Annotated in this window: 218 protein-coding genes and 1 tRNA gene (2 of these 219 only partly in view); 65 read left to right on the top strand and 154 right to left on the bottom strand. The window is 70.9% G+C overall.

The features are described from left to right. On the bottom strand, nucleotides 1-823 hold the 5' portion of the coding sequence (locus ACWGO8_RS12745; RefSeq protein WP_452043377.1) for a hypothetical protein. 284 nt of this gene lie to the left of the window's left edge; 823 of the gene's 1,107 nt are visible here — the first part of the coding sequence; the start codon lies at nucleotides 821-823; its stop codon lies off the left edge, out of view. Nucleotides 824-924: 101 nt separating this feature from the next. Between ACWGO8_RS12745 and ACWGO8_RS12740 the strand changes: the two genes are divergently transcribed. After that, nucleotides 925-1,515 carry a TetR/AcrR family transcriptional regulator gene (locus tag ACWGO8_RS12740; RefSeq protein ID WP_452043376.1) on the top strand — a complete coding sequence of 197 codons (591 nt, stop codon included), beginning with the start codon at nucleotides 925-927 and terminating at the stop codon, nucleotides 1,513-1,515. A gap of 61 nt (nucleotides 1,516-1,576) precedes the next feature. Here ACWGO8_RS12740 and ACWGO8_RS12735 read toward each other — a convergent pair whose 3' ends face one another. The 9 genes from ACWGO8_RS12735 to ACWGO8_RS12695 all read right to left on the bottom strand — a co-directional run bounded on the left by ACWGO8_RS12735 (nucleotide 1,577) and on the right by ACWGO8_RS12695 (nucleotide 12,761). Continuing rightward, a complete protein-coding gene (locus ACWGO8_RS12735; protein WP_452043375.1) occupies nucleotides 1,577-2,362 on the bottom strand; it encodes a glucosamine-6-phosphate deaminase in 786 nt (261 codons plus the stop codon). Then, on the bottom strand, nucleotides 2,347-3,273 hold the full coding sequence (locus ACWGO8_RS12730; RefSeq protein WP_452043374.1) for an ROK family protein: 927 nt from the start codon (nucleotides 3,271-3,273) through the stop codon (nucleotides 2,347-2,349). Before ACWGO8_RS12730 ends, ACWGO8_RS12735 begins: the two co-directional genes overlap by 16 nt. Continuing rightward, nucleotides 3,270-4,874 carry a glycoside hydrolase family 3 protein gene (locus tag ACWGO8_RS12725; protein ID WP_452043373.1) on the bottom strand — a complete coding sequence of 535 codons (1,605 nt, stop codon included), beginning with the start codon at nucleotides 4,872-4,874 and terminating at the stop codon, nucleotides 3,270-3,272. The genes ACWGO8_RS12730 and ACWGO8_RS12725 overlap by 4 nt, the downstream gene beginning before the upstream one ends. Next, entirely contained in the window at nucleotides 4,871-5,797 is a 927-nt protein-coding gene (locus tag ACWGO8_RS12720) for a carbohydrate ABC transporter permease (protein WP_452043372.1), read from the bottom strand. The genes ACWGO8_RS12725 and ACWGO8_RS12720 overlap by 4 nt, the downstream gene beginning before the upstream one ends. After that, nucleotides 5,794-6,783 (bottom strand): carbohydrate ABC transporter permease, encoded by a 990-nt coding sequence (locus ACWGO8_RS12715; RefSeq protein WP_452043371.1) that lies wholly within the window; start codon nucleotides 6,781-6,783, stop codon nucleotides 5,794-5,796. The genes ACWGO8_RS12720 and ACWGO8_RS12715 overlap by 4 nt, the downstream gene beginning before the upstream one ends. 151 nt (nucleotides 6,784-6,934) lie before the next feature. Beyond that, a complete protein-coding gene (locus ACWGO8_RS12710) occupies nucleotides 6,935-8,197 on the bottom strand; it encodes an extracellular solute-binding protein (protein WP_376954080.1) in 1,263 nt (420 codons plus the stop codon). A 70-nt stretch (nucleotides 8,198-8,267) separates the two neighbouring features. Beyond that, nucleotides 8,268-9,440, bottom strand: a complete 1,173-nt coding sequence (locus tag ACWGO8_RS12705) for an ROK family transcriptional regulator (RefSeq protein ID WP_452043562.1) — start codon at nucleotides 9,438-9,440, stop codon at nucleotides 8,268-8,270. A gap of 148 nt (nucleotides 9,441-9,588) precedes the next feature. Continuing rightward, nucleotides 9,589-11,466, bottom strand: coding sequence for a heavy metal translocating P-type ATPase (locus tag ACWGO8_RS12700; RefSeq protein WP_452043370.1), 1,878 nt, complete (start codon nucleotides 11,464-11,466; stop codon nucleotides 9,589-9,591). Between the two features lie 77 nt (nucleotides 11,467-11,543). Then, a complete protein-coding gene (locus ACWGO8_RS12695) occupies nucleotides 11,544-12,761 on the bottom strand; it encodes an NADP-dependent isocitrate dehydrogenase (protein ID WP_452043369.1) in 1,218 nt (405 codons plus the stop codon). A gap of 187 nt (nucleotides 12,762-12,948) precedes the next feature. Here ACWGO8_RS12695 and ACWGO8_RS12690 point away from each other — a divergent pair, with 187 nt between their 5' ends. Together ACWGO8_RS12690 and ACWGO8_RS12685 are read left to right on the top strand one after the other, a co-directional pair. Then, nucleotides 12,949-13,401 (top strand): GNAT family N-acetyltransferase, encoded by a 453-nt coding sequence (locus ACWGO8_RS12690; RefSeq protein WP_452043368.1) that lies wholly within the window; start codon nucleotides 12,949-12,951, stop codon nucleotides 13,399-13,401. An 8-nt stretch (nucleotides 13,402-13,409) separates the two neighbouring features. Beyond that, nucleotides 13,410-13,751 (top strand): MGMT family protein, encoded by a 342-nt coding sequence (locus ACWGO8_RS12685; protein WP_452043367.1) that lies wholly within the window; start codon nucleotides 13,410-13,412, stop codon nucleotides 13,749-13,751. Between the two features lie 6 nt (nucleotides 13,752-13,757). Here the strand turns inward: ACWGO8_RS12685 and ACWGO8_RS12680 are convergent, their stop codons facing one another. Both ACWGO8_RS12680 and ACWGO8_RS12675 read right to left on the bottom strand, forming a co-directional pair. Beyond that, on the bottom strand, nucleotides 13,758-15,554 hold the full coding sequence (locus ACWGO8_RS12680; protein WP_452043366.1) for a histidine kinase: 1,797 nt from the start codon (nucleotides 15,552-15,554) through the stop codon (nucleotides 13,758-13,760). Next, nucleotides 15,554-16,216 (bottom strand): response regulator, encoded by a 663-nt coding sequence (locus ACWGO8_RS12675; protein ID WP_452043365.1) that lies wholly within the window; start codon nucleotides 16,214-16,216, stop codon nucleotides 15,554-15,556. The genes ACWGO8_RS12680 and ACWGO8_RS12675 overlap by 1 nt, the downstream gene beginning before the upstream one ends. A gap of 231 nt (nucleotides 16,217-16,447) precedes the next feature. On the opposite strand from ACWGO8_RS12675, the gene ACWGO8_RS12670 reads away from it, so the two are divergent. Both ACWGO8_RS12670 and ACWGO8_RS12665 read left to right on the top strand, forming a co-directional pair. Beyond that, nucleotides 16,448-16,993 (top strand): hypothetical protein, encoded by a 546-nt coding sequence (locus tag ACWGO8_RS12670; protein ID WP_452043364.1) that lies wholly within the window; start codon nucleotides 16,448-16,450, stop codon nucleotides 16,991-16,993. Continuing rightward, on the top strand, nucleotides 16,990-18,291 hold the full coding sequence (locus ACWGO8_RS12665) for a type III PLP-dependent enzyme (RefSeq protein ID WP_452043363.1): 1,302 nt from the start codon (nucleotides 16,990-16,992) through the stop codon (nucleotides 18,289-18,291). The genes ACWGO8_RS12670 and ACWGO8_RS12665 overlap by 4 nt, the downstream gene beginning before the upstream one ends. A 95-nt stretch (nucleotides 18,292-18,386) precedes the next feature. Here ACWGO8_RS12665 and ACWGO8_RS12660 read toward each other — a convergent pair whose 3' ends face one another. Beyond that, entirely contained in the window at nucleotides 18,387-20,195 is a 1,809-nt protein-coding gene (locus ACWGO8_RS12660) for an ABC transporter ATP-binding protein (RefSeq protein WP_452043362.1), read from the bottom strand. Further along, nucleotides 20,192-22,120 carry an ABC transporter ATP-binding protein gene (locus ACWGO8_RS12655; RefSeq protein ID WP_452043361.1) on the bottom strand — a complete coding sequence of 643 codons (1,929 nt, stop codon included), beginning with the start codon at nucleotides 22,118-22,120 and terminating at the stop codon, nucleotides 20,192-20,194. The genes ACWGO8_RS12660 and ACWGO8_RS12655 overlap by 4 nt, the downstream gene beginning before the upstream one ends. A gap of 427 nt (nucleotides 22,121-22,547) precedes the next feature. Here ACWGO8_RS12655 and ACWGO8_RS12650 point away from each other — a divergent pair, with 427 nt between their 5' ends. From ACWGO8_RS12650 to ACWGO8_RS12635, 4 genes are read left to right on the top strand one after another with little or no spacing between them, the layout of a single operon-like run. Beyond that, the gene (locus tag ACWGO8_RS12650; RefSeq protein ID WP_452043360.1) at nucleotides 22,548-25,622 is read left to right on the top strand and encodes a hypothetical protein; all 3,075 of its coding nucleotides are present in this window, start codon (nucleotides 22,548-22,550) and stop codon (nucleotides 25,620-25,622) included. Further along, nucleotides 25,619-28,369 carry an FtsX-like permease family protein gene (locus ACWGO8_RS12645; RefSeq protein WP_452043359.1) on the top strand — a complete coding sequence of 917 codons (2,751 nt, stop codon included), beginning with the start codon at nucleotides 25,619-25,621 and terminating at the stop codon, nucleotides 28,367-28,369. Before ACWGO8_RS12650 ends, ACWGO8_RS12645 begins: the two co-directional genes overlap by 4 nt. A 5-nt stretch (nucleotides 28,370-28,374) precedes the next feature. Continuing rightward, on the top strand, nucleotides 28,375-29,415 hold the full coding sequence (locus ACWGO8_RS12640; RefSeq protein WP_452043358.1) for an ABC transporter ATP-binding protein: 1,041 nt from the start codon (nucleotides 28,375-28,377) through the stop codon (nucleotides 29,413-29,415). Beyond that, nucleotides 29,412-30,095, top strand: coding sequence for an ABC transporter ATP-binding protein (locus ACWGO8_RS12635; RefSeq protein WP_452043357.1), 684 nt, complete (start codon nucleotides 29,412-29,414; stop codon nucleotides 30,093-30,095). Before ACWGO8_RS12640 ends, ACWGO8_RS12635 begins: the two co-directional genes overlap by 4 nt. A 9-nt stretch (nucleotides 30,096-30,104) precedes the next feature. Here the strand turns inward: ACWGO8_RS12635 and ddaH are convergent, their stop codons facing one another. From ddaH to sucC, 10 genes are all read right to left on the bottom strand, one after another. After that, nucleotides 30,105-31,361, bottom strand: coding sequence for a dimethylargininase (gene ddaH / locus ACWGO8_RS12630; protein ID WP_452043356.1), 1,257 nt, complete (start codon nucleotides 31,359-31,361; stop codon nucleotides 30,105-30,107). Between the two features lie 31 nt (nucleotides 31,362-31,392). Next, nucleotides 31,393-32,487 carry a Glu/Leu/Phe/Val dehydrogenase dimerization domain-containing protein gene (locus ACWGO8_RS12625; RefSeq protein ID WP_452043355.1) on the bottom strand — a complete coding sequence of 365 codons (1,095 nt, stop codon included), beginning with the start codon at nucleotides 32,485-32,487 and terminating at the stop codon, nucleotides 31,393-31,395. A 110-nt stretch (nucleotides 32,488-32,597) separates the two neighbouring features. Then, nucleotides 32,598-34,211: a bifunctional phosphoribosylaminoimidazolecarboxamide formyltransferase/IMP cyclohydrolase gene (purH, locus tag ACWGO8_RS12620; protein ID WP_452043354.1), complete on the bottom strand. Its 1,614-nt coding sequence runs from the start codon at nucleotides 34,209-34,211 to the stop codon at nucleotides 32,598-32,600. Beyond that, nucleotides 34,208-34,801, bottom strand: coding sequence for a phosphoribosylglycinamide formyltransferase (gene purN, locus ACWGO8_RS12615; protein WP_452043353.1), 594 nt, complete (start codon nucleotides 34,799-34,801; stop codon nucleotides 34,208-34,210). Before purN ends, purH begins: the two co-directional genes overlap by 4 nt. A gap of 116 nt (nucleotides 34,802-34,917) precedes the next feature. Beyond that, a complete protein-coding gene (locus ACWGO8_RS12610) occupies nucleotides 34,918-36,474 on the bottom strand; it encodes an APC family permease (RefSeq protein ID WP_452043352.1) in 1,557 nt (518 codons plus the stop codon). Between the two features lie 61 nt (nucleotides 36,475-36,535). Beyond that, on the bottom strand, nucleotides 36,536-37,828 hold the full coding sequence (locus tag ACWGO8_RS12605) for a cell division protein PerM (RefSeq protein WP_452043351.1): 1,293 nt from the start codon (nucleotides 37,826-37,828) through the stop codon (nucleotides 36,536-36,538). A 31-nt stretch (nucleotides 37,829-37,859) separates the two neighbouring features. After that, nucleotides 37,860-39,353, bottom strand: coding sequence for a hypothetical protein (locus ACWGO8_RS12600; protein WP_452043350.1), 1,494 nt, complete (start codon nucleotides 39,351-39,353; stop codon nucleotides 37,860-37,862). A gap of 128 nt (nucleotides 39,354-39,481) precedes the next feature. Next, complete coding sequence (locus ACWGO8_RS12595; RefSeq protein WP_452043349.1) at nucleotides 39,482-40,042, bottom strand: hypothetical protein; 561 nt, start codon at nucleotides 40,040-40,042, stop codon at nucleotides 39,482-39,484. Nucleotides 40,043-40,381: 339 nt separating this feature from the next. Further along, nucleotides 40,382-41,290 carry a succinate--CoA ligase subunit alpha gene (sucD, locus tag ACWGO8_RS12590; RefSeq protein ID WP_452043348.1) on the bottom strand — a complete coding sequence of 303 codons (909 nt, stop codon included), beginning with the start codon at nucleotides 41,288-41,290 and terminating at the stop codon, nucleotides 40,382-40,384. Between the two features lie 14 nt (nucleotides 41,291-41,304). Further along, nucleotides 41,305-42,471 carry an ADP-forming succinate--CoA ligase subunit beta gene (sucC, locus tag ACWGO8_RS12585; protein WP_452043347.1) on the bottom strand — a complete coding sequence of 389 codons (1,167 nt, stop codon included), beginning with the start codon at nucleotides 42,469-42,471 and terminating at the stop codon, nucleotides 41,305-41,307. Between the two features lie 316 nt (nucleotides 42,472-42,787). Here sucC and ACWGO8_RS12580 point away from each other — a divergent pair, with 316 nt between their 5' ends. Next, nucleotides 42,788-43,507 (top strand): VIT1/CCC1 transporter family protein, encoded by a 720-nt coding sequence (locus tag ACWGO8_RS12580; RefSeq protein ID WP_376954042.1) that lies wholly within the window; start codon nucleotides 42,788-42,790, stop codon nucleotides 43,505-43,507. Nucleotides 43,508-43,509: 2 nt separating this feature from the next. Then, nucleotides 43,510-44,382 carry a DUF72 domain-containing protein gene (locus ACWGO8_RS12575; RefSeq protein ID WP_452043346.1) on the top strand — a complete coding sequence of 291 codons (873 nt, stop codon included), beginning with the start codon at nucleotides 43,510-43,512 and terminating at the stop codon, nucleotides 44,380-44,382. Here the strand turns inward: ACWGO8_RS12575 and ACWGO8_RS12570 are convergent. The 5 genes from ACWGO8_RS12570 to ACWGO8_RS12550 form a co-directional block, all read right to left on the bottom strand. Continuing rightward, complete coding sequence (locus tag ACWGO8_RS12570) at nucleotides 44,315-45,154, bottom strand: FAD:protein FMN transferase (RefSeq protein WP_452043345.1); 840 nt, start codon at nucleotides 45,152-45,154, stop codon at nucleotides 44,315-44,317. The two genes, ACWGO8_RS12575 and ACWGO8_RS12570, sit on opposite strands and share 68 nt — an antisense overlap. Beyond that, complete coding sequence (locus ACWGO8_RS12565; protein WP_452043344.1) at nucleotides 45,154-45,720, bottom strand: FMN-binding protein; 567 nt, start codon at nucleotides 45,718-45,720, stop codon at nucleotides 45,154-45,156. The genes ACWGO8_RS12570 and ACWGO8_RS12565 overlap by 1 nt, the downstream gene beginning before the upstream one ends. Then, the gene (locus ACWGO8_RS12560; protein WP_452043343.1) at nucleotides 45,717-47,132 is read right to left on the bottom strand and encodes a ferredoxin reductase family protein; all 1,416 of its coding nucleotides are present in this window, start codon (nucleotides 47,130-47,132) and stop codon (nucleotides 45,717-45,719) included. The genes ACWGO8_RS12565 and ACWGO8_RS12560 overlap by 4 nt, the downstream gene beginning before the upstream one ends. Before the next feature lie 81 nt (nucleotides 47,133-47,213). Continuing rightward, the gene (locus ACWGO8_RS12555) at nucleotides 47,214-49,706 is read right to left on the bottom strand and encodes an ATP-dependent helicase (RefSeq protein ID WP_452043342.1); all 2,493 of its coding nucleotides are present in this window, start codon (nucleotides 49,704-49,706) and stop codon (nucleotides 47,214-47,216) included. Nucleotides 49,707-49,869: 163 nt separating this feature from the next. Next, nucleotides 49,870-50,904: a glycerophosphodiester phosphodiesterase family protein gene (locus ACWGO8_RS12550; protein WP_452043341.1), complete on the bottom strand. Its 1,035-nt coding sequence runs from the start codon at nucleotides 50,902-50,904 to the stop codon at nucleotides 49,870-49,872. A gap of 156 nt (nucleotides 50,905-51,060) precedes the next feature. Between ACWGO8_RS12550 and ACWGO8_RS12545 the strand changes: the two genes are divergently transcribed. Then, a complete protein-coding gene (locus tag ACWGO8_RS12545) occupies nucleotides 51,061-51,864 on the top strand; it encodes a Bax inhibitor-1/YccA family protein (protein WP_452043340.1) in 804 nt (267 codons plus the stop codon). Between the two features lie 138 nt (nucleotides 51,865-52,002). Here the strand turns inward: ACWGO8_RS12545 and ACWGO8_RS12540 are convergent, their stop codons facing one another. Together ACWGO8_RS12540 and ACWGO8_RS12535 are read right to left on the bottom strand one after the other, a co-directional pair. Continuing rightward, the gene (locus tag ACWGO8_RS12540; protein ID WP_452043339.1) at nucleotides 52,003-52,947 is read right to left on the bottom strand and encodes an L-lactate dehydrogenase; all 945 of its coding nucleotides are present in this window, start codon (nucleotides 52,945-52,947) and stop codon (nucleotides 52,003-52,005) included. Between the two features lie 49 nt (nucleotides 52,948-52,996). After that, nucleotides 52,997-54,091, bottom strand: coding sequence for an FAD-dependent monooxygenase (locus ACWGO8_RS12535; RefSeq protein ID WP_452043338.1), 1,095 nt, complete (start codon nucleotides 54,089-54,091; stop codon nucleotides 52,997-52,999). Nucleotides 54,092-54,158: 67 nt separating this feature from the next. Between ACWGO8_RS12535 and ACWGO8_RS12530 the strand changes: the two genes are divergently transcribed. Together ACWGO8_RS12530 and ACWGO8_RS12525 are read left to right on the top strand one after the other, a co-directional pair. Then, complete coding sequence (locus ACWGO8_RS12530) at nucleotides 54,159-54,695, top strand: TetR/AcrR family transcriptional regulator (RefSeq protein WP_452043337.1); 537 nt, start codon at nucleotides 54,159-54,161, stop codon at nucleotides 54,693-54,695. A gap of 280 nt (nucleotides 54,696-54,975) precedes the next feature. Next, the gene (locus ACWGO8_RS12525) at nucleotides 54,976-56,841 is read left to right on the top strand and encodes a cell wall-binding repeat-containing protein (RefSeq protein ID WP_452043336.1); all 1,866 of its coding nucleotides are present in this window, start codon (nucleotides 54,976-54,978) and stop codon (nucleotides 56,839-56,841) included. Nucleotides 56,842-56,915: 74 nt separating this feature from the next. Here the strand turns inward: ACWGO8_RS12525 and guaA are convergent, their stop codons facing one another. The 8 genes from guaA to ACWGO8_RS12485 form a co-directional block, all read right to left on the bottom strand. Continuing rightward, a complete protein-coding gene (guaA, locus tag ACWGO8_RS12520; protein ID WP_452043335.1) occupies nucleotides 56,916-58,511 on the bottom strand; it encodes a glutamine-hydrolyzing GMP synthase in 1,596 nt (531 codons plus the stop codon). After that, the gene (locus ACWGO8_RS12515) at nucleotides 58,508-58,990 is read right to left on the bottom strand and encodes a DUF3817 domain-containing protein (protein ID WP_452043334.1); all 483 of its coding nucleotides are present in this window, start codon (nucleotides 58,988-58,990) and stop codon (nucleotides 58,508-58,510) included. Before ACWGO8_RS12515 ends, guaA begins: the two co-directional genes overlap by 4 nt. Nucleotides 58,991-59,104: 114 nt before the next feature. Further along, nucleotides 59,105-60,031: a S1C family serine protease gene (locus ACWGO8_RS12510; RefSeq protein ID WP_452043333.1), complete on the bottom strand. Its 927-nt coding sequence runs from the start codon at nucleotides 60,029-60,031 to the stop codon at nucleotides 59,105-59,107. A gap of 68 nt (nucleotides 60,032-60,099) precedes the next feature. Continuing rightward, on the bottom strand, nucleotides 60,100-60,957 hold the full coding sequence (locus tag ACWGO8_RS12505; protein WP_452043332.1) for an SURF1 family protein: 858 nt from the start codon (nucleotides 60,955-60,957) through the stop codon (nucleotides 60,100-60,102). Next, nucleotides 60,957-61,457 (bottom strand): cation:proton antiporter regulatory subunit, encoded by a 501-nt coding sequence (locus tag ACWGO8_RS12500; protein WP_452043331.1) that lies wholly within the window; start codon nucleotides 61,455-61,457, stop codon nucleotides 60,957-60,959. The genes ACWGO8_RS12505 and ACWGO8_RS12500 overlap by 1 nt, the downstream gene beginning before the upstream one ends. Nucleotides 61,458-61,510: 53 nt before the next feature. Further along, nucleotides 61,511-63,241, bottom strand: a complete 1,731-nt coding sequence (locus tag ACWGO8_RS12495; RefSeq protein WP_452043330.1) for a glycerol-3-phosphate dehydrogenase/oxidase — start codon at nucleotides 63,239-63,241, stop codon at nucleotides 61,511-61,513. A gap of 190 nt (nucleotides 63,242-63,431) precedes the next feature. Continuing rightward, on the bottom strand, nucleotides 63,432-64,556 hold the full coding sequence (locus tag ACWGO8_RS12490) for a GuaB3 family IMP dehydrogenase-related protein (RefSeq protein ID WP_376954020.1): 1,125 nt from the start codon (nucleotides 64,554-64,556) through the stop codon (nucleotides 63,432-63,434). A gap of 65 nt (nucleotides 64,557-64,621) precedes the next feature. After that, the gene (locus ACWGO8_RS12485; RefSeq protein ID WP_452043329.1) at nucleotides 64,622-66,322 is read right to left on the bottom strand and encodes an ABC-F family ATP-binding cassette domain-containing protein; all 1,701 of its coding nucleotides are present in this window, start codon (nucleotides 66,320-66,322) and stop codon (nucleotides 64,622-64,624) included. A 113-nt stretch (nucleotides 66,323-66,435) separates the two neighbouring features. Between ACWGO8_RS12485 and ACWGO8_RS12480 the strand changes: the two genes are divergently transcribed. Next, complete coding sequence (locus ACWGO8_RS12480) at nucleotides 66,436-67,596, top strand: MalY/PatB family protein (protein WP_452043328.1); 1,161 nt, start codon at nucleotides 66,436-66,438, stop codon at nucleotides 67,594-67,596. A 115-nt stretch (nucleotides 67,597-67,711) separates the two neighbouring features. Here ACWGO8_RS12480 and guaB read toward each other — a convergent pair whose 3' ends face one another. Then, nucleotides 67,712-69,214 carry an IMP dehydrogenase gene (gene guaB / locus ACWGO8_RS12475; protein ID WP_452043327.1) on the bottom strand — a complete coding sequence of 501 codons (1,503 nt, stop codon included), beginning with the start codon at nucleotides 69,212-69,214 and terminating at the stop codon, nucleotides 67,712-67,714. Between the two features lie 339 nt (nucleotides 69,215-69,553). On the opposite strand from guaB, the gene ACWGO8_RS12470 reads away from it, so the two are divergent. The 5 genes from ACWGO8_RS12470 (at nucleotide 69,554) to ACWGO8_RS12450 (ending at nucleotide 73,830) form a co-directional block, all read left to right on the top strand. Continuing rightward, nucleotides 69,554-70,774, top strand: coding sequence for a branched-chain amino acid ABC transporter permease (locus ACWGO8_RS12470; RefSeq protein WP_452043326.1), 1,221 nt, complete (start codon nucleotides 69,554-69,556; stop codon nucleotides 70,772-70,774). A gap of 16 nt (nucleotides 70,775-70,790) precedes the next feature. After that, nucleotides 70,791-71,771, top strand: a complete 981-nt coding sequence (locus tag ACWGO8_RS12465) for a branched-chain amino acid ABC transporter permease (RefSeq protein ID WP_452043561.1) — start codon at nucleotides 70,791-70,793, stop codon at nucleotides 71,769-71,771. Beyond that, nucleotides 71,761-72,672 carry an ABC transporter ATP-binding protein gene (locus tag ACWGO8_RS12460; protein ID WP_452043325.1) on the top strand — a complete coding sequence of 304 codons (912 nt, stop codon included), beginning with the start codon at nucleotides 71,761-71,763 and terminating at the stop codon, nucleotides 72,670-72,672. The genes ACWGO8_RS12465 and ACWGO8_RS12460 overlap by 11 nt, the downstream gene beginning before the upstream one ends. Continuing rightward, complete coding sequence (locus tag ACWGO8_RS12455; RefSeq protein WP_452043324.1) at nucleotides 72,659-73,429, top strand: ABC transporter ATP-binding protein; 771 nt, start codon at nucleotides 72,659-72,661, stop codon at nucleotides 73,427-73,429. The genes ACWGO8_RS12460 and ACWGO8_RS12455 overlap by 14 nt, the downstream gene beginning before the upstream one ends. Before the next feature lie 137 nt (nucleotides 73,430-73,566). Then, nucleotides 73,567-73,830 (top strand): hypothetical protein, encoded by a 264-nt coding sequence (locus ACWGO8_RS12450; RefSeq protein WP_452043323.1) that lies wholly within the window; start codon nucleotides 73,567-73,569, stop codon nucleotides 73,828-73,830. A gap of 104 nt (nucleotides 73,831-73,934) precedes the next feature. Here the strand turns inward: ACWGO8_RS12450 and ACWGO8_RS12445 are convergent, their stop codons facing one another. The 3 genes from ACWGO8_RS12445 to groES form a co-directional block, all read right to left on the bottom strand. Then, nucleotides 73,935-75,227: an ABC transporter substrate-binding protein gene (locus ACWGO8_RS12445; RefSeq protein WP_452043322.1), complete on the bottom strand. Its 1,293-nt coding sequence runs from the start codon at nucleotides 75,225-75,227 to the stop codon at nucleotides 73,935-73,937. Nucleotides 75,228-75,470: 243 nt separating this feature from the next. Continuing rightward, nucleotides 75,471-76,427 carry an EamA family transporter RarD gene (gene rarD / locus ACWGO8_RS12440; RefSeq protein WP_452043321.1) on the bottom strand — a complete coding sequence of 319 codons (957 nt, stop codon included), beginning with the start codon at nucleotides 76,425-76,427 and terminating at the stop codon, nucleotides 75,471-75,473. 130 nt (nucleotides 76,428-76,557) lie between these two features. Then, on the bottom strand, nucleotides 76,558-76,854 hold the full coding sequence (gene groES, locus ACWGO8_RS12435; protein ID WP_022889766.1) for a co-chaperone GroES: 297 nt from the start codon (nucleotides 76,852-76,854) through the stop codon (nucleotides 76,558-76,560). A gap of 159 nt (nucleotides 76,855-77,013) precedes the next feature. Here groES and ACWGO8_RS12430 point away from each other — a divergent pair, with 159 nt between their 5' ends. Next, nucleotides 77,014-78,201, top strand: coding sequence for a THUMP-like domain-containing protein (locus ACWGO8_RS12430; RefSeq protein ID WP_452043320.1), 1,188 nt, complete (start codon nucleotides 77,014-77,016; stop codon nucleotides 78,199-78,201). A gap of 7 nt (nucleotides 78,202-78,208) precedes the next feature. Here the strand turns inward: ACWGO8_RS12430 and ACWGO8_RS12425 are convergent, their stop codons facing one another. From ACWGO8_RS12425 to glmS, 10 genes are all read right to left on the bottom strand, one after another. After that, on the bottom strand, nucleotides 78,209-78,739 hold the full coding sequence (locus ACWGO8_RS12425; RefSeq protein WP_452043319.1) for a DUF4190 domain-containing protein: 531 nt from the start codon (nucleotides 78,737-78,739) through the stop codon (nucleotides 78,209-78,211). 8 nt (nucleotides 78,740-78,747) lie between these two features. Continuing rightward, nucleotides 78,748-79,485 (bottom strand): DUF4190 domain-containing protein, encoded by a 738-nt coding sequence (locus tag ACWGO8_RS12420; RefSeq protein ID WP_452043318.1) that lies wholly within the window; start codon nucleotides 79,483-79,485, stop codon nucleotides 78,748-78,750. A 36-nt stretch (nucleotides 79,486-79,521) separates the two neighbouring features. After that, entirely contained in the window at nucleotides 79,522-80,004 is a 483-nt protein-coding gene (locus ACWGO8_RS12415; protein WP_376954005.1) for a DUF4190 domain-containing protein, read from the bottom strand. Nucleotides 80,005-80,150: 146 nt separating this feature from the next. Then, a complete protein-coding gene (tsaD, locus tag ACWGO8_RS12410; RefSeq protein ID WP_452043317.1) occupies nucleotides 80,151-81,203 on the bottom strand; it encodes a tRNA (adenosine(37)-N6)-threonylcarbamoyltransferase complex transferase subunit TsaD in 1,053 nt (350 codons plus the stop codon). Beyond that, nucleotides 81,200-81,709, bottom strand: a complete 510-nt coding sequence (gene rimI / locus ACWGO8_RS12405) for a ribosomal protein S18-alanine N-acetyltransferase (protein ID WP_452043316.1) — start codon at nucleotides 81,707-81,709, stop codon at nucleotides 81,200-81,202. Before rimI ends, tsaD begins: the two co-directional genes overlap by 4 nt. Further along, a complete protein-coding gene (tsaB, locus tag ACWGO8_RS12400; protein WP_452043315.1) occupies nucleotides 81,706-82,326 on the bottom strand; it encodes a tRNA (adenosine(37)-N6)-threonylcarbamoyltransferase complex dimerization subunit type 1 TsaB in 621 nt (206 codons plus the stop codon). The genes rimI and tsaB overlap by 4 nt, the downstream gene beginning before the upstream one ends. A gap of 9 nt (nucleotides 82,327-82,335) precedes the next feature. Next, nucleotides 82,336-82,839: a tRNA (adenosine(37)-N6)-threonylcarbamoyltransferase complex ATPase subunit type 1 TsaE gene (tsaE, locus tag ACWGO8_RS12395; protein ID WP_452043314.1), complete on the bottom strand. Its 504-nt coding sequence runs from the start codon at nucleotides 82,837-82,839 to the stop codon at nucleotides 82,336-82,338. Beyond that, complete coding sequence (gene alr / locus ACWGO8_RS12390) at nucleotides 82,839-83,990, bottom strand: alanine racemase (RefSeq protein WP_452043313.1); 1,152 nt, start codon at nucleotides 83,988-83,990, stop codon at nucleotides 82,839-82,841. The genes tsaE and alr overlap by 1 nt, the downstream gene beginning before the upstream one ends. Next, on the bottom strand, nucleotides 83,987-84,352 hold the full coding sequence (locus ACWGO8_RS12385; protein WP_376953996.1) for a holo-ACP synthase: 366 nt from the start codon (nucleotides 84,350-84,352) through the stop codon (nucleotides 83,987-83,989). The genes alr and ACWGO8_RS12385 overlap by 4 nt, the downstream gene beginning before the upstream one ends. A gap of 22 nt (nucleotides 84,353-84,374) precedes the next feature. Further along, complete coding sequence (gene glmS, locus ACWGO8_RS12380; protein WP_452043312.1) at nucleotides 84,375-86,225, bottom strand: glutamine--fructose-6-phosphate transaminase (isomerizing); 1,851 nt, start codon at nucleotides 86,223-86,225, stop codon at nucleotides 84,375-84,377. Between the two features lie 75 nt (nucleotides 86,226-86,300). Between glmS and coaA the strand changes: the two genes are divergently transcribed. Beyond that, a complete protein-coding gene (coaA, locus tag ACWGO8_RS12375; protein ID WP_376953993.1) occupies nucleotides 86,301-87,257 on the top strand; it encodes a type I pantothenate kinase in 957 nt (318 codons plus the stop codon). Between the two features lie 39 nt (nucleotides 87,258-87,296). Here the strand turns inward: coaA and glmM are convergent, their stop codons facing one another. The 16 genes from glmM to ACWGO8_RS12295 all read right to left on the bottom strand — a co-directional run bounded on the left by glmM (nucleotide 87,297) and on the right by ACWGO8_RS12295 (nucleotide 99,841). Then, nucleotides 87,297-88,664 carry a phosphoglucosamine mutase gene (gene glmM / locus ACWGO8_RS12370; RefSeq protein WP_452043311.1) on the bottom strand — a complete coding sequence of 456 codons (1,368 nt, stop codon included), beginning with the start codon at nucleotides 88,662-88,664 and terminating at the stop codon, nucleotides 87,297-87,299. Nucleotides 88,665-88,685: 21 nt separating this feature from the next. Continuing rightward, nucleotides 88,686-89,171, bottom strand: coding sequence for a 30S ribosomal protein S9 (gene rpsI / locus ACWGO8_RS12365; RefSeq protein ID WP_452043310.1), 486 nt, complete (start codon nucleotides 89,169-89,171; stop codon nucleotides 88,686-88,688). Between the two features lie 44 nt (nucleotides 89,172-89,215). Continuing rightward, nucleotides 89,216-89,662, bottom strand: a complete 447-nt coding sequence (rplM, locus tag ACWGO8_RS12360; protein WP_148733840.1) for a 50S ribosomal protein L13 — start codon at nucleotides 89,660-89,662, stop codon at nucleotides 89,216-89,218. 156 nt (nucleotides 89,663-89,818) lie between these two features. After that, entirely contained in the window at nucleotides 89,819-90,742 is a 924-nt protein-coding gene (truA, locus tag ACWGO8_RS12355) for a tRNA pseudouridine(38-40) synthase TruA (protein WP_452043309.1), read from the bottom strand. Between the two features lie 90 nt (nucleotides 90,743-90,832). After that, nucleotides 90,833-91,375: a 50S ribosomal protein L17 gene (gene rplQ / locus ACWGO8_RS12350; RefSeq protein ID WP_376953987.1), complete on the bottom strand. Its 543-nt coding sequence runs from the start codon at nucleotides 91,373-91,375 to the stop codon at nucleotides 90,833-90,835. A gap of 46 nt (nucleotides 91,376-91,421) precedes the next feature. Continuing rightward, entirely contained in the window at nucleotides 91,422-92,408 is a 987-nt protein-coding gene (locus ACWGO8_RS12345) for a DNA-directed RNA polymerase subunit alpha (protein ID WP_148733836.1), read from the bottom strand. Between the two features lie 174 nt (nucleotides 92,409-92,582). Next, the gene (gene rpsK / locus ACWGO8_RS12340) at nucleotides 92,583-92,981 is read right to left on the bottom strand and encodes a 30S ribosomal protein S11 (RefSeq protein ID WP_092668574.1); all 399 of its coding nucleotides are present in this window, start codon (nucleotides 92,979-92,981) and stop codon (nucleotides 92,583-92,585) included. A gap of 32 nt (nucleotides 92,982-93,013) precedes the next feature. Next, nucleotides 93,014-93,394, bottom strand: coding sequence for a 30S ribosomal protein S13 (rpsM, locus tag ACWGO8_RS12335; protein ID WP_148733835.1), 381 nt, complete (start codon nucleotides 93,392-93,394; stop codon nucleotides 93,014-93,016). Nucleotides 93,395-93,556: 162 nt separating this feature from the next. After that, nucleotides 93,557-93,670, bottom strand: a complete 114-nt coding sequence (rpmJ, locus tag ACWGO8_RS12330) for a 50S ribosomal protein L36 (RefSeq protein ID WP_056734976.1) — start codon at nucleotides 93,668-93,670, stop codon at nucleotides 93,557-93,559. 68 nt (nucleotides 93,671-93,738) lie between these two features. Beyond that, complete coding sequence (infA, locus tag ACWGO8_RS12325; protein WP_011186713.1) at nucleotides 93,739-93,960, bottom strand: translation initiation factor IF-1; 222 nt, start codon at nucleotides 93,958-93,960, stop codon at nucleotides 93,739-93,741. Between the two features lie 209 nt (nucleotides 93,961-94,169). Further along, the gene (locus ACWGO8_RS12320) at nucleotides 94,170-95,321 is read right to left on the bottom strand and encodes a mannitol-1-phosphate 5-dehydrogenase (RefSeq protein ID WP_452043308.1); all 1,152 of its coding nucleotides are present in this window, start codon (nucleotides 95,319-95,321) and stop codon (nucleotides 94,170-94,172) included. Then, nucleotides 95,318-95,758, bottom strand: coding sequence for a PTS sugar transporter subunit IIA (locus tag ACWGO8_RS12315; RefSeq protein WP_452043307.1), 441 nt, complete (start codon nucleotides 95,756-95,758; stop codon nucleotides 95,318-95,320). Before ACWGO8_RS12315 ends, ACWGO8_RS12320 begins: the two co-directional genes overlap by 4 nt. Nucleotides 95,759-95,927: 169 nt before the next feature. Further along, nucleotides 95,928-97,427: a PTS mannitol transporter subunit IICB gene (locus ACWGO8_RS12310; RefSeq protein ID WP_452043306.1), complete on the bottom strand. Its 1,500-nt coding sequence runs from the start codon at nucleotides 97,425-97,427 to the stop codon at nucleotides 95,928-95,930. Nucleotides 97,428-97,446: 19 nt separating this feature from the next. Further along, entirely contained in the window at nucleotides 97,447-99,126 is a 1,680-nt protein-coding gene (ptsP, locus tag ACWGO8_RS12305; protein ID WP_452043305.1) for a phosphoenolpyruvate--protein phosphotransferase, read from the bottom strand. Nucleotides 99,127-99,171: 45 nt separating this feature from the next. Then, a complete protein-coding gene (locus ACWGO8_RS12300) occupies nucleotides 99,172-99,438 on the bottom strand; it encodes an HPr family phosphocarrier protein (RefSeq protein WP_376953981.1) in 267 nt (88 codons plus the stop codon). A gap of 91 nt (nucleotides 99,439-99,529) precedes the next feature. Next, nucleotides 99,530-99,841 (bottom strand): PTS sugar transporter subunit IIB, encoded by a 312-nt coding sequence (locus tag ACWGO8_RS12295; RefSeq protein ID WP_376953980.1) that lies wholly within the window; start codon nucleotides 99,839-99,841, stop codon nucleotides 99,530-99,532. 223 nt (nucleotides 99,842-100,064) lie between these two features. Here ACWGO8_RS12295 and ACWGO8_RS12290 point away from each other — a divergent pair, with 223 nt between their 5' ends. Next, the gene (locus ACWGO8_RS12290) at nucleotides 100,065-101,996 is read left to right on the top strand and encodes a BglG family transcription antiterminator (protein WP_452043304.1); all 1,932 of its coding nucleotides are present in this window, start codon (nucleotides 100,065-100,067) and stop codon (nucleotides 101,994-101,996) included. Between the two features lie 9 nt (nucleotides 101,997-102,005). Here ACWGO8_RS12290 and map read toward each other — a convergent pair whose 3' ends face one another. The 23 genes from map to rpsJ all read right to left on the bottom strand — a co-directional run bounded on the left by map (nucleotide 102,006) and on the right by rpsJ (nucleotide 114,572). Further along, nucleotides 102,006-102,839: a type I methionyl aminopeptidase gene (gene map / locus ACWGO8_RS12285; protein ID WP_452043303.1), complete on the bottom strand. Its 834-nt coding sequence runs from the start codon at nucleotides 102,837-102,839 to the stop codon at nucleotides 102,006-102,008. 8 nt (nucleotides 102,840-102,847) lie between these two features. Continuing rightward, entirely contained in the window at nucleotides 102,848-103,480 is a 633-nt protein-coding gene (locus tag ACWGO8_RS12280) for an adenylate kinase (protein WP_452043302.1), read from the bottom strand. Then, entirely contained in the window at nucleotides 103,477-104,796 is a 1,320-nt protein-coding gene (gene secY, locus ACWGO8_RS12275; RefSeq protein ID WP_376953975.1) for a preprotein translocase subunit SecY, read from the bottom strand. Before secY ends, ACWGO8_RS12280 begins: the two co-directional genes overlap by 4 nt. A 136-nt stretch (nucleotides 104,797-104,932) precedes the next feature. Next, the gene (gene rplO / locus ACWGO8_RS12270) at nucleotides 104,933-105,601 is read right to left on the bottom strand and encodes a 50S ribosomal protein L15 (protein ID WP_376953973.1); all 669 of its coding nucleotides are present in this window, start codon (nucleotides 105,599-105,601) and stop codon (nucleotides 104,933-104,935) included. Continuing rightward, entirely contained in the window at nucleotides 105,601-105,786 is a 186-nt protein-coding gene (rpmD, locus tag ACWGO8_RS12265) for a 50S ribosomal protein L30 (protein WP_130353506.1), read from the bottom strand. The genes rplO and rpmD overlap by 1 nt, the downstream gene beginning before the upstream one ends. Next, nucleotides 105,786-106,487, bottom strand: coding sequence for a 30S ribosomal protein S5 (gene rpsE / locus ACWGO8_RS12260; RefSeq protein ID WP_452043301.1), 702 nt, complete (start codon nucleotides 106,485-106,487; stop codon nucleotides 105,786-105,788). Before rpsE ends, rpmD begins: the two co-directional genes overlap by 1 nt. After that, complete coding sequence (gene rplR / locus ACWGO8_RS12255) at nucleotides 106,484-106,843, bottom strand: 50S ribosomal protein L18 (RefSeq protein ID WP_452043300.1); 360 nt, start codon at nucleotides 106,841-106,843, stop codon at nucleotides 106,484-106,486. Before rplR ends, rpsE begins: the two co-directional genes overlap by 4 nt. A 2-nt stretch (nucleotides 106,844-106,845) precedes the next feature. After that, on the bottom strand, nucleotides 106,846-107,382 hold the full coding sequence (gene rplF / locus ACWGO8_RS12250) for a 50S ribosomal protein L6 (RefSeq protein WP_376953969.1): 537 nt from the start codon (nucleotides 107,380-107,382) through the stop codon (nucleotides 106,846-106,848). A 4-nt stretch (nucleotides 107,383-107,386) separates the two neighbouring features. After that, nucleotides 107,387-107,785 carry a 30S ribosomal protein S8 gene (gene rpsH / locus ACWGO8_RS12245; protein WP_148733819.1) on the bottom strand — a complete coding sequence of 133 codons (399 nt, stop codon included), beginning with the start codon at nucleotides 107,783-107,785 and terminating at the stop codon, nucleotides 107,387-107,389. 146 nt (nucleotides 107,786-107,931) lie between these two features. Continuing rightward, the gene (gene rplE, locus ACWGO8_RS12240; RefSeq protein ID WP_376953967.1) at nucleotides 107,932-108,525 is read right to left on the bottom strand and encodes a 50S ribosomal protein L5; all 594 of its coding nucleotides are present in this window, start codon (nucleotides 108,523-108,525) and stop codon (nucleotides 107,932-107,934) included. Between the two features lie 2 nt (nucleotides 108,526-108,527). Further along, nucleotides 108,528-108,887 (bottom strand): 50S ribosomal protein L24, encoded by a 360-nt coding sequence (rplX, locus tag ACWGO8_RS12235; protein ID WP_376953966.1) that lies wholly within the window; start codon nucleotides 108,885-108,887, stop codon nucleotides 108,528-108,530. A gap of 3 nt (nucleotides 108,888-108,890) precedes the next feature. Next, complete coding sequence (gene rplN, locus ACWGO8_RS12230) at nucleotides 108,891-109,259, bottom strand: 50S ribosomal protein L14 (protein WP_376953964.1); 369 nt, start codon at nucleotides 109,257-109,259, stop codon at nucleotides 108,891-108,893. 32 nt (nucleotides 109,260-109,291) lie between these two features. Then, nucleotides 109,292-109,594 carry a 30S ribosomal protein S17 gene (rpsQ, locus tag ACWGO8_RS12225; RefSeq protein ID WP_148733815.1) on the bottom strand — a complete coding sequence of 101 codons (303 nt, stop codon included), beginning with the start codon at nucleotides 109,592-109,594 and terminating at the stop codon, nucleotides 109,292-109,294. Nucleotides 109,595-109,596: 2 nt separating this feature from the next. Then, the gene (gene rpmC / locus ACWGO8_RS12220; RefSeq protein WP_376953962.1) at nucleotides 109,597-109,920 is read right to left on the bottom strand and encodes a 50S ribosomal protein L29; all 324 of its coding nucleotides are present in this window, start codon (nucleotides 109,918-109,920) and stop codon (nucleotides 109,597-109,599) included. Beyond that, the gene (gene rplP / locus ACWGO8_RS12215; protein WP_376953960.1) at nucleotides 109,920-110,339 is read right to left on the bottom strand and encodes a 50S ribosomal protein L16; all 420 of its coding nucleotides are present in this window, start codon (nucleotides 110,337-110,339) and stop codon (nucleotides 109,920-109,922) included. The genes rpmC and rplP overlap by 1 nt, the downstream gene beginning before the upstream one ends. Before the next feature lie 2 nt (nucleotides 110,340-110,341). After that, entirely contained in the window at nucleotides 110,342-111,094 is a 753-nt protein-coding gene (rpsC, locus tag ACWGO8_RS12210; RefSeq protein ID WP_376953959.1) for a 30S ribosomal protein S3, read from the bottom strand. Continuing rightward, a complete protein-coding gene (gene rplV / locus ACWGO8_RS12205; RefSeq protein WP_148733809.1) occupies nucleotides 111,094-111,459 on the bottom strand; it encodes a 50S ribosomal protein L22 in 366 nt (121 codons plus the stop codon). Before rplV ends, rpsC begins: the two co-directional genes overlap by 1 nt. Nucleotides 111,460-111,484: 25 nt before the next feature. Then, entirely contained in the window at nucleotides 111,485-111,766 is a 282-nt protein-coding gene (gene rpsS, locus ACWGO8_RS12200; protein ID WP_019181724.1) for a 30S ribosomal protein S19, read from the bottom strand. Nucleotides 111,767-111,778: 12 nt separating this feature from the next. Next, the gene (gene rplB, locus ACWGO8_RS12195) at nucleotides 111,779-112,618 is read right to left on the bottom strand and encodes a 50S ribosomal protein L2 (protein ID WP_376953958.1); all 840 of its coding nucleotides are present in this window, start codon (nucleotides 112,616-112,618) and stop codon (nucleotides 111,779-111,781) included. A gap of 15 nt (nucleotides 112,619-112,633) precedes the next feature. Continuing rightward, entirely contained in the window at nucleotides 112,634-112,936 is a 303-nt protein-coding gene (gene rplW, locus ACWGO8_RS12190; protein WP_376953956.1) for a 50S ribosomal protein L23, read from the bottom strand. Beyond that, nucleotides 112,933-113,595 carry a 50S ribosomal protein L4 gene (gene rplD, locus ACWGO8_RS12185; RefSeq protein WP_376953955.1) on the bottom strand — a complete coding sequence of 221 codons (663 nt, stop codon included), beginning with the start codon at nucleotides 113,593-113,595 and terminating at the stop codon, nucleotides 112,933-112,935. Before rplD ends, rplW begins: the two co-directional genes overlap by 4 nt. Before the next feature lie 3 nt (nucleotides 113,596-113,598). Then, nucleotides 113,599-114,255, bottom strand: a complete 657-nt coding sequence (gene rplC / locus ACWGO8_RS12180) for a 50S ribosomal protein L3 (RefSeq protein ID WP_148733801.1) — start codon at nucleotides 114,253-114,255, stop codon at nucleotides 113,599-113,601. A gap of 8 nt (nucleotides 114,256-114,263) precedes the next feature. Then, complete coding sequence (gene rpsJ, locus ACWGO8_RS12175) at nucleotides 114,264-114,572, bottom strand: 30S ribosomal protein S10 (protein ID WP_017201594.1); 309 nt, start codon at nucleotides 114,570-114,572, stop codon at nucleotides 114,264-114,266. 491 nt (nucleotides 114,573-115,063) lie between these two features. Here rpsJ and ACWGO8_RS12170 point away from each other — a divergent pair, with 491 nt between their 5' ends. Further along, nucleotides 115,064-115,555: an OsmC family protein gene (locus ACWGO8_RS12170; protein WP_452043299.1), complete on the top strand. Its 492-nt coding sequence runs from the start codon at nucleotides 115,064-115,066 to the stop codon at nucleotides 115,553-115,555. A gap of 36 nt (nucleotides 115,556-115,591) precedes the next feature. On the opposite strand, the gene ACWGO8_RS12165 is transcribed toward ACWGO8_RS12170, so the two are convergent. From ACWGO8_RS12165 to ACWGO8_RS12065, 21 genes are all read right to left on the bottom strand, one after another. Continuing rightward, nucleotides 115,592-116,824, bottom strand: coding sequence for an acyltransferase family protein (locus ACWGO8_RS12165; protein ID WP_452043298.1), 1,233 nt, complete (start codon nucleotides 116,822-116,824; stop codon nucleotides 115,592-115,594). Nucleotides 116,825-117,004: 180 nt separating this feature from the next. Beyond that, the gene (tuf, locus tag ACWGO8_RS12160; RefSeq protein WP_148733795.1) at nucleotides 117,005-118,198 is read right to left on the bottom strand and encodes an elongation factor Tu; all 1,194 of its coding nucleotides are present in this window, start codon (nucleotides 118,196-118,198) and stop codon (nucleotides 117,005-117,007) included. 115 nt (nucleotides 118,199-118,313) lie between these two features. Then, nucleotides 118,314-120,428 carry an elongation factor G gene (gene fusA / locus ACWGO8_RS12155; protein WP_376953949.1) on the bottom strand — a complete coding sequence of 705 codons (2,115 nt, stop codon included), beginning with the start codon at nucleotides 120,426-120,428 and terminating at the stop codon, nucleotides 118,314-118,316. Between the two features lie 101 nt (nucleotides 120,429-120,529). After that, on the bottom strand, nucleotides 120,530-121,000 hold the full coding sequence (rpsG, locus tag ACWGO8_RS12150; RefSeq protein WP_092668506.1) for a 30S ribosomal protein S7: 471 nt from the start codon (nucleotides 120,998-121,000) through the stop codon (nucleotides 120,530-120,532). Beyond that, nucleotides 121,000-121,374, bottom strand: coding sequence for a 30S ribosomal protein S12 (rpsL, locus tag ACWGO8_RS12145; protein ID WP_022889720.1), 375 nt, complete (start codon nucleotides 121,372-121,374; stop codon nucleotides 121,000-121,002). The genes rpsG and rpsL overlap by 1 nt, the downstream gene beginning before the upstream one ends. A gap of 354 nt (nucleotides 121,375-121,728) precedes the next feature. Continuing rightward, nucleotides 121,729-122,382 (bottom strand): spermidine/putrescine ABC transporter substrate-binding protein, encoded by a 654-nt coding sequence (locus ACWGO8_RS12140; RefSeq protein ID WP_376953948.1) that lies wholly within the window; start codon nucleotides 122,380-122,382, stop codon nucleotides 121,729-121,731. Nucleotides 122,383-122,509: 127 nt separating this feature from the next. After that, complete coding sequence (locus ACWGO8_RS12135; protein WP_452043297.1) at nucleotides 122,510-122,986, bottom strand: DUF6121 family protein; 477 nt, start codon at nucleotides 122,984-122,986, stop codon at nucleotides 122,510-122,512. Nucleotides 122,987-123,020: 34 nt separating this feature from the next. After that, nucleotides 123,021-123,818 (bottom strand): hypothetical protein, encoded by a 798-nt coding sequence (locus tag ACWGO8_RS12130; RefSeq protein ID WP_452043296.1) that lies wholly within the window; start codon nucleotides 123,816-123,818, stop codon nucleotides 123,021-123,023. Next, on the bottom strand, nucleotides 123,815-124,375 hold the full coding sequence (locus tag ACWGO8_RS12125) for a hypothetical protein (RefSeq protein ID WP_452043295.1): 561 nt from the start codon (nucleotides 124,373-124,375) through the stop codon (nucleotides 123,815-123,817). The genes ACWGO8_RS12130 and ACWGO8_RS12125 overlap by 4 nt, the downstream gene beginning before the upstream one ends. Beyond that, nucleotides 124,372-125,019, bottom strand: a complete 648-nt coding sequence (locus tag ACWGO8_RS12120) for a hypothetical protein (RefSeq protein WP_452043294.1) — start codon at nucleotides 125,017-125,019, stop codon at nucleotides 124,372-124,374. The genes ACWGO8_RS12125 and ACWGO8_RS12120 overlap by 4 nt, the downstream gene beginning before the upstream one ends. Next, complete coding sequence (locus ACWGO8_RS12115) at nucleotides 125,016-126,257, bottom strand: hypothetical protein (protein ID WP_452043293.1); 1,242 nt, start codon at nucleotides 126,255-126,257, stop codon at nucleotides 125,016-125,018. The genes ACWGO8_RS12120 and ACWGO8_RS12115 overlap by 4 nt, the downstream gene beginning before the upstream one ends. A 28-nt stretch (nucleotides 126,258-126,285) precedes the next feature. Beyond that, nucleotides 126,286-126,612 (bottom strand): hypothetical protein, encoded by a 327-nt coding sequence (locus ACWGO8_RS12110; protein ID WP_376953940.1) that lies wholly within the window; start codon nucleotides 126,610-126,612, stop codon nucleotides 126,286-126,288. Between the two features lie 111 nt (nucleotides 126,613-126,723). Beyond that, nucleotides 126,724-127,011 carry a WXG100 family type VII secretion target gene (locus ACWGO8_RS12105; protein ID WP_148733778.1) on the bottom strand — a complete coding sequence of 96 codons (288 nt, stop codon included), beginning with the start codon at nucleotides 127,009-127,011 and terminating at the stop codon, nucleotides 126,724-126,726. Nucleotides 127,012-127,173: 162 nt separating this feature from the next. Beyond that, the gene (locus ACWGO8_RS12100; protein ID WP_452043292.1) at nucleotides 127,174-131,658 is read right to left on the bottom strand and encodes an FtsK/SpoIIIE domain-containing protein; all 4,485 of its coding nucleotides are present in this window, start codon (nucleotides 131,656-131,658) and stop codon (nucleotides 127,174-127,176) included. Next, the gene (locus ACWGO8_RS12095; RefSeq protein WP_452043291.1) at nucleotides 131,655-132,854 is read right to left on the bottom strand and encodes an RDD family protein; all 1,200 of its coding nucleotides are present in this window, start codon (nucleotides 132,852-132,854) and stop codon (nucleotides 131,655-131,657) included. The genes ACWGO8_RS12100 and ACWGO8_RS12095 overlap by 4 nt, the downstream gene beginning before the upstream one ends. A 142-nt stretch (nucleotides 132,855-132,996) precedes the next feature. Beyond that, the gene (locus tag ACWGO8_RS12090; RefSeq protein WP_452043290.1) at nucleotides 132,997-134,070 is read right to left on the bottom strand and encodes a hypothetical protein; all 1,074 of its coding nucleotides are present in this window, start codon (nucleotides 134,068-134,070) and stop codon (nucleotides 132,997-132,999) included. 146 nt (nucleotides 134,071-134,216) lie between these two features. Further along, on the bottom strand, nucleotides 134,217-138,113 hold the full coding sequence (rpoC, locus tag ACWGO8_RS12085) for a DNA-directed RNA polymerase subunit beta' (RefSeq protein WP_452043289.1): 3,897 nt from the start codon (nucleotides 138,111-138,113) through the stop codon (nucleotides 134,217-134,219). Nucleotides 138,114-138,154: 41 nt separating this feature from the next. Then, nucleotides 138,155-141,646, bottom strand: a complete 3,492-nt coding sequence (gene rpoB / locus ACWGO8_RS12080) for a DNA-directed RNA polymerase subunit beta (RefSeq protein WP_452043288.1) — start codon at nucleotides 141,644-141,646, stop codon at nucleotides 138,155-138,157. A 382-nt stretch (nucleotides 141,647-142,028) separates the two neighbouring features. Further along, entirely contained in the window at nucleotides 142,029-142,433 is a 405-nt protein-coding gene (locus tag ACWGO8_RS12075; protein ID WP_452043287.1) for a hypothetical protein, read from the bottom strand. Between the two features lies 1 nt (nucleotide 142,434). Further along, a complete protein-coding gene (locus ACWGO8_RS12070) occupies nucleotides 142,435-142,812 on the bottom strand; it encodes a hypothetical protein (RefSeq protein ID WP_452043286.1) in 378 nt (125 codons plus the stop codon). Nucleotides 142,813-142,886: 74 nt separating this feature from the next. Next, entirely contained in the window at nucleotides 142,887-143,138 is a 252-nt protein-coding gene (locus tag ACWGO8_RS12065) for a hypothetical protein (protein ID WP_452043285.1), read from the bottom strand. A gap of 306 nt (nucleotides 143,139-143,444) precedes the next feature. Between ACWGO8_RS12065 and ACWGO8_RS12060 the strand changes: the two genes are divergently transcribed. Beyond that, a complete protein-coding gene (locus tag ACWGO8_RS12060) occupies nucleotides 143,445-146,102 on the top strand; it encodes a LuxR C-terminal-related transcriptional regulator (protein ID WP_452043284.1) in 2,658 nt (885 codons plus the stop codon). A 49-nt stretch (nucleotides 146,103-146,151) separates the two neighbouring features. On the opposite strand, the gene ACWGO8_RS12055 is transcribed toward ACWGO8_RS12060, so the two are convergent. Next, on the bottom strand, nucleotides 146,152-146,508 hold the full coding sequence (locus tag ACWGO8_RS12055) for a group I truncated hemoglobin (protein WP_452043283.1): 357 nt from the start codon (nucleotides 146,506-146,508) through the stop codon (nucleotides 146,152-146,154). Nucleotides 146,509-146,618: 110 nt separating this feature from the next. Here ACWGO8_RS12055 and ACWGO8_RS12050 point away from each other — a divergent pair, with 110 nt between their 5' ends. Further along, nucleotides 146,619-147,380 (top strand): spermidine synthase, encoded by a 762-nt coding sequence (locus tag ACWGO8_RS12050; protein ID WP_452043282.1) that lies wholly within the window; start codon nucleotides 146,619-146,621, stop codon nucleotides 147,378-147,380. 78 nt (nucleotides 147,381-147,458) lie between these two features. Continuing rightward, the gene (locus tag ACWGO8_RS12045) at nucleotides 147,459-148,319 is read left to right on the top strand and encodes a spermidine synthase (protein WP_452043281.1); all 861 of its coding nucleotides are present in this window, start codon (nucleotides 147,459-147,461) and stop codon (nucleotides 148,317-148,319) included. Between the two features lie 15 nt (nucleotides 148,320-148,334). Here ACWGO8_RS12045 and ACWGO8_RS12040 read toward each other — a convergent pair whose 3' ends face one another. The 4 genes from ACWGO8_RS12040 to ACWGO8_RS12025 all read right to left on the bottom strand — a co-directional run bounded on the left by ACWGO8_RS12040 (nucleotide 148,335) and on the right by ACWGO8_RS12025 (nucleotide 152,437). Next, a complete protein-coding gene (locus ACWGO8_RS12040) occupies nucleotides 148,335-149,984 on the bottom strand; it encodes a glycoside hydrolase family 10 protein (RefSeq protein WP_452043280.1) in 1,650 nt (549 codons plus the stop codon). Nucleotides 149,985-150,189: 205 nt separating this feature from the next. Further along, nucleotides 150,190-151,050, bottom strand: a complete 861-nt coding sequence (locus ACWGO8_RS12035; RefSeq protein ID WP_452043279.1) for a 5-oxoprolinase subunit C family protein — start codon at nucleotides 151,048-151,050, stop codon at nucleotides 150,190-150,192. Continuing rightward, on the bottom strand, nucleotides 151,047-151,679 hold the full coding sequence (locus ACWGO8_RS12030; protein ID WP_452043278.1) for a 5-oxoprolinase subunit B family protein: 633 nt from the start codon (nucleotides 151,677-151,679) through the stop codon (nucleotides 151,047-151,049). Before ACWGO8_RS12030 ends, ACWGO8_RS12035 begins: the two co-directional genes overlap by 4 nt. Next, nucleotides 151,676-152,437 (bottom strand): LamB/YcsF family protein, encoded by a 762-nt coding sequence (locus tag ACWGO8_RS12025; RefSeq protein ID WP_452043277.1) that lies wholly within the window; start codon nucleotides 152,435-152,437, stop codon nucleotides 151,676-151,678. The genes ACWGO8_RS12030 and ACWGO8_RS12025 overlap by 4 nt, the downstream gene beginning before the upstream one ends. A 47-nt stretch (nucleotides 152,438-152,484) precedes the next feature. On the opposite strand from ACWGO8_RS12025, the gene ACWGO8_RS12020 reads away from it, so the two are divergent. The 4 genes from ACWGO8_RS12020 (at nucleotide 152,485) to ACWGO8_RS12005 (ending at nucleotide 155,796) form a co-directional block, all read left to right on the top strand. Continuing rightward, on the top strand, nucleotides 152,485-153,690 hold the full coding sequence (locus tag ACWGO8_RS12020; RefSeq protein ID WP_452043276.1) for a PQQ-dependent sugar dehydrogenase: 1,206 nt from the start codon (nucleotides 152,485-152,487) through the stop codon (nucleotides 153,688-153,690). Nucleotides 153,691-153,808: 118 nt separating this feature from the next. Next, nucleotides 153,809-154,306, top strand: coding sequence for a SprT-like domain-containing protein (locus tag ACWGO8_RS12015; RefSeq protein ID WP_376953918.1), 498 nt, complete (start codon nucleotides 153,809-153,811; stop codon nucleotides 154,304-154,306). 102 nt (nucleotides 154,307-154,408) lie between these two features. After that, nucleotides 154,409-155,023: a CGNR zinc finger domain-containing protein gene (locus ACWGO8_RS12010; protein WP_452043275.1), complete on the top strand. Its 615-nt coding sequence runs from the start codon at nucleotides 154,409-154,411 to the stop codon at nucleotides 155,021-155,023. Nucleotides 155,024-155,088: 65 nt separating this feature from the next. Continuing rightward, on the top strand, nucleotides 155,089-155,796 hold the full coding sequence (locus tag ACWGO8_RS12005; RefSeq protein ID WP_452043274.1) for an AIM24 family protein: 708 nt from the start codon (nucleotides 155,089-155,091) through the stop codon (nucleotides 155,794-155,796). Between the two features lie 57 nt (nucleotides 155,797-155,853). Here ACWGO8_RS12005 and ACWGO8_RS12000 read toward each other — a convergent pair whose 3' ends face one another. Together ACWGO8_RS12000 and ACWGO8_RS11995 are read right to left on the bottom strand one after the other, a co-directional pair. Beyond that, entirely contained in the window at nucleotides 155,854-156,411 is a 558-nt protein-coding gene (locus tag ACWGO8_RS12000; protein ID WP_452043273.1) for a 2-phosphosulfolactate phosphatase, read from the bottom strand. 477 nt (nucleotides 156,412-156,888) lie between these two features. After that, nucleotides 156,889-158,154 (bottom strand): hypothetical protein, encoded by a 1,266-nt coding sequence (locus ACWGO8_RS11995; protein ID WP_452043272.1) that lies wholly within the window; start codon nucleotides 158,152-158,154, stop codon nucleotides 156,889-156,891. 100 nt (nucleotides 158,155-158,254) lie between these two features. On the opposite strand from ACWGO8_RS11995, the gene ACWGO8_RS11990 reads away from it, so the two are divergent. From ACWGO8_RS11990 to ACWGO8_RS11970, 5 genes are all read left to right on the top strand, one after another. Then, nucleotides 158,255-158,815, top strand: a complete 561-nt coding sequence (locus ACWGO8_RS11990) for a hypothetical protein (RefSeq protein WP_452043271.1) — start codon at nucleotides 158,255-158,257, stop codon at nucleotides 158,813-158,815. Continuing rightward, entirely contained in the window at nucleotides 158,812-159,441 is a 630-nt protein-coding gene (locus ACWGO8_RS11985) for a DUF1684 domain-containing protein (protein WP_452043270.1), read from the top strand. The genes ACWGO8_RS11990 and ACWGO8_RS11985 overlap by 4 nt, the downstream gene beginning before the upstream one ends. A gap of 277 nt (nucleotides 159,442-159,718) precedes the next feature. Continuing rightward, on the top strand, nucleotides 159,719-161,311 hold the full coding sequence (locus ACWGO8_RS11980) for a DEAD/DEAH box helicase (RefSeq protein ID WP_452043269.1): 1,593 nt from the start codon (nucleotides 159,719-159,721) through the stop codon (nucleotides 161,309-161,311). Nucleotides 161,312-161,406: 95 nt separating this feature from the next. Beyond that, a complete protein-coding gene (locus ACWGO8_RS11975; protein WP_376953906.1) occupies nucleotides 161,407-161,910 on the top strand; it encodes a GNAT family N-acetyltransferase in 504 nt (167 codons plus the stop codon). 44 nt (nucleotides 161,911-161,954) lie between these two features. Then, nucleotides 161,955-162,911, top strand: coding sequence for a nucleoside hydrolase (locus ACWGO8_RS11970; RefSeq protein WP_452043268.1), 957 nt, complete (start codon nucleotides 161,955-161,957; stop codon nucleotides 162,909-162,911). 25 nt (nucleotides 162,912-162,936) lie between these two features. On the opposite strand, the gene ACWGO8_RS11965 is transcribed toward ACWGO8_RS11970, so the two are convergent. After that, nucleotides 162,937-163,518, bottom strand: a complete 582-nt coding sequence (locus tag ACWGO8_RS11965) for an NUDIX hydrolase family protein (protein WP_376953904.1) — start codon at nucleotides 163,516-163,518, stop codon at nucleotides 162,937-162,939. Nucleotides 163,519-163,569: 51 nt separating this feature from the next. Between ACWGO8_RS11965 and ACWGO8_RS11960 the strand changes: the two genes are divergently transcribed. Next, nucleotides 163,570-164,211 (top strand): alpha/beta hydrolase, encoded by a 642-nt coding sequence (locus tag ACWGO8_RS11960; protein WP_452043267.1) that lies wholly within the window; start codon nucleotides 163,570-163,572, stop codon nucleotides 164,209-164,211. 145 nt (nucleotides 164,212-164,356) lie between these two features. On the opposite strand, the gene ACWGO8_RS11955 is transcribed toward ACWGO8_RS11960, so the two are convergent. Continuing rightward, entirely contained in the window at nucleotides 164,357-164,755 is a 399-nt protein-coding gene (locus tag ACWGO8_RS11955; RefSeq protein WP_452043560.1) for a DUF5997 family protein, read from the bottom strand. A 147-nt stretch (nucleotides 164,756-164,902) separates the two neighbouring features. Between ACWGO8_RS11955 and ACWGO8_RS11950 the strand changes: the two genes are divergently transcribed. Further along, nucleotides 164,903-165,604 carry a LysR family transcriptional regulator substrate-binding protein gene (locus tag ACWGO8_RS11950; protein ID WP_452043266.1) on the top strand — a complete coding sequence of 234 codons (702 nt, stop codon included), beginning with the start codon at nucleotides 164,903-164,905 and terminating at the stop codon, nucleotides 165,602-165,604. Next, nucleotides 165,601-166,338: a glutamine amidotransferase gene (locus ACWGO8_RS11945; protein WP_452043265.1), complete on the top strand. Its 738-nt coding sequence runs from the start codon at nucleotides 165,601-165,603 to the stop codon at nucleotides 166,336-166,338. Before ACWGO8_RS11950 ends, ACWGO8_RS11945 begins: the two co-directional genes overlap by 4 nt. Nucleotides 166,339-166,354: 16 nt before the next feature. Here the strand turns inward: ACWGO8_RS11945 and ACWGO8_RS11940 are convergent, their stop codons facing one another. The 3 genes from ACWGO8_RS11940 to ACWGO8_RS11930 form a co-directional block, all read right to left on the bottom strand. After that, the gene (locus ACWGO8_RS11940) at nucleotides 166,355-167,164 is read right to left on the bottom strand and encodes a YidC/Oxa1 family membrane protein insertase (RefSeq protein WP_452043264.1); all 810 of its coding nucleotides are present in this window, start codon (nucleotides 167,162-167,164) and stop codon (nucleotides 166,355-166,357) included. A 102-nt stretch (nucleotides 167,165-167,266) separates the two neighbouring features. Next, nucleotides 167,267-167,584 (bottom strand): DUF6412 domain-containing protein, encoded by a 318-nt coding sequence (locus ACWGO8_RS11935; RefSeq protein ID WP_452043263.1) that lies wholly within the window; start codon nucleotides 167,582-167,584, stop codon nucleotides 167,267-167,269. 87 nt (nucleotides 167,585-167,671) lie between these two features. Beyond that, a complete protein-coding gene (locus ACWGO8_RS11930) occupies nucleotides 167,672-167,941 on the bottom strand; it encodes a GlsB/YeaQ/YmgE family stress response membrane protein (RefSeq protein ID WP_452043262.1) in 270 nt (89 codons plus the stop codon). Nucleotides 167,942-168,038: 97 nt separating this feature from the next. Here ACWGO8_RS11930 and ACWGO8_RS11925 point away from each other — a divergent pair, with 97 nt between their 5' ends. Then, complete coding sequence (locus tag ACWGO8_RS11925; protein ID WP_452043261.1) at nucleotides 168,039-169,121, top strand: DNA polymerase IV; 1,083 nt, start codon at nucleotides 168,039-168,041, stop codon at nucleotides 169,119-169,121. Nucleotides 169,122-169,167: 46 nt separating this feature from the next. Further along, on the top strand, nucleotides 169,168-170,460 hold the full coding sequence (locus ACWGO8_RS11920) for a hypothetical protein (RefSeq protein WP_452043260.1): 1,293 nt from the start codon (nucleotides 169,168-169,170) through the stop codon (nucleotides 170,458-170,460). Between the two features lie 46 nt (nucleotides 170,461-170,506). On the opposite strand, the gene ACWGO8_RS11915 is transcribed toward ACWGO8_RS11920, so the two are convergent. Together ACWGO8_RS11915 and ACWGO8_RS11910 are read right to left on the bottom strand one after the other, a co-directional pair. After that, on the bottom strand, nucleotides 170,507-171,358 hold the full coding sequence (locus ACWGO8_RS11915) for a helix-turn-helix transcriptional regulator (RefSeq protein ID WP_452043259.1): 852 nt from the start codon (nucleotides 171,356-171,358) through the stop codon (nucleotides 170,507-170,509). A 72-nt stretch (nucleotides 171,359-171,430) separates the two neighbouring features. Further along, entirely contained in the window at nucleotides 171,431-172,369 is a 939-nt protein-coding gene (locus tag ACWGO8_RS11910; protein ID WP_452043258.1) for an SDR family oxidoreductase, read from the bottom strand. 313 nt (nucleotides 172,370-172,682) lie between these two features. Here ACWGO8_RS11910 and ACWGO8_RS11905 point away from each other — a divergent pair, with 313 nt between their 5' ends. Next, nucleotides 172,683-176,624 (top strand): Pls/PosA family non-ribosomal peptide synthetase, encoded by a 3,942-nt coding sequence (locus tag ACWGO8_RS11905; protein ID WP_452043257.1) that lies wholly within the window; start codon nucleotides 172,683-172,685, stop codon nucleotides 176,622-176,624. Further along, the gene (locus ACWGO8_RS11900) at nucleotides 176,624-177,946 is read left to right on the top strand and encodes a M1 family metallopeptidase (RefSeq protein WP_452043256.1); all 1,323 of its coding nucleotides are present in this window, start codon (nucleotides 176,624-176,626) and stop codon (nucleotides 177,944-177,946) included. The genes ACWGO8_RS11905 and ACWGO8_RS11900 overlap by 1 nt, the downstream gene beginning before the upstream one ends. A gap of 762 nt (nucleotides 177,947-178,708) precedes the next feature. On the opposite strand, the gene ACWGO8_RS11895 is transcribed toward ACWGO8_RS11900, so the two are convergent. Both ACWGO8_RS11895 and ACWGO8_RS11890 read right to left on the bottom strand, forming a co-directional pair. Continuing rightward, nucleotides 178,709-178,915: a hypothetical protein gene (locus ACWGO8_RS11895; RefSeq protein ID WP_452043255.1), complete on the bottom strand. Its 207-nt coding sequence runs from the start codon at nucleotides 178,913-178,915 to the stop codon at nucleotides 178,709-178,711. A 134-nt stretch (nucleotides 178,916-179,049) separates the two neighbouring features. Beyond that, the gene (locus ACWGO8_RS11890) at nucleotides 179,050-179,478 is read right to left on the bottom strand and encodes a hypothetical protein (protein WP_452043254.1); all 429 of its coding nucleotides are present in this window, start codon (nucleotides 179,476-179,478) and stop codon (nucleotides 179,050-179,052) included. 194 nt (nucleotides 179,479-179,672) lie between these two features. On the opposite strand from ACWGO8_RS11890, the gene ACWGO8_RS11885 reads away from it, so the two are divergent. The 3 genes from ACWGO8_RS11885 to ACWGO8_RS11875 are packed head-to-tail and all read left to right on the top strand — an operon-like array spanning nucleotide 179,673 to nucleotide 181,052. Further along, a complete protein-coding gene (locus tag ACWGO8_RS11885; protein ID WP_452043253.1) occupies nucleotides 179,673-180,014 on the top strand; it encodes an ArsR/SmtB family transcription factor in 342 nt (113 codons plus the stop codon). Further along, nucleotides 180,011-180,694 carry a cation transporter gene (locus ACWGO8_RS11880; protein WP_452043252.1) on the top strand — a complete coding sequence of 228 codons (684 nt, stop codon included), beginning with the start codon at nucleotides 180,011-180,013 and terminating at the stop codon, nucleotides 180,692-180,694. Before ACWGO8_RS11885 ends, ACWGO8_RS11880 begins: the two co-directional genes overlap by 4 nt. Before the next feature lie 46 nt (nucleotides 180,695-180,740). After that, nucleotides 180,741-181,052, top strand: coding sequence for a hypothetical protein (locus ACWGO8_RS11875; protein ID WP_452043251.1), 312 nt, complete (start codon nucleotides 180,741-180,743; stop codon nucleotides 181,050-181,052). 51 nt (nucleotides 181,053-181,103) lie between these two features. Here the strand turns inward: ACWGO8_RS11875 and ACWGO8_RS11870 are convergent, their stop codons facing one another. Next, entirely contained in the window at nucleotides 181,104-181,466 is a 363-nt protein-coding gene (locus ACWGO8_RS11870; protein ID WP_452043250.1) for a metalloregulator ArsR/SmtB family transcription factor, read from the bottom strand. A gap of 58 nt (nucleotides 181,467-181,524) precedes the next feature. After that, nucleotides 181,525-181,941 carry an arsenate reductase ArsC gene (locus ACWGO8_RS11865; RefSeq protein WP_452043249.1) on the bottom strand — a complete coding sequence of 139 codons (417 nt, stop codon included), beginning with the start codon at nucleotides 181,939-181,941 and terminating at the stop codon, nucleotides 181,525-181,527. Nucleotides 181,942-182,080: 139 nt separating this feature from the next. On the opposite strand from ACWGO8_RS11865, the gene ACWGO8_RS11860 reads away from it, so the two are divergent. Further along, nucleotides 182,081-183,439 (top strand): NAD(P)-binding domain-containing protein, encoded by a 1,359-nt coding sequence (locus ACWGO8_RS11860; protein ID WP_452043248.1) that lies wholly within the window; start codon nucleotides 182,081-182,083, stop codon nucleotides 183,437-183,439. Nucleotides 183,440-183,480: 41 nt separating this feature from the next. Further along, complete coding sequence (locus ACWGO8_RS11855; protein ID WP_452043247.1) at nucleotides 183,481-184,377, top strand: metalloregulator ArsR/SmtB family transcription factor; 897 nt, start codon at nucleotides 183,481-183,483, stop codon at nucleotides 184,375-184,377. Nucleotides 184,378-184,409: 32 nt separating this feature from the next. Here the strand turns inward: ACWGO8_RS11855 and ACWGO8_RS11850 are convergent, their stop codons facing one another. Genes ACWGO8_RS11850 through ACWGO8_RS11840 form a run of 3 tightly spaced genes read right to left on the bottom strand, consistent with a single transcriptional unit; the run spans nucleotide 184,410 to nucleotide 188,647 of the window. Next, nucleotides 184,410-185,141 (bottom strand): hypothetical protein, encoded by a 732-nt coding sequence (locus ACWGO8_RS11850; RefSeq protein ID WP_452043246.1) that lies wholly within the window; start codon nucleotides 185,139-185,141, stop codon nucleotides 184,410-184,412. A 21-nt stretch (nucleotides 185,142-185,162) separates the two neighbouring features. Next, nucleotides 185,163-186,458, bottom strand: coding sequence for a nucleotide disphospho-sugar-binding domain-containing protein (locus ACWGO8_RS11845; RefSeq protein WP_452043245.1), 1,296 nt, complete (start codon nucleotides 186,456-186,458; stop codon nucleotides 185,163-185,165). Continuing rightward, nucleotides 186,455-188,647 carry a glycosyltransferase gene (locus tag ACWGO8_RS11840; protein WP_452043244.1) on the bottom strand — a complete coding sequence of 731 codons (2,193 nt, stop codon included), beginning with the start codon at nucleotides 188,645-188,647 and terminating at the stop codon, nucleotides 186,455-186,457. The genes ACWGO8_RS11845 and ACWGO8_RS11840 overlap by 4 nt, the downstream gene beginning before the upstream one ends. 153 nt (nucleotides 188,648-188,800) lie before the next feature. Between ACWGO8_RS11840 and ACWGO8_RS11835 the strand changes: the two genes are divergently transcribed. The 3 genes from ACWGO8_RS11835 to ACWGO8_RS11825 all read left to right on the top strand — a co-directional run bounded on the left by ACWGO8_RS11835 (nucleotide 188,801) and on the right by ACWGO8_RS11825 (nucleotide 191,118). Next, entirely contained in the window at nucleotides 188,801-189,637 is an 837-nt protein-coding gene (locus ACWGO8_RS11835) for a DUF4397 domain-containing protein (RefSeq protein WP_452043243.1), read from the top strand. 187 nt (nucleotides 189,638-189,824) lie between these two features. Next, the gene (locus ACWGO8_RS11830) at nucleotides 189,825-190,385 is read left to right on the top strand and encodes an RNA polymerase sigma factor (RefSeq protein ID WP_452043242.1); all 561 of its coding nucleotides are present in this window, start codon (nucleotides 189,825-189,827) and stop codon (nucleotides 190,383-190,385) included. A 166-nt stretch (nucleotides 190,386-190,551) separates the two neighbouring features. Further along, complete coding sequence (locus ACWGO8_RS11825) at nucleotides 190,552-191,118, top strand: anti-sigma factor (protein ID WP_452043241.1); 567 nt, start codon at nucleotides 190,552-190,554, stop codon at nucleotides 191,116-191,118. Between the two features lie 112 nt (nucleotides 191,119-191,230). On the opposite strand, the gene ACWGO8_RS11820 is transcribed toward ACWGO8_RS11825, so the two are convergent. From ACWGO8_RS11820 to ACWGO8_RS11805, 4 genes are all read right to left on the bottom strand, one after another. Continuing rightward, nucleotides 191,231-191,950: a class F sortase gene (locus ACWGO8_RS11820; RefSeq protein WP_452043240.1), complete on the bottom strand. Its 720-nt coding sequence runs from the start codon at nucleotides 191,948-191,950 to the stop codon at nucleotides 191,231-191,233. 143 nt (nucleotides 191,951-192,093) lie between these two features. Then, a complete protein-coding gene (locus ACWGO8_RS11815) occupies nucleotides 192,094-192,444 on the bottom strand; it encodes a cupin domain-containing protein (protein ID WP_452043239.1) in 351 nt (116 codons plus the stop codon). A gap of 20 nt (nucleotides 192,445-192,464) precedes the next feature. Next, complete coding sequence (locus tag ACWGO8_RS11810) at nucleotides 192,465-193,298, bottom strand: alpha/beta fold hydrolase (RefSeq protein ID WP_452043238.1); 834 nt, start codon at nucleotides 193,296-193,298, stop codon at nucleotides 192,465-192,467. A gap of 307 nt (nucleotides 193,299-193,605) precedes the next feature. Further along, nucleotides 193,606-193,824 carry a hypothetical protein gene (locus ACWGO8_RS11805; protein WP_452043237.1) on the bottom strand — a complete coding sequence of 73 codons (219 nt, stop codon included), beginning with the start codon at nucleotides 193,822-193,824 and terminating at the stop codon, nucleotides 193,606-193,608. A 698-nt stretch (nucleotides 193,825-194,522) separates the two neighbouring features. On the opposite strand from ACWGO8_RS11805, the gene ACWGO8_RS11800 reads away from it, so the two are divergent. Then, a complete protein-coding gene (locus ACWGO8_RS11800) occupies nucleotides 194,523-195,296 on the top strand; it encodes a DUF6414 family protein (protein WP_452043236.1) in 774 nt (257 codons plus the stop codon). Between the two features lie 527 nt (nucleotides 195,297-195,823). Here the strand turns inward: ACWGO8_RS11800 and ACWGO8_RS11795 are convergent. Both ACWGO8_RS11795 and ACWGO8_RS11790 read right to left on the bottom strand, forming a co-directional pair. Continuing rightward, the gene (locus ACWGO8_RS11795; protein ID WP_452043235.1) at nucleotides 195,824-196,672 is read right to left on the bottom strand and encodes a hypothetical protein; all 849 of its coding nucleotides are present in this window, start codon (nucleotides 196,670-196,672) and stop codon (nucleotides 195,824-195,826) included. A gap of 290 nt (nucleotides 196,673-196,962) precedes the next feature. Further along, nucleotides 196,963-198,696 carry a hypothetical protein gene (locus tag ACWGO8_RS11790; RefSeq protein ID WP_452043234.1) on the bottom strand — a complete coding sequence of 578 codons (1,734 nt, stop codon included), beginning with the start codon at nucleotides 198,694-198,696 and terminating at the stop codon, nucleotides 196,963-196,965. 459 nt (nucleotides 198,697-199,155) lie between these two features. On the opposite strand from ACWGO8_RS11790, the gene ACWGO8_RS11785 reads away from it, so the two are divergent. After that, complete coding sequence (locus ACWGO8_RS11785) at nucleotides 199,156-199,659, top strand: hypothetical protein (RefSeq protein ID WP_452043233.1); 504 nt, start codon at nucleotides 199,156-199,158, stop codon at nucleotides 199,657-199,659. Nucleotides 199,660-200,321: 662 nt separating this feature from the next. Next, nucleotides 200,322-200,738, top strand: coding sequence for a hypothetical protein (locus ACWGO8_RS11780; protein WP_452043232.1), 417 nt, complete (start codon nucleotides 200,322-200,324; stop codon nucleotides 200,736-200,738). A 118-nt stretch (nucleotides 200,739-200,856) separates the two neighbouring features. On the opposite strand, the gene ACWGO8_RS11775 is transcribed toward ACWGO8_RS11780, so the two are convergent. Further along, on the bottom strand, nucleotides 200,857-201,381 hold the full coding sequence (locus ACWGO8_RS11775) for a DUF805 domain-containing protein (RefSeq protein ID WP_452043231.1): 525 nt from the start codon (nucleotides 201,379-201,381) through the stop codon (nucleotides 200,857-200,859). Between the two features lie 333 nt (nucleotides 201,382-201,714). Here ACWGO8_RS11775 and ACWGO8_RS11770 point away from each other — a divergent pair, with 333 nt between their 5' ends. Then, nucleotides 201,715-201,939 (top strand): hypothetical protein, encoded by a 225-nt coding sequence (locus tag ACWGO8_RS11770; RefSeq protein WP_452043230.1) that lies wholly within the window; start codon nucleotides 201,715-201,717, stop codon nucleotides 201,937-201,939. A gap of 296 nt (nucleotides 201,940-202,235) precedes the next feature. Further along, on the top strand, nucleotides 202,236-202,556 hold the full coding sequence (locus ACWGO8_RS11765; RefSeq protein ID WP_452043229.1) for a hypothetical protein: 321 nt from the start codon (nucleotides 202,236-202,238) through the stop codon (nucleotides 202,554-202,556). Nucleotides 202,557-202,891: 335 nt separating this feature from the next. On the opposite strand, the gene ACWGO8_RS11760 is transcribed toward ACWGO8_RS11765, so the two are convergent. Continuing rightward, complete coding sequence (locus tag ACWGO8_RS11760; RefSeq protein WP_452043228.1) at nucleotides 202,892-203,323, bottom strand: hypothetical protein; 432 nt, start codon at nucleotides 203,321-203,323, stop codon at nucleotides 202,892-202,894. A gap of 156 nt (nucleotides 203,324-203,479) precedes the next feature. Between ACWGO8_RS11760 and ACWGO8_RS11755 the strand changes: the two genes are divergently transcribed. Further along, nucleotides 203,480-203,782: a hypothetical protein gene (locus ACWGO8_RS11755; protein WP_452043227.1), complete on the top strand. Its 303-nt coding sequence runs from the start codon at nucleotides 203,480-203,482 to the stop codon at nucleotides 203,780-203,782. Between the two features lie 69 nt (nucleotides 203,783-203,851). Here the strand turns inward: ACWGO8_RS11755 and ACWGO8_RS11750 are convergent, their stop codons facing one another. Beyond that, nucleotides 203,852-204,343 carry a hypothetical protein gene (locus tag ACWGO8_RS11750; protein ID WP_452043226.1) on the bottom strand — a complete coding sequence of 164 codons (492 nt, stop codon included), beginning with the start codon at nucleotides 204,341-204,343 and terminating at the stop codon, nucleotides 203,852-203,854. A gap of 384 nt (nucleotides 204,344-204,727) precedes the next feature. Then, the gene (locus tag ACWGO8_RS11745) at nucleotides 204,728-205,006 is read right to left on the bottom strand and encodes a hypothetical protein (RefSeq protein WP_452043225.1); all 279 of its coding nucleotides are present in this window, start codon (nucleotides 205,004-205,006) and stop codon (nucleotides 204,728-204,730) included. Between the two features lie 1,850 nt (nucleotides 205,007-206,856). Between ACWGO8_RS11745 and ACWGO8_RS11740 the strand changes: the two genes are divergently transcribed. Beyond that, complete coding sequence (locus tag ACWGO8_RS11740) at nucleotides 206,857-207,963, top strand: site-specific integrase (protein WP_452043224.1); 1,107 nt, start codon at nucleotides 206,857-206,859, stop codon at nucleotides 207,961-207,963. Nucleotides 207,964-208,026: 63 nt separating this feature from the next. Here the strand turns inward: ACWGO8_RS11740 and ACWGO8_RS11735 are convergent. Further along, nucleotides 208,027-208,116: transfer RNA gene (locus ACWGO8_RS11735), tRNA-Ser, on the bottom strand. Between the two features lie 146 nt (nucleotides 208,117-208,262). On the opposite strand from ACWGO8_RS11735, the gene ACWGO8_RS11730 reads away from it, so the two are divergent. Next, entirely contained in the window at nucleotides 208,263-209,042 is a 780-nt protein-coding gene (locus ACWGO8_RS11730; RefSeq protein ID WP_452043223.1) for an SGNH/GDSL hydrolase family protein, read from the top strand. Between the two features lie 12 nt (nucleotides 209,043-209,054). On the opposite strand, the gene ACWGO8_RS11725 is transcribed toward ACWGO8_RS11730, so the two are convergent. Next, nucleotides 209,055-210,260, bottom strand: coding sequence for a flavin-containing monooxygenase (locus ACWGO8_RS11725; RefSeq protein ID WP_452043222.1), 1,206 nt, complete (start codon nucleotides 210,258-210,260; stop codon nucleotides 209,055-209,057). Between the two features lie 86 nt (nucleotides 210,261-210,346). Here ACWGO8_RS11725 and radA point away from each other — a divergent pair, with 86 nt between their 5' ends. Further along, on the top strand, nucleotides 210,347-211,711 hold the full coding sequence (radA, locus tag ACWGO8_RS11720; RefSeq protein ID WP_452043221.1) for a DNA repair protein RadA: 1,365 nt from the start codon (nucleotides 210,347-210,349) through the stop codon (nucleotides 211,709-211,711). Nucleotides 211,712-211,743: 32 nt separating this feature from the next. On the opposite strand, the gene ACWGO8_RS11715 is transcribed toward radA, so the two are convergent. Further along, on the bottom strand, nucleotides 211,744-212,154 hold the full coding sequence (locus ACWGO8_RS11715; protein ID WP_376953869.1) for a dehydrogenase: 411 nt from the start codon (nucleotides 212,152-212,154) through the stop codon (nucleotides 211,744-211,746). 23 nt (nucleotides 212,155-212,177) lie between these two features. Next, on the bottom strand, nucleotides 212,178-212,435 hold the full coding sequence (locus ACWGO8_RS11710; protein WP_452043220.1) for a three-helix bundle dimerization domain-containing protein: 258 nt from the start codon (nucleotides 212,433-212,435) through the stop codon (nucleotides 212,178-212,180). 84 nt (nucleotides 212,436-212,519) lie between these two features. Here ACWGO8_RS11710 and ACWGO8_RS11705 point away from each other — a divergent pair, with 84 nt between their 5' ends. Continuing rightward, nucleotides 212,520-213,293 (top strand): class I SAM-dependent methyltransferase, encoded by a 774-nt coding sequence (locus ACWGO8_RS11705; RefSeq protein ID WP_452043219.1) that lies wholly within the window; start codon nucleotides 212,520-212,522, stop codon nucleotides 213,291-213,293. 68 nt (nucleotides 213,294-213,361) lie between these two features. Then, nucleotides 213,362-213,547: a hypothetical protein gene (locus ACWGO8_RS11700; RefSeq protein ID WP_452043218.1), complete on the top strand. Its 186-nt coding sequence runs from the start codon at nucleotides 213,362-213,364 to the stop codon at nucleotides 213,545-213,547. On the opposite strand, the gene ACWGO8_RS11695 is transcribed toward ACWGO8_RS11700, so the two are convergent. The 3 genes from ACWGO8_RS11695 to ACWGO8_RS11685 form a co-directional block, all read right to left on the bottom strand. Then, nucleotides 213,541-214,197: a hypothetical protein gene (locus ACWGO8_RS11695; protein ID WP_452043217.1), complete on the bottom strand. Its 657-nt coding sequence runs from the start codon at nucleotides 214,195-214,197 to the stop codon at nucleotides 213,541-213,543. The genes ACWGO8_RS11700 and ACWGO8_RS11695 overlap by 7 nt on opposite strands. 63 nt (nucleotides 214,198-214,260) lie before the next feature. After that, nucleotides 214,261-214,764 (bottom strand): amino-acid N-acetyltransferase, encoded by a 504-nt coding sequence (locus ACWGO8_RS11690; protein ID WP_452043216.1) that lies wholly within the window; start codon nucleotides 214,762-214,764, stop codon nucleotides 214,261-214,263. 66 nt (nucleotides 214,765-214,830) lie between these two features. Further along, on the bottom strand, nucleotides 214,831-217,359 hold the full coding sequence (locus ACWGO8_RS11685; RefSeq protein WP_452043215.1) for an ATP-dependent Clp protease ATP-binding subunit: 2,529 nt from the start codon (nucleotides 217,357-217,359) through the stop codon (nucleotides 214,831-214,833). Nucleotides 217,360-217,588: 229 nt separating this feature from the next. Here ACWGO8_RS11685 and ACWGO8_RS11680 point away from each other — a divergent pair, with 229 nt between their 5' ends. Both ACWGO8_RS11680 and ACWGO8_RS11675 read left to right on the top strand, forming a co-directional pair. After that, nucleotides 217,589-218,212: a hypothetical protein gene (locus ACWGO8_RS11680; protein ID WP_452043214.1), complete on the top strand. Its 624-nt coding sequence runs from the start codon at nucleotides 217,589-217,591 to the stop codon at nucleotides 218,210-218,212. Continuing rightward, complete coding sequence (locus tag ACWGO8_RS11675) at nucleotides 218,212-218,460, top strand: helix-turn-helix domain-containing protein (RefSeq protein WP_452043213.1); 249 nt, start codon at nucleotides 218,212-218,214, stop codon at nucleotides 218,458-218,460. Before ACWGO8_RS11680 ends, ACWGO8_RS11675 begins: the two co-directional genes overlap by 1 nt. On the opposite strand, the gene ACWGO8_RS11670 is transcribed toward ACWGO8_RS11675, so the two are convergent. After that, nucleotides 218,453-218,956 carry a hypothetical protein gene (locus ACWGO8_RS11670; protein ID WP_452043212.1) on the bottom strand — a complete coding sequence of 168 codons (504 nt, stop codon included), beginning with the start codon at nucleotides 218,954-218,956 and terminating at the stop codon, nucleotides 218,453-218,455. The two genes, ACWGO8_RS11675 and ACWGO8_RS11670, sit on opposite strands and share 8 nt — an antisense overlap. A 96-nt stretch (nucleotides 218,957-219,052) precedes the next feature. Between ACWGO8_RS11670 and ACWGO8_RS11665 the strand changes: the two genes are divergently transcribed. Further along, nucleotides 219,053-220,048: a pirin family protein gene (locus ACWGO8_RS11665; RefSeq protein WP_452043211.1), complete on the top strand. Its 996-nt coding sequence runs from the start codon at nucleotides 219,053-219,055 to the stop codon at nucleotides 220,046-220,048. Nucleotides 220,049-220,120: 72 nt separating this feature from the next. On the opposite strand, the gene ACWGO8_RS11660 is transcribed toward ACWGO8_RS11665, so the two are convergent. Beyond that, nucleotides 220,121-222,706: a M14 family zinc carboxypeptidase gene (locus ACWGO8_RS11660; protein WP_452043210.1), complete on the bottom strand. Its 2,586-nt coding sequence runs from the start codon at nucleotides 222,704-222,706 to the stop codon at nucleotides 220,121-220,123. A 390-nt stretch (nucleotides 222,707-223,096) separates the two neighbouring features. After that, a protein-coding gene (gene cls, locus ACWGO8_RS11655; RefSeq protein ID WP_452043209.1) for a cardiolipin synthase crosses the window boundary here: on the bottom strand, nucleotides 223,097-223,555 show its final stretch. 1,017 nt of this gene lie beyond the right edge of the window; the window shows 459 of its 1,476 coding nt (coding positions 1,018-1,476); its start codon lies beyond the right edge, outside the window; its stop codon occupies nucleotides 223,097-223,099.

The following is a 223,555-nucleotide window of genomic DNA, read 5'->3' as shown; positions in this document are numbered from 1 at the left end:
CGGCCGCGGAGATCGGGTTGGCGAACAGCAGCATCACGATCGGGCCGACCGCGATGCCGGCGCGGCCGATGAGGGCGACGAAGCCCGTGATCGGCGCCGCGATGGCGGTGAGCGCGAGCGCGATGCCCGCGGAGTTCAGCCAATAGTCGCCCTGCAGCGCGCCGAACCAGCCCTGCAGGATCGCCGCGAGCACGACGCCGCCCACGGCCGAGTACACCAGCACGGCGACCACACGTCGCATCGCGCCGATGACGACGAGCGAGATGGCGATGCCGCCGATCATGCCGCCGAGCACGAGCGGGAACAGCGCCGCGGTGAGGCCCGTGCCGCGCGGGTCGCTCGAGGCGAGCGGCACCACGTCGGTGACCGGGACGGCGATGTGCGGGGGTGCTGCCGGAGCCCCGGCCGCGGCGGCCGCAGCGGTGGCCTGCGCGTTGACGCCCTCCTCGAGCTGGCGGGCGACGTTCCCCAGCAGCTGCGCGACGGCGAGGCTCGAGGCCGACGAGGTGAGCACCTCCGGCTCCGGGCCGAGCACGATCGCGCCGTAGGCCTCGCGGGCCTCGATCGCGTCGATCGCGGCCGCCCGGTCGGAGACCTCCTGGAACGCGATGGCGCCGGGCGACTGCTGGCCGACCGCGTCCTCGGCGGCGGAGACCGCCTCGGCCGGGCCGGTGATGGCGATGGGCAGGTCCTTGGGCTCGGCCGTCACCGACGGCCAGGCGAACGCCAGCACGATCACGGCGAGGACCGCCGCGAGGGCCAGCGAGAGGCCGATCACGCGACCGAGCGGGGTGCGTTCGGTCGTGGCATCCGCGTGTGCCATGATTCCTCCAAAAAAAGCGAATGTTCGTTCTTTATTAGTGTGCGACCACCGCCTATGCTTGTCAAGAACGTTCATTCGGTTTGGCTGGAAGGGGTTCACGGATGCCGCGAGTGACCGAGGCCTATCGCACCGCGCGGCGCGACGAGATCATCGCCGCCGCGCTGCGCTGCTTCGCCGAGAAGGGCTACCAGCGCACGTCGATGTCCGACATCATCGAGGAGTCCGGGCTGTCGGCCGGCGCGATCTACGGGCACTTCGCGGGCAAGCAGGAGCTGTTCGCCGCGGTCGCCGGCCGCGTGCTCGAGGCCCGGCGCAGCGAGCTCGAGGCCCGCCGCGGCAGCACGGGCGAGCCGCTGTCCCCCGGCATGGTCGTCGCCACGCTGCTCGAGGGCATGCGCGGCGAGCCCTTCGGCCACGTGATCGTGCAGCTCTGGGCGGAGGCGTCGGTCGACCCCGCCATCCGCGACCTCGTGCAGGAGGTGTTCCGCCGACTGCGCGGCGCGGTGGAGGCGGGGCTCGCGGAGTGGGCGGCGGTGCCAGGGCACGTCGACGACGATCCCGGGGAGTGGGCGGCCCGGATGGCCCCCGTCGTGCTCGGCCTCGGACCGGGCTTCATGGTGCAGCGTGCCATCATCGAGGGCTTCGACGAGGAGGCCTACCTGCGGGCGCTGCCCGAGCTCCTCCCGCACTGACGCCGCGCACTGGGCATCCGCTCACCTGGGTTCATGCGGATGCCGCGACGACGCCGAATGCTCAGATGCCCTGCCAGGCGGGCTTGTTCGCCCACGCGTGGCGGTAGTAGTCGAGGTTCTCGAGCTCGGCCGCGGCCGCCTCGTCGACGATCACCGTCGTGTGCGGATGCAGCTGGATCGCCGAGCCCGGCTGGCTCGCCGTGACCGGGCCCTCGACGGCCGCCGCGACGGCGTGCGCCTTGGCCTCGCCGAAGGCGAGCAGCACGAGGTGCCGGGCGCGCAGGATCGTGCCGATGCCCTGCGTGATGCAGTGCATGGGCACGTCGTCGGGCGAGTCGAAGAACCGGGCGTTGTCGACGCGGGTCGGCTCGGTGAGGGTCTTCACGCGCGTGAGCGACGCGAGCGAGGATCCGGGCTCGTTGAACCCGATGTGCCCCGTGCGGCCGATGCCGAGGATCTGGAGGTCGACCCCGCCGGCCGCGTCGATCGCGGCCTCGTAGTCGGACCCGGCCGTGCGGATCGTCGCCGGGTCGCCGTTCGGCACCCGCACGAGCTCGGGCGTGAGGCCGAGCGGCTCCACCACCTCGCGCGAGATGACGGAGCGGTAGCTCTCGGGGTGCCCGGCGGGCAGGCCGACGTATTCGTCGAGGGCGAAGCCGCGCACGCCGCGCACGTCGATGCGCTCGCCGGCGATGCGGTCGGCGAGCGCGCGGTAGCTCGCGAGCGGCGTCGAGCCCGTCGCGAGCCCGAGCACGGCGTCGGGCTTCTGCCGGATGAGGCAGACGATCGCGTCGGCCAGGAGGGCGCCTGCGGCGTCCTCATCGGCGACGATCACGACTTCGGCCATCGGTGTCCTCCTACGAGGGCGGCACCAACGGCGGCCGCCGGGAATCCTGGTGGGATGACCTGCACGCGAGCGGCGAGGTCGAGGGATGCGAGGAAGGCCGACGATTCGGCCCACCCGTTCAGGATACGGTGCGTCCCACCCAGGAGTTCGCCGCCGAGCGCGGCGAGCCCGCCGCCGATGACCACGTCGTCGACGTCGGTCGTGAGCACGAGCAGTCGCACGGCCGCCGCCACGCCCGTGAGGAACCGTTCGCGCACCTCGACGGCCCGCGGATCGCCGGCGGTCGCCGCGTCGAAGAGGTCGCGCGCCGGGTGGCGCCCGGCGGTCGGCCAGTCGCGCGCGATCGCCCAGCCCGAGGCGAGGGTCTCGAGGCATCCGCGCTGGCCGCAGCCGCAGGGCTCGCCCGCCGGGTCGACCGGGATGTGGCCGATCTCCCCTGCGACGCCGTGCCCGCCCCTCAACAGCTTCCCGTCGAGCACGATGCCCGCCGCGAGCCCCGTGCCGAGGTTGAGGTACGCCATCGAGTGCGTGCGCAGGCCGTCGGCGATGCCGAGCAGGTGGTGGGCGCCGAGCGCCGCGGCCTTCACGTCGTTCTCGACGCGCACGTCGACGCCGAGCCGGTCGGCGAGGCGGGGACCGAGGTCGAGGCCCTCGAGGCCGAGGTTCACCGCGTGGGCGACGCGGCCCGTCGAGCTGTCGACCGCGCCGGGGATGCCGATGCCGATCGACGTGAACGCCCCCGGCGCCACGCCCGCGAGCTCGGTCATCCGCTCGACGGTCCGCAGCGCCGTGGCGACGACCTCGTCGGCGCCGAAGCCCGTGGGCATGCGCACCTGGTCGCTGAGCTCGCCGTCGGCGCCGACCGCGACCGCGGCGGTCTTCGTTCCGCCGATGTCGATGCCGAGCCTCATGTCGTGCCCAGCGCGACGGGGGTCGGTGCGGATGCCACGACGGCAGGCGCCGCGAGCGTCGCAGGCGCCGGCCCCGACAGCGTCGCGTCGAGCAGCCCGATGAGCGCCTCCCCCACCAGGCGGGAGGCGCCGAACGTCGCGATGTCGGCGAGCGCGCGATCGTCGGACGGCCAGCCCATGTCGACCGTCACGACGTCGTCGCGCACGGCCCGCAGCGCGGTGATCGCCTCGACGGCGAACGGATGCCGGTGCAGGTCCTTGCCCACGACGAGCACGGGTCCGCGCAGCGACGCCGGCTCGCGCAGGGGCGTCTGCGCCGAGACGGCGACGACGTCCGCGGCATCCGGCCATCGCGCGCCCGCGGCCGCACCGGTGCCCGCGACCGCGTCGACCGCGAACGGCCCCCACGGCGCGACGCCGATCGCGATGTTCGCGATCGTGTCGATGCGCACGACGGTGCCGAGCCGGTCGGATGCCGCGAGGCGATCGCGCGCGGCATCCGTCATGTCGAACGCGGCGGCGATGCGGGCGAGCTCGCCCGCGTCGTGCACCGGCTCGAGCGAGGTGGACGCGACGGAGGCGGGCAGCGCCGGCGCCGAGGCAGCGAGCCCGCGCACGCGCGCGGCGGCCTCGCGGACGCGCTCGGCCGGAAGTCGGCCCGCCGCGACGGCGGCCTCGACGGCCGCCACGATCTCGTCGAGCTGCTCGTCGGTGTTGTCGCTGCCGATGCACAGCAGGTCGCAGCCGGCGGCGAGGGCGAGCACGGCGGCCTCGGGGATGCCGTGCACGCCGCTCGCCCCGTGCATGTCAAGGGCGTCGGTGACGATGACGCCCTCGAACCCCAGCTCCCCGCGGAGCAGGCGTTGCACGATGTGCGGGGAGAGGGTCGCGGGCTGCTCCGCGTCGAGGCGGGGCAGGAGGATGTGGGAGGTCATGATCGTGCGGGTGCCCGCGGCGACGGCCGCGCGGAACGGTACGAGCTCGCGTTCGCGGAGGGTCTCGAGCGCCACGTCGACCACCGGCAGCGCGAGGTGCGAGTCGGTGGCGGTGTCGCCGTGCCCCGGGAAGTGCTTCGCGCTCGCGCCGACGCCGGTCGACTGCACGCCGCGCACCCAGGCCGCGGAGTGCCGCGCCGCGAGCTCGGGGTCGGCCCCGAAGCTGCGGACGCCGATCACGGGGTTGTCGGGATTCGAGTTCACGTCGACGTCGGGCGCGAAGGTGACCGTGCAGCCCAGCGCGGCGAGCGCCTCGCCCACCGTGCGGGCGACCCGCTCGGTGAGGTCGACGTCGTCGATCCGGCCGAGCAGCGCGTTGCCCGGGTACGGCGCGCCGCGGTCGTAGAACAGGCGCGTGACGTCGCCGCCCTCCTCGTCGATGGCGACGACCGCGAGGGGGTTCGCCCGCCGGAGCGCGGTGTTCAGCGCGAGGAGCTGCTCGGCCGAGGCGAGGTTCTGCCCGAAGAGGCACACGCCGCCGAGCCCGTCGCGCAGCCGCCGCAGCAGCCACTCGGGCGCCGCCACGCCCGGGAAGCCCGGGAGCAGGGTCGTGAGGATGTCCCGGCGCAGGTCGTCGCCCGCGCCGGTGGGGTCCGGCTCGGTCATCCCTTGACGGCCCCGCTCACGAGTCCGCTCGTCATGCGGCCCTGGACGATGAGGAAGAACACGATGACCGGGATCGCCATGAGGGTCGAGCCCGCCATGATCGCGGCCCAGTTCGTCGTGCCGTTCGCCACGAGGTAGGTGCGCAGCCACACGGGCAGCGTCATCATCTCGGGGCGCGCGTTGAGCACGAGCGCCATGATGAACTCGTTCCAGGCCTGGATGAACCCGAAGACGCCGGTGGCGATGAGGCCGGGCGCGAGCAGCGGGAACGTGACCCGCCAGAAGGCGCCGGCCCTGGAGCATCCGTCGATCATCGCGGCCTCTTCGAGCTCGACCGGAACGCCGTTCACGAACCCGCGGAGGGTCCAGATCGTGAACGGCAGCACCGTCGCGATGTACACGATCGTGAGGCCGAGGATGGTGTTGAGCAGGTGCCAGCCGTCGATGACCCGGAAGATCGAGACGATCATCGCCTCGCCCGGGATCATCTGCACGACGAGGATCGTGACGATGAACAGGCGACGGGTCTTGAACCGGAACCGCGTGACCGCGATCGACGCGAGGAACGCGAACACGAGCGCGACGATGACGGTGAGGATCGTGACGACGAGCGAGTTCGCCGCCGCCGGGAGGAACGGCGTGCGACCCGGGTCGAACAGCACGGTCTCGTAGTTGCGGAGCGTGAAGTTGTCGGGCCAGAAGTGGATCTCGGAGCCGCGGATCTCGTTGTTCGGCTGGAACGACGTGTTCACCATCCAGTAGACGGGGAACACGAAGATCACGAAGAGCAGGACCGAGAGGGCGCTGAGGAGCCACGTCGTCACGCGACGGCGTCCGCCGCCCGAGCGACGGGCGTCGTGGGTGCGCCCGGTCTCGGCGATGAGTCCGCCGACCTGCTGGCCGGGGGCGACGGTGGCGCTCACAGCTCCTCCTCCTTGGTGACCTGGCGGATGTAGTAGATCGAGATTGACATGAGCAGGATCGCCGTGATGACCGCGATCGCACCGCCCTGGCCGAACTCGCCGCCCGCGATCGAGATCTGGTAGATGTACACGCCCAGGGTGTTGGTGAGGGCGCGGATGCCGCCGATGTCCTGCAGCGCGAAGATCTGCGTGAAGACGCGCAGGTCCCAGATGACCTGGAGGATCGTGACGATCAGGAAGATCGGCTTGAGGTACGGGAAGATGATGAGCCGGAACCGCTTGACGCCGCCGGCGCCATCGAGCTGCGCGGCCTCGAGCACCTCGTCGGGCACCTGGGTGAGGCCGGCGTAGAGCGTGAACGCGACGAACGGCACGGCGCCCCAGACGATGATGATGCCGGCGACGAGGAAGAAGCTCAGCGGGTCGATGAGCCAGGAGTGCTGGACGTACTGCTCCTGGCCGAACCAGTTCACGAGCACGTAGTTGATGACGCCGTAGGCCGTGTCGAACATCCAGCCCCACACGACGGTGGCGGTGAGGGCGGGCATGGCCCAGGCGAGGAGCATGCCCACCGAGAGGAGCATGCGGAACGGCTTCGGCAGCCGCACCATCATGAGGGCGACGAGCGTGCCGAGGAGCATGGTGACGACGACGCAGGCGGCCGAGAAGACGAGCGTACGCACGAGCACGTCGTAGAACACCGGGTCGGTGAGGACGTTCACGTAGTTCTCGAACCAGACCCACTCCGGCGGGGCGCCGAAGACCTGGGCCCGGCCGAACTGCTGGAACGACGTGATGATCAGCTGGATGAGCGGCCAGCCCGTGATGAGCGCCAGGATGACGATCGCCGGGCCGAGCAGCGCGTAGGGAGCGAGCCCGCCGCGGCGGCGGCGGCGCGGGCCGGCGGGCTTCGGGTTCGGCGCCATGAGGCGCTCGCCCTCGAAGGCGCTCGGTGCGGGGTCGAGTCCGCGGTCGACCGTGGTCATGGTGGTGCTCCTGAAGTCGAGGGGTGGGGGCGGGGGATGAGGCCCGCCCCCGGTCCGGATCCGCCGTGTGTGGTCGGCGCGCCCGGGATGGGGTGCGGTGCGGCGGCGGGAAGGGGATCGCCGCCGCACCGCGCGAGCCGGACGGGTCCGACTAGCCGTTGAGGATGGCTTCGATGTCCGTGTCGGCCTGCTCGGCGAGCGCCTTCACGTCACCACCCTGCGCGATGTTCACGAAGAGGTCCTGCAGGATGCCCGCAGCCTCGACGTCGGCCCACTTCGGCGACGCCGGGGTGAGCTTCGCGTTGCCCGCGGCCGCCGCGATGGCCTGGGCGACCTCGTCGGTGCCGAGGGTCTTGGCGAGCGAGAGCTTGGCCGGCACGAGGCCGTTCTCGCCGTAGATCGTCTGGAACTCGTCCGAGAGGATGATCTCCAGCGCCTTCACCGCGAGCTCGGGGTGCGCCGACTTGGCCGACACGCCGATGTTCGAGCCGCCGGCGAAGACCTGCGCCGCGCCGCCGTCCTTGCCCGGGAGGGCGTAGACGCCGAGGTTGGCCTCCTGGTCGGGGCATCCGGGCGCCTCGGCGTCGGCCGGGGCGAGGATCGACCACTTGACCCAGCTCGGAGCCGACAGCTGCAGCGTGGTGCCGTCGCAGAAGCCGACCTCGGGGCTGGTCTCGTTGCCGTCCTTCGGAGCGCGCGAGGCGTTCGTCATGACCTGCTGCACCTGCTCGAGACCGGCGATCGACTCGTCGGAGCTCAGCTGCGCGTCCCACTCCTCACCGTCGGGAACCGCGACCTCGCCGCCGTTCTCCCAGATGTAGGGCAGGGCGTTGTACCAGTCCTGGCCGGGCCACCAGATGCCCGACTTGCCGGGGTTGTCCGCCGCGAGCTTCTCGCCGTTGGCGATGTAGTCGTCGAGCGTCGTCGGGACCGCGAGGCCCGACGCGGCGAGCGCGTCCTTCTTGTAGAACACGAGGCGGGCGCCCGAGTAGAGCGGGGCCGCGTAGAACTTGCCGTCGTACGAACCCGCCTCGACGAAGCCGGGGAGCAGGTCGTCGCCGCCGAGCTGGTCGTAGTACTCGGTCAGGTCGAGGAACGCGCCGGCCGACGTGAACGCCGACGCCTGCGTGTTGCCGACCTCGACCACGTCGGGGCTGTCGGAGCCGGAGAGGCTCGTGGTCAGGCGGTCGACGAGTCCGTCCCACGACTGCTCCTCGATGACGAGGGTCGAGCCGGGGTTCTCCTCCTCGAACGTGTCGATGAGGTACTGACGCGCCTCGTCGGGCGTGTCGGTGCCGACCAGCCAGACGCGGATCTCGGCGCCCTCGTCCGAGGCTCCGCTGCCTCCGGAGGCGCAACCGGCGAGGGTGAGCGCAGCCGCGGCGCCGAGCGCCACGATGCCGAGTTTCCTCATTTGTCGATTCCTTTCATGGGGTGGAGGGAAGCAGCGGGGGTTCGCTGTGCCCTTGGTGCGTTGGAGTCCCTCACGAGACCCCGAGTTGTCCGGACAGGACCATGACGGCCGCGCCGCGGAGGACGATGTCCTCCGCCTGCTCGGTCATCCGGAGCCTCAGATCACGGTTGTGTTCCGCCATCGTCCGCATCCGGAGCGTGTCGACGGTCGCCTCGTGGAGCGGACCGTCGAGCAGTTCCGCGGGGCCGCTGAGCACGACCTCCGACAGGTTCAGGGCCCCGACCACCGGGGCGAGCACGATGCCGAGCCGGCGGCCGGCCTCGTGCAGGATCTCGTCGCGAGCGGATGCCGCGTCGGGCGACTCGGGGTCGATCGCGTCGAGCTGGGCGGTGAGCCGCGGCACGGCGAGCCAGGCCTCGAGGCATCCGTCCTTGCCGCACGCGCAGCGCGGGCCGCCGTCGGTGCCGACGACGACGTGGCCGATCTCGCCCGCGGCGAAGCCGCCGCCGATGACCGGCCGGCCGCCGACGATGAGGCCGGCGCCGACACCGTGCCCGATCTTCACGAGGAGCAGGTCGTCGAGCGGCGTCGCGCCGTGCTCGGCGAGCACCGCGACGTTCGCGTCGTTCGCGACGTGCACCGGCACGCCGAACTCGCGCTGCAGGCGGGCCTGGAGGGCGACGTCGGTCCAGCCGAGGTTCGGGGCGGAGCGCACGACGCCGAGCGGGTCGACCACACCGGGCGATCCGACGCCGATGCCGAGCACGGGCGTGGTCGCGGCGTCGAGCAGCCGACGCACGAGTTCCACGACGAGCTCGACGGCGTGCTCGCCGCTCGCGCCGCCGCAGGCGACCTCGTCGCGGGCGACGATGCCGCCGTCGAGGTCGACCACCGCGCCGAGGAACCGCTGGTGCTCCGAGAGGTCAACGCCGACGATCTGGAACGCGCCGCGGTCGACGTCGATGAGGGTCGCGGGCTTGCCGGGGCGGGCGTCCTCGCGCTGGCCCAGCTCGACGACGAGGCCCTCGGCGATGAGCTCGGCGACGAGGTCGGACACCGTGACCCGGGTCAGCCCGGTCTCGCGCGCGACATCCGCCCGGCTGCGCGCGCCCGACGTGTAGAGCGTCTGCAGCACCAACGCACGGTTGTGGCTGCGCGCGTGCTCGGGGAGCACCTTGCCGGTGGGGCGCAGGGCCCGCGACCGGGTGAAGATCGGGGCGTCGACGAACGGCACGGTGAGCACGTCGCCACCGGCCTGGTGGGGGGTGCCGGCCTCGATGGGGCCTCGTTGCGCGTCCGTCGTCACGTTTGTTAGTAAAGCTTACGAACAAACCAGATGCAAGCTTCGTCTGGGGTTCATCGGTCCTGTTACCGACTTGTGATCTGGTCGGTCAGCGGGCGGATGCCGCGGGCACCGGCGCGGCGGGCGCCGGCGCCTTCGCGTCGAGGCGTCCGCCGATGGCGCGGAGCGCCGCCAGGATCGTCGCGAGGTCGACGACCTCCTGCAGCAGCGCGCCGACCGTCGCGGGGATGACGCCGAATGCCGCGACGATCATGAGCGCGACGCTCACGATGATCCCGAGCCAGATGCTCTGCAGCGCGATGCGCACGGTGTCGCGGCCGATCTCGACGGCCTTCGCGGTGCGCGAGATGTCGTCGACGAGGATCACCGCCGACGCGGACTCGCTCGCCGCGGTGGCGCCCTTCGCCCCCATCGCGATGCCGACATCCGCCGCGGCGAGCACGGGCGCGTCGTTGACGCCGTCCCCCACCATGATCACGGGCCGCTCGGCGATGCCCGCGACCTCCTGCACCTTGTCGCCGGGAAGGCAGTCGGCGCGCACGCGGGTGATGCCGAGCTCGGCGGCGATGTGGTCGGCGGTCGCTTGGGCGTCGCCGGTGAGCATCATCGTCTGGTGCACGCCGAGCGCGTCGAGCCGCTCGAGCGTCGCCCGCGCGTTGTCGCGCAGGCGGTCGCTCGCGAGGAGCGCGCCGGCGAAGCGGCCGTCGATCGCCACGTACACGGCGAGCTCGCCCGGCGCGATGGGCGTGCGCGCGGCATCCGGTGCATGCTCGGCGACGAAGCGGAACTTGCCGACCACGACCTCGCGGCCGCCGACGCGCGCCTGCACGCCGTTCGTGGCGGCCTCGCGCGCCCACTCCGCCTCGCCGAGGTGCAGACCGCGGTCGTGCGCGGCGGCGATGATCGAGGTCGCGAGCACGTGCGACGAATACTGCTCGGCGGACGCGACGGCCGTGAGCAGTTCGTCCTCGCCGAACCCGTTCTCGGGGCGGATCGCCACGAGCGTCGGCGTCCCGTAGGTGAGCGTGCCGGTCTTGTCGAACACGGCCGTCCTCGCCGACGACAGCTGCTCGAGCACGCCGCCGCCCTTCACGATCACGCCGTTGCGCGCGGCCCGGCTCATTCCGCCGATGAACGCCACCGGCGCGGCGATGAGGAGCGGGCACGGGGTGGCGAGCACGAGCACCTCGGCGAACCGCACGGGATCGCCCGAGATCCACCAGGCGACGCCGGCGAGCGCGAGCGAGAACACCGTGAACGGTACGGCGTAGCGGTCGGCGAGCCGCACCACCGGCGCCTTCGACGCCGCGGCCTCGGTGACGAGGGCGACGATCTGCTGGTACTGGCTGTCGGCGGCCGTCGCCGTCGCGACGACCTCGACCGCGACCTGGCCGTTCACGGAGCCGCTCAGCACGGCGTCGCCTGCGACCTTCTCGACGGGCACGCTCTCGCCCGTGATCGAGGACTCGTCGACCGCGGCCTCCGCCGAGCGCAGCGTCGCGTCCACGGGCACGATCTCGCTCGGGCGCACGAGCAGCACGTCGCCCGGACGCACCTCGTCGGCGCGGACCTCGACGATCTCGTCGCCCTCCATGCGGTGCGCGAGCTGCGGCGCCCGGGTGAGCAGGGCGTCGAGCTCGCGCTTGGCGCGCCGGTTGGCGTAGTCCTCGAGCGCCTCGCCGCCCGTCAGCATGAGCACGACGAGGAGCGCTGCGACGTACTCCCCCACGAGCACCGTGGCGATGATGGCGGTGACCGCGAGGATGTCGAGGCCCCAGTGCCCGCGCAGGATGTCGCGCACCATGCCGACCGCCTGCCAGGCCGCGATCGCGAGCGCGTAGCCGCTGAAGATCCACGGCACGGCCGCGCCGGCACCGGTGAGCGCGAGCACGATCCCGAGCAGCCCGATCGCGAGCGTGAGCGTCACGACCCAGTAGCGGCGGGCGATCCGGAGGAGGCGACCCATGCCTCCCATCCTGCCCCGGGTACGGCAAAGGGGTCGGATGCCGCGGCATCCGACCCCTTCGACCGGTGGGGCGGCGACTAGGCCGCCAGGCGCGCCTTGAGGTTGTCGCTCAGGGTCTGGAGGAACTCCTCCGTCGTCTGGTACGGCTGCTCGGGGCCGACGAGGAGCGCGAGGTCCTTGGTCATGGCGCCCGACTCGACGGTCGTGATCACGACGTCCTCGAGGGTGTGCGAGAAGTCGATGAGCTCCTGGTTGCCGTCGAGCTTGCCGCGGTGCGACAGGCCGCGCGTCCACGCGTAGATCGAGGCGATCGGGTTCGTCGAGGTGGGCTTGCCCTGCTGGTGCTGGCGGTAGTGGCGCGTGACCGTGCCGTGGGCCGCCTCGGCCTCGACGACCTTGCCGTCGGGCGTGGCGAGCACGGAGGTCATGAGGCCCAGCGAGCCGAAGCCCTGCGCGACGGTGTCGGACTGCACGTCGCCGTCGTAGTTCTTGCAGGCCCAGACGTAGCCGCCCTCCCACTTCAGCGAGGCGGCGACCATGTCGTCGATGAGGCGGTGCTCGTAGGTGAGGCCCGCGGCGTCGAACTTCTCCTTGAACTCGGTGTCGAAGACCTCCTGGAAGAGGTCCTTGAATCGACCGTCGTAGGCCTTCAGGATCGTGTTCTTCGTCGAGAGGTACACCGGGTAGTTGCGGTCGAGGCCGTAGTTGAGCGAGGCGCGCGCGAAGTCCCTGATGGACTCGTCGAGGTTGTACATGCCCATCGCGACGCCCGAGCCCGGCGACTGGAAGACCTCGAACGACTGCGGCTCCGAGCCGTCCTTCGGGGTGAAGGTCATCGTGAGGGTGCCCTCGCCCTCGAAGCGGAAGTCGGTCGCGCGGTACTGGTCGCCGAACGCGTGGCGGCCGACGATGATCGGCTTGTTCCAGCCGGGCACGAGCCGGGGGATGTTCGAGATGATGATCGGCTCGCGGAAGATCACGCCGCCCAGGATGTTGCGGATGGTGCCGTTGGGCGAGCGCCACATCTTCTTGAGGCCGAACTCCTCGACGCGCGCCTCGTCGGGCGTGATGGTCGCGCACTTGACGCCGACGCCGTGCTTCTGGATGGCGTGCGCCGCGTCGATCGTGATCTGGTCGTCGGTCTCGTCGCGCTTCTGGATCGAGAGGTCGTAGTACTCGAGGTTGACGTCGAGGTACGGGTGGATGAGCTGGTCCTTGATGGCCTGCCAGATGATTCGGGTCATCTCGTCGCCGTCGAGCTCGACGACGGTGCCTTCAACCTTGATCTTGGACAAGTTGAGTTCTCCTTGGATCTCTCGTGGGGAATGAGGAAGTCTCGTGGGCGGACACGCCGCCTGCCAGCTTACCGCGTCGCGCGAATATCTCGACATCGAGACAACTGTCGGCGTGAGCCCGACTCGCAGGCGGCCGTGCACAAGCTCTGCTTCCTGACCCGGGCCGCCACGGGTTAGCCTTAGCGGCATGGCTGATCTGCGACTCGAAGAACTGAACGCGACGAACATCGTGGCCGCGAACAACCTGTCGCTCAAGCCCGGGCAGGAGCAGTTCATCGCCCCGGTCACCTACGCCGCCGAGGCCTCGGTCGTGAATCCCGACACCGCATGGCAGCGCGTCGCCCTCTCCGAGGAGCGCGTCGTCGGGTTCATCCACGGCAACTTCGACCCCGAGAACGTCCACGAGGAGTTCCGCGCCTGCATCTGGCGGATCAACGTCGACGCCGAGGTCCAGGGCAAGGGCGTCGGCCGCTTCCTCGCACACGCCCTCGCCGAGGAGGCCAAGCGCCGCGGCTTCGACCGCATCACGGTGCTGTGGGAGCCGGGCGCCGAGGGCCCCGGCGAGTTCTTCCACCGCATCGGCTTCCAGGACGTCGGCGAGACGCAGTACGGCGACGTGATCGGCGCCCTCGCGCTCTGAGCGCACGGATGCCGCAGCCCGCTGCCGCGCGTCGCGCCCCCGAGCCGCCGGCGGGCTTCGTCGAGGCCGTGCTCGCCGTCGTCGACGACATCCCCCCGGGCTGCGTCGCGACGTACGGCGACATCGCCGCGATCCTCGGGTCGCGCGGCGCGCGCGCCGTCGGGCAGGTCATGGCGAGGTACGGCTCGGATGTCCCGTGGTGGCGCGTCGTGCGCGCGGGCGGACGTCCGCCGTCGGGGCACGCCGCCTCGGCGCGGCCGCACTACGACGCCGAGGGCACACCGCTCGTCACGACGACCGACGAGGACGGCTACCGCATCGTCATCGCCGCGTGCCGCTGGCGGCCGTGACGCCAGTCAGTCCCCGTCGAGCGGCGGGCCGAGCGGGATCCGCACGCTGAGGGTCGTGCCCGCGCCGGGCGGGCTGTCGACCTCGAGCGAGCCGCCCACGGCGTCGACGCGGTCGGCCACGCCGAGCATGCCCGTGCCCTTGTCGAGCGACGCGCCGCCGACGCCGTTGTCGCGCACGACCAGGTCGAGGTCGTCGCCCTCGACGTAGGCGCGCACCCACGCCCGGCTCGCGCCGGAGTGCTTCGCCACGTTCGCGAGCGCCTCGGAGAGCACGAAGTACGCCGTCGACTCGATGAGCTCGGGCAGGCGCCCCTCGGCCTGCACGTCGACCTCGACAGGCACCGGGCAGCGCCCGGCGAGCTCGGGCACGGCGAGCGCGAGTCCGCCCGACGAGAGCAGGCTCGGGTGGATGCCGTGGGCGAGCTCGCGGAGCTCGCGCAGCGCCATGTTCAGCATCTGGATGGTGCCCTCGAGCTCGGTCGCGAGCGCCAGCTCGTCGGTGTCGCGCGCCTCGTTCGCCGCGAGTCGCAGGCGCATGCCGAGCGACACCAGGTGCTGCTGCGCGCCGTCGTGCAGGTCGCGTTCGATGCGCCGCCGGGCCTCGACGCCCGCCTCGACGATGCGCTGGCGGGACTGGCGGACCTGCTCGAGCGTGCGCTCGATCTCGGACCGCAGCCGGCCGTTGTCGACCGAGAGCCGGAGGGCGCTCGACACGCCGTCGAGGAGGCGGGAGTTGTCGGTGAGCACGCGGTCGTGCCGGATGAGCGCGATGGGAGCGCCGAGGGGCGACGCGACGGGGAGGATGCTGTGGCTGCCCCGGGGATCGGCGTCGGCACCCTCGATGGGCGTGCCCGCGGCATCCGCGTACCGGCCCTTCTCCTCGTCCCACCAGTAGACGCGGACCGATGCGTCGCGCAGGGTGCGGGCGAGCGACTCGGCCCAGAGCCCGCGGTCAGCGCCCTCGCGCGTGATGCGCATGAGGTCGGCGACGCGGGCGCGCATGTTGCGCGTGTGCGCCACGCCGGCGTCGAAGCACACGGGGATCGACGCCATCGCGATGAGCGAGACGGTGGCGAGCACGGTGTCGGCCGTGGTCTGCACCGCGTACGTGACCGCCTGCGCGGCGAGCGTCGTCGCCCACGCGAAGAGCGCGAGGGGCATGAGGAACGCGACCGTGCGCGCCGGGACGCTGCCGCGCACCCAGCGCACGAGCAGCCGGGCGGCGATGATGAGCGCGAACGCGCCGCCGACCATGCGGTAGCCGATGTCGATGAGCGCGAACAGCGTCGGCGCGTCGGCGACCTGGTACGGGTTCGGCGCGACGCACCCGCACGACACGTTCTCGGGGGTCGCGAGCAGCACGACGGCGAGGAAGTTCACGACCGTGGCAACGAGTGCGATGCCCGCGATCCAGCGGTCGAAGCGGTCGCTGAGGTAGCCCTTCGGGTAGACCATCACCAGGATGCCGGCGACGACCGCCCAGCCGAGGTCCACGCCGCGCACGATGGGCCAGAGCCAGTCGATGCCGCCGATGACCCAGTAGATCGACTGCGGGATCCACAGCACCACGAACGTCACCATGAGCCGCGCGGGCACGGGCGTCGGGGCGGTGCGCCACGCGACGCCGGCGCACGCGGCGAAGACGAGCGGCACGACGGTGTGCAGGGTGGTGTACGACACCTCGGGGCGCTCGCCGGCGGGCGTCGCCATGAATCCGGCGATCTCCATCCACAGGCTCAGCGCGATGACCGCGACGATGATCGCGGTGCGCCTGGCGATCCGGCCTCTGCGGCCGGAGGCCATCACCGTTCGCCGAGGAGCGTGAGCACGGCGAGCACGCGGCGGTGATGCTCGGGCGACTCCTCGAGGTCGAGCTTCTGCAGGATGCTCCGCACGTGCGTCTCGACCGTCTTCAGGCCGAGGAACAGCGTCTGGGCGATGCCGCCGTTGGAGTAGCCCTGCGCCATGAGCTCGAGCACCGATCGCTCCCGCTCGGTGAGGCGCGACAGCGGGTCGTCGGCGCGGGTGCGCTTCACCAGCTGCTCGACCACCTCGGGGTCGACCACGGAACCGCCCGACGCGACCGTCTCGACGGCGCGCACGAGCGTCTGCGGCTCCGACACGCGCTCCTTCAGCAGGTAGCCCGTGCCGCTGCCGGCGCCCATGACGCGCAGCGCGTACTCGGGCGTCGCGTACATCGACAGCAGCAGCACGCCGATCGTGGATCCGCTCTCGCGGATCTGCTCGAGGGCGACGATGCCCTCGTCGCGGTGGCTCGGCGGCATCCGGATGTCGAGGACGGCGACGTCGACGCCGCCCTCGCTCACCACCTCGAGCAGTTCGTCGCCGGTGCCGACCGAGGCCACGACCTCGATGCCACCGCCTTCGAGGACCTTCGCGATACCCTCGCGCAGCAGGAGCGCGTCGTCCGCGATCGCGACGCGCAGGGGTCGTGCGTCGTTCATCGCACCTCCGTCCGAAGGCAGGGGCGACCGTTCGGGGGAGGCCACCCGCCTGTGCCGACTGTATCGCGTCCGCCGCATGCGCGGTTTCACCCAGTTCTGGGGGTTGATCCGCGTGTTTCCGCCGCGGGCGGCTCTCCGGACGGGCACGACCGGACGTTCAGGGGCAGCCCCCACGCATTCGGGGTGACCGCCCGGATCCGGCTGCGGCGGCCGCCGAGCAGCATCGAGGGCATGTCCACGATCGACCGGGTACGGGTGAAGGGCTGGGTGCTGCGCTACCTCCCGCTCGAGGTGCTCGGCACGATCGCCGCGCTGGTCGCGGCCTGGGCGGCGTACGAGGCATCCGGCTCGCTCGCGATCGCCGCGATCGCCGGGTCGCTCGGCGAGAGCGTCGGGTACTACGCGCTCGTGGTCGTGCGATCGGCGCGCGGCCACGCGGCATCCGCCCGGGTCCGCATGCTGCCGGGCGTCGCACGCCGTGCATGGGCCACCACGTGGCTCACCGCGCGTTCGGTCGCCGCCGAGTTCGGGCCGGCCGAGCTCGTGGACACCATCGTCGTGCGGCCCGCGCTGCTGTGGGCCGCGTCCGCGATCTGGGGCGCCGCCCCCGTCGCGTGGCTCGTCGGCAAGCTCGCCGCCGACGTCGTGTTCTACACGGTCGCGATCGCCTCGTTCGAGGCCGGTCGCCGCATCATCCTCCCCGACGGCGGGCGGTCCTCCGAGGCATCCGCCGCCGCCCTCCTCTCCGAACCCCAGCGTGAAGGGGCACTGCGATGACCACCACGATCGCGGAACGGACCCGGCGCATCGCCGAGCGTGCCGCCCGCACCACCAGGACCGAGCCCGACCCGACCCCGCCCGAGCAGCCCTCGCACCGCGAGGAGGTGCGGCGCGAGCTCGCCGCCTACGCCGCGCGCGTGCGCGTGACCGACCTCGTGCGCGAGCACGGCAGCCCGTTGTTCGTGCTCGACGTCGACCGCGTGACGACGCAGCTGCTCGCGCTCCGCCGCGAGCTGCCCGGCGTGCAGATCCACTTCGCGACGAAGTCGCTCCCCCACCCCGCCGTGATCCGCGCCGTCGACGCCTTCGGGGCGACCTTCGAGGTCGCGTCGCGCGGCGAGATCGACCTGCTCGAGCGCGAGGGCGTCGCGATCGAGCAGTGCCTGCACACGCACCCCGTGAAGACCGTGGCCGACATCACGGGCGCCTACCTCCGCGGCATCCGCACGTTCGTCGTCGACAGCCACTCGGAGGTCGGCAAGTTCCGCGGGCTCCCCGCCGACGTCGCCGTGCTCGTGCGACTCTCGTTCCCGAATCCGGCGGTCACCTGCGACCTGTCGTCGAAGTTCGGCGTCGCGCCCGAGGAGGCCGACGCACTCGTCGCGCACTGCCTGCGCGCCGGGCTCCGCGTCGCCGGGTTCACGTTCCACGTCGGCAGCCAGACCGTCTCGGCGCGGCCGTGGATGCGCGCCATCCACCGCACGCTCGGGCTCATGCGACGCCTCGAGCACGCGCACGGCATCCGGTTCGACACGCTCGACATCGGCGGCGGCTTCCCGATCGCCTACGACGAGCCCGTGCCGGCGTTCGCCGAGCTCGCACGCGGCATCCGCTCGGCCCTCGCGGCCGCGCCCTCGCGCTACCGCATCCTCGTCGAGCCGGGCCGCTTCGTCTCGGCGCCCGCGATGATGCTCGCGACGCGGGTCGTGGGCACGACCGAGCGGGCCGACGGCGCATGGGCCTACCTCGACGACGGCGTCTACGGCGCGTACTCGAACATCCCGTCGGAGCAGACGCATCCGCTCGTCTTCGCCGCGGCCGAGCTCGACGCGCAGCCCGTGCGCGAGCCCGAGCGGGCGCGCGTCGAGCGGCGGCTGCGGGCGCGCCGGCACCGCCCGGTCACGCTCGCGGGACCGACCTGCGACAGCCTCGACGTCATCGCCAGGGACATGCCGCTGCCGACGCTGCGGGCGGGCGACCTGCTGGTCAGCCCCATGATGGGCGCGTACACGCTCGCCACGGCGACGGGCTTCAACGGCTTCGCGCCGACGCCCGTCGTCGTGGTGCCGGCGTGAGCGGATGCCGCGGGTCGGCGCCTGCGCGCCCCGCATGACGTGAGCGGATGCCGCGAGCCCGTGCCCGCGGCATCCGCCCCGCTCGTCGTCACCCCCTAGACGAGCGAGTCGCGCCAGGCCGTGTGCAGCGCGGCGAACCGGCCCTCCCCGCCGATGAGGTCGGCGGGTGCGCCGTCCTCGACGATGCGGCCGTGCTCCATGACGAGCACGCGGTCGGCGATCGCGACCGTCGAGAGGCGGTGCGCGATGATGACGGCCGTGCGGTCGGCGAGCAGCGACTGCAGCCCCTCCTGCACGAGGCGCTCGCTCGGGATGTCGAGCGAGGAGGTCGCCTCGTCGAGGATCAGCACCGCCGGGTTCGCGAGGAACGCGCGCGCGAACGAGATCAGCTGGCGCTGGCCGGCGCTCACGCGTCCGCCGCGCTTGTTCACGTCGGTGTCGTACCCGTTCGGCAGCGACTCGATGAACTCGTGCGCGCCCACCGCCGTCGCCGCGGCCACGATCTCGTCGAACGACGCGTCGGGCCGCCCGAGGGCGATGTTGTCGGCGACCGACCCGGAGAACAGGTACGCCTCCTGCGTGACCATGACGATCGCGCGGCGCAGGTCCTTCGGGTGCAGCCGCCGCAGGTCGACGCCGTCGAGCTCCACGACGCCGTCGCTCGGGTCGTAGAACCGGGCGATGAGCTTCGCGAGCGTCGACTTGCCGGCGCCCGTCGAGCCCACGAGCGCGACCGTCTGCCCGGCCGGGATCTCGAGGTCGAACCGGGGCAGCACGACGCGATCGGCCGTGTACGCGAACTCGACGCGCTCGAACCGCACGCCGCCGTCGGCGGTCCAGAGGTCGACCGGGTGCGCCGGGTCGGGCACGCTCGGCTGCTCCTCCAGCACGCCCGAGATCTTCTCGAGGGCGGATGCCGCGGACTGGTACGAGTTGTAGAACATCGCGAGCTCCTCCATCGGGTCGAAGAAGCGCTTGGTGTAGAGCACCGCCGCCAGCAGCACGCCGACCTCGAGGGCGCCGTCGACGACCCGGAAGCCGCCGATGAGCAGCACGGCCGCGACCGCGATGTTGCCGATGAGCGCGAGCGACGGGTTGTAGATCGCGAACAGCCCGAGCACGCGCGCGTTCACGTCGCGGTAGTCCTCGACGAGGTCGCCGAACTCGCGCTCGTTGCGACGCTCCTTGCGGAACGCCTGCACCGCGCGGATGCCCGTCATGGTCTCGACGAACTGCACGATGAGCTTCGCGCTCGCGACGCGGGAGCGCCGGAACAGCTTCTGCGAGCGCAGCTGGAACCACCGCGTGAGCAGCGCGAGCGGCAGCAGCGTGGCCACCAGCACGAGGCCCGAGACCCAGTCGAGCCACACGAGCGCGATCGCGGTGAACACCATGTACAGCACGCCGCGCACGAGCTGGTTGATGCCCTCGTCGAGCAGCTCCCGGATCGCGTCGAGGTCGCTCGTCTGCCGCGAGATGATGCGACCCGACGTGTACGACTCGTGGAACTCTAGCGAGAGCTTCTGCGTGTGCAGGAACACCCGCGTGCGCAGGTCGATGAGCACCGCCTGGCTGACCCGTGCGGACAGTCGGATGTACCACGCGATGAGGAACGCGCCGATGGCGCCCGTCACGAGGTAGGCCAGGCCGGCGAGGCCCACCGGCATCCAGTCCTGCTGCATGAGCGCGGGCAGGCCCTGGTCGATGCCGTACGCGATGATCGCCGGTCCGGCCACCTGCGCGCCCGTCGAGACCACGATGATGGCCATCGTGGCCCACAGCTGCGCCCGCAGGGGGTGCAGCAGCGATCCGAGCAGGCGCAGGCTGCGCGTCCGGATCTGGCGCGACTCGGCCTTCGTGTACTCGTGGCGCTCCTCGCCCTGCACACCGGTCACGGTGCTCATCGGATCGCCTCCTCTCGCACGTTCTCCTCCGGTGGTGTCGTGACGGCCGTCGCGGCCGTCTCCGCCAGTTCCTCGTCATCGATCAGGTCGGATGCCTCCGCCTGGGCGCGACGCTCCTCGTCCTCGAGGCTCGAGATGACGAAGCGGTAGTGCTCGGACTCGCGCAGGAGCTCCGAGTGGGTGCCGACCGCGGTGATGCGGCCCTCCTCGAGGAGCGCCACCCGGTCGGCGAGCATGACCGTCGACGGGCGGTGCGCGACGATGAGCGCGGTCGTGTCGGCCAGCACGGTGCGCAGCTCCGCCTCGACCATCGCCTCGGTCGTGACGTCGAGCGCCGAGAGCGGGTCGTCGAGCACCAGCACCGACGGCTTGGCCGCGACCGCGCGTGCGAGCGCCAGGCGCTGGCGCTGGCCGCCCGAGAGGCTCATGCCCTCCTCGCCGACCTTCGTCTCCACGCCGTCGGGCAGGTCGTACGCGAAGCCGGCCTGCGCGATGCGCAGGGCCTCCTCGAGCACGCGCTGGGCCTCGGCACGGGTGGCGGGATCGTCGCCGGCGAGCTCGGGGCGGCCGAGCAGCACGTTCTCGCGCACCGAGGCCGAGAACAGCGTCGCGTCCTCGAACGCCATCGCGACCTGCCGGCGGAGCTCCTCGCGGGTGAGCGCGCGCACGTCGACGCCGTCGAGCATCACCGAGCCCGACGTGACGTCGTAGAGGCGCGTGGTGAGCGCCGTCATCGTCGTCTTGCCGCTGCCCGTGAGCCCCACGAGCGCCATGGTCTCGCCGGGCTGCAGCACGAGGTCGACGCCGTCGAGCAGGTCGCCGAAGCGGTCGGGCGAGTCCTGGTAGCGGAAGTGCACGTCGTCGAACGCGAGCTCGCCGCGCGGGCGCTCGACCGAGACCGGCCGTTCGGGATCGGTCACGTCGTTGCGGCTGTCCATGATGTCGAAGAACCGGTCGGTCGCCGTGCGCGCGTCGAGCGAGAACGCGAGGAGGAACCCGATCGACTCGATCGGCCAGGCGAGCACCGCCGCCGTCGCGAAGAACGCGACGAGCTGGCCCATGGTGAGCTCCCCCTGCGACGCGAGCCAGACCCCGAGCACGAGGCAGATCGCGAGCGCGACCGTCGGCACGATGAGGATCCAGACCCAGATGTTCGCGTCGAGGCGCGCCTTCTCGATCTCGGTCGAGCGGAGCTGCTCGGCCTGTGCGCGGAACGACGACAGCGCGTGCTTGCCGCGTCCGAACGCCTTCAGGACGCGGATGCCGTGCACCGACTCCTCGACCGCCGTCGCGAGGTCGCCCGACTGGTCCTGGCTGCGCCGGGACACCTCGGAGTAGCGGCCCTCGAAGCGGTAGCCCACGATCCACAGCGGCACCGAGCAGGCCAGGAAGACGAGCCCGAGCACCCAGTTCATCGAGATGAGCACGACCGCGCCGACGATGAGCACGAGCAGGTTGCCGACGAGCAGCACGAGGCCGAAGGCGAGCCAGCGGCGGATGAGTCCGAGGTCGCTCACGGCGCGCGAGAGCAGCTGCCCGCTCGGCCAGCGGTCGTGGAAGCTCACGGGCAGGTCCTGCAGCTTGGCGTAGAGCGCGTTGCGCATGCGCGCCTCCACCCGGGTGGTCGGCGTGAGCACGAGCCACCGGCGCAGCGCGAACATCGCCGCCTCGCCCACCCCGAGCGCGAGCACGAGCAGCGACAGCGGCACGACCGCCGCACGGTCGCCGTCGGCCAGCGGGCCGTCGACGATCGTCTCGAGCACCTGCGGGATGGCGAGCGCGATGAGCTGCGCGACGAGGTAGGCCGCCATGCTGGCGACGATCGCGACCATGGCCGGACCGATGTACGTGCGCAGCCGGGAGAGCGCACGAACGGTGCCGACGCGTGCGGCGGAGGGGTCCTGGTGGAGCGGGGTGGCTGACAAGCCGGTTCCTTCCGGAAGGCGCAGCTGGGGGTCCTCGTGGGACGCCGAGCGGCGTGCTGGATCGAGCGACACGCGAGTGGGCGCGTCAGGGCGCGGGCGGGATGCCGCGCATCGTGCAGGCGTGGCCTGCGGGGCTGGGGTGGGTGCTACCCGGAGATGCCCTCGTGCACGAGGAACGCCGGACGGGCAGCGCCGCCGACCGCGACCGTGCGGGCGTAGCTGTCTGTCGTCATGGTGTCCTCCTGCGTCGTCGTCCCGAACCTCGCGGCCGGCGATCTCTCGCGCAGGCCAGCCCTACAGCCTATGGGGATCGGGCCGTCGCATGCAAGACCGATCTGCGGGGTACGCTGTGCGAACTCGTCGACGTGCGAGGCAGTGCCCTACACCACGCCCTCGCGCGACCGGACCGACGTCACGAGGAGACCCCGTGGGAGCATTGCGCATCGCGTTCGCGCGCGCCGCCGCGCGCGCGGGCGTGCTCGGGTCGATCGCGGCCGTGGTGCTCCTCCTCGCCGGCCTGGGCGCGGGCGTCGCCGACGCGCTCGCGGGCGCCTCGACCTCGGGCCTGCGCGCCGAACTCGCCTCGACCACCGGCACCGACGCCGCCGCACGCTGGCAGATCCGCCTCGCACGCGACGCCGGCGCGCAGGCGGATGCCGCGGCATCCGTGCTCGACCGCATGATCGTGCCGCACGGCGCCGCCTGGACCCGCACGGTCGAGACCGCGCCCGTCGACGCCGTCACCGAGGACGGCACCGCGTTCGGCGCCGTGCTGCTCGCCGATGCGGGCGTGCCCGACCGGGCGGAACTCGCGAGCGGATCGTGGCCCGACGCCGACGAGGCGGTGTCCGCCGCCGCCGCCGCGGACGCCGAGCCGACGACGCTGCATGCGGCCGCCGCCGACGCGCTCGGCCTCGGCGTCGGCGACGTCGTCGTGCTGGAGGACGGCGACGGTCCGCGGCGACTGCTCGTCGTCGGCACCTGGTCGCCGGTCGACCCCACCGACCCCGCCTGGTTCGGTGAGCCGGTCGTCGCGACCGGCGCGGTCGAGGGCGGCGACGGCCCCTTCCTCGTGGGCGACCACGCGATGGACGACCTCCCCGCCGCCACGATCGTCCGCTGGACGGCCACCGTCGACGCGGGCGACCTGACCCCCGAAGCCGCGGCCGCGCTTCGCTCGTCGCTGCCCGACGTGGAGCCGGCGCTCCGCGCGGAGGAGGCGATCGGCACCGACGGTCTCGTCGCGCTCGGCGGACTCGGCGCCACCCTCGACCGCGTGCTCGCCGGGCTGGGCGCCGTGCGCGCGATCGCCCCGCTCCCCCTGCTCCTGCTCGCGTTCGCCGGGTTCGCCGCGCTCGACCGGCTCGCCGCGCTGCTCGCGTCGTCGCGCCGGGGCGAGACGGTGCTGCTGCGCGCCCGCGGCGCCTCCGCGGGTCGGCTCGCACGCGACACGGCGCTCGAGGTGCTCGCGGTCGGCATCCCCGCGGCGGCCGTCGGCGCGGTCGCGGCCGAGGTCGTGCTCGGGTTCCTCCGCCACGGTGAGGCCCGCGCGTGGCCGCTCGCGCTCGTCGCGGCATCCGTGGCGCTCGCAGGTGCCGTGCTGCTCGCCGCCGGGCGGGCCTGGCGCGACGCGACCCGCCCCGTGGTGCGCGGCTCGGGCGACGAGGTCGGGCGGACGCCGCGCCTCGCCGCCCTCGGCGGCGCCGTGCTCCTCGCGGTCGCCGCCGCGGTGTCGTTGTGGCAGTTCCGCCTGCACGGCTCGCCGCTCGTGCGGAGCGCGGCGGGCACGGTCGAGGTCGACCCGCTGGCCGTACTCGCGCCCGTGCTCGTGCTCGTCGCCCTCTGCCTCGCCGCGCAGCTGCTCACGCGTCCGATCGGAGTGCTGCTCGAGCGCGTCGGCGCGCGTCCGACGGGCCTCGTACCGGCGCTGCCCATGCGGCAGCTGGCCCGCCGTGCGGCGTCGTACTCCTCGGCGTCGCTCGTCGCGATGCTCGGCGTCGCGGGGATCACGCTCGCCGCGGTGTTCGCCGGGAGCTGGCAGGCGTTCGACCGGGCGGCATCGGCCGTGGAGACCGGGGGCGACGTGCGCGTGGTCCTCGCGGGGCGCGACGTGGTGCGCGACGACGATCCGCTCGCGCTCGTCGACCCGTTCGCCGAGGTCGAGGGCGTCACGGCGAGCCTGCCGGTCGCACGTGGCGAGGCGCGGATCGGCTCGGAGCCCACGACGATCGTGGCGCTGCCGGTCGGGGCGTGGTCGGCGCAGGCCGGGCAGCATGACGGCGGCGACGTCGCCGGCCGCGGTGGCGGTGATGCCGTGGGAGAGCTCGTCGCCTCGGGCGAGGCCGCCGCACCCGCGCTTCCCGATGAGGCCGAGGCCGTGACCGCCCGCGTCCGCATCGACGCGCCCGCCGGCACGCCCGGCTCGGTGGCCGTGTCGGCGTGGGTCCTCGGCGCCGACGGCGCGGCGAGCCGCCTGCCGGCCGGGGAGTTCGCGGTCGCCGGCGGCGGCGGCACGGCCGAGGCGCAGCTGCCCGATGCGTCGGGCCTGCGCCTGCTCGGCTTCGCCGCGTCGCTCTCGGGCGCGCAGGATACCGACGACGTGACCGTGGCGATCGACGACGTCGCAACCGACGGCGGCAGCGCCGACGTGGGCGGCCTCGCGGTGGACGGCACGCTCGAGCTCTCGTCGACCCGGCCGAGCGGGCGGATCCCGACCACGACCGACCCGACGGACCACCTTCCCGTGCTGCTCGGCGCGGCCCTCGCCGACGAGATCCACGCCGGGCCCGGCGACCCGCTCGCGTTCCGCCTGCTCACCGGCGGCGCCGACGTCGACGCCGTGGTCGCCGGGGTCGTCGACACCGTCCCCGGCGTGGGCGACGCCGGCATCCTCGCCGACCTCGGCGCGCTGAGCCGAGCAGCGTTCGACACCGACGCGGGCGTGCCCGCCTTCTCCGAGCGCTGGCTCGCGACGGCGGAGCCCGACCGGGTCGCCGCGACGATCGAGCGCGACCGCACGGCGGCGCTCACCACGCGCACGGCGGCGGATGCCTCCTCCTCGGCGTTCATCGCGACCGCCCTCGCCGCGCTCTGGGTCGGCGCCGTCGGCGCGCTGCTGTTCGCCCTGGTCGCCGTCGTCGCCCTGGTCGCCGCGCTCGCCCGCGCCCGCTTCGGCGAGGTCGTCGTACTGCGCGTGGTGGGCGTTCCCGCCGGGCTCCAGGCTCGCTCGCGCTTCGCCGAGCTCGCCGCCGCCGTCCTCGCCGCGAGCGCGGTGGGCGTCCTCGTCGGCGCCGTCACGGCGTTCGTGACCGCCCGCGAGCTTGCACGCGCGTCCGTCGCCGGAGCGCCGGCCGCACTCCCCGTCGCGGCCCACGTCGACTGGCTGCCCTGGGCCGTCGTGCTCGTCGCCTTCCTCGGCCTCGCCGCGGCGATCGGCGCGGGCGCCGCGGCATCCGTGCGTCGCGTGGCTGCACGGCCCGGCCTGCGGGAGGAGGAGCGATGAGCGGGCACCGTTCGCACCTGTCGGTCCTCGGACTGCTGCGCCGGCAGTTCCTCGCCGGCCCCGGCGCATCCATCGCGCTGGCCGTGCTCGTGCTCGTGGGGGCGTTCCTCGCGACCGTGGTCCCCCGAGCCGTGGCCGCGCTGCACGACGCCGCGCTGGCCGAGCACCTCGCCCAGTTCCCGGCGAACGAGCTCGACCTCACCATGGAGACGCGCGCGCACCCCGACGCCGGCCCCTCGACGGGCGGCACGTCGCTCGCCGACGACGTCGACGCGGAGTGGGGTCGCCAGGAGGAGCTCCTCCTCGGCATCCGCGACGACCTGCCCCAACCGCTCCGGGGCGTCACGGGCGAGCCGCTCGCCGCGCTGACCATGGGGCCGGTGCAGGCGCGGGTGCCGGGCGCGAGCCCGAGCTCCCCGGTCTACCGCGTGATGCCCGGCTTCGACCCGCGGCTTCGCGAGCACGTGGAGCTGGCGTCGGGTGAGTGGCCCGCGCCCGTCGAGGGCAGCCTCGACGGCGTGACGCCGCTCGACGTGGTGCTCATCGACGCCGTCGCCGACCGCATGGAGTGGAAGCTCGGGGAGGTGCGGTACTTCGGCCAGGGCGCACTCGACCAGCCCATCCGGCTCATCGGCACCGCCGCAGCGGTCGACCCCGACGCCGGCATCTGGACCCACCTCACGAGCGCGCTGACGCCGTCGGTCGTCGACAACGGGCTCGCGCCGCCGGTCATCACGGGCGTCGTCTTCGTCGACCCCGGATCGTGGCCCGCCCTCGCGGAGGTCAGCCTCCCGACGATCATGCAGGCGTGGATCCCCATCGAGCCCGACCGGGTCGTCGCCGGTGAGACCGCGGAGCTGCGCGGGCAGCTCGGCGAGTTCTCGAGCGCCGTCCACCGCCTCGGATCGGGCGAGTTCGACGGCTTCGTCCCGATCGTCGGCGATGTGGGGTTCCTCAGCGGGCTCGGCGACGCGCTCGGCGAGGCGGCCGCCGCCGCGGCCGCGAGCGATGCCGTGCTGGCGACGATCGCGTCGGGCCCGATCGGCGTCATGATCGCCGTGCTCGTGCTCGGCGGCCGGGTCGTCTTCGAGCGGCGACGCACCGGACTCGAGCTCGCCGCGGCGCGCGGCGCCTCGACCGGCCAGCTCCGCGGCATCCTCGGCCTCGAAGGACTCGTGATCGGCGTGCCCGCTGCCGTGCTCGGCGGCATCGTCGGCACCCTGGTCGTCGCCGCCGATGCCGGGCCGGGCGGTTGGCTGGTCGTCGCCGCGTTCGCGCTGACCCCGGCGATCCTGCTCGTCGCGTCGGCCCCCGCGCTCAGCCCGCTGCGTCGCGCCCGCGCCGACCTCGGCGGGGCCCGCGGCGGCAGGCTCCGATGGGTCGTCGAACTCGTCGTCGTGCTGCTCGCCGCGGCGGCCGTGGTGCTGCTCCTGCGGCGCGGGCTCGCGACGTCCGCCGCCGAGACCGGCGTGGATCCGCTCCTCGCGGCGGTGCCGCTCCTGCTCGCGCTGGTGGCGTGCATCGTCGTGCTCCGCCTCTACCCGATCCCCCTCGCCCGGCTCCTGCGCGCCACGGCGGCTCGATCGGGCCTGGTGCCGTTCCTCGGCTCGGCGCGGGCGCTGCGCGACCCGAGCGCGGGTCTCGTGCCCGTGCTCGCGGTGGTCGTCGGCGTCTCGGTCGCCGTGTTCTCGGCCGTCCTGCTCGGCACGGTGCAGTCCGGCGTCGATCGCGCCGCGGCCCAGCAGGTCGGGGCGGATGCCGCGGTGACGGGCATGCCCCTGACCCTCGAGCAGCTCGACGAATTCAGCGCCGTGGCCGGGGTCGACGCGATCGCGCCCGTGTACTCGACCCGCGGCGCCGACCTGTCCCTCGACGGCCGCCAGCGCTCGACGACCCTCATCGTCGTGGACGCCGCCGAGATGCGCGCGGTGCAGGCCGGCCGCGCCGATGCCACCACGCTGCCCGCGGCGCTCGGCGATGCGCCCGACGACGATGGCGTGCCGGTGCTCCTCTCGGGGATCGTCGACGGGCTCGTCGAGCAGGCCGACACCGCGCAGCTCGACGGCGAGGCGTTCCGCGTGCTCGGGGTGGCCGACGGCCGGACGGCGTACTCCCCCCGCGCCAACTGGGTGCTCATGGACAGGGCGAACGCCGAGCCGTTCACCGACACGCTCGTGCCGCGCACGGTGCTCGTGCGCTTCGAGCCCGGCGCCGACGCCCACGCGGTCACGACCGCCCTCGCGTCCATCGCGGGCGAGGGCACGACCGTGGTCACGCCCGACGACCTCGCCGACGAGCTGTCGGGCCGCGCCACCGCGCAGGGCCTCGTGGTCGGGCTCGTCGCCGCGATCGTGCTCGCGAGCCTGCTCACGGCGCTCGCGATCGTGCTCACGCTGGTGGTCGGCCGCCCGGCGCGCGAACGGCTCCTGCCGCTGCTCGCGACGCTCGGCCTCGGTCGCCGGGGCGAGCAGGCGCTCGTGGCCTGGGAGGTCGGCCCCGTGGCCGTCGTGGCCGTCGTCGTGGGCGCCGCGCTCGGCGTCGTACTGCCCGTCGTCGTGCTGCAGGGCGTCGACCTGCGTGCGTTCACGGGCGGCGATGCGCAGCCCGCCATCGCGTACGACCCGTGGCTCATCACGGCGGTGCTCGCCGGATCGGTGCTCGTGTCGGTCGCGGCGGCATGGGCCGCGGCGCGCATCGGGAGCCGCGTCAACGCGGCTCGCGCGATGCGCAAGGAGGAGGAAGGATGATCGGCGTGGCCGAGACGACGAAGGAACCGCACATCCTGTGCACCGACCTCGTGCGGATCTTCACCGCCGACGGCGTCGAGGTGCAGGCCCTGCAGGGGCTGAACCTCCGCGTCGACCCGGGCGAGATGGTCGCCGTCGTCGGCGCCTCGGGCTCCGGCAAGTCGACGCTGCTCACGATCCTCTCGGGGCTCGACACCGCCACGGCCGGTGTCGCCAGGGTCGCGGGCCACGACCTGCTCACCATGGGATCGCGCGAACGCGTGGCCTACCAGCGGCGCACGGTCGGATTCGTGTGGCAGCAGACCTCGCGCAACCTCCTGCCCTACCTCACGTCGGGCGAGAACGTCGCCCTCGCGATGAACGTCGCGCGCACGCATCGTGGCGCCGAGCGCGCGCGGCGGGTCGACGAGCTGCTCGAGCTGACGGGCGTGGGCGAGGCGCGCGATCGACGCCCGGCCGAGCTCTCGGGCGGCCAGCAGCAGCGCGTGGCGATCGCGGTCGCCCTCGCGAACGCCCCCCTCGTGGTGCTCGCCGACGAGCCGACCGGCGAGCTCGATGAGGCCACATCGGCGTCGGTGCTCGAGGCGATGCGCGGCGTCAACGAGGAGCTCGGCGTGACGACGCTCATCGTGACCCACGACCCGACGGTGTCGGGGCACGTACGCCGCACTGTGCAGATCCGCGACGGGCGCACGTCGACCGAGGTGCTCCGCTCCACGCGCGTCGACGAGCACGGCGCCGAGGAGCACGTCGCCGAGGAGTTCGCGGTGCTCGACCGGGTCGGCCGCCTGCAGCTCCCCCACGAGTTCGTGCAGAACCTCGCGCTCCGCGATCGCGTGCGGCTCGCGCTCGAGCCCGATCACGTGGGCGTGTGGCCGGGCCACGAGGGGGCGGATGCCCCGCCGCGACGCACGCCCGCGGCCGGCAAGCCGTCCGCGGCATCCGGGCCTGCTGACTCCCCATCGCACCGCGGGCGCCACGCCGCCCCGGCATCCGACGCCCCCACCGACGCCGTGGCCGGCGCCGCACCCGAGGAGGACCGATGAGCACCCTGCGCGCCGAGGCGGTGAGCCGCGTCTTCGAGACGGCCGGCGAGGCGGTGCACGCCGTCCAGGACGTCTCGCTCGAAGTGCGGCCCGGCGAGCTCCTCGTCGTGACCGGCCCGTCGGGCGCGGGCAAGACCACGCTCCTGAACCTGCTCGGCGGCCTGGACCGGCCGACCGCGGGTCGCGTCCTCCTCGGCGACGACGAGCTGTCCGCGCTCGGCGAGGACGAGCTCGCCGCCGTACGCCGCGACCGGCTCGGCTACGTCTTCCAGTCGTTCGGCCTCATCCCGGTGCTGTCGGCGGCCGAGAACGTCGAGGTGCCCCTGCGGCTGCAGCGGATGCCTCCGTCCGAGCGCGACGCGCGCGTCGCCGAGGCGCTCGGGCTCGTCGGCCTCGGCGGGCACGCGGCCCAGCGCCCCTACGAGCTCTCGGGCGGACAGCAGCAGCGCGTCGGCATCGCGCGAGCGCTGGCCGCCCGTCCGCAGCTGCTGCTCGCCGATGAGCCGACCGGCCAGCTCGACAGCGGCACGGCGGCGACCGTGATGGACCTCATCGGCGAGCTCGTGCACGCACGCGGCGTGGCCGCAGTGGTCACGACGCACGATGCGGCGCTCGTGCGCCGCGCCGACCGCGTGCTGGAGCTCCACGACGGACGCGTGAAGACGCCGTCGATCGCCTGATCGGGTCGCCTACCGGACCCGGACCGACAGGCAGGTGACGCAGCCCTCGAGCTTCTCGAACTCGCTGATGTCGACCGTCACGACGCGGTAGCCGAGCTCGGCGAGCATCGCCGCGGTCTTCGGCGCGGCCGACGACATGAGCAGCGACTCGGGCGACAGCTCGACGACGGCGACGCCCTCGGGCTCGCCCACCGGCAGGAACCGCGGGAACAGGCTCGGCACGTCGACGAGGTCGGGGTCGCCGATGATCGTGCCGTCGGGCAGGGCGGTCATCGTGCTCTTCAGGTGCAGCGCCCTCGTGACGGGCACCGCGACGACGGAGTAGCCGTGCGGCGTGAGGAGGTTGCGCAGCTGCCGGATGCCCTCGGCGTTCGTGCGGCTCGACGCGCCGACGTACACCGTGGAGTCGACCTTCAGCACGTCGCCGCCGTCGAGCGTTCCGGGCAGCTCGATGCGCTGCACGGTGAGCCCCGGGATGGCGCGCACGGTGCGCTCGACCGCCTCGATCTCGGGGCGGCGCGACTCCGCGCCGGGGCTCGTGATCACGGCGAGGTCGCCGAAGAGCACGACCGTGTCCTCGACGAACACGGAGTCGGCGAGCTCGGGCGCCGCGTCGATCTCGAGCGTCTCCCAGCCCTCGGCGAGCAGCGCCGCGCAGTAGTTGTCCCACTGCTCGTCGGCGAGCTCCGTGTCGACCGGAACGCGCTCGCGGTGCGTGAGCTGTCCCTCGTCGAGGTTCGAGGCGGGGATGCGCACGAGCGCCATGCGACGCGGGGCGCGGTTCGGGGCGTACCGCAGGATGCCGCGCAGCACCTTCGGCGCGAGGAACACCTCCGCCGCGGTCGCCGCGAGCACGAACACGAGGTTGAGGCTCACGAGCGAGCCGACCACGAACAGGTAGAGCTGTGCCGAGAGCGGGTTGCCGGCGCCGGCCGCCGTCACGGTGGTGGCGAGCAGCGCCGCGAGGCACGACGAGGTCAGGCCGGTGATGAGCGCGAGGAACCACGCCCGCGTCGCGCCGAGCGAGTTCGCGATCGCGAGCAGCAGCCACGTGATGAGTGCGACGAGCGCGAAGTGCGGGAACAGCTGGGAGAAGATCCGCGGGTCCTGGCCGTTGCCGACGAAGAACGAGAACAGCGCGACGATCAGCGCCGAGACCGCCACCACGGCGGACGACGTGAGCACCGCCAGCACCCGCCGCCCCGTGCTCGGCGCCGGTCGGAACCGGGCAGGGGCGGGCGGGGGCGTGGCGGCGGGGGACGTCATGGCACCGAGCCTATCGGCCGGTGCCCGCCCCTCAGCGCGCGGCGTCGAGGCGCCCGCGGGCGAGCCGCTCGGCGGCCGCGAGCGTCGTGGTGCCGTGCTCCTCGGCCGACCTCAGCACGGATGCCACGGTGTCGCCGATGCCCGCGATCCGGGCGTCAAGGGCGGCCTGGTCGGCGTCGGGCTCGCTGGCCACGTCGAGGTAGATCACGCCGCCGGCGTTGGCGACGAAGTCGGGCGCCCACACGATGCGACGCTCGGTGAGGCGGGCGGCGACGTCGCGCGAGGCGAGCTGGTTGTTGGCGGCGCCGACGACCGCGCGCACGCGCAGCGCGTCGACGACCTCGTGTGTGAGCACGCCGCCGAGGCCGCAGGGCACGAACACATCGGCCTCGACGAGGTGCGCCTCCTCTGGAGCGACCCAGGTGGCGCCGAGCTCCTCGGCGAGCGCGCGCTTGGACTCCGCGACATCCGTCACCGTCAGTCGGGCGCCCGCGGCGGCGAGGCTGCGCGCGAGGCGCCCGCCGACCTGGCCGAGGCCGGCGACGACGAAGTGGCGACCTGCGACGTCGTCCGAGCCGAACACGTGGCCGAGCGTCGCGACGATCGAGGCGTAGACGCCCGCGGCGGTCGCGTCGGCGGGCTCGCCGACGCCGCCCTGCTCGGGCGGGAGGCCGCAGACGTGCGCGGTGCGCTCGGCGACGACGGCCATGAGCTCGGCGCTCGTGCCGACGTCTTCTGCGGTCATGTACGCGCCGCCGAGCGACTCGACGGCGTCGCCGAGGTCGAGCATCGCGGCGATGGTGGTCGGCTCGTCGAGCGTGACGCCCGAGGGGATGCACACGACGGACTTGCCGCCGCCGCGCGCGAGGCCGGCCGCGGCGTTCTTCATGGTCATGGCCTGCGAGAGGCGCAGGGCGTCGGCGAGTGCGTCGGTCCAGTGGCCGTAGCGCCAGAGGCGCGCACCGCCGAGGGCCTGGCCGAGGCGCGTGGAGTGCACGGCGACGATGATGGTGAGGCCGGAGCGGGGGCCGCGGGTGATGAGCACGCGCTCGTGCTCGGGGGCCTCAGTGGGAAGTGCTGCGCTGACCTCGGCTGCAGGCGTGGCCGGGGCGTGGGTGATCGTCATCGATCGGTCTCCTTGTCCATCCGCTTCGTGGGCGGAACCGTGCGGGCGCCTTCTGAGCGCCACACCTCAAGGGTACCGCCGGTGAGCGGATGCCGCGTCCGACCGCGCGCTCAGTGGAAGAAGTGCCGCTCCCCCGTGAAGTACATGGTGATGCCGGCCGCGTTCGCTGCCGCGACGACCTCCTCGTCGCGCACCGATCCGCCGGGCTGCACGACCGCGCGCACGCCGCCGTCGATGAGGATCTGGAGCCCGTCGGCGAACGGGAAGAAGGCGTCGGATGCCGCGACGGACCCTGAGGCCCGGTCGCCGGCGCGCTCGACCGCGAGCTTGCACGAGTCGACGCGGTTGACCTGTCCCATGCCGACGCCGACCGACGCGCCTCCCGAGGCGAGCAGGATCGCGTTCGACTTGACGGCCCGGCAGGCGCGCCAGGCGAAGTCGAGGTCGGCGAGGGTCTCCTCGTCGGCGGGGTCGCCGGCGGCGAGCGTCCACTCCGCCGAGGACGCGAACCGGCGGTCGGCCTGCTGCAGCAGCATCCCGCCCGAGACCTGACGGAGCTCGACCGCGGTGGGCGAGAAGTCCTCGGGCAGCGTGAGCAGGCGGATGTTCTTCTTCTGCGTGAGCAGCTCGACGGCCTCGGCCTCGAATGCCGGCGCCACGAGCACCTCGGTGAAGATGCCCGACACCGTCTCGGCCATGCCGAGCGTCACGGTGCGGTTCGCGGCGATCACGCCGCCGAACGCCGACACCGGGTCGCACTCGTGCGCACGGCGATGGGCGTCGGCGATGGGGTCGGCTGCCCCGGGCGCCGCGACCGCGATGCCGCACGGGTTGGCGTGCTTGATGATCGCCACGGCGGGCTCGTCGAAGTCGAAGGCGGCGCGCACCGCGGCATCCGCATCGACGTAGTTGTTGTACGACATCTCCTTGCCGTGCAGCTGCACGGCCTGCGCGATGCCGGGACGACCGCCCTGCGACGAGTAGAGGGCCGCCTGCTGGTGCGAGTTCTCGCCGTAGCGGAGGTCGGCGGTCTTCGTCCACGAGCCGCCCACCCAGGCGGGGAACGGCGACACGTCGACGGCCTGGTCGGGCGCGACGACGCTGCCGAGGTAGGAGGCGACGGCGATGTCGTAGGTCGCCGTGTGCCGGAACGCCTCGCGGGCCAGCTCGCGGCGCTGCGCGATCGTGGTGCCGCCGCCGCGGACCGCCTCGACGAGCTCGTCGTAGCGGTCGGGCGAGACGACGACGGCGACGTTCGCGTGGTTCTTCGCCGAGGCGCGCACCATGGCCGGGCCGCCGATGTCGATCTGCTCGACGGCCTGGTCGAGCGTGGCACCGGCGGCGACCGTCTCGGCGAACGGATAGAGGTTCACGACCACGAGCTCGTAGGGCTTGATCGCGAGCTCGGCGAGCTGGCGCTCGTGGTGCTCGAGGCGCAGGTCGGCCAGGAGGCCGGAGTGCACTGCCGGGTGCAGCGTGCGCACGCGCCCGTCGAGGTGCTCGGGGTAGCCGGTGACGGAGGCGACCTGCGTCACGGGCAGGCCGGCCTCGGCGATGGCGGCGCTCGTGCCGCCGGTCGAGACGATCTCGACGCCGGCGTCGACGAGCGCCGACGCGAGCTCGACGAGGCCGCGCTTGTCGCTGACTGCCACGAGCGCACGGCGAACGGGCACCCGGTCGCGCTCCCGGTAGAGGCTCGGGTCGATCGAGTGGCCGCTGCTCATCTTCTGCTCAGTTCCTTCAGGTCGAGATGCGAGTTGGCGATGTCGAGCACGGCCTGGATGAGCAGGCGACGCTCGACGGGCTTGATGCGGTCGTGCAGGGTCGACTCGGTGTCGTCGGGAAGCACCGGCACGCGCTCCTGCGCGATGATGGGGCCGCCGTCGACGGAGTTGTCGACGACGATGAGGCTCGCCCCGGTCTGGTCGACGCCGGCGGCGATCGCGTCGCGCACGCCGTGCGCCCCGGGGAACTCGGGCAGGTACGCGGGGTGCGTGTTGATGAGGTGCGGCGAGAAGGCGTCGACCACGGCGGGCGGCACGAGCCGCATCAGGCCCGAGAGGATGACGAGGTCGGGCTCCCAGTGGCGCACCTGCTCGATGAGCGCCGCACCCCACGACTCCCGGTCGGAATACGCCGTGAACGGGACCGTGAAGGTCGGGATGCCGAACTCCTCGCCCAGGAGGAGGCCGTCGGCCTCGCGGTCGGCGCCGATGGCGACGACGCGCGCCGGGAACTCGGCGTCTTCTGAGGCCTCGAGCAGGGCGCGGAGATTGGAGCCTGTGCCCGAGATGAGCACGACGAGCTTCTGCACTCCTCGAGCCTACCCGCTGCGCGGATGCGCACCGTGCGGGGCATCCGCCGCTCGGATGCCGCGGCCGCCGGCGTGCCCGGCCGCCGGCGCTGCCCTGCCGCCCGCGCGCTCCGCGCTCAGACGCCGCCGTCGATCGACCGCGGCACGGCCAGCTCGTCGTCGGGCACCAGCACCTCGGTGTCGCGGTTGAGCGACTCGCCGCGGAAGAACGGCTTCGCCTCGGCGAAGAACGACCACACGACCATGAGCACGGCGCCGAGCAGGAGCGATCCGACGCCGACGACGAACACGCCGCCCACGCCGAGGAGCACCGTGTAACCGTAGTCGGGGTCGAGCATGTCGATCGCCGAGTAGATGAACGCGCCCGTCAGCAGCAGCGCGCCGACCAGCGGGAACACGAGCCGGTTCCAGAAGTTGCGCCACGACGTGAACAGCGTCGACCGGAAGTACCAGACGCACGCGAAGCCCGTGATCGCGTAGTAGAACGCGATCGCGAGGCCGAGCGAGAGGATCGTGTCCTGCAGGATGTTGTCGCTGATGAGCGTCATCCCGACGTAGAAGACGATGGCGACGAAGCCCATCAACAGCGTCGAGAACGAAGGCGTGCGGTAGCGCGGATGCACCGTCGCGAACCGCTTGGGCAGCGCCTTGTAGACCGCCATCGCGAGCGTGCCGCGGGCGGTCGGCAGGATCGTCGTCTGCGTCGACGAGATGGCGGAGATCATCACCGCGACGACGAGCAGCCACGCCCACGGCCCGAACAGCGCGTCCTTCAGCGCGAAGAACACGTCGTCGGCGTTGCCCTCGTTGCCGAGTCCCATACCGGTGTCGCCGAGCCCCGCGTACGACATCGCGGCCACGGTCACGCCCACGTAGGTCACGAGCAGGATGAGGGTCGTGAGCACCGCCGCGCGCCCGGGGATGCGCTTCGGGTCGCGCGTCTCCTCGTTGAGGGCGAGGCAGGTGTCCCAGCCCCAGTAGATGAACAGCGCCAGCAGCACCGACTGCACGAGCGCGTCGAACGAGGTGAACGCGAACGGGTTGAACCAGCTGAGCTGGGGTGTCGTGGAGCCCTCGGGAGCGGTGCCGGCGATGACGTGCCAGGCCGCGAACACGACGAACAGGATGAGGGCGAGGTACTGGATGCCGAGCAGCACGTTCTGCATGCGCTCGCCGATCTCGAGTCCCCGCCAGCTGATCCAGCTCATGAGCGCGATGAACACGACACCGGTGAGCGTCACGACGAACACGTTCTCGGCCAGGTCGGGCGCCACGAGCAGCCAGAAGTAGATGCCGCCGATCTGCGCGAGGTTCGCGAGCACGACGGTGCCGGCGACCGCGACGCCCCAGCCGCCCAGCCACCCCACCCACGGTCCGAACGCCTTCGTCGCCCAGGTGAAGGTCGTGCCGCAGTCGGGGATCTCGCGGTTGAGCTCGCGGTACGCGAACGCGATCAGCAGCATCGGGACGAATGCGATCACGAAGGCGATGGGCGCCTGCTCGCCGACGGCGAGCACCACGAATCCGAGCGTCGCCGCGAGCGAGTACACGGGAGCCGTCGACGCGAGGCCGATGACCGTCGATCCGAAGAGCCCGAGCGTCCCCGTCGCGAGGCCCTTGCCCTCATTCGACGCCGGTGCGGGCGCGGGCGCCGGCGTGGTCGGTGTCGACATCGAACCCCCTCGATCGTGCCGTCACGCGCAGGCTAGCACTCCGTCCGCGACGCCGTGGGGGTCAGCGGTCGACGAGGTCGGCCAGCGCGCTCGGCCGCGGCTCGACGTCATCGCGATCGTCGAACTCGTCGCGTCGGCCGCGGAACCGGGCGGCGTAGGTCCCGACGAGCGCGCCGATCCCGACGGTCGCCGCGGCGACCCCGGCCACGGGCAGCGGTATGGGTCCGACGTCGGCGAGTCGACCCGGCCCGGCCGCCCCGCCCGACCACCACGCGAGCAGGCCCATGACGACGCCGGCGACGACGGATGCCGCGACGGCGACGGCGAGCGGCGCCCACCATCCGGCAGCGCGCGGCACGTCGCGATCGGGGTCCTCGCCGCTGCCGACGAGCCACCCGCCGACGAAGCCGAACAGCACGGGCACGATGAGCCAGAGGGCGCCGAGCGCGGGGGCATCCGTCGGCAGCGCCCCGAGCACCGGGATGCCGGGCACCGGCCCGAGCAGCGTCCCGCCGGGAGCGACGAGGGTGCCGGTGCCGATCGCGAAGCCCGGTCCGAGCAGCCACGCCGCCGCCCAGATCACGAGGTTCGGCAGGAGCGCGAGTTCCGCCACGGTGAGGGCGATCCCGCCGTCGACGCCGGCGCCGAGGGCCTGGTACAGGCCCGCGATCGTCGCGTAGTCCAGCGCGATGAGCACGGCGACGAGCACGGCCGAGATCGCGAGCATGCCGAAGACCGCGCCCGCGCCGATCCGGACGGCCGCGCGGCCGCCGGCCACGAGGCCGGCGGGCATCACGGCGAGCGCCCGGCGCACGAGCCCGGTCGCGGCATCCGTCGTGCCCGACGTGCGCAGCACCTCGCCGACCGCGCCGATCACGACGCCGAGCGCCATGATCGCCGCCGGGAGCCACGCCGCCTGCCAGACGTCGGCGCGGGCGGCGTCGTCGCCCGCGAGCAGCGCGAGCCCGACGCCGACCGCGACGAAGACGACGACGGCGGCGACTCCGCCGCTGAACGAGTGACCGCCCGCCGCCGAGCGGCGCCCGATGCGGCGCCCGAAGGCCACGGTGATGAGGGCGAAGCCGAGCAGCGCGATCGTGATCGGGAACGGGTCGCCGGCGCCCGGAACGGGGATGCGGCCGGCGGTGACCGGGTCGAGTTGCACCACGAGATCGACGCCGTGGCCGAGCAGCCACACATCGGCCGACGTGCGCAGGAACACGCCCGCATCGACGGCGAGCTCGAAGTGCATCGCCCAGAGCAGCATGAGCGGCACGAGCACGATGCCGAGACCGATGAGCGCCGCGACGGATGCCTCGAGGGCAGCCAGCAGGGCGATCGTCGTGCGTCTCATTCCTCGGCGAGCCTAACCCGGCCCGCCGGGCTCAGTCGGTGCGACGTGCGGGATCGGACGGACTCGCCGGCGGCGTCGTCGACTCCCCCGTGTCGACCACCACGCCCTCGGCGAGCACGAGCGTGTCGGCCTCGTCATCGGATGCCGCGTCGGCGGCGACCTCGGCGGCGGCCGCCTCGGCCGTGGTCTCCGCGACCTCGTCGGCCGGGCGGCGCAGGAGCTCGACGATCAGCAGCACGACGAGCGCGAGCACGAGCGTCCAGAACACGACGCCGAGCGTCACCGGCCGGTTGAACCATACGACGGCCGCGGCGACCAGCGCGATGAGGAGGTAGGCCACGCCGCGCCAGCGGTCGAGCGCGATGCCGAACGCACCAGTGGTGATGCCGCGCTTGGCCGCGGAGCGTCGCACGGCCGAGAATCCCGATCCGGCGAACTCCCTGGCCGCGCGGGCGGGGCGCCAGGGCCCCGAGAACCAGGCGATCACGGCGACGAGCAACGCCAGCACGAAGAGGGCGAGGATGGTCGACATCATGAGCTCGACCAGTCCGTCGAAGAGCGACTCCGCGGCATCCCTCGGCATGATCGACGGACTCACCGCGCCGACGAAGTAGAGGCGGCCGACGCCGACCCCGGCGGCGAGCAGCCCCATGCTCAGCGCGAGGCCGCCGGCCGTCCAGACGAGCGCCTTCGGCCGGTTCTTCGCGATGAGCACGCCGGCCACGAGGAGGAGGAGGCAGATCCACGGGATCCACGTGCCCGCGGCGACCGCGAGCGCGTACACCGTCTGGACGAGCGTGAACGCGTCGTTCTGCGCGACGACGATGCTCTTGTCGACCGTGGGGATCGCGGACGCGAAGCCCACCCCCTGGTCGACGAGGCGCTGCTTGACGGCCTCGACGATCGGGCCGAGCTGCACCGAGAGCGTGCCGCCGCTGCCGATCTCGAGCGCCGCGTCGGGGCTGCCCTGCACGGCCGCGATGAACTGCGTGTGCGACGCACGGAGCGCCGCCGCCCAGATGTCCTCGAACGCGTCGGACGTGACGATGCGGTCGACGACGCCCGAGACGAGGGACTGGAGGCCCTGCGTCGCGGGCTGCTCGAGCAGTCCGAGCGCGGTCGCGGCGCGCGGCGGCAGGTCGAGCTGCTTGAGGCCGTCGAAGAGGTCGGCCGTGAGGGCCGGGATGTCGACCTGCTCCTCGATGGCGGCGGTCACCTGGTCGGCGATGAACGCCTGCACGTCGGGATCCTCGGCCATCGGAGCGAACGTCGCGACGAACCGGTCGGTGTCCACCAGCTCGAGCCTCGCCCAGCCGGCGATCACTGCGACCGGCGCGAGGAGCAGGCCGACGACGACCAGCACGATCGCGGCGGCCGTGCGGCCCCGCCCTCGACTCCGGCGCGCCGGCGGCTCCTCGGACGGTGTCGCACCCAGCGCGGCCGCGGCGGCATCGGCATCCGACCGGAGCGCCCGGTTCTCCGCCTCGAGCTCGGCGACCCGCGCCTGGAGCTCACTCGTGCTCATGTCGGCCATCTCGGGCCCCCTCCCGTTGGGATGACGATATCGCTCCCAGGGCTCGCGCGGTCAGTGGATTCGCGCGGATTCCGGTTCCCCCGTTCGAGGGGATTCCGTCGGGTCCGTCGGAGGGGCCCTCAGTGGATGAAGGCCTTCAGCACGATCATCGCGATGCCGAACGACGCCGTGCCGAGCGCCCCAGCCACGCGGATGGGCCAGGACGACCCACGCCGCGAGAAGGCGATCCAGCCGAGCACGGCGAGCACCCCCACGCCGACCCAGAGCGCGGTCCAGATCGCGTACTGGTCAGGGATCGCGCGCGTGGCGCCGAGGAGGAGGATGACCGACGGGATGAGGGCCGACGCCAGCAGTCCGAGCGAGCGCCGGAAGGAGATACGGAACGCCTCTCGGAGCCCGATCACCCGCTCGTGGTCGAGGCCGTGCCGCGCCACCGTGCCGGCGTAGACGTGGGCCGCCCAGAACACGATCACCGTGATGAGCACGGTCCAGAACACCGACCACGAGGACTCGCCGTGGCCGCCGGCGACCACGATCATGCCCGAGACGAGGATGACGCCGTAGACCGACTCCTCGGTCGCGAACGTCGTGCGCATGAACGGATGCGCGAGCATCTTCGACGTGGCGCTGGCACGGCCGGCGGGCGCGCGGCCCGCGGCATCCGACTGCGACTCGACCATGCACTCACCTTCTCACGGCGGGGCTCCGTTGACCCCTGAATTGGTGGGTGAGCATTGCTCACTTTTTGTGGTCCGATTCCTCGGACCGGGTTACGCTGCGGCCGAGAGGGAACCTTCGTCGAAGAGGTCGCCTCGGTCCGTCGAGTGACGAGGTGACGGATGCGACCCCCCGAACGTCCGCCACCGAGGGAGGAGCCCCGCAGGTGCTTCTGCGGGGCTCCGTTCCGCCTGCTTCCCGGGTTCTCCGACACCGCGCCGGCGCCGGAGTGCGATCGCACCGCAGACACGAGGGCCCCGCCGGCATCGCCGACGGGGCCCTTCGCTGCGGGTCGCTGAACGCTATGCGCCGAGCGCCGCGTAGACCTCGCGCAGCAGCTGCGCGGTCTCGGACGGCGTCTTGCCGACCTTGACGCCGGCGGCCTCGAGGGCCTCCTTCTTCGCCTGCGCGGTTCCGGCCGAGCCGGACACGATGGCGCCGGCGTGGCCCATCGTCTTGCCCTCGGGCGCCGTGAAGCCGGCGACGTAGCCCACGACGGGCTTCGTCACGTTGGCCTTGATGAAGTCGGCCGCGCGCTCCTCGGCGTCGCCGCCGATCTCGCCGATCATGACGATCGCCTTGGTCTCGGGGTCGGCCTCGAACGCGGCGAGCGCGTCGATGTGCGTGGTGCCGATGATCGGGTCGCCGCCGATGCCGATGGCGGTCGAGAAGCCGAGGTCGCGGAGCTCGTACATCATCTGGTACGTGAGCGTGCCCGACTTCGAGACGAGGCCGATCGGACCCTTGCCGGTGATGTTCGCCGGCGTGATGCCGACGAGCGCCTCTCCGGGGCTGATGATGCCGGGGCAGTTCGGGCCGATGATGCGGGTCTTGTCGCCCTGCTCCTTGGCGTAGGCCCAGAACTCGGCGGAGTCCTGCACGGGCACGCCCTCGGTGATGATGACGAGAAGCGGGATCTCGGCGTCGATGGCCTCGATCACGGCGTCCTTCGTGAAGGCCGGCGGGACGAACGCGATCGAGACGTCGGCCCCGGTCGCCTCGATGGCCTCGGTCACCGACGCGAAGACGGGGAGCTCGACGTCGTTGCCGTCCTGGTCCTTGTGCAGCACGGTGGTGCCGGCCTTGCGGGCGTTCACGCCGCCGACCACCTGGGTGCCCGCCGCGAGCATGCGCGCGGTGTGCTTCGAGCCCTCGCCGCCGGTGATGCCCTGGACGATGACCTTGTTGTCCTTGTTGAGGAAGATCGTCATTTGTCTCGAATCCCTTACTGCGCGTTCGCCAGCTCGGCGGCCTTGTCGGCGCCCTGGTCCATGTTGTCGGCGAGGGTGACGAGCGGGTGCGCCGCCTCCTCGAGGATGCGACGGCCCTCGACCACGTTGTTGCCGTCGAGGCGCACGACGAGCGGCTTGTTCGCGCTGGAGCCGAGCTCGGCGAGCGCGCCGACGATGCCCTTGGCGACCTGGTCGCACGCGGTGATGCCGCCGAAGACGTTCACGAACACGGACTTGACCTGCGGGTCGCCGAGGATGATCGAGAGGCCGTTGGCCATGACCTCGGCCGACGCGCCGCCGCCGATGTCGAGGAAGTTGGCGGGCTTCACGCCGCCGTGGTTCTCGCCGGCGTAGGCGACCACGTCGAGCGTGGACATGACGAGGCCCGCGCCGTTCCCGATGATGCCGACCTCGCCGTCGAGCTTGACGTAGTTGAGGTCGAGCTCCTTGGCCTTCGCCTCGAGCGGGTCGGCCGCGGCCTTGTCCTCGAGCAGCGCGTGTCCGGCGTGGCGGAACTCGGCGTTCTCGTCGAGCGTGACCTTGCCGTCGAGGGCGATGATGTTCCCGTCCTCGTCGAGGATGAGCGGGTTGACCTCGACGAGCGTCGCGTCCTCGCTGTCGTACACGTCGTAGAGCTTGACGAAGACGTCGGCGACCTTGTCGACCAGCTCGGCCGGGAAGTTCGCGGCCTCGGCGATCTCGCGCGCCTTCGTGGGCGTGATGCCCGTGCCGGGGTCGACCTCGACGCGCGCGAGCGCCTCGGGCTTCTCGACGGCGAGCTGCTCGATCTCCATGCCGCCCTCGACGCTCGTGAGCGAGAGGTACGAGCGGTTGGCGCGATCGAGGAGCACCGAGAAGTAGAACTCCTGCGCGATCTTCGCACCGGCGGCGACCATGACGCGCTTGACGACGTGGCCCTTGATGTCGAGCCCGAGGATCGCCTTCGCGGCCTCCTCCGCCTCGTCGGGGGTCTTGGCGACCTTGACGCCGCCCGCCTTTCCGCGGCCGCCCGTCTTCACCTGGGCCTTGACCACGACGACGCCGCCGAGCTGTTCGGCGGCCTTGCGCACGTCCTCGGGGGTGTCCGCGACGATGCCGGCGAGCACCGGCACTCCGTACTTCTCGAAGAGGTCTCTGGCCTGGTACTCGTAAAGATCCACGCTCTGCTTCCAATCGGTCCGCGCGTGATCGCGCAGGGATGGTGGGATGAGAGGCCCGGCCGGATGTTGTCTCGACGTCGAGAATTCTCTCGATATCGAGATAGCGGGCCGACGACCATGGTACTCCCCCGTCGTGGGGCGTCCGAACCGGGATGTCCGGGGTCCCGGACATGCGCGCGGGCAGGCGCGACTGCCGGCGAGCACGTGCGGCGGCGGCATCCGACGACCGCGACGGCGAGCGGATGCCGCGGCGAGCGCAGGTGAGGACAGGCTCGCCATGCTGGCGGGTGGCCCGGCCCGCTGCGAGACTGGCCGCATGGTCGACCCCGTGGAACCGATCCATCGCACCGATCCCCACGACGGATCGGTGCACGCGAAGCTCAACTGGCTACGGGCGGGCGTGCTCGGCGCGAACGACGGCATCGTCTCGGTCGCCGCGCTCGTGGTCGGCGTCGCGGCCGCCACCACCGACCTCGCCGCGATCCTCATCGCGGGCGTCGCGGCGGTGCTCGCCGGCGCCATCTCGATGGGGCTCGGCGAATACGTGTCGGTCTCGAGCCAGCGGGACACCGAGCGCGCCCTGATCGCGAAGGAGCGCTGGGAGCTCGAGACCATGCCCGCCCAGGAGCTGGCCGAGCTCACCGCGCTCTACCGCACGAAGGGGCTCTCGGCCGAGACGGCCGAGCGCGTCGCCGTCGAGCTCACGGCGCACGATGCGCTGGCCGCCCACCTCGAGACGGAGCTGCACATCTCGCAGGACGACGTCGTGAACCCGTGGCACGCGGCGTGGGCATCCGCGCTGTCGTTCCTCGTCGGCGCGGTGCTGCCGATGCTCGCGATCCTCCTGCCGCCGCCCGAATGGCGCGTCGCCACGACGTTCGTCGCGGTCATCGTCGCGCTCGCGATCACGGGCTGGCTATCGGCGTGGATCGGCGGGAGCCCTCGCGGTCGCGCGGTGCTGCGCGTGGTCGTCGGGGGCGCGCTCGCACTCGTCGTCACCTGGGTCATCGGCGCACTCCTCGGGACCGCCGTGTAGCCATGGCCGAGGCGCGCATCGGCATCTCGGGCTGGCGCTATCCGAACTGGCGCCGGAGCTTCTACCCGACGGGCCTCCGCCAGGCCGACGAGCTCGCGTTCGCCTCCGAGCGGATGACCTCGATCGAGGTGAACGGCTCGTTCTACTCGCTGCAGAGGCCCGCGAACTGGGTGCGCTGGCACGACGCGACGCCCGACGGCTTCGTCTTCGCGGTGAAGGGCCCGCGCTTCATCACGCACATCAAGCGGCTCGGCGACATCCGGGCGCCGCTCGCGAACTTCTTCGCGTCGGGCGTGCTGGCGCTCGGGTCGAAGCTCGGTCCGGTGCTCTGGCAGCTGCCGCCGAACCTCGGGTTCGATCCCGAGGTCGCCGACCGCTTCCTCGGCCTGCTGCCGCGAACGACGACGGATGCCGCGGCGCTCGCGGCCGGGCACGACGAGCGGATGGAGGGGACGTCGTGGTTCGACGCCGCGGCGATCGTCGACCGGCCGCTGCGGCATGCCGTGGAGGTGCGGCATCCGGAGTTCGAGGACCGGCAGGAGGAGTGGGCCGACCTGCTCGCCCGGCACGGCGTGGCCTCGGTCACCGCCGACACCGCGGGCCGCTACCCGCGCATCGATCGCACGACCGCCGACTTCGCGTACGCGCGGCTGCACGGCGAGGAGGAGCTCTATGCCTCGGGGTACGACGACGCATCGCTCGACCGCTGGGCGACTTGGACGCGGACGCATCTCGACGCGGGTCGCGACGCGTTCCTCTACTTCGACAACGACGTGAAGGTGCGGGCGCCGTTCGACGCGATGGGGCTCATCGCGCGGCTCCCGCGGCCGGCGGGGCTGCAGGAGGCGCCGACCGCGGAACCGCCGGGGCGCTGACGGCTCGCGGCCAGCCCGGCGTGGCGAGCAGCGAGCCGTCGTGCTCCACGGCCAGCACGTCGACGTCGAACCGGTCGGCGCACGTGTCGAGGCTTGCGCGGCCGCCCGCGACGATCGCCGTCGCGATGACGTCGGCTGTGACGATGTCGTCGGCTGCCACGCTCACCTGCACGAACGGGGTCGGCCCCTCGCCCGGCCGGGTCCAGATGTGGTCGCCGCGCTCCGCGCTGCCCGACGTGGCGACCGCGCGTCGTCGGGCACCCAGGCGGATGCCGCCGAGCAGCGCCGCGCGATCGGCCGGGTCCACGATCCCGACGTGCCATTCGTCGTCGCCAGTCGTCGACGACACGAACACGTCGCCGCCCGCGTCGATCGCCCACCGCGGAGACCCGCCGTGCGCGAGCAACTCGCCGGCCTCGGCGATCGCGAGCGCCTTCACCACCCCATCGAGGTCGATCACCCCGTCGCCGCGATGCGGCGTGAAGGCGCCGTCGGTGCGCATGCGCCACTCGAGCGCGAGGGCGTACGCGTCGCGCACGTCCGCGCCGGCCTCGGGCAGGGCGAGCTGGCCGCGGGCGATCCGACTCAGTTCGGACGCGGGGTCGAACAGGCTGCAATGAGCCTCCCACCGGCGGAAGACGGCATCGACCGCCGCGACGGCGGCCGCGGCATCCGTGTCGTCGCCCGGCCGCACGCCCACCCGGACGCTGACGACGGTGCCCATCGCATGGAACGTGCCGCCCGCGAGCCCGACCGTCGGCCGCGCGCCCATCAGAAGCCCGCCGCGTCGAGCGCGGCCTGCAACGACTGCAGGTAGGCGGCGCTCGTGTACGTGGCGCCGCTCACGAGCGAGACCGACGACGACTGCGCCTGCAGCACCTCGTCGCGCAGGATCGGCTCCGCCCGATTGCTGATCGACACCGAGCGGCCGTCGTGATCGGTGAGGTGGAGGGCCGTCACGTCGGTGATCGCGCCGCCCGAGATCGTGACCTGCACCTGCACGTCGCCGAAGCGCGTGCCGACCGAGGATCCCGAGTAGGTGCCGTCGGTCGAGGCGGCGGCGTTCGTGTCGGTCGACGTGCCCGTGTTCGCGTCGGTACCCGAGCCCGTCGACGGGGCGGAGGTCGCGGCATCCGTCGAGCCGGAGCTTCCGGTGTCGGAGCTGCCGCTCGTTCCGCTCTCGGAGCTGCCGCCTGGGATGCCACTCGACCCACCGACGGTCTGCGTCGTCGTCTCGGCGACGGGCGCCGAGGGCGTGCCCAGCAGCCCGAGCTGCCAGCCGCCGAGGATCGCCGTCGCCGAGGCGGCGGAGGCCAGGATCACCGCTCGTCGTCTCACCAGTCGAACCTCTCGTGATGGACCTGCTCGGGGGCCATGCCCGCCGCGCGGGCCTCGGCGATGACGCGCTCCGCCCAGTCGCGCGGTCCGCAGACGTACAGGTCGGTGTCGTCGAGCCGCGGCACGAACGCCGCCAGCGAGAGGCCCTCGTGCTCCGCGGCGTCCGTCAGCCAGCCGCGCCCGCGTGGACCCGGGACCGTGATGAGGGTCGCGCCGCGCGCCGCGCAGAGCTCTCCGAGCTCGTCGAGCAGCCACCCGGCAGCGGGCTCGGGCGTGCGGACGACGACCGTCGCCTCGCCCGGACGGAACGTCGCCGTCTCGAGCAGCGACCGCACGGGCGTGATGCCGATGCCGGCCGCGACGAACGCGATGCGCGACCGGCTGCGCGCCGCCTCGCTGAAGATGCCGTACGGGCCCTCGATCGCGACGCGCGTGCCGGGCCGGATGCCCGCGAGGCTCGCGGATCCCGCCCCGAGCGCGCGCACGGTGATGCGCAGCCTGCCGCCGCGCGGCGCGGCCGACAGCGAGTACGGATGCGCCTGCCACCACTGCCCGCGGGCGAGGAACCGCCAGACGAGGAACTGCCCTCCCGTGGCGCGCAGGCGCTCGAGGTCGGCGCCCCGCATCGTGACGGAGACGGCCTGGCCGCTCGTGCCGATCGGCTCGACGGCCTCGACGACCAGGCGGTGCCGAAGGGTCGCGACGAGCGGCACGAGGAGTCGGAAGACGACCACCGCGGCGAGTGTGCCCCACGTGATGGCGAGCCAGTACCAGTACTGCCACGTGCCCTCGGCGAAGAGCCCGCCGACGCTGAACTGGTGCGGCAGCGCGGCGAGCACGGCCGCGTAGGCGAGCAGGTGCACGAGGTGCCACGTCTCGTACCGCAGGCGGCGGCGCACCGCGACGAGGGAGGTCACGACGACGAGCGCGAACAGGCCGAACCCCAGCAGCGCGAGCGGCAGGTCGGGCAGCGACCAGATCGCCACCGCTTCGGCGACGAGGTCGACACCGTCGGCCACGGCGTAACCCGTGAGCAGCAGCACGCCATGCGCCACGAGGAGGTACACGACCGGTTTCCCGAGTCGGCCGTGCAACGCCATCGCGGCGTCGTGGCCGACGGCGCGTTCGATGAGCGGCACCCGCGCCGCGAGCAGCAGCATCACGAGCACGAGGTCGGTCGCGACGAGGCCCGCGACGATCCCGAGCGAGGTCAGCGCCGAGCCGACGTCGCCGAACCGGTTCGCCCCGCCCTCGGCGAGGAACAGGCCGACCGCCACCGCAACGGATGCCACCGCACCGGCGGCGAGCAGGTCGCTCCGCCACAGCCGCCGACGGGCACGCTCCCGCTCGGGACCGGCCATCGAGCGGGCGGGCCGCTCGAGGTGCCGGGCGTCGTGCAGGAGGAATGCCATGACGCCATCGTGCTGGTGGACCCTATCGCCGAGCGATGGGTCGCCTGTGGGCCGGCTGGGAACGCGGCATCCGCTCGACGTTCAGAGCTTCTCGATGGGCGCGATCTTGATGAGGAGCTTCTTCTGCCCAGCGGTGTCGAAGGCGACGTGCGCGATGCGCTTGGTGCCCTCACCGGTGACCTGGGTCACGCGACCCTCGCCGAAGTCGACGTGCCGGATGCGATCGCCCGCCTCGAGCGTGAGGTCGCCGTTGTCGCGCACGGTGCCGGTGACCCGGTTCGCCCACTCGGCCTTGGGCGCGGCGCTCTTCAGCACGCTGAACTTCTCGAGGTCGCGGTCGCGCGTGCCCCAGGCGCCACCGGGGCGGCGGGCGTTCAGCGCACGCGGCTGGGTACCGCCGCGGGACGTGGCCATGCCCGGCGACTGCCGCCAGTCGATGAGCCCCTCGGGGATCTCCTGCAGGTAGCGCGACGGCATCGCCACCGCGACCTCGCCGAACTGGGCGCGACTCATCGCGAGCGACAGGAAGAGGCGTTTGCGGGCCCGCGTGATGCCGACGTAGAACAGGCGGCGCTCCTCGGCGGGACCGCCTGGCTCCGATGCCGACATCTGGTGCGGCAGCAGGCCCTCCTCGAGTCCGGTGAGGAACACGGCGTGGTACTCGAGGCCCTTCGCGGTGTGGAGCGTCATGAGCGACACGGTGCCCGAGGCGTCGTCGATCTCGTCGGCCGCCGCGACGAGCGAGACCTGGGTGAGGAAGTCGACGAGCGTCGCCCCGGGGTTCTCGCGGTCGAAGTCGCGCGTCTGGGCGACGAGCTCCTCGACGTTCTCGGCGCGCGTCTCGTCTTGCGGGTCTCGGCTATTGCGGAGTGCGTCGATGAGGCCCGAGCTCTCGAGCAGGAACACGAGCACGTCGGAGACCGAGGACGCACCCTCGTTCGTGCCCTCGGCGACGGCGCGCGACGACGGCACGAGCATCGCGGCGGCCTCGTCGAGCACGCGGGCCAGCCCGAGGATCGCGCCGGTGACCTTCGGGCCGAGGCCGAGTGCGTCGGCGTTGCGCATCGCCTCGCGGAACGAGATGCCGTTCTGCTCCGCGAAGCTCGCCAACGCGGTCTCGGTGGCCGGGCCGATGCCCCGCTTGGGCGTGTTCAGGATGCGGCGGAGCGCGAGCTCGTCGACCGGGTTCGCCACCGAGATGAGGTACGCCATCGCGTCCTTGATCTCGGCGCGCTCGTAGAACTTCGTGCCGCCGACGACGCGGTACGGCAGGGCCGACCGCACGAAGATCTCCTCGAGCGCACGCGTCTGCGCGTTGGTGCGGTAGAAGACGGCGATGTCGCGGTACGCGATGCCGGCGCGGTGCAGCGACTCGATCTCGTCGGCGACGAACTGCGCCTCGTCGTGCGCCGTGTAACCGGTGTAGCCGGTGATGAGCTCGCCGTCGCCGACGGCCGTCCACAGCTTTTTGTCCTTCCGGTCGAAGTTGTTCGAGATGACGGCGTTGGCGGCCGAGAGGATGTTCTGCGTCGACCGGTAGTTCTGCTCGAGCAGCACCACCTTCGCTCCGGGGAAGTCGCGCTCGAACTCCACGATGTTGCGGATGTCGGCGCCACGGAAGGCGTAGATCGACTGGTCGGAGTCGCCGACGACCGTGAGGCTGGCACCGGGGATGCCGCCCGAGGCATCCGTCAGCGCGGCCACGTTCACGCCGTGGCCCTCCATTTCGTGCACCCGGTCGGCCGGGACCGGCTGGGTGAGCTCGCGGATGAGCGAGTACTGGGCGTGGTTCGTGTCCTGGTACTCGTCGACGAGGATGTGCCGGAACCGGCGCTGGTAGAGCGACGCGACCTTCGGGAACGCGCGGAACAGGTAGACGGTCTCGGCGATGAGGTCGTCGAAGTCGAGGGCGCTCGCGTCGCGCAGCCGACGCGTGTACTGCCGGAAGATCTCGACGAACATGACCTCGTTGGGGTCGTTCGTGTTGGCATTGCGCGCGTACGTCTCGACGTCGGCGAGCTCGTTCTTCAGCCGCGAGATCTTCGCCTGGGCGCTCGCGGGCGTGAAGCCCATCGTGTCGGCGTCGAGCTCCTTGATGATGCGCTTCAGCACCGTGCGGGTGTCGGCGGAGTCGTAGATCGTGAACGTCGACGAGAGCCCGAGCGACTCGGCCTCACGGCGCAGGATGCGCACGCACGCCGAGTGGAATGTCGAGATCCACATGCCGCCGGCGGCCTCGCCGAGCAACGCCTCGACGCGCTCGCGCATCTCGGCGGCGGCCTTGTTCGTGAACGTGATGGCGAGGATCTGGCTCGGCCACGCCTCTCGGCTCTGGATGAGGCTCGCGATGCGGTGCGTGAGCACGCGCGTCTTGCCCGAGCCTGCGCCCGCGACGATGAGCAGCGCCTGCCCGCGGTACTCGACGGCCTCGCGCTGCTCGGGGTTGAGCCCGTCGGTGAGGCGGTCGCCGGCGGAGGGCACGGTGCCGGTCGGAGCGGCGGCGGACGGTGCGGCGGACGCGGGCGGCGCCTCGCGCCAGCCGGCCGGGTCGTCGGGGTCGAGGATCAGCGTCATGTCCCGTCAATTCTAGGCGCGGCATCCGACAGCCGGCCCTGCGCGGTGCGCTTCGCGCCGCCGCCGCCCGGCCCTCTGCGCGAGTCACGTGTTCTCGTCGCATCCGTGAGACGCAGGCGACCGAAAGTCGTGACTTGGCGGGGGATGTGCAGGCGACGCCGCCTCAGCGCACGCCGGATGCCGCCCGCCGCGCCTCGACGCCGAGGTCGGGGTGGTCGACGAAGATCCCGTCGACGCCGGCGCCGATCACCTCGCGGAACTCCCCCAGCCAGTCGCCGAACGCCGATCGCGCCGACCCGCGGCGGAATCCCGGGGCGAGGAAGCGGTTCTCGGGCCGCAGCGTCCACGTGTACACGACGAGCCCCGCCGAGTGCGCGGCGTCGACGAGGTCGGAACCGGTGAGCGGCGAGGCCTGCTTCCACGGCCCGACGAGCCGTGCCTTGCCGACGCTCACGCCGTCGACCCGTCCGGCGAGGCCGAGCAGCCCGGCCTCCGTCATGAAGTGGTCGTAGCTCGACGCGCTTCGGCCCTGCGCGATGACGACGTCGACCGGTGCCCCGGTCGCCTCCACGAGGAAGACCCTCGGTCCACGGATGCCGCGAGCCCCGAGCCGGTCGAGCACGTCGAGCTCGAACGACTCCATGACCAGCCGCTCATCGCCGCGTCCCCAGCCCGCGTCGTCGAGCTCGGCGGCGAAGAGCTCGTCGAGCGGCAGGCCGAGCGCCGCGAAGTGGGACGCGTGCTTGAACTCCGCGACCATGCGGATGAGCCGCCGCTGCTCGTCGGCGGCCGTGTCGATGAGCGCGAACAGGTCGCGTAACCGGATCACCGGGTAGCGGTCGTCGAAGCTCGCGCTCGCCTGGCGGAGGGCGCCGAGCCGCTCGCGAGCGCGGAGCGTCGAGAGCTCCCCCCACGTGAAGTCCTCCGTGAACCAGCCCGTGAGCGGCCGGCCGTCGACCTCTCGCGTGGTGCGCTTGGCGGCGAATTCGGGCCGCGTCGCGACATCCGTCGTGCCCGAGATCTCGTTCTCGTGCCGCAGCACCAGCACGCCGTCGCGCGTCGACACGATGTCGGGCTCCACCGCGTCGGCGCCGAGCGCGAACGCCAGCTCGTACGCCGAGCGGGTGTGCTCGGGGCGGTACCCCGACGCGCCGCGGTGCCCGATCACGAGGGGGCGCGCGCCGGAGTCGTGCAGCATGGGCCCAGCGTAGCGGCGGCGACCCGCGCATCCGCGGGAATCCGCGCAGAACTCTGGGCGTTATCACTGCTACGACCGGTAGATTGGTGCACGGCGCGGATGCCCCATCCGATGCCCGTCCCCCGCACCGACGAAAGCCGAAAGCAGAGGAACCCCATGGCTCTCGACAATCCCGCGTTCTCGCGGAATTCCGCCTTCTCTCAGCAGGGAGCCGTCGCCGCCGCACAAGACGTGTCGGCGCAGCAGCTCCAAGAGCTGTACAACCAGCCTGCGACGCTCCCCGACCGCGAGGTCATGACCGTCGAGAACACCATCGCCAAGACGGCGGCCTCGTTCGGCGTGCTCGTCGTGTTCGCCGCGGTCGGCTGGACGATCACGCCCGCCGCGCCGTGGGTGTTCTGGGTCGCGTCGCTCGTCGGCTTCGTGCTGGCGCTCGTCAACATCTTCAAGAAGGAGCCCTCGCCGGCCCTCATCCTCGCCTACGCGGCCGCGCAGGGCGTGTTCTTGGGCGGCATCTCGCTCATGTTCGAGTCCCAGTGGTCGGGCATCGTGGCGCAGGCGGTCATCGGCACGCTGGCCGTCGTCGGCGTGACGTTGGCGCTCTTCGCGAGCGGCAAGGTCCGCGCCTCGAAGCGGGCCACGAAGATCTTCATGGTGGCGCTCCTCGGCTACGTCGTGTTCTCGTTCATCAACCTCATCCTGATGTGGACCGGCGTGAACAACGACCCGTGGGGCCTCCTGGGCGTGAGCATCGGCGGCATCCCGCTCGGCCTCATCATCGGCGTGCTGGTCATCCTGATGGGCGCGTACTCGCTCGTGCTCGACTTCGACATGATCCAGCGCGGCGTGCGCAACCGCGCCCACAAGAAGTACGGCTGGACCGGCGCCTTCGGCATCATGGTCACCGTCATCTGGCTCTACCTCGAGATCCTGCGCTTCCTCGCCATCGCCCGGAACTAGCGACAGCATCGACACACGGACGGCCGCCCTTCGGGGCGGCCGTTCCGCGTTTCGGGTGCACCGAGCGGATGCCGCGGCGCCGCGCCGCACTCGAGCGGATGCTGCGGCGCCGAGGTTCAGCCGACACGCCCGAACCGTTCAGCGCCCGAGCGACTCCACCGACGCGCGGATCGCATCCGCGGACGCCCGCAGCAACCCCTCCTCGTCGGCCGAGAACGGCACGCCCCCGAGCGGGAACGCCCCGTCGCCGCCGACGAGGCAGGGCACCGACAGCGCGATGCCCTCGATCCCGTGCTGTCCGTCGAGCACGGTGCTCACGGGCAGCACCGCGTGCTCGTCGTCGAGGATCGCCTCGACGATGCGCGCCCCGGCGAGGCCGATCGCGGAGTTCGTCGCACCCTTGCCGCGGATGACCGTGTAGGCGGCGTTGCGCACCTCGTGCGCGATCTCGTCGAGCTGCCCGAGCGTGAACGGATCGCCGCCGCGCCAGTCCAGGATCGGCACCGGGCCGATGCGGGCGTTCGACCACAGCGGGAACTCGGTGTCGCCGTGCTCGCCCACGATGTCGGCGTGCACGCTCGAGGTCGCGACGCCCGCGCGACGCGCGAGCAGCCATCGCAGGCGCGACGTGTCGAGCACGGTGCCCGATCCGAAGACGCGGTTCGGCGGCAGGCCCGTGATCCGCTGCGCCACCACCGTCAGTACGTCGACCGGGTTCGTCACGAGCAGGAAGATCGCGTCGGGCGCCCGCTGCTGCAGCGCCGGCAGCAGGCCCTCGAGGATGCCGACGTTCGTGTCGGCGAGCTCGAGCCGCGACTGCCCCGGATGCTGCTTCGCCCCCGCCGTGACCACGACGACGTGCGATCCCTCGACCACGGCGAGGTCGGTGCCGCCGGTCACGCGCGCGTCGGTGAACTGCGTGCCGTGGGCGAGGTCGAGCACCTCGGCCTCGACCTTCTCGGCCGCGATGTCGTAGAGCGCGACCTCGCTCGCCGAGCCGCGGATCAGCGCGGCGTAGGCCAGGCTGGCGCCCACGCTGCCAGCGCCGACGACGGTGAGCTTCGAGTTCTCGACGACTCCCATGCGCCCATCCTGCCAGTGGCGCGGGGTCGCTCGCCGGTTCGTCGCCGCGTCAGCTCGGAACGGCGGCCGACGGCCCCGCGGCATCCTGTCGCGTACGTCGCGCCCGTCGAGCCGCGACGCGGCTGACGACGCCGAGCAGCCCGTCGCGCGCCGGCTGGGCGCGTTCGGCGAGCGCGACCCGCATGAGGGCAGCGGATGCCGCGCGCAGCCGTTGCGACGGCCGGACGCGTTCCCGGTCGTACGCGACGAGCGCCTCGTCGACGGGCAGCTCGCCGAGGAGCCGCCCCAGCGTCACGGCGTCGACCAGCGCCTCGCAGCCGCCGCGGCCGAGGTTGGGCGTCATGGCGTGCGCCGCGTCGCCGACGAGTACGAGCCGGCCGCGCACGTAGGAGCGGAGGCGCGGCGTCGTCCAGATGCGCTGGGCGAGCGAGGTCTCGGGGTCCGCAGCCGAGAGCACCCGTGCCAGCCCCGGCGCGAGGTCTTCGATGCCCTCGCGGGCGAGGTCGAGCGCGATGGCGACGTCGACGTGCCGTGGCCCGAGGTCGGTGCGGAACGAGGCGTACCAGTTGGTGCCCGAGCGGTGCGGTCCGACGCCGTAGAGGCGTCCCCGACCCCAGTACTCGCCCATCGCCTCAGCCGGCGTGGACTCGGGCAGCACGCCGCGCACCGCGAGGAACGGCGTCAGCGCGGCATCCGCCCGACCGCCCCAGCCCGACCGCCGCACGGTGCTGTGCACGCCGTCGGCGCCGACGACGAGCTCACCCGGTTCGGTCACGACTCGATCGACGCGTTCGGTGACGCGGGCGACGGATGCCGGAACGGCCGCGTCGAGGGCCGCGAGCAGGTCGTCGCGGGCGACCAGCACGCCGACGGGCGTCGTCAGCTCCGACCAGCTGCGCCCCGTGCTGCTGCGGATCGGGAAGCGGTCGATCGACGGGCTGATGCTCCGCAGCTGCTCGGCCACGCCGATCCGCGCGAGGGCGTCGACCGCCTCGGGCCACATCGCCAGGATCGTGCGGACGTCGGGCAGCTCGCCGCGCTGCTCGACGAGCGTCACGTCGAATCGCTCGGGGTCGAGCGAGGCCGCGAGGGCGAGGCCGGCGATGCCGCCGCCGACGATGCGGATGCGAGTCGGACTGGTCATGCCCGGAACGTTACTACAAAAATAGTGATGCCACTACTTCTGTAGTCCTTTCCGCTACACTCGCCGCATGGATCGCCGAACGTTCGTCGCCGACGCCGCCCTCGACGTGGTCGCCGCGCACGGGATGAAGGGGCTGACGCACCGCGCCGTCGACGCGGCATCCGGTTCGCCCGCGGGCACCACTTCGAACTACTTCCGCACGCGCGCCGCGCTCGTCGCCGCCGCGGTCGATCGCCTGGAGCAGCGCGACCTCGAGCTCTGGTCGGCGGGCGCCGACGCACCGCCCCCCACCGACGCCGATGCGCTCGCCGATCGCCTCGCGACCTACCTCGCCGCGTTCGTGGCGGAGCAGGCCGACCTCACGCGCGCACGCTTCGCGCTCTCGCTCGCGGACCCCGACACCGTCGTCGGCGGGCACCGCCGCTTCATGGGCGTGGCCCGCGCCATGGTCGAGGCGGCCGGCATCGACGACGCCGAGGAGCGATCCCGCTGGCTCGCGGACTACTCCGACGGGGTGCTGCTGCACCAGCTCACGGCCCGCCACGACGAGCCCGTGGACGTCGCGTCGCATCGTCGCGCCATCCACCGGCTGCTGCTCGACTGAGGCTGCGCGCGGCGCGCCCCGAACGCGTGCTTCCCCCGGGTGCCGTCGGTGTGGTCGAATCATCATCGAGCCCACCCCAAACGTTGCGCGCAACGATCCCGGGCGACCGACCCGAACCCGCCCGGAGACCCGATTGTCCCCTCGCCCTGCTGCGCGCCGTCGACGTGCGCGCTCCACTCTCCCCGCCGCCCTCACGCTGGTCGTCGCCGTCGCGCTCGCGGGGCTCAGCGCCGCATCGGCCCACGCTGACAGCACAGTGACGGGAGGTTCGATCTCTGGAATGGTCACGGGAACCGGAGACACCCCTCTCGCGGACGTGCAGGTGACCCTCTACGAGTCGATCAAGCCCGACTTCGCCTTCCGCGGCACCGCACAGTCGGACGCCGACGGCATCTTCCGCTTCGAGAGCGTCCCCGCTGGGTCGTACTCGCTGGGGTTCTCCAGTCCCGGTTTCGTCTCCGAGTGGCTGGGTGACACCCGCGACAGCCTCTCAGCCAGAGTGTTCACCGTCAGCCCGGGCGACACCATCGTCGGACTTGACGCCCGGTTGTCGCTCTCGGCATCCATCTCTGGAACGGTGACCGACGAAGGCGGACTCCCCATCCCACACGCGAACACTGTGCTCTGCGAACCGGGGCTCGGCCCGGTTCCGAGTTGTTACTACTGGAAGGACGCCGACGGGAACGGCGTGTTCCGGTTCACGGACATCAGGGCGGGTCGCTACACCATCTTCTTCGGAAGGGGAACAGACCCGCTGTATCGCGACTACGCCAGCGAATACTGGAACGACCGGGCCCAGCCGTGGCAGGCCGAGTACTTCACGGTGGCGGAGGGTCAGACGCTGACGGGTATGGATGCCGCGCTCGAGAAGGGCGGCTCGATGTCGGGCCGAGTGGTGGGAACCGGTGGCGCACCCCTCGCCGACGTGCGGATCGATGCGAGGGCCAACCCCCGCTCCATCGACGGTACGTTCGTCGAGGACACCGGGAGCTCGGTTCGCACGGACTCGAGCGGCCGTTTCGAGTTCCGTGGGATGCCCGCCAACGCGTACCACCTCGAGTTCTGGGCTCCGGAAGGGTCGCCCTACCGGAACGAATGGTGGAGCAACGAATCCGACATGTCCGCATCGGATGTGGTGGTTCTCGGGGAGCGGGCTGTCGTTACCGGCCTGAATGCCGAGCTCGATCTTCCCGGTGCCCCATGGGACGAAGTCGTGCAGATCGCGGGGGACGACCGGTACGCCACCTCCGCGATGGTCTCGGCGTCTCAGTTCGCGCGCGGTGTGCCGGTCGCCTATATCGCGAGCGGGTTGAACTTCCCCGATGCCCTCTCCGGAGCACCGTTGGCCGGCATCACGGGTGGCCCCGTGCTCTTGACCGAGCCCGATGCGCTGCCCGACGTGGTCGCTGACGAACTGCGGCGCTTGCAGCCGTCTCACGTCGTCATCCTCGGGGGAACCGCGGTGATCAGCACTGCGGTCGAATCGGCGATCGATGCCATCGTCTCGGGTTCGCCGACTCGACTGGCAGGTGACGATCGCTATGCGACCTCCGCTGCCATCTCAGCCTCGCACTTCCAGCCGGGTGTGCCCGTGGCGTACGTGGCGAGCGGCCTGAACTTTCCCGACGCTTTGTCGGGAGCGCCCCTCGCCGGCCTCACCGACGGTCCCGTGCTGCTCACTGCACCCGATGGCGTCCCCGACGTGGTCGCCGATGAGCTGCGCCGACTCGCGCCGAGCCGCATCATCATCCTCGGCGGCACCTCCGTCATCGGCGACTCCGTCGAAGCCCGACTCGACGCGCTGATCTCGGGCGCTCCGACACGCCTCGCCGGCGACGACCGATTCGCCACCTCGGTGGAGATCTCGGCCTCGCAGTACGAGCCCGGCGTTCCGGTCGTCTACATCGCGAACGGGTTCAACTTCCCCGACGCCCTGGCCGGCGCCCCATTGGCCGGGCTCACAGGCGGACCCGTTCTCCTGACCACGTACGACGGCCTCCCCGATGTCGTGGAGCGGGAGTTGGTGCGCCTGAAGCCGCATCGCGTCGTCATCCTTGGGGGTCGTTCGGTCGTCAACGGAGTGGTCTACAACCGTCTCATCCAGCTCGAAAGCGCGCCCGACTGGGACCTCAGCAAACTCGATTGAACGCACCTGAGGGAGAACGACGAAGGGCGCGGACCACACGGTCCGCGCCCTTCGTCATCGGCCGCTGCGCGACCTCACTCCCACTCGATGGTGCCCGGCGGCTTCGACGTGACGTCGAGCACGACGCGGTTCACCTCGCGCACCTCGTTGGTGATGCGGTTCGAGATGCGCGCGAGCACGTCGTAGGGCAGGCGGGTCCAGTCGGCCGTCATAGCGTCCTCCGACGAGACGGGACGCAGCACGATCGGATGGCCGTAGGTGCGACCGTCGCCCTGCACGCCCACGGAGCGCACGTCGGCGAGCAGCACGACCGGGCACTGCCAGATCTCCTGGTCGAGGCCGGCGGCGGTGAGCTCCTCGCGTGCGATCGCGTCAGCGTGGCGCAGCACCTCGAGGCGGTCGCGGGTGACCTCGCCGACGATGCGGATGCCGAGGCCGGGGCCGGGGAACGGCTGGCGCCCGACGATGGCCTCGGGCAGCCCGAGCTCGCGGCCGATGGCGCGCACCTCGTCCTTGAAGAGCGTGCGCAGCGGCTCCACGAGCTCGAACTGCAGGTCCTCGGGCAGTCCGCCCACGTTGTGGTGGCTCTTGATGTTCGCGGTGCCCGTGCCGCCGCCCGATTCGACGACGTCGGGGTAGAGCGTGCCCTGCACCAGGAATCGGATGGGCTCGCCGTCGGCCGCGGCCTCGGCGATGAGGTCGCGCTCGGCCTGCTCGAACGCGCGGATGAACTCGCGGCCGATGATCTTGCGCTTCTCCTCGGGGTCGGTGACCCCGGCGAGCGCGTCGAGGAACGTGTCGACCGCGTCGATCGTCACGAGCCGCACGCCGGTCGCCTCGACGTAGTCCTGCTGCACCTGCTCGCGCTCGCCCTGTCGCAGCAGGCCGTGGTCGACGAACACGGCGGTGAGCTGGTCGCCGACGGCGCGCTGCACGAGCGCGGTGGAGACCGCCGAGTCGACGCCGCCCGACAGCGCCGAGATCACGCGCGAGGAGCCGACCTGGGCGCGGATGCGCTCGACCTGCTCGGCGATGACGTTGTCGGGGTTCCAGTCGGCGGGGATGCCGGCCGCACGGTGCAGGAAGTTCTCGAGCACGCGCTGGCCGAACTCCGAGTGCTTCACCTCGGGGTGCCACTGCACGCCGTAGAGCGACCGCTCGTCGTTCGCGAAGGCCGCGACCGGCGTCGTCGCCGTGGAGGCGAGCACTTCGAAGCCGTCGGGCGCCCGCGAGACCGAGTCGCCGTGGCTCATCCATACGATCTGCGCCTCGGGCTGGCCCGAGAGCAGCGCGTTGTCGTCGTCGGTGCGCGCGGTGACGGCCGTCGAGCCGTACTCGCGGTGGCCGGTGTGCGCGACCTCGCCGCCGAGCTGCTGCGCCATGACCTGGAAGCCGTAGCAGATGCCGAGCGTCGGCACGCCGAGCTGCAGGATGCCCTCGTCGAGCGCCGGCGCGCCCTCCTCGTACACCGACGACGGTCCGCCCGAGAGCACGATGCCGACGGGGTTCTTCGCGCGCACCTCCTCGGCCGTGATGGTGTGCGGCACGATCTCCGAGTAGACGGATGCCTCGCGCACGCGCCGCGCGATCAGCTGGGCATACTGCGCCCCGAAGTCGACGACGAGGACGGGACGCTGCTCGGTGGGCTGCTCGGGGGACGCGTCGGTCACTGCTGGGCCTCCATGGAGTCGGCGGGGTCGGTCGCGGCATCCGTCGGGGCGGCCGGTGCGGCGGATGCCTCGGACTCGCGTCGCTCGAGGTACGTGCGCACCTCGCGGCCGATGCGGGCCTCGAGGATGAACGAGAGGAACGGGATCACGCCGCCGAGCGCGATGACGATGAACCGCGTGAACGGCCAGCGCATGAGGCTCCACAGGCGGAAGTCGCTGAACAGGTACACGACGTAGAACCAGCCGTGCACGATGAGGATGCCCGTGGAGAGGTTGACCGCGGTCACGGTGTCGATCGGCACGAAGGCGAGGAAGCCGTCAGGGCCGCCGAGCTCGAGCTCGAGCCCGAACGCGTACTTCATGAGCATCTCGGCGCACAGCAGCAGGAGCAGCACACCGGTGATGATCGCGGCCACCTGGTAGAAGCGGAGCGCCCCGCGAATGCGCGGCAGATCGGCGAGTTTGGGCTCGAGGGGCATGCGAACAGTCTACGTGGCGCACGATGCCCCGGTCGTCGAGTAGCGCCGCTGCCCCGGTCGTCGAGTAGCGCCGCCGGAGGCGACGCGTATCGAGACGCTACGGCCCGACCGCGCCTAGGACGCGTCCACGAGCTCACGCGGGACGACGAACACGTCCACCAGTGCGCCGTTGCGCCACACCGTCATCTCGACCTGGCGGTCGATCGCGTCCTCGACCATGAGGCGTTGGATCGACGTCGAGGTCACGACGTCGTTGCCGTCGAGCGACACGACGATGTCGCCTCGGTGGATGTCGGCGAGGTCCGCCGGGCTGTCGGGCGCGATGCCCGCGACCTGCAGGCCGGTCGGCGAGCCGATGCGGGCCGCGAGCTCGGGCGAGAGCTGCACCTTGGTGCCGACGATGCCGAGCCAGGCGCGGCGCACGCGTCCGGCACGGGTGAGCGTGTCGATGATGTCCCTCGTCGCGCGGTTGATCGGCACCGCGAGTCCGAGGCCGACGCCCGCGACCGCGGTGTTCACGCCGACCATGCGGCCCGTGCCGTCGGCGAGCACGCCGCCCGAGTTACCCGGGTTCAGCGCGGCATCCGTCTGGATGACCTCGTCGATGACGCGCCCCGAGGCGGTCGGCAGCGAACGGCCGAGGTTCGAGACGATGCCGGCCGTGACGCTGCCCGCGAGCCCCATGGGATTGCCGAGCGCGACGACGAGCTGGCCCACCCTGAGCGCGGCGGCGTCGCCGAGCTCGACCGGCGCCGGCACGCTCGCCCGCGCGCGGAGCACCGCGAGGTCGGAGAGCACGTCGCGCCCGATCACGTCGACCGCCACCGACGTGCCGTCGGCGAACGTGGCCTCGACCGAGCGCGCACCCGAGACGACGTGCGCGCTCGTGAGCAGCACGCCGTCGGTGGAGATCACGCTCGCGCTGCCCGCGCCCTCCCCACGCGACGTGCGCACCGCGAGGCTCGCGACGCTCGGCAGCACGGATGCCGCGACCCGCGTGACCACGGCCGAGTAGGCGTCGAGGGGGTCTGCTTCGTCCACACGTCGATCATCCGCCCACCGCGGGCGCGCGGTGGCGGAGTTCGCCCCGGGCGGAACGGTTGGGCGCCCTAGCTCCTGGGCGTCCCGGCGTCCTCGGTCGTCGCAGTAGCCGTGCCGATGTCGCCGTCGTCGGCCCCGGCGGCGGCACCGCCCGTGGCGTCCGCCTCGGCTGCCTCCTCCGCCGCGTCGCGCTCGCGCTCGACCGCGTCGCGCACGAGCCGGTACCAGAGGAAGATCGCGAAGCCGGCGAACACGACCCACTCGACGGCGTAGAACACGTTGAGCCAGTTGAGCTCCTTGGACTCCTCTGGCGGCGGCGACGAGATGGCCTCGAGCCCGGCGGCCGGCTCCGCCGAGGTCACGTAGCCGAAGTACACGGGCCGGTCGTCGTAGTCCGCCCAGACGTTGATGAGCTGCGCCACGGCGACGGTCTGCATCGAGTTCGGGTCGGCCTCGGCGTCGGGCGCGATGGGCGCCTCGCTCGGCAGGAATCGTCCGACCACGGTGACCTCGCCGCCGGCCTGCGCGTCGAAGCGGTCAGCAGCCTGCTGCGCGGCCTCGAGGTCGGGCGCCCAACCGAGGGCGATGGGCAGGCCGCCCGGCGCGGCATCCGTCACCTCGAGGTGCGCAACGGGCCAATAGCCCGCGACGCCGTCGTTGAGCCGACCCTCGACGATGACGGTGTCACCGGGCACGAACGTGCCGGTGACCTCGACGCGCTGGCCCGTCGCCGCCTGCTCGGTGGGACCGTCGGGCTGGGCGACGTCGGCGAGCGGGCGAACGTCTTCGGTCGGCCGCTCCTGCACGACGGCCTGCTCGACCGCGCGCTCGAGCTGCCACTGGCCGAGGAGCGCGAAGCCGGCGGCGATGCCGAGGGCGAGGAGCAGCGCGAGCACCCACCGGGGGCGCAGCATCATCTGGAGCATCAGGCCTCGGCGCCTCGGGACGTGCCGTCGTTCATCGCGCGGAACACCTCGGCGATCTGCTCGGTGGGACCGACCGCCACGACCGTGTCGCCGGGCTGCACGACGAATTCCGCGCCGGGCGACGGATGGGCGTGGTCGTCGCGCACGATCGCGACGATCGCGACGCCGGATGCCGCGGGCACCTCGCCGAGGGAGCGGCCCACGATCGCGTCGCCCTCGTCGACCGTCATCCAGTCGATCGGCACGCCGGGAAGCTCGTCGAGCTCGGCGATGGACTCGACGATGCGCGTTCCGCCGAGCAGCTCGGCGAGCGTGTGCGCCTCCTCCTCGTCGAGGCGCACCGTCACCGCATCGTCGTCCTCGCGGGCGCCGGCGGGACGGCTGACCAGGTCGCTGGACCCGGTGCGGTGCGCGACGACCGCGACTTCGGCGCCGTCGGCCGTCTCGAAGGAATGCAGCACGCCGACCCCGGGAAGGGTGACCCGGCGGACATCAACCATGGCGCGCTCTCCTCGGACTCGATCGGCCCGCCGTCCAGTCTATCCGCGCCGGATCAGTCGACCTTCACGATGTCGGGGGCCTCGAGCCGCACCCGGTCGGCTGACTCGTCGTCGGGCTGCTGCTGCGACGCGCGCTCGGCGGCGACGCGCTGCAGGTAGCGCTCGGTCTCGAGCGCCTCGCGCGCCTCGTCCCATCCGAGCACCTTTCCCATGAGCTTCGCCGCGACCGGGGCCGCCGACACGCCGCGGTCCCATGCCTCGATCGAGATGCGGGTGCGGCGGGCGAGCACGTCGTCGAGGTGCAGCGCGCCCTCGTGCGAGGCGGCGTAGACCACCTCGGCGGCGAGGTAGTCGTCGGCGCCCGGCAGCGGCTCACCCAGCTCGGGATCGGCGCGGATGAGGTCGAGCAGCTCGTCGGTCATGGTGCCGTAGCGGTTCAGCAGGTGCTCGATGCGCACCTTGTGCACACCGAACGCGTGGGCGATCTTGCCGCGCTTGTTCCACGCGGCCTGGTAGCCCTCGGCGCCGAGCAGCGGGATGTCCTGCGTCGTCGACGGCGGGATCCGTCCGTCCATCGCGTCGGCGGCGGCGTCGATCGCGTCCTTCGCCATGACGCGATACGTCGTCCACTTGCCACCCGCCACGACGACGAGGCCGGGCACGGTGTGCGCGACGATGTGCTCGCGGGAGAGCTTCGACGTCTGGTCGCTCTCGCCGGCGAGCAGCGGCCGGAGCCCGGCGTACACGCCCTCGACGTCTTCACGCGTGAGGGGCACGGCCAGCACCGAGTTCACGTGCTCGAGCAGGTAGTCGATGTCGGCCGCGGTGGCCGCCGGGTGCGCCTTGTCGAGGTTCCAGTCGGTGTCGGTCGTGCCGATGAGCCAGTGCCGGCCCCACGGGATGACGAACAGCACGCTCTTCTCGGTGCGGAAGATCATGCCCATGGCGGACTGGATGCGGTCGCGCGGCACCACGAGGTGGATGCCCTTCGAGGCGCGCACCTTGAAGGTGCCGCGCTCGCCGACCATGCGCTGGGTGTCGTCGGTCCAGACGCCGGTGGCGTTCACGACCTGGCGGGCCCGGATCTCGAAGTGCTCGCCGGTCTGCAGGTCGTGCGCCTTCACGCCGACGACCCGCTCGCCGACCTTGACGAAGCCCTCGACGTTGACCCGGCTCGCGACGTGTGCGCCGTAGAACGACGCCGTGCGGGCGAGGCTCGCCACGTAGCGCGCGTCGTCGACCTGGGCGTCGTAGTAGGTGATGCCGCCCACGAGCGCGTCGTTCGACAGCGACGGGATGGCCTTCATCACCTGGCGCTTGGAGAGGTGGCGGTGGTGCGGCACCCCGGGCGGGCGGCCGCCCGTGTAGCTGAAGATGTCGTAGAGCATCATGCCGGCGCCCACGTAGAAGCGCTCGAAGATGCGCTTCTGCACGGGGTAGAGGAAGCGCACCGGCTTCACGAGGTGCGGCGCGATGCGCTGCAGCAGCAGGCCGCGTTCGATGAGCGCCTCGCGCACGAGGCGGAAGTCCAGCTGCTCCAGGTAGCGGATGCCGCCGTGCACGAGCTTCGACGATCGGCTCGACGTGCCCGAGGCCCAGTCCCGGGCCTCCAGGAGGCCGGTCGAGAGCCCGCGGGTGACCGCATCGAGCGCGGCGCCCGTGCCGACGATGCCGCCGCCGACCACGAGGATGTCGAGTTCCTTCTCCTTCAGCCGGGCGAGCGCGGCCTCGCGCTCCTCGGGTCCGAGCTTCGTCGAACGCGTCACCGACTTGAGACGTGCCATCGTCGTACCCCATCCCCGCGGTTTCACGGCGAGACCGCGTGATCCGGCTTCAACGCTACCCGAGCGCCGGGACGTTTGGAACGGGCGCGCGGGCGTCTCACAGCCGCGGAGCGACGCGCTGCGGTGGGGAGGACGAGTCGAGAGCACGAGCGCCGCGAGATCCCGCCCTCGTGCGTGACGCGACGGGTGCTCAGGCCCCCTGGTACGGCGCCACGACGACCTCGACGCGCTGGAACTCCTTGAGGTCGGAGTACCCGGTCGTCGCCATCGATCGCCGCAGCGCGCCCACGAGGTTCGCGGTGCCGTCGGCGGCCGGTGCCGGTCCGTAGAGCACCTCCTCGAGCGACGCGACCTGGCCGACCTGCACGCGCTGGCCGCGCGGCAGCTTCGAGTGGTGCGCCTCGGCGCCCCAGTGGTATCCGCCGCCGGGCGCGTCGGTCGCGCGGGCGAGCGCCGCACCCAGCATCACGGCATCGGCGCCGCACGCGATCGCCTTCACGATGTCGCCCGACTTGCCCACGCCGCCGTCGGCGATGACGTGGACGTAGCGGCCGCCGGACTCGTCGAGGTAGTCGCGACGGGCGCCCGCGACATCCGCCACCGCCGTCGCCATGGGCGCGTGGATGCCGAGCGTCGCGCGCGTGGTCGAGGCCGCGCCGCCGCCGAAGCCGACGAGCACGCCCGCCGCGCCGGTGCGCATGAGGTGCAGAGCGGCTGTGTAGGTGGCCGCGCCGCCGACGATCACGGGCACGTCGAGCTCGTAGATGAACTTCTTGAGGTTGAGCGGCTCGACGTTCTTCGAGACGTGCTCGGCCGACACCGTGGTGCCGCGGATGACGAAGAGGTCGACGCCCGCCGCCACGACGGTCTCGTAGAGCTCCTGCGTGCGCTGCGGCGAGAGGGCGCCCGCGACGGTCACGCCCGCCGCGCGGATCTCGGCGAGGCGCGCGGTGACGAGGTCGGGCTTGATCGGCTCGGCGTAGAGCTGCTGCATGCGCGACGTCGCCTGCTCGGGCGCGAGGTTGCGGATCTCGGCGAGCACGGGCTCGGGGTCCTCGTAGCGGGTCCAGAGCCCCTCGAGGTCGAGCACGCCGAGGCCGCCGAGCTGGCCCATCATGATCGCGATCTGCGGCGACACCACCGAGTCCATCGGCGCGGCCAGGAACGGGATGTCGAACTGGTACGCGTCGATCGACCAGCCGACCGACACGTCTTCGGGGTCGCGGGTGCGCCGGCTCGGCACGATCGCGATGTCGTCGAACGCGTAGACACGACGGCCCCGCTTGGAGCGGCCGATCTCGATCTCCTGGGTCACCCGTCAACCCTACCGAAGGGCCACGACGGGCACACGGATGCCGCCACGCGGCGCCTCACCCGCGGTCATCGCGCCCGCACCACCCGCGCCTCGTCCCACACCGGTGCATCCGCCTCGACCACCTCGCCGTCGGAGCGGAACACGAGGAACCGGTCGAAGCTGCGCGTGAACCACCGGTCGTGCGTGACCGCGAGCACCGTGCCGTCGAACCGCGACAGCGCGTCCTCCAGCGCCTCGGCCGAGACGAGGTCGAGGTTGTCGGTGGGCTCGTCGAGCAGCAGCAGCGTGGCGCCCGACAGCTCGAGCAGCAGGATCTGCAGCCGCGCCTGCTGCCCGCCCGAGAGCGACTCGAACCGCTGCTGCGCGGCCGCCGCGAGCCCGTACCGGTCGAGCGCCGAGCTCGCCGCCTCGCGAGCCATGCCCTCCCGGTTCGCGTCGCCGCGGTGCAGGATGTCGAGCAGCGTCCGGCCGTGGAACTCCGCGTGCTCGTGGTTCTGGGCGAACCAGCCCGGCACGACCCGTGCCCCGAGCACCGCGCGGCCCTCGTGCGGCACGCGCGCGAGCGTCTCCCCCACCGTCGTGACGTGGCCGAGCGTGCGATCGGGCTCGGTCCCGCCGCCCGCGAGCAGCCGCAGGAAGTGCGACTTGCCCGACCCGTTGGAGCCGAGCACCGCGACCCGGTCGCCGTACCAGACCTCGAGGTCGAACGGCTTCATGAGTCCCGACAGCTCGAGCTGCTCGCACACGACCGCGCGCTTGCCCGTGCGGGATCCGCGCAACCGCATCGACACCGCCCGCGCGGGCGGCCGCTCCTCGGGCGGGCCGGCCTCCTCGAACTTGCGCAGGCGCGTGACCGCCGCCTGGTACCGCGACGCCATGCCGTCGTTGTACGTCGCCTTCACCTTCAGCGTCGCGAGGAGCGTCTTCAGCGCGTCGTGCTGCTCGTCCCAGCGCCGGCGCAGCTCGTCGAGCCGCGCGAAGCGCTCCTCGCGGGCGTCGTGATAGCCCTCGAAGCTGCCGCCGTGCACCCACGCGGTGTTGCCCGCGGCGCCGAGCTCGAGCGTCACGATGCGGTCGGCCGCCCGGGCGAGGAGCTCGCGGTCGTGCGACACGAGCAGCACGGTCTTCGGCGTCGCGCGCAGCTGCGCCTCGAGCCACCGCTTGCCGGGCACGTCGAGCGAATTGTCGGGCTCGTCGAGCAGGAGCACCTGTTCGGGTCCGCGCAGCAGCGCCTCGAGCGCGAGCCGCTTCTGCTCGCCGCCCGAGAGCGTCGCGAGCTCGCGCCACTTCGCCCGCTCGAACGGGATCCCGAGCGCGGCCATCGTGCAGTGGTCCCAGACCACCTCCTGCTCGTAGCCGCCGGCCTCGGCGTACTGGGCGAGCGCCGAGGCGTACCGCATCTGCGTCTCGGTCTCGTCGCGCTCGATGAGGGCGTCCTCGGATGCCTCGAGCTCGAGCGCCGCGTCGCGAATGCGCTTCGGCGCCACCGACACGAGCAGTCCCGCCACGGTCGGCGAGGCACCCGGCACGGTCCGCCCGGTGCCCACGAACTGGTCCATCACGCCGAGGCCGCCGTCGACCTGCACGCTCCCCTCGTCGGGACGGAGGTCGCCGCGGATGATCCGCAGCAGCGTCGACTTGCCCGCGCCGTTCGCGCCGATGAGCGCGGTCGTGCGCCCCTCGGTCACGCGGAACGCCAGGTCGGCGAGCAGCGGCCGCCCGTCGGGAAGCGAGAAGGAGACGCCGTTGACGTCGATGAAGCCCATGGGAGATGTCCGATCCGTTCGCGGCGCGAGCCGCGCCGCCCGCTGGGCAGCCGATCAGACTACCGGTCCGCGGCATCCGACGCCAGACCGCGGCCGTGCGGCAAGCTGGACGCATGCAACGCGTCGCCGCAGAGCCCCTCGACGTCCTCCGCACCCGCACCAGCGTGAAGTGGCGCACCTTCCCGCCCGACGTGCTGCCGCTGCCCGTCGCCGAGATGGACTACCCGCTGGCCGAGCCCATCGCGCACGCGCTGCACGCCGCGATCGAGCGATCCGACACGGGCTACGCCTCGGGCGGGCGCGAGGTCGCCGAGGCGTTCCAGGGCTTCGCCGCCACGCGGCTCGGCTGGGACGTCGACCCGGCTCGCACCACCCCCACCGCGGACGTCAGCATGGGCATCGTCGAGGTCCTCCGCCAGGTCACCGCCCCGGGCGACGGCATCGTCATCACGCCGCCCGTGTACCCGCCGTTCTACGCCCTCGTCGCCGAGGCCGGCGGCACCGCCGTCGAGGTGCCCATGCGCGGCGGCATCGACGGGGGCTGGTCGCTCGACCTCGACGGCCTCGAGGCGGCGTTCGCGGCCGGCGCCCGCGCCATGGTGCTCTGCAACCCGCACAACCCCCTCGGCCTCAACCCGACACCCGCCGAGCTCGCCGCCCTCGCCGAGCTCGCCGCGCGGTTCGGCGCGACGATCGTGTCCGACGAGGTGCACGGCGCGCTCGCGCAGCCGACGACGCCGTACACGGCGTTCCTCACGGTGTCGGATGCCGCGCGCGAATGGGGCGTGGCCGTCTCCGCCGCCACCAAGGCGTTCAACATCGCCGGGCTCAAGGCGGCACTCATCGTCACGGCGAGCGATCGCGGCGACGCGGTGCGCGCCCGGATGCCCGAGGAGGTCTCGTGGCGCATGAGCCAGTTCGGCGCGATCGCCACGATCGCGGCGTTCCGCGAAGGCGGCCACTGGCTCGACGGCGTGCTCGCGAGCCTCGACGACAACCGTCGCCTGCTCGCCGACCTCCTGGCCGACGAACTGCCCGACGTCCGCTATCGGATGCCGGATGCCACGTACCTCGCGTGGCTCGACCTGTCCGCGCTGGGCTGGGGCGACGACCCTGCCGCCCACGCGCTCGAGCACGCGAAGGTCGCGCTCGGCAGCGGACCCCAGTTCGGGGCATCCGTCGGCCGCGGCCACGCCCGGCTCAACTTCGCCTGCACCCCGGAGGTGCTGGCGGAGGCGGTGACGCGGCTCGCGGAGGCGCGGAACGGCGCGTGACGTCCAGCCCTCGAGACTGCCGCGGCACGCTTCGCAACGCCGTCGCGTCGCGAGCGCTACGGCTGCCGTCTTCGTGAGGGAAGCGTGTCGCGGCTTCGCCGCGCCACGCTGACCCTCACCTCGTGTAGTTCGGCGCCTCGACGACGAACTGCACGTCGTGCGGGTGCGACTCCTTCAGGCCCGCGGGCGTGATGCGCACGAACCGGCCCTTCGTCTTCAGCTCGGGGATGTCGCGCGCGCCCACGTAGAACATCGACTGGCGCAGGCCGCCGACGAGTTGGTACGCCACGGCAGACACGGGTCCGCGGAACGGCACCTGGCCCTCGATGCCCTCGGGGATGAGCTTGTCGTCCGACGGGACATCCGCCTGGAAGTAGCGGTCCTTCGAGTACGAGGTCTTCTTGCCGCGCGTCTGCAGCGCGCCGAGCGAGCCCATGCCGCGGTAGGTCTTGAACTGCTTGCCGTTCTGGAAGACGAGCTCGCCGGGGCTCTCGGCCGTGCCGGCGAGCAGCGAGCCGAGCATGACGGTGTCGGCGCCGGCGACGAGCGCCTTCGCGATGTCGCCCGAGTACTGCAGGCCGCCGTCGGCGATGAGGGGAACGCCCGCGGGCTTCGTGGCCTTCGACGCCTCGTAGACGGCGGTGATCTGGGGCACGCCCACGCCCGCGACGACGCGCGTGGTGCAGATCGAGCCCGGCCCGACGCCGACCTTCACGGCGTCGGCGCCCGCGTCGACGAGCGCCTGGGCGCCCTCGCGCGTCGCGACGTTGCCGCCGATCACATCGATGTGGGCGAAGGACGGGTCGGCCTTGAGGCGGCGGATGATGTCGAGGACGCCGGCGCTCTCGCCGTTGGCCGTGTCGACCACGAGCACGTCGACGCCCGCGTCGCGCAGCGCCTCGGCGCGCTCCCACGCGTCGCCGAAGAAGCCCATGGCCGCGCCGACGCGGAGGCGGCCCTCGGCGTCCTTCGTGGCGTTCGGGTACTGCTCGGACTTGTCGAAGTCCTTGACGGTGATGAGGCCGGTCAGTCGGCCGGCGCCGTCGACCAGCGGCAGCTTCTCGACCTTGTGCTGCGCGAAGATCGCGATCGCCTCGTCGGGGTCCATGCCGACACGGCCGGTGATGAGCGGCGCCTTCGTCATGACGTCGCGCACGTAGGTGCCGGGCTTCTCGAAGTCGGAGACGAAGCGCATGTCGCGGTTCGTGATGATGCCGACGAGCACGCCCTCGCCGTCGACGACCGGCAGGCCGCTCACGCGATAGGTGGCGCACAGGTGGTCGACCTCGGCGACGGTCGCGTCGGGCGTCGTGGTCACCGGGTTGGAGACCATGCCCGACTCGCTGCGCTTCACCCGGTCGACCATGTCGGCCTGCTCCTGGATGGAGAGGTTGCGATGCAGGATGCCGATGCCGCCCTGGCGGGCCATGGCGATGGCCATGCGCGCCTCGGTCACGGTGTCCATCGCGGCGGACAGCAGGGGCGTCGCGACGTCGATGCGCCGCGTCAGTCGCGAGGTCGTGTCGGCCTCGCTCGGGATCACGTCGGTGTGACCTGGCAGCAGCAGGACGTCGTCGTAGGTCAGTCCTGTGAATCCGAACGGATCTGCCTGATCCATCTCTCCCCTTCGTCTCTCCGAGTCATGGCGCACCCGTGAGTGGTGGAGCTCCCGGGATGCATCAATGTTAAGCGAGTTTGCGCGGCGGGCATTCCCCGGATAACAATCGAGGGCCATTGTCCCTGTGTGCGAAACACATGGGACATAATCGGCACGTACTGTCAGACGACGTTGTCGGCAGGAAAGACCGGACCCGGACGGCCAACAGCCCCCGGGACCCCAGGAGGTGCAGTGGAACCCACGCAAACAGTCGCCAGACGGTCTCGCGGGAGGTGGCTCATCCTCCTCGGAATTCTGTTGTCCGCACTCACTCTGTCCGGCATCGCAGCGTCCCCTGCGATGGCGGAGGATGGGAGTACGCCCAGCCCGAGTTCCGAGGAAGATTTCGAGTTCTTCTTCATCGGGAACGTCAAGTTCGACGACAAGCCGCTCGAGGGCGTGCAGATCACGGTCGAGGGCAACGGTTACGAGGCCTCGACCAAGACCAACGCCGAGGGCCGATGGGAGCTCGGAGTACCCGAGAAGGCCGAGTACAAGCTCACGCTCGACGAGGACACCCTCCCCAAGGGCGTCGTCGTCCAGGAGGGCCAGGCCACGGTGACGGCCGAGTTCGGCCTCACCAACCGCAAGGCGGTGAACTTCTTCCTCGGTGAGGGCACCCGCACGACGACCGACATCGGCGCCCAGGTGCTGATCCGCGTGGTCAACGGCCTCAACTTCGGCCTCCTGCTCGCGCTGGCGGCGATCGGCCTCTCGCTCATCTTCGGCACGACCGGCCTCTCCAACTTCGCGCACGCGGAGATGGTCACGTTCGGCGCATTGATGGTGCTCACCTTCGGCGTCGACCTGGCGTTGCCGATCTGGCTGGCGATCGCGATCGCGATCGTCCTCAGCGCCGGACTCGGCTACACCCTCGATGCCGTCATCTGGAAACCGCTGAGGCGGCGAGGGGTCGCATTGATCCCGCTGATGATCGTGAGCATCGGCCTCTCGCTCGCGCTGCGGTACACGTACCAGTTCTTCTACGGCGGCGCGACCAGGCAGCTGCCGGGTGCGACCCTGCCGTCGGAGATCCACATCGGGCCGATCACGCTCTCGTGGATCGACGTCGCGAGCATGGCCACGTCGGTCGTGGTGCTCGCCGCCTTCGCGTTCTTCCTGCTGCGCACCCGCATCGGCAAGGCGACGCGAGCGGTCTCCGACAACCCGAGCCTCGCGGCAGCGAGCGGCATCGACGTCGATCGCGTCATCCGCATCGTGTGGGTCGCGGGCGGCGCGCTCGCCGGCCTCTCGGGCATCCTCTGGGCGTACTTCCGTCCCGGCGTCAGCTGGGACATGGGCTTCCAGATCCTCCTCCTCATCTTCGCCGCGGTCACCCTCGGCGGCTTGGGCACCGCGTTCGGCGCACTCGTCGGCTCCCTCATCGTCGGCCTCTTCATCGAGCTGTCGACGCTGTGGCTGCCGTCCGACATGAAGTACGTCGGCGCGCTGGTCGTGCTGATCCTGGTGCTGCTGTTCCGACCGCAGGGAATCCTCGGTCGCCGCGAGAGAATCGGATAAGGAGGAACCCGACATGATCGACTGGATTGCGATCTTCTCCAACGCGGCGCAGGAGCTCATCAGCCCCACCACTGCCGCCTACGCCCTGGCCGCCCTCGGCCTGGCGATCCACTTCGGATACACAGGCCTCCTGAACTTCGGTCAGGCGGGCTTCATGGCCCTGGGCGCGTACGGTTACGCGATCTCCACGCTGAGCTTCGGATTCCCCGTGTGGGCGTCCGTGCTCGTCGGCGTCGGGGCATCCGTGATCTTCGCCCTGATCCTCGGTATCCCGACACTGCGCCTGCGGGCCGACTACCTCGCGATCGTCACGATCGCGGCGGCGGAGATCCTGCGGCTCATCTTCACCACGAACACGTTCGACGCCCTCACGGGTTCCGCGAGCGGCCTGCAGGGCTACAAGGACGGCTTCGCCGCCCTGAACCCCATCCCGCCCGGCACCTACGGCTTCGGGCCCTTCACGTACAACGCCTACGACTGGTGGATCCGGATCGTCGGGTGGACGCTCGTCGTGATCTTCGCGCTGCTCACCTGGCTGCTCATGCGCAGCCCGTGGGGCCGCGTGATCAAGGGCATCCGCGAAGACGAGGACGCCGTGCGCGCCCTCGGCAAGAACGTCTACTCCTACAAGATGCAGAGCCTCATCATCGGTGGCGTCTACGGCACCCTCGCCGGCATGATCTTCATCATGCCGCGTGCGGTCGTGCCCGCGAACTACCAGACGTCGCTCACGTTCTTCATCTACGCGATCCTGCTGCTCGGCGGTGCGGCCACGATCCTCGGGCCGGTGATCGGCTCGATGATCTTCTGGGTGCTGCTCTCGTTCTTCTCGGGCTTCGTCGCCCGCGCGGTCGAGGCCGGCTGGTTGCCGTTCATGTCGCAGGTGCAGGCCGGTCAGCTCCGGTTCATCCTCGTCGGCGTGGCGATCATGCTGCTCGTCGTGTTCAGGCCCCAGGGCATCTTCGGAAACAAGAAGGAGCTGGCCTTTGTCAAGTGACACCACCCCCACGTCGAAGCCGGTGAAGACCACCGGCCTCCACGTCGGCGAACCCGCACCGGGCGTCCAGAAGGTCGACCCGATCCTCATCGCCGACGGCGTCAAGCGCACGTTCGGCGGCCTCACGGCCGTCGACGTCGCGCACGTCGAGATCCCGCGCGGGGCCATCACGGCCCTCATCGGGCCGAACGGCGCGGGCAAGACCACGTTCTTCAACCTGCTCACGGGCTTCGACAAGCCCGACGAGGGCAAGTGGGAGTTCGACGGTCGCTCGCTCGCGCACGTCCCGGCCTACCGGGTGGCGCGCATGGGCCTCATCCGCACCTTCCAGCTGACGAAGGCCCTCGGCCTGCTCACCGTCATGGACAACATGAAGCTCGGTGCGAAGGGCCAGTCGGGCGAGAACCTGTTCCGCTCGGTGCTGCCCTTCATCTGGCGCAAGCAGGAGGAGGAGATCGACGCCAAGGCGGTCGAGCTGCTCACCCGGTTCAAGCTCGACGCCAAGAAGGAGGACTACGCGGCGAGCCTCTCGGGCGGGCAGCGCAAGCTCCTCGAGATGGCGCGGGCGCTCATGAGCGACCCGACGCTCGTCATGCTGGACGAGCCGATGGCGGGCGTGAACCCCGCGCTCACGCAGTCGCTGCTCGACCACATCCTCGACCTGAAGGCCCAGGGCATGACGGTGCTCTTCGTCGAGCACGACATGCACATGGTGCGTCACATCGCCGACTGGGTGATCGTGATGGCCGAGGGCAAGATCGTGGCCGAGGGCGACCCGCACAAGGTCATGCAGGACCAGGCCGTGATCGACGCCTACCTCGGCGCCCATCACGACACCGACCTCGGGATCGACACCGAGCACGTCGAGGTATTGAAGGAGCTCATCGATGACGAACAGTGAACCGGCCGCCGGCGCGGTGCTCGATCCCGTGGCGGAGGCCGTCATCGAGGTCGAGAACGTCACCGCGGGCTACCTGCCCGGCGTGAACATCCTCAACGCGTGCTCCCTCGTCGCCCGGCAGGGCGAGCTCATCGGGATCATCGGCCCGAACGGTGCCGGCAAGTCCACGCTGCTGAAGTCGATCTTCGGCCTGGTGCGCGTCCGCGAGGGCGCGATCCGGCTGAACGGCGAGGAGATCACCAATCTCAAGGCGAACAAGCTGGTCGCGAAGGGGGTCGGCTTCGTCCCGCAGACGAACAACGTGTTCCCCTCGCTGACGATCCAGGAGAACCTCGAGATGGGGATGTTCCAGAAGCCGAAGGGCGTCAAGGAACGTCTCCAGTTCGTGACCGAGATCTTCCCCGAGCTCGGCAAGCGCCTCGGCCAGCGGGCCGGATCGCTGTCGGGCGGTGAGCGTCAGATGGTCGCCATGTCGCGCGCGCTCATGATGGGACCGCATGTCATGCTCCTCGACGAGCCCAGCGCGGGCCTGTCGCCGGTACGCCAGGACGAGGCGTTCCTGCGCGTCAAGGAGATCAACCGGGCCGGCGTCACCACGATCATGGTGGAGCAGAACGCCCGCCGCTGCCTGCAGATCTGCGACCGCGGCTACGTGCTCGACCAGGGTCACGACGCCTACACCGGCACCGGTCGCGACCTGCTGAACGACCCGAAGGTCATCGGCCTGTACCTGGGCACGCTCGGCCAGGACGAGTAGACCCGATCGATCCCGAAGAGGGGCGGATGCCGCGGCATCCGCCCCTCTTCGCATGCCTGCGGGCCGTGGTGGGACGCCTGCGCTCGGGGGCGTCTGACGGAAGGCTGGCGCCATGCGGGGTGATCTACGGAATGAGCATGCCCCTCGACGGCTGCATCGCCGCGGCCGGCGACGACATCGGCTTGGGGCGGGACGAACGAGAGCTGTTCCAGTGGTGGCTCGACCAGGAGCTGGCGAGCAGCCTGTCGCTGTACGGGCGCAGGGTGTGGGAGGGGATGAGCTCCTCCTCGCCTACCGGCGACCAGCAGCCCGACGCCACCCCGACGCGGATCGAGTTCGCGCGGAACGGGCGGGACACGCCGAAGGTGGTGTTGTCCTCGACGATCGACACGGCCGACTGACGTTCCCCGGCGGCGTGGTCCTGACCAGGTACCAGGCGCGGCGTTGAGCGCCGGGCACGCGAAAGGGCCCCGGCAGAAGCCGGGGCCCTTCCAGGCGACGCGTACTAGTTGATGCGCGTGTACGTGTTGTCGTCGCCGTACTGGTAGATACCGATGGTCGCCTCGGTCGGGTCACCGTGCTCGTCGAGCGTGATGGGACCGGACGCACCGTCGTAGTCGATCTGCTGGCCCTCGGTGAGGAGCTTCGCAGCGTCGCCGAAGGTGTTGACGACCTCGCCGTCACCCGTGCCGCCCGACACCTGACGGAGGTACTCCGCGATGTCGGTGCCATCGGTGCTGTTGGCCGCGTACGCCGCCATCGCGATGAGCATCAGCGCGTCGTACGACTCGGGACCGTAGCTGAAGTCGGCCAGGTCGGGGTTGACCTCCAGCATGCGGTCGCGGAAGTCGTCCTCGAGCTTCGGGCCGGGCAGCGTGCCCTTGGCGCCGGCGATCAGGCCGGGCGCGAAGTCCGCGCTGTAGTCGGCCAGGTTGCCGTCGACGAAGTACAGCTGGTCGCCCGGGTAGCCCGAGCCGACGAGCGCCGGAACGACGACCTTGGCCTCATCGAAGGTGATGACGGCGACGGCGTCGGGGTTCGCGGCGTTGATCGACGAGAGCTGCGCGTCGAAGTTCGAGTCACCCGTGTTGAAGAGCTCCTCGGCGACGACCTCGCCACCGGCCGCCTCGAAGGCCTCCTTGGTCGCGGCCGCGAGGCCGGTGCCGTAGGGGTCGTTCAGGACGAGCAGGCCGAGCGTCGAAGCGCCGTCCTCGGCGATCTGGTTGCCGAGCACCTCACCCTGGAGGAGGTCGGACGGCGCGGTACGGAAGTACAGGCCGTTGTCCTCGTAGTCGGTGAAGTCGGGCGACGTGTTCGCCGGCGAGAACTGCACGACACCGGCGGCGGTGATCTGGTCGATCACGGTGAACGACACACCGGACGACGCGGCACCGATGATGGCCGAGACGTCCTGCGAGAGGAGGTCGGTCACCGAGACGGTGGCGATGTCGGTGGTGGTGTCACCCGAGTCGCGGTAGACGACCTCGACGTTGATGCCCATGTCGGCCTCGTTGATCTCCTTCGCGGCGAGCGCGACACCGGCTTCCTCGGGCGGGCCGAGGAAGGCGAGCGTTCCACTCTGCGGGAGGATCGTGCCGACCTTGAGGGTCAGGTCGCGGTCGCCGGCCTCGATGGGCAGGGCGTCGCCGGCCGACTCGGTCGGTGCTTCCGATTCGGCGGGGGCCGGGGCACCCGAGCTGCACGCGGTGAGGAGGAGGGCACTGACGCCGGCGAGGGCGACCCCCGTCCAGACTGCGCGAGCCGAGCGCGAGGCCGTGGCCTTCGCGAATACGCTCATGTTGCTCCTTGGGACTGAAGGACTGGTACACAAAGCAGCGTCTGGCGACGCCGTGGTTTTGACAGTATTGCCCGCCTCTGGAGGAAACAAGGGAACCCGGTCACAACCGTGTAACACCCTCGGAATCGTTACCTTGCCGACACCTTCCTGCGCGAGCGCGCACGGAATCGTCGTGTGGGACCGCCGCGACGCGCAGATCGCGCGTGGCCCCCGGACGAGGGCCCGATGCCCCGACGGGCTCCGTCAGATCGGCTCGACCGGGGCACGCCGCGCCGACCGGGCGCTGCGGATGAGGTCGAACGTGAGCACCAGGAGGGCGAGCCAGACGAGGCCGAATCCGATCCATCGCTCGGGCGGCATGGGCTCCTGGAGGATGAACACGCCCACGAGGAACTGGATGAAGGGCGCGAAGTACTGGATGAAGCCCATGAAGATGAGCGGCAGGCGACGGGATGCCGCGGCGAAGAGCAGGAGCGGGATGGCCGTCACCACACCGGCCATGAGCAGCAGCGCACTGTGCCACGGACTGACCGTGCCCATCGTGAGCCCGCTGGTCATGGCGACGAACACGAGCTGCGCGACCGCCAGCGGCGCGAGCCACGCGGTCTCGAGCGTGAGCCCCGACACCGCGTCGACCTTCGGTCCCACCCGCTTCTTGATGAGCCCGTAGAAGCCGAACGAGAACGCGAGCACGAGCGCGATCCACGGCAGCTGGCCGTAGCCGATGGCGAGCACGATGACCGCGACGATCGAGATGCCCACGGCGATCCACTGGGTGAGGTTCAGTCGCTCGCGGAGCACGAGCACGCCGAGGAACACGGTGACGATCGGATTGATGAAGTACCCCAGCGCCGCCTCGACGACCTGGCCCGTGAGGGTCGCGTAGACGTACGTCGACCAGTTCACGAAGATGAGCACGCCCGCGAGCCCCATCGTGAACAGGACGCGTCGATCGCGCACGAGGGCCATGAACGGTCGCCAGGCGCGCGTCACGGTGAGGAGCAGCAGGCAGAAGACGAGCGAGAGCAGCACGCGCCATCCGACGATCTCGATCGGTCCGGCCGGTTCGAGGGCGATGAAGTAGATGGGGAGGAAGCCCCAGAGCGCGTAGGCCGCGATCGCGAACGCGAGCCCCGACCGGCTCACCGCGGCGCGCTGCGCGGGCGGAGCTGAGGTCTCGGTCTCGGAGCGGGATGACACCCGCTCAGACTACGCCCGGCGTCGGATGCCCCCGGCCCGGGCGGCTGCCGACGTGCCTCGACATCCCGCCACGGACACGACGAGGCCCGGACGCCGCTGGGCGTCCGGGCCTCGGATGGTTCGTGTCGACCTAGCGGACGACGACCGCGAGCACGTCGCGGGCCGACAGCACGAGGAAGTCCTCGCCGCCGAACTTCACCTCGGTGCCGCCGTACTTCGAGTAGATGACCTTGTCGCCGACGGCCACGTCGAGCGGGACACGGTTGCCGTTGTCGTCGATGCGACCGGGGCCCACCGCCACGACCTCGCCCTCCTGGGGCTTCTCCTTGGCAGTGTCGGGGATCACGAGACCCGACGCGGTGGTCTGCTCTGCCTCGACCTGCTTGATGACGATGCGATCCTCGAGCGGCTTGATGGAAACCGACACGGTTGACCCCTTCTCTGTTTGCGAGTGACTGTCTTTTGCGAAGACTGATTAGCAGCCTCATTGCGAGAGTGCTAAGCCGAGTCTAGGCGCGATTTGGCACTCGTGCAACGTGAGTGCCAGTGCTCGGAAGTCCCCGGTGCGCGATGCTAGCGTGGCCGGGTGGACCGCGCCGACCTCGTCGAACTCCTCTCCCCCGAGGGACTGCGGCTCCTCGACCAGCTCCCCGAGTGGGACTCGAAGTCCGACATCGTGCGCACCGTCGCCGAACTGCGCCGGCAGGGGCATCCGCCCGGCCTCGTGGCCGCCGTGCTCAGCCAGTCGAAGCTGCGCGCGAAGGCCCACGCGAAGTTCGGCGAGTTCGCGTCGCGCATGCTGTTCACCGAGGCGGGGCTCGAGCAGGCCACCCGGCTGAAGGTCGCGGCGCTGCACGCGGGCCGCTTCGCGCGCGCCGGCATCGCCCACGTCGCCGACCTCGGCTGCGGCATCGGCGGCGACGCCCTCGCCCTCGCGGCCGTCGACCTCGAGGTCACGGCGGCCGAGGCCGACGAGGTGACGGCCGCCATCGCCGCGTTCAACCTCACGCCGTTCCCGAAGGCGCGCGTGCTGCACGCCACCGCCGAGGACGTGCCCCTCGGCGGCATCGGCGGCGCCTGGCTCGACCCGGCCCGTCGCACCACCTCGGGCGGCACGACCCGACGACTCGCGGATGCCGCGGACTACTCGCCGAGCCTGGACTTCGCGTTCGGGCTGGCCGACCGGCTGCCGGTCGGCGTGAAGCTCGGTCCCGGGACCGACCGCGACGTCATCCCCGAGGGAGCCGAGGCGCAGTGGGTGTCGGTCGACGGCGACGTGGTGGAGCTCGCCGTCTGGCTCGGCGCCGTCGCGCGTCCCGGCATCGGCCGGGCGGCGCTCGTCATCCGCGACGACGGCGCCGCGGAGCTCACGGCGCCGGCCGACAGCGAGGACGCCCCGACGGGTCCCCTCGGCGACTACCTCTTCGAGCCCGACGGGGCCGTCATCCGCGCCCGCCTCATCGGCGACCTCGCCCGCGCGAACGGTGCCTGGATGCTGAGCGCCGGCATCGCGTACCTCACCGCCGACACCGCGTTCGAGACGCCGTTCGCGCGCGGCTTCCGCGTGCTGGATCGCCTGCCCGCCGACGAGCGGCAGCTGCGCCGGACGCTGGCGGCGCGCGGCATCGGCACGCTCGAGATCAAGAAGCGCGGCGTCGACGTCGACCCGGCGGGACTGCGCACGCGACTGAAGCTGCGCGGCGACGCGAGCGCGACGATCGTCCTCACGCGCGAGGAGGGCCGCCACGTGGTGCTCCTGGTGGAGCGCGTCTGAGCCGCCGTCAGTGCGGGAGCGCCCCGAAGACGATGGCGTAGTAGCCGATCCAGACGGCCGAGAAGACGAGTCCGGCGATGCCGGTGCCGATGCCGACGAACGCGAGCGTGCGGCCCTCCTCCTCGCGGCGCAGGCCGAGCACGCCGAAGACGAGCGCGGCGATCGACAGGGGCAGCATCCAGCCGACGAACAGCGAGGCGGCGGCGCCGATGACGCCGATGACCGCGGCCACCCAGCTGTAGACGCGGCGCTGCGTGTCGTCCTGCTCCTCGTCGTCGGCGGACGCTCGGTCGGGCAGGTCCTGCCGATGCACGACCAGCAACTGACCGGTCGGCACCCGCTGCAGCTCGCCGGTGTCGAACGGCACCTCGAACTCCCGCACGGCGGGGTCGGCGCGCAGCGTCGGCTCGGTCGGCGGCGACACGAACGCCTCGGCGTCGCGGTCGTCGCCGCGATCGGATGCCGCGACCGGGGATGCCTCGGCCTCAGAACGGTCGGGGGCCCCGCCCGTGGGCGGGACCCCTTCGCGATCGGTCATCGGTGTCCTCAGTACGTGTAGTCGACGTAGTTCGGGAAGGTCGCGAAGGCGATGCTCCAGAAGATGACGGAGAGCAGCGCCATGGCGATGCCGACGAAGCCCAGGATGATGCCCGTGAGCCACATGCCCTTCGCGGCCGGCTCCTTCCGTCGGCCGATGAAGCCCAGCACGACGGCGCCGGCGGGGATGATCAGCTGCATGATGCCGCCGACGATCGGGATCCACACCACCGCGAATCCACCGACCACGCCGATGATGCCCGCGATGAGCGAGATCAGGCTGAACACGGGCGTCGGCTTCGCCGGAGCGGCCGTGCCGTAGGCGGCAGGTGCGACGTAGCCGGGCTCGCCGTATCCGGGCGGGCGGCCCGTGCCGTACGCCGGCTGCTGGGCAGCGTACGCGGGCTGCTGGGCGCCGTAGGGCGAACCGTCGGCCGCCGCGGCGGGGGCGCCAGAGCCCGGCGCGGGGGGCGGCGGCGGAGGCGGCGTCGCGGCGCCGTAGCTCGGCGGCGCGGGCGGAGCGGGAGGCTCGGGCGCGGACGGCGGCACCGGCGCGGACGGCACCTCGGGCGCACCCGGAGCACCGGGCGCCTCGGGGGCCGGCGGCGCCGACGGCGCGTCGGGGACGGACGGCTCCGTCGGCGACGGGAACGTCGGCTCGGGCTCCGAGGGAACCGTGGGCTCTTCGGGCGTCGGAACCGTGGGCTCCTCGGGTCCGGGGGCGTCGGGGTTCTTGGGATCGCTCATGTCATCGGCCTTTCATCTGGTCGGAGTGGGCGGCGCTCAATACTGGTACCGGTCGAATCCGCCGTTGGCGGCGATCGCACCGAACACGATGGCGATGATGATGACCGACAGGATCGCCAGCGCGAGCCCGATGTAGCCGACGATGAGGCCCGCGACGGCGAGGCCGTGTCCCTCCTCGCCCGTCTTCTTGATCTGGCTGAGCGAGATGTGCCCGCAGATGATGCCGACGATGGACCCGATGCCCCAGGCGATGACGAAGCCGGCGATCGAGGCGATCAGCGAGACGATCGCGAGCACGTTGGTCTTCTTGGCGGGCGGGCCGCCGTAGGCGGCCGCGGGCTGGCCGTAGGCCGGTGCGGGCTGGCCGTAGGCGGGAGCCTGCTGGCCGTACGCGGGAGCCGCGGGCGGCTGGGCCTGCGGCGGCTGCGGCGCGCCGTAGGCGGGAGCGGGCGGCGGCGGAGGCGGGGGCGGCGGCACCGCGCCGCCGGGCTGCTGCTCGGGAAGGTTCGGATCGGTCACGGTCGTTGTCCCCTCGGTGCTGTGGATTCACATGGTCGCCGCGCCACACCCGGGCGCCGGCGGCGGCGCGCGTGTTCGCGACATCCGCTTACGTTGCACACACTATCGCTCCGGATCGGCCGCGCACAGCCTTCCGCGCGGTGCGATCACGCCTGGATGTCGGTGACCGGAAGCGTCGAGTCGGCGCCGAAGCCGAGGCTCGAGGGACCGTGTCCGGCCATGATGAGCTGCGCCCCCAGGGCGGCGATCATGGCGCCGTTGTCGGTGCACAGCGAGAGGGGCGGAATGCGCAGCGCGATACCCGCGGCATCCGCTCGCTCTTCGGCCACCTCGCGGAGCCGCGCGTTCGCCACGACGCCGCCGCCGAGCAGCAGGCGGGGCACGCCGAGGTCGGTGCAGGCGGCGATCGCCTTGGAGACGAGCACGTCGACGACGGCCTCGCGGAAGCTCGCCGCGACGTCGGCCAGCGGCACGGGCTCCCCCGCGGCCTCGCGCTGCTCAACCCAGCGCGCCACTGCGGTCTTGAGCCCGGAGAAGCTGAAGTCGTAGCGGTGCGCGGCGAGGTCCTTCGGCTGCGTGAGCCCGCGCGGGAACCGGATCGCCGCCGGGTCGCCGCCGATCGCGGCGCGGTCGATCTCGGGCCCGCCGGGATACGGCAGCCCGAGCAGCCGCGCGACCTTGTCGAACGCCTCGCCCGCGGCGTCGTCGATCGTCTCGCCGAGGAGCTCCACGTCGGAGACGAGGTCGCGCACGAGCAGCAGCGAGGTGTGCCCGCCCGAGACGAGCAGGGCGATGGTCGGCGTCTCGAGCGGCGCCGCGTCGTCGAGGATGTCGGCGCCGACATGGCCGACGAGGTGGTTCACGGCGTAGATGGGCCGGTCGAGCGCGAGCGCGAGCGCCTTGGCGGCGCCGACGCCCACCATGAGCGCACCGGCGAGTCCTGGGCCGCTCGTCACCGCGACCGCCTCGACGTCGGACAGCGACACGTCGGCCTCGGCGAGCGCCGCGTCGATCGTCGGGCCGAGCGCCTCGAGGTGGGCACGGGCCGCGACCTCGGGCACCACGCCGCCGTAGCGCGCGTGCTCCTCCATCGACGACGCGATGACGTTCGCGAGCAGGTCGGTCCCGCGCACGATGCCGACCCCGGTCTCGTCGCACGACGTCTCGATGCCGAGCACGAGCGGCGCCGCGCGGTTCATGCGCCGGTCCCGGATGCCGCGGGGCGCGTGACGGCGGCCGGCACCTCGAGCCGCATCGAGATCGCGTCGACGCCGTCGGGCTGGTAGTACCCGCGACGCACCCCGATCTCGACGAAGCCGAGCGAGCGGTACAGCGTGCGCGCGATCGGGTTGTCGGCGCGCACCTCGAGGAAGATCTCGGCGACGTGCTTGCGGCGGGCCGCCGTGATGAGCGCATGCATGAGGCCCCGGCCGAGGCCGATCCCGCGCGAGAACTCGGCGACCGCGATGGTCTGGATGTCGCCCTGCCCGCCGTCGGGCGGCGCGAGCAGGCCGGCGTAGCCGAGGAGGCGCCGCTCGGGGTCCTCGGCGTCGTCGTCGACGGCCACGAGGTAGTACGCGTCGGGGTTCTCGAGCTCGCGGCGCATGGATGCCTCGGGCCACGCGTCGTTCACGAAGGTCTCGCGCTCGAGCCGCATGATCGCCTCGAGGTCGTCGACCTTCGCCCGTCGCATGAACACGCTCACTGCAGCACTCGCTTCCCGGGCGACGGCGTCACGTCGGGCGCGCGCAGGTAGAGCGGCGAGTCCTCGGCGAGTGGGAGGCGGCGCGCCGCGAAGGCGAGCTCGGCGACCATGCCCACGGCGCCCGCCTGCACGTAGTGCGCCTCGAGGCGCGTGCCGACGGCGTCGGGCACGTCGTCGCGCGGACAGAGCACCGGGCCCTCGACGCGCACCGGCAGCTCGTCGTCGTCGAGCCCGTCGTAGCCGGACACGGCGAACTCGCGCCGGCGCGCGTCGGTCAGCACCTGGAGCGCGCCCTCGTTGCCCGCGCGGTACCACGACCACGCCACGGCGTCGTGGCTCACGACCGGCACGAACGGCCGGCCGATGCCGACCGCGAACGCGTGCGCGGCGGCGATCCCCACGCGGAGCCCGGTGAACGGCCCCGGGCCCATGCCGCCCGCGACGCCCGACAGGTCGGCCGGGCGGACGCCCGCACCGGCGAGGGCGTCGCGGATGAGCTCGCCCACGACCTCGGCATGCCGCATGGTGTCGTCGGTGCCGGCTTCGGCCAGGATGCCGCCGTCGCGATCGACGACGGCGACACTCGTGCCCGTCGAGGTGTCGATCGCGAGGAGCATGGATCCAGCCTACTGGGACGCCTCGAAGGGGGTTCCCGCCCAGCGCGGGCCGTAGCCGCGGAGCTCGAGCACGCGCGGCTCGTCGGCGCCGAGGTGCTCGGCGTCCGCGGCATCCGCCGGCGCGACCGCGATGCCCTCCGGCCGCTCGATGAGGACCTCGAGCCACGAGTCGGACGCGCCGTCGAGCAGGCCGGCGCCCCACTCGACGACGACCACCGAACGCTCGAAGTCGAGGTCGAGGTCGTCGAAGTACAGCGCGCTCTCGAGCCGGTACGCGTCGACGTGCACGAGCGGCGGCCCGCCGGCGAGGTTCGGGTGCGTGCGCGCGAGCACGAACGTGGGGCTCTGCACCGGTCCGCGCACGCCGAGGCCGTCGCCGATGCCGCGCGTGAGCGTCGTCTTGCCCGCGCCGAGCGGGCCCGTGAGCAGCACGAGGTCGCCCGCGCGGAGCCCGCCGGCGAGCTCCCGGCCGAACGCCTCCATCGCCGCCGCGTCGGGGGCGTCGACGCGCATCAGGCGCCTCCGACGTAGGTGCGCGGCACCCGCGGCCCGACGCGCGTGACGATCTCGTAGCCGATCGTGTCGGCCGCGTCGCCCCAGTCGTCGGCCGACGGCGCGCCGGTCGCCGGGTCGCCGAACAGCACGACCTCGTCGCCGACGGCCACGGCGTCGTCGCCGACCGCCACGAGGAACTGGTCCATCGCGATGCGCCCGACGACGGGCCGGCGCGCTCCGGCCAGCCAGACCTCCGCACGGCCCGACGCCTGCCGCGGCACCCCGTCGGCGTACCCGAGCGGCACGAGCGCGAGCGTCGTGGGCCGGTCGGCGCGCCATACGTGTCCGTACGAGACGCCGGTGCCGGGTGCGATGCGGCGCACGGCGGCGACGCGCCCGCGCAGGGTCATGACGGGCCGGAGCCCGAGCTCGGCGGCCGTCGTGCCGTCGCCGAACGGCGGTACGCCGTAGCATCCGATGCCGAGGCGCACCAGGTCGTAGCGCGAGTCGGGGCGGCGCAGCGCCCCCGCGGTCGAGGCGAGGTGCCGTACCTCGGGGTCGAGCCCGGCGCCGGATGCCGCCGCCAGCGCGGCCTCGAAGGCGGCGAGCTGCGCGGCGTCCTCGTCGGGCGAGGTGTTCGCGAGGTGGCTGAAGACGCCGCGCACCCGCACCAGGCCGTCGGCCTCGAGGGCGGCGGCGATGCGGACCGCCTCGTCCCACTCCTCGGGCGCGACGCCGTTGCGGCTGAGCCCGGTGTCGATCTTCAGGTGCACCCGGGCGATGCCGTCGACGGATGCCGCGGCCGCCGCGACGGCCCGCAGCTGCCCGATCGACGAGACGCCGACGTCGACGTTCCGCCGCACGGCCCGGGCGAAGTCGGCGTCGGGGTCGTGCAGCCAGGCGAGGATCGGCGCGTCGATGCCCGCGTCGCGCAGCGCGATCGCCTCGTCGAGGTCGGCGACCCCGAGCCATGCCGCGCCGCCGGCGAGCGCCGCCCGGGCGACCGGCACGGCGCCGTGGCCGTAGGCGTCCGCCTTCACCACGACCATGGCCCGTGCGGGCGCGACCTGCGCGATCAGCGCTTCCACGTTCTCGCGCACGGCGTCGAGGTCGACGACGGCCTCGCGGAACGGACGCGATGCGGCATCCGTCGACGGGGTCTCGCTCACCCGGCGCTCCGATCGGACTCGAGCACGACGAACGCGCTCGCGATGCCCGCGTCGTGGCTCATCGAGAGGTGCACGCGGTCGATGCCGAGCAGCCGGATGTGCTCGGCCATGCCGCCCGTGAGCCGGAAGTCGGGGTTGCCGTCGACGTCCGACACGATGGTCATCTCGTGCCAGCGGATGATCGTGTGGCCGCCCAGCGCCTTGATGAGGGACTCCTTCGCGGCGAACCGGGCCGCGAGGGACCTGGCGGGGCGATCGCGTTCGCTCTCGGCGAACAGGCGCTCGACGAGGCCGGGGGTGCGCGTGATCGAGCGCTCGAAGCGCACGATGTCGACCACGTCGATGCCGATCCCGACGATCACGACACGACCTCCCGCCCCGTCGTCACTCCACCGTCACGGACTTCGCGAGGTTCCGCGGCTGGTCGACGTCGAGGCCCTTCGCCTGAGCCAACTCCATCGCGAACACCTGCAGCGGCACGACCGCGAGCAGCGGCTCGAACAGCGGCGCGGCGAGCGGGATGCGGATCACCTCGTCGGCGAAGGGCAGCACCGCGGCATCCCCGGCCTCGGCGATCGCGATGACGCGGGCGCCGCGGGCGCGGATCTCCTGGATGTTCGACACGACCTTGGGGTGGAGGTTCGCCGACCCGCGCGGGCTCGGCACCACCACGAAGACCGGCTGCCCCGGCTCGATGAGCGCGATCGGACCGTGCTTCAGCTCGCCGGCCGCGAAGCCCTCCGCGTGGATGTACGCGAGCTCCTTGAGCTTCAGCGCACCCTCGAGGGCGATCGGGTAGCCGACGTGCCGGCCGAGGAAGAGCACCGAGCGGGTGTCGGCCATCCAGTGCGCGAGCTGCTCGACGCGCTCGGCCTGCTCGAGCACGGTGCTGAGCTTCTCGGGCACGGCCTGCAGCTCGGCGAGGTTCTCGGCGAGCGCCTCGTCGTCGAGCGTGCCGCGAACGCGCGCGAGGTGCAGGCCGAAGAGGTAGAGCGCGGCGATCTGCGCCACGAACGCCTTCGTGGAGGCCACCGCGACCTCGGGCCCGGCGTGCGTGTAGACGACGGCGTCGGACTCGCGCGGGATGGTCGCGCCCTGCGTGTTGCAGATCGAGATCGTACGGGCGCCGTTGTCGCTCGCGTACTTCACGGCCATGAGGGTGTCCATGGTCTCGCCCGACTGGCTGATCGAGACGACGAGGGTGCCGTCGTCGAGGACCGGCTCGCGGTAGCGGAACTCGTGGCTGAGCTCGACCTCGACGGGCACGCGCGCCCACTGCTCGATGGCGTACTTCGCGACCATGCCGGCGTAGGCGGCCGTGCCGCACGCGACGATGGTGATGCGACGGACGCCGCGGAGCTCCTCGTCGCCGAGGCCCTCGAGCTCGGGGATGTGCACCTGGCCGTCGGCGACCCGGCCGCGCAGCGTGTTCGCGACGGCCTCGGGCTGCTCGGAGACCTCCTTGCGCATGAAGGAGGACCAGCCGCCCTTCTCGGCGGCGGACGCGTCCCAGGCCACGTCGAACGGCTCGACCTCGACGGCCCCGCCGTCGAAGTCGGTGACCGTGACGCCATCGGCGGTGATGGTGACGATCTGGTCCTGGCCGATCGCGACCGCGCGCTTCGTGTATTCGACGAACGCGGCGACGTCGGAGCCGAGGAAGTTCTCGCCCTCGCCGAGGCCGATCACGAGCGGGGAGTTGCGGCGCGCGCCGACGACGACGCCGGGCTGGTTGCGGTGCACGGCGAGCAGGGTGAACGCGCCGTCGAGGCGGGAGACCGTGGACCGGAACGCCTCGGTGAGCTCGCCGATGCGGCGGTACTCGCGGCCGAGCAGCACGGCGGCGACCTCGGTGTCGGTCTCGGACTCGAAGGTGAAGCCCTCGGCCAGGAGCTCGTCCTTCAGCTCGGCGAAGTTCTCGATGATGCCGTTGTGGATCAGCGCGAGCCGCCCCTCGTCGCCGAGGTGCGGGTGCGCGTTGCGGTCGGTGGGGCCACCGTGGGTCGCCCACCGGGTGTGGCCGATGCCGGTGCTGCCCTCGTGCAGCGGCGCGGCCGCGAGGTCGTCGGCGAGGACCTGGAGCTTGCCGGCGCGCTTCGCCGTCTCGATGACGCCGTCGTCGTCGACGATCGCGACCCCCGCCGAGTCGTAGCCGCGATATTCGAGGCGGCGAAGGCCTCCCATGAGCACGTCGAGGCTGTTGCGCTCTCCGACGTATCCGACGATTCCACACATGGGCTCGATTGTATGCGCAGCGGGCTGGGAGCCTCATGCGCGGGCCGGCCGGCGGCCCTTCACTAGACTGACACGGTGCTGGATCCGCTGAGCCCGTCGACGAACGCCGCGCAGATCTCGCCCTTCACCGAGCTCGACCGGGCGGACTGGGCGGCGCTCGCCCCGTCGATGCCGTCGCCGCTCCGCGAGACCGAGATCGTGCAGCTGCGCGGGCTCGGCGAGCCCCTCGACCTCCGCGAGGTCGCGGAGGTCTACCTGCCGCTCAGCCGGCTCCTGAACCTCTACGTGGGCGGCATGAAGTCGCTGCACAGCGTGACGAGCGAGTTCCTCCGCGAGCGCATGGAGGCGACGCCGTTCGTGATCGGCGTGGCCGGCTCGGTCGCGGTCGGCAAGTCGACGATCGCCCGCCTGCTGCGCGAGCTCCTCGCACGCTGGGAGCACACGCCCCGGGTCGAGCTCGTCACGACCGACGGGTTCCTCTTCCCGAACGCCGAGCTCGAGCGACGCGGCCTGATGACGCGCAAGGGATTCCCCGAGTCGTACGACCGCCGCGCGCTGCTCCGCTTCGTGAGCGAGGTGAAGGCCGGCGCCCCCGAGGTGCGCGCGCCGTTCTACTCGCACCTCGCATACGACATCGTGCCCGACGCGCAGGTCACGGTGCGCCGCCCCGACGTGCTCATCCTCGAGGGCCTCAACGTGCTGCAACCGCCCGGTCCCGGCCACCGCCTCGCCGTCAGCGACCTGTTCGACTTCTCGATCTACGTCGACGCCCGCACGAGCGACATCGCGCGCTGGTACGAGGAGCGGTTCCTGAAGCTGCAGCGCGGCGCGTTCTCGAATCCGCGCTCGTACTTCCACCGCTACGCGAGCCTCACCGAGACCGAGGCGCGCCAGCGCGCACGCGAGATCTGGCGCTCCATCAACGAGCCCAACCTGCTGCAGAACATCCGCCCGACCCGGTCGCGGGCGTCGCTCGTGCTGCGCAAGAGCGCCGACCACACCGTGTCGAGCGTGCTGCTGCGGAAGCTCTAGGCGGGCAGCGGAAGCTCTCGGTGGGCGCCGCCGGTAGCGCTAGGCGGGCAGCGCCAGGCGCTCGCGCACGACCTCGGCCAGCGACGCGGAGTGCCGCTCCGCGGTCTCCTGCTCGGCGGCCTCGACCATGACGCGCACCATCGGTTCGGTGCCCGACGGGCGCAGCAGCACGCGCCCGGAGTCGCCCAGCTCGGCCTCCGCGGCGGCCACGGCCGCGGCGATCACGTCGTCGTCGGTGAGCGCGTGGTGGTCGACCCCGCGCACGTTGACGAGCACCTGCGGGTACACCGTCATGACCGACGCGAGCTCGGCGAGCGTCTTGCCGGTGCGCGCCATCTCGGCCACGAGGTGCAGGCCGGTGAGCACGCCGTCGCCCGTCGTGGCGAACTCGGTCATGATCACGTGGCCCGATTGCTCGCCGCCCAGGGCGAGTCCCTCGGCTGACAGCGCCTCGAGCACGTAGCGGTCGCCGACCTTGGTCTCGATCACGCGGATGCCGCGCTCGGCCATCGCGCGTCGCAGTCCGAGGTTCGACATCACGGTCACGACGAGCGTGTCGTCGGTGAGGACGCCCCGCTCGTGCATCGAAACGGCGAGGATCGCCATGATGCGGTCGCCGTCGATGATGTTGCCCTCGGCGTCGACGGCGAGGCAGCGGTCGGCGTCGCCGTCGTGCGCGATGCCGACGTCGGCGCCGTGCTCGAGCACCGCGGCCTGCAGCTTGTCGAGGTGGGTGGATCCGACGCCGTCGTTGATGTTCATGCCGTCGGGGTCGGCCCCGATGACGGTGACCTTCGCCCCGGCGTCGCGGAACGTCTCGGGCGAGACGCCGGCGGCCGCGCCGTGGGCGCAGTCGAGCACGACGTGGAGGCCGTCGAGGCGGTTCGGCAACGTGCCGAGCAGGTGCACGACGTAGCGGTCCTCGGCGTCGGAGAAGCGGCGGATGCGGCCGACGCCCCCGCCGATGGGAGCGAGCTTCTGCTTGCCGAGGTAGGACTCGATGCGGTCCTCGACCTCGTCGGGCAGCTTCGTGCCGCCGAACGAGAAGAACTTGATGCCGTTGTCGGGCGCGGGGTTGTGCGACGCCGAGATCATCACGCCGAAGTCGGCGTGGATGGAGTCGATCAGGAACGCGGTCGCGGGCGTCGGGATGACGCCGGCGTCGAGCACGTCGACACCGGAGCTCGCGAGGCCGGCGGCGACCGCCGAGGTCAGGAACTCGCCCGAGACCCGGGGGTCGCGCGCGACGACCGCGGTCGGCCGGCGACCGGCCGCGCGGAGTTCGTCGGCGTGGCGTCCCTGCGTGAGGACGGCCGCAGCCGCCTGGGCGAGGCCCAGGGCCAGGTCAGCCGTGAGTTCACGGTTGGCCAGGCCCCGGACCCCGTCGGTTCCGAAGAGCCGGGGCATACGGAGAACCGGGAACCCGGATCAGCGCTTCGAGAACTGAGGCGCCTTGCGGGCCTTCTTGAGACCGGCCTTCTTGCGCTCGATGACGCGGGCGTCACGCGTGAGGAAGCCGGCCTTCTTGAGGGTCGGGCGGTTGTTCTCGCGGTCGATCTCGTTGAGCGCGCGCGCGATCGCGAGGCGCAGCGCGCCGGCCTGGCCCGAGGGGCCGCCGCCGGTGATGCGGGCGATCACGTCGTACGAGCCGCTGAGCTCGAGGACGGTGAAGGGGTCGGTGATGAGCTGCTGGTGCAGCTTGTTCGGGAAGTAGTCCGCGAACTCACGGCCGTTGACCGTGATGGTGCCGGCGCCGGGGACGACGCGCACGCGGGCGATGGCCTGCTTGCGGCGACCGACGGCCGCACCCGAGACGTTGAGGACGGGGCGGGGCGTGGCCGGAGCCGCGGCGGGCGTGCTCTCGGTCGTGTAGCTCTCGGGAGCCTGGTCGATCTGGTCTGCGATCTTCGCCATGGTGGTTGTGAATCCTTAGTTCGAGAAGGTCGAGTTCGCCGGGCTTACTGGGCGACCTGGGTGAGGGTGTACGGCTTGGGCTGCTGAGCCGCGTGCGGGTGCTCCGGGCCGGCGTAGACCTTCAGCTTCTTGAGCTGCTGGCGACCGAGCGAGTTCTTGGGGAGCATTCCGCGGATCGCCTTCTCGACGGCGCGGACGGGGTTCTTCTCGAGGAGCTCGGCGTAGCCGACGGCCTTGAGGCCGCCCGGGTAGCCGGAGTGGCGGTACGCCTTCTTCTGCTCGAGCTTCTGGCCGGTGAGGGCCACCTTGTCGGCGTTGACGATGATCACGAAGTCGCCGGTGTCGACGTGGTTCGCGAAGATCGGCTTGTGCTTGCCGCGCAGCAGGGCTGCGGAGTGGCTGGCCAGGCGGCCGAGGACGATGTCGGTGGCGTCGATGACGACCCAGTCGCGCTGGATCTCGTTCGCCTTCGGGGTGTAGGTGCGCGTCACGGAAGTGCTGCTTTCTGATCGAGTGAGGGGTTCGTGAATCCCACTCCGATGGGTGTTCGACCGCGATGCGGGCGAACGCCCTGGTGGAGGGCTCAACTTCGGATGCCGCCCTTCGACGGGCTCAGGGAGCAGCGATGGCGGCACCAAAGAGGTAGCTTAGCCGACGATGCCTTCCACGTGCAATTCGCGACGTGCGCGCGTCTGGGCGGCGCGGGCCTCGAGCTCGTGGTCGCCGGGGTAGCCGACCTCGGTGAGCACGAGCCCCTTCGCGGGCATCACCTTGAACGCGCTGGTCCGCTCGCCCGCCCGCAGCAGCGCCTCGGGGGCGGATGCCTCGAGCCGCCCCTCCCCCACCGCGACGCACGCCCCGACGAGGGCGCGCACCATCGAGTGGCAGAACGCGTCCGCCTGGAGCGACGCGACGAGCACGCCGTCCTCGGCGCGCGCCCAGCGGTAGGACTGCAGTGTGCGGATCGTGGTCGCGCCCTCGCGCGGCCGGCAGAACGCGGCGAAGTCGTGGAGGCCGATGAGGGAGGCCGCCGCGGCATCCATCGCGCGTTCGTCGAGGTGCCGGGGCACGGCGAGCGTGCGGCGGCGCTCCAGCGGGTCGCGCATCGCGGATGCGTCGGCGACCCGGTACTCGTACCGTCGCCAGATCGCGGAGAAGCGGGCGTCGAAGCCATCGGGCGCCCGCTCGGCGTGCGTGATCACCACGTCGGCGTCGGCGCCGATGATGCCGGTGAGGCGCCGCGCCAGCGCCGCCTCGGGCGAGGGGTCGGGGTCCTGTCCGCGGCGCGGCCGTGCGACGACCGCGAGGGCGTCCTCGCTCACGTCGAGGTGCGCGACCTGGCCGAGCGCGTGCACGCCTGCGTCGGTGCGGCCCGCGACCGTGAGGCGCGGCGCGGTGCCCGTGCGGCGGAAGAGCGTGGCGAGGGCGTCCTCGAGCACGCCCTGCACGGTGCGGAGCCCGGGCTGGCGACTCCAGCCGTTGAAGTCGGTGCCGTCGTAGGCGATGCCGAGCCGCACGCGCACGACGGATGCCGCGGCATCCGTCTCGGCGATGGACTCGGTCTCGGACATGCGTCCAGCCTACGGCGACGCGCTCGCCGGCCCGGGACGGCGAAGGGCCGCGCTGCTGCTGCAGCACGGCCCTTCGCGGGTGTTGCGAGGCTACTTGACCTCGGCGGGCTCCTCGGCGGACTCCTCCGACGCCTCGGCGCCGGCGGCCTCGTCGACCGCGGCCTCGGCCTCGGTCACGACCTCCTCGGGCGTCTCCTCGACCACGGGCTCCTCGGCGGGGGCCTCGTCGGCGACGGGGGCGGCGGCCGGCTTGGCGGCGCGCTTCTTCGGGGTCACGGGCTCGAGCACCAGCTCGATGACCGCCATGGGCGCGTTGTCGCCCTTGCGGTTGCCGATCTTGGTGATGCGGGTGTAGCCGCCCTCACGGTCGGCCACCTGCGGCGCGATCTCGGTGAAGAGCTTGTGCACCACGGCCTTGTCGCCGATCACGGCGAGGACGCGGCGACGGGCGTGCAGGTCGCCGCGCTTCGCGAACGTGATGAGGCGCTCGGCCAGCGGACGGAGGCGCTTGGCCTTCGTCTCGGTCGTGGTGATCCGCTCGTGCGTGTAGAGCGCGGCGGCGAGGTTCGCGAGCAGGAGCCGCTCGTGCGCGGGTCCGCCTCCGAGGCGGGGGCCCTTGGTGGGCTTCGGCATGGTTCGTTATCTCCAGTGGTGGGGGGTCGGTACGTCGGGGAACGACTCAGTTCTCGTCGTCGAAGCCCGTGTAGAAGTGGGCGCCGTCGAATCCGGGGACGGAGTCCTTCAGCGAAAGACCCATCTCGGTGAGCTTGTCCTTGACCTCATCCACCGACTTCTGGCCGAAGTTGCGGATGTTCATGAGCTGCGACTCCGACAGGGCGACGAGCTCGGAGACCGTGTTGATGCCCTCGCGCTTGAGGCAGTTGTAGCTGCGGACGGACAGGTCGAGGTCCTCGATCGGGATCGAGAGCTCGCTCGAGAGCACGGCGTCGACCGGCGCGGGGCCGATCTCGATGCCCTCGGCGGCGACGTTGAGCTCACGGGCGAGGCCGAACAGCTCGGTGAGCGTGCGGCCGGCCGAGGCGATGGCGTCGCGCGGCGAGATGGCGGGCTTGGTCTCGACGTCGACCACGAGGCGGTCGAAGTCGGTGCGCTCGCCGGCACGGGTGGCCTCGACGCGGTAGGTGACCTTCAGCACCGGCGAGTAGATCGAGTCGACCGGGATCTGGCCGGCCTCGGAGTACTCGTTGCGGTTCTGGCTGGCCGAGACGTAGCCGCGGCCGCGCTCGATCGTGAGCTCGAGCTCGAACTTGGCCGAGTCGTTGAGCGTCGCGATGACGAGCTCGGGGTTGTGCACCTCGACACCGGCCGGAGCGGAGATGTCGGCAGCGGTGACCTCACCGGCGCCCTGCTTGCGGAGGTAGGCGGTGATGGGCTCGTCGTGCTCGCTCGAGACGACGAGGTTCTTGATGTTGAGGATGATCTCGGTCACGTCCTCCTTCACGCCGGGGACGGTCGAGAACTCGTGGAGCACGCCGTCGATGCGGATGCTCGTCACGGCTGCGCCGGGGATCGACGAGAGGAGGGTGCGACGGAGGGAGTTGCCCAGGGTGTAACCGAAGCCCGGCTCGAGGGGCTCGATCACGAAACGCGAACGGAACTCCGAGATGTTCTCTTCGGTGAGCGTCGGGCGCTGTGCGATCAGCACGGTGTGATTCCTTTCGGCAGGGTGTCCGCTATATGACACCTGCGAGGTCGAGGATCTTGAGTTGTTGAGAGAACGGATGCTGCGGGGTCCGGGGGGCCCGGATGCGGGCACGGCGCGATGATCCCTCGGGGATCTCGGCGCGGCCTGCGGCCCCCCGGTCCGCAGGACGGAGAACTAGACGCGGCGACGCTTGGGCGGGCGGCATCCGTTGTGCGCCTGCGGCGTCACGTCGTTGATGCTGCCGACCTCGAGGCCCGCGGCCTGGAGCGAGCGGATCGCCGTCTCGCGGCCCGAACCCGGGCCCTTCACGAAGACGTCGACCTTCTTCATGCCGTGCTCCTGCGCCTGGCGGGCGGCCGACTCGGCGGCCAGCTGCGCGGCGAACGGCGTGGACTTGCGCGAGCCCTTGAAGCCGACGCCACCGGAGGAGGCCCAGCTGATCACGGCACCGGTGGTGTCGGTGATCGAGACGATCGTGTTGTTGAACGTCGACTTGATGTGGGCCTGGCCCACGGCGATGTTCTTCTTTTCCTTCTTGCGCGGCTTGCGAGTAGCCGCCTTGGGTGCTGCCATGTTCGAAATCTCCTAGATCTTGGCGCGAGCGGTTACTTGCGGCCGGGCTTCTTCTTGCCGGCGACGGTGCGCTTCGGGCCCTTGCGGGTACGAGCGTTGGTCTTGGTGCGCTGGCCGCGGACCGGGAGGCCGCGACGGTGGCGCAGGCCCTCGTAGGAACCGATCTCGACCTTGCGGCGGATGTCGGCGGCGACCTCGCGGCGGAGGTCACCCTCGACCTTGAAGTTGCCCTCGATGTAGTCGCGGAGGGCGACGAGCTGCTCGTCGCTGAGGTCCTTCACGCGGATGTTCCCGTCGATGCCGGTCTCGGCGAGCGTGGTGAGCGCTCGCGTGCGGCCGACGCCGTAGATGTAGGTCAGTGCGATCTCCACGCGCTTCTCGCGCGGGATGTCGACTCCTGCCAGACGTGCCATGTTGGCTATCTCCTGTTTCGAAGTGGAGGTGTGGAGCAGCGCCGGTGCCCGGGCCTCCGACCCGAGGTGTCCCCGCGACATCCGAGACGTCGAGGTTCTGGCGTTGCCGATTCGGTGTTCAGTTGTGGGTGCGGGCCGTCGGACGGCCCGCGAGTCGTGCGACTAGCCCTGGCGCTGCTTGTGGCGCGGGTTCTCGCAGATCACCATGACGCGGCCGTGGCGGCGGATGACCTTGCACTTGTCGCAGATGCGCTTGACGGAGGGGTTGACCTTCACAGTTGTTTCCTTGGGTTCGCTGTCCTCGTGCCCGCGGGGTGCCGCGGGCCGTTACTTTCCGACAGCCCTTACTTGTAGCGGTAGACGATGCGGCCGCGCGTCAGGTCGTACGGGCTCAGCTCGACGATCACGCGGTCCTCGGGGAGGATCCGGATGTAGTGCTGGCGCATCTTCCCTGAGATGTGCGCGAGGACCTTGTGCCCGTTCGTGAGCTCCACCCGGAACATCGCGTTCGGGAGTGCCTCGATGACCGAGCCTTCGATCTCGATGACGCCGTCTTTCTTGGCCATAGCCTCACTATCGCTTGGAGTTTGGGATGCTGGTCGTGCGATGTGCTCATCGACGATCGCTCGTCGGGCACGCCGAAGCAGGCGTGCCAGAACACCAAGGGTCAACTATAGGCGATTCCGGGCATCTTCGCCAGTCGAGCCTGCGGATGCCGCTGCGCCCATGCCGGGCGACGGATGCCGCGCCCCGACCGGCCCCGCGACCGGCCCGCTCAGGCGGTGCGCGTCGCCGCCTCGACGACCTCGACGAGGCCCGCTTCGAGCGGATGCCCCGGCTCGATGCCCGTGACGTCGTGCACGAACACCTCGGGTTCCCGGCTCGTGAGCAGCGCATGCAGCTCGACGCTCTCGGGATCGGCGGCCACGTCGAAGCGGAGCGCCGCGCCGACGGCCGCGAGGAGGCCGGGCACCGGACGTCCGAGCTCGGCGAGCTCCGCAGCAGGCCCGATGAACCGCTCGTGCCGGCCGAGCTTGCGCAGCGGCTGGCGGCCGACCCGCTCCACCGTGTCGGGCAGCTCGGGGTTGCGGAACCGCTCGAGGATCGTGGCCCGATAGGCGCCCTGCTCCTCGGCGGTGAAGTCGTGCTTGGCGACGATCAGCGCCGACGTCTCCTCGAGCGCGCGCTCGACCGCCTGTGCGACGGCCGGGTCGGCGAGCGCATCGCTGATCCGGCTGTGTCCGGCTGCCGCGCCGAAGTAGGCCGTCGCGGCGTGGCCGGTGTTCACCGTGAAGAGCTTGCGCTCGATGTACGGCGCGAGGTCGTCGACGAAGTGCGCCCCGGGGATGTCGGGGGCGGCAGCGCCGAACGGCGGGCGCTCGATCGCCCACTCGAAGAAGGTCTCGACCGTCACGTCGAGGCCCGCGTCGGCGGCCTGCCCCGGCACGATCCGGTCGACGGCCGTGTTCGCGAACACCGCGCGCGCCTCGAGCTCCGGCCACTCCTCGGGGCTCGACAGCGCAGCGATCTCGTCACGCAGGAGGTTCGTGGCGTTGATGGCGTTCTCGCACGCCATGATCACGAGCGGCGGGGCATCCGCCGGCCGTTCGCGCAGCGCCATGAGGAGGTGCGGCGCGATGAAGCGCAGGATGGTCGGGCCGACCGCCGTGGTCGCCACGTCGGCGGTCACGAGCTCGTCCAGGAGGGCCGCAGCATCCGCCTGGCTGTTGATCGCCCGGTAGCCGGTGACCACTTGGTCGCGCGCGCCGACCCCGACCTCGTGCACCGTGTAGCGGTCGGATGCCGCGAGCGCGTCGATGAGCTCGGCGTTCACGTCGGCGAAGACCACCTCGTACCCGGCCTCGTGCAGGAGGAGGCCGACGAACCCGCGCCCGATGTTGCCGGCGCCGAAGTGGACGGCCTTCACGAGTCGTTGACCTCGGAGAGCAGGGCATGCAGCTCGGCCGCGGTGGGCGCCGCGATGAGCGCCTGCACGGCGTCGTCGTCGGAGAAGATGATCGCGATCTTCGACAGGATGTCGAGGTGCTCGTTCTCGATGCCGGCGATGCCGACGACGAAGCGGGCCTCCTCGCCGCCCCAGTCGACAGGCTCGTCGTAGCGCACGACCGAGAGCGCCGACCGGCGGATCTGGTCCTTCGCCTCGTTCGTTCCGTGCGGGATGGCGAGGAAGTTGCCCATGTAGGTCGAGACCGAGCCCTCGCGCTCGAGCATCGAGTCGACGTACCCGGGGTCGACGGCGCCGGCCTCCACGAGGATCGCGCCCGCCTCGCGGATCGCGTCCTCCCGGCTCGCGGCACGGGCGGCCAGCCGGATGTTGTCGGCGGGCAGGATCTCATCGGTCATGGGATGCTCCTTCTCTCGTTGCTCTCGTCGTTGGTGCGTCTCGTCGTGCGTCTCGGGATTCAGCGGTTCCGTCGAGGCGACGCCGCGGAGCCGCGGGCGGCCTCACGTGGTGCGAGGCCGACCGCGGCTCCGGGCTGGCGCCGTTCGTGCATGGTCGTCGTGGCGACGATCAGCGCACGCCCTCCGATTGGAGGAGGTTCACGATCTCGTCGTACTTCGGCGAGTTCATGAAGTTCTCCACCGACACGTGCAGCGCACTCGGCGACTGCAGCTTGGCGCGGTCGGTGAGGTCCTGGTGCGTGATCACGAGGTCGACGTCGTCGGTCAGGTTGGCGATCGACTTGTTCGTCACCGTGACGCTGTCGATGCCGGCCTTCTTGATCTTGTTGCGCAGCACCGTTGCGCCCATCGCGCTGGAGCCCATCCCCGCGTCGCACGCGAAGATGATGTTGTGGATCGGCTTGCGCTCGAACGCGGCCTCCTCGCCCTCGGAGAGGAGTTCGGCACCGCCCTCGTCGATCCCCGCCTGCAGGTTCTGCAGGACGCCCGACTCCTTGCCCTTGTTGGCCTCGGTCTGCGCGATCGCGGCCGCGAGGTCGCCGGCGTTCGCCTTCTCGAGGTCGCGCTTGCGACTGGCCCTGAGGATCACCGCGGCGATGATGAACGACACCGCGGCCGACAGGATCACCGAGAGGATCACCCCGACGTAACTGTCGGAGGCCGTCTGCGCCAGCACCGCGATGATGCTGCCCGGTGCCGCCGGCGCTCGAAGGCCGCTGTTGAAGAGCACGTTCGTCGCAACACCGGTCATGCCTCCCGCGATCGCGGCGAGGATCAGGATCGGCTTCATGAGCACGTACGGGAAGTAGATCTCGTGGATCCCGCCGAAGAACTGGATGATGATCGCGCCCGGAGCGCTGGCCCGTGCCAGTCCGATGCCGAAGAACGTGAACGCGAGCAGGATGCCCAGGCCGGGGCCGGGGTTCGCCTCCACGAGGAACAGGATCGACTTGCCGGTCTCGCTCGCCTGCTGGGTCCCGATCGGGGTGAACACGCCGTGGTTGATGGCGTTGTTCAGGAACAGGATCTTGCCGGGCTCGACGAGGATCGACAGCAGCGGGAGCAGCGAGAGCTTCACGAGCCAGTCAACCGCGGCCTCGAGCCCGTTGCTCAGGGCCTGCACCACGGGACCGAAGGCGAAGAAGCCCACGATGGCCAGGATGAAGCCGAGGATGCCGGCCGAGAAGTTGTTGACCAGCATCTCGAAGCCGGCCTTGATCTTCCCCTCCCAGATCTTGTCGACCTGCTTCATGAGCCACGCCGCGAGCGGGCCCATGATCATCGCGCCGAGGAACATCGGGATGTCCGTGCCGACGATCACGCCGACGGTGGCGATGGACGCCACGACGCCGCCGCGGGTGTCGTACACGAGCCGCCCGCCCTGGTTCGCGATCAGGAGCGGAAGCAGGTAGATGATCATCGGCCCGACGAGCGCCGCGAGCGACTCGTTCGGGGTGAATCCGGCCGGGATGAAGAACATCGTCACGATGCCCCAGGCGATGAAGGCCGCGATGTTCGGCAGGATCATGCTGGACAGGAACGAACCGAACTTCTGTACCGCGACGCGTGCTCCCCCCGGCCGCTTCGTCTCGGGTGACGTCGTTGTCATGCGAATGCCTCTCTCGTGGTCACGACGCGGATGCCCGCGCCGTGGTGATCTCGGTCGCGACGGCCTGGGCCGCCTGCTTGGCGTCGGCCGCTCCCTCAGCGGCCAGGGCTGCCCGGGCGAGCGCCTTCGCGTCGTCGGGCGTGTACCGCGCGAGGGAGGCGCGGACATCTGCGAGTGCCGATGGCGACATCGACAGGCTGGTGGCGCCGAGTCCGACGAGGACCACGGCGAGCAGCGGATCGGCTGCGGCCTCGCCGCAGATGCCGACGGGCTTGCCGAGCTCGGCGCCTGCAGCGCCGACGTCGGCGACGAGCTTCAGCACCGCGGGGTGCCACGGGCTCTGCAGGTTCGCCACGGTGCCGAGGAGCCGGTCGGCCGCCATCGTGTACTGCGTGAGGTCGTTCGTGCCGATCGACGCGAAGGCCGCGACCCGCAGGACCCGGTCCGCGATGAGCGCCGCCGACGGGGTCTCGACCATCACCCCGGCCACCTTGATGCCGAGCTCGTCGGCGAGCTTCGTGAAGTACTCCGTCTCCTCGACGGTGGCGATCATGGGCGCCATCACCCAGAGGTCGGCGTCGGTCGTGGCATCCGCCATCGCGAGGGCCGTGAGCTGCTCGCGCAGGATGATCTCGGAGTGGCGGAGCGCGCGGATGCCGCGGAGCCCGAGCGCCGGGTTCTCCTCGTGCGCTTCGTTGAGGAACGAGAGCGGCTTGTCGGCGCCGGCGTCGAGCACCCGCACGACGACCTTTCGCCCAGGGAACGCGGAGAGGAGCCGTGCGTAGTGCTCCTCCTGCTCGCGCACGCTCGGCGCCGTGTCGGCGTCGAGGAAGAGGAACTCGGTGCGGAACAGGCCGACGCCCTCCGCGCCGAGCTTCACGGCCTCGGCGGCGCCGTCGGCCGAGCCGAGGTTCGCGAGGAGCGGCACGGGCGTCCCGTCGGCGAGGGCGCCAGGCGTGACCGGCGCTGCCTCGAGGGCGGCGCGCTCGGCGATCCGGGCCTTGGCGTCGGCGACCTGCTCGGGCGTGGGGTCGGAGACGACCATGTCGTTCGCCGCGTCCACGACGACCGTGTCGCCGTCGGCGAGGGTCGCGGCATCCGTCGCCCCGACGATCGCGACGATCGACTTCTCGCGGGCGAGGATCGCGGTGTGCGAGGTGGGGCCGCCGTCGATCGTGACGAGCCCGAGCACCTGGTCGAGGTCGAGGGTCGCGGTGTCGGCCGGCGCGAGGTCGCGGGCGACGAGCACGAACGGATGCCCCGGATTCGGCACGCCCGGCGCAGGCAGCTTCAGCAGGTTCGCGATGACGCGCTGGGAGATGTCGTCGAGGTCGGTGGCGCGCTCGGCCATGTACCCGCCCATTCCGAGGAGCAGGTCGCGGTAGGCGGCGAACGACTCGTACACGGCCCGCTCGGCCGTCTTTCCCGTGGCCAGGAGCTTCGTCACCTCGTCGACGAGGCTCGGGTCCTCGGCCATCATGGCCTGCGCCTCGAGCACGTCCTTCGCGGCGCCGCCGGCCTTCGCCCCGCGGTTCGCGAGCTCGGCCGCGACGACCGAGAGCGACGCGCGGGCGCGCTCGCCCTCGAGCCCGGGGTCGAGGTGACTCGGCCGGTCGACCGGCGGCGGCAGCTGCTCGGCCATCCGCACGACCGGTCCGACGGCGACACCCAGTCCGATGCCCGTGCCGTTGATCTCCATCACTCGCCCCTCCAGTTCGGTTGAATGGGCGACGGATGCCTCGCGCTACTCGTCGTGGTCGGTGCTGAGCAGCTCCACGAGCTGGTCGAGGACCGCCTGCTCGTCGCCGCCGTCGACGACGATCGTGACCTCGTCGCCGTGGTCGATCCCCTGCGCGATGACGGCGAGGATGCTCGCCGCGTTGACGGGTGAGCCACCGGATTTCTGGATCGTGACGGACGACCCCGATGCGGCTGCAGCCTGGGTGAAGAGCTTGGCCGGCCGTGCGTGAAGGCCGTGGGTCGATCCGATTCGAACAGTGCGTTCCACCATGATTCCGGTTCCCGTCGCTGGCTTCCGTTCCCTCGTTCACCATAGCCCGCAGGCTCTGCGGTGGGAACCACGGCGCGCGGGGCGCGCGGGCTCATGACGGCGCCCCAGCGATCTCGAGGGCGACGTCGAGGGCCCCGCCGCCGTCGGGCGAGGTCGCCACGACGTCGGAGAGGATGGCGATCGGCACGGATGCCGCTGCGGCGCGCTCGCGCAGGCGGTCGACGCGATCGGCGAGATGGGCGCCCACGAGGAGCACGTCCGCGTCGGCGAGCGCCACGTCGAGCTGGGACTCGCTCGTCGCCGTCGCGCGCACCTCGAGCCCCCTGGCCGTGGCGGCCCGGCGGATCCGGTGGGCGACGAAGGTGCTCGAGGCGCCGGCCCCGCAGACCACGATGATGCGCATCGCTGAGCCTCCTCGCCCGGCCATCGCCCGGTCCTCGTCGATCGTTCGGCCGCGGCGACTGCCGCGATCGAGCCGATTCTGCCCGCGTCGCTCAGGAGGCAGCCACCCGATCTTCTTCCGCACCCCCGGAAAATCCGGGACGGATCCGCCCACCTCCCGCGGCGTCGATGGTTGACTGTCTGCACCGCACGGCGTCGCGTGGCGCCGAGGAACCGGAGCTGCAGTGGCCGAGAAGTGGGAGCGCCTCGTCGACGCGCTCGGCCATGCCGACGGCTGGACGACCGCGTCGGAGCTCGCCGACCGCCTGGGCGTGACGACGCGCACGATCCGCAACTACGCGGCGCAGGCGAACTCCGGCGGCGTCATCGTCGAGTCCGGCCCGGCGGGGTACCGACTCGACCGCGCGGCTTGGGCGAACAGGGGCGTCCCCGCCCGGCGCGACTCCTCGCCCCCGGTGCGGGCCGCCCGCGTCATCCGCTCGCTCATCGACGCCACCGACGGCCTCGACGTGCACGAGACGGCGGCCGCCAACCACGTCAGCGACTCGACGTTCGAGGCCGACCTCGCGCGCGTGCGGGCGCGCCTCGACGGCACCGGGCTCACGCTCGTACGGCAGGGGCCGCGCATCACGCTCGAGGGTCCCGAGACCGCCAGGCGACGGCTGCTCGGCGCGCTGTTCCGCGACGAGTCGGCGCGCGGCATGCTCGAGCTCGACGCGCTCCGGGCCGCCTTCCCCGAGGTGTCCGAGTTCCGCACGGCGCTCGTCGCGGGGCTCGCCGACGCCGGCTACGCGCCGAACGAGTACGGGCTCAACGACGTGCTGCTGCACACCGCGATCGCGCTCGACCGCGTGGCGACGAACCATCCGCTCGACGAGGCGGACGCGGCGGCTCCCCCGGCGTCGTCGGATGGCTCGACGGCCCCGGTCGCGGCATCCGCGTCGACCGCCGCCGACGGCCCGCTGGCCGAACTCCTCGCCCGGCTCGTCGACGAGCATTTCGGCACCTCGGTCGGTCCGGCCGACCTCGCGCACCTGACCCGGCTCCTCGAGACGCGTGCCGCCACCCGCACCACGGCGGCGGCGCAGGCGGATGCCGCGGGCCGCCCGATCTCGCCGCGGGTGCCCCTCGTGCGGCGCATCGTCGCCGGCGCGTCGGCCGCGTACCTCGTCGACCTCGACGACGAGGACTTCATCGACCGCCTCGCCCTGCACGTCGACAACCTCGTCGCGCGGGCGAGCACGTCGAACCTCTCGCGCAATCCCCTCACGGCCTCGATCAAGGCCGCCTACCCGCTCATCTACGAGCTCGCCGTCTACATCGCGAGCGAGCTCGCGCGCACCGAGGGCATCGCGGTCGACGACGACGAGATCGCGTACATCGCGATGCACGTGGGCGCCTACCTCGACCAGCGCCGCTCGCGCGGCGAGATCGTGCGCGTCGCCGTCTCTGCTCCGGCGTACCACGACGTGCACACGGCGCTCGCGGCGCGCATCCGCTCGGCGGTCGACGACGAGGTCGAGCTCGTCGCACCGGGCGAGGAGGCCGAGCGCGCCGACGTGCTCGTCGCGGTCATCGAGCCGTCGTCGCCCGTCGAACGGCTCGTGCTCGTGGCGCCGTTCCCCACGGAGGTCGACCTCGAGCGCGTGCGCGTCGAGATCGCCCGCGTCCGTCGGGCGCGCCGACGTGCCCGGCTCGCGGCGTCGCTGTCGCGCTACATCGCGCCCGAGCTGTTCGTGCGCGGGCTGCGGGGCTTCGATCGCGACGGCGCCATCCGGATGCTCGGCGACCGCATGATCTCGGCAGGGGTGATCGACCGCGCCTACGTCGAGGGCGCGCTCGAACGCGAGCGCCTGTCGTCGACCGCGTTCACCGAGCATCTCGCCGTGCCGCACGCGATGACCATGACCGCTCGACGCACCGCGATCGCGATCGCGATCGACGACGTGCCGATCGACTGGGGCGGCGCGAGCGTGAACGTCGTCGCGCTCATCGCGTTCGCCGAGAGCGGCCGGGCCGAGTTCCAGGAGGTGTTCGACCAGTTCGTCGAGGCGTTCTCGGAGCGCGAGAACGTGCAGCGCCTCGTGGTCGGCGCGACGGACTACCCCGGACTGCTCGCCGAGCTCTCACGGCTCATGGAGCCGCACGCGGCGTGACGGGCGCCGTCAGCGCGCGGCGATCGGCACGGGTGCGACGCCGAACGGGGCGAGGCCGGCCGCACCGCCGTCCTCCGCGGTGAGCACCCAGATGCCGTCGTCGTGCACGGCCACGGAGTGCTCCCAGTGCGCGGCGTCCGCGCCGTCGGAGGTCGTGACCGTCCACTCGTCGTCGCGCACGAAGGTGTCGATCGACCCGGCGACGATCATCGGCTCGATCGCGACCACGAGGCCGGGGCGGATCGCCGGGCCCTTCTGCCGGACCCGGTAGTTGAACACGGGCGGCTCCTCGTGCATGGTGCGCCCGATGCCGTGGCCGACGTAGTCGGTGAGGATGCCGTACGAGCCCGCCGCCTCGACGTGCTCCTCGATCGCGGCGCCGACCTCGTTGAGGTGGCGCGCGGCCGCGAGCTCCGCGATGCCGCGCCAGAGCGCGGACTCCGTGACGTCCGACAGCGCCTGGCGCGCCAGCACGACGTCGGGGCGCTCGGGATCGGGCAGCACGACCGTGAAGGCCGCGTCGCCGTTCCAGCCGTCGAGCTCGGCGCCGCCGTCGACCGACACGATGTCGCCGGGCCGGAACGGGCGCTCACCGGGGATTCCATGCACGACGTCGTCGTCCACGGACACGCAGAGCGTGTGGCGGTAGCCCGGCACGAGCTGGAAGTTCGGCCTGCCGCCGAGTCCGCGGATCACGCGTTCGGCCGCCGCGTCGAGCTCGAGCGGCGTCGCGCCCGCTGCGACGAGGCGCCGCGCCTCCGCGAGTGCCGCCGCGGTGGCCGCGCCTGCGGCCAGCATCGAGCGAAGCTCGGCCGGGGACTTGTAGATCGAGCGCTTGAACACGCGGACGGTCAGGCGGCTGCGCCGTTGCCGCCGTCGTGGCCCGCCGAGAGCCCACGGGCGGCGAGCGCCTCGAAGATGCGCGCCGTGACCTCGTCGAGGGTGCCCACGCCGTCGATGTCGACGACGAGGCCCTGCCCGCGGTAGACGTCGAGGATCGGCGCCGTCTCGCGCTCGTAGATCGCGAGGCGGTTGGCGATGACCTCTTCGGTGTCGTCGGTGCGGCCCTGGTCGATGGCGCGCTGGCGCAGGCGCGAGATGCTCTCGTCGCGCGGCACGCTGAGCTCGATGACCGCGTCGAGGGCTTCACCGCGCGAGGCGAGGAAGTCGGCGAGGTCGTCGACCTGGCCCCGGTTGCGGGGGAACCCGTCGAGCAGGAAGCCGCCCGCGGCATCCGACTGCGCGAGCCGGTCGCGCACCAGCTCGCAGGTGAGCTCGTCGGGGACGAGGTCGCCCGCCTCGACGATCGACTGCACCCGCTTGCCGAGCTCCGTGCCCCCCGAGATGTTCTCGCGGAACACGTCGCCGGTCGAGATGGACGGGACCCCGAAGGCCTCCGCGACGAGCACGCCCTGCGTCCCCTTGCCGGAGCCCTGCGGCCCGACGATCAGGAAGCGGGCGGAGCTGTTCGCGGAAGCCGTCATCGGAGGAGCCCTTCGTAGTGGCGCTGCTGCAGCTGTGCGTCGATCTGCTTCACCGTCTCGAGGCCGACGCCCACGATGATGAGGATCGAGGCGCCGCCGAACGGGAAGTTCTGGTTGGCCCCGACGAGCGAGAACGCGATGAGCGGGATGAGCGCGATGAGGCCCAGGTACACCGAGCCGGGCAGCGTGATGCGCGTGAGCACGTAGTCGAGGTACTCGGCGGTCGGGCGACCGGCACGGATGCCGGGGATGAACCCGCCGTACTTCTTCATGTTCTCCGAGACCTCGTCGGGGTTGAACGTGATCGCCACGTAGAAGTACGTGAACCCGACGATGAGCAGGAAGTACAGGAGCATGTAGAGCGGGTGGTCGCCCTTGGTGAGGTAGTTCGTGATCCACACGACCCACGGCTGCGGCTCCTCGCCCGCCGCGGGCTGGTTGAACTGGGCGATGAGCGCCGGCAGGTACAGCAGCGACGAGGCGAAGATGACGGGCACGACGCCGGCCATGTTGACCTTGATCGGGATGTACGTGTTGTTGCCGCCGTAGGTGCGCCGGCCGACCATGCGCTTCGCGTACTGCACGGGGATGCGCCGCTGCGACTGCTCGACGAAGACGACGCCGACGACGACCAGCAGGCCGATCGCGATCACGACGGCGAACACGTCGAAGCCGCGCGAGATGGCGATCGCCCAGAGCGCGCCGGGGAAGGTCGCGGCGATCGAGGTGAAGATCAGGAGCGACATGCCGTTGCCGATGCCGCGCTCGGTGATGAGCTCGCCCATCCACATGATGAGGCCGGTGCCCGCCGTCATGGTGATGACCATGAGCAGGATCGCGTACCACGCGTCGTTCGTGATGAGCTGCGAGCACTCGGGGGCGCTCGACGGGAACAGCGCGCCCGAGCGGGCGACGGTGATGAGCGTCGTCGACTGCAGCACGCCCAGCGCGATGGTGAGGTAGCGCGTGTACTGCGTGAGGCGCGCCTGGCCCGCCTGGCCCTCCTTGTAGAGGGTCTCGAAGTGGGGGATCACCACGCGCAGCAGCTGCACGATGATCGACGCCGTGATGTACGGCATGATGCCCAGCGCGAAGATCGACAGCTGGAGCAGCGCGCCGCCCGAGAACAGGTTCACCAGCTCGTAGAGTCCGGACGCCCCCTGGCTCGCCGCCAGACACGCCTGCACGTTGCCGAAGTCCACGAACGGCGCCGGGATGAAGGAGCCGAGGCGGAACAGGGCAACGATGCCCAGCGTGAATCCGATCTTGCGTCGAAGATCCGGCGTGCGGAAGATCCGCCCGATGGCGTTGAACACTCGTCCTCCTGTAGCTCCGTCGTGGAGCGGGTTGCTGCGCTTGCGGACTCAGTCCGTATGCGGCTCGAGCCTGTCGAGACCCCCGTGAATCATACGCGAGGTCCCGACAGGCTCGAACAATCGGTGATGCCGCGGTCTACTTGACCGAGCCGCCGGCGGCGACGATCTTCTGCTCTGCGGAGCCGGAGACCTTGTCGACCTCGACGTTGAGCTTCACCTGGATGTCGCCGTTGCCGAGCACCTTGACGCGCTCGTTCTTGCGGACGGCGCCCTTGTCGACGAGGTCGGCGACGGTGACGTCGCCGCCCTTCGGGTAGAGCTCGGCGAGCTTGTCCAGGTTGACCACCTGGTACTCGACGCGGAACGGGTTCTTGAAGCCGCGGAGCTTCGGCGCACGCATGTGGTACGGAAGCTGGCCACCCTCGAAGCCGGGGCGGATGTTGTTGCGGGCCTTCGAACCCTTGGTGCCGCGACCGGCGGTCTTGCCCTTCGAACCCTCACCGCGTCCGACGCGGGTCTTGTCCTTCTTGGCACCCGGCGCCGGGCGAAGGTGGTGCACCTTCAGCACGGGCTCGCGCTTCGCGACATCCTGCTCGGCCTTCTTCGCCGGAGCCTTCTTCGCGGGGGCCTTGTCGGCCTTCGCGTCGTCGGCCTTGGCAGCGGCGGCCTTGGCGGGAGCCTTCTTCGCGGGAGCCTTCTCGGCCTTCGCGTCGTCGGCCTTGGCGGCCGGCTTCGCAGCGGCCCGGCGGGCCGGAGCCTTCTTCGGGGTCTCCTCGGCCACGGCCTCGTTCTTCTCTTCAGCCATTAGTCGATCTCCTCAACCTTCACGAGGTGGGCGACGGTCTTGACGTACCCGCGGTTCTGCGGGGTGTCGTCACGGACGACCGAGTCGCCGATGCGCTTGAGCCCGAGGCTGCGCAGCGTGTCGCGCTGGTACTGCTTCTCGCTCACCTTGGACTTGATCTGGGTCACCTTCAGCTGCTTGGCCATCAGGCACCTGCCTTCGCTGCTGCAGCGGCCTCGGCCGCCTGGGCCTCGGCACGCAGCAGACGGGCGGGGGCGACCTCGTCGTAGTCGAGACCACGACGCGCGGCGACCGCACGGGGCTCCTCGAGCTGCTTGAGGGCCTCCACCGTGGCGTGCACGATGTTGATGGTGTTCGACGAGCCGAGCGACTTGCTCAGGACGTCGTGGATGCCGGCGCACTCGAGGACGGCGCGCACGGGGCCGCCGGCGATGACACCGGTACCGGCGGAAGCCGGACGCAGCAGGACGACGCCGGCCGCGGCCTCACCCTGCACGGGGTGGGGGATGGTCGCTCCGACGCGCGGGACGCGGAAGAAGTTCTTCTTCGCCTCCTCGACGCCCTTCGAGATCGCGGTCGGGACCTCGCGCGCCTTGCCGTAGCCGACGCCGACGAGGCCGTTGCCATCACCCACGACGACGAGCGCCGTGAAGCTGAAGCGACGGCCGCCCTTGACGACCTTGGACACGCGGTTGATGGTCACGACGCGCTCGAGGAACTGGCTCTTCTCGGCGTCACGGCCACCGCGGTCGCGGCTCTGGCCACGGTCGCGGCTGCCACGACGGGCCTCGCGCGGCTCGTTCTGGGGAGCCTCGCTCGCGGCGGCGGTCTCCACGGGTGCCTCTGCCACTGCAGCCACCTCGTTCTCCTTCTTGTTGTCGGTCACAGGCTCAGCCCCGCCTCTCGCGCACCATCGGCGATGGCGGCGACGCGACCGGCGTACTTGTTGCCGCCACGGTCGAAGACGACCGACTCGATGCCGGCCTGCTTCGCGCGCTCGGCAACGAGCTCGCCGACCTTCTTGGCCTTGGCGGTCTTGTCACCGTCGAACGCGCGGAGGTCGGCCTCCATGGTGGATGCGGACGCAAGGGTGCGGCCGGCGGCGTCGTCGACGACCTGCACGAAGACGTGACGGGCCGAACGCGTGACGACGAGGCGCGGGCGCAGCTCCGTGCCGACGATCTTCTTGCGAAGGCGGGTGTGGCGGCGCGAACGCGCGGCCGTCTTGCTCTTCACAGCCATGATTACTTACCTGACTTTCCGGCCTTGCGACGCACGACCTCGCCGGCGTAGCGGATGCCCTTGCCCTTGTACGGCTCGGGCTTCTTGATCTTGCGGATGTTGGCGGCGGTCTCACCGACGGCCTGCTTCGAGATGCCCGACACCGTGATCTTGTTGTTGCCCTCGACGGTCAGCGTGATGCCGGCCGGGGGCTCGACGGTCACCGGGTGCGAGAAGCCGAGCGCGAACTCGACGGCGCTGCCCTTCTGGGCGACGCGGTAGCCGGTGCCGACGATCTCGAGGCCCTTGGAGTAGCCCTGGGTCACCCCGAAGATGTCGTTGGCGATGAGCGTGCGGGTGAGGCCGTGGCGCGAACGCGAGTCGCGCTCGTCGTCGGGGCGGGTGACGAGGACCTGGTTGTCCTCGATCTTGACCTCGATCGGCGAGGGGACGGTCAGCGAGAGCTCGCCCTTTGGGCCCTTGACGGTGACGGCGCTGCCGTCGACCGAGACGTCGACACCGCTGGGGATGTCGATGGGAAGTCGTCCGATTCGTGACATGGAACTACCACACGTAGGCGAGGACTTCCCCACCCACGCCCTTCTTCTCGGCCTGGCGGTCGGTGAGCAGACCGCTGGAAGTGGACAGGATCGCGACGCCGAGGCCGCCGAGCACCTTGGGGAGCTCAGTCGACTTCGCGTACACGCGGAGGCCGGGCTTCGAGACCCGCTTGATGCCGGCGATGGAGCGCTCGCGGTTCGGGCCGAACTTCAGCTGCAGCGTGAGCGTCTTGCCCACGCGCGCGTCGGTGACCTCGAAGCCGGCGATGTAGCCCTCGTTGGCGAGGATCTCGGCGATGTGCGCCTTGAGCTTCGAGTTCGGCATCGACACGGAGTCGTGGTGCGCCGAGTTCGCGTTGCGAAGGCGGGTCAGCATGTCAGCGACCGGGTCGGTCATCGTCATGACGGATGTTTCCTTACGTTCACCAGGTTTCAGCACCCGTTACACGAGTGATGACCTGTGGTGGGAGGCGACGGCGGATGCCGTCACCGGGTGGATGCCGCGGAGTCCCCTCGACGAGCTCGGGGATCGCCCGCGGCATCCGATGTTCAGTTCTCGGGCGTGCTGGTGCGGAACGGGAAGCCGAGCGCCTTGAGCAGCGCACGACCCTCGTCGTCGGTCTTGGCGGTGGTCACCACGGTGATGTCCATGCCGCGCACGCGGTCGATCTTGTCCTGGTCGATCTCGTGGAACACGGACTGCTCCACGAGGCCGAAGGTGTAGTTGCCCGTGCCGTCGAACTGGCGGTCCGACAGGCCGCGGAAGTCGCGGATGCGGGGCAGCGCCAGCGAGAGCAGGCGGTCGAGGAACTCCCACATGCGGTCGCCGCGCAGCGTGACGTGCGCGCCGATCGGCTGGCCCTCGCGCAGCTTGAACTGCGCGATGGACTTGCGGGCCTTGGTGACCTGCGGCTTCTGGCCCGTGATGCGGGTGAGGTCGGCGATGGCGCCGTCGATGACCTTGCCATCGCGGGCGGCCTCGCCCACACCCATGTTCACGACGATCTTCACGAGGCCCGGGACCTGGTGCGGGTTGGTGTACCCGCTGGCCTCGGTGAGCGCCTGCGCGATCTCGGTCTTGTACTTCTGCTTGAGGCGCGGCTGGATCTTGCCAGCCGGCGCGGCAGTCGCGGTGTCAGTCATCGTTACAGGTCCTTACCTGACTTCTTCGCGTAGCGGACGCGGACCGTCTTCGTGACGCCGTCCTTGGTGACGGTCTCGTTGCGGAAGCCGACGCGGGTCGGCTTCTTCGTCTCGGGGTCGACGAGCGCGACGTTCGAGACGTGGATGGGGGCCTCGTGGGTCTCGATGCCGCCGGTCTTCGTGCCGCGCTGCGTCTGGCCGACGCGGACGTGCTTCGTGACGAAGTTCACGCCCTCGACGACGACGCGGTTCTCGGCGACGAGCACCTCGATGACCTTGCCCTGCTTGCCGCGGTCTCCGCCGCGGGCCTGGCTGCGGCCCGAGATGACCTGCACGAGGTCACCCTTCTTGATGTTGGCCATGACTCAGATAACCTCCGGTGCCAGCGAGATGATCTTCATGAACTTGCGGTCGCGGAGCTCGCGACCGACCGGTCCGAAGATACGGGTGCCACGGGGGTCACCGTCGTTCTTGAGGATCACAGCGGCGTTCTCATCGAACTTGATGTAGGAGCCGTCGGCACGACGGGTCTCCTTCACGGTGCGGACGACGACGGCCTTGACCACGTCGCCCTTCTTGACGTTGCCGCCGGGGATTGCGTCCTTGACGGTCGCGACGATGACGTCGCCGAGGCCGGCGTACCGGCGCTTCGAACCACCGAGGACACGGATCGTGAGCAGCTCCTTGGCGCCGGTGTTGTCGGCGACCTTCAGGCGCGATTCCTGCTGAAGCATCTTGGATTCCTTCTCTCAAGCAAGCCGGGGGCTTACTTGGCCTTCTCGACGATCTCGACCAGGCGCCAGTGCTTGGTGGCACTGAGGGGGCGGGTCTCGCTGATCACGACGAGGTCGCCGATGCCGGCGGTGTTCTGCTCGTCGTGCGCCTTGACCTTCGAGGAACGGCGCAGGACCTTGCCGTAGAGCGGGTGCTTCACGCGGTCCTCGACCTCGACGACGATGGTCTTGTCCATCTTGTCGCTGACGACGTAGCCGCGACGCACCTTGCGGTACGGGCGGTGCGAGGCCGTCTCGGCGACCTCGGCTGCATCAGCCTTCTTGGTCTCAGCCATGATCAGGCCTCCTTCGTCTCTGCGGCCTCGGCCGGGGCGTCAGCCTCGGCCTTGGCCTTCTTCGTCTTCTTCTCGGCCTTGGCCGGAGCCTCGACCGGGGCGGGCGTGGCACGGATGCCGAGCTCGCGCTCACGGATGACCGTGTAGATGCGGGCGATGTCGCGCTTGACCGCACGGAGGCGGCCGTGGCTCTCGAGCTGACCGGTGGCCGACTGGAAGCGCAGGTTGAACAGCTCCTCCTTGGCCTTCTTCAGCTCGTCGACGAGTCGCTCGTCTTCAAACGTGTCGAGCTCAACGGGGCTGAGCTCCTTGGTACCGACGGCCATTATGCGTCGCCCTCCTCGCGCTTGATGATGCGTGCCTTGAGGGGCAGCTTGTGGATGGCACGGGTCAGGGCCTCGCGAGCGAGCTCCTCGGAGACGCCCGAGACCTCGAAGAGGACGCGACCCGGCTTGACGTTGGCGACCCACCACTCGGGCGAACCCTTACCGGAACCCATGCGGGTCTCGGCGGGCTTCTTCGTGAGCGGACGGTCGGGGTAGATGTTGATCCACACCTTGCCGCCACGCTTGATGTGACGCGTCATCGCGATACGAGCGGACTCGATCTGACGGTTGGTCACGTAGGCGGGGGTCAGGGCCTGGATGCCGAACTCGCCGAAGGTGACCTTCGTGCCGCCGGTGGCGTGGCCCGAACGGCCGGGGTGGTGCTGCTTGCGGTACTTGACTCGACGGGGAATCAACATGGTTATGCCTCAACTCCTGCGGTCACCGGCTCGGCCTTGGGGGCGCGGTCGCGGCGAGGACGGTCATTGCGGTCGCGGGACGGCTTCTGGGCCGCCTGCTCGCGCGCGAGTTCCTTGTTGGTGATGTCGCCCTTGTAGATCCAGACCTTCACGCCGATGCGGCCGAAGGTGGTCTTCGCCTCGTAGAAGCCGTAGTCGATGTTCGCGCGGAGCGTGTGCAGGGGCACGCGGCCCTCGCGGTAGAACTCCGAGCGGCTCATCTCGGCGCCGCCGAGGCGGCCGGACACCTGGATGCGGACGCCCTTGGCCCCGGCGCGCTGCGCGCCCTGCAGGCCCTTGCGCATCGCGCGGCGGAAGGCCACACGAGCGGAGAGCTGCTCGGCGATGCCCTGGGCGACGAGCTGGGCGTCGGCCTCGGGGTTCTTCACCTCGAGGATGTTGAGCTGGATCTGCTTGCCGGTGAGCTTCTCGAGGTCGGCGCGGATGCGCTCGGCCTCGGCGCCGCGGCGGCCGATCACGATGCCGGGACGCGCCGTGTGGATGTCCACGCGGACGCGGTCGCGGGTGCGCTCGATCTCGATGCGGGACACGCCGGCACGGTCGAGCGACGTCTGGAGCAGGCGACGGATCTTGACATCCTCGGCGAGGTAGTCGGCGTAGCGCTGACCGGGCTTCGTCGAGTCGGAGAACCAACGCGACACGTGGTCGGTGGTGATGCCGAGACGGAAGCCGTACGGGTTTACTTTCTGACCCATTACTTCGTACCCTCCTCGGGCGTGCCGAGCACGACGGTGATGTGGCTCGTGCGCTTGTTGATGCGGAAGGCACGACCCTGCGCACGCGGCTGGAATCGCTTGAGGGTGGTGCCCTCGTCGACGAATGCGCGCGTGATGTAGAGGTCCTGCTCGTCCAGGTAGGTGTTCGTGGCATCGGCCTTGACGCGAGCGTTCGCGATGGCCGAGGCGACGAGCTTGTACACGGGCTCGCTCGCACCCTGGGGTGCGAACTTCAGGATGGCGAGGGCCTCCTGTGCCTGCTTGCCGCGGATCAGGTCGACGACGCGGCGAGCCTTCATGGGGGTGACGCGGATGTGTCGCACTCGGGCGATCGACTCCACCATTTCTTCCTCCTTCACACCACCGCGGTCAGCGGCGGCGGCCCTTCTTGTCGTCCTTCACGTGTCCACGGAAGGTGCGGGTGGGCGCGAACTCGCCGAGCTTGTGGCCCACCATGGTCTCGGTGACGAACACCGGGATGTGCTTGCGGCCGTCGTGCACGGCGATCGTGTGGCCGAGCATGGCCGGCACGATCATCGAACGACGCGACCAGGTCTTGATGACGTTCTTGCTGCCCGCTTCGTTCTGGACGACGACCTTGCGAAGCAGGTGCTCGTCGACGAAGGGGCCCTTCTTGAGACTGCGAGGCATCTTCTCTTACTCCTACTTGCGCTTCTTGCCGACGGTGCGACGACGGACGATGAGCTTGTCGCTCTCCTTGTTGGGGCGACGCGTGCGACCCTCGGGCTGACCCCAGGGGCTCACCGGGTGGCGACCACCGGACGTCTTGCCCTCGCCACCACCGTGCGGGTGGTCGATCGGGTTCATCGCGACACCGCGGACCGTCGGGCGGACGCCCTTCCAGCGCTTGCGGCCGGCCTTGCCCCAGTTGATGTTCGACTGCTCGGCGTTGCCGACCTCGCCGACGGTCGCGCGGCAGCGCGCGTCGACGTTGCGGATCTCGCCCGAGGGCAGGCGCAGCTGGGCGTAGGGGCCGTCCTTCGCCACGAGGCGGACGGAGGCACCGGCCGAGCGCGCCATCTTCGCGCCGCCGCCGGGACGGAGCTCGATGGCGTGGATGACCGTACCGGTCGGGATGTTGCGCAGCGGCAGGTTGTTGCCGGGCTTGATGTCGGCGTTGGGGCCCGACTCGATCGGGTCGCCCTGCTGCAGCTTGTTCGGCGCGAGGATGTAGCGCTTGGTGCCGTCCACGAAGTGCAGCAGCGCGATACGCGCGGTGCGGTTCGGGTCGTACTCGATGTGCGCGACCTTGGCGGGCACGCCGTCCTTGTCGTTGCGACGGAAGTCGATCACGCGGTACTGGCGCTTGTGGCCACCACCGATGTGACGCGTCGTGATGCGGCCCTGGTTGTTGCGGCCACCGGTCTTCGACAGGGGACGGAGCAGCGACTTCTCGGGCGTCGAGCGCGTGATCTCCGCGAAGTCGGCGACCGACGAACCGCGACGACCCGGGGTCGTGGGCTTGTACTTACGAATAGCCATGTTTCTCTATGCTCCTCAGCCGACAGCCGTGAAGATGTCGATGGAACCGGACTTGAGGGTGACGATCGCGCGCTTGGTGTCCTTGCGCTTGCCGATGCCGAACCGGGTGCGGCGGGTCTTGCCCTGGCGGTTCAGGGTGTTGATCGTCGCGACCTGCACGTTGAAGATCTTCTCGATGGCGAGCTTGATCTCGGTCTTGTTCGAGCGGGGGTCCACGATGAACGTGTACTTGCCCTCGTCGATCAGGCCGTAGCTCTTCTCCGAGACGACGGGCGCGATGATGATGTCGCGCGGGTCCTTGTTCTGGGCGGCGCTCATGCGGAGACCTCTTCCTTCTTCGCCGACTTGGCGGCGATGAACGCCTCGAGCGCGGCCGTGCTGAAGACGATGTCGTCGGCGACGAGCACGTCGTAGGCGTTGAGCTGGTCGACCGGCAGCACGTGCACGGTCGGGACGTTGCGCACCGCGCGCTCGCTGAGCTCCTCGTCGCGCGTGAGCACGACCAGGTAGTGCTTGGCGGGGGCGATGCCCTCGAGGAGCGCGATCGCGTCGCGGGTCTTCGCCACGTCGCCGGCCACGAAGCCCTCGACCGCGTGGACGCGGCCGCCGCGGGCGCGGTCGGAGAGGGCGCCGAGCAGGGCGGCGGCGATCATCTTCTTGGGGGTGCGCTGCGAGTAGTCGCGCGGCTGCGGGCCGTGGACGATGCCACCGCCGGTCATCTGCGGCGCGCGGATCGAGCCCTGGCGGGCGCGGCCCGTGCCCTTCTGCTTGAAGGGCTTGCGGCCGGCGCCGGAGACCTCGCCGCGGGTCTTGGTCTTGTGGGTGCCCTGGCGCGCCGCGGCGAGCTGGGCGACGACGACCTGGTGGATCAGCGGCACGTTGGTCTGCACGTCGAAGAGCTCAGCGGGGAGCTCGACCGTGCCGGACTTCTTGCCGGTGACGTCGAGGGTGTCGATGGTGTTGGTCGCGGTAGCCATGGACTACGCCCCCTTCACTGCGTTGCGGACGAACACGAGACGGCCGCGAGCACCGGGAACCGCGCCCTTGACGAGCAGCAGGCCCTTCTCGGCGTCGACGGCGTGCACGCGGAGGTTGAGGACGGTGACGCGCTCGCCACCCATTCGACCGGCCATGCGCATGCCCTTGAAGACACGGCTGGGCGTCGAGGACGCACCGATCGAGCCGGGCTTGCGGTGGTTGCGGTGGGCACCGTGCGAAGCGGAGACGCCCTTGAAGTTGTGGCGCTTCATGACACCGGCGAAGCCCTTGCCCTTGCTCGTGCCGACGACGTCGACGAGCTGGCCGGCCTCGAAGGTGCCGTCGACCGTGAGCTCCTGGCCGAGCTCGTAGCTCGCGGCGTCAGCGGTGCGGACCTCGGCGAGGTGGCGGCGAGGGGTCACGCCTGCGGCCTTGAAGTGGCCGGCGGCGGGCTGGTTGACCTTGCGGGGGTCGATGGCGCCCGCGGCGATCTGCACGGCCTCGTAGCCGTCCTTCTCGGGGGTGCGCAGCTGGGTCACCACGTTGGGGGCGATCTCGATGACGGTGACGGGAACGAGCTTGTTGTTCTCGTCCCACACCTGGGTCATGCCGAGCTTGGTGCCGAGCAGACCCTTCACGTTCTTGGTAGCGGTGGACATCAGGTACCTCAGAGCTTGATCTCGATGTTGACGTCGGCCGGGAGGTCGAGACGCATGAGCGAGTCGACGGCCTTGGGCGTCGGGTCCACGATGTCGATGAGACGCTTGTGGGTGCGCATCTCGAAGTGCTCGCGGCTGTCCTTGTACTTGTGGGGCGAGCGGATGACGCACACCACGTTCTTCTCCGTCGGAAGCGGCACGGGGCCGACGACCGTGGCGCCCGCGCGGGTCACCGTGTCGACGATCTTGCGCGCCGAGGTGTCGATGACCTCGTGGTCGTACGACTTCAGTCGAATGCGGATCTTCTGTCCCGCCATTGCTGACTCTCTCTCTGTCAAGGCGTCATACCCCTTCCGAGGGCATTGGACGCCGCGTAGCACTGCTTGTATGGAGCACCACTGTTCTGCTGTCAACGGCCGTTGATCGAGCCTGTCGAAGGCACCCCGCTGCTCTGCTGAACACAGCCGCGGTGGCCTCGACACGCTCGACCCCGAGCCACCGACCCCCGTGCTCGTGCGATGGCCGCGCGAACGCACACGGGTTTCCCCGTGAGTGATGGGTGTCGATTGTCGTGTTCTGCTGCCTGCGGCCTAACCTGACCCGGCGACCTTGCGGTTCCGGTGGTTATGCACTGCCTGGCAGTGATCCGAAACGCGCGCAACAAGGCGCGCGTTCGAAATGTTGAACCCAACGAGTTTGCCACAGCCGACCCCTTCCGTGCAACCCGGGCGTGTCGCGCTCCGCGGGTTCACAGGGTCCTGTCGGTTTGCGGATGCCGCGGGCCGCCCAGGAGTGGTGGAATCGAGGGATGACGACCGCAGACGAGCAGCCCACCACCCAGTACGCGCACGCCGTGAGCGACCGCATCGGACCGGGCAGCGTCTCGGTCACGCGGATCGGTCCGCGCATGTACGAGGGCCTCAACGAGCGCGGCGCGACGCTGCGCGTCGGGGGTCCCGAGCTCGAGGGCGAGCACTTCAGCCCGGGCGAGCTGCTGAAGCTGGCGCTCATCGCGTGCTCGGGCCTCAGCGCCGACCGGGTCACCGCGCGTCGCCTCGGCGAGGACTTCGCCCTCACGGTCTGGGCGCACGGCAAGTCGGCCGACGACAACCGCTACCACCGCATCGACGAGGAGTTCCTCCTCGACCTGTCCGGCCTGGACGCGGCCGAGCGGCAGCAGCTGCTCGACGTGATGACGAAGGCCATCGAGCGCGGATGCACCGTGGCCCGCACGATCGAGGAGGTCGTCGAGATGCCCACGACCGTCGACGGCACCGAGCTCCGATCGCACCCGGCCTGACGACAGCCGACTGGACGACCCGACGCCTGCGCGGACTCAGTCCCCGTCGTCGGTGCTGCGGCACAGCTGCGCGTGCGGCTTCTCCACGGTGTAGCCGGCGACGCCCGACGTGAGCAGCACGACGGCGGCGAGGGCGGCGGCGGATGCCACGCCGATGCGTCGCGCGCGCGGCATCCGCACCCGCTCGCGAGGCGCCGGGCGACGGAACGGGTCCTCGATCCAGCGCTTCGACGCCGCGGCGACGGCGATCGAGATCACGAGCAGGAGCACCATGACGGGCGCCTCGCTGGGCCGCCCGAGGATGAACGGCGTGAACATGATGATCGGCCAGTGCCAGAGGTACAGCGAGTAGGAGAGGTCGCCGAACCACTGCACGGGCCGGAGCGCGGCGACGGGCGCGAGCGAGAGGGCGGCCCGCGGCATCCCGGCCCAGATCACGGCCGCGGTGCCGAGCACGGGGACGAGCGCGATCACGCCCGGGAAGAGCTCGTGGTCGGTGAACGAGAGCGCGGCCGCCGCGATGGCGGCGAGACCGAGCCAGGTCGCGAGGGCGCGCGTCCGCCGGAGCCGCTCCCCCACGATCGCCGGCGCGAGCGCCAGCAGCCCGCCGACGCCGAACTCCCACGCGCGCGCGAACGTGGAGAAGTAGGCGAGGTTGTGGTCCTGCGCGGTCAGCGCGACGCCGTGCACGTACGAGGCGACCGTCGCGACGCCGAGCACGGCGGCCACCACGACGAGGCGCCGCCGGCCGAGCCGCACGGCGAGCCACAGCGCGGCGATGATCAGCAGCGGCCAGAGCAGGTAGAACTGCTCCTCGACCGAGAGCGACCAGAAGTGCTGCACGGGCGTGGACTCGAGGTCGGCGCGGCGCGGGATCTGCGAGTCGCGAGCGAGGTGCCAGTTCTGCACGTAGAGCGCGCTCGAGAGGACCTGCTGCAGGAACGGGCGCCACTCCACGCGCGGGGCGACGAGCAGCGTCGCGACCGCGCACGCGCTCAGCACGACGAGCGCGGCCGGGAGGATGCGGCGGACGCGGCGGACGTAGAAGTCGCGCAGTCGCACGCGCCCGAACCGCTCGGCGTCGCGGAGCAGCAGTCCCGTGATGAGGAAGCCCGAGACGACGAAGAAGACGTCCACGCCCACGAACCCCGCGGGCAGCACGGCCGGCCAGAAGTGGTACAGCACGACGCATCCGATCGCCACGGCGCGGAGCGCCTGGATCTCGGGACGCACGGAGGCGCGCGAAGTGACCGCAGGGGATGAGGGCATCCCCTCGACCCTAGGCAGGCCCCCGTTCAGGGCTCGAAGCCGGGCCGGGGGTTGACAGGGGATTGCCGGGTTGGCGAAACCTCCCGTCCACCTCGGGAAACGGCCTGGGCATGCGAAACGGGGCCGGACCCGAAGGCCCGACCCCGTGTCGGTTCCGCGCCGCGAGCGACGCGAAGGGTGTTACTTGATGATCTTCGTGACCGTACCGGCGCCCACGGTGCGACCACCCTCACGGATGGCGAAGCCGAGGCCCTCCTCCATGGCGATCGGCTGGATGAGCTCGACCGTCATGTCGGTGGTGTCGCCGGGCATGACCATCTCGGTGCCCTCGGGCAGCGTGATGACGCCGGTGACGTCGGTGGTGCGGAAGTAGAACTGCGGGCGGTAGTTCGCGTAGAACGGGTTGTGACGGCCGCCCTCCTCCTTCGAGAGGATGTACGCAGTGCCCTCGAAGTTGGTGTGCGGGGTGACCGAGCCCGGGGCCACGACGACCTGGCCGCGCTCGACGTCCTCGCGCTTGGTGCCACGGAGCAGGAGACCGCAGTTCTCGCCGGCCCACGCCTCGTCGAGCTGCTTGTGGAACATCTCGATACCCGTGACCGTGGTCTTCTGCGTCGGGCGGATGCCGACGATCTCGACCTCGGAGTTGATCTTCAGCGTGCCGCGCTCGGCGCGACCCGTGACGACCGTGCCACGACCGGTGATGGTGAAGACGTCCTCGATCGGCATGAGGAAGGGCTTGTCCTTGTCACGCACGGGGTCGGGGATCGACTCGTCGACGGCGTCCATGAGGTCGAGGACCGACTGGGTCCACTGCGCGTCGCCCTCGAGCGCCTTGAGGCCCGAGACGCGGATGACCGGAGCGTCGTCGCCGGGGAAGCCCTGGCTCGAGAGCAGCTCGCGGACCTCGAGCTCGACGAGCTCCAGGATCTCCTCGTCGTCGACCATGTCGGCCTTGTTCAGCGCGACGAGCAGGTAGGGCACGCCGACCTGCTTCGCGAGCAGCACGTGCTCGCGGGTCTGGGCCATCGGGCCGTCGGTCGCCGCGACCACGAGGATCGCGCCGTCCATCTGAGCGGCACCGGTGATCATGTTCTTGATGTAGTCGGCGTGACCCGGGGCGTCGACGTGCGCGTAGTGGCGCTTCGGCGTCTCGTACTCGACGTGCGAGATGTTGATCGTGATGCCGCGCTGGCGCTCCTCGGGAGCCGAGTCGATCGACGCGAAGTCACGCTGCACGTTGGTTGCCGACGGGTACTTGTCGGCGAGCACCTTCGAGATCGCCGCGGTGAGCGTCGTCTTGCCGTGGTCGACGTGACCGATCGTACCGATGTTGACGTGCGGCTTGGTCCGCTCGAACTTGGCCTTAGCCACTGTGGGTCCTCCTCAGGACTTTCATGCAGCCGTCGCCGGGCGCTGGATTGCGCACGGTTGGCTACGGGGGTTGTGTTGTTATGTTACGCGACCCGGTCGGGCTGCGCTCCCAGGGCTATTCGCCCTTGTTCTTCTGGACGATCTCGTCGGCGACTGCCTTCGGGACCTCCGCGTAGCTCTCGAACTCCATCGAGTACACGGCACGGCCCGAGGTCTTCGACCGCAGGTCGCCGATGTACCCGAACATCTCCGAGAGCGGGACGTGCGCGCGCACGACCTTGACGCCGGCGGCGTCCTCCATCGACTGGATCTGACCGCGACGCGAGTTCAGGTCGCCGATGACGTCACCCATGTACTCCTCAGGGGTGCGCACCTCGACGGACATGAGCGGCTCGAGCAGAACCGGGTTCGCCTTCCGAGCGGCCTCCTTGAAGCCCATCGAACCGGCGATCTTGAACGCCATCTCCGAGGAGTCGACGTCGTGGGCGGCGCCGTCGAGCAGGATGCCCTTGACGCCCACCATCGGGTAGCCCGCGAGGATGCCGTACTGCATGGCGTCCTGGAAGCCGGCGTCCACCGAGGGGATGTACTCGCGCGGGACGCGGCCACCGGTGACCTTGTTCTCGAACTCGTACGTCTTGTCGCCCTCGATCTCGAGGGGCTCCAGCGCGAACTGGATCTTCGCGAACTGGCCCGAGCCACCCGTCTGCTTCTTGTGGGTGTAGTCGTGCTTCTCGACGGCGCGCTTGATGGTCTCGCGGTACGCGACCTGCGGCTTGCCGACGTTCGCCTCGACCTTGAACTCCCGCTTCATGCGGTCGACGAGGATGTCGAGGTGCAGCTCGCCCATGCCCTTGATGACGGTCTGGCCCGTCTCCTGGTTGAGCTCGGTGCGGAAGGTCGGGTCCTCCTCGGCCAGCTTCTGGATCGCGGTGCCGAGCTTCTCCTGGTCGGCCTTGGTCTTCGGCTCGATCGCGACCTCGATGACCGGGGCCGGGAACGTCATGGATTCGAGCACGACCTGGTTGTCGGGGTCGCACAGGGTGTCGCCCGTGGTCGTGTCCTTGAGGCCGATGACCGCGTAGATGTTGCCCGCGGTGACCGAGTCGACCGGGTTCTCCTTGTTGGCGTGCATCTGGAAGATCTTGCCGATGCGCTCCTTCTTGCCCTTGGTCGAGTTCACGACCTGGCCGCCGGAGTCGAGGTGGCCCGAGTACACGCGGATGTAGGTGAGGCGACCGAAGAACGGGTGCACCGCGACCTTGAACGCGAGCGCGGCGAAGGGGTCGTTCGCGTCGGGGTGACGCTCGATGATCTCCTCTTCGTTGCGCGGGTTGCGGCCCTCGACCGCCGGCACGTCGAGCGGCGACGGCAGGAAGTCGATGACGGCGTCGAGCATGGGCTGCACGCCGCGGTTCTTGAACGCCGAGCCGCAGAGCACCGGGTAGATCTCGGAGTTGACCGTGAGCTTCCGGATCGCGCCCTTGATCTCGTCGACCGTGAGCTCCTCGCCGCCGAAGAACTTCTCGAGCAGCGCGTCGTCGGTCTCGGCGACGGTCTCGAGGAGCGTGTTGCGGTACTCCTCGGCCTTCTCCTTGAGGTCGGCCGGGATCTCCTGGATCTCGTACTTCGCGCCCATCGTCACGTCGCCCTTGGCGTCGCCGGGCCACACGAGGGCCCGCATCTCGATGAGGTCGATGACGCCGACGAAGTCGTTCTCGGCGCCGATCGGCAGCTGCAGCACGAGCGGCTTGGCGCCCAGGCGGCTGACGATCGTGTCGACCGTGAAGTAGAAGTCCGCGCCGAGCTTGTCCATCTTGTTGACGAAGCAGATGCGGGGGACGTTGTACTTGTCGGCCTGGCGCCACACGGTCTCGGACTGGGGCTCGACGCCCTCCTTGCCGTCGAAGACGGCGACCGCACCGTCGAGCACGCGGAGCGAGCGCTCCACCTCGACCGTGAAGTCCACGTGGCCGGGCGTGTCGATGATGTTGATCTGGTTCTTGTTCCAGAAGCAGGTCACGGCGGCCGACGTGATCGTGATGCCGCGCTCCTTCTCCTGCTCCATCCAGTCGGTGGTCGAGGCGCCGTCGTGCGTCTCGCCGATCTTGTGGTTGACGCCCGTGTAGAACAGGATGCGCTCGGTGGTGGTGGTCTTGCCGGCATCGATGTGCGCCATGATGCCGATGTTGCGGACCTTGCTCAGGTCGGTGAGCACGTCAAGTGCCACGGGGTTCCTCCGGGGGAGTTCAGGTTCGGATGGGGTTGGTGCAGCGGATGCCGCGCTTCGACGGGCTCAGCGACCGTCTGGTCGCGGCATCCGCTCACCTGCTACCAGCGGTAGTGGGCGAAGGCGCGGTTCGACTCGGCCATCTTGTGCGTGTCCTCGCGACGCTTCACGGCGGCACCGAGGCCGTTCGACGCGTCGAGGATCTCGTTGGTGAGACGCTCGGTCATCGTCTTCTCGCGGCGGGCCTTCGCGTAGCTCGTGAGCCAGCGCAGGGCGAGGGTGTTGGCGCGGTGCGGCTTGACCTCGACGGGGACCTGGTAGGTCGAACCGCCGACGCGGCGCGAGCGCACCTCGAGGGTGGGGCGCACGTTGTCGAGCGCCTTCTTGAGGGTGGCGACGGCATCCTGGCCGGACTTGTTCGCGACGTTCTCGAGCGCCTCGTAGACGATGCGCTGCGCGAGGTCCTTCTTGCCGTCGATCAGGATCTTGTTGACGAGCTGGCTGACGACCGGCGAGCCGTAGACGGGGTCGGCGACGACGGGGCGCTTCGGAGCGGGTCCCTTGCGAGGCATTACTTCTTCTCCATCTTCGCGCCGTAGCGGCTACGGGCCTGCTTGCGGTTCTTGACGGCCTGCGTGTCGAGCGCGCCGCGGATGATCTTGTAGCGCACGCCGGGGAGGTCCTTCACACGACCGCCGCGGACGAGCACCATCGAGTGCTCCTGCAGGTTGTGGCCCTCGCCGGGGATGTAGGCGGTCACCTCGGTACCGTTCGAGAGCTTCACACGGGCGACCTTGCGGAGCGCCGAGTTCGGCTTCTTCGGGGTGGTGGTGTACACACGCGTGCACACGCCGCGCTGCTGGGGGTTGGCCTTCAGGGCGGGAGCCTTGGTCTTCGTGACCTTCGGCGAGCGACCCTTGCGGACCAACTGCTGAATGGTTGGCACTGCTTCTCCTTGTTGGTGCTGCACGGTGACAGCGTTGATGGAATTCACATCAGACCCACCGGCGCCGCAGAGCTGCGGTGCCTTGCGTGGTGGGTATGCCGTGGGGGCTACCGTGGGGTGCCCTTGAAGTGTGCGTTCTGGTGCGAACCGGAGATGTGCCCGCAGTCGATCTCACGATCCGCCGGCGGGCACGGTTCAAGCGCGCGTCAACGCGCACACCCGCTCAATGGTAATGCCGCGTAACCTCATGGTCAAATGGCGACGGATGCCACGAGCGGCACGTTCTCCGAGGGCGGAACCCGCGCGGGGCCGGGGCTCGCGCACTCCACCATCGTTCTTCAACGTCGGCGGCTCTCAGGGCATTCCCGGCCAACCCGGAGCATCGAGCTCGCGGTCGAGGTCGGCGAGGAGCTCCTCCACCTGGGGCTCGACGTAGGCGACGACCGCCGCGCCGATCCGCTCCCGGTGCTGGGCGAGCTCCACGCAGATGCGCCGTCCGAGCTGCTTCGCGAACTCGTCGGCGAGGCGCACCTCCTCGCGCAGCGCCTCCTTCTCCTCGGGCGTGAACGGTCGCGGCGCCGGCTCGTTCGACTCGGCGGCGGCGTCGGCCTCGAGGCCGGTGAGGGTGAAGAGGAACGGCTGGTCGGGCACCGGCTCCGGGTCGACGTCGAGGCCGAGGAACTCGTGATCGAGGCCCTCCCCCGCGCGGTACGGCCGGCGCGCCTTGCGCTCCTCGGCGAGGCGGATCTCGCGGTGCAGCATCGGCAGGTTTCGGGCGGTGTAGTCGTCGACCGCGCCGTCGATGATGCCCTTCATGCGCATCGAGAACGCGTGCTGCACGGGGTGCGGCACGTCGACGTCGAGACCCGCCGCGGCGAGGATGGGCGATCCGAAGCATCGCGTGCAGAGCCGGACGCGGCCGCGATGGGTGCCGGGCCGCCACCTCGGCAACCACGCCAGCCATCGGTCGACCTCGTGGCTCACCCGCGCCTCGATCGAACCCTCCACGCGTTCACGATACTGCGCGACCTCACGACAGCCTCCGATCCGGCGGCCGGATGGCGCGGCGTGCGCCCTTCGACGGGCTCAGGGACCTTCGACGGGCTCAGGGACCCTTCGACGGGCTCGCGGCGCCTCACTCCTCGTCGTCGTGCTCCCACGGCCACCGGGGGCGGGCCATGCCGCTCGAGCGCCCGCGGGCGACGAGCACCGCGAACGACGCGACCACGGCGGCGAGCGCCGGGACGAGCAGCCCGAACCAGGTGACGCCGAGCCCGAGGCCGAAGAGCAGCGCGGCGAGGAGCGTGCCGGTCGCGATCGCGTAGCCGACCGTCGCCACGACGACGAGGGCGACCCAGCTCCAGAGCGCCGAGAAGAGCACGCTCGGCAGCTGCCGGTCGGGGCGCCGCAGCGTGTGCGCGAGCGTGAGCAGCACGGCACCGACGGATGCCCCGGCCGCCGCGGGTCCGACGAGCAGGCCCGCATCGGGGGCCGCGATCACGTCCTCGTTCGTCAGCAGGCTCACGAACCCCCACGCGCAGACGACGAGGGCGAGGTCGAGCGCGGCCGCGAATGCGGCGACGACCCAGGCGTTGCGACGGGTGAGGTCCATCGATCCGAGCGTACGCCGACCGCCGGGACGACGGTCAGCCGCGCGCGCCGGAGGCCCGGCGCTCCGCGGCCCACGCCCAGCGCGTGATCCCGCCGAGCGGCGCCTCGGCGGCGTCGCGTCGCGCGTCGTCGGAGAGGACGCCGTCGCGCACGAGGAGCTCGAGCGCGTCGTCGCGATCGCGCTCGATGACCGCCCGGTCGTTCGGGGCGAGCCGGTCGACCGCGGCGCGAAGCGAACCCACGGCGTCGGCGGGTGCGGCATCCGCGGTGCCCGCAGCTCGACTGCGCCGGCGCTCGGCGAGGACCCAGACCACGAGCACGACGGCCATCGCGATGGCGGCGGCGACGGCCGGCCAGGCGAGCGGCTGCGGGCGCTGGATCGCGATGAGCGCCGCGAGCACCGCGGCGAGCACGGCGAACGCGACCGAGACGCCCGCCAGGACGAGGCCCTGCGGCGCGTCGGGGGCGGCGCCGCGTCGGGCGGCCCGGAGCTGCACGACGCGGAACGCGACGTGCGCCAGCGAGCACGCGAGCGCGGCGGCGAGCCAACCTGCGAGGGGCTGGTCGGTGCGGATGCCGATGACGAGCAGGCCCGGCACGACGAGCGGGAGGATCGACAGCACGAACACGGCCGCACCGCGCCAGGCGGACGCGCGCCGGGGCGCGTGCAGGTCGCGCAGCGCGGCCTCCCACGGCCCGAGGAGGTCGGCGCGCCTCGAGAGCAGGCTGCGCTCGAACTCGACCCAGTCGAATCGGCCGGGATCGCCGGCCACGGCACGGGCGTACGCGGTCGCGGTGGGCTCGGCCGCCACCGGGGCGCTCGGCTCGGTCATGCGACGAAGCGGAGCGTGCCGACGAGCTCGCGAAGCGGAGCGTCGAGCATCCCGACCATGGTCGTGCTGGTGGGCGAGGACACGATGCGCACCGACCCCTGCGGGCCCGACAGCACGTAGCCGATCCCCGCCACGGGCGTCTCGCCCGGCGCGGCGGGCAGCACGAACCGCACGGCGACGCCCCTGCCGACGCCGGGCACCTCGACGGGATCGACGCTCGGCGGCAGGGCGGTGGGTACGCCGTCGAGCAGCTCGCGGACGGGATCGTCGCCGGCACGGAGCGTCGGGGCGAGGTCGACGTGCAGCAGGGCGGCCTCGGGCCGGCGGGTCGGCCAGAACAGCAGGCCGAACAAGGCGGACGGCATGAGGCCGTCGACCGCCGCCTCGGCGACGCCGGCAGCGGCGGCGCGCGTCGCGTCGTCGGCATCGGGCCGCACCGTCAGGTACCGGGCCACGATGTCGCGCTCCCAGGCGCCGCGGTCGGCGTAGCCGTCGGACGGGAACTCGCCCGGCAGGTGCGCCCAGTAGCGCTCGTCGACCTCGACGTCGAGCCTCACGCGGCCGCCCGCCACGCGAACGTGCTCACGACGGCGTCGGTGAGCTCCAGCATCCGTTCGACCACCGGACGCCACGCCTCGGTCGGGTCGTCGACGGGGTGCACGGCCACGGCGGTGAACTGCAGCGCCTTCGTGCGGCGGTCGGGGAACGGCGTGAGGTAGGCCGCCGTGCGCTGCCCGACGGTCGTGGTGCCGACCGCGACGGTGGCGTCGCGCTCCCAGCGCACGAAGCGCTTGTCACCGTGCAGCGAGGTCGCGCCGTCGCGGATGAGCTCGGCGACGACCCCGTCGAGCGTGCCGCCGCCGGGCGCCGTGCGCACCGCGGCCGTGATCGAGAGCGGCAGCACGAGCTCGTCGGCCCACGCCTCGGTCTGGAGGTAGATGCGGTGCGTGTTCGCCGAGCGGAGGCCGGCGAACGCGCGGCCGGTCAGCGCACGCAGCTGCGCGTCGAGGTCGGGACGGTGCTGCTGCCGGAGCCGCGTGCTCGCGAGCCGCACGAGCTCGCGCTCGGACTCCGCCGTCGCTTCGTACTCGGCCCAGCCCGAGGGCAGGACGAGCGTGTACTCGGGCACGGGACGGACGGTGCCCAGCAGCTCATCGCGCAGGTTCATGCCGGCCTTCCGGTCGTGGGTGGTGTCGGTCACGCGGCGAGCTGGGCTTCCCAGGTCTCGACGTCGTCTTCGAAGAGGTCGCCCACGGCGTCGGTGATCGCCATGCCGGCGGCCACCGGCGAGTTCACCACCCAACCGTAGTGCCCGAAGACGTGGGCGGCCGCGCCCCAGCCGCTCGACATCGCCCGGGTCGACTCGTCGCCGAATCCGATGCCCATGAGGCGGGCCGCGATGTCGGCGCCCGAGTGGCCGCCGCGCGCGGCGGCGACGAAGGAGGTGAACGGCGAGGCGCCGAACGCGCGGCTGATGCCGTAGGTCTCGGGGAAGCGCGTGATGGCGTTGCCGATGATCGCGCGGCTGCCCGAGGTGCCGAGGCCGCCCACCATGTCGTCGAGGAAGCCGGCCATGCCGGGCTTGAAGCCGCCCGAGAACTTGGCGAGGCTGCCGAACGGGATGACGCCGACGATGGCGAGCCCGAGCTCGAGCCAGCCCGTGTCACCGCGGGTCTTCTGGTAGATCGTGAGGACGAGCGACGCGATCGCCACGATCGCGCCGAGCGCCGCGATGATCGGCCCGCCGATGACGAACGCGAGCACGGCGAGCACGATCCCGGCCCACTGCAGCACGACGAGCACGCCCGCGACGAAGCCGTCGACGTCGTCCCAGAACCCGTCGGAGATGCCGCCGTCGGTGGCCTCGCGGATGCCGTTCGAGGCCGCCTCGAACGCGTCCTCCCACGTCTCGAACTGCGTGTCGAAGTTGCGGGCCTCGGCCACGAACTCGTCGTAGGCGTCGTTGGCGCGGTTCAGCGCGGACCGGATGTCGCGGTCGTGCGCCTCCTGCTCGGGGCTCTGCCCACCACCGGCGGGCGGCGTGCCGGCCTGGCCGGGCGGCAGCGGGTGGTTGGCGTCCTGGTAGCGGCCGAGCGCCGACTGGTAGTCGTCCCACGCGTCCTGGCAGCGCGGCACGATGACGCGCATCTGCTGCTGCACGCCGTCGAGGGCGTCGGCGTACGTCACGAGCGCGGTGCCCGAGGGCTTGTACCGCTCGCCGGCGAGCTTCAGCTCGCCGTCGATCTCGCCGATCACCTCCTTGATCTTGTCGATCGAGAGGCCCTGCTGCGGCACGCCGTTGTCGGCGATGGCCCGCAGCACGCCGGCCGCGCCGATCATCTGGTCGCCGAGGTCCTCGATCGCGCGCCCGCGCGTGCGGATGCCGAAGGCGTTGCCGGTGACGACCTCGATCGGGTTCCCGGCGGGTGACGGCTCCATCTCGTTCGTGCTCCTCGTGATCTCGGGGTCAGGCCCGCGGCATGGTGTCGACTTCGTTCGCCTCGACGGCGAGCTCCTTGGCGGCTGCGGTGTCCCACTCGGCCCAGCCCTTGCCGGTCGCCTCGACGCGCTCCTGGATCTTCATGAGGTCCTCCTTGAGGGCGGCGCGGCGGTCGTCCCAGCCGTCCTCGAACTCCTCGGCCGCCTCACGGAGCCTGTCGCGGCCGTAGGGGTCGCCGATGTCGCCCTCGAGGCTGGTGGCGCGCTCCTCGGCCTTCTCGAGCTCGACGATGATCTGCTTCAGCGATCCGTTGAGCTCGTTGAGCACGGAGTACTCGATCAGGATGTCGGTCACCGGCGGGCTCCTCGGTCGTCTGCGGTGTGCGGTGGGGGCGAGGCATCCGCGAATCGGATGCCTCGGGGACGACGCACGGCGGGAGGCTCATCCCTCCCGCCGTGCGATGCGTCAGCGGCCGGCGAGCTGCTGGTCGAGGTCCTGGATCGCCTGCATCATGCCGCGGAGGGCCTCGCCCATCTCGCCGATGCCGTCGACCGCGTTCTTGAGCCCGGTGGTGAGCTCCTCGTAGCCCTGGCCGAACTTGCCCGACGCGTGCTGCGTCTTGAAGTCGTTGCCGAGCAGCGAGTCCACCGAGTTCTTCAGCTGGTCGAGCTGCGACTGGATGTCGTCACGCGCGTCGTTCAGCTTGTTGGCCATCGCTTCCATCTCGCCGTAGGAGGCGCCGAAATCCGCCATCGGGGGATCCTTCCGTTCGATCGGTCCGAACCCTCGTCCGGGCCGGTGTGCTCCACAGTACGGAAGGTCGAACGCGGGTCACATGGGGAGCACTCCCCACCCTGTTCCACCACTGCCCGGAGCCGTGGCGGACCGTCTCGCCCGGCACGGGTGGTCCCTGGATCAGCCCGCGAACGGGACCTGCACGGTCATGATCCGGCCGTTCTGCACGAAGATGCCGCGGCCCTCCGGGAAGTCCGCGCGCTTGACCTTCGGGAACGGCGTCTTGAACACGGAGTCGCCGTCGAACGCGTCGGGCTTCAGCGCGAGCCCGCGGCGGCCGGCCTTGAAGTCGCCGACGAATCCGAACCCGGCCGAGAGCGTCGCGACCTCCGCGTCGCCCACAAGGAAGTGGTCGCTGCGGTTGATCGCCTGGAACAGCTCCTTCAGCGGCCGCTCGGCGTCGGAGTCGGCGAACTGCGTGACGTTCTCGACCACGATGACGAACCGCCCGGGCACGTCGGCATCGCCCACCACGTCGACGAGTTCCTTGGCGAGGAGCTTCACGCCGTCGACGGTGGTCGCACTGCGCACCCACGGCGCGTGGTCGGCGAGCTGCGCCCGGCGTCCGGCGAGGTGGAAGAGCTTCACCTCGGGGTCGAACCGGCGCACCGCGTCGACGATGGCGCGCATGGCGTTCGTCTTGCCGCTCTGCGGCGGCCCCGTGACCGCGAACGTGCCGACGGGCTCGAAGCCGATCGGCGCGAGCGTGTCGTCGGCGATGCCGAGGGCGGGCTCCTCCCCCACGGTGGAGGGCAGCTCCCCGGCGCCGAACAGGGCCGGCAGCGCCCCGATGGGCGCCGCATCGCGCGCCCCGCGGGCGCGCAGGTCGCGCGCGAGCGACTCGAGCACCCGGGTCTGCTCGGCGACGTTCGTCGTGCCGCCCGGCACGGCGAGCTGCGTCTCGAAGCCCTCGACGATCGCACGGCCGGGAGCCGAGCGCTCGGTCAGCACGTCCTTCGGCGCGCCGAGCACCTGGTAGCCCGACTCGTCGCTGAGGCGCAGCACCACGCGCTTCGTGACGTTCGCGCTCACCGCGGTCGGCACCGCGCCGGCGCGATCGGCCGTCGCCACGACGTGGACGCCGAGCGGGCGCCCCTCGCCGAGGATGCGCATGACCACGTTGTAGAACGGCATGCGCACGGTCGTGGAGTCCCACTCGGTCTTGAACGTGGCGAAGCCGTCGAGGAGCAGGAGGATGCGCGGCTCGTCTCGGCCGGTCAACTCGCGATACTCCGTGAGGGTCGCGGCGTTCGCGTCGCTGAACGCCTTGGCCCGGCGGTCGAGCACGTCGTTGAGCGTGCGCAGCAGGCGCTGCACGCGCTCGGGGTCGTCGCCCGACACGATCGAGCCGACGTGCGGCAGCGCCTCGAGCGACCGCAGGGCGCCGGCGCCGAAGTCGAGCCCGTAGACCTCGGCCGCGCCGAGGTCGGGACGCAGGCCGATGCCCACCGCGAGCGTGCGGAGCGCGGTCGACTTGCCCGAGCCGCTCGTGCCGTAGACGAGCATGGCGCCGTCGCGATCGGGCACGAAGGCCATGGGCACCTGCAGCTGCCGCTCGGGGACGTCGGCGAGGCCGAACACGATCTCGGCGTCGCCGCGCTGCGGCAGCGACTCGACGGCGACCGTCGCGGCGAGCTCGTCGAGCCATGGCCGCCGGGGGGCAGGGACGCGGGCCTCGGCGGCGGCCGCGATGAACGTGCGCACCATGCGCTTCTGGTCGTTGGGACCCGGGTCCTCGTCGTGCGCGTCGCTCTCGGGCTCGGCGTCCGACTCCCAGGTGATCGTGGACCCGAATCGGAGCTCCGCGACCTTCACCTCGGCCTCTGCCACCTCTGCCGTGGTCCAGCCGCCCGCGTACGCCGACTGGAACGGCACGAGCCGGCCGGGGCCGGTCTTCGCGATGCCGCGCCCGGGGATCGACGGGTCGAAGCCCGCGGCCACGGCGTCGCCCACGACGTCGCGGGAGTCCGACTCGTCGGCCATGCGGAGCGCCACGCGCAGGTTCGTGTTCGCGCGGAGGTTGTCCTTGATGACGCCCGCGGGGCGCTGCGTCGCCATGATGAGGTGGATGCCGAGCGACCGGCCGCGCTGCGCGATGTCGACGACGCCGTCGACGAACTCGGGCACCTCGCCGGCGAGCGCCGCGAACTCGTCGATGACGAGCACGAGCGCCGGCGGCGTCTCGGGGTCCTGCCGCTTCTCGAGCTCGAGCAGGTCCTTCGCCTTCTTGCGGTTGAACAGGTGCTCGCGGTGGTGCAGTTCGGCTCGCAGGCTCGTGAGCGCCCGCCGCACGAGGTGCGGGCTGAGGTCGGTCACGAGGCCGACGCAGTGCGGCAGCTCGACGCAGTCGGCGAAGGCCGAGCCGCCCTTGTAGTCCACGAACAGGAACGTGACCCGGTCGGGGCTGTACTGCGCCGCCATGCCGAGCACCCACGCCTGCAGGAACTCGGACTTGCCCGCGCCGGTGGTGCCGCCCACGAGCGCGTGCGGGCCCTGCGTGCGCAGGTCGAGTGTCATCGCATCGGGGCTCGACTGGCCGATGAACGCCTTCAGGGTGCCGGCGCGCTTCAGCCGGGGCAGCTTCGCGCCCGAGCGGTCGATCACGGAGTTGTTCTGCCGCCAGCGGTCGACGACGCCCGCCGGGCTCGAGGCGAACTCGTCGCCGATGAGCGTGAGCATCGAGACGCTGCGGGGCAGGTCGCTCGAGTCCTCCACCACCGTGCTGGCGTCGACCACGGGCGCCAGCCGGCGCGCGAAGACCTCCGCGTACCGCGCCGAGACGCCCTCGACGCGCACACCGGCGTACTCGGCGCCCGACCGCACCACGCCGACCGTGGCCTGGTCGAGCCCGGCGGTCACGTCGACGAACGTGCGGCACGCGGCCGGCAGCGACTCGACGCTCGGACCGACGAACACCGTGTGGATGCCGGCGTCGGCCCCGCGCTCGATGAGCTGGATGAGCCGGGGACGGTCGACCGGGGCATCCGCCGACACGAACAGGATGAGCGCGCTGTCGGGCCGCGGGTCGTCGGAGCGCTCGCCCGAGGGCGAGCCGACGTCGGCACCGCGCGACATCGACGCCTTGGTGTCGGCGAGCGGCCCGCGGCGCGCGGCCGAGGCCGAGAGCCGCTCGAGGATCGTCTCCTCGAGCGCGCTCAGCAGGCTCGCGCCGGCCGACTGGCTGTCGGCGAGTGCGACGTCGGCGAGCGGATGCCGCGCGCCCGACGTGTGCGGCAGCCACTTCAGCCACTCGAGCTCGCGGCTCCAGGCGGGGTCGACGATCGCGGCCGCGACGACCTCGTTCGGCGCGTGCAGGCCGAACAGCTGCACGGCGAGGCCGCGGACCGCGTCGGCCGCGAGGTGCATCGGTCCGGCGATCCCCAGCGCGCCCGAGCTCGTGAGGAGCTCCATGACGGGCACGTCGTCGATCTCGGCGAAGCGGTCGCGCAGCACCTCGACCTGCCGGGAGTACGTCACGATGCCCGGCAGTGCCGCCTCCGAGGTGGCGATCGTGTTGCGGCTCGGCGCGCACCCGACGCCGAGCCGGAGCGCGAGGAAGTTCCAGTGCTCGGGCCGGCGGGTCCACAGCATGGGGCCGAGCCGCATCGCCTGCTCGTAGACGACCGCGACGGGCGGCGTCTCCCCCTGCCGGCGCTCGCGCTCGACGACGACCTCGCGGGTCAGCGTCTCCTCGAGCTCCTCGAGCTGCACCTCGAAGGTCTCGATCTCCTGCTTGAGCTTGCGGCTCGACTGCGTGCGCGAGCCGAACCAGTTCGCGAGCAGCATGAGCGGCGAGAGCACGACGATGAGCAGCGAGGCGGGGCGCCCGTTGAGCGCGAAGATCGCGAGTCCGGCGATCATCGGCGACACGATCATCGGCCAGGGGAAGAGTCGCGGATTCTCCTCGGTGGGGATGCGCGGCTGCGGATGCTCGGTGCCGGGGTGACGGGCCTCCACGCGGGGCGAGCGGTTGAACATGAGCGCGCCGCCGCGTTCGAGCACCGGGTCGGCCGCGGCATCCGTGCCCGCGACGAGCGAGAACGACACGTCGGTGTCGCCGATTGTGATGCGCTGGCCGGGGATGACGCGGATGCGCGTCATGGGACCGCCGTCGACGATGAGGCCGTTGGCGGAGTTGAGGTCGACGAGCTCGACGGCCTGATCGACCTCGATGCGCGCATGGCGCTTGGACACGAGGGCGTCCTGCAGCACGACGTCGGCGTCGGCGCTGCGACCGATGACGTGCTGGCCGCGTCCGAGCGGCACCTGGCGTCCGGCCTCGGAGCCGGTGTGCACGTGCAGGATCGCGACGGTGCCCGCGTCGGCCGCTCGACGTGCGGTCGGCGACACCACCGCGGCGTTGAAGCCCGAGCCGATCGGCGCATCGGCGACGAGCAGGTCGGGGTCGAGCACGACGGGCTCGCTCGACGTGGGCGGCGCGACCGCGAGCGTGAGCGGCCCGGTGTGCCGCGGCAGATGCGCGGAGGCCGGATCGTCGTCGGCGATCGCTCGCGCCACGTCACCGACGGTCGCGGTCGCGTCGGTCGTCACGACCACGTCGGCCGCGGCGCCGGCCTGACGGCGCAGGCCCAGCTTCAGCCTCATCGGGCCGCCACCTCCTCGACGACGAACCAGCGGCCGCCGAGCTCCACCTTGGTGCCGCCGTCCACGCGCGTGCGGGCGCCGGGCACGAGCTCGACCGGGGCGCGTCCGGGTGCGGCGACGCTCGTGCCGTTGCGCGACCAGCGGTCGGTGATCCAGACGCCGGCGTCGTCGACGTCGAAGCGCGCGTGGGTCTTCGAGATGCCCATGGAGTCGTCGGCGAGCGGAACCAGCAGGATGCTCGCGGGGTCGCCCTCGGCGCGCGCGGGACGCCGGCCGAGGAGGCCGGTGCCCGCCGCGTCGAAGCGGCTGCCGTCGTCGAACGCGAACACGGCGGCGCGGGCGGATGCGGAAGCGGGCGCGGCCGCTGCAGCAGGCACGGCGGCGGGAGCGGGCGCGACCGCCGCGGCGGCCGGCGCTGCGACCGCCGGCCCCGCGATCGGCGGCGGCGTCCACGCGCCCGCCTCGGGCACCGCGGCCACCACGCCGGAGGCGGAGCGCGCCTGCGGGATGAACGTCTGCTCGTCGATGGCACGGTCGGTCGCGAGCGACGGCATGCGCGCGACCGAGGCGGCGGGCGCATCGAGCTGCCGACGCGCATGCCGCAGCGCCTTGAGGTCGAACGGGTCGAGGCCTTCGCGCACGTCGACGACCCAGCAGCGTCCGACGCGGTCGAGCCAGCTGCGGCCGCGCTGCTCGGGGTCCCAGAGCCCCGACGCGAACATCAGCGCAGGTCCGACGAGCGGCAGCACGACCTGGGACGCCCAGAGCACGAGCACGCGCAGCACGACGCGCCAGAACCCGGCGCGCCCGAAGTCGGCGACCTGCACCGAGCGGAGCCCGAGCGCGCGCTTGCCGAGCGTGACGCCGCGTCGTCCGTGCAGGGCGAGCTGCGTGATGCCGAACGCGGCCACGAGCACCTGCCCGACGGCGACGAGCACCAGCGGCAGCACGAGCGACGACGGATCGACGCCGGTCGCGGCATCCGACCCGACGATCGCGTTCGCCAGCAGCACCGCGCCGACGATGGCGGGCGATGCGGCCAACACGTAGGCGGCGGCGTCGAGCGCGAACGCGGCGGCGCGTCGACCGGCCGGCGCCGGCCGGAGTCCGAGGCGGGCCGCGTACGCCGGATCGGGCCGCCCGGAGGCGTCGAGGCCGGGCACGGGCGCGTCCTCGACGTGCATGGTGATGCTCACGTGGCTCCTCGGGTGCAGGGTCAACGAGCCAGCAAACCCGATCGGGCGGGTGCTGTCGATGGGGAGGAGTCACCATCCCCGACACAGCAGCGTACCCGGCGGCCGGGAAGCCGCCGGGTACGTTCCGGTCGCTGCGGAAGCTCTACGGGCGGATCGGCTGCGGACCCGCCGCGAGCTCGCGGTCGTAGGCCTCGCGGGCCAGGCGGTTGCGCTCCGTCACGCCGCGGCCGCGCGAGGCGACCCAGCCGCCGAGCCAGATCGTGATCTCGCGGGCCAGGATGCCCGCGATGAGGGCGAACGGGTCGAGCCAGCGGGCCCGGATGAAGTCGTTCGCCTGGTCGATCGTCATGGTCCACGCCTGCACGGTGAGCAGCGCGGCGCCGATGTAGGAGAGGTACACGAACACGCCGACGAGCAGGCCGAACACCGCGTACTGCCACCACGGCCCGCGGTTCACGATCACGGCGAGCAGCGTGAAGCCCACGAACGTCGCGATGACGGGCACCCAGTACACCGGCTGCGCCACGAACTGGAGGAACACCGACGCCGCCTGCTGCGGGTCGGTCTGCGCGAGCAGCACGAGGTAGCCGATGCCCGCGTACAGCAGCGCGAACACGACGGCGGCCACGAGCGCGACGAGCACGCCGAATCCGCGGTTGCCGCGGGCCTTCGGCGGCGTGGGCGCCTGCACGTAGATCGTCTGCGGCGCGGCGAGCGCGGCGGGCACGGCCTCGTGGTCGGGAGCCAAGGTCGCGGCGCCGGCGGCGGTGCCCGCGGCGACGGTCGCGGCCGGCACGTAGGTCTCGCGGCGCACGCTGCCGGCGGGCACGGGCTCGGGGGCATCCGGCTCCCCCACGTCGTGGGATGCCACGGGCTCCGCGTTCGCGCGCTGCACCGCCGCGTCGAGGCGCGAGGTGTCGTCGGCCGCGGGCTCGGTCACCACGGGCGGGGCGGCGACGGGCTCGGATGCCGCGGGCTCGGTCACGACCGGCTCGGGCTCGGCCTCCGGCGTGGCATCCGCCGACCGTACGTCGGGCTCGGGTTCGGCGACGGGCTCGGATGCCGCAGCCGGTGCGTCATCGGCGACGACGGGCTCGTGCGCGCCCGTGTCGGCCGGCGCGTCGTCGGCGGGCACGTCATCGACTGACGGCTCGCCGTCGACGGCATCGGGGTCGAGCGGGCGTTCCGGGTCGGATCCGGGAGTCGTGCTGCTCATGATCGCGCTCCTTCCGGGCGCCCTCGCACCCGCGAATGGCCTCACTGTAGCAACGCGCGCACGCCCCGCCGCGGAGCCGCGCGGAAGATACGGCGGCACGACGAAGGGCCCCGGAATGCTCCGGGGCCCTTCGTGCGATTCGGCGACTAGCTGTAGTTGCCGGGGGTGAAGTCGTCGCTCGAGAACGCGTCGAAGTCGACGAAGCTGAGGTCGCCCTCGGCGAAGGCCGCGTCGTCGGCGAAGATGCGGTTCGGGTAGCGCTCCGCCTTCGCCTCCTCCGTGGCCTCGACCGCGACGCTCCGGTACTTGTTCAGACCGGTGCCGGCGGGGATCAGCTTTCCGATGATCACGTTCTCCTTGAGGCCGACGAGCGGGTCGGACTTGCCCTCCATGGCGGCCTGCGTGAGCACGCGGGTCGTCTCCTGGAAGGACGCGGCCGACAGCCACGACTCGGTCGCGAGCGAGGCCTTGGTGATGCCCATGACCTCCTGGCGGGCCGAAGCCGTCTTCTTGCCCTCGGTGAGCGCCGCACGGTTGATCTCGTTGTACCGCGAACGGTCGACGAGCTCGCCCGGGAGCAGGTCGGTGTCGGCGTGGTCGACGACGGTGACCTTGCGGAGCATCTGGCGGACGATGACCTCGATGTGCTTGTCGTGGATCGGCACGCCCTGCGAGCGGTACACGTCCTGCACGCCGTCCACCAGGTGCTTCTGCACCTCGCGGACGCCCTTGACCCGGAGGACCTCCTTCGGGTCGACGGTGCCGACGATCAGCTGCTGGCCGAGCTCGACGTGCTGGCCGTCCTCCACGAGGAGGGTGGAGCGCTTGAGCACGTTGTACGCGATCGGCTCGTCGCCGTTGTCGGGCGTGAGGATGACCTTGCGCTGACGCTCGGTCTCGTCGATCGTGATGCGGCCGGGGGCCTCGACGATGGGCGACGCACCCTTGGGGGTGCGGGCCTCGAAGAGCTCCTGCACGCGGGGAAGACCCTGCGTGATGTCGTCGGCCGAGGCCGAACCACCGGTGTGGAAGGTACGCATCGTGAGCTGGGTGCCCGGCTCGCCGATCGACTGGGCCGCGATGATGCCGACGGCCTCGCCGATGTCCACGAGCTTGCCGGTCGCGAGCGAACGGCCGTAGCACTTCGCGCAGACGCCGACCGCGGACTCGCAGGTGAGCACCGAGCGGACCTTGATCGACTCGACACCGGCCGCGATGAGCTCGTTGATGAGCACGTCGCCGACGTCGGAGCCGGCCTCGGCCACGACCTCGCCCTTCGCGTTCACGGCGTCGGCCGCGAGCGAGCGAGCGAACACCGAGTTCTCGACGTTGGGGTCGCGGACGAGCTCGCCCGAGGCATCCGTCGTCGCGATCGGCAGGTCGAGGCCGCGCGTCGTGCCGCAGTCGTCCTCGCGGATGATGACATCCTGGGAGACGTCCACCAGACGACGGGTCAGGTAGCCCGAGTCGGCGGTACGGAGCGCGGTGTCGGCGAGGCCCTTGCGGGCACCGTGCGTGGCGATGAAGTACTCAGCCACCGACAGCCCCTCGCGGTACGAGGAGATGATCGGACGCGGGATGATCTCGCCCTTCGGGTTGTTCACGAGGCCTCGCATGCCGGCGATGTTGCGCACCTGCAGCCAGTTGCCACGAGCGCCCGAGGTCACCATGCGGTTGATGGTGTTGTCGGTCGGGAAGTTCTCCTGCATGGCCCGGGCGACCTCGTCGGTGGCCTTGGTCCAGATCTGGATGAGCTCCTGGCGACGCTCGAGGTCGGTCGTGAGGCCCTTCTCGAACTGCGACTGCACCTTGGCGGCCTGCTTCTCGTACTTCGAGACGATCTCGCCCTTGTTCGGCGGGGTCACGATGTCCGAGAGCGCGACGGTCACGCCCGAACGGGTCGCCCAGCGGAAGCCGGCGTCCTTGATGCGGTCGAGGGTCGCGGCGACCTCCGTCTTCGGGTAGCGCTCGGCGAGGTCGTTGACGATCGACGAGATCTGGCCCTTGCCGGCCTGCTGGTTGAAGAACGGGTAGTCCTCGGGCAGCGCCTCGTTGAAGAGGGCGCGACCGAGGGTCGTCTCCATCAGGAACGGCTTGCCCGACTCGAAGCCCTCGGGCTCGTCGCCCTCGGCGAAGTGCAGGCCCTCGAGGCGGATCCGCACCTTGGCATTGAGGTCGAGCTCGAGCGCGCCGAAGCGGTTCTGGTCGAACGCGAGGATGGCCTCGGCGATCGACGAGAACGCACGGCCCTCGCCCGCTGCGCCGTCCTTCTGCGTGGTCAGGTGGTGCAGGCCGATGATCATGTCCTGCGAGGGCAGGGTCACCGGACGGCCGTCCGACGGCTTCAGGATGTTGTTCGACGCGAGCATGAGGATGCGGGCCTCGGCCTGGGCCTCGACCGACAGCGGCAGGTGCACGGCCATCTGGTCGCCGTCGAAGTCCGCGTTGAACGCGGCGCAGACGAGCGGGTGCAGCTGGATGGCCTTGCCCTCGACGAGCTGCGGCTCGAACGCCTGGATGCCGAGGCGGTGCAGGGTGGGCGCACGGTTCAGCAGCACGGGGCGCTCGCGGATGATCTCCTCGAGCACGTCCCACACCTGCGGACGCGAACGCTCCACCATGCGCTTGGCAGCCTTGATGTTCTGCGCGTGGCTGAGGTCGATGAGGCGCTTGATGACGAACGGCTTGAACAGCTCGAGCGCCATCTGCTTGGGCAGGCCGCACTGGTGCAGCTTGAGCTGCGGGCCGACCACGATGACCGAACGGCCCGAGTAGTCGACGCGCTTGCCGAGCAGGTTCTGGCGGAAGCGACCCTGCTTGCCCTTGAGCATGTCGCTCAGGGACTTGAGGGCGCGGTTGCCGGTGCCCGTGACGGGGCGACCACGACGGCCGTTGTCGAACAGCGCGTCGACGGCCTCCTGCAGCATCCGCTTCTCGTTGTTGACGATGATCTCGGGGGCACCGAGGTCGAGCAGGCGACGGAGGCGGTTGTTGCGGTTGATCACGCGACGGTAGAGGTCGTTGAGGTCGGACGTGGCGAAGCGACCACCGTCGAGCTGCACCATCGGGCGCAGCTCGGGCGGGATCACCGGGACCACGTCGAGCACCATCGCAGCGGGCGAGTTGCCCGTGGCGAGGAACGAGTTGACGACCCGGAGGCGCTTGATGGCGCGGATCTTCTTCTGGCCCTTGCCCTCGGCGATCTGCAGGTGCAGGTCCTCGGCCTCGGCCGCGAGGTCGAACGCCTCGAGGCGCTTCTTGATGGCCTCGGCGCCCATGTAGGCGTCGAAGTACATGCCGAAGCGGTCCTGGAGCTCGTGGAAGTCCGAGTCCTCGGGCTTGAGGTCGCCGACCTTGAGGGTGCGGAAGGCCTCCCACACGCGCTCGAGGTGCGCGATCTGCTCGTCCGCGGACTTGCGGACGCCGGACATCTCCTTGTCGGCCGCGGCCTCGGCGCGCTTGCGCACGTCGCTCTTGGCGCCCTCGGCCTCGAGCTCGGCGAGCTCGGCCTCCTTGCGCGCCATCAGCTCGGCGATGCGCGCGTCGCGCTGGTCGCCGATCGTCTTGAGCTCGAGGCGGAGCTCGTTCTCGAGACCGGGCATGTCGGCGTGACGACCCTCGTCGTCGACGTCGATCACCATGTAGGCGGCGAAGTAGATGACCTTCTCGAGGTCCTTCGGCGCCATGTCGAGCAGGTAGCCGAGGCGCGAGGGCACGCCCTTGAAGTACCAGATGTGGGTCACCGGGGCGGCGAGCTCGATGTGGCCCATCCGCTCACGGCGCACCGAGGACTTCGTGACCTCGACACCGCAGCGCTCGCAGACGATGCCCTTGAAGCGCACGCGCTTGTACTTGCCGCACGCGCACTCCCAGTCGCGGCTGGGTCCGAAGATCTGCTCGCCGAAGAGGCCGTCCTTCTCGGGCTTGAGCGTGCGGTAGTTGATGGTCTCGGGCTTCTTGACCTCGCCATAGGACCAACGACGGATGTCGTCGGCGGTGGCCAGACCGATGCGAAGCTCGTCAAAAGTGGTTGCGTCGAGCAATTTCTCTCCTAGAAAGTCTCTGTCGTCGTTCTGGCCGGGGATCAGATCTCGTCGATGTTCGACGACTCGAAGCGCGCGGAGATGTTGATGCCGAGCTCCTCCGCAGCGCGGAAGGCCTCGTCATCGGTGTCGCGCAGGCTCACCGCGGTGCCGTCGGCCGAGAGGACCTCGACGTTCAGGCAGAGCGACTGCATCTCCTTCATGAGCACCTTGAAGGACTCGGGGATGCCGGGCTCCTGGATGTTCTCGCCCTTGACGATCGCCTCGTACACCTTGACGCGGCCGAGGATGTCGTCGGACTTGATCGTGAGGAGCTCCTGCAGCGCGTAGGCGGCGCCGTAGGCCTCGAGGGCCCACACCTCCATCTCACCGAAGCGCTGGCCGCCGAACTGCGCCTTACCACCGAGCGGCTGCTGGGTGATCATCGAGTACGGGCCGGTGGAGCGCGCGTGGATCTTGTCGTCCACGAGGTGGTGCAGCTTCAGGATGTACATGTAGCCGACCGAGACCGGGTACGGGAAGGGCTCGCCGGAGCGGCCGTCGAAGAGCTGCGTCTTGCCGCTCGAGTCGATGAGCCGCTCGCCGTCGCGGTTGGGGAGCGTCGAGTCGAGCAGACCCGCGATCTCCTCCTCGAGGGCGCCGTCGAACACCGGGGTCGCGACCTTCGTGCCGGGAGCGGCCTCGTGCGCGGCCTCGGGCAGGCGCTTCGCCCACGTCGGCTTGCCCTCGACCTTCCAGCCCTGCTTGGCGACCCAGCCGAGGTGGGTCTCCAGCACCTGGCCGAAGTTCATGCGGCCGGGGATGCCGAGCGGGTTGAGGATGACGTCGACCGGGGTGCCGTCGGCGAGGAACGGCATGTCCTCCACCGGCAGGATCTTCGAGATGACGCCCTTGTTGCCGTGACGGCCCGCGAGCTTGTCGCCCTCGGTGATCTTGCGCTTCTGGGCGATGTAGACGACCACGCGCTGGTTGACGCCCGAGCCGAGCTCGTCGTCGCCGTCCTGCGCGTCGAACACCTTGACGCCGATGATCGTGCCCTGCTCGCCGTGGGGGACCTTCAGCGACGTGTCGCGCACCTCGCGGCTCTTCTCGTTGAAGATCGCGCGGAGCAGGCGCTCCTCGGCCGAGAGCTCGGTCTCGCCCTTCGGCGTGACCTTGCCGACGAGGATGTCGCCGGGACGCACCTCGGCGCCGATGCGGATGATGCCGCGCTCGTCGAGGTCGGCCAGCAGGTCGGGGCTCACGTTGGGGAGGTCGCGGGTGATCTCCTCCTTGCCGAGCTTGGTGTCGCGGGCGTCGACCTCGTACTCCTCGATGTGGATCGAGGAGAGGACGTCGTCCTTCACCAGGTTCTGGCTGAGGATGATCGCGTCCTCGAAGTTGTGGCCCTCCCACGGCATGAACGCCACGAGGAGGTTCTTGCCGAGCGCGAGCTCGCCGTTGTCGGTCGCGGGACCGTCGGCGATGACCTCGCCGGCCTCCACGCGGTCGCCGGCGGAGACGATGACGCGGTTGTTGTACGACGTGCCCTGGTTCGAGCGGTCGAACTTGCGCAGGTAGTACGTGTCGGTGCCGCCCTCGTCGAGCTGCACGGTCACGAAGTCGGCCGAGACCTCGGTCACGACGCCCGAGCGGCCGGCGGTGACCACGTCACCCGCGTCGACCGCGGCGTAGCCCTCCATACCGGTGCCCACGAACGGCGAGTCGCTGCGGAGCAGCGGCACCGCCTGGCGCTGCATGTTCGCACCCATGAGGGCGCGGTTCGCGTCGTCGTGCTCGAGGAACGGGATGAGCGACGTGGCGACCGACACCATCTGGCGCGGCGAGACGTCCATGTAGCCGATCTCGTCGGCGGGGAACAGGTCGACCTCGCCGCCCTTCTTGCGGGCGAGGACGCGGTCCTCCACGAAGTGGCCGTCGGCCTTCAGGGGCGCGTTGGCCTGGGCGACGATGTAGTCTTCCTCCTCCATCGCGGTGAGGTAGTCGATCTGCTCGGTGACCTTGCCCGTGACGACCTTGCGGTACGGCGTCTCGATGAAGCCGAACGAGTTGATGCGCGCGAAGGACGCGAGCGAGCCGATGAGGCCGATGTTCGGGCCTTCCGGCGTCTCGATCGGGCACATGCGGCCGTAGTGCGAGGGGTGCACGTCGCGGACCTCGACGCCCGCGCGGTCGCGCGAGAGGCCGCCGGGGCCGAGCGCCGAGAGGCGGCGCTTGTGCGTGAGGCCGGCGAGCGGGTTGTTCTGGTCCATGAACTGCGACAGCTGCGAGGTGCCGAAGAACTCCTTGATCGCCGCGACGACGGGTCGCACGTTGATCAGGGTCTGCGGCGTGATCGCCTCGATGTCCTGCGTCGTCATGCGCTCGCGGACGACGCGCTCCATGCGGCTGAGGCCGGTGCGCACCTGGTTCTGGATGAGCTCGCCCACCGCGCGGATGCGACGGTTGCCGAAGTTGTCGATGTCGTCGACGTCGAGGCGGATCTCCACGTCCTTGCCGCCGCGGCGGCCGGGCAGCGTGGCGCGGTCCTCGTGCAGGGCGACGAGGTACTTGATCGTGGCGACGATGTCCTGCACCGTGAGCACCGAGTCCGTCAGCGGGGCCTCGAGGCCGAGCTTCTGGTTGATCTTGTACCGGCCGACCTTGGCGAGGTCGTATCGCTTCGGGTTGAAGTAGAAGTTGTCGAGGAGCGCACGCGCGGCCTCGGCGGCGACCTGCTCGCCCGGACGCAGCTTGCGGTAGATGTCCTTGAGCGCCTCCTCCTTGGTGAGGATGTTGTCCTTCTCCAGGGTGAGCGCGATGGACTCGTAGCCGGCGAACTCCTCGAGGATCTCCTCGGAGGTGAGGCCGAGGGCCTTCAGGAAGACCGTGACCGACTGCTTGCGCTTGCGGTCGATGCGGACGCCGACCTGGTCGCGCTTGTCGACCTCGAACTCGAGCCACGCACCGCGGCTCGGGATCACGCGCGCCGAGTAGATGTCCTTGTCGGACGTCTTGTCGGGGGTGCGCTCGAAGTAGACGCCGGGCGAACGGACGAGCTGCGAGACGACGACGCGCTCGGTGCCGTTGATGACGAAGGTGCCCTTGGGGGTCATGAGCGGGAAGTCGCCCATGAACACCGTCTGGGTCTTGATCTCGCCCGTGAGGTGGTTCATGAACTCGGCGTTCACGTAGAGCGGGGCGGAGTAGGTCTTGCCCTTCTCCTTGCACTCGTCGATCGTGTACTTCGGCGGCTCGAGCTCGGGGTTCGTGAACGAGAGCTGCATGGTCTCGCCGAGGTCCTCGATGGGCGAGATCTCCTCGAAGATCTCCTCGAGGCCGGTGGCCTCGGGCAGGTCCTGACGACCGGCCTCGACCGCCGCCTCGACGCGCGCCTTCCACGCGTCGTTGCCGACGAGCCAGTCGAAGCTCTCGGTCTGGAGGGCGAGCAGGTCGGGTACCGTGAGGGTGTCGGTGACCTTTGCGAACGAGAGGCGGCTTGCACCGCGTCCGTTCTTGGGGGTGGGCGTGGTTGCGTTGCGCGCAGCAGCCAAGTGAATTAACCTCCATCGGCCCTGTCGGGCCGGTTCACTGTCGGTAGCGGAGAGTAGGACCCCCGAGACGTGTCGCGGATGCCTGAGGTCATGAACCCCGGCACGCGAAAGCCGACCACAATATGAAGGCAGGGTAGGTCTGGGAGCGCAAAGAACAACTATATGCGATACGACGCGCCATGTCCAGTCGGAATCTTGATTTGTGCGCCGATGTCGGGTATAACCCCGCGACGGCCCCACTGATTCCCGTGCCACGCCTGCGCGACGACCGCGCCGATCCCCCCGGCATGCCCGTGCGACGCACATTCGCGGGCACGACGACGCCCCGCCGGCGAGGGTGCCGGCGGGGCGTCGGTGGCGTTCCCGGGGCGCGAGGCCGTGGTCAGGCGCCCCACTCGATCCGCACGGTGTCCGGACGTCCTGGCACCATGCTCACGTCGACCGTCGAGCCGGGCGTCACACGGGCGAGGTGCAGCGGCGCGATCTGCTCGGTGCGCGTCACCGGCAACGGGAACCCGCTCGGCATCGCCACGACGAGGTCGAGCTCGACCACGACGTTCATGCCGATGACCATGGGCAGCTGGCGCGCGTCGACGACGTTCGCCGTGGCACGCAGGCGCACGGCCTCGAGCGCGGCGTCCTCGGGGCGGGGGGTGGTCGCGGCGAGCACACGGCTCGCGTCCTCCATGGAGCGGCTCGCGGCGGCGAGGCTCGCGCCGACGTCCATCCGGTCGTAGGCGATGTTCGCCTGGCGGGTGAGGGTCGTGAGGTCCTTGAGGAAGCCCATCTCAGACCACCGCGTAGATCTCGTTGAATCGGCGGCCGACGCCGCGGTCGGCCTGGATGCGCGCACCCCAGCCCGACTGCGCCTCGGCCCACGAGGCCGGGTCGACGCCGAACATGCCGGCGACGACGGGCAGCTTGGTCTCGTCGTACTGGTACGCGGCGATGCCCTTGACGATGCGCGCGTAGCGGTCGAGGTCGACGCCCGCGATGGGCTCGAGGTTGCCGGGCGCCGGCTGCGCCGTCATCGCGTGCACGGCCTGCGCGTCCATCTGGGCGCGGTAGGACTCGGACTGGGCCGAGAGGGCGTTGGCCTGGTCGATGAGGCCGGGTGCGGCCTGGACCATCTTCGCCATGTCGCCGAACTGCTTGAACATGTTCATGATCTGCTCCTGAGGTTGGTGCCGGGCGATCGCCCGGCGTCGGTGTTCGTGTGGTGGGTGGTTCGTCTGGTGGATCAGTGCGCCGGTGCGACGTCGTACTCGGCGACCGTGCGCTCGACGTAGGCCTCGAGGTCGACGGGCCGGGCGGATGCCGCGACGCGCGCCTCATCGGAGGGCCCGCGATCGGACGCCGCCACGCCGGCGGGCGCGGCGGTCAGCGCCACCGTGGTCGCGAGCGCCCCGGCGAGGCCGAGGGCCGCGAGCCGCGACGCGAACGGGCGACGGCCGTCGCCGGCCGACTCGGGCACGTGGGTGGTGGATCGCATCTCGGTCGCTCCTGCCGGTCGTGGGCCGCGGGGCTTCGGGCTCCGCGGGGCAGCCGTGGCTGCCGGAGATCAGCTTGGTTCGGCGGCGTGCGGCGGCGGATGGGCAGGGGCTGCTCAATCGCGTCGGGAGGTCGTTGCTCACGTCGCGGCATCCGTTGCTCAGTGGGTGGCGACGATTGCTCAGGGAGACGGGTGCCGTTGCTCAGCGGGCACCCGTTCGGGGTACACCGCCGCCCTGCTCCGGCGACGGACGAGGTCGTACAGTGAATCCACCGGCGTCGCCGGGAACCGAGGGTGAGGGTGTCGGTGGGACCTGGTGAGTCGGCGGGGGCGCCGCGCGGGCTGGACGAGGCGTGGCCGCTGGTCGGCCGGGACCTGCTCGTCGACCGCGGCGTCGCGGCGCTCACGGGCTCCGCCCGGACGCTGCTGGTCTACGGGCCGTCGGGCATCGGCAAGAGCCGCGTGATGCAGGCCGTGACCGAGCGCCTCGGCGACGACGGCTGGTGCGTGCTCGCGGCGAGCGGCAACACGGCCCTCAGCGCCGTGCCCCTCGGCGCGCTCGCGCCCGTGTTGGCCGGCGATCCCGTGGCGATGGTGACGGCGGCGGGCGATCCGATCGCCCTCTACGCAGCGGCGAGCGCGGCCGTGCGCAAGGTCGCCGCCGGACGGCGCACGGTCCTCGCCGTGGACGACGTCTCGGCGGTCGACTCCGTCTCGGTGGCGCTCATCGCCCAGCTCGTGGAGTCGGGCGTGCTGCGGCTCGTCGGCACCGTCGGCGAGTCCGACCCGGTGCCCGACGGACTGCTCTCGCTCGCGGCGGCCGGCGACGCGGTGCGGCTCGACGTCGCTCCGCTCGACGTCGACGAGGTCAGCGAACTGCTCACGCGCGTGCTCGGGGGGCCGATCGCGCACCGCGACGCGGTCGAGCTGCACGCGGTGTCGCACGGCAATCCCCTCTTCCTCCGCGAGCTCGCGATCGGCGCGGCCGACGCGGGGTCGCTCGTCTCGGCCGACGGGCTGTGGCAGCTCGTCGGCGAGCCGGTCGGCACGCCCGCCCTGCGCGACCTCATCCGCGCCCGGCTGCGCGTGCTCGGCGACGACGAGCGGGACACGGTCGAGCGCCTCGCGCTCTGCGAGCCGCTCGCGTTCGACGAGTTCGCCCGCCCCGGCGCGCCCGAGGCGCTCGCCAAGCTCGAGATGCGAGGGCTCATCCGCGTCGACGAGTCGGGCGCTCGCATGCGCGTCGGACTCGCGCACCCCCACTACGCCTCGGCGGTGCGCGACAGCATCCCGCGGCTCCGCGCCGTCTCGCTCCTCCTCGAGCAGGCCGACGTCGTCGCCTCCCGCCCGATGACCCCGGCCGACGAGCTCCGGGTGGCGATCTGGCGCCTCGACGCCGGTCGGCCGTCCGATGCGGGCGTGCTCGCCCGCTCGGCGTCGCTCGCGCGCATGGCGCACGACCGGCGCACCGCCGAGCGCCTGGCGGCGGCCGCCGTGGCCGCCGGTGCCGACGACGCGGCGGCGCTCCTGCTGCACGGCGAGCTGCTCTGGTCGCTCGGCCGGGCCGAGGACGCGCTCGCCGTGCTCGCGCGCGCCGAGGAGCGCGCGGTCACCGACGGCGATCCGCCCGAGCTGCTCGCCGCCATCGGCGCGGCCCGTGCCGACGTGTTCGGCGGCGACCCGCTGGGCAGCGCGCGCGGGCTCGAGCTGCTGGAGTCGCTCGAGGATGCGCTGCCTGGGCAGTCCGCGACGATCGCGCTCAGCAAGGCGGTGCTCCTCGTCAACCTCGAATACGCGCACGACGCGCTCGCCCACGTCGAGTCCGCCGCCGCCGTGGCCGGCGACACCGCCTTCGAGCAGGCCGTGCTCGACCTGTCCCGGGCGATGCCGCTCGTGACGCTCGGACGCGACGCCGAGGCGATCGCGTCCGCCGAGCGCGCGGTGCGGTTCGCGAAGGCCGACCACTCGGTCATCGTGCCCCGGCGCGCGGAGCTCGCGCTCGCGCACGTGCTCATCGCGGCCGACCGGCTCGACGACGCGCGGGCGACGGTCATCGAGTCGCTGCACGACGCGATCCGACACGACGACGCCCTCACCGCCCGGCTCGACGAGTTCATGATGGGCCGCATCTTCTGGCAGCTCGGCCGGCTCGACACGGCCGCGCGCTGGTTCCGCGACACGGTCGGCGGCGCCGAGCTGCACGGCCCGAAGTCGCTGCGCGAGTTCGCGCGCTGCTTCCTCGCGATCGTCGCTGCCGAGCAGGGCGATGTCGCGCGCGCCCGGGAGCTGCGCGCCCAGGTGATCGCGGGACTCGACGAGGACAACTCCGTCACGGCGCTCGCCGACGCGTGGATCGCCGTCGGCGAGGGGCGACCGGATGCCGCGGCCGCCACGATCCTCGCCCGCGTCGACGTGCTCGAGCAGCGCGGCGCCGTGAGCGTGGCGGCTGGCCTCCTGCACCACCTCGTGCGGTTCGGATCACGCGCCCACGCGCGCACGGCGGCCGAGCGGCTCGGGCGGCTCGCCGCGGCATCCGATTCGCCCGCGGTGCGCCGTCGACTCGCGCACGCCGCGGCCGAGGCGGCCGCCGACGCGGCGGCGCTGCGCGCGGTGGGCGCCGAGTGGGAGTCGATCGGGCACCTCCTCTCCGCGGCCGAGGCCTACGCCTCGGCCGGGCAGGCGGCCCGTGCGGCGGGAGACGGTCGCGAGGCGACCGCCGACCTCCAGCGCGCGGCGTCGCTCGCCGCCGCCTGCGAGGGCGCGCGCACGCCGCTGCTGCGGTTCTCCGACGGTGCGGAGCCGCTCACGCCGCGCGAGCGCGAGATCGCCTCGCTCGCCGCGCAGGGGCTCAGTTCGAACGAGATCGCGACGCGCCTCTTCCTCTCGCCCCGCACGGTGAACAACCACCTGCAGTCGACGTACACGAAGCTCGGCATCCGCGGGCGGCACGAGCTGCGCGCCTGAGCGCCGGGGCGCCGCGGCGAACTGCCTTCCGTGGCACGACGTCACCTGCTCAGGCGGTGACGACCTCCGCCCGCGCGCCCTCGAGCCGCTCGCCGACCGCGGTCACCGCCTCCTTCGCCACGCCGAGGTCGGCGAGGCTCGTGAGCAGCGTGGAGACCATGGCGTCGAACGCGGCATCCGTGATCGCGAGGTCGGCGTGCGCCTCGCGCAGGCCCCGGCCCGAGAACACCTGCGGCCCGCCGAACGCGGCCGTGAGGAACGCGCGCTGGTGCGCCTTCAGTCGGTCGAGGTCGATGCCCTCGAACCAGCGGCCGAGCTGCTCGTCGGCGGTGATGCGGTTGTAGAACACCGTGACGGCCGTGCGCACCCCGTCGGGACCCCCGAGCTGCTCGTAGACCTCGGCCATGCCGCCTCCTCGTCGTCGCGTGGTCCCAGTGTCGGGCATTCGCGGCGAGCGCGCATGAGCAACCGTTGCTCACCCGGCACGCGGCCGCCGGATCGTGGCACGATGCAGGCATGGCGCCACCGCGCATCGAGTTCGAGGCCGACGTGTTCTCCCGCACCGGGATGACGCTCCTCGTCGACGGCACGGCGCAGTCGCATGTCGACCCCCACGACCCGACCCGCCTCTTCTTCGAGTACGTGCGCCGGATCGGCCACGTGCTCGACGCGGTGCGTCCGGTGGGCGAGCCGATCCGCGCGCTGCACCTCGGCGGCGGCGCCTTCACGCTCCCCCGCTACGTCGCCGCGACCCGGCCCGGCTCCGAGCAGGTCGTGGTCGAGCACGACGCCGAGCTCGTCGACCTGGTGCTCGGCCGCCTGCCGCTGCCCGCCGACGCCGACATCAGGGTGGTCGTGGCCGATGCCCGCGAGATGCTCTCGCCGCTCGCGGCCGCCCGCCCGTTCGACGCGGTCGTCCTCGACCTCTACACGGGGCTCGACGCTCCCGCCTTCGTCGACGAGCCGGCCTTCATGGGCGGATGCCTCACGCTCCTGTCGCCCGGGGGCCTCCTCGTCGTGAACGTGGCCGACGCCGCCGGGCTCGCCCGCCTGCGCGCGCAGACGCGGGCCCTCGCCCGGGCCGACCCGGGCGCCGCCCTGCTCGTCGCGGGCGACCCGACCACGCTCTCGGGCGCCGAGGAGGGGAACGCGGTGCTCGTGGCCGCGCCCGACGGCCTTCCGACGGGTCTCGTAGACCGCCTCACGCTGGGCGGCCCGTTCCCCGGCGAGGTGCTCACGGAGCACCGGCTCGACGTCGCGCTGTGGGGCGCCTGCTGAGCCGCGCCGCGTCGCGCACGGCACCGAGCGGATGCCGCGACACGGCCGGTCGCGCACGAGGCGGGTAGCGTGGCATCCGTGCCCGACCTCGAACGCCGCCTCGCCGTGAGCGGCCACGTCGCCCGCCTCGAGGAGTCGCGCAGCGTGCCCGGGTCGTGGACCCTCTTCGTCGACGGCACCCCGCAGTCGCACGTCGAGCTCGACCGCCCCGACTGGCTCGGCTTCGAGTACGTGCGGCGCATCGGCCACGCCGCCGACCTCGTGCGGCCCGAGCGCGAGCCGATCACGGCGCTGCACCTCGGCGGCGGGGCGCTCACGCTGCCCCGCTACATCGCGGCCACCCGGCCCGGCTCGCGGCAGCAGGTCGTCGAGCTCGAGAGCGACCTCGTCGAGTTCGTGCGCGAGCACCTGCCGCTCCCCCGCGGCGCCCAGGTGCGCATCCGGCACGGCGACGCGCGCGAGGTGCTGCAGAAGCTGCCGGCCGGCCTCGACGGCGCGGTCGACCTCGCGGTGGTCGACATCTTCTCGGGGGCGCGCACCCCGGCGCACGTGACGAGCGCCGAGTTCTACGGACTCCTCGCACCGCGCCTCGCGCCCGAGGGGATCGTCGCGGTGAACGTCGCCGACGGCGCCGGGCTCGCGTTCGCCCGCTCGCAGGCGGCGACGCTCGCGCACGTGTTCGCGCACGTCGCGATCGCGGCCGACACGTCGATGCTGAAGGGGCGGCGGTTCGGCAACGTGGTCATGTACGCGTCCGACCAGGAGCTGCCCTTCGCGGGCCTGCCCCGACGGCTCGCGAGCGACCCCGCTCCGGCGAAGCTCGTCGACGGCGACGAGCTCCGCCGGTTCATCGCGGGCGCACCGGTGGTGACGGATGCCACGGCGGTGCCGTCACCGCCGCCGGCGCGTTCCGTCTTCCTGTCGAAGCCGGGTCGCTGACGGGAGGTCGGGAGGTCACCCGGCCGTGCGCACCGCGCTCGGGCCGCTCTCGTTCCAGACCCGGTCGAGCGCCGTGACCGCGTAGGCGTACGCGCGACCGGCCTCCGCCGTGACATCGGTCCACCGCTGCACGACGCCCGCCCCCGCGCGCACGGTCGCCACGAGGTTCGTCGCGTCCTCGACGTCGATCGCGTCGACCGCACCGTCGACGCGGTAGACCGCGAACGAGGTGGCACGGCGGGTCGGCGGCGCGGCATCCGACCACTGCAGCTCGACGCCGCCGTCGATGCGCGCGACCCGCGCGAGCACGGGGGTGCGCACGTCCGTCCCCGGCAGCCATTCCATCGCCGGCACGATCGCGGGGTGCGCGTAGTGATCGGCGACGACGTGCGACATCGAGCCCTGCGGGTCCGCGGGCACGTGCTTCGCCGAGAAGTACACGTTGCCGTGCACGGGCGTTCCGGCGGCGTCGATCTCGCGGTCCATCGTGAGGTGGTTCGACAGCTCGGCCGGGTCGGTGAACACGCCCGAGGTGACCTTGTAGAGCGCCTCGCCGATGTAGAGGTGCGTGCCGGATGCCGCGGCGACCTCGGCCCACCACGGCACGAGCTTCGCGTAGTCGGCGACCGCCAGCCCGATCTGCCAGTACACCTGCGGGTTGATGTAGTCGAGCCAGCCCTCGAGCACCCACTTGCGGGTGTCGGCGAACTGCAGGTCGTACGACTGCGAGCCGCCCGTCTCGGAGCCGAGCGGGTCGGTCGCGCGGTTGCGCCAGATGCCGAACGGGCTGATGCCGAACTTCACCCAGGGCTTCAGTGCCTTGATCCGCTCGGAGATCGACCGCACGAACGTGTCGACGTTGTGGCGGCGCCAGTCGGCGACGTCGTCGAAGCCGGCGCCGTGCGCGGCGAAGGTCGCGGCATCCGGGACCACCTGGCCGGCCACCGGGTAGGGATAGAAGTAGTCGTCGAAGTGCACGCCGTCGAGGTCGTAGTGCTCGACCGAGTGCAGGATCGCCCGCTGGATGTGCTCCTGCACCTCGGGCAGGCCCGGGTCGAAGTAGAGCTTGCCGCCGTAGGCCCAGATCCACTCCGGGTGCACGCGCGCGGGGTGCTCGGGCACGAGCTGCGCCGGATCGGCCTGCATCGACACGCGGTACGGGTTGTACCAGGCGTGCAGCTCGAGGTTGCGGGCGTGCGCCTCCTCGACGATGAACGCGAGCGGGTCGTAGCCCGGGTCCTGTCCCTGCACGCCCGTGAGGTACTGCGACCACGGTTCGAGCGGACTCGGCCAGAACGCGTCGGCGGTGGGCCGCACCTGCACGAAGACCGCGTTGAGGCGGAACTGCTCGGCCACGTCGAGCCAGTGCAGGAACTCGGCGCGCTGCGCGTCGGCGCTGAGGCCGGTGCGGCTCGGCCAGTCGATGTTGACGACCGACGAGATCCACATCGCGCGCAGCTCGCGTTTGCGCGGTCCGGCAGCGGCGGCCGCGGTCGTGCCCGCCGTCGTGCCGAAGGCGTTCGCGTGGGCGGGCGCGGGTGCGAGGCCGCCGATCGTGACGGTGAAGGCGGATGCCGCGACGCCCGCGACGGCGAGCGTGAGGAAGCCGCGGCGGCCGACCGCCGCGGTGGGTTCGTCGGCGGGCAGGGGCTGGCGGTGCGTCATCGATCCTCCAGGGTCGGGTCCGGTTTGGAAGATACTTCCATACTTCGTCGCCTATGTGAAGGATTGCTTCCGAGCTGGCTCCACGGCTCCGAGACTCGGTCGCCGCCAGCGGAATCCCGTTGGCGCGGAGGAATCCCGCGATCGGGATTCCAGCGCACCAGCGGGATTCCGCTGCTCAGGCGCGGACCCGCGCCGGGAGTTCGGCTCACCGCGCGTGCCGGAACCGCACCTCCTGCCCCGGACGCACCTGCGCCATCGCGTCGAGCGAGCCCGGGGCGACGATCGCGATGACGGGATAGCCGCCCGTGACCGGGCGGTCGGCGAGCAGGATCGTCGGCCGCCCGTCGCCCGCCACCTGCATCGAGCCCGGCACGGTCGCCTCGCTCGCGAGCTCCCCCGGGCGCAGCCGCTCGAGCGCCGGCCCGGCGAGCCGCACCCCGATGCGGTCGGCCTGCTCCGAGACGCGCCAGGGCCGTTCGAACAGCGCGGCGCGCGCGGCATCCGTGAACCAGTCGGCCCGCGGGCCGGGCAGCAGCGCGAGCGTGACCTCCTGCGGCGGCGGGAACGCGACGTCCTGGTCGATCACGGGCACGGATGCCGCGGGCTCCGCGCCGATCGGGAGCACCTCCCCCGCGACCACGGGCTCGGGACCGATCGCGGCGAGCGTGTCGCGCGAGCGCGACCCGAGCACGGCCGGCACGTCGAGCCCGCCGCGCACGGCCAGCACGTAGCGGATGCCGCGCGCCGCCGTGCCGAGCTCCAGGACCGAGCCGTCGCGCGCCCGCGCCGCCGCGTACGGCGCGACCGGCCGGCCGTCGAGCGCGACCGGACCCCATGCGCCCGTCACCGCGAACCACGCCTCGCCCTCGAACCGGGCGCGGAAGCCACCGACGAGCACCTCCAGCGCCGCCGCGCCGTCGGGGTTGCCCACGAGCCGGTTCGCGAGCGTGAGCGCTCCGCGGTCGAGGGCTCCGGAGGCCGGGACGCCGAGATGGGCGAGCCCCGGGCGGCCGAGGTCCTCCACGAGCGCCGAGGCGCCCGGGTGCTCGACGCGCAGGCGGGTCATGCCGAGCCGACCGCCTCGAAGCGCACGCGGCGACCCGGCGCGAGCAGGGCGGGCTCGTCCGCCTCGGGATCCCAGAGGATCGCGTCGGTGCGGCCGACGAGCCGCCAGCCACCCGGGCTCTGCCGCGGGTACACGCCGCCGAACGCGCCCGCGATCGCCACGGCCCCGGCGGGCACTCGTGGACGGGGCGCCTCGAGCCGGGGCACCTCGAACGGCCAGTCGTCGCTCACGAGGTAGCCGAAGCCCGGGGCGAAGCCGACGAAGGCGACACGCCATTCGGCCGAGGTGTGCGCCCGGACGAGCGCTTCGGCGGAGACGCCCAGGAGCGCGGCCGTGGTCGCGAGGTCCTCGCCGTCGTAGACCACCGGGATGGCGACCGGGTCGGCCGTCGCACCGGCCACCCGCGAGCCCGCCTCGGCGGGGATGCGCCGGACCCACGTCGCCGCGGACTCGAGCGGAAGGCGGGCCGGATCGACCGCGACGAGGATCGTGCGCGCGGCGGGCACGAGCTCGACGACGCCCGGGTGCGGGTCGGCGGCGAGCGCGTCGTGCAGTGCGAGCACCTCCTCGAGCGAGTCGCACTCGACGAGCAGGGCCGCGTCGCCGCTCGGCAGCAGTCGGCGGCTCATGCGAACGCCCGGATCTCGACGCCCGCGCCCTCGAGCGCGTCGCGCACGGCGCGGGCCATGGCCACCGCGCCCGCGGTGTCGCCGTGCAGGCAGAGGGAGTCGGGCGCGAGCTCGACGCGGCTGCCGTCGTCGGCGGTGAGGCCGCCCGTCTCGGCGAGCTCGAGCGCACGGTCGGCCGCGGCCGCCGGGTCGTCGACGACCGCGCCCGGATCGCCGCGGGGCACGAGCGACCCGTCGGCGACGTAACCGCGGTCGATGAACGCCTCGCGGGCGAACCGGAGGCCCGCGGCATCCGCCGCCCGTTCGAGCTCGCTGTCGGGCAGGCCGAGCACGGGCAGGGTGGGATCGTAGTGGGCGACCGCCTCGACGAACGCATGGGCGGCGCGCTCGTCGGCGGAGAGCCGGTGGTAGAGCGCGCCGTGCGCCTTCACGTAGCGCACGCGCGTGCCCGCGCCGCGGGCGACGCCGTCGAGCGCGCCGAGCTGCACGAGGAGCTCCGCGGCGATCTCGGCCGGGCTCGTGTCGAGCGCGCGGCGTCCGAAGCCGACGAGATCGCGGTAGCCGGGGTGGGCGCCGAGGGCGACGCCGTGGCGCACCGCACGACCGGCGCTCTCGGCCATCGTGAGGGCGTCGCCGGCGTGGTACCCGCACGCGACGTTGGCGCTCGAGACGATCGCGAACATCGCCTCGTCGTCGCCGACCCGCCACGCGCCGAAGGATTCGCCGAGGTCGCTGTTGAGGTCGATCCCAGGCGTCATCCTCCCATTCTGCCGAAGCAGCGCGCACACTGGGATGGGGAGGTCGTATGCCGAACGCGGTACGTGCGCGGCGCCGGGGGCGTCGATCCGGTGCCCGAAGCGCCGCGGCCGCGGCATCCGTCGCCCTCGCCTCGGTCGCCGTGCTCGCCGCGTGCGTCGGCGCGCCCGAGCGCAGCCCCCTGCCGTCGACCCCGCCCGGCACGCCCGCCTCGCCGACGGCCACGGCGACGCCGACCCCGAGCGGCCCTCCGCCCGTGCTGCTGCCGAGTGGCGGCGTCGAGGTCGTGGCGCAGGGCCTCCAGGCGCCGTGGTCGATCCTGCGGTTGCCCGACGGCGGCGTGCTCGTGAGCGAGCGCGACACCGCGAACGTGGTCGAGGTGCTCGGCGACGGGTCGCTGCGGGTCGCGGCGAGCGTTCCGGACGTGGTCCCCGGCGGCGAGGGCGGACTCCTCGGGCTCGCGTTCCGCCCGACCGACGGCGACGACCCCGACTACGTCTACGCCTACTTCACCGCGGCATCCGACAACCGCATCGTGCGGATGCCGCTCAGGGGCGAGCCGGGCTCGCTCGGCCTCGGGGCGCCCGAGGACGTGCTCACCGGCATCCCGAAGGCGGGCAACCACGACGGCGGACGCATCAGGTTCGGGCCCGACGGGTTCCTCTACGCGACGGCCGGCGACGCCGGGAACCGAGACACCGCACAGGACCCGGGGTCGCTGTCGGGCAAGATCCTGCGGATGACGCCCGAGGGGCGGCCGGCGCCGGGCAACCCGTTCGACAACTTCACCTGGTCGTTCGGGCACCGCAACCCGCAGGGCATCGCGTGGGACGCGAACGGCGACCTCTGGGCCGCGGAGTTCGGCCAGAACACGTGGGACGAGCTCAACCGCATCGAGCCCGGCGGCAACTACGGCTGGCCGATCGTGGAGGGGCAGGCCGGCGACTCGCGCTTCATCGATCCCGTGCAGCAGTGGTCGACCGCGGACGCCAGCCCGAGCGGGCTCGCGATCGTCGGCGACACGCTCTTCCTCGCCGCACTGCGCGGCGAACGGCTCTGGACCATCGCCCCCGCGACCGCGGGCGGCGCGCTCACCGCGACGCCGTGGTTCGTCGGAGAGCTCGGGCGGCTGCGCGACGTGACGGCGGGGCCCGACGGGGAGCTCTGGTTCATCTCGAACAACACCGACGGCCGCGGCTCGCCCTCTCCAGGCGACGACAAGCTGTTCCGGGTGCGGCTGGCGCCGGCGGGGTAGCGGTCGCCGCAGCCCGCCCCGGAGAACCCGGAAAGCCCGGAATGCCGCGCGATATGCGGCCCCGTTCGGGGGCCAATGCCTCCGTCGCGAGGTCGGTGGGCGGGACTATTCTCATCCCATGGCGGATCTCGAGCGGGTTCGGCGATGGGCGGAGGCCCTGATCGTCCTGCACCTCGATGCCGCGGTGTGGAGCTTCGGCTTCGACAACGCGAAGAAGCGCGCGGGCCTGTGCAACTACACCGCCAAGCACATCTCGGTGTCGCGTTACCTGGCCGCCCGCTACGACGACGACGAGATCCACCAGATCCTGCTGCACGAGGTCGCGCACGCCATGGCCGGGCCGCGCGCCGGGCACGGGCCCAAGTGGGCGACGATCGCGTCCGACCTCGGCTACGTCGGGCGTCGCACGCACGACGGCGAGGTCGCGCACGAGTTGGCGCCATGGGTGGGTCGCTGCCCCGCGGGGCACGAGCATTTCCGCTACCGTGAACCCCAGCGCCCACTGAGCTGCGGTCTGTGCCGTCGCGGATTCGATCGGGCGAACCTCATCGTCTGGCGTCATCGCGAGATCACGCCTGCGGTGCGGCGGCGGGCCGCGAGCGCGGCAGCCGGCTGACCGCCGCGTCGGCCGGGCCGTCGAGCGCATGCCCACCGGCGCATGCGTCCCACCCCCAGCAGCGCGGATGCGGCGTCCGCGACGTCCGAGGATGGTTCCCCCATGCCCGTCTCCACCGTCTCCATCCCCGTCGGACAGTGGTTCACCTCGGCGGAGGGCGTCCGCTGGTGGTTCGACTCGGGATCGTTCGCGCTCGACTTCGCCTACACGGGCGCCATGGGCGGAAATCCGGCCTGGGAGCGGCTGCACGCACCCGACGACCTCACCACGTGGCTCCGCGACCGGTTCCCGGTCGCCGTCGGCACGGCGCGCTCGCGCGACCTGTTCGACGCGATCTCCCTGCGCGACGCCATCGGGCGCATGGCGCAGGCGGCCGCCCGCGGCGACGACGTGCGCTCCCAGGACATCGACCTCGTGAACCTCTACGCCGCGACGCCCGACATCCCGCCCGTGCTCGCCGGCGGCTCGCGCCAGGCGGGCCGGTCGGTGCAGACCGTCGGCCAGGCGCTCTCGACCATCGCCCGCGACGCGGTCGACCTGTTCGGCGACGTGAACGCCGACCGCATCCGCGAGTGCAGCGGCGACTGCGGCATCGTCTACCTCGACACCTCGCGTGCGGCGACCCGTCGCTGGTGCTCGATGCAGCGTTGCGGCAACCGCGCGAAGGTGCGCGCGCACCGCGCCCGCGCCCGGAAGGCGGACCAGGCCGCGGCCTGAGCCGAACCGGCGGCTCTCCTCCGGATGGACCGGCCGCACGTGGCACCCGCTGCTACCGTGCGGCCATGGAGCCCAAGATCGTCGGAACGACCATGCCCATCCTCGAGCTCACCCTCTCGCCCGGCGAGCAGATCGTCGCCGAAGGCGGCGACGTCTCCTGGCTCACCACCGGCTTCCGCATGGACACGTCCACCGCCCACGGCAGCGGCGGACAGGGCGGGTTCATGAGCAGCCTGAAGCGCGTCATCGGCGGCGGCCAGCTGTTCCTCACCGAGTACACGGCCCCCGACGCCGGCGGGTTCGTCGCCTTCGCGGCGCAGCTGCCCGGCACGATCCGGGAGCTGCGCGTCGACCCGTCCGACGAGTTCATGATCCTGTCGGGCTCGTACATGGCGAGCACGCACGGAGTGGTCGTCTCGGTCGGCCTGCAGAAGAAGCTCGGCGCCGGCATCTTCGGCGGCGCCGGCGTGGTGTTCCAGAAGCTCACCGGGAACGGGACCGCATGGGTGCAGCTCGCAGGGGAACTCGTGGAGTACGACCTGCAGGCCGGCCAGTCGCTGCTCATCCACCCGGGACACCTCGCGATGTTCCGCGCCGAGATGCCCCTCGAGTTCGCCACCGTGAAGGGCGTGAAGAACAAGTTCTTCGGCGACTCGCTGATGCTCGCGCAGCTGCACGGGCCGGGGCACGTGTGGCTCCAGTCGATGACGCCCGCGAAGCTGGCGGCCGCGATCGAGCCGTACCTGCCCGATCGGGACGACTCGAACAGCTAGGCGGGCGCTGCCGGCCTGAGCCGAGGAGCAGCTCGACCGGCCAGCCGGGTCAGCCGATCAGCCGACCGTCGGCACCTCATCCGACGCGTCGACGTCCGTCGCGGCGCGGACCTCGGGTCGCCTGCCCTGCGCGACGAGGGCGGCGCCGCTCGCCGACGCACCGATCAGGTGCACGGACGCGTGCCGCAGGCCCTCGAACGCGGCGCACGCCACGGCCGCCTCGGGTGACGTGTGGTCGATGCCGAGGGCGATGAGCGCGTCGACGACGGCGCCTGCGCCGAGCTGGTCCTCGACGGTGAACCGCACGGCCTCGCCCGCGGCGCTGCGGTCCCGCTCGCCCGCGGCCACGATCGCGACCATGAGGCGCTCGCCCCGCTCCTCCTGCAGGTCGAGGATGCGTCGGGCCACCGCGCTGCGGTTGCGCAGCGACCCCTCGAGCACCACCACGCCCCGCCCGGCGAGCGCCGCGGCGATGACCTCGCCGTCGGGCGACGGCAGCACGTCGACCACGACCGCGACGTGGGCGCCGCCCACGATGCGCTCCGCACCGGCGACCCCCCAGTCGAGTCGGACCTGGTACTTCGCCTGCGCGTCGGGCGCGCTCGTCTCGCTCACCGCGACAGGCTACCCCTGCCGACACGACCCCGGATGCCGCGGTGTCCTCGTGACCGGATTCGGTGTCCCGGGCGGACGCGCCGTGCGACGTCGCGACGCGACGGCGTATCGAGGCGGAACACCGAATCGCGTGACATCCGTGGACCGGCGAGGCGGCAGGTCGGCCGGCCGCACCGCGAAGACGGAACCCCGGATGTCACGGCAGGCACGCCGGGCGACGGCCGTGTGCTCGCGGCCCGCCACCGCCCGCCCCCGGAGTCGTGCACGCCGCGACGGCGGAATGGCGCCCGCGACCGTCCGGGCCGCGCGCAACACGGGCGAGCACAACTCCGGATGTCGCCGCGGACACGCAGAGCGACGTGCGCCCGCGGGCGGCGCGTCGCCGCAGGCTTCCGGAGTTGCGCACGGGTCACGCGCGAGATCGCACAGGTGGCCGCTTCGGCCGCAGGTCGATTTCCGCGGGGCTACCCCGCAGGGCTACCGCCCGTCGCCGGACCGGTCCCACGCGGCGAGCGCCTCGGCGTCGTTCGCGCGGGCGGCGGCCCGCCGCGCGGCGTCGAGCGCCGCGACGGGATCGGGTTCCTGGCGCGCGATCACGAGCTGGCGCTCGGCCTCGGCGAGTCGCGTGCGCGCGTCCGCCCCGACGCGGGGCCCGGCGCGGTCGATCGCGGCCCGGGCGACGCGCGCCTGGCTCTCCGCGATCGCGATCGCGCCGCCGAGCGCACCGCGCGCGCCGTCGAGCCTGCCCTGCGCGTTCCGGGCCGCAGCGCGCGCCACCTCGAGGCGGTCACGGGCGGCGGCGATCCGGTCGCGGTCGGCGAAGGGGTCGCCGACGAGATCCGCGCGTGCGGCGAGCACGGCGGATGCCGCGCCGATCGCCGTGCCGAGCGCCTGCTGCGCGTCGGCGTCCTCCTGCGCGTCCCGCTCGCCACGTGCGGCGACGAGGTCGGCATCGAGCGCAGCGGCCCGCGTCGCGGCGTCCTCCTGCGCGGCCGCGAGGTCGAGCTCGACGCCCTCGACGACCGCGAGGTCGCGTCCGGCACGGTCGAGCAGGTCCGCGGCGGTCGCGAGCGTGTCGGCCGCGGGCTCGGTCCCGGCGAGCTGACGCTCGGCCGTGTCGAGCGCCGTCGTCGCACCCGCCAGCGCCGAGGCCGCCCGCACTCCCGCCGCCCGCGCGACGCCGAGCGCCGCGGGCGTGAATCGCGTGCCGAGCCGCTCGAGTCCCGCCTCGGCCTCGGTGCGACGGCGTTCGAGGCGTGCGGCGTCGACGCGCAGGGCGGGCACGTCGTCGCGGGCGCCGCGTTCGGCCCGGCGACGCCCGGCGAGCGCGGCATCCGCCTCGTGCAGCTCTCGGAGCGCGGACTCGCAGAGGTCCGCGATGCGGCTGCTCCAGGTGCGGCGCTCGGCCGCAGTGTGGGGCGCGGCGTCGTCGAGGCGCTGCTGCAGCAGGAACGCCTCGCGGAGCCGCCCGCGCGCCGCCTCGAGCGCCGTGCGCACATCGCGCGCGACGGCGGGCCCGAACTGCGCCTCGGCGAACGCGACCTCCCGATCGGCGTCGCGCACGGCGTTGTCGGCCTCCACGATGAGGCCCTTCGCACGCACCTCGAGGGCGCGTCCGTCGCCGAGCTCCGCGCGCTCGCGTCGCGCGCCGAGCCGGCGGAAGCCCACGACGCCTGCGCCGAGCGCGAGGGCCGCGGCGCCGAACACGACGAGGGAGGGCAACCACCACAGCGCGTCGGGCATGGCCGGAGTCTAGGACGTGCGCCGGAGTCCCGGCCGGGTGGCCGCCGTGAATCCGGCGGGGTTCCTTGGCAGGGGCATCCGCTCGGCCTACTCTCTGGACATGCGGGTGCTCCTCAAACTCACGCTCGACTGCACGCCGGATGCCGCGTGGCGCGCGCTCCGGAGCCCGGCCGTGCTGCGCGAGGTGGTCGCACCCTGGCTCGACTTCTCGTCGCTCGAGCAGGACGGCCTGCCCACCACGTGGCCCGAGGGGCCGCACCGCGTGCGCGCGCTCGCGTTCCGTCGCTTCCCGGCGGGCGAGGAGCTCGTCGACGTCAGCTACCCCGGCGGCCTGCCGACGGGCGTGCGGATGCTGCGCGACGGCGGCGGCGCCCTCACCGGCCCGCTCGCCCTGTTCGACCGGTGGGACCACCGGATGGCGGTCTCCGCGCTGCCCGACGGACGCACCCTGTACCGCGACCAGCTGCGCGCGCGTGCGGGCGCGCTCGACCTGGTCGCCTGGTATCCGACGTGGGCGTTCTGGCAGTGGCGGGGCATGCGGCTCCGCCAGCTCGCCCCGTCGTGGTCGTTCGACCCGCCCGGCACGGCGGATGCCGCGGCCGCCGCGTCCGCCGCCGGGGCATCCGGCGCGGCATCCGTCACCCTGGGCGCCGCCGCGTGAACGCCTCGATCGGGTCGCTGCAGCTCGCGGACTGGCGAAGACGTGTCTTCGGCCTCTACGCGGGCGTGCGCCAGCTGAGCGTGCACGACCCCGCGTCGGGGCACGAGCTCTGGAAGTCGGGACGCGACGAGCTCTTCGCGGGGCATCCGCAGTCGCCGCTGCTGCCCGACGACCGGTCGAACTTCACCGGCCTGCGGATCGCCCGCTACGACCCCGACTGGCGCTTCGAGCTCGAGGTGCACCGGTCGGAGGAGCCCGTGCGCATCGTCGTGGACAGCGCCACCGACGGGAAGATCCCGTTCTCGCTCGTCGGCACGGTGCGCCTGCCCTACCTCGGCTCGCTCGACGTGTGGCGGCTCACGGGCTACGGCGGCGGCCTGTTCCTGCCCGTGAAGGACGGCCTCGCGGGCCTCGCGGGCGGCACCTACGGCGGCGGGCGCTACCTGCTCGACACGGTCAAGGGCGCCGACCTGGGTCCGGGAGCCGGCGACGACACGCTCGTGATCGACTTCAACTTCGCCTACAACCCCTCGTGCGCCTACGACCCGTCGTGGTCGTGCCCGCTCGCGCAGCCGGGCAACACCCTGCGCGACGAGATCCCGGTGGGCGAGCGGATGCCGCGCTGAGCCGCGATCCGGCGGTCGAGCAGCGGCTCACAGGATCCGCGCGGCGGCATCCGCTAGGGTGGACCCCGGCGAGCGCGATGAACGCGCCGCCTGCGTCGTAGAAACGCTTCCGGGCAGGGCCTCGTCGAGAGGGCGCCCGATGACTCTCATACGGCGAACGGATGCGCCGACCGGCGCCTTCGCCACCACCCACCGCCGGGTCCGATCCGCCGCTCCCCGAGCCACTCGAGGCGCTGCCGATGCGACCTGCGGTGCGCTCTGCCCCCGAAAGGCACCAGTGACCGACATCACCTTCAGCACGCTCGGCGTGCCCGCTCCGCTCGTCGCGGCCCTCACCGCCGACGGCAAGACCTCCCCGTTCCCGATCCAGGTCGACACCCTGCCCGACACGCTCGCCGGCCGCGACGTGCTCGGCCGCGGCAAGACCGGCTCGGGCAAGACCCTCGCCTTCGCGCTGCCCATCGCCGCGCGTCTCGGCACCTCCCTCGCCGGCGGCCGCCGCCGTCCCGGCCGTCCGCTCGCCCTCGTGCTCGCGCCGACGCGTGAGCTCGCGACGCAGATCACCGCGACCATCGAGCCGCTCGCCGCAGCGTACGACCTCAAGGCCACCACGATCTTCGGCGGCATCAACCAGAAGCGACAGGTCGACGCGCTCCGCGCCGGCGTCGACATCGTCGTGGCCACCCCAGGTCGCCTCGAGGACCTTATGAAGCAGGGCTTCATCACGCTCGACGCGATCGAGATCACCGTGCTCGACGAGGCCGACCACATGGCCGACCTCGGCTTCCTGCCGGTCGTCACGCGCATCCTCGACAAGACCCCGCAGGGCGGGCAGCGCCTGCTGTTCTCGGCCACCCTCGACAACGGCGTGGACAAGCTGGTCAAGCGCTACCTGCAGAACGAGGTGCTGCACTCGGTCGACGAGGCGAACTCCCCCGTCGCGCAGATGACGCACCACGTCTTCGAGATCGAGGACGTCGACGCGAAGAACGAGCTCGTGCGCACCCTCGCCTCGGGCACCGGTCGCCGCATCCTCTTCATGCGCACCAAGCACCACGCGAAGAAGCTCGCCAAGAAGCTCACCGAGCAGGGCATCCCCTCCGTCGACCTGCACGGCAACCTGTCGCAGCCGCAGCGCGACCGCAACCTCGCCGCGTTCGGCGACGGTTCCGTCAAGGTCCTGGTCGCCACGGACGTCGCGGCGCGCGGCGTGCACGTCGACAACGTCGAGCTCGTGATCCACGTCGACCCGCCCATGGAGCACAAGGCGTACCTGCACCGCTCGGGCCGCACCGCGCGTGCCGGCAGCGAGGGCGACGTCGTGACGATCTGCCTCCCCGGCCAGAAGCAGGACCTCAAGACCCTTCTGCGCAAGGCCGCCATCACCGTGACGCCCGAGCGGGTCACCGCGGAGTCGGCGTCGGTGACGGCGCTCGTCGGCGACGTCGCGCCGTACGTGAAGCCGGCGCCGCGCCCCGCCGCGGGCTCGGGGAACGGCGGCGGCCGCTCGCAGGGCGCGAACGCCCAGCGCAAGCGCACCCGCCGCGACGAGCTCGCGGCCGGCGGCGCCCAGCGTCCGGCCGGCGAGGGTCGTCGCAGCCGCGGCCGCGGTCGCGGTCAGGGCAGCTCGGATGTCGCGCCCGCGACGCCGCGCAAGGACCGCTCCGGCCGCCCGGCGGAGCTGAAGGCGCACGCCCCCAAGCAGGGCGCGGGCCAGGGCCGCGGCGCGCAGGCGACAGGCGGGAGCCGGTCCCTGAGCTCGTCGAAGGGCGGGGCATCCGGTCGCTCGACCGCGAAGCAGCCGCTGCGCATGGGCAGCCTCGTCTCGCCCAACCGAACCCAGCGCACGAACCGCCGCGCGCAGGGCTGAGCCTCCGCACGACCACGAAGGGCGCCGCACTCGCGGCGCCCTTCGCGTGTGACGCTCGATTTCGCGTCCCGCGCGCGCTGGCTTAGCCTTTCGGCATGAGCACCGATGTTGTTGCCGAAGTCGTCGTCCGTCCCATCCGCGATTCCGACGTCGAGGCCCTGGGGCGCGTCCACGCCACCTGCTGGCACGAGACGTACGACCACCTCATCAGCGCGGCCGCATTCGAGAAGCTCTCCCCCCGGCGCATGGCCGAGCTGTGGAACCACTACGCCGAGCGCGGCGAGGAGTACCAACAGTTCGCGGCCCTCGTCGACGGAGAGATCGTCGGCTTCGTCGGCTCGGGCCCGGCCCGCGACGAGGACGCCCCGCGCGATCGCGAGCTCTACTTCATCTACCTGCTCGACGCCTACCACGGCACCGGCATCGGCCAGAAGCTCTTCGACGCCGCCGTCGGCAGCGACCCCTCCTACCTCTGGGTGGCGTCCGACAACCCGCGCGCGCACCGGTTCTACCAGCGCAACGGGTACACGCTCGACGGCGGCGAGCAGGTCGTGCCGTTCCTCGGCGAGGAGATCCACGAGGTGCGCTTCGTCCGCTGAGCACGTGACGGCAGCGGATGCCGCGAGGGCGCTACGGTGATCCGATGAGCGTTCCCGTCATCCTCGATGTCGACACCGGGGTCGACGACGCCCTCGCCATCATGTTCGCGGTGCGGCATCCGGGCCTCGACCTGCTCGGGATCTCGTGCGTGGCCGGGAACGCGCCGCTCCCGCAGGTCGTCGACAACACGCTGCGCGTGCTCGACGCCGTCGGCGCGCCCGACGTGCCGGTGGCCGCGGGTGCTCCCCGACCGCTGATCGAGGCGCCGCGGGAGGCTCGGCACGTGCACGGCGCCGACGGACTCGGCGGCGTCGCGCTGCCGGCGACCGCACGGCAGCCCGAGCCCGTCGCCGCGGTGGCGCTCCTGCGCCGGCTCATCCTCGGGCACGACCGACCCGTGACGCTCGTGGCGCTCGCACCGCAGACGAACCTCGCGCTGCTGCTGCGCACCTACCCCGAGGTCGCCGCGAACCTCGAGCGCATCGTCTTCATGGGCGGATCGGCGAGCGTCGGCAACGCGACCGCGGTGGCGGAGTTCAACGTGTGGCACGACCCCGAGGCCGCGGCCATCGTGCTCGACTCGGGCGTGCCCGCCTACATGTACGGCCTCGACGTGTTCAATCGCGTCGCCGTCGACCACGACACGGCGTGGGCGCTGGAGCACGGCGACGATGCGCTCGGCCGGGCGGTGGGCGCGCTCCTCGGCAACCGCGTCGTGCTCTCCGAGGACGAGCGTGCCGAGTACACCGGCCTCATCGGCGACGCCGGCGCGGTCTGCTCGATCGTCGACCCCCTCGCGCTCCGCACCGAGGTGCGGCCCGTGCGCGTGGAGCTCGCGGGCTACGGGCGCGGACAGACGCTGGTCGACCGGCGAGACTTCTCGGGCGAGGACATGGTGCACGGCCTGGCCGGCGAGTGGACGCGGGTCGAGGTCGCCCTCGACGTCGACGCCGAGCGCATCGCCCGGCTGTTCCTCGACACGCTCGCGCTCACGGCATAGCCCGGCGGCTCAGCCCACCACGGGCTCAGCGCAGCGCGCCGACCGCGGCGAGCGCCTGGCGCAGCAGCACCCCGCGCCCGCCCTCCATCTCGGCCGCGATGCTCTCCGACGCCGCCTCGACGGGCGTCATCCAGGTCACCTCGAGCGCGTCCTGGCGCGGCTCGCACGTGCCCGTCACGGGCACCACGAACGCGAGCGACACGGCGTGCTGCCGCTCGTCGGTGAACGGCGAGAGGCCGGGCAGCGGGAAGTACTCGGCGACGGTGAACGGCACGGGACTGGCGGGCAGGAGCGGGAACGCCATCGGGCCGAGATCCTTCTCGAGGTGGCGGAACAGCGCGTCGCGGATGGTCTCGCCGTACATCACGCGCCCCGAGACGAGCGTGCGGGTCATCTCGCCGACGGCGTTCGCGCGCAGGAGCATGCCGATCTCGGTCACCTGCCCCAACCCGTCGACGCGCACCGGCACCGCCTCGACGTAGAGCAGCGGGAGCCGCCCGCGCACCTCGGCGAGCTCGAGGTCGCTCAGCCAGCCCGGATTCGCGGGCGGGCGAACCACGGGCTCGTCGCCGGGGTTCCAGTCCGGGTCGGGTGTGCGCACGCTCATGCCTCGATTCTGCCTCACGGACGGCCCGACGGCCCGGGGTACGATGCCCTGATGCGGATCGACGACGAGGCGGTGCTCTGGTCGGCATCGCCGTCCGACCGGGCCGAGCGCCCGCTCCTGGTGCTGCTGCACGGCTTCAACTCCCACGAGGGCGACCTGTTCGGGCTCGCCCCGTACCTGCCGCTCGCGCCCGCGATCGCGTCGCTGCGGGCGCCGATCGACGCCGGCTACGGGTACGCGTGGTTCCCCCTGCTCGCGCAGGGCGAGGAGCAGGCGCTCGAGAGCGCCGACCAGGCGACGACCGCGATCATCGACTGGCTCGACCGGGTCGCGCCCGACACGACGTCGGTCGGCCTCCTCGGCTTCTCGCAAGGCGGCGCGATGGCGCTCGAGCTGCTCCGCCGCGCACCCGACCGGTTCGCGTTCGCCGTCAGCCTCGCGGGCTTCGCGCTCCCGGGCGTGCGCGGGGGCGACGAGCGGATGTCGCAGCTCGCGCCGCCCGTGTTCTGGGGTCGCGGCACCGACGACGGGGTCATCCCCGCGGCATCCGTCGCCCGCACCCAGGCGTGGCTGCCGTCGCACGCCGAGCTCGACGCCCGCATCTACGAGGGCCTCGGCCACTCCGTCTCCGAGCGCGAGCTCGCCGACGTGACCGCGTTCCTGCGCGCGCAGTACGCGACCGCCGAGGGTTGAGGACCGCCGCAGGCGCGTTTCGAACCCCGCCTGCGACGAAATGCAGGAAGATCCCGAGTCCTCGCAGCGTGTCGGCGAACTCGCCACGGCGTGTCGCCCGATTCTTCCTGCGGAAGGATCGGGGACGGATGAGTCCGCGGCTCGGCTAGACGCCCGAGCCGCCCCCGCCGCCGCCGGACTCGGCGCGCTTCGCGGCCCGGTCGGCATCGCGGTCGGCGACGCGGCGCTTCTCGGCGCGCACGGCCGCCTGCGTCGCCCGCTCCTGCACGAGCCACTGCGGCGGCGCGGCGAGGAGGTCCTTGATCTCGGCGGTCGTGAGGGGCTCGGTGACCCCGCCGCGGGCGAGTCCCGAGTTCGAGACCCCGAGCTTCGCGGCCACGACACCACGCGGGTGCGGGCCCTCGCGGCGGAGCACCTGCAGCCACTCGGGCGGATCCGTCTGCAGCGTGCTCAGCTCGTCCCGCGTCACGACGCCCTCGCGGAAGTCCGCGGGGGCGGCCTCGAGGAGGATGCCGAGCTTCTTGGCGGCGGTCTCGGGTTTCATCGACTGGGACTGGCTCACCCTGACACCGTAGCCCCGTTCCGCGGCATCCGCCCGTCGGTCGACGTGTGACGCCGGGCGGCGGCCGCACGCGCCCGACTGGCTAGGCTGTGGACAGGCTGGACGGGTCGGACATCGGACGGGGGCGCTGTGACGCTGAGGCTCCGCTACGTCGCCGGGGTGAGCCCCGCGAAGTGGCTGCGCGCCTGGGCTGAGCGCCGTCCCGACCTGCCGCTCGAGGCGGTGCGCGTCGAGCAGCCCGAGCAGCTCGCCGAGGTCCTCGCCGGCGACGCCGACCTCGCCTTCGTGCGCCTGCCCGTCGACGCCGAGGGCCTGCACCGCATCCCGCTCTGGGAGGAGGTCGCCGTCGCGGTGCTCCCGAAGGATCACCCGCTCGCCGACGCCGCGGAGCTCACGCTCGCCGACCTCGAGCACGAGCCCGCCGCGCCCGTGCAGCCCGACCCCGCGATGACCGTCGAGCTGGTCGCCGCGGGCACGGGCTACGCGATCCTCCCCCACAGCCTCGCCCGCCTGCACCACCGTCGCGACGTCGCAGCAGTGCCGGTGACGGATGCCGCGCCGACGCGCATCGCGCTCGTCTGGCGCGTCGAGCGCGACGACGCCGACATCCAGGAGTTCGTCGGGGTCGTGCGCGGCCGCACGACGCGGAGCTCGCGCGGCGAGTCCGACGACGACGCGACCGGCTCGGTAGCGGGCGGGCCGAAGAAGACCGCCGCCACCCCGCCGAAGGGCGGCGCCGGCACGGCCGCGTCCCGGGGCCGGGGCACGGGGCGCGCGGCATCCGCCCGCTCGGGCCGCACCGCCCGGAAACGGGGCGGTCGCGGGCGATGAAGCCGTTCCTGTTCCTCGCCGCGCGGCCCGAGGCGGACGCGGTCGGGCCCGAGTACGAGTCGATGCGCGTCGCGATGGGCCTCGAGCCCGATCGCCTCGAGCACCTGCGCCTCGACCGGGAGCCGCTCGGCGAGCCGCCACTCGACCGCGTCGCAGGGGTCGTCGTGGGCGGCAGCTCGTACAACGTGATCACGCCCCAGCGCGAGAAGTCCGCGACGCAGCGACGCGTCGAGGACGACCTCGCGCGCCTCGCGGAGGCGGCCCTCGCCCGCGACTTCCCCGTGCTGTTCACCTGCTACGGCATCGGCGTGCTCACGCGCGTGCTCGGCGGCACGCTCGGCACCAGCTATGCCGAGCCCGCCGACGCCATCGAGCTGACGCTCACGCCCGAGGGCGTCGCCGACCCGCTCGTGGGCGTGCTGCCCGAGCGGTTCCACGCCTTCGCCGGCCACAAGGAGGCCGCCGACGACCTGCCGCCCGACGCGGTGCTCCTCGCCTCGTCGGCCCGATGCCCCGTGCAGGTCTACCGCGTCGGCCGCCGCGTCTACGCGACGCAGTTCCACCCCGAGGTCTCGGCCGAGGACTTCATCGCCCGCGCCGTCGTCTACCGGCACCACGGGTACTTCCCGGCCGACGAGCTCGACGCGTTCAACGCGCGCGTCGCCGCGGCATCCGTCACCGAACCGCGACGGATGCTGCGGCGCTTCGTCGAGCTCGCCGACGCCGAGGGCTGAGCCGCCCGCTGGTCCGTCAGGCCGGTAGCGACTGCAGCGGATACGCCCGGCGCAGCACGACCCGCTGGCCGAGCGTCCACACGACCGTGACGAGCAGGTACAGCGCGGCCGCGAGCGGCACGAACATCGCGATCACGGCGGTGATGAACTGCAGGAGTCCGAGCGCGCGCTGCATGCCGGCCGATGCGAGCAGCGCGGACGGGTCGGGCGCCGTGGTGCCGGGCGACGAGCCGGCCGACGGGGACGCCGTCGTCGCGGCATCCGGCAGCTGCGGGCGGAAGACGCGCCGGGTCGCCTCGCCGACGAGCGCGATGGCGACGACGACCGAGGCGTACACCGCGAGCGCTCCGGGCGTGAGCGTGCCCGCGGCGACCTCGCCCGCCAGGCTCGACCCGAGCGGCACGCCGAACAGGGTGTGGTCGAGCAGCGTATTCGGGTGGCCGGCGATGGTGGGCAGGATGAAGAGCGCGTAGATGACGCCCACGATCGGCGCCTGCACGAGCATCGGCAGGCAGCCCGCGAAGGGCGAGGCACCCTCGTCGGAGTAGAGCGCCATCGTCTCGCGCTGGAGGCGTTCGGGGTTGCTGCCGTGCTTCCTGCGCAGCTCGGCGAGCTTCGGCGCGAGCCGCGCGCGGGTGCGCTCGGCCTTCGCCTGGGAGACGCCGACGGGGACGAGCGCGGCGCGCACGAGGAGCGTGACGAGCACGATCGCGGCGGCGGCGCTCGAGACGCCGACGAGCGGCTGGAGCAGGTCGGCGAGGCCCATGAGCAGGGCGTGGGCGCCGTCGAGCACGGCGGCGATGGGCGGGAAGGCGTAGAGGTCCATGGGGTGTTCCAAACGGTCGGAGGGATGCGGGATCCGTCTGGCCGCGGAACAGCGGGGTCGACCGTGCACCCTGCCGGGCAGGGTCGTCGATGGTCGGTGCGGTTACGCGGCCGGGATGCCGCGTCCGGGCGCCCTCGGGCGCGGGCGCCCCGCCGCGTCGGGGTCGCTCTGCGCGAGCAGCGTGCCGGGATCGGCCGTCTGCCGCAGCCGCGTGGCGGCCCCGCTGGGATCGGCCGCGACGAGCGCGGGCACCGAACTCCACGCCGCGGCGACGAGGACCACCGCGGCCGCGCCGAGCACGCCGAGCAGGATCACCGTGACCTGCGGGTTCGAAGCGATGGCGATGTCGAGCGAGGCCTGCACCTGGCGCAGCAGCATGACGAACAGCTCCACCTCGGCCTCCCTCGCGTCTCGGCTCACGCTAGCACCCGCGACTCGAACGCCCCCCTGACACGATCGAGCGGATGACGCGAGGTCGCGTCATCCGCTCGGATCGTGGTCGCCCGCTCAGGTGGTGCGAGTGCGGTTGCGCGTGATGAGCCCCCAGATCAGCAGCACGATGATCGAGCCGCCGATGGCGAGGAGCCACGTGCCCAGGTCCCAGAACTCCGTCAGCGGTCGGCCGAGGATCAGGCTGCCGAGCCAGCCGCCGAGCAGTGCGCCGACGACGCCGAGCAGCAGCGTGATGAACCAGCCCCCGCCCTGCTTGCCGGGCAGGATCAGCTTGGCGATCGCGCCGGCGATGAGGCCGAGGACGAGAAAGGCGAGGAAACTCATATGCGCTCCTTCGATTGGGGTGAACATAATCTGCACCCTCCGAGGACTCGAGGGCAAGAGGTTGCGCGAACGGCCCGGATGGCGCTATCTGGACTGGATGGGGGATCACGAGCGCCCGTGGGTGCTGCACGTCGACCTCGACCAGTTCATCGCGGCGGTCGAGGTGCTGCGGCGCCCCGAGCTCGCGGGCAAGCCGGTGATCGTGGGCGGCCGCGGCGACCCCACCGAACGGGCCGTCGTCTCGACCGCCTCCTACGAGGCGCGCGAGTTCGGCGTCGGCTCGGGGATGCCGCTGCGCCTCGCCGCGCGGAAGGCGCCAGATGCCGTGATCCTGCCCGTCGACGCGGAGCACTACCTCGCGGCATCCGAGGCCGTGATGGCCACGCTGCGCGCGCAGCCTGGAGCGACCGTGCAGGTGCTCGGCTGGGACGAGGCGTTCGTCGGCGTCGAGACCGACGACCCCGAGGCGTACGCGCGACGGCTGCAGCGGGACGTGCTCGAGCGCACGCACCTGCACTGCACCGTGGGCATCGGCGACACGCTCGTGCGCGCCAAGGTGGCGACGGGCTTCGGCAAGCCGCGCGGCGTGTTCCGGCTCACGGTCGAGAACTGGCTCGAGGTCATGGGCGACCGGCCGACGATCGACCTGTGGGGCGTCGGCTCGCGCATCTCGGGGCGGCTCGCGAAGCTCGGGATCAGCACCGTGGCGGAGCTCGCCGCGGCGCGGCCGGCGCCCATGATCGAGGAGTTCGGGCCGCGCATGGGTCCGTGGTACGCGCTGCTCGGACGCGGCGAGGGCGCGCGGGAGGTCGACGACACGCCCTGGGTCGCCCGCGGGCACAGCCGGGAGACCACGTACCAGCAGGACCTCGCCGACCCCGCCGAGGTGGAGGCCGCGCTGCGCGAGCTCGCGGCACGGGTGCTCGACGACGTCGCGGCCGAGGGACGGCCGGTCGTCGGCCTCACCCTCAAGGTGCGCTACGCGCCGTTCATCACGAAGACCTACCAGCGTCGCGTCCCGTCGTCGTCCGATCGCGAGGACGTGCTCAGCCGCGTGCTGCAGCTGGCCGCCGACCGGATCGAGCCGGGCCGCCCGATCCGGCTGCTCGGGCTGCGCGCCGAGATGGCCATGCCCGAGGACGCCCGCGAGGGGCACACGCCGACGCGCGGCGGGTGGTGAGCGTGGTGTCGGCCGGCGTGCGTCCCGCCACCGGTACCGTGGTGCCGTGGTGAGCGCGCCAACCACTCGGCGGAACTTCGTCGCCGCGGCCACGGAGAGCGTGAGCTTCGCGGTGGCGAACCAGCTCACCGCGGTGGCCGTGGTGCTCCCGTTCATCTGCGTCGCATTCGGTGGAAGCGCCTTCGCCGCCGCGCTGATCTTCCCCACCTACACGGCGGCCAACCTGCTCGGGGTCATCCTCGCGCCGCGCGTGCTCGGGCTGCGATCCGTCTCGAGGTCGCTCGCGCTGATCCTCATCCTGATCGCAACCGTGTTCGCGATCACCGGAATCGCGATCTCCGTCGTCGACGAGGTGTGGCTGAACACGCTCTGGATCGTCGCCGCCGTGCTCGGCGTGCTCGCGGGCGTGGCGTCGATCGCCGTGGTGGAGGTCATGTCCTCCTCGCTCGCACCGTCGCAGAAGTCGGCCATCAGCGTCGTGCAGAGCACCGGCGGCTCCATCCTCACACTGGCGATCACGGTCGTCATGGGCGTGCTCTTCCTCGACCCGAAGGGCAAGGACGCCCACGTGACGCTGCTGTGGATCGGCGTCACCGCGATGGTCATCGCCTCCCTCGCGCTGCTGCCGATCCGCCCGACGGCATCCGGTCCGGCCGTCCGCCGCCGGCCGGTCGGCATCCTCACGGCGCTGCGCGCGCGACCCGACCGGAAGTACCCCTGGGTCCGGGAGTTCCTGATCACGCAGATCCTGTTCCTCTCGATCTCACTGGGAACGAGCTTCTACAGCGTGCACAGCGCGACCCTGCACGGGCAGGAATCGGAGGCCCTGCACCAGATCGTGGCGCTCACCGCAGTCGGGAGCCTCCTCTTCACGGCGCTCTGGACCCTGAGCCGCCACCGGGCGTCGATCCGGGGCCTCCTGCTGACGGCCGCAGCGCTGGGCGTCACTGCAGGCCTCATCGCGCTCATCGCGGACTACGGCGGTGCCAGGGCCCTTCCGATCCTCAGCGGCGTCGTCATCACCCTCGCCGCGGCCGGCGGGGCGGCGACCTCGAGCACGCGGTCGACGTGGCTCTACCTCAACCTCGGACACGACGACGACATCGAGGTGGTCGTGTTCTGCCAGGTCGTGCTGGGCATCACCGCCACGGGGGTCGGGCTCGTGTTCGGCACGCTCGCCCACCTGAATTCGGTTGCGCCGACCTGGGGCCTGCTCCTCCTGTCGGGCTATGCGCTCTTCCATGCCCGCAGGGCACCCGGTGAGCGCATCTCGGAGACCAAGGCCGGCCACCTGCTCGACCATCATCACGGGCACCACTGGGGCGGCTTCCACTGGTGAGGCGGGCCATGCGGCATCCGGCGATCGGGCCGGCGCCCTGCTCACGTCACGACTCGGCCTCCATCGCCATCCGTTGGGTGCCGATGACGGCGAGCAGTCGCAGCCGGTCGTAGCTGTCGGTGCCCGGCTGGGCGGTGAGGACGAGCAGGGTCTGCCCTTGGTCGGGATCGACGAGCACCTGGCACGCGAGGTCGAGGATGCCAACCTCGGGATGCTGCAGGCGCTTCTCGAGCATGTGCGTGTTGCGCACCTCGTGCGCCTCCCAGAGCGCGGCGAACTCCGGGCTGCCGACGAGCAGCGCGTCGACCATCCGCGCGGCCCTCGAGCCGGGGCCCTGCTTGGCGTACACGGCGCGGATGTCCGCGGTGAACGCACGGGAGTGCATGGGGTGGTCGTCTACGGGGTAGACGTCGCGAGCCGGCGGGTACATGAACCAGCGGTATCCGACGCTCCGCAGGGCGCCCTCGTACGCCGTCTCGTCACCGAACAGCGCTCGGGCCACGGGAGTCTGGGCCAGGGTCTCGCCGAGCTCGGTCATCACCTGCGCGGGCGTGTCCGCGAGCCGGTCGAGGATGCGGAGCATGCCCGGCGAGACGTGGTCGGTGCGCTGCGCGCGTGCGGGCGCGGTGTGGCCGGCGAGGCGGAACAGGTGGTCGCGCTCATCGAGGGTCAGGCGCAGGCCGCGCGCGATCGCCGCGATCATCTGCTCGGACGGCTGCGGACCCCGCTGCTGCTCGAGCCGGCTGTAGTAGTCGACGGACATGTCGCACAGCGCGGCCACCTCCTCGCGGCGCAGGCCCGCGGTGCGTCGGCGGGGTCCCCGGCTCAGCCCGACGTCCTCGGGCTGCAGGGCCTCCCGTCGGCGACGGAGGAAGTCGGCCAGTTGCGCTCGGTCCATACGGCCAGTCTTCGTGCTCGTCGGCGGGGGAACAAGGGATCGGCGCTCCCCCTCACCTCAGGCGGCCTCGGGTCAGGCGACGAGATCCACGCCGACGAGCCGCTCCGAGAGGTCCCAGATCCTCCGGGCATCCGCGGCGTTCTCGAGGCGCGAGTAGAGCCGCTGCTCGGCGGGAACGCCGCGCAGGTGCTGGAACCCGCTCGGCCCGTAGAGGCGGCCGCCCGCGGCATCCGGGCTCGTCGCCGCGTACACCGCCGTCAGCGCGGCCGACTCGGGCGTGCCGAAGAGGATGCCGCGACGGGACAGCGCGCGGATGAACCGCACCGCGGTCGTGTCCTGCGGCCGACCCAGCTGCGGTTGCGCGGCGAGCAGGTTCGTGGGCGTCACCCCGGGGTGCGACAGGTTGCTCCGGATGCCCCACCCCTCGTCCGCGCTTCGACGGTCGAGCTCGATGGCGAACAGCCCGAGTGCGATCTTGGACGAGCTGTACGCCTTCATCGGGTCGTATCCCGACGCCCAGGACACGTCGTTCCAATTGACGGAGCCCTGGTCGGCGGCGACGCTCACCTGGGTCGTCACGTGCGCTCGCCCGGCCTGCAGCAGCGGGAGCAGGTGCGCGGTCAGGGCGACGTGGCCGAGGTGGTTCGTGGCGAACTGCAGCTCGAAGCCGTCCACGGAGAGCTGCCGGGTCGGCGGATTCATGACGCCCGCGTTGTTGATGAGGATGCCGACGGGTCGGCCGTCGGTGAGCAGCCCGTCCGCGAACGATGCGACGGATGCGAGCGAGGCGAGGTCCAGCTCGTGCACCTCGAGCTGCGCATTCGGCGCCTGCGCACGGATGCGCTCGGCCGCGGCCTGCCCCTTCACCGTGTTCCGCACCGGCATCAGCAGTTCTGCGCCGGCACGGGCGAGCCGCGCGGCGATCTGCAGGCCGATGCCGTCGCTGGCGCCCGTGACGACCGCCCGCCGTCCGGTGAGGTCGGGGACCTGGATGTCGATGGTCTTCGCCATGGGACGCCTCCTCGGGCTGTCGGCGCGAACCGCGTGATCCGCGTGTTCCCATGCTCGGAGGTTTCGCGTCCGACGTTCAGGGCTCGGTCACCCGCGGATCGCCGATCCCTCCCTCGAACGAGGAATCGGCGCCGCGCGGCACCCGTGTCCGCGACGCGGGCACACTCGCTCGAGCGAACGGAACGCTGCCGACTTCACCGGGAGGTAACCACCGGGCCCTACGGTGAGGCATCCTTCTCATGCGACCTGTCGCGACCTGTCGCGACCCGTCTCGACCTGTCCGGACCTGTCTCCGGGCAGCAAGGAGCACCACGTGACCGAAACCCCGGGCCTCATGAGCCGTTCCGCGGAGGCGCCGAGCCCTCGGACGCTGCTCGACGTCCTGCGGTCGACGACGGCGCTCGCACCGGATGCGTCGGCGATCGAGGACGACCGGGGTGCGCTCAGCTATCGCGAGCTCATGGCGCAGGTCGACGTCATCGCCGCTCGGCTGTACGCCGCGGGCGTCCGGCGCGGCGACCGGGTCGGCGTCCGCATGCCGTCGGGTACCCGTGAGCTGTACCTGTCGATCCTCGGCGTCCTCGCGGTCGGCGCCGCATACGTGCCCGTCGACCTCGACGACCCCGAGGAACGCGCGCAGCTCGTGTTCTCCGAGGCGCTCGTCCGAGGCGTCATGACGGCGGCGGGCTTCGAACCGACGGCACCGGATGCCGCGACGAGCGTCGTGTTCGACGGTGCGGCTGCCCGCCCCGGCACCCGTTCGACCCCGTTCGCTCCCCCGCCCGATCCGGCCGACGACGCGTGGATCATCTTCACCTCGGGCTCCACCGGCACCCCGAAGGGCGTCGCCGTGTCCCACCGGTCGGCCGCAGCCTTCGTGGACGCGGAGGCTCGCCTGTTCCTGCGCGACGATCCGATCGCGACGACCGACCGCGTGCTCGCCGGGCTCTCGGTGGCGTTCGACGCCTCGTGCGAGGAGATGTGGCTCGCCTGGCGTCACGGCGCGTGCCTGGTGCCGGCGCCGCGCTCGCTCGTGCGGAGCGGGATGGACCTCGGGCCGTGGCTGTCGTCCCGCCGGATCACGGTGGTGTCCACGGTGCCCACCCTCGCGGCACTCTGGCCCGCCGAGGCGCTCGACAGCGTGCGGCTCCTCATCTTCGGCGGCGAGGCGTGTCCGCCTGAACTCGTGAACCGGCTCGCGGTCGACGGGCGCGAGGTGTGGAACACCTACGGCCCGACGGAGGCGACCGTGGTGTCGACTGCCGCGCTCCTGACGCAGGGCGAGCCGGTCCGCATCGGCGGCCCGCTCGACGGCTGGGACCTGGCGGTGGTCGACGCCGAGGGGAACCTCGTGAGCGACGGTGACGTCGGGGAGCTGATCATCGGCGGCGTCGGGCTGGCACGCTACCTCGACGCCGCCAAGGACGCGGAGAAGTACGCCCCGATGCCGACGCTCGGCTGGGACCGGGCGTACCGGAGCGGCGATCTCGTCCGCTTCGATCGCGGCGGCCTCTTCTACCAGGGTCGCGCCGACGACCAGGTGAAGGTGGGCGGTCGTCGCATCGAGCTCGGCGAGATCGAGGCGGCGCTGCAGGACCTCCCCGGCGTCTCGGGGGCGGCCGCCGCGGTGCGACGCAGCGCGGCCGGGAACGACGTGCTGGTCGGCTACCTCGCCGTCGCGCACGACGCGGGGTTCGATCGGCGCGCGGCCGTGGCCCGCCTGCGCGAGGAGCTCCCGGCGGCGCTCGTCCCGCTGCTCGCGGTGGTCGAGGAGCTGCCCGTGCGGACGTCGGGAAAGGTCGATCGCGCCGCCCTGCCGTGGCCCGTCGAGGACGGGGGCGACGAGGACGGCTCGACCGAGGCCGAGCTCGACCCCGTCGCCCGGGACCTCGCCGGCGACTGGCGACGCGTCCTCGGCCTTCCGGTCGAGGCCGCCGACGTCAACTTCTTCGACCTCGGCGGCGGGTCCCTCGCGGCCGCCCAGCTGGTGTCGCTGGTGCGGACGCGGCATCCGGACTTCACCGTCGCCGACGTCTACGCGCACCCGCGCTTCGGGGCGATGGCGGCGGCGCTGGCCGAGGCATCCGACAGTCGTTCGGCCGCGTCGACGCACGTCGTGCCCCGCACCCCGGTTCGGATGCAGGTGCTGCAGACGCTCCTCGGCGCTCCGCTGTTCGTGCTCAACGGGATCCGCTGGGCGCTGTACCTGCTGACGGCGAGTGCGATCCTGCGGCCGCTCGGCGGCTTCGACGCGTTGCCCGAGGTCTCGGTGCCGTGGCTGATCGTCGGGCTGCTGGTCTTCGTGACGCCCTGGGGCCGGATGGCGGTCGCCGTGCTGATCGCCCGCATCGCGCTCGCCGGGCTCCGACCGGGCGACTACCCGCGCGGCGGCAGCGTGCACCTGCGTCTCTGGCTGGCCGAGCAGGTGGCGCACCAGGTGGGCGCCCCCAGCCTCGCCGGCGCACCGTGGATCAGCTACTACGCCCGGGCACTCGGTGCACGCATCGCGCCCGGCGTGGACCTGCACGCGCTGCCGCCGGTGACCGGGTTCCTCCGCGTCGGCGAGGGCGCATCGGTCGAGCCCGAGGTCGACCTCGCCGGGTACTGGATCGACGGGGACCTCGTGCGGATCGGCGAGATCCGGATCGGGGCCGGGAGCTCGATCGGCGCCCGCAGCTCGCTCATGCCCGGGACGCGGATCGGCAAGCACGCGACCGTGGCGCCCGGGTCGGCGGTCTTCGGACGCGTGCCGGCCGGGCAGAACTGGGCGGGGTCGCCCGCCGTCCGGGTCGGAAAGTCGCACGCGTGGTGGCCCGAGGAGCGACCGCCCGTGCACACCCGTTGGCTCTTCGCCTACGCGTTGTCGTCGGTCGTCGTGTCGCTCGTGCCGATCGTGGCGTTCGTGGCCGGTGCGGCCGTCATCGCCGCGATCGGGCGTGGTGCGACGTCGCTCGCCGACCTCGCCGTCCGCAGCGCGATCGGCCTCGTCCCGGCGACGCTGGTCGCCGGCCTCGTGCTCGTCGTCCTCGTCGTGCTGTTCGTCCGCTTGTTCGGCATCGGCCTCGTCGAGGGCGTGTTCCCGGTGCGCAGCCGCATCGGCTGGCAGGCGTGGTCGATCGAGCGGCTCCTCGACCTCGCGCGCACGATCCTGTTCCCGCTCTATTCGAGCCTGTTCACCCCGGTCTGGCTGCGGATGCTCGGCGCCGACGTCGGGCGCGACGTCGAGGCCTCCACGGTGCTGCTCCTGCCCGGCATGACGAAGATCGCCGACGGCGCCTTCCTCGCCGACGACACGCTCGTCGCCGCCTACGAGCTCGGCGGCGGCTACGTGCGGATCGCGCACGTCGACATCGGCGCCCGGGCGTTCCTCGGCAACTCGGGCATGGCGGGCGGCGGGAACCGGGTGCCGAAGGACGGGCTCGTCGCCGTGCTCTCGGTCGCCCCGAGGAAGGCGAAGGCGGGGTCGTCGTGGCTCGGCTCCCCACCGGTGAAGCTCCGGCGTCGCGCCCAGGACGCGGACAGCAGCCGGACGTTCGATCCCTCCTCCGGCCTGCGCTGGGCGCGCGCCGTCTGGGAGCTCCTGCGGATCGTGCCGGTCATCGTCACCTGCGGCATCGGGCTCGCCGTGCTCCTGGCGCTCGCGGCGCTCATCGAGGCGTGGGGCATCGCGGTGGCGGTCCTGGTCAGCGGGGTCGTCCTCCTTTTGGCGGGCGCGGTCGCCGCGGGCGTGAGCACGATCGCGAAGTGGGTGCTGCTCGGGCGCATCCGATCGGGCGAGCATCCGCTGTGGTCGTCGTTCATCTGGCGGAGCGAGGTCTCGGACACGTTCACCGAGATGGTCGCGGCACCATGGTTCGCCCAGGCCGCCGCGGGCACCCCGGCCCTCGTCTGGTGGCTGCGTAGCCTGGGCGCGAGGATCGGCGCGGGCGTGTGGATCGACAGCTACTGGCTGCCCGAGGCGGACCTCGTGAGCCTCGGCGACGCATCCACGGTGAATCGGGGCTGCGTCGTGCAGACGCACCTGTTCCATGATCGAATCATGAGCATGGACGCGGTCACGATCGAACGCGGCGGGACGCTGGGACCGCACAGCGTGATCCTGCCGGCCGCGGACATCGGCGCGAACGCGACCGTCGGCCCGGCCTCCCTCGTGATGCGCGGTGAGACGGTCCCCGACGCGAGCCGCTGGAGCGGCAACCCGATCGGCCCATGGCGCGCGGTCGTCGTCGGCGACTACCGTCCCGAGCCGGCCTGATGGCGCAACCCGCCGCGGCCGCACCGCACGCCTACCTCCCCCGGTCGGGGTCGCCCGACTACGCGACCGTGCACTACGACCTCGACCTGCGGTACCGGGTCGCCACCAATCGACTGGATGCCACGGCGACGATCCGTGGCCGAGCCGTCACCACCCTTCGGGCGGTCCACCTCGACCTGGTGCACCTGCGCGCGAAGCGCGTGCGGCTCGACGGCGACCGCAAGGTGCGGTACGCCCAGTCCACCACCCACCTGACGGTCCGACCCTCCGCGCCGATCCCCGCGGGCCAGGAGTTCACGCTCGTCGTCGACTACGACGGCTCGCCGTCGCCCCGACGATCGCGATGGGGCACGATCGGGTGGGAGGAGCTCACCGACGGGGTGCTCGTCGCCTCGCAGCCGTCGGGCGCTCCGACGTGGTTCCCCTGCAACGACCGCCCCGACGACAAGGCGCGGTACCGCATCCGGGTGAGCGCCGAGCAGCCGTACACCGTGATCGCCACCGGGCAGCTCGTCGACCACTCCGTATCCGCAGGCCGAGGCACATGGACGTTCGAGCAGCACGAGCCGACCTCGACCTACCTCGCCACCGTGCAGGTCGGGCGCTACACGCTGGAGCCCCGCCGCACCGCCGGCGTGGACTGGATCCTCGCCTATCCGTCCGCGATCGCCCGCCGGGTCCTGCACGACTTCGCGTCGGTCGGCCCGATGCTCGAGGCCTTCCAGGCGCGATTCGGGCCGTACCCGTTCCCGTCCTACACGATCGTGGTGACCGAGGACTCCCTCGAGATCCCGCTCGAGTCGCAGGGCATGGCCACGTTCGGCTCGAACCACGCCGACGGCCGCGGCGGCTCCGAGCGCCTCGTCGCGCACGAGCTCGCGCACCAGTGGTTCGGGAACAGCGTCGGGCTGTCGAGCTGGCGCGACATCTGGCTCAACGAGGGCTTCGCCTGCTATGCCGAGTGGCTGTGGTCGGAGGCGTCGCGCCGCGCCTCCGCGGACACGATGGCCCGCCGCGCCCACGCGCTGCTCGCTCGACTCGCCCACGACCTGCTCCTCGGCGACCCCGGACCCGACCTGATGTTCGACGACCGGGTCTACAAGCGCGGGGCGTGCCTCGTGCACGCGCTCCGCCTCACGATCGGCGACGAGCGCTTCTTCGCGCTGCTGCGAGGCTGGACGGAGTCTCGCCGTTACGGCGTCGCGTCGACGGTCGAGTTCCGCGCGTTCGCCGCCGGGTTCGCGGATGCCCCGCTGGACCCGCTCTTCGACGCATGGCTCCTGCGCACCGAGCTGCCGGCCCTGCCGCCGCGGCCGTCCTGAGCCGCCACGGCGATCGTCACGACGCATCCGTCGAGGTCGGGCTCGCGATGCAGTCGATAGCGGATGCCGCGGTCGGCGACGCGCCCGTGCCGCCGCCCGACGAGCACCTCGGCGGGATCCACTCGGAGGCCACGGCCGTCGGCCTTCAGGATCGCCTCGACGGCGGTCCACCGGCCAAGGAGGCCGCCCCGTTCGCCGGTCAGCGCGCGGACCGCGGCCAGCCGGTCGTCCGGGGTCTGGAGCGGCTCGGCATCGACGCCGACCGGCGACCAGGCGGCAACGGCGAACCCGAGCCCGTTCGCGTGCGCGATGCTGACGTGCACGTTCGTCCGCACGCCCGACACGACCGGCCGCCCGTGCGCGCCGCCGCAGTCATCGCAGACCGCGTCGATCGCGAGGCCCGGGAGCGGACGGCCGACCAATCGCTCCGTCACGGCCAGCACTGCGGCACGGCCCGCGAGGAACCTGCGCCGCTGCAGCTCGTCGAGGCCGGCGAACCTCGCCCGGTCCGATCGCCCGAGCCGCTCCTCGATGCCGGACGGGACGTCGGCATCGGGGATGACCACGAGTTGGAACGCGGGGTGAGTCCGCTCCGACCCTCGCGACGCCAGGCTGTTCACCATCGCTGCCCGGTCGGTGCGGTCGCCCATGGTGCGAGTCTCGATACGCCGGTGCGCGATGTCAATGCAGCTCGAGTGAACGGTCGGGGTCCGAGCCGGCGATCGGGTGAGGACGACACGTCGCCGTTCGTGCTCCCAGGCGTCAGATGAGTGGCGCCTCGATGCCGGCGGGCCTCGACTCGAGCCGGGACGAGCGAACGGCCCGGTGCCGGGGAACTCCTTCATGCTCGAGCGGCGGCCCGAGCATCAACGCCCAGAACTCCCGCTCGCGGGCCGACACGATCCGCGGCTCTTCCCGATCACTCGGGTGGAACAGGGACAGTTCAGGCACCATCATCGCCACCTCCATCCGGGAACCGAAACGGAATGCATCGCATCCGGCTGACTGCTTCCCCGGGCAACCAGCTTGCTCAGTTGTAGTCGAACCTTCCTCATTCGCAGCATCCGCCCGGGCCCCTTGACAACGAGTGGAGAAGATGCGGGCTAGTCGTCGTCCTTGTCCTTGTCGCCCTTGCCCTTGCCCTTGTCACGCTTCCCGTCGCCCTGGGTCTGGAGTTCTTCGATCTGCTGCTGCAGCCGCTGCTGCTCCTCGATGAGCCGCTGGCGCTCCGCCTCATCTGCGGCCGCAGCGATCGCAGCCTCCAAGTCGAGTCGCACGAGCTCCATCGCGGCGACGATCGAATCGAACCGCTCGCCGTCGACCTTGCCGTCTTCGCGCGCCGTGGCGAGGTTCGCGGTCATCGCGTCGAGTTCGTCGATGGCGGCCTGCCAGTCCCCCGCGGCGCTCGCCTCGCTGACGGTGACGACGTGTTCGCGGAGGCCGTCCCTGGTCTGCGCGTCGTACGCCGGCGAACAGGCCGTCATCGTGAAGGCCACGATGACCGCGATGAGGCCGAGTGGGCGAGTCCGCATGTGTGCTCCTTTCGGACTGCCAACCCTACGGTCAGACGCATCACGGCGCTTCCGCCTTGACATCGGAGTTCCGTGGCGCGAGGGAGCGTCGGCCTCTCTCACGACCAGGCTCTTGCCACGCGGCACGTCGACTCCCGCAGGCGCCATTCGATACACGATTTCCTTAATTCACGAGATCCTGTATCGTCCGAACCATGTCATCGACGAGCACCGTGACGGTCACCCACATGGCGGCGTTGGCGCGACTCGGGCACGCGCTCTCCGACGAGACGCGAACGCGGATCCTGCTGACCCTTCGCGAGGCGCCCGCATTCCCGTCCGACTTGGCGGAGCGACTGGGCGTGTCCAGGCAGGTGATGTCGAACCAGTTGGCATGTCTCCGAGGCTGCGGCCTGGTCGAGGCCGTGCCCGAGGGGCGGCACACCTGGTACCGGCTCGCGGACCCGGCGCTCGCGCCCGCCTTGGATGGCCTCCTCCGACTGGTCCTCACCGTCGATCCGGCATGCTGCTCCGGCGAGGAATGCGCCTGCGCATGACCGCTGTCCCGCTCACGCCGCCAACCCGCGCGCCCGGGCGCCGCGCCGTCCTCGTTCGGCGCATCCGCGTCCTGGTCGCCGCGACGATCACCTACAACGTCGTGGAGGCGATCGTCGCGCTCGCGGCGGGTTCGGTGGCCTCCTCGGCCGCCCTGATCGCATTCGGCCTCGACTCGATCGTGGAGGTGCTCTCCGCCGCCGCCGTGGCATGGCAGTTCGCGATCGCGGACCACGAGCGACGTGAGCGCGTCGCGCTCCGTCTGATCGCGATCTCGTTCTTCGGCCTCGCCGCGTTCGTGTCCGTCGACGCCGCCCGCGCGCTGCTCGGATTCTCCGAGCCGGTCGAGTCACCGGTCGGCATCGCCCTCGCCACGGTCAGCCTCATCGTGATGCCCGTGCTCTCGATGATCGAAGGCCGAACCGGCCGCGAGCTCGGCTCAGCGTCTGCGGTCGCCGACTCGAAGCAGACGCTGATCTGCGCCTGGCTGTCGGCGGCGCTCCTGGTCGGCCTGCTCCTGAACGCGCTCCTCGGCTGGGCCTGGGCCGACGCCGTAGCGGCGCTCGTGATCGCCGGATTCGCAGTGCGCGAAGGCATCGAGGCCTGGCGGGGCGACGCCTGCAACGTCCCCGTGGCCGCCCTGACCGGCGAGCGGGAGGTGGAACATGACGACGACTGGTGAGTCCGACGGAACCCACGCCGGCGACCCTCGGCGGCGCAAGGATGCCGTGAAGGTTGAGATCGCCTACATCGACGAGTGCCCCAACCGGATGGCTGCCGGCGATCGAACACGCGTCGCGCTCGACGCCCTCGGACTTCTGGACACCCCCGTGGCCTTCAGGCTCATCCGATCGCCACGGGAGGCAGCAGCGCTGAGGTTCGCGGGTTCGCCGACACTCCTGCTCGATGGACTGGACGTGTTCCCGACGGACGAGCAGGCGATCGCACTCGCATGCCGCTTGTACGCGACCGAAGCCGGCTACGCGGGACTGCCCACCCAGGGCCAGATCGAGGACGCGATCCGGGCACGGCTGCGCTGACGACCGGATGGCCCGCGCGTGGCCCGTGAGTGAGCCTTGGAGGCGGGAGCGTCAGCGTGACGCGGTCACGTCGAGCAGCTGCGACAGCTGCCCGAGTGCACCGGGCACCAGCTTGTAGTACGCCCACGTCCCGCGCTTGCTGCGCGTGAGGAAGCCGGCCTCCATCAGGATCTTGAGGTGATGCGACACGGTCGGCTGGCTGAGACCGACCGGCTCGATGAGGTCGCAGACGCACGCCTCTTCACCCTCGGATGCCGCGACGATCGAGACGAGCCGCAGCCGAGTCGGGTCCGCCAGCGCCTTGAGCTTCTGCGCAAGATCCTGGGCCCGCTCGGCGTCGATCGCCTCCTTCGTCAGCGGCGTACAGCACGCCGCATCCGTGACGTCGACGACGGGCAGCAGGGTCGTGGTCATGCTCCGATCCTACTCGTGAATCGACGAACGTCGATATTCAGGGCAGCGGCGCACGTCGTCAAGCGCGTGCGCCTTCGGGGAGGATCTCGTCGAGCAACTGCTCGATGTGCTGCTTGATCCGGTCGCGGATGGGTCGGACGGCCTCGATGCCCTGGCCGGCGGGGTCGTCGAGCTCCCAGTCCTCGTAGCGCTTGCCGGGGAAGATCGGGCACGCATCGCCGCAGCCCATGGTGATGACGACGTCGGACTCCTTCACGGCGTCGACGGTGAGCAGCTTGGGCGTGTTGCCTGCGATGTCGATGCCCTCCTCGGCCATCGCCTGCACGGCGACCGGGTTGACCTGGTCCTTCGGCTCCGACCCGGCCGAGAGCACCTCGACGCGGTCTCCGCCGAGCGCCTCCAGGTAGCCGGCGGCCATCTGCGACCGGCCGGCGTTGTGCACGCACACGAAGAGGACGGTGGGCTTGTCGGACATGAGCACCTCGCTTCCGGATTAACCATAGACCATGATCTATGAATCGCGCGACCCTCTCCCGCGACGGCTATATTGACATTCATCAATGTATTGGCCACACTCAATATCGAAGTTCATCGATATTGGAGGCGCAGCCCGAATGACCCTGGTCGATCTCACCGTCCCGAGCTTGCACTCTCGGAGACTCGACACCCTGCCCGTCGCGATCATCGGCGCTGGTCCGATCGGACTCGCCGCCGCCGCGAACCTCGTCGAGCGGGGCATCGACTTCGTGGTCTACGAATCCGGCGGCCAGGTGGGCAGCAGCATCCGCCAGTGGGGGCACACGCGACTGTTCTCGCCGTGGAAGCACGTGGTCGACCCGGTGTCCCGACGCCTCCTCGAAGCGACGGGATGGGAGCTTCGTGCACCGGAGGCGCTGCCGACCGGATCGGAGCTCGTCGAGCAGTACCTCGAACCCTTGGCCGCGCTCGAGCCGATCGCGAGCCGGATCCGTACCGGCGTCTCAGTGGAGGCGATCACCCGGCAGGGGATGGACCGCACCCGCACGGCGAACCGCTCGACCACCCCCTTCCTGCTCCGCGTCCACGGACCGGATGGGGTCGAAGAGGTCACCGCCCGCGCCGTCATCGACGCCTCGGGAACCTACGAGACCCCGAACAGCCTCGCCTCGTCGGGTCTTGCTCCGCTCGGCCTCGCCGACGTCACCGAGCGGGTCAGCCATGCCCTGCCCGACGTGCTCGGCCGCGATCGGGATCGGTTCGCCGGAAAGCACACCACCGTCGTCGGAGCAGGGCACTCGGCGGCGAACACGCTGCTCGCACTGGCCGAGCTCGCGGAGCAGGAGCCCGACACCCGGGTCACCTGGCTGCTCCGCAATGCGGGCGCAGTGCGGGTCACCACGTCGGATGACGATGAACTCGCTGCCCGTGCGACCATCGGCCGGCGTGTCGAGCGCTTCGTTGCGGTCGGCCGAATCGAAGTCGTGGATCGTTTCGAGATCAGCCGCGTGGGTCGCAACGCTGACGGTGTCCGACTGTACGGCGCACGGGCCGGAGCGCCGGCGCAGTACGACACCGACGTCGTGGTCAACGCCACCGGATTCCACCCGAACCTCGACATGCTGCGCGAGATCCGCCTCGAGCTCGACGACATCGTCGAAGCGCCCAGGCGCCTCGCACCGCTGATCGACCCGAACGTCCACACGTGCGGCACGGTCGAACCCCACGGGTTCGCTGAGCTGGAGCATCCCGAGCCCGCGTTCTTCCTGGCCGGCATGAAGAGCTACGGGCGCGCGCCCACCTTCCTCCTGGCGACCGGCTACGAGCAGGTCCGTTCGATCACCGCGTGGATCGCGGGCGACCTGTCCGCAGCGACCAACGTCGAGCTCGTACTTCCCGCCACCGGTGTGTGCTCCACGAGCCTTCCGGCCGGCAGTTCCTGTGGAGTGGATTCGGCCGCATCCGAACCGACCGCGGCATCCGGCTGCTGCAGCTGACGACGGCCGCGGCCGGTCGCCGCGACCATAGACTGTGATCTATGGATGCCACGGCGGAGGCCGCCCGCGAGCTGCGGCTCGTGTCCGACCCGACGCGTGCCCGCATCCTGCAGCGCATCCTCGGAAGCGAGTCCGGCCGCGTGAAGGTCGGAGCGCTCGCGAAGGAGTTCGGCCTCACCCAGCCGACGGTGAGCCACCACATGAAGGCGCTGCTCGACGACGGGCTCGTGGAACGCACGCCCGACGGCCGGCTCACCTGGTACTCGATCCCCGCGTCGCATCGGGACCGGATCGCCGAGATGCTCGGCGTGGCCGAGTCGACCGACGACGTCGACCAGGTCCTCGACCGGGTCGTCTCGGATCTCTCGGAGCGGTATCGCGGAACGTTCGGCTCCGAGACCATCGAGCGATACGTGCGCGAGAGCCACGACCTGCTCGCGAGACGACCCGGCCCACCGCGCCATCTCGCATCCCTCACGGGAGGCTTCGCCGCCGAGCGGCTCGACGCGCTTGCACGCGGGGACCACCGGACGCAGGGCGGAGTGCCCGAGGTGCTCTTCGTGTGCGTCCAGAACGCCGGACGCTCGCAGATGGCGTCGGCGATCCTCCGCCATCTCGCCGGCAACCGCGTGCACGTGCGCACCGCAGGATCCGAGCCGGCCGCCGAACTCCGCGGCACCATCGTCGCTGCGCTCGACGAGATCGGCGTGCCGGTGGGAGGCGAGTATCCCAAGCCGCTCACCGACGAAGTCGTCCGCGCGGCCGACCACGTCATCACCATGGGCTGCGGCGACGCGTGTCCCGTCTACCCAGGGCGGCAGTACCTCGACTGGGACCTGGACGACCCCGTCGGGCAGCCGCTCGCCGAGGTCCGCCGGATCCGGGATGACATCGAAGCCCGGGTACGGGAGCTCCTCTCGTCGATCGCCGGCCCCTGAGTCGCCGCAGCGGTCCCCGCGCCGTCACCTGTTCATGGAAGCCGTTCGAGCGTCTGAGCGATGGAGCGCACGATGCCCGGAGTACTCGGATCCCGCATCCTGCGTCCCTCGTCGACCAGCCGTCGCATCTCCCGCCGATCGCCTGCAGCTCGCACGTACCGCTCCATGAGTTCCACGTTCCGGTCGAATTGGGGCCCGTCCCTCCGCTCGACGACATGGTGCAGGGCGTACACCACGCCCTCGTGCCGTTGCGGCGACGCACCGAGCAGCGTCTGGTGTGCGAGGTACCACGCTGAATCCTCGAAGCCCCAGCCACGGAAGCGCTCGTCCTGGCCGCCGTGAGACTCCCAGGTGCTTCTGGTGGTCACATAGACGCCGGAGCACGCATCGTGAACGATCTCGTAGTCGCAGTCCTCGAGGGCTCTGCCGGCCTCCGACTGGGCCGTGCCGCTCGGGCCCAGCCAGTGGTAGGCCGTATATGGGAGGTGTACGCGTCCGCTTCGCGGTGCCGCCGCGATCGCCGCCATGAGCGGCTCACGTTCCGGGAGCGTGTCCGCGTCGCTGATGACGATCACGTCATCAGCCTTGCTCGCTCGGGTCACGGCAAGATTGCGGATGCGTGACAGCGAGAACAGGTCATCGCCGGTATCGAGCGGCACGAGCCGGAACGCCGGCAGAATTCGCGAGTACCATTCGACGACACGCCGGAAGGCGTACAGGCGCGATGGCGCGGGCCGCCAGGGAATGACGATCGTGTGCGTCACATGCACGTCCTCGTGGATGCCTCAGGCGTTGAGTGCATCGAACGCCCGTTCTGGTCCTGGCCTTGCCCGCTGACTCGCTGCCACAGCGTCGAGCCTGACCCGTACCCCGTCATCCAGCGCCAGGGCTGTGGCAATTCCTTCGCGCAGCTGTTCGACCGTTGCTGAGTTGGGGTCGAGCACGACACCGAAACCGCTTCGTTCAACGGATGCCGCGCCCGCGAACTGATCCGATGAGAACGGAAGCACCACGAGCGGAACCCCCTGGCCCACAGCTTCCGTGACCGAGTTGTTCCCTCCGTGGGTCACGGCCATCGCCGCCGCGCCGAGCAGGCGGACCTGAGGCAGATAGCTGCGAACGAGCCAGTCCGCGGGCACGTGCCCGAGCTGTGCGGCATCGGTGGATCCTGTGGCGATCGCCAGGCGCAGGCCGAGCGACTTGGCGGCGTCGACCACCCGACGCAGCACATCGCCGCGAACCGAGAGGAAACTCCCGAAGCTCACGAACGCGAACTGATCCGCGCCGCGGATCCACGCCTCGACATCCGCCTCCACGGGTTCGGTCCTGAGTGTCGCTCCGAGGAACCCGTTCGGCGAGGCATGTTCTCGTCGTTCGTCGTCGACGAGCTCTGGCGGGTAGTTGTACAGCACCACCGGACCGTGCGCGGCGAAGGCATCGGGTGTCGCTCGGAAGCGTTCTCCGAGCCCAGCACCCACTCGATTCCACTCGGCGGTGAAGCGACGCGCGACGACTTCGCACAGCGAGCGAAGATCCTCGAGAGCGCGGGTGTCGGGACGAAACGCCGACGGCCAAGCCGGCGGAAACCCGTAGAGCTCATCGCCGATCGGCAGTGCGGTCGGATGCCCCAACACGACGTCCCCGTATGCGACGGCGGCGGCGTCGAGTCCCAGTCGGGCGCTGAACGCGAGGTGATCCACCAGAATCCGGTCGGGCGCGACGTCCTCGACGACGCGCAGAGTGGCGCGGGCTGCGGCGTCCGGCTCCCACATGAGGTCGGCGAGCCGCTCGATGGCTTGGTATCGCAAGGTCGGGACGGCGCCCTCGCGGGTGGCAGCGAAGAAGGCTCGCAGCGACTCGCCCTCATCGCGTGGTTGATCCTCCGGGTCGATGACGCCCGCGTTCGAGCCGCGGCCGAGGCGGAGATCGGACCGCTCGAAGCCGAAATCCGCGACGATGTCGGCGGTCGCGGGACCACTGGCGACGACCACGCGCTGTCCACGGTCTCGCCAGGCCGTCGCCAAGGTCGCCAGGGGAAGGAGGTGAGACGCGTAGTCGGGACTGATCACCAGGAGGGTCATTTCGCCACGTCCAGTCGTTCGACTCGCTCGCGTTCGTCGTACGCGACCGTGCGGTAGACGCCTCCGAGCGATTCGGACATGCGCTCGATCGTGAAGCGGTCGCGGACCATCTTTCGCGACCGCTCGGAACGCGCGCTGCCGTCCGGACCACCCGCTGCGGTCAGCGCCTTGTCGAGTGCCGCGCGAAGGCGCCGCACGTCCGATGTGGCTGCGAGAATCCCTGTGACGCCATCTTCAACGTACGTAGCCGGGCCCCCAGCGTCGGGCGCGACGACGAGCAGTCCCGTCGCCATTGCCTCGAGCAAGGCGATGCCGAATTCCTCCTTCACGCTTGCACACGCATACACACCGCCGGGCGCCACCAGATCGCGGAGCCCCAGGCGCGCTGCGGCGAGCCAGCGAAGCGCGATGTCGTTGGCACGGTGACCAGGGAGGAGCAGGCCCGCGGCGGACCGCTCAGCGGACGGCACGACGTGTTCGATGAGCTCGAGCTGATGCCGTTCATCGACTGAAGGGCGCTCCAAGTTCCCTCCGATGATCAGGAGGTTCGCGCGTCGCTGCAGCGGTGACCCTGCCCAAGCCCTCACCAGCGTCGCCATTCCCTTGACCGGTTGCAGCCGACCGAGGCTGACGATGAGCGGCAGGCCCCGCCGATCCGCGGACAGGTCGTCGATGAGGGCACGCAACTCGGCAAGCGCCGAGACTGGCTCGCCGCCGGTCGCGTGCGCCCGTGCGTCCGCGACCGCCAGGTCGATCGTCTTCATGTCGACTCCTTCTGGTACGACGGCGTGGCGCTCTGGAGCCACATCGAGATCGAACCCGACGAGTCGACGTAGATCCTCCCGCAGACGAGGTCGCGGGAAGAGAACCGTTCGCGCGGCTCCGGCCGTCAGACGGTGTACCAACTGCGCTCGGAACCAGAAATGCTCGACGAGATCGACTTCACCGAAGTTGTCACGACGGAGGGCGCCGGATCTCTCGAGCGAGTCGATCAACGCGTGAGGATCGGGTGCCAAGGTGAACACGTACGGTATTCCGAGATCACGAGCGACATCCGCGGCGGCGAGGCTGCCGACATCGGCCATCCGCAAGTGCAACACATCGACGTTGCCCGCTTGCACCAGAATTCGTCGGATCCCACGCCTCGCGACGACCCGGAACGGCCACGCCTCTGCCGCCGGTCCGGCGGACCGATGCAGCGGAACCTGCGTCAAGGCGTGCCCCTGTCGACCCGTGCTGAGTGCCGAGAGGCTTCGGAGCGCGTCGCTCACCGAACCGCGCGACAGGGTGAGGACGCGACCCACTCCAGTGCCGGGGTCACTGGTGAGCGCATCACCTAACCTGACGAGCAGGGTGGCGATGCCACCGTTGTCACCGGAACCGGCCGAGCTCAACCGCGTATCGATGTCGGCGTGCAGGAAGAGCTGAGCCACGGTGAGTCCCTGAGCGCCCGGCAGCGGCATCGCAGTCACTGGTTCCAGGTCGATGAGCGCGAGACGTGCGACCTCTGCCAGCAACCCGTCCGTGGCGGCGAGCGAGCGCACAAGACTGATGAGCCGCGCATACGGAGGCCGTTCACCCAGTGCTGAAACGGCGGCGAAACGAACGACGTCGGACTCGGTTGCATCCATCGCCACGTTCGCGAGTGACGTGATCGGCGTCGGTCCTGGCACCAGACCCAACGTCTCCACCACACGTGCGCGCGCCTCGGGCTCGTCGGTGCAGGCAAGGGCGTGCATGGCACCTTCGACGACCAGGTCAGCGGCTGACTTGGACCAGTGCTCGAGGGTCTGCTGAGCGAGCATTCCCGGGAATCCGCCGGCGATGGTCATCTCGAACAGTGAGCCGGCGGCGTCAGCGCGGGGCGGCCCCGCACCGAGGGCCCATCCGGCGTGTTGTCGCACGAAGAGCCGCTCATCGGAGAGCAAGCGGACGAGCGAACGTCCGGCTTCGTCGTCGGGCACTGCGCCGAGCGCATGCGTGCACGCAACAGCCGTGAGCTCGTCATCGCCCGTTGCGCCCCGCGCGAGCAACCGAATGGTGGAAGCCCGCGGATCCCGTCCGGCTTCCGCGGTCAAGTCGTCAGCGAGCCGCAGTGCCTCGACGATGGTGGAGGCGCGGCACACGCGATCCAGCGCGGTCAGTACTCCCAAAGGATACTGCCCTCCCTTCAGGGTGCGGAAGGTCAACCCAGGGTGCGCACGGCACCTTCATCAATCCCTTCGGGCTGGTTCGGTGAAACGGATGCATCGACTGGCGATCGGGATTCCATGCATCCGATCGCGATCGCTCGGCGGAACTCCTTCATGTACTGCACCATTCGACGTTCTACTGGAGTGAACATGAAGCGCACCGCCACAGTCGGCGTCCTCGCCGGCGCCGTCATCGCCTTGGCCGGGTTCGCCCCGACGCAGGCATCCGAAGGTTCGGCAATGCTGTCCGTGCTGCACGGCGTGCCCGACCTCACGGTCGACGTGTACGTCAATGACGAACTCACGATCGACGACTTCGAGCCCGGCGACCTGGCTGGTCCGCTCGAGTTGCCACCAGGCACGTACACGGTCGCGATCACCGCATCCGATGCAACGGATGCCTCCTCGCCGGCGATCGGGCCGGTCGATCTGCCGCTCGAAGCGGGGGTGAACTACACCGCCGTCGCTCACCTGACCGAGTCGGGTGACCCGACCGCCACCCTGTTCACGAACGACACGGCCCCGACCGCAGCGGGTCAGGGACGCTTGACCGTCCGCCACGTCGCCGCGGCGCCGGCTGTGGACGTCCTCGCCGGGGGCACCGCGGTGATCACCAACCTCTCGAACCCGAACGAGGCCAAGCTCGACCTTCCCGCGGGAACCGTCTCCGCCTCGGTTGCAGCGGCAGGTACGACAGATCCCGCGATCGGTCCTGCCGACGTCCAGGTCGCTGAGGGCGCGAACACCATCGTGTATGCCTGGGGCAGCCTTGATGACGACAACCTGGCGTTGGCGGTACAGACCATCACCGGCATGCAATCGAGCCCACACGGTGTGCCTGCGGGCTCCGCGGGCCTCGTCGCCACGAACGCCCCGGGTCAGGCAATGGGCGTTTGGATCGGGGCGGCCGTCGTGCTCGTTCTGGTTGGTGTCGGGTCGGCGCTCGGAATGCGCCGCCGCGCCTCGATCGCCAGGCAGGAGCGCTGACGCAGATGTTTCGCCTGAAGGCCGCGGTCGGGTCGGTTCGCCCGTCGACCGCGGCCTTCGGCCCGCTCGCGACCAGTCCCGAGCCGGGGTCGCTATGCTGAGCGGAACGGTGCCGTGGCGTGGAGATCGATACGACGACGTCCTCTCGAGGCATCCTCAGTCGAGCGAGAGGAGCGGATTCCGGTCGATGAGCGCCTCGCCCCTTGCAGGAGACGACAAGCTCGCCGAGAGGTTCGCGAGCGGCGACGAAGAGGCTCTCCGGTCTGCATACGCAAAATGGTCGCCCCTCGTCTACACCCTCGCCGCTCGATCGCTCGGAAACAGGCTGGACGCCGAGGACGTCACGCAGCAGGTGTTCATTGCCGCATGGAACAGCCGGGAACGTTACGACCCGACGCGTGCACCTCTCCAGTCATGGCTCGTCGGGATCACGCGACATCGCATCGCAGATGCCCATGAAGCGCGCGCCAAGACGAGCCGGATCGAAGCGGAACTCGCTGGTGAGGCGACGATCGAAGGAGGCGCGTTCGACGAGCGCCTCGCTGAACGCGCAATGGTCTCCGAGGCGCTCGACGGGCTCGAGCCAGTGCCACGGCGCGTCATGCAACTGGCGTTCTACGATCGGCTGACGCACACGCAGATCGCCGACAGCCTCGGACTGCCTGTGGGTACCGTGAAGAGCCATATCCGGCGGAGCCTGATCCGCATTCGACAATGGTGGGAGGTGGAGGATGCACCCGGAACCTGACGAACTCGCCGCGCTCGCGGCCGACGGCGGCGAGCCCGACGCGATGACGCGGGCGCACCTGCGCTCCTGCCCCGACTGTCGTCGTGAGTACGAGGAGTTCGCCGCGACGGTCGCGCGGAGCCGCGCTGCTGCAGCCGACTTCGATCTCGAACGACCCTCCCCTTCCGTGTGGGGCGGCATCCACGCTCAGCTCGGGCTCAGTGCCGACCTCGCCTCCGATCCGCTCGCAGACGCTGACACCCCTCGGCCTGTTGCCGAGGTGCGCCCTGAGCCGGCCGATACCGGTCGGCGTCGAGGGACACGATGGTGGTGGCCGGCCCTCGCGGCTGCCGCGGCCGTCGTAGGCGTCGTCGCCGGCATCACCATCGGCACCAACCTCGTATCGCGCACCAACGAGGCGATCATCGCCGAGGCGCGCCTCGATCCGCTGCCGGGGTGGTCGGCCGAGGGCCGGGCACTCGTCGAGGAGGGCAGCGACGGACGCCGGTCGATCGTGGTCGAAATGGACGGCGAAGCGGCACCTGGTCAGGTCAAGGAGGTCTGGCTCCTCAACGACGACGCGAGCGGCCTCGTGAGCCTTGGCCTCCTCGATGGCAAGACCGGCCGATTCGCAGTGCCCCCCGACGTCGACCTTGCAACGTTCTCCTTGGTGGATGTGTCATCCGAGCCGACCAACGGAGACCCCGCGCACTCGGGCGACTCGATCGTACGGGGCCAATTGCGCTCTACGTGATCGCTTCGACACTTCCCAGCGCCGGTATGTGCCGTTCACTCCTGAGGCGACGCAACCTCGAGGGTGAGGGGGTTGGAGAAGAAGGGTTGAGGCCCTTCCGTCCCTTGCCCGGTCATGCGATCGGGGTCGCGGTCACGACCAGGTTCGAGAGGTAGCGGCGTGCCGAGTAGTCGAATTCCCCTCCGCAGGTCACGAGGGTGAGGCGCGGCGGTCCTGACCGGTCGAATGCCGCATCCCAATCCACCTCCTCTTTCACCACGACCTCCGATGTCTGCACCACGTAAACGTGCCGGGCGCCCGTCGCATCGGTGACCAGGACTTCCGTCCCCGGCCTCGCATCACGCAACCGTGCGAAGGGAAGCAGGTCGTACGTGAGCGAGTCGACGTGTGCGGCGATCACCATCGAGCCGGACTCGCTCGCCGGCGCAGGACCCCATGCGTACCACGCCGCGATGGACGGATCTTCGATGAGTGCCATACTGCCCTCCGCGTCGAGCCCGACGGGCTCGACCGAGACGTCGATACCGAGCGCGGCGACCTCGAGGCGGACTGGCGCGGGCGGAGGAGGGGGCTGCTCGGCGAGTGCAGCGGAACGCCGTGGGAGGTCGGGCACTGTGGCTGCCGGCTGCATGACCGCCGGGCTGGATCCATCGCCTGATCGTCCGGACGCAGGTGCGGCCGGCGACGTCGTCGGCGCGAGATCACCGGCATCGGCGACGCATCCGCACATCAGGCCGACAACGAAGACCGCGACGAGCGTTCCGAGCACCCTTGTCGCGGTCGTGCTCCCCTGCGATGAGATCAGTTCTCCTCCTGCGGTCCCGAGCGACACCCGCATCGTTCTTCCGCGACCGCCTGCATGATGTCGCATCGATGTGACCGAAGTCGCCTCAACGACTACTTCCGAAGGATCTGGTGGAACGGATGCACCGATGGCGCGAAGCGACCATGCTCTCCAGCCGAATGCGGGTTCGGTCACGGCTCGAGCGTCGAAAGGGGCTCGCCGATCTCGACGATGTAGGTCGAGAGCATATGCCCGATCTCGGGGCCGAGGTCCGTCGCGTTGTGCGATACGCCGGGTGGAATCAGAAAGCCATCACCGGCGTGCAGCGTGAGCGTCGATGCGTCGCGGATCTCCATTCGCACGGTGCCGCCCACGATGTAGCCCACCTCTTCCCCTGGGTGGTGATGCCAGCCGGACGACACCCCAACCGGGATCTCGGTCAGGACCTGCACGATCTCCCGCCCGGGGATCGAGGATCCGACGCGTTGCACCTCGGTTCGCTTCAGCGTCTGGGCGAGCTGGTCGCGTTGTTCGTCGTTCATGGTCGTGTCCCCGTTTCGGCTCACGCGGCGAGGAAACGCAACAGGTGACCGTTGATCTCTTCGGCATGCGTCACGCACCCGACGTGCGGGCCACCCTCGATCTCGATGTACTCGGCATCGGGCATCGCCGCGTGGGCACGGCGACCCTGGCTGTCGAGATCCAGGATCCGGTCGGCGGTGCCATGCACGAGCAACACCGGCACGTCGATCGTGTCGATGTCGCTCGAGAAGTCCTCGAGCCACGTGCGCGGGCATGCCCACGTCGCCCACGGCGACGCGTCCACGCCCGCCGACCACATCGCGCGCACGGTGTCATCGCTGACCCGGTTCCCGAGGTAGTCGTCGAGGTTCAACATGTCACCGAGCAGGCCCGTGAGCCACGCGTAGCGGTCGGCGAGAATCGCCTGCTGGGTTGCGTCGACGCCCGCGGCGTCCACCCCGTGCGGGTTATCGGGCCCCTTCGCGAATGTCGGGGTCAGACTCTCGATCAACACGATGCTCCGCACCCGGTCAGCCCCGAATCGTCCGATGTACCGGGCGACCTCGCCGGTTCCGAGCGAGAAACCGACCAACGAGACATCCGTCAGATCGAGCGTGCGCATCACGGTATCGAGGTCGGCGCTCAGCGTGTCGAAGTCGTATCCGGTGATCGGAGCGCTCGATCGACCGAACCCGCGACGGTCGTAGTTGATCACGCGGTAGCCGGCCTCGAGCAGCGGATGCAGCTGGGGCTCCCAGGACCGGCCATCGAACGGCCAGCCATGCAACAGCACGACCGCGCGTCCGCTGCCCTGGTCTTCGTAGTACAGATCGATCGGCGCCGAGTTCTCGGTGCCCACATTGATCGTGCCCATCATCCAAACCTTCCGCCACGTTGGAGACCATCGATCGTCACCGCGGCGCCCGTTCCCTGACAAGAGGAGCGGGCCCGCAACTCGAGTCACCCGACACGGAAACTGCGCCCGTCCGGAGGCACCGTGTCCTAGAATGCCGACGCGAACCGCCCGAGTCCGACTTCACCATGATTCCCCGGCGTGAGCGTCACGTATAGGGGTCTCGTCCAGGATTTGCATACGAGGTGCAGCATTCGCGGATCGGGTCGGCGACTCGGAAGCCGCAGCTCCGAGCCGCCGCTCAGGGCCGTGACCGCGTCAGGGCATCTCAGTCGCCGCAGATCCCCCTGGCGATGTCGTTCTTGCCCTGCCCGCCGACTGCCTTGACGACGTCTCCGACGTTCGTGAACCCGAGGGCGCCTTCGGTGTTGATGGTCTTGTGCACCTGGCCGAAGCAGGCAGCGTCGGCGGGCGCAGCGTGGGCGGCGCCGGCGACGCCGAACGTGGCGAACGCGACGATGAATCCGGTGGCGAGAATGCGCTTCATTGAACTTCCCCTTCAATCGGCGGGTGCGTATCGACCCGATATCCAGTACTTCCGCATCAAGCGCGGGTTCGGATGCACCCCGCGGCTTGCCATCTCGAAAATCCGCAGACGTGCTTCAGCGCGACCACGAATCCATGGGCGCAGATCCTCACAGGATGCCTGAATCGACCTGCCCTTCGTCCCCTGTTGCGTTCGCTCTCGATCACGCAGGATCCCAAGCGAGTGGGGGCGAGATATGGGCAAGCTGCCAATAGCGGTAAAGGGGAAACGCCCCGGATCCCTTGCATTTGCTGGGATCCGGGGCGTTTCTCGTGGCGGTACCGGTGGGATTTGAACCCGAAACTGGGCCCAGCGAGTACACGGTGACTCGCCATGATCCGCGGAATTCCGCCTCAGTTGGGCGCCCGCTCACTCTCCAGATGCGCCCGCAATCACAACGGTTGTTGCCATTCTGTTGCCACGGGGTGCGAGTGGCGCTCGCCTGCCTGTCGCCCGATAGCCCATCCTCGAGCGGTCAGTGGCTGTTGCGTGCTGAAGCCGCCGAGACTCGTCCATCGATGAGACTCATAGTCAGGACGGCGGAGCGTAGTGGACGGATGCCTGCCCGAGCCGAGGCCTCAACGCCCTAAGGGTCCTCGATTTGTCGGTCGACCTCACTACGCTCTTATCCAGTCGCCGCGAACGAAGGAATGAGCGTCATGCTGAGGAACTTCCTCTACCTGGACGAGAAGCAACTGGGTCAGTACATCAGCCAGGTAGAGGACGGCCTAAGGAGAGCGAGCAATCGCTCGTCGTCAACGGATAGTGAAAAGAAGGCCGCAATCGATGCCAAGATCGCGAATCTGGGCGTCGGGAAAACAAAGGTCGACGCTGAATCGCTCGACTATGAGGACGACGGTCCGGCCCGATTCGAGCGCCTCCTCTCGTTGGTCGAGGGTGACAGCGACCAGTTTGGATGGTTCGACCTCGAGGCTGATCCGTCGGCTCGTTCGAAGTTGCGCACCGGCCACCTCGTCGAGTTTGCGGCAGAAGTGTACCCAGCGGACGTCTCACAGCTTTCCGGTTCACACGGGTTCCTATCGATGCTGCCTCTCGTACGGGCAATCAGTCAGATGACCGGTAAGCCAACCGGACTCGAGAAGTTTGACGACGGCACGTTCGAGACTATGGCTGAGTTCGGCGCTGCAATGGACGGCACCGGCATCCTGCTGGGGGATCTGCCCGATGATTCAAAGTTCGCTGCGCTGGTGCCCGGCGGAGTGACCGTCGATGGCGTTGCACGTGTTGTAGGCAAGGTAGTGACCACTTGGCCAGCCGATCAGTGGAAGCCTCTGCCCGGCATTCCGATCTACTCTCAGCTGCCAAGAGAGGCTCGACGCGAACTCGAGCGCAAGGGGCCACCAAAGGGCTCGGAGATGATGTGGTTGCAGGGTCCCGCGATGCAATTGAGCTTGCTCGCTATCTACCAGTGATCGCTCTCTGAGCGCCTGGTTGCCTGGAAGAACGCCGGAGCTGGGTTGCGCGAAGTACCCGTTGCATAAGCCGATGGTGGCTCGGCGACCGCGCTGTCCGCGACACAGTCACCCACGCCCTCACGATGATGCCGAACCCCATCGAAGATCGATCCGCTATGCGGGCCGATCTCAATCAATGGTCTAGGGTCGGTCGGTGAACCTCTCACAGCGGACCGGCGCCAAGTGCGTCGTCAAGGAGCAAGGTCATGGTCTACACCGACCGCCCCTCGAACTCGGCGCCGTGCCGCCCACCGGAACCGTCGGCGACTCGTACGACAACGGCCCGCGCCGAGGCGATCACGAATGTCCCGCGTCAGACTTCGTGGCAGGGCGGCAAGTGGACTCCTGAGCGAGAATCTGAATAGGTAGACCCCTTGAATCCGGCGCAAAACAACAAGACGCGGATGGTGCGCTCGGCGTCGATGCGAGGACCCCTCAGTCCGCGGGGCACCGCGCGGTATCGGCCGCGAGTTTCAGGCGGCGACCTAATGAACTGAAAGGGTCCCGGCGCTGCCCTCGTCGTCTCGCGGCAACCCGACCGTCGAGTCGCGTGCGCCAGCAAGCTTGAGTGCGTGCGCAGCCAGCTCGCGGAGCCAGCCTTCCTGAGCGGTGAATGCCGGGGAGCTGGGGAAGATTGCCTGCAACTGGGTGAGCCCATCGGTAATGGTGTCCAGGCTGGCGCCTTCATCCGCAAGTCGGGCGGCCTCGGTGACCATCTGCGGTGCGATGGTCTTCGGAGGCTGGTAGACCTCCCCGGTCAGTTCGGTCCACAGCCAGAGCCGGTCGGCGAGGGACAGTGGCCGTTCACCGATCCAATCGACGCCTGGTCTGAAGATGAGGATGTTCCAGGACGGTGGGTATCCTCTCCATCGGGCCGATAGGCGCGTCTTCCCGGTGCCGGTGGTAATCGAGGCGCGGGCGGCTAGGGTAATGTCGCCGAATTCATCCCGAGCGCCACGAAGGATTGGCTCCAAGTAAAAGTAGAACACTTTCGCGTCGTGTGATTCGATGCGAACGACGGATTCCGTGACGCCATCGGGGAGCAGGCGGAGAGGCATGATCGTGTAGGTGCCCCGAGGGAGCGGAGCTGGCCCGAAGCGCAGTCCCGGCTCCATGATCGTCGAGGCCGTGCGCCCTTTGTTACGGACGGTCAGCTTCACAATATCCAGCCTCAACCCCCGCCGCTCCGGAGAGTCCCACCCGATGCCGGTTCGCCACCGCGGCACCGACCCCGTGATATCCGGGCCCATCCACCTGCGTTCAAGGAGATCGAGCTCGACTTTGATGACGCTTCCGCCGTAGTACCAGCTCCGGATCGACAGGTACACCGTCACGAGCAGCGAGGCTGCTGCGACGGTCAACGACCACCAAGGCGCTTCCACAAGATGAAAGAGTAGCCAGCCAGGTGGCCGTTTGCTCGGTACCGGCTGAGCTTCCGCGGCGGCTGCGACGGTACCTGTGTGCCGATCACAAACGCTCCTGTTACATACCGAGACGATGCAGTCCGGCACGTGTGGCTTGGGAGCGATAGCAATGGCCTCGATCCGTGCTGGGCTCTCGGCACGCGAGTGATGCAATCCCCGTCTCGACCGGCGTCGGATTCGTCGGACAGGAAATGCCGGTCTCAGATCGACGTATCGATGAGCACCCGCACCGCGGTTGCAGTGGGCAATTGGGGTGTCTTGGCAGCGCCGGCCAATAAGGCGAGCGACTGCCGCACAGCGGCAGCCTCGACACCTCGGGATGCGGACACTACCCGCGCCGCGAGGCCTTCCTCAGGTTCCCATCCACGAGTTGCTGCCCACCTCCGGAGCTGGCGCAGGTGCGCGATGGTCGACACGTCACCATCAAGCGTCGCCATGCCGAGCAGAACGAGCATGAATTGCAGGTCGGAACGCTCGAGCGCCGAGATGTCCCCGCGAATCGAGTTCGCCTTGAGGTGGAGCAGGCTCATCATCCGAGTGTGCCGGTCCATGTTCGAGCCGAGTTCCTTCCAGAGTGAGAGTTTCGTCACGAGATCGGCTTCGTTAGAACCTCGAATAGCGAGCTCCTTTGCAGTCACTCTCGGATTAGAGGCAAGCGCAAGTGCGGCCAGCAGGATGTCTGGGGAGTCAGTCTTGATTTCGAAGGACCAGACATCATCGCTCTCGGCGTAACGTTCGACAGTCACCGGCGCTAGGAACGGAAGGGTGATTGCTGCAAGCGTAATTGGCGAGAAGCCGAGGTAGAGCGCGTCCGCGCTACTCAGACTCACGTCAACTTCGGCGAGTTCCAACGAGTTCTCCAGGCCCCAAACACTCGCGAGCAGCGTTTCTAGAAACGCGAACGCACGGTCGACAAAATCCTCGAGCGGTATCTCCTCGGAATGGCTCTTGAGCCTTATGGAGACACATGCTGTATCCGGGTCATAGTCAAAGGCGCGACCGTGGTTCGGAGCATGACGAAGGTACTTCGCAGCATCTTCGAAGACCCGACCCATCGGGCCGCGTTGGAGATCGGTGGCCATCTTCGTAGAGTCGTCCATCATCTGTCGGGCGAATGCACCTGGGTCCTCTACGTCCCGCTCAAGTAGTCGATACCAGGCGAGCACAGCTCCACTGGCCTCGTAAAGTTCGCTGATGAAGCGCCCAGTGCGTCGCACGTTCGCTCGCTCGTCCGACTCGGCTGAGGTGGCGGCGTTGTAGGCGACCGCGGCCTCAACAAGCAGGCGGTGCGTATCCGCCAAACCAGTGACGGCGCCATCCATCCCAGCGATAGTCACCAGGCGCTTGTGGTCGAAGCTGCCGAGACTGGCCTGTCGCAGCTTCTCTTTGAAGCGGAGCGGATCCAGACTGGTTTCCGCGATCGGCTCCAGGATTAGGTACGAGAGTCCCGAGTTGTTGCCTATTCTGAGGCGGAGCGCATCTCCGGCAATTTCGGAGCCCGAGGCGAGCAACTCTCGGAAAGTGGCCTGCGGGAACAGCATGTCGAGTGCTTCGAAGATTCGCTCGGGAATCGGCTTCAACTGCTGGTCAAGCGCCGCGGCCGCGTCCTGAAGCCTGCGGGCGTCGACTATGGGGTTTGCAGCAATATCCATCGCCTCTTGAGCTCGCACGGAAAGCGACTGGGCCGCCGCGGGTGTTGGAGCTATCAAAGCATCGGCATAGAGGTCCCAGATTCGCTCGAGATTGTCGGCGCATTCAAGCAGCGCGCGTTTCATGCCTATCCCGGGCCGAAGGTTCGCCACAGCCGTGAGGATTGACTTCATTGCGTCGATTTCGTGGATTGCCGCGGCAAGTTCGGCGACAGCAGAATCAGCCGTCGGCGCCTCCGAGAACGCGGCAATCGCCGTCAACATACGCTCGAGAATGATCGTCAAGTCTGAGGGAGCGGGAGTTGCACGCGCGACCCGCTCCGTAGTGGTGAAGGAGGCTCGTTTGGATTCAACTCTCGCCAAGCCTTGTCGACGGCGAACGACCCGTGCGTCCACTTCTCCTGGGCGAGGCTTGGCGCCGCAGTCGGGGCACTCGACTGAGGGGATTCGGTCACCCCCGCAACGCACGCACGGGATCGTCTGGAAACCCAAAGAAATCCTGATTGCGATCCCCCTTTCGTGAGCCGCCCCCGATAAGCACGGCATCGTCATCGTATGACGCGCGTCCGACGCTCTTGCAGTCGACCGACGGGTCCGGCCACGACGGCAGAGCACGGATTTTCCTGGGACTAACTCACGCCGATTATCGAGCACGAACCCGGCTCCGTTGGGACCACTGTCCGACAAGCCGGTCCGCGATCGCAAGGGCCAACTGGTTGGAAGCCCAGCAATAGACTCTTCGCCATGCCGCTTGCTGCTCTCGTGATGGCGATCCTTGTGTTCTCCGTCATGCTCCCTCTCGCGGTGGCCGCGATTCTTTGGCCAGCTGCGCTCGCCCGGTTGAATGCCGCATCGATTCGTACGCTGCCGGTCGCTGCGCCGAAGTCAATGCGTGAGCAAGTCGCGTCGAACTCCACGCCCGGCATCATGCGCTTCTGGGGCATTGGCGCGATAGTCATCCTCGCCGTAGCACTGACTGGGGTCGTCAGGACAGTTCTCGAGGACGGCATACAGGAAATTGAATCCGAGACAGACTCGTGGATAGCGTGGCCGATCTATGCAATCGGCCTCGCTCAGATCGTGTTCGGGGCGAGTCTTCTCACCTGGTCCCGCCGGATCTTCGAACGGCTTCGAGTCAAGTTCGACGAGAACGGCGCTGATCTTCGCGCATGGATGATTGTCGTGGTGGGTGCCGTTGGTTTGGGAATGGGAGCCGTTTCACTGTTTGTAGCCGCCTCACTTGCTTGACCGGGTAGTGTCCGCGTGCCGGTCGCCTATCGAACCGGGTAGGCCCCTGCCATGATCAGTAGGTGATCGGTGGCCCAACAAGGATTCTCAGCACGGAAGCTCCCGTGAGACCTGGCTGTCATTTCGATGTCCGCACCTGATCGAGCGACGCCCAGTTCCTGGACCCGTGTCATTCCTCTCGGCGAAGAGGCGTGGCTTGACCTTGTGGGCAGCTCACTCTTCGTCGGCGACGCCGTCGGCCCGAAACGCGAAGTGGACCCGGCGAACCCGGTCGGACTGCTTCCGTGCCTGGAGCGGCCCCGCTCCGTAGTTCTCGATGAGCTTGCTGATCGTGAGCGAGAACTCTCGCTGCCGTCCGGATTCTTGGTCGAGCGCGTGCCGCTCAGCGGGTTGCCCGCTGCTGCGGTGAGCACACAGATCGATTACTGGGTCCAGCTGGCGCTGGATTGGCTTTCGGGTCTACCAGCCTCGGATGTCGACCGGGGGCTCCTGAAAGAACTAGCCGATGCGACCTGGGCGACACAGCGAGGGCGTCACCGCGCACGACGACTGAGCCTGCGCTAGTCGCACGGACCTGCGTCAGGAGGGTCGCCTTTCTCAGGCACCAAGGCAGCGACCGCAAGCCGGTCCCTGAGTGCTCGAGGTATAGGCAGAATATGTCCGTGAGCGAGGTCACGAAACTTGTCCAGGACTTGCACGAGGCCAGCGACACGGTGGATGCCGGCGAGCTGACTCTGTCATACGCACGAAAGGGAGAAGTTCGCGCACACAACAAGCGGATGAACGCACTTTGGGCAGTGCTCAATGAACTCGCGGCGAGCCCGGAAGGGCGGTCGGCGCTCGAGACGTTACTGCGAGAGTCTCCGGTCACGTCCCTCAGGATCTCAATCGCCAATGTCGTGATGCGCTGGGACACCTTTTCCGCCAGAGACGTGCTCGAGGAGATCGTCACTGGTGGTGGCGGCCACGTCGGGCGGCCGATGACAATGACTGTGGCGCTCCAAGCGCCCGATGGCGCCGCGAGGAATGCCGCACTGAGTTTGCTCAACCTCGAACGCACAACGCAGCAACGTACCTGAGCCCTCCGTCGCTTTCGTGCCGTTAGCCGATCCTAATGTCGGTCGCTCCCTCCGAGTACTGTTCAGGCCGGTTTCGGCCGCAACCATGTCGGAGCACGCACGGGCTCTGCGCCCCAGGTCAGGATGCGGTGTGCTCCAGCTGTGGCAGCGAGTGTTGCGAGTCGAATCGACTGCCGGCCGCATCGGTCTCCAGCGCCGCGAAGACGTAGAGTGCGTAACCGCCGAACGGGATGAGGGAGATCAGGTACCACCATCCTGAGCGGTTCGTGTCGTGGAGCCGGCGCACCGTGACCGCGATCGACGGCAGGAGCAGCGGCAGAGTGAACACCGCAAGCCCGAAGAGCATGACCAGGGTCGACGCCACAGTTGCTGTGAGCACCGTGGCGGCTGGGTCGGTCTGGTCCGCGCCCACGATGACCGAGGCCATCACAGCGATCACGACGACCGTGAGGACGAGTCCGGCGATCGTGCCCACGATGTACTGGAACAGCATCGCCCACCAGAACTCGCTTCGGCTGGCACGTCCGGTGAACACGGCGTACTTGCGGAAGAACCTGCGCACCGATGCGCCGAACGACGCGCCGTAAAACGGGAGGTCGAGCGTGGCGGGTTCACGGGCGGGGGCGTCATAGACGGTGTGCATCGGACTCCAGGCGATCAGGATCCAGTTGGGCGGGCCGCGGCATCGTCGGGGTGTCGTGCAGATCGGCAGCCGAAGTCTATCTACGACGCGCCGCGCACCCTAGACGCTGTTGCTGCCGCACCCCTGATGTTGGCGGCCCGTGAGCAGCCGGCAGCGAGTCCCTCGGCGCGACCGTTCGCGTCCGCAAGCGAATCCGCCTGCGGACGTCCGTTTGAGGACCGGCTATCGGGCGGTGGGGGTGCCCTCGGCCGCTACGCTCAGACCATGCATGGGCCAACGCGTGAAGCACTCGGAGACTTGAGTGCATTCGCTCTATTGCTGGTCCGCGGAGTCATGCTCTGGATCATCATCCCGGTCGGCTTCACACTGTGGATACTTGTCTTCAGCTGGACCGTTCGCGTCGGCCTCGGCGAGTTTCTCGGCTGGCTAGATCTCAATCTCATCGCTGCCCTGCATCGTGCGATCGTTCGTCCATTCAGTGGATCAAGAGTCGAGTTCGTGCCGGCGCGCCTAATTCAGACAGTCACCCACCGTATCCACGTCGTCGACCCATTCTGAGGCTTGAGAGAGAGAGCGAGAGAGAGGGATCCGCCTGCGGACGTCCGTTGATGGACCGCTGAGGGGTTCGATCTGGCAAACGACGCATGAACGCCGTCAAACGCTCGCTCGGAGGCCGGGGAGCCGATCTTGTCGAGTAACGCGGAACGATGGAGTGCTCCCAGGCGGCCACGGTCGTCTAGGGCGGCGTGGGTCACGCGGTGGCTATCGCGATGTAGATGATCGCTGCGCGGCCTGGTGGCAAACCGTGGCCGTGGGGGTACTCAGGAGCTCGTGGTGCGATTTCCGGTTCGTCAATGCTGATCCTGCCGATGATCGATCCGCAGTGCGGCCCGTTCTCGAAAGTCGAATACCAAGTGTCGATTAAGCAGCCAAATCGGAGGACGATTGAAGGACTCCACGTAAGGAGGCTGGTGATGTGCTACTCGTGGTACGAGGATGTCGAGAAGAGCGTGCAGAAGGATGTCGCTCAAGAAGATCTCCGGAGGAGAGTGCCTGAACGGCGCCCGGAGAACCCGGTCCGGTCAGAACTTCTGAGATTCTGGACTGTCCGAATTGGTCGGCGCGACCGCACGACCGAAGAGGCGACATCGGACCGCATCCTCGAAAAGGTTTAGCGGCAGGAGACACAGGTAGGCCTCGCCCTCGGGCGAGGCCCCCCTGCCTGAACAATTCTTATGAATTGGAGCACGGACCTGTAGTGACCCGCGGAGAGACCGCCGGCGAGCGCAGCGACACCGGTTCAACGGGAGCGGAATTGGTGCCCGTTCGTGGATCGCATATCGGGCTGCCGCTCTCTGGGTAAGCGGCTGCGATGAACAGACCCGCCATGCTCGCGGGCAGACAAAACATACCGGGATAAATCATCCGAGCATGGTTATGCGCTCGACGACGGCGAGCGCCTCTACCTCAAACGGAACGACAAGAGAGTCTGTGGTCGTACAGTCGGTCATCAAGTTGGGGTGGCCGCGGCGTCCGCACGATCCATGCGGGCGTTGATCCAGCGCCACTTCCAGTAGCTTGGCCCGAAGTCCGACACATAATCACCCGCAACCCCAACAAGGTCCAGCTTCCATCTGAGCGGAGCCGCCGAAACTTGCAGCATGATGCACGCGACGATGTCGTCACCGGGACATTCCTGAAGAACAAACTCATCAGGCAGCAACTCGGCAACGAACTCTTCTTCGGCTGCCGGATCGACCTCGGGATACGTCTCGACGAGTTCCTCCAGGAGTCGGCGATACCGTGATCGGAGCTCACGCTCAAGTCGGACCTGATCGGTACTGCTCAGCTGAGCGATCCGCTCGCGAAGCTCAGGTGACACATGAACCTCCGGACGCCCCAACCTTTCTGTCTGGAACAGGCGGCCCGTTGTTACCCACATCACACTCTCCCTCAATTTGACTAACGGTAGTGCTTCGTTCCAAGCGTCCTTTCGGTCTCTTTGTAGCGCGGGTGCTGCCCCGCTCTACCTGGACCGCGCCAAAACCCGATCCCTCATCGTGGCCACTCGAGCTCGATCGTCTGCCAAGATCGGCAGATGCCCACCTTGTCCAGGTTATTGAGCCGCGTACGGACGCTCGATCCGGACGCAACCATCTTCGCCGAGCAGCCGTGGGGCGAAGAATCACGGGCAATTTTGATCAGCGATGCCGTCGATGATGCTCTCGACGAACCACAGAGGATGGCCTACCTCCTCGAAGTCGATCTCGCCCTGGACGTGCTCAAGGTCTGGTCAGACTGGCGGAACGGAAAGGTACCGACGCCGGCCGAGTCGGTCGCGGCGGTGATCCACTACGCCCAGCAGGATGCGTACATTCCAGTCGCTCCCCACGAGACGTAGGCCAACGGATCAAACGGGGCCAGCCGATCGAACGCGTGTGGCACCGCCCGATAACCGGTCGTTCATCGCTCACGTCGCCGGCTCCCGGAAGCGCCGATCGCTTGGGCTTGCTTCCTCGCGACGCTCCGTGAGTGAGGTGAAGACCACCTCGTACTCGCCCTGCGGCCAGAGCAGAACGCGATGCACGAAGCGCCCGTCAGTTTGAACGTCGACCTCGTCATAGAGGATCTCGGTCTCGGCGTCATAGAGCCGCAGTGAATCGATGGTCGCCCCGGGTTCCAACCGGAGCTCTGCGCCGACGAAGCTCAGCTCGACGAACTCGTAGCCAACCTGCAGATCGCCTACGAGCGCACGCAGCACCAGCGCGCCGCCGGGTTGGTGCTCGACCGATTGGATCTGCGCATCGTGCAGATTGACCCCCTGAATCAACCTCTCAGCACCGTCACGCAGTCGCGGCAGCACCGCGGTGCGGTGCGACTGGTAGTCCCGCCAACGCAAATCCCATTCAGCGTCGTCGAGCGCGCCAGACGCCCACTCGCGGGTTAGCCACTGCATCGACACGTTGTGCAACGTACCTGCTCGGACCGCCATGGTCCAACTGCCCGGTAGCCGGTCCTCAAACGGGGCGTGTTAGTGAACGGGCACGCGGGTCGAGCGTACTCGGATCGAGACGCCCACCCACCGCACCGGCGCGACCAAAGAGGGACATGCACTGTAGCCTCGTCGTGACCCGCCCCAGGCGCTCCTACCCTTCAAGGGCGCGCCCAGCTCGCAGTTGGTGAGGGTGGTTGCCCGTTCGAGACGGGCCGGGGACCCGGGGGCTTCACCGTCTCTGCGAGAGCTGTCGGGGGCCTTACTCTGTTCCCCCGACATGGGCTCACCAGCCCATGTCCTTGCTGAGGGGCGCCAGGTTGAACAAGCGGCACGAAGAACAGAGCGTTCTGATCAAAGGTTGTGCTCCGCCCATGACTGTACTCCCCAACCGGTGACCCACCAGAACCACAGGACGGCGACGGTGCAGACAAGTGCTATCCCGGCTGTGACGATGGTGAGCAGAGCGTAGCTGCCGAGCGTGAGCCACCTGCGACGAGACGGGTCAGCAATCGCATCGATGACGTCGGCCCGTCCTTTGAACATGAGGTCGGCGAACAAGAGCGGACCGGCGAGCGACGTCGCGAACCATCCGTAGGCGAACCACGCGGACTGGGCACCGTACGAAGACACCTGCCCCATTGCTATCGCCGCGATCGCGACGTACGTCAGAAGGAAAGCCGGCACTCCAGTGATGGCCGTGAATACTCCGAGAAAGAGGGCAGACTGCCCGGTCCACCAGAGCCCGCGAGCGGCGGCCGCGTACCGGGCCGGAGGACGCCGCCGATACCACCTCCGACGTTGGGAGGCGGGCGTGGCGCGGGCCGCGATGTCCGTCGCTCCGGATGACTTCGACAAGCCGCCTCTCCTGTCCTGGTCGGCTGGTGAATAGCCTTGCAGACTCTGAACCTGGCTGGGCGGATACAACCGAGTCGCCCACAGCTTGAAACGAAAGAACGAGCGCGTCTGGGTCGATCGGCGGCGCTCCACGAGGTGGGGGCCGGTTCACCGCGACCCGCAAGTCTCGACCCTGGTGGTGATTCGCGATAGACCCGCCCGCGAAGGTGCCCGATGAGGGCGCCTCGAACGCAACTGTCCGCGCCCAGCGAGCGGCGGACGCACGTCATCGGAACAGGAGGGCTAACCGCCCGACCCGAAGCCCTCCGACTGCAGCGGGTCGACCCTCAAATGTGCGGTGCAGAAGCTGGACCAATCAGAGCGCCGCGACATGACCCGTACCTCGTCCGCAGCCCGACGGCACACGATCCGGGTGACCCGGCCGCAATATCGGGACAGTGGCTTATCTGCACCGACGTTTATCTGCACCACGGTGCGCACCGCCCGAGCCGGCTCCCTGGCGAGCTGCCTGGAGACTTCTGAACATCCCGCACTGGGACCCTCCACTCGTTCCCACGCCAAGCCCGAGGACGCTTCGTCAACGAGACGCACCATCATCACCGATTCCAGCGCCCCGCGTCTGTCCATTGATCTCTTGACAGCTCCCGCCGTTGTTTCCCTCCTATCGATTCTTTCCCTGTCCTGCCGCCCCTGCTTTACTTCCCAACCTCCCCCATGAAGAACGAAGGATGAGTGGGGGAGGTTGGGAAGCGCGCGAAGCGCGGCAGGGGCGGCAGGACAGGGAAAGAACGGGCGATCCCGTTCGGTTGCCTATTCGCGGCTGATGAACGGGCAAGCGAATGGCCGTGTATGCAGCTCGGCGCAGATGTTGTGGAAAGTGGGTTTGCGAGCCAGACGGATAGGATCCGCCGCTCGGAGCCTCTAGATCGCCTGACCGAGCGCATGACGCAATCGGGTAACGGCGGCGTCCATCACCGCGGTTCCAGTGTCTTGGAATGAACCCATTCCACCCCGAAATAGATGCAGAGCATTGGCGACGGCCGTGCGCAACTCTATTGGGTTGTCAATGCCGTCGAACTGCCGCCCGAGCCTTTTGGCTACCTCACCCGGGATGCGTCGTCGTCGTGCGTTGCAGCTGCACGAAGCTGTGCGATGGCGTCGCGAATCTCTTCGAGCGATTCGGCTGTGGTTGGCACGACCTCAGAGTGTCTGCCGCCGTCTTCCGCCCCGGTCTGAGCCAGTGGACGGCGGCTGGCGGCAAGGCAGAGGCGCCGCGTCTGTGGCTACGGTGTCAGCGACTCGGACGTTCTCAGAAGGTCGGTTATCCACAGACTGCGTCCGAAACGCGCTTCCTGCTTCTTTACTGTTCTTCCTGTTCCTTCCTCCTTCTAAGGGGTACGGTGAGCGTCCCCCTGCAGGTACGCCTACCGTCCCCCTAAGCGGTACGGTGAGTGACCCCCTGAGGGGTACGGTGAGTGACCCCCTGAGGCTTCGCCGAACGCCAGTTATCCACATGCGTCGGAGCTTGGCCGAGTGGAGCGTCGGCCGGCGTCGATAGCCTCAAATTGTGGACACAGATGGCGAGGAAGACGCCCGCGTAGATCGCCTCGATGCGGGTACGAACCATGGGTAGCATCCACGCCTATGCAACGTCGGCCGGGCGACGGTATCGCGTCGTCTATCGCAAGCCGGACCGGAAGCAGGGACAGAAGCGCGGTTTCAGGACGAAGCGCGACGCCGAGCTCTATCTCGCCGAGGTCGAGGTGTCGAAGGCTCGCGGGTCGTTCATCGACGAATCGTCCGCGCGGATCACGATTGGGGTGCTCGGCGCGGACTGGATCAACAGTCAAAGGAATCTCCTGAAGCCGTCGGCGTATCGGTCGCTGGAGTCCGCCTGGCGCCTCCACGTGCTCCCCAAGTGGGGAGATCGGGCAGTCGGCAGCATCCGACACAGCGAAGCCCAGAGCTGGGTGTCCGAGCTCGCGGCGACGATGTCCGCCACGTCGACCCTTCGCGCTCACGGAGTCTTGGCCGGCATCCTCGACGTCGCCATGAAGGACCTTCGCATCTCGTCCAATCCGGCACGCGGTCTCACCCTCCCGAAGAAGCCGCGGAAGGCGCACACCTACCTCACACACGACCAGGTCGACCGTCTGGCGCTCGAGTCCTCACACTCGACGCTCGTGCTCTTCCTCGCCTACACGGGGCTCCGGTGGGGCGAAGCGACGGGTCTTCGCGTGAAGGACCTCGACACGCTCCGGCGCCGTGTGAGCGTCATCCAGAACGCCGTCATGGTCGGTGGTCATGTCGAGGTCGGAACGCCGAAGAGCCACAAGATCCGATCGGTCCCGTTCCCAGAGTTCCTGACGCTGTCGCTCGCCCGGAGGTGCGACGGCAAGGATCGAGATCAGTTGTTGTTCGGTGACGGCACCAACCACATGAGGTTGCCGCACTCCCAGGCCGGGTGGTTCGCACACGCTGTGAAGCGTTCGCAGGCGACCGACCCCGCCTTCCCGCGCGTGACCCCCCACGATCTCCGACACACGGCCGCAAGCTTGGCCATCAGCGCCGGCGCGAACGTGAAGGCCGTGCAGCGGATGCTCGGTCACGCCTCTGCCGCGATGACACTCGATGTGTACGCCGACCTCTTCGACGATGACCTCGATGCCGTTGCAGTTGCGCTCAATCACGCACGTGGCGATTCAACTCTTGCCAAAATGTTGCCACACTAGGTCTCGAACGAGAAAGAACCCCCCGACTTCCGCGGAATCCTGCGGGAGTCGGGGGGTTCTTCGTGGCGGTACCGGTGGGATTTGAACCCACGGTGGGCGTTAACCCACACAACTTTTCGAGAGTTGCACCTTCGGCCGCTCGGACACGGTACCGGGATCGATAGTAGACGACTCTGCCGCAAGGGCCAAAACGAGCGGATGCCGCACCTGTCTCAGCCTCGCCACGCGTACGGGTGCCGCGCGCTCCGTCCAGCGGACATCCAGCGCTCATCCAGCCGCCCGGCGTACCGTCGGCAGACGTGACGTCGAAGGGCCTGCTCGCTTCGGCGATCGCCACGGGGGCGGTCGCCGCCGTCGGCGCACTCGCGGCGGTGGGCTGGCGCCGGTTCCAGGCGAAGCTCACCGCGAACTCGCTCGTGCTCAACGAGACCCTCCCCATCCACTCCAAGTGGTGGCGCGACCACGCCAAGGAGCGCGGCGAGATGCTCTACGTCGCGATCGGCGACAGCGCGGCCCAGGGCATCGGCGCGAGCCGACCCGACCGCAGCTACGTCGGCGTGCTCGCCGACGACATCCGCAACCTGACCGGGCGGTCGTTGCGCGTCGTGAACCTCAGCATCTCGGGCGCGACCACCGAGCTGGCCGTGCTCGACCAGCTGCCGCGCCTCGCGAAGCTCCGCCCCGACCTCGTCACGGTCGCGATCGGCGCGAACGACATCGCCCTGTGGGATCCGGCCCGGTTCGAGCGCAACATGCGCGCGATCCTCGACGCGGTGCCCGACGATGCGATCGTCGCCGACCTGCCGTGCTTCCACTTCCCGAAGAACGAGCGCAAGGTCGCCGTCGCCAACCGCATCCTGCGCCGCCTCGCCGCCGAGCGCGGGCTCACGGTGGTGCCGCTGCACGAGCTCACGAAACGCCAGGGGCTCCGCGGCATCCTGACCCAGTTCGCCGAGGACATGTTCCACCCGAACGACCACGGCTACCGCGTCTGGGCCGATGCCTTCCGCCCCGCCCTGCTCGCCCTCGTCGCCCGACGCCTCGTGGATGCCGGACACGACCACGCCGACGTCGCCTGAGGCGAGCCGCCGTCACGCCGCGATGCGTCGTGCGACCGCCGCGGCATCCTCGCCGACGCCGATGAGCAGCGGCGACTTCCGGTGCGAGAGCCACGGCATGCCCACGAACCAGAGGCCCGGTGCACGGATGCTGCGACCGCCCTCGTGCAGCGGGAAGCCCATGTCGTCGAGCAGGTCGGGGATGCGGATCCAGCCGTACGCCGGACGGTAGCCGCACGCGACGACGACCGCGCCGAGCTCGGAGACGCGCGGCGGCTCGCTCGACTCGAGCGGCGCGTCGTCCAGGTCGGGCGGCGGGAGCGCCGGCAGCCCCTTCGCGTCGGCGACCCCGGCCGCCGCGCCCCAGATCTGCCGGTAGGCCTCGTCGCCGACCGCGACCGATGCGGCGAGGTCATCGGCGACGACGAACTCGTCCCCGTCGACCCCGGTCACGCGCCCGCTCAGCGGCACGCCCGCGGCGGCCAGCGTCCGGAGCGTCAGGTCGTGCCCGCCGCCTGCGCCCGTCGCGAGCGGATTCGCCGCGAACCGCACGGCCGGCGAGGGCATGTCGGCGAGCGTGTGCTCGAAGAAGCCCGAGTCCTCCAGCCAGTCGACCGTGTCGCGCCCGGCGATCCGTCGCGGCATGGACGGCGCCGACCCCGTCGCGAGGGTGACGTCGCGCCCGGCGTCGTGGAGTTCCTCCGTCAGCTGCGCAGCGGTCTGCCCGCCGCCGATGACGAGCACGCGCCCGTCGGGCAGCGAGTCCGGCGATCGGTAACCGCCCGGCCCGGTCACGTACACCCGCTGGGCCAGTTCCGAGGCCCACGGCGGCCGGTGCTCGCGCTGGTACGCCCCCGTGCACACCACGACGTTCCGAGCACGGATGCCGCCGAGCGGCGTGTCCGCGCGGAATCCGCCGTCCTCCTGCACGAGCGCCGTCACGGGGCGCCCCTCCTCGACGGGAGCGTCGAACGACGCCGCGTACTCGCGGAGGTGGGCGAGTACCTCGTCGCGCGCCATGAAGCCGTGGGGCTCCTCGCCGCGGTACTCGCCACCGGGTAACCGCACGGTGTGGTTCGGCGTGACGAGGTGGAACGAGTCCCACCGGGCCGACCACGCGCGGGCGATGCGGTCCGCCTCGAGCACGACGTGCTCCACCCCGGCGGAGCCCAGCTCGTGGCTCACCGCGAGACCGGCCTGGCCGGCCCCGATCACGAGGACGTCGACGTCCGCGGACATGCGCCCAGCGTATGCCCGCACCGCGCGCAGGGCGACACCCCAGTGGGGGCGGCTCCGGTGTCGGATGCCGCGGCTAGGCTGCGGGCATGGCCCGACCCACCTCCACGTTCCGTTGCACCGAGTGCGGTTGGAGCACCGTCAAGTGGGTGGGCCGCTGCGCCGAGTGCCAGCAGTGGGGCACCGTGGTCGACGCCGCCGAGCAGACCGGCATCGTCCGCTCGGTGCAGGCCGTCACGCCCACCGCCGCGCGCGCGGCACGACCGATCGCCGAGGTCGAGGCCGAGCACACCGCCCATCGCCCGAGCGGCATCGGCGAGTTCGACCGGGTGCTCGGCGGCGGCATCGTCGCGGGCGCCGCCATCCTGCTCTCGGGCGAGCCGGGCGTCGGCAAGTCGACACTGCTGCTCGAGGTCGCCGCGCGCGTCGCCTCCACGGGCCGGCGCGTCCTCTACGTGAGCGCCGAGGAGTCCACCGCCCAGGTGCGCCTGCGCGCCGGGCGCACCGGCGCGCTGCACGATGAGCTCTACCTCGCGGCCGAGACCGACCTCGCCACCATCCTCGGGCAGGTCGACCAGGTCGGGCCCGAGCTCCTCATCGTCGACTCGGTGCAGACCGTGTCGAGCTCGCTCTCCGACGGGCTGCCCGGGCAGCCGAGCCAGGTGCGCGAGGTCGCCTCGACGCTCATCCGCGTCGCGAAGGAGCGCAGCCTCCCCGTGCTCATCGTCGGTCACGTCACGAAAGACGGCTCGATCGCGGGTCCGCGACTCCTCGAGCACCTCGTCGACGTCGTGTGCCAGTTCGAGGGCGACCGGCAGACGGCCCTCCGCTTCGTCCGCGCGCTCAAGAACCGGTTCGGCCCCACCGACGAGGTCGGATGCTTCGAGATGACCGGCGACGGCATCGCCGAGGTGCCCGACCCCTCGGGCCTCTTCCTCAGCAGCTCACGCACCGCCGTGAGCGGCACGTGCGTGACGGTCGCGCTCGAAGGGCGACGGGCCCTGCCCGTCGAGGTGCAGGCGCTCGTCGTGTCGACGAAGGCGCCGCAGCCGCGTCGGGTGGTCAACGGCGTCGACCCGTCGCGGGTCGCCATGATCATCGCGGTGCTCGAACGGCGAGCCGGACTCCGTCAGCTCGGCGAACACGACGTCTACGTCTCGACCGTCGGCGGCGTTCGCCTGGCCGAGCCTGGCGCCGACCTCGCGATCGCCGTGGCCATCGCATCGGCCATGCGCGACCGCGCCGTGCCGCACGAGCTCGCCGCCTTCGGCGAGATCAGCCTCGCCGGCGAGGTGCGACCCGTCACCTCGGCGAAGCAGCGCGGCAACGAGGCGCGGCGCCTGGGTTACACCACGATCCTCGACGTCGAGGCGGGCAGCGTGCACGCCGCGGTCGAGCGCGCGATGATGGCGTCGACGTCGAGCCGCGAGCGCGAACTCGACGTCGCGTTCTGACGCCCTGCGCGTTCCCGCCGTTTCGACCGGCCCTACGCCTCGAGCGCCCGGAGGAGCTCGCCCGGCGGCGCCTGCATCGGGTGCGGCCCGGCGATGTCGAGGAACACGGTCGTGATCGTCGACTCGTAGCGCTTGAGGAACGTGCGCAGCCACGCCGGACTCTGCAGGCCCACCGCAGGCGGGAGGTTCGCGGGCTTGTTCGCCGCGTCGCTGAACAGGAGCAGAGCGACGTCGCCGGTCTTCGGGTCGCGATACGTCCACACCTCGCCGCCGTCGAGCGGCTTGTCACGCGGTCCGGGCTTCACGAGCGGCACCACCGTGTTGCCGTGCCGCAGGGCGAGCGCCACGGCCGCCATGTCCTGCCGTTCGAGCGCCTCGGCGAGCGCCTGCGATCGGAACTCCACCGGCTCGCTGGGCTTGCCGGACTTCTTGCGCTGCGCCATGCCTCCAGCGTAACGAGCGGATGCTACGAGACCGCGTCGCCCGCCTCGAACGCCGCCGCGGCATCCTCGGTCAGCACCGGCTCGGCACTCTCCGCGCGGAGCCGGTCGCGCGCCTCGTGCTCGACGAGGACGGGGACGAAATCGCGGATGCGGTTGCCCTCGAGCACGAGATGCTCCTCGCCCACGATGGCGGCGACACGATCGCGGGGCACGTCGGGGAATCGCTTCGCCAGGCGATCCACCACCTCACCGACGGCGCGCGCCTCCTCTTCGGCGTTCATGCGACGAGTCTGTGCCCTCGACCGGCGCCGATCAAGACCCCCATGCTGCGGTCACCGCACGGTCGCACGTAGGATGCAGGCACCATGGCCGAGTACGTCCTGGACCACCACCTCGACGGCGAGCGCTCCCGGCTCGCCCTGATGTCGCGCCTGCTCGACCCGATGCACCGACGGCATCTTGAGGCGCTCGGCGTGAGTCCTGGCGATCGCACCCTCGAGGTCGGATGCGGCAACGGCTCGATCTCGGCCTGGCTCGCCGAGCTCGTGGCGCCCGACGGCACCGCCGTGGCCGACGACATCGACCTCTCCCTCGTCGACGTGCGCGCACCCGACCTCGAGCTCCGCACCGACGATATCGTGGCCGGCCCGATCGATCCGGGCACCTTCGACGTCGTCACGGCGCGCGCAGTGCTCCACCACGTCGCCGATGCGGATGCCGCGGTGCGCAACCTCGTCGCCTCGCTGAAGCCCGGCGGCGGCATCCTGCTCATCGAGCCCGACTTCCTGCCGGTGAGCGTGGCCGAGCCGCCCGAGGTGAAGGCATTCTGGGACGGCTGGCTCGCGTGGTCCCGCGAGGCCGGCATCGACTACCACATCGGTCGCACGCTGGCCCCGCGGCTGGCAGCCCTCGGGATCGAGGACCTCGCCGGCACCGCCGAGACCGCCGTGTACAACGGCGGTTCGCCGTGGGCGACCTACTGGATCGACACGGTCACCGAGCTGCGCCCGAAGCTCACGGCGAGCGGTCACCTCACCGACGCGCTCGTCGACGGCTTCCTCACGCGGTGCGCGGATGCCGCGTGGTGGACCGAGACCATCGCCTTCACCGCGGTGCACGGCCGCGCGCCCCGTTCCTGACGCCCGTCCGGGGGTCACTCAGGGCTACCCCCGATGGACGGAGCGCGACCCGTGATTAACGTCGAAGCATGGGCATGGTCAAGGGCGCACTCGACGACGATCGGATCCTCGGCGGGATCATCACGCTGCTGATGCTCGCGGTGGTGGCACTCGTGATCGGGATCGTGCTCTGGTCGGCCGATGCCGACCTGGCCCCGCTCGGCGGCGTCCAGCGCACGGCCTCGGTCGACAGCTCCCAGGCGCCCGCTCAGTAGAGCTGGAACTGCTTCGTCGACTCCGACGCGAAGCCGTCGACCGTCACCGCCAGGTGGTATGACGCGCCACCCGCCGGCACCGCTTCGCGCGGACCCTGGCAGGTGTCGACGCTCGACCGCGTGCGGTCCCACACGATCGGCACGCTCGAGCTGATCGGCGTGCCGGGCGTGAGCGACACCTCGGCGTCGACCGGATCCACCTGGCAGTCGGTGGAGAGCCAGTAGACCTCGGTGCCGCTCGTGATGGTGAAGACCTGCGCCTTCGTCCCGGCGTTGATGACGCACACGTTCTTGCCGATGTTCGTGATCGTCACCGAGAGCGCCGGCTGCTCCCCCGCCTCGTACACCGACTTGTCGGTCACGGCCTCGACGAGGAGCGCGCCCTCCTTGCAGCGGGCGCCGTCGGCATCCGTGGGCTCGGTGGGGATCACGGTCGGCGGTGGTGTCGCCGCCTCGGTCGCATGCGGAGTCGCCGACGGGGTGCTGCCCTGCGCCGCGGCATCCGGTTCATCGCCCTGGCTGGCGCCCGGGCGCACGATGATGAGGACGACCGCGACGATCACCGCGACGAGTCCCAGCAACACCATGAGTCGACGTCGCCGGTACACCTGCGGCGGATGCCGCCGCGCCGGTGCGGGATTCGTCGACATGCCCACAGGGTACGACCGCGGGCTCGTTCGGCCCGGGAGCCTGGCGGCGCGCCGGGCGCCTGCTCAGAAGCGCTTCAGCATGCGAGTGTTGCCGAGCGTGTTCTGCTTCACGCGGGCGAGGTCGAGGAACTCAGCGACGCCCTCGTCGTGCGAGCGCACGAGCTCGCCGTACACCTCGGGGTCGACCGTCTCGGCGCCCATGTCCTCGAAGCCGTGGCGGCCGAAGAACTCCACCTCGAACGTGAGGCAGAACAGGCGGCTCAGGCCGAGCTCGACGGCGTCGTCCTCGAGCGCCGCGAGCAGGGCGTGGCCGACGCCGTGGCCGAGCCACGCGTCGTCGACCGCGAGCGTGCGCACCTCGCCGAGGTCCTCCCACATGACGTGCAGCGCGCCCGCGCCGATGAGCCGTCCGTCATCGGCCTCCGCCACGCGGAACTCCTGGACCGACCCGTAGAGGTCGACGCGCTCCTTGCCGAGCAGGATGCGTCGGGCGACGAGCGGCTCCACGAGGGCGAGGATCTTCGGCACGTCGCTGGTGCGCGCCCGGCGCACCGTGTAGTCGGTCATCCGATCATCGTAGGCGTATGCGAAGAGGGCGGATGCCGCAGCATCCGCCCTCTTCGTGTCGTTCGGTCAGTCGCCCGACGCGGCCGCGAGATCGGGGCTCACGGGACCCGTGCCGATCGCGGCGCCGGAGTTCACGCCCACGCCGACGGGCAGCGCCCGCTGCGTCGTGGTCATCACGAACTCGCCGTCGCGGTAGTCGACCAGCACGTGGTCGCCCGAGTTGAGCTCGCCGTGCAGGATCTTCTCCGACAGGCGGTCCTCCACCTCGTGCTGCACCGCGCGGCGCAGCGGCCGGGCGCCGAGCGCCGGGTCGAAGCCGACCTCGATCAGGCGCTCCTTGGCGGCGAGCGTGAGCTCCACCGTCATGTCGCGGTCGAGCATGCGGTCGCCGAGGCGCTTGATGAAGAGGTCGACGATCTGCAGCAGCTCGTCCTTGGTGAGCTGTGGGAACACGATGATCTCATCGACGCGGTTCAGGAACTCGGGCTTGAAGTGCTTCTTCAGCTCCTCGTTCACCTTGCCGCGCATGAGGTCGTAGCCCGTGCGCGGGTCGCCCTCGAGCTGGAAGCCGACGGGACCGGTCGAGATGTCCTTCGTGCCGAGGTTCGTGGTCATGATGATCACGGTGTTCTTGAAGTCCACCACGCGACCCTGGCCGTCGGTGAGGCGGCCCTCCTCCAGGATCTGGAGGAGCGAGTTGAAGATGTCGGGGTGGGCCTTCTCGATCTCGTCGAAGAGCACGACCGAGAACGGCTTGCGGCGCACCTTCTCGGTGAGCTGGCCGCCCTCCTCGAAGCCGACGAAGCCGGGAGGGGCGCCGAACAGGCGCGAGACCGTGTGCTTCTCGCCGTACTCCGACATGTCGAGCGAGATCATCGCCGCCTCGTCGTCGAACAGGAACTCGGCGAGCGCCTTGGCGAGCTCGGTCTTCCCGACGCCGGTGGGGCCGGCGAAGATGAACGAGCCCGAGGGGCGCTTCGGGTCCTTGAGGCCCGCGCGCGTGCGGCGGATGGTCTTGGCGAGGGCGGAGATCGCCTCCTCCTGGCCGATGACGCGCTCGTGCAGGGCCTTCTCCATGAAGACGAGCCGCGACGACTCCTCTTCGGTGAGCTTGAAGACGGGGATGCCCGTCGCCTGCGCGAGCACCTCGGCGATCAGGCCCTCGTCGACGACCGCGGTCGTCTTCACGTCGCCCGACTTCCACTGCTTCTCGAGGCGCAGACGCTCACCGAGCAGCTGCTTCTCCTCGTCACGGAGCGACGCGGCCCGCTCGAAGTCCTGCTCCTCGATCGAGGTCTCCTTGGCGGCGCGGACGACGGCGATCTTCTCGTCGAATTCGCGCAGCTCGGGCGGCGAGGACAGGATCGACAGGCGCAGGCGGGCGCCGGCCTCGTCGATTAGGTCGATCGCCTTGTCGGGGAGGAAGCGGTCGGAGACGTAGCGGTCGGCGAGGTTCGCCGCGGCCACGAGCGCGCCGTCGGTGATGGACACCTTGTGGTGCGCCTCGTACCGGTCGCGAAGACCCTTCAGGATGTTGATCGTGTGGGGCAGTGACGGCTCCTGCACCTGGATGGGCTGGAAGCGGCGCTCGAGGGCGGCGTCCTTCTCGAAGTGCTTGCGATACTCGTCGAGCGTCGTGGCGCCGATCGTCTGCAGCTCGCCACGGGCGAGCAGCGGCTTGAGGATCGAGGCGGCGTCGATCGCGCCCTCGGCGGCGCCCGCACCCACGAGGGTGTGGATCTCGTCGATGAAGACGATGATGTCGCCGCGGGTGCGGATCTCCTTCGTGACCTTCTTCAGGCGCTCCTCGAAATCGCCGCGGTAGCGGGAACCGGCGATGAGCGAGCCGAGGTCGAGCGAGTACAGCTGCTTGTCCTTCAGCGTCTCGGGGACCTCGTTCTTCACGATCGCCTGTGCGAGGCCCTCGACGACGGCGGTCTTGCCGACGCCGGGCTCGCCGATCAGCACGGGGTTGTTCTTGGAGCGGCGGGAGAGGATCTGCATGACCCGCTCGATCTCCTTCTCGCGCCCGATCACCGGGTCGAGCTTCGAGTCGCGCGCGGCCTGCGTGAGGTTGCGGCCGAACTGGTCGAGGATCTGCGAACCGCCCTGCGGCTGCGCCTGGTCGTTCGCGCCGACCTGCACCTGCTCCTTGCCCTGGTAGCCCGAGAGGAGCTGGATGACCTGCTGGCGCACGCGGTTGAGGTCGGCGCCCAGCTTCACGAGCACCTGGGCGGCGACGCCCTCGCCCTCGCGGATGAGGCCGAGCAGGATGTGCTCGGTGCCGATGTAGTTGTGGCCGAGCTGCAGCGCCTCGCGCAGCGACAGCTCGAGCACCTTCTTCGCGCGCGGCGTGAACGGGATGTGCCCCGTCGGCTGCTGCTGGCCCTGCCCGATGATGTCCTGCACCTGCTCGCGCACGGCGTCGAGCGAGATGCCGAGCGACTCGAGCGCCTTCGCTGCGACGCCCTCACCCTCGTGGATGAGCCCGAGCAGGATGTGCTCCGTGCCGATGTAGTTGTGGTTCAGCATCTTGGCTTCTTCTTGCGCCAAGACGACGACACGGCGGGCTCGGTCGGTGAATCTCTCGAACATCCTCAACTCCTCACGGCGCCGGCTTCAGGTTAGGGGGCTCCGATACAACGAGCGTAGACACCGCCGATGCCGCGCGGGCGCATGTTCGCCGTGGGCGCAGCGCCGTCGACACCCGGCGACGCGAGGGGCGGCGGGATGCCGCGCATGCCGCGGGAGTGGTTGACAGGAGCGGGCGGCATCCCTAGTTTATCGTTTATCGTTATTATCGAAATTCGTTATGGAGCAGCAGATGATCGAGACCACCCTCCCGGAACGCACCATCAAGCGCAGCGACGCCGTCGGCCTCTGGATCTTCATCGCCGCGGGAGTGGGCATCGCGATCTGGACGGTCTGGTCTGCAGTGACGCGCATCATCGAGGTACTGCCGAACCGCAACGTCTCGGTGCTCGCCGAGTTCATCGGCACGCACGCCGAGGCGCCCATCGGCGTCGACGGCGCACCCGTCATGGTCGAACTCGATCGCGCGATCATCACCGCGCCCGAGCTGCCCGTCGCCTCGCTCTGGGCGCTCGTGATCCAGCAGGTCGTGTTCGTCGCGGCGGTGCTCGCCGTCGTGTCCTGCCTCGTGCTGCTGGCGCACAACGTGAGCCGCGATCGCGTGTTCGGCCGCACGAACACCGTGCTCGTCACGACGGCGGGGTTCACCGGGCTCCTCGGCTACTTCGCCGTGCCGTTCTTCGGCAACATGGCCGCGAACGGCGCATTCGCCGTGCTCAGCGACCGCACGTTCGACAACGCGATCCTGTCGGTCGACCCGTTCGCCCTCATCCTCGGCGCCTTCGTCGCGGCACTGCTGAGCACGGTCTTCGCGGTCGGCGAGCGCCTGCAGCGCGAGACCGAGGGGCTCGTCTGATGGCGCCGGCCGAGCCCGACGAGGCATCCGACCTGCACTGCCGACTCGACGAGCTCCTCGAGTCGCGGGGCATGACGCTCACGCGGCTCAGCGAACTCGTGGGCGTGAGCGTCGTCAACCTCAGCGTGCTGAAGAACGATCGCGCGCGCGCGATCCGCTTCTCGACGCTGCAGGCGATCTGCCGTGCGCTCGACTGCCAGGTGGGCGAGTTGTTCGTGCTGCGGCCTCGCGGATCGGGCGCTACTTGATCGGGATCTCGACCTCGTAGCCGGCCACCTCGACGACGAGGGGCTCGGTCGTGGTCACCTCGACGGGAGTCCAGAAGATCGTGGTGTGCGGCACGAAGTCCATGGTGCAGATCTCGTTCTCGGGGCGCTGCACGAGGTCGATGGCGACGCGGTTGCCCTCGCCGGCCGGCTCGAGCACGCGGATCTCCTTGCCGACCGACGGGCAGCTCGAGCTGCCGTAGATCACGAGGGCGATCTGGCCGCCCTGCTCCCACCACGCGACCTGCGGCTGGTCGGACTCCTCGAACGTCGGGCCCTCGACCTCCTCCTCGGAGACGTCGTCGGTCTCGCCGCCCGACTCGGGGTCGACGTCGATCGGCTCCGCCTCGGAGGCGACCGGGAGGCCGGAGAAGTTCTCGGCCGCGTTGCCCGACGGGTTGCACGCCGAGAGCAGGAACACGGACGCGAGCGCCACTGCTGCGAAACCGACCCGACGAACACGCACGGAGGGAGCCATGCCGCCATGCTAGCGGGCGGAGGGCTCGATTCGGAGGCAACGTCGGGACTTCGTTCGGCCGCGTCCGGGGTCGTGGCGCGCGGGTAGCATGCCGACATGAGCAACCTCGAGCGCGACCCGGTGGAGCTGCTGTGCCCGCCCGACGAGCCGGCCGGTCCGATCGTGCAGGTGCTCGCCCCGCGCGACGTGCCGCTCGGCGGTCCGCGCGCGATGAACGTGCGTCGCACGCTCCCCCAGCGAGGTCGCACGACGATCGGCGCGTGGTGCTTCGCCGACCACTACGGCCCCGACGACGTCGCCGAGACCGGGGGCATGGTCGTGCCGCCGCATCCGCACACCGGGCTGCAGACCGTGAGCTGGCTGTTCGAGGGCGCGATCGAGCACCGCGACAGCGCCGGCAGCCACGAGCTCGTTCGGCCGGGCGGCGTGAACCTCATGACGGCGGGGCGCGGCATCTCGCACTCCGAGGTGTCGCCGCCGGGCACGACGACCCTGCACGGCGTGCAGCTCTGGGTCGCGCTCCCCGAGGCATCCCGCAACATCGGGCCGTTCTTCGAGCACGCCGAGACCGAGGCGACGACCGTCGACGACGCGACCGTTCGGGTCTTCGTCGGATCGCTCGCCGGACTCGACGCCGACGTCACCGTCTTCTCCGAGCTCCTCGGCGCGCAGGTCGACCTACCGGCGGGCGGGCGCGCGACGCTCGACCTCGAGCCGACGTTCGAGCACGGCGTGCTCGTCGACGCGGGGCCGGTGTCGATCCGGGTCGACGGCGCGGATGCCGCGACGGACGTCGCCCGGTCGGAGCTCGCCTACGTGGAGCCCGGTCGCCATCGCCTCGAGCTCGCCGCCGGCGATGCTCCCGTGCGCGTGCTGCTCCTCGGCGGCGTGCCGTTCGGCGAGCCCATCGTCATGTGGTGGAACTTCATCGGCCGCACGCACGACGAGATCGTCGACTTCCGGCGGCAGTGGCAGGCCGACGTCATCGGCCGCGACAACCCCGACGGCCGGTTCGGCACGGTGCAGGGCTACGACGGGTCGCCGCTCCCGGCGCCCGAGCTGCCGACCGTGCGGCTGAAGCCGCGCGCCTGACGCCTCGATCGCCAGACGCGACGGCGCCGGCCGGGAGGGTCCCGACCGGCGCCGTGCTGCGGCATCCGCCGACTACGGTGCGGGCACCTCGGCGCCCTCGGTACCGGCCCAGAAGAGCCCGCGCGCCATCTGGCTGAAACCGCCGACCGGGTGGGTGCGGAAGTTCAGCGACGTGCCGAACATGAGCACCTTCGACCCCGCCGCGGACTCGGCCGAGACGACCGAGGCCTGGCCCGCGGCATCCGCGATGGTACGCCCGGCCTGCGTGGCCGCCCAGTGGCCCGAGATGAACGTGCCGTCGGTGGCGTACCGCTGCTCGACGACCGCGTTCGCGCCGAGGCCGGTGTACCAGACCGCGGGGTAGACGAACGCCGTGTCCTGCGGGTAGGTCGACAGCAGGCCGCCGTCGGGGTTCTCGACCGACACGATGCCGTTCGAGCCGCTGGTGCCCTGGGTCGCCGTCGAGCTCACGAGTCCGAACGTGTTCGCGAAGGCCGCGACCGCCGTTCCCTTGCCAGCGACGCCCTTGCCCGTCGCGAGGTACTCGGTCACCTCGGTGCGCCCGGCGGCCTGGCTGCCGGTGAACGAGAGGTTCGCGCCGATCCAGAGCACGTCGACGTCGTCGAGCTGCACCTGGCCGCTCGTGAGGTTCGCCGAGGTGACCTGCCTGAGGTCGTCGAACCCGAGCTTGCCGAGCGAGATGCGCTCGTCCTGGCTGCCCGAGTAGGCGACGGTGAGCTCGTCGAGGCCGGTGCTCTCCTCGGTCGCGAGGCGCGAGCCGTCGGACGCGGTGAACGCGACGCCGTACTCGTCGGCCACGTCGCTCGCGGCGGCGTACGACGCCGCGTCGGAGCCGAGGATGACCGAGCCGTCCTCGAAGGCCGATACCGGGATGCCGTCGTCGAGCAGCGCGTTGATCGCCTGGTACTCGGCGACGCCGCTCGTGGCGAGCTCGAGGTACGTGCCCTGCGCCGGCACCGAGCCCGTGGGCGCGGCCTCGGAGACGGACTCGAGCACGACGCCGAGCGGGCCGTCGGTCGTCGAACCGACCGCCTCGACGTCGGCGCCCCAGAGGAGCGCGAGGCTCCAGGCCGAGATGTCGTACATGTCGGGCACGCGGTTCGAGATATCAGAGCCGTCGGCGAGCAGCACGTTGGCCATGCCGCGCAGCGGCTGGTGCATGTCGACCACGTACGAGCCCGCGGCGTAGTCCACGCCGCCGGCCGTGAAGCCGGTCGTGGCTCGCGAGACCTCGACGCCGTTCGCGATGAGCTGGTCGACGAGGGTCGCGGCATCCGTCACCGAACGCTGCGTCTCGTCGACGGGGATCACGTAGGCGCGGGGGAACTCGGCGCTGTAGACGTCGGTCTCGTCCCAGATCTCGGCCCATTCGTTCGGCGCCGGCACGGTCGCCGGGTCGACGTCGGCCGGGGTGACCCGGAGCGGCTCGCCCGCCGTGCCACGGCGGAAGATCTCGATCTGGTTCGCGAGCAGCGCGTCGGCGTGGTCGGCCACGTAGTCGACCGCGGTCTCGATCACGACGCCGGCGACCTCGATGTTGACCTTCGAGTTGGCCTGGTTCGTCTGCTGGTTGTTCGTGCGGCCGAGCGGGAGCTCCACGGTGTTCGTGATCGCGCCCTGGTAGGCGACGTACTGCGGCGTGAAGATGGGGGGCCAGTCGTCCCAGCCGGAGCGGATGTCGCGGTACGGGATTCGGATGTTGCCGGTGTTCGTCTGCGTGACCTGACCGGTGGAACGGTCGAGGTACGTGTTGCCCGGGATGTTCGCGTCGACGACGGCCTGCTCGATCTCGAGGGCTGCGGCGTACGCGTGCGGCAGGAACAGGTCGTACTCGTAGTTCTCGCCGTGGGGCGGACCGCACGGCTCGATCTGCAGCACGTTGGTGTAGCCGTGCAGGTCGATGAAGAACGTCGGCTGGATGACGCTCGACAGGTCGCGCACGATCCGGGACTCCGGCGTGGCGCCGGTGATCATGTCGCGGTTGATGTCGAAGCCGTCGGCGTTCGCACGCTGTCCGAGCGCACGGCCGTCGGGGTTGTTCGTGACCGTGAAGTAGAACCGGTAGTCCTGGAGCAGGTCGCGCACCTCGGGCCACGGCGCGGTGGCGAGGTACTCGATGTAGTCGAGGATGCCGTCGGTGCCCTCCCACTCGTTGCCGTGGATGTTGCCGTTGAACCAGATCGGCACCTTGTACTGGTTCTGGAGGGGCCGGTTCTTCGACGCCGCCACCGGGTCCTGCTTGATGAGCTCGCGGAACTCCTTCTGCTTGGCGGTCTGCGCCTTCGTCTCCTTCGCGGTGAGGGTGACGAGGTGGATGTCGCGGCCGAGCGTCGACTGCCCGACGACCTGCGCCGAGATGCGGTCGCTCTTCGCCATGAGCGAGTTGAGGAACGGCGCGATCTCGTCGTACGGCGTCACGCCGCGGGCGATGGACGCGTCGGTCGGATCGTCGGGGACGGTCGGCAGCAGCGGCTGCGACGGGTAGCTCGTGGGCGGGACGACGAGCGAGGAGATCGGCGTGGCGATGGGCGGGGCCGACAGGGCCTCGACCGCGTTCGCCGGCACCGCACCTGCGACGAGCGTCGCGGCGACGACCGCCGTGATGCCCGTGCCTGCGAGGAGGCGTTGGAACGACATGGTGCTCCGATTCTGCGTGGTCTGCTGCGTTGCGTATGTTGCGTGCGTTGCGTCAGTCGGATGTGCGTCGGGATGGGTGGAGCGCGCCCGCCGTCGCCGGTGGGCGGGGCGGGCGTGTGTGACGCAGCACCGTGGTGCAATGCTGCGTCATTCGGGTGTGATGCCACTCTCGCATGCGGCGTGAAGCGCATTCCAGACCGATCCGTTGCGTGTGCATCAAGATTGTTGCGAGTTTCGTGCGATCGTGCCCGTCCCGGCGCAGCACGCCATGGCGCCGGGAGCACGGGTTCCTGCACCCCGCTCGACCTGCGCCGTCGTGTCGAGGCTACGTGCGGGCGCATTACGCGCGTGTGTCGGAGGGCGCCGGGGCGCGGCATCCGTCGACCGCGGCTACTGCAGCGCGGAGGTGAGCCGGGCGAGGTTGTCGAGCACGGTCGAGCGGAGCGGCTGCGTGAGCCACTCGTCGAGCGTGAGCTCGCGGCTGTTCTCGCGGTAGCCGTTCTCGACGGCGCGCATGTCGCGCACGAACGAGGCGCCGCGCACGAGCAGCGACACCTCCATGTTGAGCTCGAAGGAGCGGATGTCCATGTTCGAGGAGCCGATGACCGCGACGTCGTCGTCGACGGAGAAGTGCTTCGAGTGCAGGATGTACGGCGCCTTGTAGAGGTAGATCCGCACGCCGGCCCGCAGCAGCGCCTCGTAGTACGACCGCTGCGCGTGGTACACGAGGGCCTGGTCGCCGATCTCCGAGACGAAGAGCTCCACGTGCACGCCGCGCTGCGTGGCACCGCTGATCGCACGGAGCATCGCCTCGTCGGGCACGAAGTACGGGCTCGTCAGGATGATGCG

The organism is Agromyces sp. NPDC055661 (genome assembly GCF_053618135.1).
This window is presented reverse-complemented; position numbering and strand designations above follow the sequence as displayed.

Bases quoted from the DNA above. Each gene is read 5' to 3' on its own strand.
- ACWGO8_RS12495 (WP_452043330.1), bottom strand. From the start codon at position 63,241: ATGGCACGTCTCAAGTCGGTGACGCGTTCGACGAAGCTCGGACCCGAG.
- ACWGO8_RS11975 (WP_376953906.1), top strand. From the start codon at position 161,407: ATGAGCACCGATGTTGTTGCCGAAGTCGTCGTCCGTCCCATCCGCGAT.
- ACWGO8_RS11695 (WP_452043217.1), bottom strand. From the start codon at position 214,197: ATGTCGACGAATCCCGCACCGGCGCGGCGGCATCCGCCGCAGGTGTAC.
- ACWGO8_RS12445 (WP_452043322.1), bottom strand. From the start codon at position 75,227: ATGAGCGTATTCGCGAAGGCCACGGCCTCGCGCTCGGCTCGCGCAGTC.
- ACWGO8_RS12515 (WP_452043334.1), bottom strand. From the start codon at position 58,990: ATGCCCCTCGAGCCCAAACTCGCCGATCTGCCGCGCATTCGCGGGGCG.
- ACWGO8_RS12010 (WP_452043275.1), top strand. From the start codon at position 154,409: ATGCCCGTCTCCACCGTCTCCATCCCCGTCGGACAGTGGTTCACCTCG.
- ddaH (WP_452043356.1), bottom strand. From the start codon at position 31,361: ATGACGTCCCCCGCCGCCACGCCCCCGCCCGCCCCTGCCCGGTTCCGA.
- ACWGO8_RS11685 (WP_452043215.1), bottom strand. From the start codon at position 217,359: ATGTTCGAGAGATTCACCGACCGAGCCCGCCGTGTCGTCGTCTTGGCG.
- truA (WP_452043309.1), bottom strand. From the start codon at position 90,742: ATGTCCGAGACCGAGTCCATCGCCGAGACGGATGCCGCGGCATCCGTC.
- ACWGO8_RS11895 (WP_452043255.1), bottom strand. From the start codon at position 178,915: ATGGAGGTGGCGATGATGGTGCCTGAACTGTCCCTGTTCCACCCGAGT.
- ACWGO8_RS11770 (WP_452043230.1), top strand. From the start codon at position 201,715: ATGCTCTGGATCATCATCCCGGTCGGCTTCACACTGTGGATACTTGTC.
- ACWGO8_RS12030 (WP_452043278.1), bottom strand. From the start codon at position 151,679: ATGAGCCGCCGACTGCTGCCGAGCGGCGACGCGGCCCTGCTCGTCGAG.
- ACWGO8_RS12170 (WP_452043299.1), top strand. From the start codon at position 115,064: ATGACGACCGCAGACGAGCAGCCCACCACCCAGTACGCGCACGCCGTG.
- ACWGO8_RS12100 (WP_452043292.1), bottom strand. From the start codon at position 131,658: ATGAGGCTGAAGCTGGGCCTGCGCCGTCAGGCCGGCGCCGCGGCCGAC.
- ACWGO8_RS12600 (WP_452043350.1), bottom strand. From the start codon at position 39,353: ATGAGCACGAGTGAGCTCCAGGCGCGGGTCGCCGAGCTCGAGGCGGAG.
- rpsK (WP_092668574.1), bottom strand. From the start codon at position 92,981: ATGGCAGCACCCAAGGCGGCTACTCGCAAGCCGCGCAAGAAGGAAAAG.
- ACWGO8_RS12310 (WP_452043306.1), bottom strand. From the start codon at position 97,427: ATGACAACGACGTCACCCGAGACGAAGCGGCCGGGGGGAGCACGCGTC.
- rplO (WP_376953973.1), bottom strand. From the start codon at position 105,601: ATGGCTGAAGAGAAGAACGAGGCCGTGGCCGAGGAGACCCCGAAGAAG.
- ACWGO8_RS12455 (WP_452043324.1), top strand. From the start codon at position 72,659: ATGACGAACAGTGAACCGGCCGCCGGCGCGGTGCTCGATCCCGTGGCG.
- ACWGO8_RS12680 (WP_452043366.1), bottom strand. From the start codon at position 15,554: ATGGCCTCCGGCCGCAGAGGCCGGATCGCCAGGCGCACCGCGATCATC.
- ACWGO8_RS12550 (WP_452043341.1), bottom strand. From the start codon at position 50,904: ATGCTGCACGACTCCGGCGCGCGCCCCCTCGTGATCGGGCACCGCGGC.
- ACWGO8_RS12075 (WP_452043287.1), bottom strand. From the start codon at position 142,433: ATGGGCTTCCTCAAGGACCTCACGACCCTCACCCGCCAGGCGAACATC.
- ACWGO8_RS12610 (WP_452043352.1), bottom strand. From the start codon at position 36,474: ATGTCGACACCGACCACGCCGGCGCCCGCGCCCGCACCGGCGTCGAAT.
- ACWGO8_RS11885 (WP_452043253.1), top strand. From the start codon at position 179,673: ATGTCATCGACGAGCACCGTGACGGTCACCCACATGGCGGCGTTGGCG.
- ACWGO8_RS11660 (WP_452043210.1), bottom strand. From the start codon at position 222,706: ATGTCGTTCCAACGCCTCCTCGCAGGCACGGGCATCACGGCGGTCGTC.
- ACWGO8_RS12545 (WP_452043340.1), top strand. From the start codon at position 51,061: ATGGCTCTCGACAATCCCGCGTTCTCGCGGAATTCCGCCTTCTCTCAG.
- ACWGO8_RS11705 (WP_452043219.1), top strand. From the start codon at position 212,520: ATGGCCGAGTACGTCCTGGACCACCACCTCGACGGCGAGCGCTCCCGG.
- ACWGO8_RS12660 (WP_452043362.1), bottom strand. From the start codon at position 20,195: ATGAGCACCGTGACCGGTGTGCAGGGCGAGGAGCGCCACGAGTACACG.
- ACWGO8_RS11970 (WP_452043268.1), top strand. From the start codon at position 161,955: ATGAGCGTTCCCGTCATCCTCGATGTCGACACCGGGGTCGACGACGCC.
- ACWGO8_RS12535 (WP_452043338.1), bottom strand. From the start codon at position 54,091: ATGACCAGTCCGACTCGCATCCGCATCGTCGGCGGCGGCATCGCCGGC.
- ACWGO8_RS12470 (WP_452043326.1), top strand. From the start codon at position 69,554: ATGGCGGAGGATGGGAGTACGCCCAGCCCGAGTTCCGAGGAAGATTTC.
- ACWGO8_RS12625 (WP_452043355.1), bottom strand. From the start codon at position 32,487: ATGACGATCACCCACGCCCCGGCCACGCCTGCAGCCGAGGTCAGCGCA.
- ACWGO8_RS11960 (WP_452043267.1), top strand. From the start codon at position 163,570: ATGCGGATCGACGACGAGGCGGTGCTCTGGTCGGCATCGCCGTCCGAC.
- ACWGO8_RS12485 (WP_452043329.1), bottom strand. From the start codon at position 66,322: ATGGGCTTCATCGACGTCAACGGCGTCTCCTTCTCGCTTCCCGACGGG.
- ACWGO8_RS12065 (WP_452043285.1), bottom strand. From the start codon at position 143,138: ATGCGATCCACCACCCACGTGCCCGAGTCGGCCGGCGACGGCCGTCGC.
- ACWGO8_RS11680 (WP_452043214.1), top strand. From the start codon at position 217,589: ATGATCGAGACCACCCTCCCGGAACGCACCATCAAGCGCAGCGACGCC.
- ACWGO8_RS12645 (WP_452043359.1), top strand. From the start codon at position 25,619: ATGAGCGGGCACCGTTCGCACCTGTCGGTCCTCGGACTGCTGCGCCGG.
- ACWGO8_RS12055 (WP_452043283.1), bottom strand. From the start codon at position 146,508: ATGGCCGAGGTCTACGAGCAGCTCGGGGGTCCCGACGGGGTGCGCACG.
- ACWGO8_RS12070 (WP_452043286.1), bottom strand. From the start codon at position 142,812: ATGAACATGTTCAAGCAGTTCGGCGACATGGCGAAGATGGTCCAGGCC.
- ACWGO8_RS12555 (WP_452043342.1), bottom strand. From the start codon at position 49,706: ATGACGCTGATCCTCGACCCCGACGACCCGGCCGGCTGGCGCGAGGCG.
- ACWGO8_RS11665 (WP_452043211.1), top strand. From the start codon at position 219,053: ATGAGCAACCTCGAGCGCGACCCGGTGGAGCTGCTGTGCCCGCCCGAC.
- ACWGO8_RS11815 (WP_452043239.1), bottom strand. From the start codon at position 192,444: ATGAACGACGAACAACGCGACCAGCTCGCCCAGACGCTGAAGCGAACC.
- rplF (WP_376953969.1), bottom strand. From the start codon at position 107,382: ATGTCACGAATCGGACGACTTCCCATCGACATCCCCAGCGGTGTCGAC.
- infA (WP_011186713.1), bottom strand. From the start codon at position 93,960: ATGGCCAAGAAAGACGGCGTCATCGAGATCGAAGGCTCGGTCATCGAG.
- ACWGO8_RS12530 (WP_452043337.1), top strand. From the start codon at position 54,159: ATGGATCGCCGAACGTTCGTCGCCGACGCCGCCCTCGACGTGGTCGCC.
- rpsQ (WP_148733815.1), bottom strand. From the start codon at position 109,594: ATGGCTGAGACCAAGAAGGCTGATGCAGCCGAGGTCGCCGAGACGGCC.
- ACWGO8_RS12505 (WP_452043332.1), bottom strand. From the start codon at position 60,957: ATGCTCCAGATGATGCTGCGCCCCCGGTGGGTGCTCGCGCTGCTCCTC.
- rpmC (WP_376953962.1), bottom strand. From the start codon at position 109,920: ATGGCCGTCGGTACCAAGGAGCTCAGCCCCGTTGAGCTCGACACGTTT.
- ACWGO8_RS12595 (WP_452043349.1), bottom strand. From the start codon at position 40,042: ATGGTCGAGTCGCAGTCGGATGCCGCGGGCCGCGCGCCCGCCGGCCGT.
- ACWGO8_RS11715 (WP_376953869.1), bottom strand. From the start codon at position 212,154: ATGGCGCAGCGCAAGAAGTCCGGCAAGCCCAGCGAGCCGGTGGAGTTC.
- ACWGO8_RS12035 (WP_452043279.1), bottom strand. From the start codon at position 151,050: ATGACCCGCCTGCGCGTCGAGCACCCGGGCGCCTCGGCGCTCGTGGAG.
- rplD (WP_376953955.1), bottom strand. From the start codon at position 113,595: ATGGCTACCGCGACCAACACCATCGACACCCTCGACGTCACCGGCAAG.
- tsaD (WP_452043317.1), bottom strand. From the start codon at position 81,203: ATGAACCGCGCGGCGCCGCTCGTGCTCGGCATCGAGACGTCGTGCGAC.
- ACWGO8_RS12295 (WP_376953980.1), bottom strand. From the start codon at position 99,841: ATGCGCATCATCGTGGTCTGCGGGGCCGGCGCCTCGAGCACCTTCGTC.
- tsaB (WP_452043315.1), bottom strand. From the start codon at position 82,326: ATGCTCCTCGCGATCGACACCTCGACGGGCACGAGTGTCGCCGTCGTC.
- ACWGO8_RS12635 (WP_452043357.1), top strand. From the start codon at position 29,412: ATGAGCACCCTGCGCGCCGAGGCGGTGAGCCGCGTCTTCGAGACGGCC.
- ACWGO8_RS12725 (WP_452043373.1), bottom strand. From the start codon at position 4,874: ATGACCGAGCCGGACCCCACCGGCGCGGGCGACGACCTGCGCCGGGAC.
- ACWGO8_RS11955 (WP_452043560.1), bottom strand. From the start codon at position 164,755: ATGAAACCCGAGACCGCCGCCAAGAAGCTCGGCATCCTCCTCGAGGCC.
- ACWGO8_RS11945 (WP_452043265.1), top strand. From the start codon at position 165,601: ATGAAGCCGTTCCTGTTCCTCGCCGCGCGGCCCGAGGCGGACGCGGTC.
- ACWGO8_RS11765 (WP_452043229.1), top strand. From the start codon at position 202,236: ATGCTGATCCTGCCGATGATCGATCCGCAGTGCGGCCCGTTCTCGAAA.
- ACWGO8_RS12020 (WP_452043276.1), top strand. From the start codon at position 152,485: ATGCCGAACGCGGTACGTGCGCGGCGCCGGGGGCGTCGATCCGGTGCC.
- ACWGO8_RS12425 (WP_452043319.1), bottom strand. From the start codon at position 78,739: ATGACCGATCGCGAAGGGGTCCCGCCCACGGGCGGGGCCCCCGACCGT.
- ACWGO8_RS11690 (WP_452043216.1), bottom strand. From the start codon at position 214,764: ATGACCGACTACACGGTGCGCCGGGCGCGCACCAGCGACGTGCCGAAG.
- rpsI (WP_452043310.1), bottom strand. From the start codon at position 89,171: ATGGCGAAGATCGCAGACCAGATCGACCAGGCTCCCGAGAGCTACACG.
- rplR (WP_452043300.1), bottom strand. From the start codon at position 106,843: ATGGCTGTGAAGAGCAAGACGGCCGCGCGTTCGCGCCGCCACACCCGC.
- ACWGO8_RS11940 (WP_452043264.1), bottom strand. From the start codon at position 167,164: ATGGACCTCTACGCCTTCCCGCCCATCGCCGCCGTGCTCGACGGCGCC.
- ACWGO8_RS12005 (WP_452043274.1), top strand. From the start codon at position 155,089: ATGGAGCCCAAGATCGTCGGAACGACCATGCCCATCCTCGAGCTCACC.
- ACWGO8_RS12715 (WP_452043371.1), bottom strand. From the start codon at position 6,783: ATGACCACGGTCGACCGCGGACTCGACCCCGCACCGAGCGCCTTCGAG.
- rpsC (WP_376953959.1), bottom strand. From the start codon at position 111,094: ATGGGTCAGAAAGTAAACCCGTACGGCTTCCGTCTCGGCATCACCACC.
- ACWGO8_RS11740 (WP_452043224.1), top strand. From the start codon at position 206,857: ATGGGTAGCATCCACGCCTATGCAACGTCGGCCGGGCGACGGTATCGC.
- rplB (WP_376953958.1), bottom strand. From the start codon at position 112,618: ATGGCTATTCGTAAGTACAAGCCCACGACCCCGGGTCGTCGCGGTTCG.
- glmM (WP_452043311.1), bottom strand. From the start codon at position 88,664: ATGCCCCGGCTCTTCGGAACCGACGGGGTCCGGGGCCTGGCCAACCGT.
- ACWGO8_RS11845 (WP_452043245.1), bottom strand. From the start codon at position 186,458: ATGACCCTCCTGGTGATCAGTCCCGACTACGCGTCTCACCTCCTTCCC.
- ACWGO8_RS12700 (WP_452043370.1), bottom strand. From the start codon at position 11,466: ATGGGTCGCCTCCTCCGGATCGCCCGCCGCTACTGGGTCGTGACGCTC.
- rplW (WP_376953956.1), bottom strand. From the start codon at position 112,936: ATGAGCGCCGCCCAGAACAAGGACCCGCGCGACATCATCATCGCGCCC.
- ACWGO8_RS12675 (WP_452043365.1), bottom strand. From the start codon at position 16,216: ATGAACGACGCACGACCCCTGCGCGTCGCGATCGCGGACGACGCGCTC.
- ACWGO8_RS11855 (WP_452043247.1), top strand. From the start codon at position 183,481: ATGGATGCCACGGCGGAGGCCGCCCGCGAGCTGCGGCTCGTGTCCGAC.
- ACWGO8_RS12115 (WP_452043293.1), bottom strand. From the start codon at position 126,257: ATGGAGCCGTCACCCGCCGGGAACCCGATCGAGGTCGTCACCGGCAAC.
- tsaE (WP_452043314.1), bottom strand. From the start codon at position 82,839: ATGCGCGTCGACGCCCCCGACGCGGCGGCGATGGAGGCGTTCGGCCGG.
- ACWGO8_RS12500 (WP_452043331.1), bottom strand. From the start codon at position 61,457: ATGGTTGATGTCCGCCGGGTCACCCTTCCCGGGGTCGGCGTGCTGCAT.
- ACWGO8_RS11910 (WP_452043258.1), bottom strand. From the start codon at position 172,369: ATGGCGAAGACCATCGACATCCAGGTCCCCGACCTCACCGGACGGCGG.
- rpsM (WP_148733835.1), bottom strand. From the start codon at position 93,394: ATGGCACGTCTGGCAGGAGTCGACATCCCGCGCGAGAAGCGCGTGGAG.
- rpsG (WP_092668506.1), bottom strand. From the start codon at position 121,000: ATGCCTCGCAAGGGACCCGCTCCGAAGCGCCCCGTCGTCGCCGACCCC.
- ACWGO8_RS11830 (WP_452043242.1), top strand. From the start codon at position 189,825: ATGAGCGCCTCGCCCCTTGCAGGAGACGACAAGCTCGCCGAGAGGTTC.
- sucD (WP_452043348.1), bottom strand. From the start codon at position 41,290: ATGACGATCTTCCTCAACAAGGACAACAAGGTCATCGTCCAGGGCATC.
- ACWGO8_RS12580 (WP_376954042.1), top strand. From the start codon at position 42,788: ATGGTCGACCCCGTGGAACCGATCCATCGCACCGATCCCCACGACGGA.
- ACWGO8_RS11880 (WP_452043252.1), top strand. From the start codon at position 180,011: ATGACCGCTGTCCCGCTCACGCCGCCAACCCGCGCGCCCGGGCGCCGC.
- ACWGO8_RS12130 (WP_452043296.1), bottom strand. From the start codon at position 123,818: ATGACCGAGCCGAGCGCCCCGGTGGCGGCCGAGCCCACCGCGACCGCG.
- ACWGO8_RS11870 (WP_452043250.1), bottom strand. From the start codon at position 181,466: ATGACCACGACCCTGCTGCCCGTCGTCGACGTCACGGATGCGGCGTGC.
- ACWGO8_RS11990 (WP_452043271.1), top strand. From the start codon at position 158,255: ATGCGGGTGCTCCTCAAACTCACGCTCGACTGCACGCCGGATGCCGCG.
- ACWGO8_RS11835 (WP_452043243.1), top strand. From the start codon at position 188,801: ATGAAGCGCACCGCCACAGTCGGCGTCCTCGCCGGCGCCGTCATCGCC.
- rpsH (WP_148733819.1), bottom strand. From the start codon at position 107,785: ATGACGATGACCGACCCGGTCGCTGACATGCTGACCCGCCTTCGCAAC.
- rpsS (WP_019181724.1), bottom strand. From the start codon at position 111,766: ATGCCTCGCAGTCTCAAGAAGGGCCCCTTCGTCGACGAGCACCTGCTT.
- ACWGO8_RS12050 (WP_452043282.1), top strand. From the start codon at position 146,619: ATGGCGCCACCGCGCATCGAGTTCGAGGCCGACGTGTTCTCCCGCACC.
- ACWGO8_RS11890 (WP_452043254.1), bottom strand. From the start codon at position 179,478: ATGCGGACTCGCCCACTCGGCCTCATCGCGGTCATCGTGGCCTTCACG.
- ACWGO8_RS11900 (WP_452043256.1), top strand. From the start codon at position 176,624: ATGGCGCAACCCGCCGCGGCCGCACCGCACGCCTACCTCCCCCGGTCG.
- ACWGO8_RS11800 (WP_452043236.1), top strand. From the start codon at position 194,523: ATGCTGAGGAACTTCCTCTACCTGGACGAGAAGCAACTGGGTCAGTAC.
- ACWGO8_RS12740 (WP_452043376.1), top strand. From the start codon at position 925: ATGCCGCGAGTGACCGAGGCCTATCGCACCGCGCGGCGCGACGAGATC.
- ACWGO8_RS12480 (WP_452043328.1), top strand. From the start codon at position 66,436: ATGCAACGCGTCGCCGCAGAGCCCCTCGACGTCCTCCGCACCCGCACC.
- ACWGO8_RS11805 (WP_452043237.1), bottom strand. From the start codon at position 193,824: ATGAAGCGCATTCTCGCCACCGGATTCATCGTCGCGTTCGCCACGTTC.
- glmS (WP_452043312.1), bottom strand. From the start codon at position 86,225: ATGTGTGGAATCGTCGGATACGTCGGAGAGCGCAACAGCCTCGACGTG.
- ACWGO8_RS12560 (WP_452043343.1), bottom strand. From the start codon at position 47,132: ATGGCATTCCTCCTGCACGACGCCCGGCACCTCGAGCGGCCCGCCCGC.
- ACWGO8_RS11775 (WP_452043231.1), bottom strand. From the start codon at position 201,381: ATGCACACCGTCTATGACGCCCCCGCCCGTGAACCCGCCACGCTCGAC.
- ACWGO8_RS12730 (WP_452043374.1), bottom strand. From the start codon at position 3,273: ATGAGGCTCGGCATCGACATCGGCGGAACGAAGACCGCCGCGGTCGCG.
- ptsP (WP_452043305.1), bottom strand. From the start codon at position 99,126: ATGGAGATCAACGGCACGGGCATCGGACTGGGTGTCGCCGTCGGACCG.
- ACWGO8_RS11915 (WP_452043259.1), bottom strand. From the start codon at position 171,358: ATGGACCGAGCGCAACTGGCCGACTTCCTCCGTCGCCGACGGGAGGCC.
- ACWGO8_RS12420 (WP_452043318.1), bottom strand. From the start codon at position 79,485: ATGAGCGATCCCAAGAACCCCGACGCCCCCGGACCCGAGGAGCCCACG.
- ACWGO8_RS12315 (WP_452043307.1), bottom strand. From the start codon at position 95,758: ATGACCGATGAGATCCTGCCCGCCGACAACATCCGGCTGGCCGCCCGT.
- ACWGO8_RS12300 (WP_376953981.1), bottom strand. From the start codon at position 99,438: ATGGTGGAACGCACTGTTCGAATCGGATCGACCCACGGCCTTCACGCA.
- ACWGO8_RS11785 (WP_452043233.1), top strand. From the start codon at position 199,156: ATGCCGCTTGCTGCTCTCGTGATGGCGATCCTTGTGTTCTCCGTCATG.
- ACWGO8_RS12570 (WP_452043345.1), bottom strand. From the start codon at position 45,154: ATGGGCGCGCGGCCGACGGTCGGGCTCGCGGGCGGCACGTTCCATGCG.
- ACWGO8_RS11670 (WP_452043212.1), bottom strand. From the start codon at position 218,956: ATGGCTCCCTCCGTGCGTGTTCGTCGGGTCGGTTTCGCAGCAGTGGCG.
- ACWGO8_RS12665 (WP_452043363.1), top strand. From the start codon at position 16,990: ATGACCACCACGATCGCGGAACGGACCCGGCGCATCGCCGAGCGTGCC.
- rplV (WP_148733809.1), bottom strand. From the start codon at position 111,459: ATGGTGGAGTCGATCGCCCGAGTGCGACACATCCGCGTCACCCCCATG.
- ACWGO8_RS11965 (WP_376953904.1), bottom strand. From the start codon at position 163,518: ATGAGCGTGCGCACACCCGACCCGGACTGGAACCCCGGCGACGAGCCC.
- ACWGO8_RS11930 (WP_452043262.1), bottom strand. From the start codon at position 167,941: ATGAGTTTCCTCGCCTTTCTCGTCCTCGGCCTCATCGCCGGCGCGATC.
- ACWGO8_RS12040 (WP_452043280.1), bottom strand. From the start codon at position 149,984: ATGACGCACCGCCAGCCCCTGCCCGCCGACGAACCCACCGCGGCGGTC.
- ACWGO8_RS12135 (WP_452043297.1), bottom strand. From the start codon at position 122,986: ATGGACCTCACCCGTCGCAACGCCTGGGTCGTCGCCGCATTCGCGGCC.
- ACWGO8_RS11760 (WP_452043228.1), bottom strand. From the start codon at position 203,323: ATGTGGGTAACAACGGGCCGCCTGTTCCAGACAGAAAGGTTGGGGCGT.
- ACWGO8_RS12025 (WP_452043277.1), bottom strand. From the start codon at position 152,437: ATGACGCCTGGGATCGACCTCAACAGCGACCTCGGCGAATCCTTCGGC.
- rpsJ (WP_017201594.1), bottom strand. From the start codon at position 114,572: ATGGCGGGACAGAAGATCCGCATTCGACTGAAGTCGTACGACCACGAG.
- ACWGO8_RS12165 (WP_452043298.1), bottom strand. From the start codon at position 116,824: ATGCCCTCATCCCCTGCGGTCACTTCGCGCGCCTCCGTGCGTCCCGAG.
- ACWGO8_RS12450 (WP_452043323.1), top strand. From the start codon at position 73,567: ATGCCCCTCGACGGCTGCATCGCCGCGGCCGGCGACGACATCGGCTTG.
- ACWGO8_RS11810 (WP_452043238.1), bottom strand. From the start codon at position 193,298: ATGGGCACGATCAATGTGGGCACCGAGAACTCGGCGCCGATCGATCTG.
- rpmD (WP_130353506.1), bottom strand. From the start codon at position 105,786: ATGGCCAAGCAGCTGAAGGTGACCCAGATCAAGTCCAAGGTGAGCGAG.
- ACWGO8_RS11995 (WP_452043272.1), bottom strand. From the start codon at position 158,154: ATGCCCGACGCGCTGTGGTGGTTGCCCTCCCTCGTCGTGTTCGGCGCC.
- ACWGO8_RS12540 (WP_452043339.1), bottom strand. From the start codon at position 52,947: ATGGGAGTCGTCGAGAACTCGAAGCTCACCGTCGTCGGCGCTGGCAGC.
- guaB (WP_452043327.1), bottom strand. From the start codon at position 69,214: ATGGATCAGGCAGATCCGTTCGGATTCACAGGACTGACCTACGACGAC.
- rplP (WP_376953960.1), bottom strand. From the start codon at position 110,339: ATGTTGATTCCCCGTCGAGTCAAGTACCGCAAGCAGCACCACCCCGGC.
- purH (WP_452043354.1), bottom strand. From the start codon at position 34,211: ATGAGCAGCGGCCACTCGATCGACCCGAGCCTCTACCGGGAGCGCGAC.
- rplQ (WP_376953987.1), bottom strand. From the start codon at position 91,375: ATGCCGAAGCCCACCAAGGGCCCCCGCCTCGGAGGCGGACCCGCGCAC.
- ACWGO8_RS11725 (WP_452043222.1), bottom strand. From the start codon at position 210,260: ATGTCCGCGGACGTCGACGTCCTCGTGATCGGGGCCGGCCAGGCCGGT.
- ACWGO8_RS11675 (WP_452043213.1), top strand. From the start codon at position 218,212: ATGGCGCCGGCCGAGCCCGACGAGGCATCCGACCTGCACTGCCGACTC.
- rplN (WP_376953964.1), bottom strand. From the start codon at position 109,259: ATGCTTCAGCAGGAATCGCGCCTGAAGGTCGCCGACAACACCGGCGCC.
- ACWGO8_RS12685 (WP_452043367.1), top strand. From the start codon at position 13,410: ATGCCGCAGCCCGCTGCCGCGCGTCGCGCCCCCGAGCCGCCGGCGGGC.
- rplE (WP_376953967.1), bottom strand. From the start codon at position 108,525: ATGACTGACACCGCGACTGCCGCGCCGGCTGGCAAGATCCAGCCGCGC.
- ACWGO8_RS12575 (WP_452043346.1), top strand. From the start codon at position 43,510: ATGGCCGAGGCGCGCATCGGCATCTCGGGCTGGCGCTATCCGAACTGG.
- ACWGO8_RS11700 (WP_452043218.1), top strand. From the start codon at position 213,362: ATGGGCATGGTCAAGGGCGCACTCGACGACGATCGGATCCTCGGCGGG.
- ACWGO8_RS11710 (WP_452043220.1), bottom strand. From the start codon at position 212,435: ATGAACGCCGAAGAGGAGGCGCGCGCCGTCGGTGAGGTGGTGGATCGC.
- rplX (WP_376953966.1), bottom strand. From the start codon at position 108,887: ATGGCCAACATCAAGAAGGGTGACCTCGTGCAGGTCATCTCGGGCCGC.
- ACWGO8_RS12090 (WP_452043290.1), bottom strand. From the start codon at position 134,070: ATGAGCAGCACGACTCCCGGATCCGACCCGGAACGCCCGCTCGACCCC.
- rplC (WP_148733801.1), bottom strand. From the start codon at position 114,255: ATGTCCACCGCTACCAAGAACGTGAAGGGTCTGCTCGGCACCAAGCTC.
- ACWGO8_RS12605 (WP_452043351.1), bottom strand. From the start codon at position 37,828: ATGAGACGCACGACGATCGCCCTGCTGGCTGCCCTCGAGGCATCCGTC.
- ACWGO8_RS11865 (WP_452043249.1), bottom strand. From the start codon at position 181,941: ATGTCCGACAAGCCCACCGTCCTCTTCGTGTGCGTGCACAACGCCGGC.
- ACWGO8_RS12525 (WP_452043336.1), top strand. From the start codon at position 54,976: ATGGTCACGGGAACCGGAGACACCCCTCTCGCGGACGTGCAGGTGACC.
- ACWGO8_RS12670 (WP_452043364.1), top strand. From the start codon at position 16,448: ATGTCCACGATCGACCGGGTACGGGTGAAGGGCTGGGTGCTGCGCTAC.
- ACWGO8_RS12280 (WP_452043302.1), bottom strand. From the start codon at position 103,480: ATGACGGCTTCCGCGAACAGCTCCGCCCGCTTCCTGATCGTCGGGCCG.
- ACWGO8_RS12710 (WP_376954080.1), bottom strand. From the start codon at position 8,197: ATGAGGAAACTCGGCATCGTGGCGCTCGGCGCCGCGGCTGCGCTCACC.
- radA (WP_452043221.1), top strand. From the start codon at position 210,347: ATGGCCCGACCCACCTCCACGTTCCGTTGCACCGAGTGCGGTTGGAGC.
- ACWGO8_RS12015 (WP_376953918.1), top strand. From the start codon at position 153,809: ATGGCGGATCTCGAGCGGGTTCGGCGATGGGCGGAGGCCCTGATCGTC.
- ACWGO8_RS12105 (WP_148733778.1), bottom strand. From the start codon at position 127,011: ATGGCGGATTTCGGCGCCTCCTACGGCGAGATGGAAGCGATGGCCAAC.
- ACWGO8_RS12690 (WP_452043368.1), top strand. From the start codon at position 12,949: ATGGCTGATCTGCGACTCGAAGAACTGAACGCGACGAACATCGTGGCC.
- ACWGO8_RS11925 (WP_452043261.1), top strand. From the start codon at position 168,039: ATGGGGGATCACGAGCGCCCGTGGGTGCTGCACGTCGACCTCGACCAG.
- ACWGO8_RS11755 (WP_452043227.1), top strand. From the start codon at position 203,480: ATGCCCACCTTGTCCAGGTTATTGAGCCGCGTACGGACGCTCGATCCG.
- ACWGO8_RS11860 (WP_452043248.1), top strand. From the start codon at position 182,081: ATGACCCTGGTCGATCTCACCGTCCCGAGCTTGCACTCTCGGAGACTC.
- ACWGO8_RS12735 (WP_452043375.1), bottom strand. From the start codon at position 2,362: ATGGCCGAAGTCGTGATCGTCGCCGATGAGGACGCCGCAGGCGCCCTC.